Below are 230,686 nucleotides of genomic sequence, written 5' to 3' on the forward strand. Positions count from 1 at the left end.
TGAATTGGGTAAATCCAACATCCTGCTGGTAGGTCCTACCGGTAGTGGTAAAACCCTGTTGGCGGAAACACTTGCCCGCCTGCTGAATGTGCCATTCACCATTGCGGACGCCACTACTCTCACCGAAGCCGGCTATGTGGGTGAAGATGTCGAAAACATCATTCAGAAGCTGCTGCAAAAATGTGATTACGATGTAGAAAAGGCCCAGCAGGGTATTGTTTACATCGATGAAATTGACAAGATTTCTCGCAAATCCGATAACCCCTCCATTACCCGGGATGTTTCCGGTGAGGGCGTGCAGCAAGCACTGTTGAAACTGATTGAGGGCACAGTTGCCTCGGTACCGCCTCAGGGTGGCCGCAAGCATCCGCAGCAGGAGTTCCTGCAGGTAGATACCTCTAATATCCTGTTTATCTGTGGTGGTGCTTTCGCTGGCCTGGATAAAGTTATCCGCGATCGCTCAGAAAAAGGCGGCATCGGTTTCTCGGCCGAGGTTAAATCCAAAGACAGCAACAGTAACTTCGGTGAAGTGTTGTTGGATCTGGAGCCGGAAGACTTGGTGCGTTACGGGTTGATCCCGGAGTTCGTTGGCCGGTTGCCGGTGACCGCGACGCTCGAGGAGCTTAACCGCGCTGCGCTTGTACAAATTCTAACCGAACCGCGCAACGCACTGACCAAGCAATACGGCAAGTTGTTCGATATGGAAGGGGTTGAGCTGGACTTCCGTCCGGATGCCTTGGACGCGGTAGCAACTAAAGCCATGGAGCGGAAGACCGGTGCACGTGGACTGCGTTCGATCATGGAGTCGGTACTGCTCGAAACCATGTACGACATCCCATCCATGGATAACGTCGCCAAAGTCGTAATCGACGAGGCCGTGATCAAAGGCGAGTCGGCCCCCTTGCTGGTATACGAGCAGGTGGAAGCCCAGAAAGCCGCGCCGGAAGAGTAAGTTTCTCCGCGCTGATCACTCTGCCTTTCGGCACAAAAAAAGCCCCAGTTTGGGGCTTTTTTTGTGCCTCCAAGTTGGCGCCCGATTCACGCAGCTACCGGCAGGGTCTGCAAGCGCTTTTCGCGGCTAGTTTTTCGGTGTTTGGATAATATTTGTTCTACGTCTGGGGCGTCATAGAGAACTTGGGTTTTATGCAACCATCGTCAAGTCGCCGAAATTAAACTAATTTTGCTGCGTGTGACGGGGTGGACTTGTTATTCTGGGCGACGCCCCCACCTTAGCTGTTGAACTGGCACAAGTCGTATCGAGCGTCCGCACTGGAGGCGACGCGACAGATACGTTGAGGCTGCCAATCTGGCGGCGCAGGCCGCCTGAAGGCCGAGAGGAGTTATATGGACCAGCCATCCGAGACCTTGAACGAATACCCCCTGCTGCCACTGCGAGATGTAGTGGTCTATCCGCATATGGTGATCCCGCTGTTTGTCGGCCGAGAGAAATCCATTGATGCGCTGGAAGACGCGATGCGCAGCGACAAGCAAGTGCTGCTCGTGGCGCAGCGCCAAGCGTCCGAAGACGACCCCGGTGCGGACGATGTGTATCGTGTGGGCACCGTGGCGAGCGTACTGCAATTGCTCAAACTACCCGATGGCACCGTAAAGGTGCTGGTAGAGGGTGGTCATCGAGTGAAAGTCGAGGAGATCCAGGAGGGCGAGGGTCATTACCGCGCCACTGTGTCCCCGATTGAATCGGAAGAGCTCTCCGAGGCGGAAGCGGAAGCGCTAGTGCGCTCTGCGATGTCGCAATTCGAGCAATACGTCAGCGTCAGCAAAAAAGTGCCGAATGAGGTGATGACCTCCCTGTCCGGAATCGATGAACCGGGCCGCTTGGCAGACACCATCGCGGCGCATATGTCGCTGGATCTGGCGCAAAAACAGGAATTGTTGGAAACCATCAGTGTTAAGCAGCGTCTTGAACATTTGCTGGGCTTGATGGATTCAGAAATCGACCTGATTCAGGTAGAGAAGCGTATTCGCGGTCGCGTGAAAAAGCAGATGGAGAAAAGCCAGCGCGAGTACTATCTGAATGAACAGATGAAGGCGATTCAAAAAGAGTTGGGCGAGATCACCGAAGAGCCTAACGAAATTGAAGAACTTGAGAAAAAAATTGCCGACTCCGGCATGTCTGCCGAAGCGGAAAAGAAAACCCGTGCGGAACTGGGCAAGCTGAAAATGATGTCGCCCATGTCTGCGGAAGCTTCCGTGTTGCGCAGCTATATCGACTGGATGTTGAGCGTGCCCTGGAAAAAAGCCAGTCGCGTGCGTCACGACCTGATAAAGGCGGAAGAGATTCTGAACAAGGATCACTACGGCCTTGAAGAAGTGAAAGAGCGTATTCTGGAATACCTTGCCGTGCAGAAGCGCGTGAAAAAGGTAAAGGGCCCAATTCTGTGTTTGGTTGGACCGCCCGGGGTAGGTAAAACCTCACTCGGTGAATCCATCGCCCGCGCGACCAACCGCAAGTATGTGCGTATGGCGCTTGGCGGTGTGCGCGACGAGGCGGAGATTCGAGGTCACCGCAGAACCTACATCGGCTCGCTGCCAGGTAAACTGATTCAGAAGATCTCCAAGGTAGCGGTGAAAAACCCACTGTTCCTGCTGGATGAAATCGACAAGATGGGTATGGATCACCGCGGCGATCCAGCATCTGCATTGCTCGAGGTTTTGGACCCGGAGCAGAACAAGTCTTTCAACGATCACTATCTGGAAGTGGACTACGATCTTTCCGATGTGATGTTCGTGTGTACGTCGAACTCGATGAATATTCCCGGGCCGTTGCTGGACCGAATGGAAGTGATTCGAATTCCCGGATACACCGAAGATGAAAAGTTGAATATTGCCCAGCGTTATCTGATCCCCAAGCAGCGTAAAAACGCTGGCCTCAAGCCCGAGGAGCTGGAGATCACCGATGAGGCTGTACGCGATGTGGTTCGCTATTACACCCGCGAAGCGGGTGTGCGTGGGCTGGATCGTGAAATGGCAAAAATCTGCCGTAAAGTTGTTACCGAGCATGTGCGCAAGTCCACCACTAATAAGGTGGTCATCAAACAGGATCAGCTGGAAGACCTGTTGGGTGTGCGCAAGTTTGATTACGGTCGCGCGGAAGAGGAAAACAAGATCGGTCAGGTCACCGGACTTGCCTGGACCGAAGTGGGTGGCGAACTGCTCACGATTGAATCCTCTGCAGTGCCCGGTAAAGGGCGCGTCATCAAGACTGGTTCCCTCGGTGATGTGATGCAGGAGTCGATTCAGGCGGCGCTCACCGTGGTGCGCGCGCGCGCTCAATCGCTGGGTATTGCACCCGACTTCCATGAAACGCGCGACATTCACATCCATGTTCCTGAGGGCGCTACGCCCAAAGACGGGCCTTCAGCGGGTATCGCAATGTGCACCGCTCTGGCGTCGGTACTGACCAATATTCCCGTTCGTGCCGATGTGGCAATGACCGGTGAAATTACTCTGCGCGGTGAAGTGCTGCGTATTGGTGGCCTGAAAGAAAAGCTATTGGCTGCACACCGTGGTGGTATCAAAACGGTACTGATCCCGGCGGACAACGAGCGTGACCTCAAGGATATTCCTGACAATATTCAACAGGACCTGGTAATCAAGCCGGTGAAGTGGATTGATCAGGTGTTTGAATACGCGCTGGAATCAGTGCCCAACGCACTGAGTGATGAAGAGTATTCCGCGTTACAGAAAAAGGCGGATGAGCGGTCCCAGCGTTCTGTCCAGACGCACTAATCGTTTGGCATGCTCTATCGATCATAACTCGACCTGACTTTTATCCTGCGACCTGCTGCTAAATGGAAAGTGGCAGGTCGTTTTGATGTGCAGTTTGTTGAAGTTTTGAACGATTTTATTGGTGTTGTGTATTTCCCGCTCGACAGTCGCTTCTCTGTTAAACAGGTGACAGTTACTTGCCGCTAAGTTTGCACAAAAAACCATTGAAACGTTGGTATCAAGTCGCTTAGAGTACGCCGCCGGGCGTTGCGGGCGGTTAAAAAATAAACTTGCCGCCCGTTGACTGAACAAGTGTGGCTTAAAAGTGTCAAACTGCCCGCAAAGCCGCATGGTTCCTTGACCCGCTAACAGGCAGTTGGTATAAAACGTGGCTTGTTGTGCTACGGGGGAACCGCAGTCGATTGGTAAATCCACTGCGAAAAATTACTTGATTGCACCTTGTTATTCAGGGTTGCAACAGACCTGACAAACACACCTGGAATTGAATTCTGGGAACTACTTCCAGATTCAGAATCTAGTTACATAGACCATTTAGACCTAGAAAAGAATAGAGGGATATAGCGTGAATAAGTCCGAACTGATTGAAGCCATTGCCGCGTCTGCTGACATTCCTAAGGCAGCTGCTGGCCGCGCTCTGGACGCCATGGTAGACAGCATTACCGACGCTCTGAAAAAAGGCGATCAGGTTGCTCTGGTTGGCTTTGGTACCTTCGCTGTTAAAGAGCGCGCTGCGCGCACTGGCCGCAACCCGCGCACCGGCGACCCGATTGAAATCGCCGCCGCTAAGATCCCGAACTTCAAAGCTGGTAAAGCTTTGAAAGACGCGGTGAACTAAGAAGCTTTGTAAAAAATGCTTCAAAGAGGCGTATCACATGGATGCGCCTTTTTTGTTTCTGAAAGATTGAAATCGTAATCAGGATCAACGGGATGTTTCCCTGATCAGCACCTAAAACTTTGTTTGTGCTGAAATAAGAATAACTATTGATCCGGTGGTGTACAGACAAGAGTTAATTTCGGAGCTGGATATGCTTCAGTCCATGCGTGACAACCTGAAGGGAACCGCTGCCATTATTGTTGCGGCGTTTTTCGGATTTATCATGGTGATTGGTGGAATCGATTTTTTCACCGGTGCCAGCGGTGGCTCTGCTAGTAAAGTGGCAGAGGTAAACGGCGAAAAGATTTCTCAGCTTGACCTGCAGCGTGCGATCCAGAATCGCCGTGCGATGATTGAAAACCAGTATGGCGACAATGTGCCAACTGACTTGCTGACCGATGAGCAACTGCGTGGCCCGGTGCTGCAGCAGCTCGTCAATAGTGCGGTTATGCGACAGGCTGCGCTCGATCGCGGTATGGCGATGAGTGTCGCCGCGGTAGATAAAGAAATCGTGCAGATGCCTGGTTTCCAGGTAAACGGCCAGTTTGACCAGCAAATGTATCGCGATGGCCTGCGCCGAATGGGATATAGCCCGACCGTTTTCCGCCAGTTGCTGGAACAGGAAATGGTGATGCAGCAGTTTATCGACAGTGTGTCGCAAACTGCATTCAGCACCCGTACCGATGCCGAGAATATCGTTGCCGTGTCGATGGAAGAGCGTGACTTTGATTACGTGACCCTGTCTGCGGCGCCTCTGCTCGAAGGTATTGTGGTTGCGGATGGTGAGGTGCAGACCTACTACGACGAAAATCAGTCTGCATTCCAGCGTCCTGAACAGGTTTCTGTTGAGTATATCGAGCTGACCCCTGAGTTGTTCGCGGCGAATATCGATATTTCAGATCAGGACGTGCGTGCGCAATACGATCAGGAAGTGAAGAACTTCCAGGCGAACATTCGTCGCCATGCGGCACATATTCTGGTTGAAGGCGATGACGAGGCTGCACAGGCGAAGGTAGCGGAAGTTCAGTCAAAGCTGGATGGTGGTGCGGAATTCGCAGCGCTGGCGAAAGAGTACTCCGATGACATCCTGTCTAGTGAAGACGGTGGTGATGTCGGTTTCACTTCCGGTGATGTTTTCCCGCAAGCGTTCGAAGAAGCTCTGGCTAAATTGCAGGTTGGTGAAGTTTCCGGCGCGGTAAAAACCGATGCTGGTACCCATTTCATCAAGCTGATTGAAGTTGCCGATGCAGAGCCGCCGACCTTTGAAGAGCGCAAGACTGCGATTGAAACGCGTATTCGTAACGCGGAAGCGGAGCGGGAGTTTGTTGATGCGTTAAGTCGTTTGGGTGACTTGGCGTACAACGCCGAGACGCTGGCGGCGCCAGCAGAAGAGCTGGGTGTAACCGTACAGTCTTCTCCTTTGTTTTCCCGCCTGGGCGGTCCAGGTATCGTTGGCGAGCGCCAGGTAATTACTGCAGCGTTTTCCCCTGAAGTTCTTGAAGACGGCAATACCTCGGACGTGTTGAATCTCAACGAAAACCACGCGGTTGTATTGCGTGTTGTTGAGCACAAGGCTGAAGGCGTGAAGCCGCTTGAAGAAGTGAAGGCGGATGTTGTACAGCGTCTCAAGCGCGACAAGGCGAGCGAGCAGCTGGCGAGCAAGGCCGAGCAGGTCGCGTCACAGGCTGGCGAGAGTGGTGGCCTGGCAGCGGTTGCAGAGTCTGAAGGTTTGACCCTTGAAACCAGCGATAAGACTCGCCGCGGTGGCTTTGGTGCCCGTGGTGAAGTGGTGAACAAGGTGTTTACTATGGCTGAGCCACGTCCGGGTGCCCGCACTCTGGATCAGTTCACCATGCCAAGTGGTGACGTTGTTGTTGTGCAGCTGCGCGATGTGCGCTCTGGCGATCTTACCCGTCAAAGCAAAGAGCAGCGTGATGCGCTGATGCAACAGTTGTCTTCTATGCTGGGTGGCGCGGAGCTGGCAGCGGTGCAGAAATATCTGCTAAGCAAGGCTGACGTTGAAGTGTTTAGTGAGACTCAGCAGTAACGGCTGATTGTTTCCGCAAATAAAAAAACCGGCGATTTTCGCCGGTTTTTTTATGCCTGCAATAAGCTAAAAGCAAAACGGCGATGCAGGGGTCGCCGTCGAGCAGTCTGGCTGGTTTAGCCGTTATTTGCGCTATCGACAAACAGTGTCAGGCGTTGACCCGGTTGCAGATAGCTGTTCTGGCTGATTTTGTTCCAGCGCACGATATCGCTGATATCGATACGAAACTTTTGCGCGATTCGATATAGCGAGTCGCCACTGCGGACTCGGTAAGACACTTTGCGGGTGGTGCGGCTGTTGCTCGAGCTGTTGCTTGTACCTTTTGCGTTGTACGCGACCAGCTTGCGCCCGGGACGCAAGGTGTCACCTGGAGCCATGTTGTTCCAGCTCGCCAGTGAGCGTACTTTGACGTTCAGGCTGCGGGCGATACCCCAAAGAGTGTCACCTGGGCGCACGGTGTAGCTGGTTTTGCGTCCCTTGCCGGAAGACTGGCGGCGCTTCACGCGCTGATCGATGGAATAAGCGTACTGGGCGTTGGGGCCGGAAGCGCTCGGAATCAGCAGGGTCTGGCCTGCACGGATTCTGCTGCCGCGCAGTTTGTTGGCCTGCTGAATCGCGGCGATCGTGGTTTCGTAGCGGCGCGCAATGACCGACAGCGAGTCGCCGTTGGCTACCCGGTAGTGCTGCCAGCTTACGCGCTGATCGGCAGGTAGCTTGTCCAGGGCTTCAACGAACCGTGTACTCTTTTCATGGGGAACCAGCAGTCGGTGATTGCCTTCGGGATCTGTCGCCCAGCGGTTATAGCCGGGGTTCAGCAGGTACAACTCTTCAATCTCCACACCAGCGAGATCTGCCGCCTGGGCGAGGTCAATCTGGCTGCCCACGTTTACTGCAGCGTAATAGGGTTCGTTACCCACATCGTGCAGCGGCACCTTGTAGTGGTTTGGGCGGGAGACCACTTCCGCTAGCGCCAGAAGTTGTGGCACGTAGCGGCGGGTTTCGCGAGGGAGCTTCAGATCCCAGAAACTGGTGCCCTTACCGGCGCGCGCATTGCGCTCGCGCGCGCGGCGTACAGTACCTTCGCCGGCGTTGTAGGCCGCGAGTACTAAAAGCCAATCGTTATCGAACTTGGCGGCCAGGTAGTTGAAGTACTCGGAGGCCGCGCGGGTGGACTCCACCACATCGCGGCGGCCGTCATACCACCAGTTCTGGTGCAAGCCAAAAGAGCGTCCGGTCGCGGGAATGAACTGCCACATCCCGGAGGCTTGTGCGTGGGAATAGGCGAAAGGATCGTAGGCGCTCTCGACGATGGGGAGTAGGGCAAATTCGAGCGGGATGTTTTCCTGCTCCAGTTGCTCGGCCACGTGGAAGATATAGCGGCGGGAGCGCTCGGTAACCCGGGCCATATAGCCCTGGTTAGAGGAAAAATATTTTACGTAGTCCTGGACCTTTGGGCGGTTTGTTTCGCGATCCAAGGTAAAACCCTGGCGGAGGCGGTGCCAAATGTCGTTATTGGCCAGTGCGGGTTCAGCGGCATTGAGAATATTCTCGCTGATGGCGCTGTCCATACTCGGCATGGAATCCACGCCGTCAGCCGGTTCAATCTGGGCGGTTTTCGCCGGGGTGGGTGCAGAGTCAATCTGGGTGCAGGCCCCTACCGCTGTTGCCAACAGCGCAACAGCAAACTTTTTATAAACCATTCTGGTATCCGAGGTCTGTAATTATCTCTTTGCTCTGCACCGAACTGGCCAGGAATCTTGGGCGGATGCTGCCAAGGCGTCGTTATTTTTGATGCCGGCAGGCCCTAGAAGAGGCGTCGTTGAATAATGCGCATGAGCTTTGTTGTGTAATTGTCTGATTCTAAAGAGGAGGGTGAGTCCTGGTCAATGCGATTTGGTCAAAAAACGTCCTTCTGTTGGCGCAAATTGGCGAAAATTTCGACAGGGTTCGCATTCTTCGGCAGACCTTTTGCCTGCGCCTGTAGGCGTATATCTGGATCGTCGGTGCGCAGGAACGGGTTAGTGGCGCGCTCCAGCTCAATGTTCGAGGGGAGGGTTGGCTCTCCGCGTGCGCGGATGGCTTCCGCATTCTGTTGGCGATCGCGCAGGCGTGAATTATTGGCGTCGACGGCGAGGGCAAATTCGAGGTTCGCCAGTGTGTACTCGTGGGCGCAGTAGACACGAGTGTCGCCCGGCAGCGCTGCCAGGCGTGACAGTGACTGATACATCTGGCTCGGCGTGCCCTCGAACAGTCGGCCGCAGCCGCCGGCAAACAGGGTGTCACCACAGAACAGGTGTATCGTTTCACCGTCCGTCAAAACCAGTGCGATATGGTCCAGGGTGTGGCCTGGCACCGCGAGCACCTCACAGGGCGCGCCCAGCAGGTTAAAGTGGTCGCCGTCACGCAGCGGGTGGGTGACTCCTTCAATAGTGGCGGGACCGTAAACGGGGCAGTTAAAAGCCGCAGTGAGCGCTGCGACGCCTCCGGTGTGGTCGAAATGGTGGTGGGTCAGCAGTATGCCGTTTAACGGCTTGCCTGCGAGTGCTGCCATGACAGGAGTCGCATCGCCGGGATCGACTACCCAGTGTTCGTCACTCTGTTGTAAGTGCCAGATATAGTTATCGTTAAATGCTGGGATGGGGCGGATTGTGATCATTAGCTGTCCCCGCTAACCTAAGGATGATTGGCGCAACATTAGCACAGCCTGCATGGTCATTTGTGCACTTGGTGAGATAGGGTATTCTGACTTCTGACCGAATATCCATGCCCGCCGTATGTGGGCCTCTGTGCTGATTGTCACAATATAGGAGCTGGAGATGACTAGGATGCCGGAAAATCCGGAAAAACATTCCCTGTTCTATCGCGGGAAAGCGCCTATTTCTCCGCTGGCAGATTCCTGTCCGGCGTTAAGTGACTGGTTCGACAGTGGTCTTGGCCGGGAAATTCTCACCCAGCAGCTGGCGCTGGTGCAGCCAGTAGTGGAGGGAATGTTCGGCTATCACCTGATGCAGGCGAGCGTGGCGCGACAAGTCGATTTCGCCGCGTGCAGTCGCATCAATCACCGGTTCAAATTGAGCCCCTGTGCGGAAGGACAGGGGGCGGCGCTGGTGGAATTTGAGCAGTTGCCGCTGCCGTCTGAGTCAATTGATGTGGCTGTGCTGCACCATCTGCTGGACTTCTCTCCTCAGCCCCATCAGGTGCTGAGAGAAGCTGCGCGGGTATTGATTCCCGGCGGGCATATGGTACTTATTGGATTCAATCCTTTCTCCCTGCTGGGGCTCGCGCGGTTGTTTGGCGGTTCCAGTCCCTACCAGCTGGGTAACCAGTTGCGCGCGGCGCGGATCGAGGATTGGATGAACCTGTTGGACCTGCAGTCCGGACAGGTGGAGCGCGGATTTTTCCGTATGCCGCTCAATCATGGGGACCTGCTCTCCAAGACTTCCTGGATGGAGCGGGTGGGTACGCGCTGGCACTTGCCGTGGGGCGGCTTTTACATCATAGTCGCGCGCAAAGAAGTGGCGCGGATGCGCACCATTAAGCTCAACTGGCGAGGCGAAAAGAAACCTGCCCTGAGCGCAGTGCCGAGCAGTCCACGGGTGGCTGCCCGGGGGCGCCACCACAAGCAAGGCCGCCACAATAAGTGACGAGCCCAAACAGGTTGTACCAGAGTGAAGCTGTACCAAAACGGAGTGCAGCTCCAATAATTTCATAATGAGAACGCATTGAAACAAGTCACCATTTATACCGATGGCGCTTGCCGGGGTAATCCCGGTCCGGGCGGTTGGGGCGTATTGCTGATGAGCGGTGACGCCGAAAAAGAGTTGTGCGGGGGTGAGTCTATGACCACCAATAATCGCATGGAGCTGATGGCCGCAATTCAGGCATTACAGGCGCTGAATCAGCACTGTCGCGTCGACCTGCATACGGACTCACAATATGTGCGTCAGGGCATTACCGGTTGGATTCACAACTGGAAAAAGAATGGTTGGAAAACCGCAAACAAAAAACCAGTGAAAAATGCCGACTTGTGGCAGGAGCTGGATAGCGCGATTGGCGAACACGACGTGCACTGGCACTGGGTGAAGGGGCACGCCGGTGACCCGGGCAATGAGCGGGCAGATGCGCTGGCGAACCGCGGAATTGACGAATTGGGGGCCTGTTAAAGCATGCGGCAAATTGTTCTGGATACCGAAACCACCGGTCTTGATCCCAAGTCAGGGCATCGCATTATTGAGATTGGTTGCGTAGAGCTGATCAACCGCAAATTGACCGGCCGTCACTACCACCAGTACATCAATCCCGAGCGCGAAGTCGACGATGGCGCAATTGAGGTGCACGGCATCACCAACGAGTTCCTCGTTGATAAGCCCATCTTCTCGCAGGTGGTCGACGAGTTTATGACCTTCTGTGATGGTGCCGAGTTGGTCATTCATAACGCACCATTTGACGTTGGGTTTATCGATGCAGAGCTAAAGCGCTTGAGGAGTCCTCGCTGGCAAAACGTTGCCGCACATTGCGGAGTGCTGGATACCCTGGCCCTGGCGCGAGAAAAGCATCCGGGTCAGAAGAACAATCTGGACGCCCTGTGTAAGCGTTACTTCGTGGATAATTCCCAGCGCGACCTTCACGGCGCTTTGCTGGATGCGGAGATCCTTGCCGACGTCTATCTGATTATGACTGGCGGCCAAACGGACCTGTTGGCCAGTAACGATGCGTCCGGTGATACGGATCAGAAGCAGGAGGCAAGTGCTTTGGAGGCGGGTGCTATTCGTCGTCTCAGCGGTGAGCGGGCGTCCCTCAATGTGGTGCGTGCAAATGAACAGGAGCTAGATGCGCACGCTGCGTTTCTGGCGATGCTGGAAAAATCCGGCGGAAAGCATTTCTGGTAGTTGAGTGCGTTGTGTTTGAATCGTATGCACGTATCAGCATGAAATAAAAAAGGGGCCAAGGGCCCCTTTTTTATTTCATGTGGTTTTGTTTCATATGGCTCGGCGAATACTCAGATCGCAAATACTACGCAGATCAGTGCGACCACAGTCAGCACGAGAGTGTAGGGCAGGGCCATCACCACCATGCGGCCGTAGGACAGGCGAATCAGTGGTGCCAGTGCGGAAGTCAGCAGGAACAGGAAGGCCGCCTGGCCATTGGGTGTGGCAACACTCGGCAGGTTAGTGCCGGTGTTAATCGCAATCGCCAGCTTGTCGAAATGTTCGCGGGTAATATCGCCGGCGAGCAACGCGTCCTTCACCTCATTAATGTAGACGGTCGCCACGAACACGTTGTCACTGATCATAGAGAGCACACCGTTGGCCAGGAATAGGGTGCCCGGCTGTTGCTCCGGTTCCAGGCTCAGCACAAAGTGGGTGATCGGCGCGAACAGGTGTTGTTGGTGAATCACCGCAACAATGGCGAAGAACACCACCAGTAACGCGGTGAAGGGGAGGGCTTCTTCAAACGCGTGGCCGATCCGCGGTTCCTGGATAACACCGTTAAAAGCGGTGAGCAGCACGATGATCATCAGCCCAATAATGCCTACTTCGGCCACATGAAAGGCTAGGGAAAGCACCAGAATTACCGCAACGATGCCCTGAACCCAGAGTTCGACCACGTCGCGCTGGGTGCGCTTCTGTTCCTGTTCGGTGGCGAAATTGGAAAGTACTTCGCGCACTGCGTCAGGCAGTTTGGCGCCGTAACCGAAGACTTTGGCTTTCTCCAGCAGGAAGCAGGTTGTCAGGCCAGCGGCGAACGCGGGAATGGTTACCGGGGCCATCTGCTGGAAAAACTGTACGAAGTCCCAGCCGGCTTTTTCTGCGATCAGCAGGTTTTGCGGTTCGCCTACCAGGGTGCATACACCACCCAGCGCAGTGCCAACGGCTCCGTGCATAATGAGGCTGCGCAAAAAGGCGCGGAACTGGTCCAGATCGGAACGGTGGTATTCAACCACGTGGTCGTCGTGGGAGTGGTCGTGATCCGAATGAGCTGGGCGATTGGAAGCTGTCTTGTGGTAAACCGCGTAGAAGCCCACCGCAACAGCGATCAGTACGGCGGTGACTGTCAGGGCATCCAGGAATGCGGACAACACTGCGGAAACACCGCAAAACAGCAGTGATAAAGTTGTCTTGGAACGAATGCCGACGAGGAGCTTGGTAAACACGTAAAGCAGCAGGCTCTTCATAAAGTAGATGCCGGCCACCATAAACATCAGCAGGAGAATAACCTGCAGGTTTTCTTTTACTTCGTGGTAGACCGCGTCGCTGCTGGTGAGGCCGAGCAGTACCGCTTCAATGGCGAGCAGGCCGCCGGGCTGAAGCGGGTAGCATTTGAGGGCCATGGCCAGAGTGAAGATAAATTCACCAATCAGAACCCAGCCGGCCACAAATGGGGAGGTGGCGTAGAGAAGGATTGGGTTCAGGATCAGGAACAGGGCGATGGTCAGCTTGTACCAGTCCGGCGCTTCCCCGAGGAAGTTGGCGGTAAATGCACGGGCCATGCCGCCACCCGCCGTGGGCAGAGTATCGTTTAGAGAGTTCATTTTTGTTACTTCCCTGGTCCTCTGAGTGCCCTTTCCCGCGGTCGCCGGGATTTCGGCGGGGGAAAGTACCGATTTCGACCCCAAAAATCAATTGGTTTTACCTGCTGTGACCCGGTTTAGACTATGCGTCCGCTATTTTGTCGATTGATCGGTGGAAATGAATTGATTTAATCTGGAAACTTCTACGGTTGTGTACAAGTGAGCCAGTTTCCGGGGGTTGGGCTACGGCCTGGGGAAGCTGGGGTAAAAATAATGAAAATTGCAGTGGTGTAGGCAATGAGTGGATTGCGTGAAATCAATCTGACTTCCATCAGTCTGGTCAAAGACGAGCTGGTTGCGAGTATTGAGGGGGCTACTGGCCATCTGGACCAGTTCGCGGTAGATCTGGCGGATAAGGTAGCGCTGGAAAAGTGTATCCAGGGGCTTCGCCAGGTGACCGGTGTATTGCAAATGGTCCAGCTGAGCGCGGCGGAGCTGCTTGCCCAGGAAATGCTGAGTGCGATGGGGGATCTGCTTCAGGACCGCCAGCAATCTCCGCAGGACCTGTTGGAGAGCTTGGGGACCGCGTTTTACGTGCTAACCCGCTACCTCGACTTCGTGCAGAGCCGTGCAGCACCCCGCCCGGAGCTGTTGGTTCCCTATATCAACAGTCTTCGACTGGCTCGTGCTCAGGCACCGGTGCCCGAAAGTCATTTCCTGCGTTGCCGCCTGGACGCCACCGTCCCGGGTGCGGTTTCTTCGGCAGTGATGTCCGAGGACCTGAAAACCTTTGTGCGACGCTTCCGCCATATGTATCAGGTTGGATTGCTGGCGCTGCTCAAGGGCAAGCCCCGCGGTCCGGCCTACACCATGATGGCCCGCGCACTTCAGCGTATTGCCAGCGTTTGCGCTGGCCGCCCCAACGGCAAGTTGTGGTCGGTTGCGGGTGCAGCGTTTGCCGCCATGGCAAGCCGCGAGATGCTGGTGAACCGTCAACGGGTTATGGTTTTCAGCATGCTCGACCGTCGACTGCGCAACATCTGCCGCGACGGTGACACCGTGCTGGATCAACCTGCACCACCGGTACTGATCAAAGAGTGTCTCTACTGGCTGGCCCTGGCTGGGCCGTCGGGGCAGGGCGAAAAGCTGCTTCAGGTATTCAGCGTGCGCCCGTTGGACTATCGCGAGCCTGAACTGGAGCGCGATCGGGCGAGTCTGGGAGGGCCGGGCGCTACGGCCATTGCCGCTGTTGCCAACGCGCTGGAGGAGGAGCTTTCCGGTGTGCGCCGCCTGCTGGATGATGCCGAAATGGTCGGTGTGATTGCAGGCGACGATGAAGGTGGTCTTGTAGATACCCTGCGGCGTATTTCTAACACCCTGATCATGCTGAACTTCCGCCGAATTGGTGAAAATTTGGGCGGCTCACTCAGTGCCTATCAGAATTGTGCCCAGGTTGGTGGGCGAGCGGCGGACAACGCATTGCAACAGTTGACCAATCAGATCCTGGCCGTGGACAGCACCATTCGTTCTATGCGCCAGCGCTCCACTATCGAGCTGGATGAGAGCGGTCAGGCAGACGTTGAGCTCGAACGCAGTCAGCTGGAAGACGCTGAGCTGGCGGTGCTGAAGGAAGCCGAGGCAGGGCTCGCATTGATTAAGCGTGCGCTGGGGTCCTATGCGGAATCCGACTATGACCATGGCCACATTCGCAACGTATCCACCACGCTGAACAGTGTGCGTGGAGGCTTGGTGGTCTTGAGCTTGAGCCGTGCGGCGGCGGTGGTTGAGCGATTGGCGCACTTTGTCGACGCGGTGATCGATCAGGCCAATACCGCTCCGGCGGTTGAGCAGTCGCTGGAAACGTTTGCCGACGCGATTATTAGCCTGGAGTACTACCTGAACGAAGTGAAAATGCACCGTCAGGTGGATATGCAGTCTCTGGATTTGGCGGTAGAGAGCCTGGAGGCTCTGGGTTATCCGGTTGAGGTTGCCTGAGACGAGTCTCTGGTGCAGTCTTGCCTAAATGACCTGAGTTCAGAGTCTGTCTGATGCCTGACTTCAATCCTGCGGCGACTGTATTACCGCACCCCGAGTTCCACTGGCACATAGTGGTTTCCAATGGTGAAGTCCTCTGCGGTGAGCGGGGGCCTTTGCACTCCATATTGCCCATTAGCCTGTCTGCCGGTGAGCTGGCGACCCATTATCTGGGTGATTGGGCGGGCAAACCCTGTGCGGTGCACCACCTGCCGTTGCGCCTGGCATTGCCCGGTTGCGAGTGGCGCGGTTTGCGCGCGCTGCTGGGGGCCGTCGAAGAATCCCAGTTTCTATTACTGGGGCGCGCCATGCAGGTAGCAAGCTGGGATCTGGATCATCGCTTCTGTGGTCGCTGTGGGCTGCAGACCAGCTACCACGCCAAAGACCGCGCACGGGTCTGCGAGCACTGTAACTTCTCTGTATATCCCCGAATTTCACCTTGTGTCATTATGCTGCTGATACGTGGTGACGAGTGCCTGTTGGCCCGCCACGCCCGTCATCGCCACGCGCTGTATACCGCATTAGCCGGCTTTATCGAGCCCGGCGAGAGCGCTGAGCAGGCGGTGGTTCGGGAGGCTGAAGAAGAGGTGGGGTTGGCAGTTGGCCTGGAGCCCGGACAATTGCGCTATGTGGGCAGCCAGCCCTGGCCGTTTCCCGGGCAGCTGATGATCGGCTACCTCGCTGAGGTCACCGGCGGCGAGCTGCGCCCTGACCAGGATGAGATCGCCGAAGCCCGCTGGTTTCATCGGTCGGAAATTCCGCAGGCCATTCCGCCGGTGGAAACGTTGTCGGGTCAACTGATAAGGACGTTTGTGGAGATGCGTTAGCTTGCGGCTTGGATCGCGGGTTATCACCCAGATTAGAGAACAAACATAATGTATATCGCTATTACTTTTACTATTGCGTTTTTTGCCCTGCTGCTTGTTTTTTGGGGCGGCAAGGTATTGTTGCGTGGCAACTGGCTGTTGGGCTTCCTGCGTGGGTCCGTGGGGTTGCTGTTGCTGGGCGGAGCACTACTGATTGTGCTGCTCGCGCTGGATGTCTATAGCTACCGTAATCTCGGGGATGAGCACAGCGTGGGCACCGTCTCGTTCGAGCGCCTTGGGAAGCAGCATTTCCTGGTCAAGTTTTCTGATGAAGATGGAATATCGCAGGAGTTTGAGCTGTACGGTGATCAGTGGCAGCTGGATGCGCGTATGCTGAAATGGAAGGGCGTGCTGGCGCGCTCGGGTATTGAGCCTGCTTATCGTTTGGATCGTTTGAGTGGCCGCTATTTGACTCTGCAAGATGAACGTAATAAGGAGCGCTCCGTACATGCGCTTGATTCGAGCAACCACGGCGTAGACCTGTGGAAGTTTCTGCGTGAAATGGATACTCGTGTTCCGGTGGTAGACGCGGTATATGGCAGTGCCACCTTCCTACCTATGCAAGATGGCGCGGTATATGAAGTGCGTATCAGCCACTCCGGTTTATTGGCGCGTCCGCTGAACCAGCAGGCGCAGTCAGCGTTGAATGAGTGGCAATAGTTAATTTTGTAAGTATTTTTTTGACCACAGTAATTGGGGGTTGAGTGGAATTTCTCAGTGAATACGGATTGTTTTTGGCCAAGGTGGTGACCATCGTGGTCGCACTTTTGGTGGTGATTGGTTTTATCGTGGCCAATCGCGCACATATGAAGGATCGTCAGCCTGGCCATGTTGCAGTGACACGCCTCAACGATCGTTACGAGGATATGAAAGAGACATTGCTGGAAGCGGTAATGTCTGAAGCGGATTACGCTGAGCGCAGGAAACAGCACGAAAAAGACAAAAAGGCCGAAGCAAAGGCGCTGGCGAAAAAACGCAAGGCAGAGTTAAAGGCGGATGCCAAGGCCCGTAAAGAGCACGATAAACACCCTGATACCGAAGCCTCTCGCGAAGCGCCGCTGCCAGAGCAGGCAGAGGCTGACGCCGAAACCGGTGCGGATCCTGTAGAAGGGGAGGTGGTGTCTGCCGGTGAAGCGGATGAACCTGTGGAGCGCAAGCGCTTGTTTGTGGTGCACTTCGACGGCGATATCAAAGCCAGTGCACTGTCTAATTTGCGCGAAGAGATTACGGCAATTTTGCAGGTTGCGAGCAAAGAAGATGAGGTTGTCGTTTGCCTGGAAAGCCCCGGCGGTATGGTGGCGAATTATGGTCTGGCCGCCAGTCAATTGGCGCGTGTACGCAGCGCCAGCGTGAAGCTTACCATTGTGGTCGACAAGGTGGCGGCCAGCGGCGGCTATATGATGGCCTGTGTGGCTGACCGTATTCTTGCTGCACCATTCGCTATGCTTGGGTCGATCGGCGTTGTGGCGCAATTGCCAAACTTCCATCGTTTGTTGCAGCGAAACGATGTGGATTTTGAATTGTTTACCGCAGGTGAGTACAAGCGCACCGTGACTATGTTCGGGGAAAATACCCCAGAAGGGAAAGAAAAATTCCAGAGCGACCTGGAAGAAATCCATACCTTGTTCCAGCACTTCGTTCACGAATATCGCCCGCAGCTGGATATTAATAAAGTTGCTACGGGCGAAGTCTGGTTTGGTCAGAAAGCTCTGGACCTGGCGCTGGTGGATGAACTGAAAACCTCCGATGAATATCTCACCTCACGAGCGGCCAATGCTGACCTGTATCAGGTGGAATACAAGGAGCGGCAGAATATTGCCAAGAAAATGGGAATCGCCGCGCAATTGGGTGTTGAGAGCGCGGCGACACGCCTGTTTTCGCGCTTGGCTGCATGGCGGCACCACGCTCAGTAACTTTGCGCGAAAATAGGCATTTTTCATGATCCATAGGGAAGTGATGGGAATGGCGGCTGAAGAGCAAAAAAATTCCGAACAGTCTTACCGTGCCATGCTGGTAGAGGAAGTGGCGGCGGGTAAATACGATCAGACAATTGTTCGGCGCCCGCTCAGTGACCTTCCCGCGCACCCGGTACGCATCGCCGTTTCCCACTCGTCTTTGAATTACAAGGATGCACTATCGGCGTTCGGTAACCGGGCGATTACCCGCGAGTACCCGCACACGCCGGGCATTGATGCGGCCGGCACGGTTGTTCAGGACACCAGTGGGCGCTTCCAACCTGGCGCGCGAGTTCTGGTGACGGGATACGATCTGGGCATGAATACCGCAGGTGGTTTCGCCGAGCGTATCGCAGTGCCGGCCGACTGGGTTGCACCACTGCCGGAAGGCTTGTCTTTGCGCGAGTCAATGATCCTTGGTACCGCTGGACTCACCGCCGCGCTATGCGTGGAGAAGCTGCTCGAGGCCGGTGCCAAACCTGATGATGGCGAGGTACTGGTTACCGGTGCCACCGGTGGTGTGGGCTCGATCGCCGTGGCGCTGCTCGCCAAGCTCGGTTTTCGGGTGGCGGCAGTTACCGGCAAACTCGAGTCAGCGGAATTTTTGACCTCCCTCGGGGCCTGGAAGGTACTCGACCGAGAGACGCTGGCGCCATTTGCCAATAAGGCGATCGCCAAACCCCTGTGGGCCTGGGCCGTCGATACAGTGGGCGGGGAAACCCTGTTCAATGTGATCAAGTGTCTCAAGTACAGTGGCGGTGTGGCAGCCTGTGGTATGGCTTCCGGCGCCCAGTTTCAGGCCAATGTCTTCCCGTTTATCTTGCGCGGTATCAGCCTGCTGGGAGTGGATAGCGTAGAGTTGCCACTGTCCAAGAAAACCGAGGTTTGGCAGAAGCTCGCCGGGCCCTGGTATATCGGCGAGCAGCTGGAGCAAATTGCCGAAGATATTTCCCTGGAGCAGGCTCCCGAGTTTCTGGCCAGGCTACATCGTGGGCACGGTATTGGCCGCTATGTGGTAGATATGACCCGCTAGGCGATTACTGGTCAAATTTGTGAATGCGCGCGCATAATCCTTTTTCTGCGGCTACTCCGTGGCCCCGGGCCTGCTATCCTCAGCTGGTATGTTGAATCGTCACAATAATGTTTATTTAGGACGGCTAGGTCAAAAAAAGATCAGCCGAAAAATCAGGCTCCTAACCTCTCTCGATCTGGTAGCAAGCTTTGTCGGTGAATAACCCCGTTCCTCCAGTCACACAGGATTCCGGCGCGCTGGTCCTTTCCGGTGGTGGTGCGCGCGCGGCTTATCAGGTGGGGGTTTTGAAGGCGTTGGCAGAGTTGGCGCCAGACTCCGAGCCGCACCCATTTAAAATCATCTGTGGCACCTCCGCAGGCGCTGTGAATGCACTGGTGCTGGCCACCCATCCCGGTACGTTTAAAGAGGCCGTGGCGCGTCTGTACGATTTGTGGATGGGGCTTACCGTAGATCAGATTTATCGCAGCAACTGGACTAGCCTGCTCGGTAATATGCTGACGATTACCGGCTCCCTGTTTAATTACGGCGTGGCGCGCAATAAGCCGCTGGCGCTTTTGGACAATGGGCCGCTGCATGATCTGGTGAGCGAAGTGGTACCGTTTGGGAATATCCAGCGCAATATCGACGCAGGGCGCCTGCGCGCGGTCAGTGTGAATGCCATGTCCTATAGCGAAGGGCAATCGGTGAGCTTTTTTCAGGGGCGCGAAGAGCTGAAAGAGTGGCGCAGGTTTCGCCGCTGTGGCGAGCGCACCCAACTTAAAATCGAACATTTGATGGCTTCGGCGGCGATTCCCACGCTGTTCCCATCGGTAAAAATTGGTGACGAATATTTTGGTGATGGCGCGGTGCGGCAGTTGGCGCCGATCAGCCCTGCGTTACACCTTGGTGCCAGTCGTGTATTTGTTGTGGGGGTATCGGATAATCGCTCGCCAGTGCACTGGGGAAAGCGCCGCAAGGCTCCCAAGCACTCGCCCTCAATTGCGCAAATTGGTGGGCACCTGTTTAACGCTGCGTTCATTGATAGCCTGGAAGGGGATCTGGAACATCTGGATCGGGTGAACCTTCTACTCAAATCGGTAGAAGACGAATCCCTGTCGGACCTCGCCCCATTGCGGGCGGTAGAGTCAGCCGTAATTGAACCCAGTCAGAGCCTGGATCGGATTGCCGGGCGCAAGGTACGCTATCTGCCACCGGCACTGCGCTGGCTGTTCCGTTCTACCGGTGCCACCACTTCTGGGGGCGGCGCCTCGGCGGCCAGTTATCTGCTATTTGAAAAGCCATATCTCGGTGAGTTGATCGAGTTAGGGTACCAGGATGCCATGTGGGAGCAGGATACCCTGAGGGAGTTCCTGCGCCCGCGTAATCAGCTGGTAGAAACACAAGAAAAACGTTTGTTTGGATTGCGGGTTAAGCCCGCTACGGAAGCCTCGGATGATAATTCTTCGACCTGAAGTGTGTTCGGTTATGTGTGTAAAAAGTGTGTCGTGGGTTCGCTTGGGGTTCGCCCTTGGTGTGTCTCTATTGTTGGCAGCCTGTAGTGGCCAGCAAGTGGAGCAAAGCACCGGCGCTCCTCCGTTACGCGAGCAGACCCAGAGTGAATACCGCATGTTGCTGGACGAGGCGCGGCAGCTCAGTTTTACCCTGGATTTTGATCGCCTGCGCATGGCGTACGTGAAATCATCGGAGTACAACCCATACGGTGGTATGAAGCTGGATGGATTGCCGGAAGCATACAGCTCAGTAGAACAGGCGGACTTTACCGATTGCCTGCGCAATGTCGATAAGGTACTGGCTTACAACTACATGAGCCTCGAGGCACATATGATTGGTGTTTTGTGCAGTGGTCAGGCCGGCGAGTTGGACCGAGAAGATTTGCACCGCTACATGGTAGAAGGGTTGATGACCTCCATCGAAAATAGTGGCGATGGCAAAAGCCAGGCGAGTGCGTTCCAGACGATCAGTACATCCGAGTTGCGCGGCTACATTCGTCTCAAGGGATTGCAGGTGCTGGATCAGTCTATTGTTTACGGTAAGCAGGGTATCTACGACAAGATGCAGGTGCGTGACCTGGAGTCCGGTGAAGAGTACCCGTTGTTTTTCAATGTGAGTCAGCAGTTTGTACGCTCAAGTATGGACAACTAAGCGTTAATATTTTCTCTTTTCTGCCGGTGCGTGATTAGCACAAATGCTGTGACAGTTTGTCCCAATCAAAGCGCCGGGTCTGGCGGTCACTGAATAGGATTTCCACGCGGGAGTCCTCCCATTTTGTGATTCTGCCGTAGCCCAGCTTCTGGTGCTTTATCCCTTCACCCACCGCAGGTTTTTTGACGGTTGCCCGCGGTGCATTAATTTCCGGGTTGTACTTGCAAGTTTCCAGGTAGCGTAAGCCCAGTCGGGTAACCGGTACCTGCGAGCGTATACTTTCCGGCCGTTCATGCAGGGCTCTTCCCAAAATATCACATAGTGGCAAATGCATTTCGTCCAAAAATACCGACGGTTTTTGCTCGTTGTCCGCCGGGCTGCCAGTAGGTCTTTTGCTGCCGCTCTCTGTTGGCGGCACCAGTAAGAATAGGTTTTTACGCGCGCGGGTCATGGCTACATACATCAGACGACGCTCGCTTTCGACCGATGCCGGAGTCGTGAAGTCTCGCTGTGGTTGATAGGGCATATTGTGGGTGGTGAGGGATGGAATGATCACCTGATCCCACTCCAATCCTTTAGCCTGATGCATGGTGGTGATCTGAATAACCCCCGTTTTCTGAGTCTCTTCTCCGTTGCCGTTCTCTTCGCTGCTTTCCTTCTGGTGCTGTTCCTGTAGCTGCTGCAGGTGAGCCAGGGCCTCTTGTGGTGGTAGCTTCAGTTGGTCCAAATACTGGACAAAGGCGATTATCGTCTGTTGTTTTTCCTCCGCCTGCTGGCGGTTGAAAGCGTCTTCCGCAATGCCGTTTAGGAAGTCCAGCTCACCCAACTGCCGGCGCACCAGTTCGCCGGCCATACCGCGCCAATGCTCTACTTGCTTCAGCAGCTCGGCCCGCTGTCGCAGACGCTTGCTCTGCGGTTGGCTGAGCGATTCCGGTATCAGCGTAAGCAGGGTGCTTCCCCAGTCTTTTTCCTGCCGGGATAGCTGTTCGCACAGAGGCTCCAGTACTGCGCGCGCTATGCGCACATGGGGTGCGGTGAGCCATTCGTACAGGCCTTTGGCGCGTCGGGCGCGAGGCAGCTCGCGAAAGCGTCCGGAAGCAATATTCAAACTCCAGAACAGAGGGCGCAGCTCGCGGCGGGAGAGCACCGTATTGCGATTGCCCGAACGGTAGGGAATGTTGTTGGCCAGCAGTGCCAGCTCCAGTGGTGCCGCGAGAGACCAGAGGCGTACCAGGATGGCGGTTTCTCCGAGGTCGCTACCATTCTGGCGGCAGCGGCGGAGATGCTCCACCAGCCACTTGCCTTCGTTGGCTGCAGTGACTTGTTGGATTGCGGTTTCCGCATCTGGGATGCCTGATACACAGAGAATGTCCGCTCTTTCCCGGTTGTTCTGGATGAAGTGATTGGCCGCCAGCGACAGTGTGTGCCCATAGCGGAAGGTGCGGCTCAGGCGGTACACATTGGACGGGGGAAAATCCCCATCAAACAGGCGCAACAAAAATTCCGGGCGCGAGCCACGCCATTCGTAAATGGTCTGATCCGGGTCGCCAATGGCAATCACATTGCCAGACTTTCCATACAGTACTCGCAACAGGAAATGCTGTACTTCGTTGATGTCCTGGTACTCATCAACCAGCAGGTCTTCATAGTGGCTGCCGTACGCTTCGGCCATTTCGGGGTTCAGCTTTAGCTGCAGGGCGGGGTCGTACAGCAGGTCTGCATAGGTAACCGCTTTTTGTTCCCGTCGCCAGTCTTCAAAGTGGCGGAATACCTTGAGGAAATAGCGGTAGTCATCGCCGAGCTTGAGCCGCTCAAAGGCGCTGAGGTCTCCGTCGAGGGTGGTTTTGGTGAAGTCGATAAAAAATTCTGCGGCTTCCGTCTCCGACTGTTTGCGCGCGCGAATATCTTCCAGATCTGCCGGTGGCGCGCAGGCTTCGATGGATTTCCAGACCTGCAATTGCACCAGAGATTGTGGCAGGGGAGAAAGGTTTGTCTGCGGCAGCTGGCCTGCGGCCATCATGCGCTGGTAGAGGCGATAGCCCAGGCTGTGAAAGGTGTTTACCGCAGGACTCTTCTGGCCGCACAGTGCCTGCACGCGCACACTGAAATCTTCGCGCGCACTGCGGTTGTACATCACCACCAGGATGCGCCGGGGGTCTATTCCCGCACCGAGTCGGTTTTTGATGTAGTGGAGCAGGGCGGTGGTTTTTCCGGAGCCGGCCACGGCGATAATCTTGGCGTGGCCGCCGGGATGGTTGGCAATAGCCTGCTGCTCTTCCGTGAGATTGGACTCTTTGCCTGACATAAGAATTCTGTACCGCCTGAAATATGCAATCTGAATACTGTATATATTGCCAGTATAGTTGGAAGGGGTACAGAGCTTTATGTGGTCTCGGTGGTCGGCGGCGGCTCATCTTCGCCGTGACGCAATGCCAGCTCGGCGATGTAGGAGGAGAGGAAGATACGCCCGGTCAGTTTCTCCAAGAGCTTGGAGCGGCTCAGGCGATCCAGCACGGGGCTTTTGACTTCGGCCATGTGCAGGCGAATGTCGCGGCTTCTCAGGTCCTTGTTGATCTGGTGCAGGCGCTCCAGTGCGGTGCCGTCGATGCGGCTGACCGAAGACAGAATCAACACTAGGTCCCGGGTGTCCGGGTGCCGTTTCAGCTCACTCAACAGGCGGTCTTCCACCGCGCTGATATTGCTGAAGAACAGGCTCTCATCAATGCGCAGAAACAGGATGTCTTTCTGGGTCTCGACATTGTGGCGCAACACGTTGCGAAAGTGTTCGGTCCCCGGAACCCGTCCGACCACCGCAATATGCGGCCGGCTGCTACGCCAGATCAGGGTGGCGAACGACAGGCCAATTCCCAGGGCAATACCTGCCTCGACCCCAAACAAGATCACCCCGGCAAAGGTGCAGAACATGGCGATACCGTCGGTGCGGTCGTAGCGCCAGTTGTGAATGAAGCCGCTGTAATCGAACAGGCTTGCCGCAGCGACGATAATGATCGCCGCGAGTACCGTAAGTGGCAGCGCGCTGAACACACCGGTGAGGTAGAGCAGTACCGGAATCATCATCAGGCCAGCCATGACGCCGGCCAGGGGGGATGCCGCACCGGCCTCGGCGTTCACGGCCGTGCGGGAAAAACTGCCCGCTACCGGCAAGCCCCCGGACAGGCTGCTGGTAATGTTGGCGGCCCCCAGTCCCAGTAGTTCGCCATCGGCATCCAGTCGCTCGCCGCGCCGCGCTGCTACGGCCTGGGCAATGGAAAGACTTTCTACGAAGGTCAGCAAGGCAATAATCAGCGCCGGTAGCAGCAGTCGATAGATAAGGCTCCAGTTCCAGTCGGGTAGCACGATGTTGGGTAGTCCTGCGGGTATTTCGCCGATGACCTCGAGCTTGTCCTCCAGTTTGAATTGATGCACCAGTGCGATGGCACACAGCACCAACAGCATCGGTACCAATCGCGCGGTAAGTCGGGCTACCTGCTTGGGTGCACCCAGGCGAAACAGCGTCATCGGCAGCCAGATGCGACTGACGATCAAGATTAACGCCGCGGTAATCCCAAAAGCCATGGGGAGCAGATGCGCCTCCGGTAGGTGCTCGATGATATGCAGCAGCTTGACCGAGGCCGTCTCGCCGTCGACCTTGATTCCCAGCAGGGCTGGGATTTGCCCGACGATAATCAGCGCGGCAGCCCCGGAGACGAAGCCGCTAATTACCGGGTGGCTGAGCAGGTTGGACAGCGCGCCCATCTTGAGCAGGCCCATGGCGAACAGGAAGGCACCGCTTAGCAGGGTAAGAATGATTGCAGCACCGACATATTCGGGGCTGCCGATGGCTGCCAGTGGGGTGAGCGCGGATACCGTCATAAGAGACAGCACCGCGGCGGGGCCTATGGCCATGGCTGTGCTGCTGCCAAACACTGCGTAGGCAATAAGCGGCACCAGACTGGCATAGAGCCCAACGTGAGGTGGCAAGCCAGCGAGCAGCGCGTATGCCAGCCCCTGCGGCACCAGCAACATACCTGACACCAGCGCTGCGGTGAGGTCGGAGAACAACCACTGGCGGCGGTAGCGTCTAAGCCATTTTGGTATGAGTCGGTATGCCCGTATCACTTGCGCGGTTGTGGTCCAGAGGCCGGAGGGATTCCATCAGGATAGTCTCTGGATTATCCCGCGGGGGAACCGCGGGGATCAGGTAGATGGTGGAAGGGAAATGGAAAGGAGATCGAAGGGGCTCGGAGAAGCTCAGTAGAGGATTGACGTCGGGATAACCGAGCCCCGATCTGGAAGGTCAGCTAGTGCGGCGTTCCAGCCAACGGAACCCCAGCATTCCTGCGATCATCGCCACCGCAAACACCAAGGCGCCAGGCTCCAGTGCGCCACTGGCCACGATCCCCGGGCCCGGACAGAAACCTGCAAGGCCCCAGCCAATGCCAAATGCGAAGCTTCCCAGAATCAAGCGCTTGTCGAGCGCACGCTTGCCTGGCAGCTGAATTGGCCCACCGAGCACTGCGGTTTCCCGTTTCTTGGCCAAAGCGAAGGCCGGTAAGCCGACGGCGATAGCACCGCCCATCACCAGCATCAGTGAGGGATCCCAGGCGCCGAACAGATCGAGGAAGCCGAGGACTTTCTCCGGGTTGGCCATGCCGGACAGTAGTAAACCAAAGCTGAAAATCAGACCGGCAACAAACGCAGAAAAGGTCGTTTTATTCATGGTCTCAGGCTCCCAGCAGGTGGCGGACGACATAGACGGTGGCAAAGCCGCCAAACATAAAGGTCATGGTGGCCGCGAGCGACCTTGGTGAAAGCCGCGATAAACCGCAGACACCGTGCCCGCTGGTACAGCCCGCAGCATAACGGGTGCCAATACCCACCAGCAGGCCGGCGGCAATCAGTACCGGGTAGCTGGCGCGTATCTCAATCGTGGGCAGGGCATGAAACAGGCTCCAAATCCCGGGGCCGGCGAGCAGGCCGAGAATAAAAGCAAACTGCCAACCGCGGTTGCCGCGCTCGTTATTCAGTAGTCCGCCCAAAATTCCAGAAATGCCCGCCACGCGGCCGTTCATCAGGATGAGCCAGGCACTGGCGAGTCCGATCAGCAGGCCGCCGGCGAGGGCGCTCCCGGGGGTAAAGGCATTCCAGTCGATGTTCATGGTGGCGTGTTACTCCGCGCAATACAGTTGATAGAGGGTTTGAAGCAGGGCCAGGACTTTGGGATCGGCCACTTGATAGAAGACGCGTTTACCTTCCCTGCGCGTTGTGACCAGTCCTTCTCTGCGCAACACACCGAGTTGTTGCGACAGGCTCGGCTGGTGGATACCCAGCCGCTCCTCGATGTCCCCGACACACAGCTCTTCCTGGCTCAGCTGGCACAACAGCAGCAGACGATCCTGATTGCCAAGGGAGCGCAGCAAGGCTGATGCCTGGCCGGCAGCATCGCGCATCTTGTCCAGCTGTAAATCACTGGTGTCGGGCATAGGGGGATTCCAATGTGTTCTTCTGGCGCCGTTCCGGCTGCAATCAATTAAGTAAGAAATATTATATTGAAAAGTATATTGTTGGAAGCTATATTTCTATTTGTTATTATCTTATTCGATAAATACATATGAGGTGTTCCAATGACCGATACGGCTGCTCGACCGCTCGTTCAGGCCTTTCTCGACCCGGACTCGGAGACGTGGAGCTATGTGATCTATGACCGGGACGGCGGCAGTGCGGCAGTCATCGACGCGGTACTTGACTTCGACAATGCCTCGGGGCGCACCAGTACCGATGGGGCGAGCAAGATCGTCGAATTCGTGCAGGACAAAGACCTGACCGTGGAGTGGATTCTGGAAACCCACGCCCATGCCGACCACCTCTCTGCCGCACCGTATATTCGCGAGCATCTGGGCGGCAAGATTGCCATTGGCGACCATATTCGCCAGGTGCAAGGGATCTTCCGGGAAGTATTCAACCTGGAGCGAGAATTCCTGGCGGACGGATCCCAGTTTGACCACCTGTTTCACGATGGCGATACCTTCACCATTGGCGACCTCAAGGGCCAGGTCATCTACGTACCGGGGCACACCCCGGCGGATATGGCGTGGCTGATTGGCGACGCGCTGTTTGTCGGCGACACCCTTTTCTTGCCCGATGTGGGCAGCGCCCGCTGTGACTTCCCGGGCGGGGATGCGCATGCGCTGTACCAGTCCGTGCAAAAACTGCTGGCGCTTCCGGAAGAGACGCGCATGTTTATGTGTCACGACTACCCGCCCAATGGAAGTCGCGCGCATGAATACGAAACCACGGTGGGTGCGCAGAAACGCAGCAATATCCATCTGCATCAGGGCGTGAGTGAAGCGGACTTCGTAACAATGCGCACCGAACGCGACGCTACCCTGGCGATGCCGCGGCTAATTTTGCCGTCGATTCAAGTCAATATTCGCGCCGGTGAAATGCCACCTGCGGAAGACAATGGCACCGTGTATCTCAAGGTGCCGATTAACAAATTGTGAGTTTGGGAGGTAGGACTAATGGATCTTAAACAACTGAATGAACAGGTATCGGTATCCGCAGAGCCGGCGCTGGATGAAATGGCACAGCTCGCGAAAGCCGGTGTAGAAGTCGTGGTGTGCAATCGTCCCGAGCACGAATCAGAGGACATTCCGACCTATGACGAACTGGATCGGGCAGTGACTGACGCCGGGATGCAGTTTGTGGCGATCCCATTCTCCCGCGGCCAGATGCAGCCTGCACACTGTGAGGAGTTCGCCAAGTTACTCGCGAGCGGCAAGAAAGTGCACGCTTTTTGCCGCACCGGCAATCGCGCCTGCAACCTTTGGGCTGCCGCGGGCTGCATAAATGGTGCGGACAGAAAACAATTGCAGCAAGCGGCAACAAATGCCGGCTTTGATGTCAGCGGTGTTCTGGTCACCTACTAAACGGTGGCTGCCCGCCGCCCAATGGCTTCCCGGTTACTCCCTTGTACAGTTGCATAGGGATTTACTGGCGGCGGTGATTGTCACCGTGATGCTGATTCCGCAATCCCTGGCCTATGCACTGTTGGCTGGCCTGCCTGCGGAAGTGGGGCTGTATGCAAGCATTGCACCGTTAGTTGCATACGCCTTGTTTGGCAGCAGCCGCACTTTGTCGGTGGGGCCCGTCGCCGTTGCGTCGCTGATGAGTGCCACCGCACTGGGGCAGGTGGGCGCACAAACTAGCGCTGAATATTTGGCCGCGGCGATATTACTGGCAACGCTATCCGGCCTGTTTCTGCTTTTGCTTGGTGTATTGCGGCTGGGTTTTCTGGCCAACTTCCTGTCACACCCGGTAATCGCCGGTTTTATTACTGCGTCCGGCGTGCTCATCGCATTCAGTCAGTTAAAGCACCTGATGGGCATATCGGCCCAGGGCGATAACTTGCCGGCGCTACTGCATTCCATGTCGGCCTCTGTGGATGAAATTAATCTCACTACTTTGGCGTTGGGCGCAGGGGTGCTGCTGTTCTTGTTCTGGTCTCGCCGTGGGGCAGTATCACTGTTCCAGTCTCTCGGTGCCTCGAAAAACGCCGCAGAATTGCTGGTTAAGGCGGCTCCGGTGGTGGGGGTGATCGCTACCATTCTGATGGTTGCAGGGCTGGATCTGGAAGCGCGCGGTGTGGCGCTGGTAGGGAATATTCCCGGCGGTTTACCGAGCTTTAACTGGCCTGCATTCTCTGTGGATCTTGTTGAGCAGCTCTGGTTGCCTGCGGTGATGATTTCCATCATCGGCTACGTGGAGTCGGTTTCCGTGGCCAAGACACTCGCTGCGCGCCGTCGGCAACAGATCGATATGAACCAGGAGCTGGTGGGGCTGGGAGCCGCGAATGTCGCGTCCGGAATTTCCGGCGGGTTTCCGGTTACCGGTGGTTTCTCCCGCTCGGTGGTGAATTTTGACGCGGGCGCTGAAACCCAAATGGCGAGTGTATTCACCGCGATCGGCATCGCGCTGGCGGCCATGTTCCTGACGCCTTTTCTCTATTACCTGCCGAAGGCAACCCTCGCCGCGACCATTATCGTGGCGGTGCTCTCACTGGTGGACTTTTCCATTCTGCGCAAAACCTGGCGCTTTTCGCCGAGCGATTTTGCTGCGGTATTGGTAACCATCGTGGTCACCCTGTTGTTTGGGGTTGAGGCGGGGGTTTCCTGTGGTGTGGCGGCGTCCATTGTTTTGTTCTTGTACCGCACCTCCAAACCGCATATTGCCGAGGTAGGCTTGGTGGAAGGTACCGAGCACTTCCGCAATATCAAGCGTCACAATGTCGTCACCGTGCCACAGGTGCTCACTATCCGGGTCGATGAAAGCCTGATGTTTTCCAACGCCGCGTTTCTGGAAGAGCGCGTCTATGCCGACGTGGCGGCCAACCCGGATATCCGTCATGTGGTGCTGATGTGCAGTGCGGTGAACGAGATAGACTGGAGCGCCCTGGAAACACTGGAATCAGTGAATACGCAGCTGGCAGAAGCGGGTATTTGCCTGCACCTGTCGGAAGTGAAAGGGCCGGTGATGGATAACCTGCAGCAGAGCGGCTTCGTGGAAGAAATTTCCGGGCAGATCTTTTTTACCCAGTATCAGGCATTTACCTATTTGCGTAACGAAATGGATTCACGGACGGATTAAGTTTTCACCGCTGTGACGCAAACAGGTAGGGAAACAGTGCGCGCTTCTCGTCGTCACTGAGCGACTCCACTCGCACAATATTGTTGTGCGGGATGGATTCCGGGTCCGGATAATTTTTCAGGCCGCGCTCCATGCTGGCTTCCCGCAGGATATGCAGAATCGGGTAGGGGGAGCGGTTGGTGAGATTTTCCGGATCTTCGGGCTCGGTGTCCGCAAACTGATAGTGGGGGTGGAAGCTGGCGATCTGGTAGGTGCCCTCATAGCCCTGGCGTTTCAGTAGCCACTCGGCGTCATCCAGAAAGAAATTGTACTCGAGAAAGTCGCGCAGCTGCGTGGGCAGTATCAGCAGCGTGGTTTCCACCTCCTGCTCATCACAGCGATCCAGCACCTGAAATTCCTGCAACAGCTCTTCCAGTAATACCTCGTTGCATTTGTCGCCGGCAGCTTCACTCACCACAAAACGAATCTGCCCGGCGCGCAGTGGCTTGCGGGCGAAGGGGCACAGGTTCAGCCCCACGACCACATCCTGCAGCCAGCGTTCTACCTGGGCGACGATTGGATCACTGTCGGTCATATTGACTCCGGAAACGGGTTCAGGGCCCGCTTTACCACATCAGGTCGTCTGGGATTTCGTAGCCCGCGTAGGGATCGTCCTCGTCCACCGGGGCTGATTGCTCGGGCGCCTGCACAACCATGTCTGCGTTGCGTTCCGCAATCTTGTCGGCGATGACCCGCGGCACCAGTTCAAAGTGTTCCCCTTCACCGACGATCAGCAGGCGACCGGCCGTCAGGTGCTCCTGTACCGCGCTGGAGACGTAAATCTTCTTCACCTTCTTCTCAAAGGTAAAATGGTAGGCGACGTCGTTGTCACCTTTGGCACCCTTAGGCTGCTTGTTGCGCTCGATCAGCTGTTTAATCTGGGCCGCAATCGCTTTCTGCTGTGCCGCGGCTTCGCGCTGGGCGTTCAGCTCTCGGTCCTTGGCCACTTTTTCAGCGCGGGCTTGCTCCGCGGCGAGTTTGGCTTCATCCACCTGCGCTTGACCGGTGCTCTTGGCAACCTTGTTCTGCTTGCGCTTTTCTTTGCCGATTTTCTTGGCTTTTTTGCTATCTACCAGACCTGCCTTCAGCAGTTGGTCCTGGAGTGATGCCATGTTGATCTACCTGATTGATCTAACGGATGGAAAGTGATGGCGCGAATTCTAGCGGATTTGCGGAGGGGATCGCAGGGGGTAGGGGTATTCCGTGGCGGCCTCCTTGCGAATGCCGCCACGAAAGGCCATTGATCGGAGAATTACTTCTGCATGAATACCAGCTTGGCGGTCACCGGCACGATCGGGCTGATGCTATCGAGGCCCGCGACTTCGCGGAGCTTTTCGATACCTTCCAGCAGCTTGTAGTTACCGGCATTCACGATAATCGGAGTGCTGGTCGTCACCAGTAACTTGCCACCTTCGAGGCCGGTCACTTGCAGCATGGCCTTTTCGGTTTTGGTTTCTCCGTGTACTTCGACCGTGACATTGGCATCCACAGCCATGCTCTCGCCGGCCTTGAGCCCCTTCAGTTTTTCCGCATCCACATCGGTGCTGATGGTGGCCTTGGCAAACTTCGCGGTATTGAACAGCATTTTCTGCATGCGTTCGTTACGGATCGGGATGTTGGTTTCAACACTGGCCAGATCAATGGTCAGTTGTGCCTTGCCTTCATCGGATATGCCGCCACTCATGCTTTTGAAGTGGTGCATTTCCGGAATATTGCTCTTCTTCACTGAAACAAAATTCACACTGGAGTCGTCCCCGGCGAGCTGCCAGTCGGCAAGGGCTGAAAGTGGCAGGGCCAGCAGGGATGCGAGCGCTATGGACTTGAAAGACATGGTGATTCTCCTGTTTCAACCAGTAATAACCTGCAAGCACACGCGTATACGTTGGGTCTTGTGTGCTCGACTGACTTCGACCAGTCAGTTCTAGCTGAGAAACGTTATCATCCGTTGTGGCAGCTGGCCAGAGGAAGTTTGCGAATGGTAGTGAAAAAGAAAGGTAGTAAAAAAGCCGGCAAGTGCCGGCAAGGGGTTGGGGTCCCCCCGGTGGCCGCCAACGCTTGAAAGCGTTGCCGCGGCGCACCGGGAAGAGGGTGCTTCGGAGCCGCTGATAGCTGGGCCCCGGAGTCGCATCTAAGCGCCGCTAGGCATTAGCTCGCCATGGGCAGAGCCTCTTCGGTGGGGCTATCTGTATGGGCGACCGATGAGCGGATCAGGTGATCAAATGCGCCCAGCGCGGCGGTTGCGCCTGCGCCCATGGAGATGACGATCTGCTTGTAAGGCACGGTAGTGGCGTCTCCCGCGGCAAACACACCGGGCATTGATGTCGCACCGCGGCTGTCGATTTCGATCTCGCCCATGCGATTCATTTCCAACCCACTGTCGAGCAGGAACTCGGTGTTGGGCACCAGGCCAATTTGTACAAAGACCCCGGCCAGTTCGAGCTTGTTGCTCTCGCCGCTCACCCGGTCGGTGTATTGCAGGCCATTGACCTTGGCGCCATCGCCGAGCACTTCGGTGGTCTGGGCATTGGTGATGATGTCGATGTTGGCCATGGAGCGGGCCTTGCGCACCAGTACCTCGTCCGCGCGCAGGGTGTCGGCAAATTCCAGCACGGTGACGTGCTTGACGATACCGGCCAGGTCGATGGCCGCCTCAATACCGGAGTTGCCACCGCCAATCACCGCCACATGCTTGCCCTTGAAGAAGGGGCCGTCACAGTGCGGGCAGTAGGCCACACCCTTGGTACGGTATTCCGCTTCGCCGGGCACACCCAGTTCGCGCCAGCGCGCCCCGGTCGCGAGTACCACCGATTTACTGGCCAGGGTGGCGCCACTTTCCATTTGCAGTTCGATCATTTTGTCACGCGTCAGCGCAGCGGCGCGCTGGCCGGTAATGATATCGACACCATATTCTTTCACGTGCTGCTCAAGGCTTGCGGCCAGTTTTGGGCCCTCGGTGTAAGGCACCGAGATAAAGTTCTCGATACCTACGGTGTCCATTACCTGCCCGCCGAAGCGCTCGGCCACGAGGCCGGTGCGAATGCCTTTGCGTGCCGCGTAAATTGCCGCCGCCGCACCGGCCGGGCCACCGCCCAGCACCAGTACATCGTAGGGCGCGCGCTCGCTCAGCTCTTCCGCCTTGCGCGCGGCCGCACCGGTGTCGATCTTGCCGACGATCTCTTCGAGGCTCATACGGCCCTGCGCGAAATGCTCACCATTCAGGTAGACCGCGGGTACCGCCATGATCTGGCGATCATCAACTTCTTCCTGGAATAGGGCACCGTCGATCATTTCGTGGGTGATATTCGGATTTAAGGTCGCCATCAGGTTCAGCGCCTGCACCACGTCCGGGCAGTTCTGGCAGGACAGTGAAATATAGGTTTCAAAGTGGAATTCACCCGGGATATTGCGGATCTGCTCTTGCAGCGCGGCATCTACCTTAGAGGGGTGACCGCCAGCTTGTAACAGGGCGAGTACCAGTGAAGTGAATTCGTGTCCCATGGGAATACCGGCGAAGCTGACTCGGGGGCTTTCTCCTGCTGGGGCGATCGCCATGCTCGGTGTGCGGGGGCGGCGCTCTTGCTTCAAAGTAATCTTGCTAGAGAGGTCGTTGATTTCGCTGGCCAGATTACTCAGTTCAATAGCTTTTGGGCTGTCGTCGGCGGACACACTGATCTCGATCGGAGTGACGATATTCTGCAGATAGGTGTCCAATTGTTTCTTTACGTTTGCGTCCAACATCGGTGTGTCCTGAAATTCGGGTATTTATCAGAAGTTGCTGTGAAGGCGCCGATGCCGGGTGCTCTCTTGTGAGACCTTCTAAAACAGGGATGTTTTAGAAGAGCCCCCAGGGATGGGTTCCGGGGGGACGCCTAGTTCGTGTCTCACAAAGCTGCACCCGGTAGCGGCACCGCCACTAGGTTCTATTCGTATTTGTGGGGTTGCGGGCCGAAGCCCGCAGTTGAGAGTTAGATCTTGCCTACGAGGTCCAGAGAGGGAGCAAGAGTTTCTTCACCTTCTTTCCACTTGGCCGGGCAAACTTCACCCGGGTGGGCGGCGACGTACTGGGCAGCTTTGATCTTGCGCAGCAGGTCTTGGGCGTCGCGGCCGATGCCACCAGCGTTGATCTCAACGATCTGGATCTTGCCTTCCGGGTCGATCACAAAGGTGCCGCGGTCCGCGATGCCTTCTTCCTCGATCATCACACCGAAGTTGCGGGTGATGGTGCCGGTGGGGTCACCGATCATCGGGAATTGGATTTTGCCGATGGTGTCGGAGGTGTCGTGCCACGCCTTGTGGGTGAAGTGGGTATCGGTGGATACGGAGTAGATCTCAACGCCCAGCTTCTGGAACTCCGCATAGTTGTCGGCTAGGTCACCCAGCTCGGTAGGGCATACGAAGGTGAAGTCAGCAGGGTAGAAGAACACGACGGACCATTTGCCTTTCAGGTCCGCTTCAGACACGTCGAAGAAGTCGCCAGCCTGGTAAGCCTTGGCATTGAAGGGTTTTACTTCGCTGTTAATGTAGTTAGCCATGGTATTTCCTTATCTCCTGAGAGAAGTTGTGCCCCGTCTGTTTGGGCGTTGGTTGCTTGGTACGAGGGAAATACTATTGGTTGGCCTTGCCTGATTGAAATAATTGATATTTATGGTTGTGATTGCTCTAGGCTATTATTTGACACTTTCTGATAGTTTAAATTTTATTCAAAAGAAGTAGTAGGGAATCAGGGCCAGTGCGGCCCCGGTGAGTACGAAGGCGATAAGTTCCAGAGCACCATCACGGGCGACCAGCGCCAGCCCGAAGGTGATCAGGGCGAGCCCGGCAAGAGAGGCCGAGAAGGGAATGACCTCCATGACCGGAAGGAGTAGGGCAATGGGGATGCAGATACCCGCAGTGGCGACACTGCCTGCCTGATACACCATGACTCCCAGCCGCGGGCGCAACCAGTGGTCCAGGTGCGCGGCCGGTTTTGCAAACCAGTGCAGGCTGCGGATAAGCGGTTTCTTGGGGATCGAGCGAGCCAATAGCCATTTGGGTAGCCACAGATGGTGACGCAACATCACCATCTGAATCGAGACCAACAGCAGTAGTATTCCCATCAGGGTCGGTAGCCCCGGAATGCCGGAAAGCGGCGAGAGCAGGATCAGGCCGATCAACAGCAATACCGGCGCAAAGGAGCGTTCTCCAAGGGCCTTTAACACCCGCCCCAGAGTAATGCGTTCATCGCTCGCGGTCAGGCTTTCCAGTTTCTGGAGCAACTGGCTCAGATTCTGGATCTCTTCTGGCATGGTGGTGTTTGGCTGCTGGGTGTGTCAGAGGGCTCTATTTAAAAAGCATAGGGCAGCGAGCGCTCGGTTATTCCAGTTGCGATTTCCACGGGTGTGAATTTATCCGTCAAATTATCGTCGCAAAGCGTGAATTCACCTTACTGCAAATCTGCAGCACCTATATTCAGAGGCAAATGGAACATGACTCAAATAAGGGTGTAAACATGCTAAAAGCCAAAACACTTTGTACAGCCATCGCTCTGTCCATCTGCGCGCTGGGCGCCACTTCTTATTCCTTGGCTCAATCTGGTGCTCAGGAAAAATACCCCGCCGGCGAACCCAAGCCGAACAGTTTCTGGTGGCCGGACGAGTTGGATCTTTCGGTACTCCGCCGCAATGGTGCAGCCTCAAACCCTCAAGGCGAGGATTTTGATTACGTCAAGGCATTCAACAGCCTGGATTACAACGCGCTCAAGAAAGACATTGAGACCACACTCAAGACTTCCCAAGACTGGTGGCCGGCCGATTACGGCCATTACGGCCCTCTGATGATTCGGATGTCCTGGCATGCCTCCGGTACCTACCGTGTCATGGATGGTCGCGGGGGAGCGGTTGGCGCCCAACAACGCCTCGAACCCCTGAATAGCTGGCCGGACAATGCGAGCCTGGACAAGGCTCGTCGCCTGCTGCTGCCGGTAAAGCAGAAGTACGGCAATAAAATTTCCTGGGCAGATTTGATGGCGCTGACCGGCAATGTGGCACTGGAATCCATGGGTTTTGAGACCTTTGGTTTTGCCGGTGGCCGAGAAGATGACTGGGTGGCGGACCTAGTGTACTGGGGGCCTGAAACCAAATGGCTTGCAGACAAACGCTATAAAGGGGATCGCAAGCTGGATCGGCCGTTGGCGGCGGTGCAGATGGGGTTGATCTATGTGAACCCGGAAGGCCCAAATGGCAATCCGGACCCGGTTGCGGCGGCAAAAGATATTCGCGAGACCTTTGGCCGTATGGCGATGAACGATGAGGAAACTGTCGCACTGATCGCCGGCGGGCATGCCTTCGGTAAGGCCCATGGCGCGGTTAAGGTCGATTGTATTGGAAAGGAGCCGGCGGCCGCAGGCATAGAGGAGCAGGGGTTCGGCTGGAAGAATAAGTGCGGTACCGGCAAAGGCATCGATGCATTTACCAGTGGCCTTGAGGGCGCTTGGTCGGTGACCCCGATCCGGTGGAGTAATCAGTATCTGGAGAACCTGTTCAAATTCAATTGGGTAAAAACCAAAAGTCCGGCGGGCGCTACTCAGTGGATTCCGGAAAACAACCAGGCGGCCAATCTGGTGCCGGATGCCCATGACAAATCCAAGCGCCATGCACCAATTATGTTTACCACCGACCTGTCACTGAAGATGGATCCGGCCTATAAGGCGATCTCCCAGCGCTTTCTGGAAAACCCGGACGAGCTGCAGAAAGCCTTCGCCAAGGCCTGGTTTAAATTGCTGCATCGGGATCTTGGTCCCAAGTCCCGCTACCTGGGGCCAGAGGTGCCGAAAGAGGATCTGATCTGGCAGGACCCGATTCCCGCCGTAGATTTCACGTTGATCAGTGAAGGCGACGCCGAAAACCTCAAGAAAAAAATCCTCGCCTCTGGCCTGACGGTCCCGGAACTTGTACGTACCGCTTGGGCGGCGGCCGCTTCCTATCGCGATTCGGATGCCCGCGGTGGCGCTAATGGTGGGCGTATTCGCCTGGCGCCGCAAAAAGATTGGCCGGTAAATTCCCCCGCAGAGCTGTCGAAGGTGCTCGCCAAGCTCGAAGGTATCCAGAAGGATTTCAATGGTGGGCTCGGCGGCGGCAAGAAAATCTCGTTCGCCGATACCGTGGTCCTGGCCGGTAACGCCGGGGTGGAAGAAGCGGCAAAGAAAGCCGGCTATAGCGTCAAGGTGCCATTCACACCGGGGCGCAATGACGCCACTGCCGAGCAGACCGACGTCAAATCTTTCGGCTGGCTAGAACCACGTGCGGACGCGTTCCGGAATTACTATGGCAAGGGCAACGTGCTGTCGCCAACGGAAGCGATGGTGGACAAGGCCAGTATGCTGGATCTGACGGTGCCGGAAATGGCGGTGTTGATCGGTGGCATGCGCACTATGAACACTAATAGTGACAAATCTGCGAACGGGGTATTCACCGATAAGCCCGGCACCCTGAGCAATGATTTCTTCGTCAATCTGGTGGATATGTCGACCGAGTGGAGCAGGTCGGGAGAGGGGCTGTTCGAGGGTAAAGACCGCAAGACCGGTAACGTCAAATGGTCGGCAACACCCGTGGACCTGATCTTTGGTTCCAATGCCGAGCTGCGCGCCGTTGCCGAGTACTACTCGGAAGACGATGCCAAGCAGAAATTTGTCGATGACTTCGCGAAAGCTTGGCACAAGGTAATGAACCTCGACCGTTAAGCGTTGGCGGTGATCCATTCTCGCTGTTGAGCGTAGTTAGAATTTAACTGCGCTTCCCAGCGAGGATCCCCCCTGCGAGGCGAGCATTACCTCCACAAGCGGATATCAGATGAACATATCGACTGCAGTAATCAGATTCACTGTCTTTGTCATCTTTGTGGCAAGCGCCTTTCACTTTGGCCGCGCGAGCGCTGCGGAGTTGGAAGTGCGGGTGCTAAACCCGCCAGCCGATGGCAATCTGATTTTTCAGGTGTACGACAACCCGGATGCATTTGGTGACTTTCGCAGTCCTCGCAGTGAGATGGTCATGGGGGTAAATGCGGAAGGTGTATACCGTTTGTCCGGTGTACCGAGTGGCACCATCGCGGTGCTGGTGTACGCAGATGAAAACAATAACGGCGCCCTGGACCGAACCTTTATCGGGATTCCCAAAGAGCCGATTGGCTTGTCAAACAGCTATCGCCCCAAGGGGCCGCCGAGCTTTCAGCGCGCAAGCTTCTATCTCGCCGACGGCCAAACCACCACCATCGATATAGAACTGTTCCAGGTACTTGGCGAGGCCGGGCAGTGGGGTGTGGGTATTGGCGTGATCGGGCGCAGCAGTCCCTACGTGGGCTCTGATTCGGCGGTCACCCAGGTTATCCCTGCCATTACCTATTTCGGCGAGCGGCTACAGTGGGTGGGCCCGAGCCTGCGTTACGGGATTTGGGGGAGTGACACCCTGCGTTTCGCAGTGAATGCCACCTACCGTGTGGGGGCTTACGAAGAGAGCGATAGCCCGATCCTGGTTGGTCTCGGAGACCGCGACAGCACCCTAATGGCCGGCGTCGGCCTGGTGTACGACGGTCCCAACCGCATTGATGTGGATTTTCGCTATCAGCACGATGTGCTGGACCGCTTTGGCGGCGGTACCGCAGAATTCCGCGTGTCCAAGGGGTTCCAGACTGGCAATGTCAGCTGGGGACCATCTTTGGGGGTGAACTGGCTGAGTAGTGATCTCGCCAACTATGACTTCGGGGTGCCCATCTGGGCGGGCAACCCCGTCAGGCCCGCATATGACGTCGGCAGTACGGTTACGGTCGAAGGCGGCGTTGGCGGAATCCTGGAGATCACCGAGCACTGGCGCCTGGTCATCGACCTGAACGTGGAATACTTGGGTGATGACATCTCGGATAGCCCCATCGTCGACGACAATCACGTACTCAAGGGCTTCGCCGCGATTACCTACACCTTCTGATCGGCCACAGGGCCCAATCACTGGGCCCAGCGGTCCACCCGTTGATCGGGCGCGAGCCAAAAGGTATCGCTGCCAACATTTTTCTGTGGGTCCATTTTCAAGCAGAGACGCAGCGCCAGAGGTCAGGGCTCGCGCCGCAAGTCAAGTCTGCACATTTCATTTTAAATCATTAGAATGCGCGGCCTTTTGGCCCTGTTGATCCAGCCCGTTTCCTTACGGCGCTGGCCTCCGTGATGTTGACTGAGGAATTATGATCGTATTCACCCTGACCAATAGCGAAACCGATGAAGTATGGGTGGGCACTGCCCGCGATGGCGTGACCCCCGAGGCGCGTTTTCGACAGATCCAAGACGCTGTTGCCCTGGGTATCGACCACCCGTTTTACCATGAGCTGAAGGCCTTTGGTGCCCATGCTTTTGAGGTGGAACTGTTTGCGGCGGTGGAAGACCGCCTTGAGCAGCAGGAAATGGTAGAGGAAGCGCTGGATACCTATAACGCTAAAAGCCTGGTGGGCATAAAGACCGTGCGCTCCGGCACCACCAAAGCGGCTCTGGCGCCTAAGCCGAAGGCCAGACCCCGTGCCACTGCCTCCAAAACCGTGACCAAGGTAACTGCCAAACGCACCACTAAACCGGCAAAAGAAAAGATTGCTACTGGTCGCACCGGCAGCGCGGCACGCGAGCGTGCGATTAAGGCTGGTATTGAAGCAGAGAAGGCCGCCATAGCTGCCGCCAAGGCGAAAAGAGTGCAGGATGAGGCGGATGAGATGAAGAAGATTCTGGCCGCACTGGATTCCCGTGGGTCGAGCATGGCACGCCGATAAGCAGTAGTCATATCCAAGAAAGAAAGGCGCCTGCGGGCGCCTTTGTGGTATTTAACTTTTGTAAAAGTAGACTTGCAGGGGAGTAGGCTAAGCTGTTGCCAACGTGCAAGAGAAAAGAGAATGGGGGCGTGCGGTGGAGTTTATTCTTTACTCATTGGTGGCGTCGGTCGTTTTGACCCTGTTGGTGAACCTGATTCCGCTGGTGTTTCCCGATGCCGCGAGCAAGGCGCAAAAGAAGATAGAAGAGAATGCCCGCCGCGCAATTGAGCAGCATGAAGATCCGGAAAGGCCCAGAGTAAAGGTGTTCTTTCCCTGGAAAGCTATGATTCTCGCTTCAATTCTGCTGACAATACTGGTGAATCTTATCGCCTATTTGACTCGGGGATAGCGCCAGCTTGAGCGCGCCTTGGAGCAGGTATCAGATACTTAGTGTGCTGCTAGTCCGGCAGTGTTTTTGCCTGCATTGATACTTGCTTGGTTGGCCCGTTGGCACTTTCCGCTCTTCCACTTCCCCCAATTCGCTGTTTGCCGACTTCGGCAAATCCTATTCGTGTGTGAAAACGTTGCGATGGGAGGTTTGGCGGTTCAAGGTTGTACTCGCAGGTTACCAGGTGAATACCGTTTGTTCGCGCCTCAACAAACAGGTCCTCATACAGAGCAGTGGCAACGCCACCGCCGGCAGCACTTGGGCTTACAATGATCCTGTCTACATAAATGAATTTTTGATACCGCTCGGCAAACCATCTGAAATTGCTACCGTCATAAGTTGACTGGTTACTGAATGCGATCAGGAACCCGGCAAAGCTATCTCCGAAAGCGGCAACTTTGTGATAACTGCTCTGCGCATGCATCTGCTCCAGACGATCACGTGTAAGTTGGCTCGTCTCGGTCTCAAATTGCCTATTCAAATCGAGTATTTGGGGAAAGTCTCCCGGTTGAGCGCAGCGGATTTGCAGTGTGTCGTGAGGTGGACGTTGGCTGGTATTTTCGGGGTTAAAATTTGTCATTATTCTTTAGGTGGAGGTTGTTGATCTTGCTGATCCCCAGCGCTTTCAGTACCAGGTTTCTGCAAAAGCGCAGCGTGGGGTACACAATATGTGCCACTGTATTGGACCGAAAGATAACGTAATTAACCCGGTTAAAAAAACCGCTGCGGCCACCCAGTAGAGAGAGCATGTGAATCGCATCGGAACCGTAATAAAGCTGCCTGCCAACTTGCAGCACCATACCCTGGTCGATATCCAACCCGCGTCGGGTGACTTCACCAAGCAGCTCGCTATCTTCCCGCGCATCAATCAGCGTTAGGTTGCCCAAATCTTCGCGAATTCGAACCAGGTTGCAATAGTAGTCGCACATGGGGCACTGCTTGTCGTAGAGCAGCAGGATCTCTTGGTTCTCAGGCTGTAGCTCGGGGCGTTTCTCCGAGGGTGCTCGTGTTTCACTCATTTCCTATTGCGTACGTCCTTGCTGTTGTCAGCTCTCCGCCGCTTGGAAGCGGGCAATCTGGCGGTGCATCACGTGAAACCAAACCGGGGGTAACAGGGCCACCAGCATCATTCCCGGATAGCCGGTGGGCATTTGCGGGCTGGCTTCATGATGGCGGAGGATCGGGTAGGGGCGGCTTGCTCGCGCGTGGTGGTCGGAGTGGCGGGACAGCTCAAACAGTGTGAGCCGGCCTAAAATATGGTTGGAATTCCACGAATGCACCGGAGAAACACGCTCGTAACGCGTGCCCTGTTTTACCCGTTGCAGCCCGTAATGCTCGATATAGTTGACTGTCTCCAGTAGTAGGATGCCTCCGGTCGCCGCGATCAAAAAGCAGACTCCGGCTTTCACACCCAAAAAACCGAAGATCATTGCAACGGCGAAAACCTGCATGAACTGCCAGCGGAGCATTTGGTTATGAAGGGAAAACCAGTGCCGTTCTTGTTTGGCGAGTCGCACATTTTCCAACTGCCAAGCAGACAGGTAACCCGTGTAGATTGAGCGTATCCAGAAGTGGTAAAGCGTTTCCCCTCTGCGCGCACTGGCTGGATCTTCTGTTGTGGCAACGCGCCGGTGATGGTCGCGGTTGTGCTCGACAAAGAAGTGGGTATTTAGTGAGGAGAGCAGGAGCAGCTTGGCGGCAAACTGGGGAAGTTGCTTTGGGCGGTGGCCTAACTCGTGTGCGACATTGATACCAAAGGTGCCGCACATTAATCCCAGGCTGATGACTGCACCGACGAGTGGCAGTCCGTGCAAGTCGGGTAATACGAAAAAGAAGTAGCCCAGTAGTCCATACTGAACCGGCACAGCCAGGTACAGTAACAAGTCATACAGCGGATCAGATTCCACGGATTTTTCTTCCAGCTCGGTTAGGTTTGATACGGGTGCCGGCAGGAGGAGTTCGAGCAGCGGTAATATGCCATAGGTATAGAGCAGGGGAATGAACGTCCACATTCCGCCCTGACTAAGGCCCAGCAAGACGAGTAAAGGCAAGATGTAGGCCGCCAAATAGCGACCGGCGCGCAGAGAGTGCATAGAGCCTCCTTTGCTGTCTCCCACAGAATTATTGTTTTCGCTATCGGTGCTGCACCCTGTCGAGTGCATACATCAAGCTGTCGGAGTGATTGGCTACCCAAGGATTAAAGCGTGATTTAGCGCCCGCTGGCAATAGCATCCTTGGCTGAAACCAGTCGGTTATCCTAGGCGCGCCACTTGCTGGTATCTCACTCTGGCAGACCTTCGAAAATCTGATCCAAAACGAGTGTTTGTTGCGCGGGGCCGGGTGCAAGGCTCAGGGCGAGTAGTTTTTTGGCGACCTGGTCTCCGGTAATTGGGCGGTATTTCCTCAAACCGGGAAGTTTGCACAGTGTTGGTAGCAGCCAGGCCGCGAACTGCTCGCCTGCTCGCGCGTGATCGCGAGAGCCCAGCAGTAATGAGGGCTGCAGTATGCTGATGTGTTTGAACGGAAGTTGCAGCACCTGCTGCTCCAGCTCGCCCTTCATCTTCAGGTAAGCACTCAGGCTCTCGGCGTTGGCCCCGCTAGAGGAAACCAGCAAGTAGTGTGGCACAGCATTTTTTGCTGCAAGCTGCGCGGCTGCTAATTGATAATCCAAATCAACCTGTCGCTGTGCTGCGATTGAGCCCGCCTGTTTTTTTGTGGTGCCGAGACAGGAGAATAGGCAGTCACCTGAAAACAGCGATTGGTAATCCTCGAGCTGGTCGAAATTCACTACATGATTTTCGACCTTGGGCGACTGGTGTGGTGCGGGCCTGCGGGTGAGTGTGACGACGTGCGTAAAATTGTCGGAGTTTACTAATTGCTCCACCAGTGCCTGGCCAACCAGCCCGGTGGCTCCCAGTACGATCGCAGTTTTGGCCATTTTCCGGTCCGTCTTTCATGCCGTAAGCAGGCATTATTTTTTACCTGCGAGCTGGGTGCAAGGGCGGTCTCCCCGGGATTCCTTTGAACCTTTATGGATTCCTATGAACCTCTATGGATCTGACATTTCCTTCTTGCGCATCGGCATGGTGTCGATCAGCCCGAAGGCGACGTCCAGGTTGAGGTCTGAGTATCGCCCTTTGATACTGCCATCTTTACCGATCAGCACTGCTGCTGCCCCGGGCGATTCCTTCAGCGTATTCGTAATCTGTTGTTTCAGCGAAGGGGTTATATCCTGCTCGCGGTTACTTTGTATGCCGGATGGACTGACCAGAAACCACACGAGATCCCGTTCGTTAATCGCTTGCTGGTTTTGGTCCAGCATAAGTCGCACCGCACCGACGTTTTCATTTGCATGGATGAGAAGCACACGCTGCTTCCACTGGTACTGCTTGAGTTGGTCCGCTGCCGTGGCAGTGGTGGTGAGAGCAGTAAACGCGAGTGTGATCAGGTAAATACTGAGACGGCGCATCGTGGAAACCTCGAATGGCACGATTTACTTCTTTCAGTATATACAAGTGTTGGAATTGTGCGCCTTGTCGATAGGCACTTACGTAGCAGTTCCGCCCTATGGGGTTGGTTGGACCGGGTATGTCCGGCGAGTGCCGGGACGCTGGTCTAACCTAGAGAGACGGATTTCACAGCACTCTTTCTGTTCACTTAGCGGAGGCGAAACAATGGCGTGTTCTCATACCCATACACACCCAGGCCATACCCACGGCGCCGGCTGCGGTCATACCGCCGTGCGACATGGCGACCATACAGACTACTTGCTCGACGGCAAGTTACATCACCCACACGGTGATCACTGCGATGAACATGCGATTGAAGTAAGTGCCACTAACCCAGATGGTTGTAATCCGGTGCACACTTGTGGTGAACATGTGCATGGTCCTGGTTGTGGGCACGAGGCGATTCCTCACGGGGATCATGTCGACTACATCGTCGACGGTCGATTACACCATGTTCACGATGGGCATTGTGACGACCACGGTCCTGTTGAAATCGTTAACTAGCGGTTTTTGAATGACTGCTGTCAGGGCTCTCGTCCTGGCAGTAGTGAATTGCCAGCCACACGCAGGTCTCATCGGGAGAAGTCCAGCGCACTCGGTGTTTGCAATGTGCGGGGATATCCAGGTAGTCACCCTTTTCCAGGTGGGTGATAGACCCATCTTCAAATTCCAGCTCGGCGCTTCTTTCCAGTAATACCACCCATTCCGCGCGCGTTTGGTCGCACCAGCCGTGATCCGGGGTTTTGTGCCCCCGGGAAATAATCCTTTCGATTAATGTGTTTTCTGACTGATTTAGAGTTTCGAACAATTCATCTTTGAGTTGCCCCGCTGGAATATTCCGAAACAAGTTGCCGCTTTTCATTGAGAAATTTTTACCCAAAAAGACCGCCTGCCCACAGCCGGTAAAACTGTGGGCAGGCGGTGGTTACATCGTTCTTATTGGGCGTTCATGCTATTGAGCTTGTCGCCCACCGGTCCGGAGAAATTGTAGCCGTCGTGTTGGTCCCAATTGATAGACCAGGTCATCACGCCACCAAAATCCGGATAGGCGTATGCCGGCACAATGCTGCCACAGTTCTGCAGGATGGTCAGGCAGTCCAGCGCATCCAGGATGTTTTGTGTCGGCGCCTGACCGGAGTTTGCCGAGCTGGGACCGGATGGCAATCCGATAGCAACCTGATCGTCGCGCAGCGGCGCAAACTGACTGCCGTCAGCGAGCTCAAAGCCCTCGATCAGCATGCGCGCATGGGCCACCATCATATTCACCGAGCCCTCGGCTGCAGCACCGCTCTCGTAGGGATTCATCAGTCCACCATTGTTGTAGAGCTGTACGTGCAGCAGGTCGAGGGTATCGCGCAGCTCGTCAATCAGCGGGATATACGCACCCCAGATGCCGGAATAGGCCACCATACCGCCGTGCACATAGGGGTGCTCCGGAGCCATGGTCAGGTACATATCGCCACCCATATTCTGCTCGATCTGGCGTAGTGCGCGCGGCAAGCGCGCCTGAATCTGCGAGCCATGCACCAGGTTGGAACCGCTCTCCAGATCGATATCCAGGCCGTCAAAACCCCACTCATCAATGATGGCGGTAAGGCTGGCGATGAAGTTGGCTTCATCGGAGTCGGTATTGAGCGTAATGGTGCCCTCGGCGCCGCCGAGGCTCAGCACAATGATTTTTCCCTGGGCCTGTAGTTCAGCCACATCCTGTTTGAACAGATCCGGGTCCATTGGCGGGCAGCTGGAATGGATGTCCTGCTGGAACAGGTTGAAGTGCACGGTACCATCGGAGTTGCGATCATTATCGGCAAAGGCAATGTCGATAATGTCCCAGGCCGATGAAATCTCGCGCAGGCGAATCGGACAGCCGGCTGGATTAACAAAGTTATGCCAGTAGCCAATCAGCTTGTGTTTTTTACCAACCGGGGCATTGATCACCCGCACACTGGCCGCGGTGCTGCTTGCTTCGTTGCCAGCGTTGTCCGTTGCGACCGCTGTAACGCTGTAGTCACCCAGAGCACCGGGCGTGTAGCTTGCAGAGTAGGGCGCACTGGTGTCTACCGCTACCTGCATGCCGTCGACTAGGAAGGCGACCTGGCTGATACTGCCCTGCAGCGCACTGGCCTCGGCTTCCAGGCTGATTGCGTTGCCAAGCGTGATTTGGCTACCGCTGGTCGGCGCCGTCAGTGTGGCAACTACCGGATCGGTGCTTACGCTCACGAGTACGGTTGCCTCGGTGTTGTTGCCTTCGTCATCGGTTGCAACGGCTTTTAACTGAACATCACCACTTCCGGCCACCGTCCAATTGATGGCATAGGGCGCACTGCTGTCGGTACCCAAAGACTGACCCGAGGCAAAGAACTCAACCTGGGCCACGCTGCCGTCCCCGTCGGTGGCGTCCGCGCTGAAGCTAATTTGTTCGCCCGCGAGCAGGGTGCTGTTATCTCCCGGTTGGGTAATAGTGAGCTCGGGTGCGATTGCACAGATACCGAGGTCGGTCCAGGCATCGGTCCAGTGTTGTCCCACGCCCGGCTCATAAGCCCATGCAGCATTGGAGCTACACCAGCCGGCGATATCGCAGCGGTATTTGTGGTTTACGTTCTCCACCACATCGCCGGTCGCATAGCTGGTGCCTGCGCTGTAGGCGGGAACACCGGTACAGCCACCACCGACCTGGCCGGCTTCGACGGCAAGCGACACTACATTGGAGGCGGTACTGGCGCCGTCGTTATCGGTGGCAATCGCTTTAAAGCTGTGAGTGCCGGCCACTGCTTGCCAGTTGACTGCAAACGGCGCCTGACTGCTGCTTCCGACGGCGACATCATCGACGAAGAACTCGACAGCGGTTACGTTGCCATCCTGGTCCGCGGCATCGGCGGTGAGGCTGACACTGTCACCGGCGCTAATTTGCGATTGTGCGGTGGGGTTGGTCAGGCTCACCGTGGGAGCGCTGTTGGCGTTGGGGTCGATCACATTGACGCTGACAGAGGCAGTATCGCTATCGCGCCCCTGATCGTCGGTGGCAATCGCGCTGAGCGAATGAGCACCCACGGTTGCTGTCCACGTCACCGAGTAGGGGGAACTGGTATCCGTGCCGATGGTAGTGCCATCGAGCAAAAAGGTTACTTGGCTCACGGTGCCGTCACTGTCGCTTGCATCAGCGCTGATGATAACGCTGTCATTCAGGCTCAAAGTGGCTCCATCCAAGGGGGAGCTCAGGCTCACCTGGGGTTGCTGATTGCCGCCTTCACAGGCGCCGACGAGTCGCCACTCCTGATAGGCATCTGAATGGGTTTCCGGGTTGTGGTTTCGTGTCCACCAGTTGGCGGTGTAGGCATTACCGTTGTACTGGATTTGAGCGCCGCCGTTGTAGGCGGTGGCCGAATTCCATTCTGCGAGAGCGCTGCAATCCGTCGCCTGTGCCAGACCTGGCGCAGACGCGGCGAATAGCATTGCGAGCGCAACGAGAGTGCGGGGTGTCTTCATGACGATCCTCGGAGAGTTGATTTATCGTTGTTTGGTACCTCTTCCGTCGCTCAGGGTAAGCAGCAATATTCAAATGGTGCAATACGATTTCCTTTCACCAAGTTGCCACCGTTCGCGAGCTTCACGCGCTAACTCGCTGAATCTTTGACACAATTTGCTGAGGGCTTCCAACGAATTCAGTTTCAAACTCGGGTGTTAATTGGCGCCAAATCAAGCGATAGAAAGGGTTCGATCCGACAAAATGTCTAGCGCTGTCATTCAGTGGTTGTGTTCTCAAAGTGGGGGGGGGTTAGGTCCAGATGGCGACGACGGCCATCAAGGCAAGCCCGAGTATGGCCGCGAGCCACTTACTCATCCGGTCTGGCGGCGGGGGTAGGAATTCTTCCCGAATCACATCGAAAGTGGCGATATACACGAAGGTGCCTGCGGCCACGGCATCAAAGACCGCTTCAAACAACATTTGGCTGTGACTCGCTAGCGCGTCGGTGATCAGTGCGCCGATAATAATGCCCAGTGGCGTCATTATCGCGAAGCCCGCCACCAGTCCTCTGGCTCGGTGGCGCGCCATGCCAATACGGTGCAAGCTGGCACCCAGTGCAAATCCTGCACAGACTTTATGCGCAATGATGGCGAGGAACACGACTGCAAAATTACTCAGCGTGCTCTGCGCACCCATGGCTAGTCCGGCCAAAAGAGAGTGTACCGATAAGGTCAGTAGCAATAGGTAAGGGTATGTGTTGGAGGCTTTGACTGCCTCAATGACATGGGACTTTTCCCCGGTGATGCTGCTACCCACTGGCACGCGCCCGAGCCGCGGAGCCACGCGCTCCACAAACAGCACGAGAAGAAAAGACGATGCAGCCAGGAGCATGGCCCAGGGGTAATCATTTTGGGGCCAGAGTTGATGGAACTCGTCGTTCGCATCTGCGAGTAAATGGATAAAGCCCGCGCCTAACAACACCCCACCTGAAAATGCGATCCCCAGACCAAGCCAGCGTTTTCCTCGAGACCCGGATTGCACCCACCAGGGCAGCATGCCCCCGGCAATACCGCAGGCAAAAATAAACACCGCAGACGCAAATTTCAGTGAGAGGACCATTCGCGAGGGCTATCGGTCTTAAAGTAGTGCGAGAGGGGTCATATTTTCGTTAACAGTTCGTCGAGGTCGACCACCGGCTGAATATCGATCGCTGCATTTAGTTTCGCAAATAGAGGTTCGTTTATGGCAGGTAGTTGTGAGGGATCCTTTGCATCAAATACGAGAGTGCCGGCGCGACATCCACTATCCAGGTGAAAATAGGCAGCTTCTGGCTTGGTTTTTTCAACAAGGTCTTTGATCGCCAGAGCCATGGAGCCGTCCGACGCGCACTCGTTGCCTTTTTGTACTGGAATAGAAAATCGAAAGAGCAGGCGCATTAGTTTCTCCTTAATCTAATACTGAGCAATTGGTTGCGTGCCAAAGCCTTGCGCCATTTTATTGTAGTGGGGCAGCGAGCCTTTGCTGAGCAGGTGGGAGGCGTTCAGTCAGAGAAATGCGTTGGCTGTTTCATGGGGCAAAAAAAAGCCCCGCCGGTTAGGGCGGGGCTTTTTGGTTCAGGCTATCGCTTACACAGCAACGTTCTGAATCTCAACCGCGGCAATGCGCTTGCCTTCTTCGGCAGATTTTTGGAAGTCCTCAATCTGGTCGAAGTTCAGGTAGCGGTAGATTTCCGCAGACATGGAGTTCAGGTTCTGCGCGAATTCCTGGTATTCCGCCGGAGTCGGCAGTTTACCCAGAATAGCGCCAACAGAAGCCAGTTCTGCAGAGGTCAGGTACACGTTGGCACCATCACCCAGACGGTTGGGGAAGTTACGGGTGGAAGTAGACAGTACGGTGCTGTTCGGTGCTACACGTGCCTGGTTACCCATACACAGGGAGCAGCCTGGCATCTCGGTGCGAGCGCCCGCGGAACCGTAGATGTTGTAGTAGCCTTCTTCCATCAGCTGGTGCTCATCCATCTTGGTAGGCGGAGAGATCCACATGCGGGTGGAGATACCACCTTTGTGCTGTTGCAGCAGCTTACCAGCGGCGCGGAAGTGACCGATGTTGGTCATACAGGAGCCGATAAATACTTCGTCAACCTTGTCGCCGGCAACGTCGGACAGCAGCTTGGCGTCGTCCGGATCGTTCGGGCAGCATACGATCGGCTCTTTGATTTCGGCCAGGTCGATTTCGATTACTGCAGAGTACTCGGCATCGGCGTCGGCAGACATCAGTTCCGGTTTCTCCAGCCACGCTTCCATGGCGCGAGCGCGACGCTCCAGGGTGCGCTTGTCACCGTAGCCTTCGGCAATCATCCAGCGCAGCAGGGTGATGTTGGAACGCAGGTATTCGGCGATGGAGTCTTCCGGCAGCTTAATGGTACAACCAGCGGCGGAACGCTCGGCAGAGGCATCGGACAGCTCGAACGCTTGCTCAACGGTCAGGTTGTCGAGGCCTTCGATCTCGAGGATGCGGCCGGAGAAGATGTTCTTCTTGCCTTTCTTTTCTACAGTCAGCAGGCCTTCCTGAATCGCGTAGTAAGGAATGGCGTGTACCAGGTCGCGCAGGGTGATGCCCGGCTGCATTTCGCCTTTAAAGCGAACCAGTACAGACTCCGGCATATCCAGTGGCATTACGCCGGTAGCAGCGGCGAACGCCACCAGACCGGAACCTGCCGGGAAGGAAATACCCATCGGGAAGCGGGTGTGGGAGTCACCACCGGTACCTACGGTGTCCGGCAGCAGCATGCGGTTCAGCCAGCTGTGAATGATGCCGTCACCCGGACGCAGGGAAACACCGCCGCGGTTCATGATGAAGTCCGGCAGGGTGTGCTGGGTGTCGATATCAACGGGCTTCGGGTAAGCCGCGGTGTGACAGAAAGACTGCATGGTGAGGTCAGCCTGGAAGCCCAAACACGCCAGGTCTTTCAGTTCGTCACGGGTCATTGGGCCAGTGGTGTCCTGGGAACCAACGGTGGTCATCTTCGGCTCGCAGTAGGTACCCGGGCGAACGCCTTCCATACCACAGGCTTTACCGACCATCTTCTGTGCCAGGGTGTAGCCTTTGCCGGTGTCGTTCGGCTGCTCCGGCAGGCGGAACAGATCGGAAGCGCCCAGACCCAGGGATTCGCGCGCTTTGGTGGTCAGGCCGCGACCAACGATCAGGTTAATACGGCCGCCAGCCTGTACTTCGTCCAGCAGTACGTCGGACTTCAGTGCGAACTCGGACAGTACTTTGCCATCTTCGGCGAGGATCTTGCCGTCGTACGGACGGATTTCGATCACGTCGCCCATGTTCAGTTCGTCAACCGGGGCTTCGAATACCAGTGCGCCGGCGTCTTCCATGGTGTTGTAGAAGATCGGCGCGACTTTACCGCCGATACAGATACCGCCACCTTTCTTGTTCGGTACGCCCGGCAGATCATCGCCGAAGAACCACAGTACAGAGTTGGTGGCAGACTTACGGGAAGAACCGGTACCCACTACGTCACCAACGAAAGCAACCGGCAGGCCCTTGGCCTGTACTTCCTCGACTTGCTTCATCGGGCCGACAACACCGTGCTCTTCAGGTGTCAGACCGTCGCGGGTCATTTTGTACATGGCGCGCGCGTGCAGAGGGATGTCCGGGCGGGACCATGCATCCGGGGCAGGGGACAGGTCGTCGGTGTTGGTTTCGCCAGTTACCTTGAATACGGCAACTTTGATGCTTTCGGCAACCTTGTCGCGCTTGGTGAACCACTCGCCGTCAGCCCAGGACTGGATTACGGCTTTGGCAACTTCGTTGCCCGCTTTGGCTTTCTCTTCCACATCGTGGAAGGCGTCAAACATCAGCAGGGTGCCTTTCAGCTGCTCGCCGGCCAGCTCGGCCAGATCTTTGTCGTCCAGCAGCTCAACCAGGGTGGCAATGTTGTAGCCGCCCAGCATCATGCCCAGCAGTTTGGTGGCTTGTTCTTTGTCGATCAGCGGAGACTCAGCTTCGCCTTTAACGATCGCGGTGAGGAAACCGGCTTTTACGTAAGCTGCTTCGTCCACACCCGGCGGAACGCGGTTGGTGATCAGGTCCAGCAGTTCCTGCTCTTCACCCGCGGGCGGGTTTTTCAGCAGCTCGACCAGGCCGGCAACTTGCTCGGCGTTCAGGGGCTTGGGTGGAATACCTTGTTCGGCGCGTTCAGCGACGTGTTTGCGATAGGCTTCAAGCACGGATAATTCCCTCTTTGGTGTATGGGGTAGAACCAACAGCTTTCCTGGAATCCGGATATGGCGTTTTTCGTCAACCGAACCCCGATTTACATCGATGGCCGCTGGAAGCGGGTGGCGAATTCTACATTAATCGCCAGTTGCTGTTAAGTTCCTTGAAAAATCAATAACTTACGCAAATTTCGATCATTCACACGGTGAATAAAGGTCGTATTTTGAGCGCTTAATAAGTGAGAATCAATCGCATTTTCCACTTATGAGGGCCGCTAATATCCACGCCATGAATGGGCCAAATCGATCAGTAAAATGCTATTCTGTGACGCTCGATTTCACACCATTTTATCGGCGTGGTGAGTAAACGCAGTTTGCGTCACCCTCAAGAGCGCGGCCGGCAGGAGAGGTATTTTCGCTTCATGGCGATCTATAAGAAAGTGCGTACACCGTGTATTGGCGTTTGCTCCACCGGCATTGGCGATAATGTGTGTCGGGGCTGCAAGCGGTTTGCTCACGAGGTGATCGACTGGAATGCTTATTCGGAAGAGCAGCGCCGAATCATCGCCGAACGTCGTGACGGCTATCTTGCAAATGCGGTGCGCAGCCAGCTGGAAATTGTCGATCAGAACCTGCTTCTCGCACAGCTGCGCCATCAGCAAATCCGCTTTAATGAAGATCAAAGTCCGTATTGTTGGGTCTTTGAGCTGTTACGTGCCGGTGCCAGCCAGATTGAAGATCCTGCCGACTATGGCCTGTCGTTAACGCCCGTATCGAGAGGAGTGCCGCTGGTGGAAGTGCGACAGCGTATCGATGACGACTTTTTTGCGTTGTCAGTGGCCTACTATCAGCGTTTTGTGGCACCAGGCTTGGCGGTGCGGGCGGGCTGATTCAAGCGGGTTGGCTCAGCTGGCCGTTGACTCAGGTGGCGCTGTCGATAACGAGATGTACTCTGAGCGCGGCCAGAAACGGGGTCTTTTCGATCCGCAAATCCCGGCGGGTGCGGCGCTGACTGAGTGGTGGGTTGTGATCCACCCTAGTAAATTCCGGCAGGGTGCGGTCGCCTTCACTATTCACCAATACCGGCATGGCTGCATAGCCGACCTGTCGGTACTCCTCTTGTTTGTCCCGAAAAATCTCTGCCACTTGCAGGTTGGGGCGGCTTTGCATTTGTATTTGGCGCAGATTGTCGTGTTGGCTTTTGTGCAGCCCGGCGAGTAGCTGTCGCTGATACTGAATGCCCTGGTCTTGCCCTTGTGGGTCCAGCTGAACCAGCTTTCTCTCACACCAATCCACGCTGACTTTGCGGATAGACTTTCGCGCCTTGATCCAGCTGAGTGCCACGGCATCTGGCCGCTCGGGGCAAAGTAGTATCTGTCGGTAGCATTGCCGTAGGTGCGCTCTGGAAAAGCCGGCGTTACCGAGCATCTCCCGCAATAAGCGGTCGCGCTCCAGCGCGGGGCGGGGGGCGAGTGATTCCTTAATGGTTGCGGTGAGCTGCTGAAATTCTACTTTGTTGGCGTTGAGCTCCTGTGCCAGCTCGATGATTTCTGCCGGGACCGCCAGTAAGCCGGGGACCTGCAGCGTATTGCGTGCGTCACCGGGCAGGTGCTGTTCACCGTAATCCAGGTTGGCAAATAGCGCCGCTGCGAGGGTGAAGGGGGTGTCGAATGTGACCCCAAGTCGTTCTGCCGCCTCGGCCGCGAAACCGGGCTGGAGCAGGTAGCTCTGCCACGGATATGTAGCCGTCTGCAGTTCGATCAGGCTTTGCGCGAGCTTGTCTGCCTGCGCGTGCATTCGCTCCAGAACCCCCGCTAGTTGTGCTTCAAATTGCTGGTTACTGGTCGCAATAGCGTTCCCGGTCATTGGAAGATTCCGAGCTGGTTTAGGTGGTTATCGGCAAAGTGGGCGCTGGTCGCCATTTGCGGGGTTGGCAATCCCTAGAATATTAATCCACTTAATAAGTCGTTATCAAATGACGGTGCGACTAGCGTAAAGTCAGATCTGCACTTCGTAGCAATGGTCACCAAAAGTAGGGGGAGGGGCGTTATAATGCGCGCGCTAATCCGCCCTGGTGGCGCCTGTTGTTGTTCATTGGTTCTGTTATGAGTACTACCCCCGTTCCGGATCTCACCGCTATCCACGAGTTTCTGTTGTGTGAAACGCCTGATGCCTGGGTGCAGGCCGCGCTGGCGGAACCGGAAATGATGCTGGTGGATCACGCAAACTGTGAGAAAAAGGCCGCCGGTACCGCGCTGAACCTGATGTTTCGCTATCTGGACAACTTCAAGCTGCTGAACAAGATGTCGCGTCTGGCACGAGAAGAGTTGCGCCACTTTGAGCAGGTGATCGCCATTATGAAAAAGCGCGGCATCCGCTACCCGCACGTCAAGGCATCTCGTTACGCTGCGGGCTTGCGTGATCATGTTCGCCGCGAGGAGCCCGGTCGTCTGGTGGATACCTTGATCTGTGGTGCGATTATCGAAGCGCGCTCCTGCGAGCGTTTTGCGCGTATTGCGCCGCACCTCGATGAGGAGTTGCAGAAGTTCTATCTGTCATTGCTGAAGTCGGAAGCGCGTCATTTCAAGGACTACCTGACATTGGCGCAGGAGGCTGTATCAGAAGATATTGCACCACGCGTGCAGGTGTTGTTAGAGGTAGAGCGCACGCTTGTTGAGAGTGAGGACGAAGATTTTCGCTTTCATAGCGGTGTTCCCCAACAGGCTTGAGCGGCCTTTAACGGCGGCTGATAGAGGTGGCCAGTGTCAATCGGGGTCGAGTTTTTTCAGTAGCTCGACGAATTCGTCGAGGTCCAGTGCGTTGCTGCAGTCCACCTTAAATTTGTTGTGAAAAAAGATCGTCAGCTCTACGCGGTTTGTGCGCAAAAATACTGTGTAGCCGTCGAAGTCGGTGCTGGCGGTGAGGCCATGAAACTGCCAGCCGTCGTCCGTTTTCTTGCCTTCCTGTGTGACACGGTTGAATACGCGTAGTGCTTGTTTGACGTCAATTTTCTGTTCGAGCTCCATTCCAGTCTCCATCGGCTTGTCTAAGCTTTAATGCGCGTCTCCGTCATCCAGCTTAGATCCGACAATGCCATCCAGCCAAGATGCTACAGACCTCTCGTTACACTGGTTTAATCGCCTGGCGTATCTTGGCGTATTGCCATTCGTGCTCGGCTTGTGGATGCAGTGGTCAGGAGTTTCATTTGGATATGTCGACGGACGCTTTTTGTTTGCTGCGTACAGCTGCGCGATTTTAAGTTTTTTGTGTGGAGTATGGTGGGGTGGCGCTTTGAACGCGGCGCATCATCCGGCACATAATAAGTTGATGTACCTGAGTAACGGCTTGTGCCTATTGGGGTGGGTCGGGCTTTTGCTTTATCGGACGCCGGTTGGTCTGCTGTTGCTTTTACTGTGTTATGTGTTTGTCGAGCGCATGGAGGCTTACTTAAAGCCAAACCGGCGCGAGCTCAGAAGTTACTTTCGCACGCGCACGCGGGTGACCTATTTGGTGGTCGCGTGCCATCTTGCGATGGTGCTGCTCCTTATTGCTGGCGGGTAGCTGGTTTTTATGAGGGGCGTCTTTTGCTGCGCTTGATCCGGTCAATGCGTAGGCGTTTGTGTTGCCGTGATTACGGAGTAGGGGGTGAGTTCCTGCAGGATTTCTTGCAGTGTGATGAGTTGCCAGCACGCTTGGGCACCTTGCAAATAGCTTGGGCACTCGTCGTTGGTAAGTAGTTTTCGGGCGAGCGCGGCGGCTGGTGCTGCGGGTATCCATGGGCCATCGCCATTCAGGCCTAGTATTTGCCAGCTGGCCTTTGCGGACCTTTTCTTTACCTCTCCATGTACCTCAATTGTCATGCCGCCATGAGGTGAGCCTCCCGGCCACCACGCTGCGAGTTTGTGTCCCCATTTGGCAAACCAGGGCAGGTGCCAGGTCGTCGAGCGTTGTTTCATTGTGTGTGCAAATTTTGCGCACCAGCTTAGCCCGTCTTGCAGCGCCCAGGGCTGCACACCGGTACCAAAGCGGAGGTTTTGCAGTTTGGGCCACAGTGGTGGGATGAGCTTGAGGTCGGGTATGTCGAAATCGCATACATGTCGAGTGCCGACCGGGTGCCCCAGGTGGACCTTGCGGGGCTCTGCGCCGGCAAAGGTACGATAGGTGCGGCCGTCGTGGATGATGTTGAACTCGCTGCCCAGTGCGTCCAGGCCGGAGCGTACCGTGGCGAGTCCGCGATGTATGCGGTGTGCCGGGGCAATAGCAATGTCGATATCGCTGATCGAGTCGAATTCTTCGGTAACCACCGCGAGTACGGCTGAGCTGAGTGCGGGCAGGCTGCTTGCGCCGGTTACCGCGCAAGTGCCGGCTTTGGCGGCATTGCTATTCAGCGTGTCGAAGTTGGTGACAAAGTCCGTGCCGTCGGCGATGTCTAGATAATGCACCTCGTGCTCAATACAGGCGCGTGCCACCTGGTAGTCCTGCCCCTGGAACGGGCCAGCACAGTGGATTACAACATCGAGGTTGAGGCCGCGAATTTGCGCGGAAAAGTTGATCGAGTTTAAGTCGAGGCGAAGGCCGACAAACAAGGTTTGGGGGAATTGTTGTTGCAGTCGGTTGGCGAGCAGAGAGGCTTTAAACTGGTCGCGGCCGGCAATAAGAATCTGTACCGAAGGTACGTTTGCCAGCATTTCAGCGATACGGCTGCCGAAGGTGCCGTAACCACCCAATATAAGCACCCGTTTGCGGATTGCATGTTGTGCTGACAATGACTCGCTCCTGATCCTTGGCGCGCTTTTTTGTTCTAGTAGTGGCCTCTAAGGTAACAGGCTAGGGGGTGAGGGGCTAGGGGGTGATGGGCCAGTGGATCAGCTCCAGCCCGTATTCGTCCGCTTTAATGCTCCAGCCTAGTTTGCCCCAGTCGCCCAGCACCAATCGCTCTGCCGCTTGGCCGCTTACGCGGAGCTCGTGGCGGTGGGGTCGGTGCGTGTGGCCGTGAATCATGGTGTCGCAGTTGTACTCTTCGAGCGCCTTGACCACTTCTTCCGGTGTCACGTCCATGATGTCTTCGGCTTTGAGGCTGTTCATGGACTTGGAGGCGGCGCGAATCTGTTCGGCAATCTGGCGGCGCTCTTCCAGCGATTTGCTCAGCAGCACTTGCTGCCACGCCGGGTTGCGAGCTTGCTGGCGAAAAGCCATGTACTCCTGGTCGCGTGTGCACAGGCTGTCGCCATGCATTAGGAGTACCGGTTTGCCGGCCAGTTCGACAACGCTTGGGTCTGGGAGCAGGGTAGCGCCGCAGCGCTGAGCAAAGTCTTCCCCTAGCAGAAAGTCGCGGTTGCCGTGCATCAGGAAGAGTGCTGGGCCGCTTTCAGAGTAGGTGCGGAGTTGCAGGGCAACTTGTTCAATCAGCGGTGCATCGTCGTCATCCCCGATCCATACTTCGAAGAAGTCGCCGAGAATGTAGAGTGCGTCTGCATCGGCCGCGGGCCCCTTGAGGAAGTCAAAAAAGGCCCGGGTGATGTCCGGGCGGGACTCGTCCAGGTGCAGGTCTGAGATGAGATAGCTGGCCACTGGATGATTCCGCCCTTGATCTGAGGTGATTACTTGTCGGCGTAGGCGTCAGAGATGGTTACGCCGGTAATTTCGATGGTTTCGCGCGGTACGTCCTGATGGAAGCCGTTACTGCCGGTGGCAACGTCTTTGATCTTGTTTACTACGTCCATACCTTCAACAACTTTGCCGAATACGCAGTAGCCCCAGCCTTGCGCATCTTTTGAGCGGAAATTCAGGAAGTCGTTGTCGTTCACGTTGATGAAAAATTGAGCGGTGGCGGAGTGCGGGTCCATGGTACGGGCCATTGCTACGGTGCCAGTGTCATTCTTCAGGCCGTTGTCTGCTTCGTTTTCTACAGCGTCGCGCGTTGGCTTCTGGTCCATGTTAGGGGTCATGCCGCCGCCCTGGATCATGAAGTTGTTGATCACGCGGTGAAAGATAGTACCGGTGTAGAAGTCGTCACGGCAGTACTGGAGGAAGTTGGCCGCGGTTTTAGGGGCCTTGTCAAAGTCCAGTTCCAGAGCGATGTCGCCGTGAGTGGTGTGCAGAGTGATCATAAAATGTCCTGTCCGGGGTCGGTTTGGGGCGGCATGATACTCTGTTCACAGACCGACGCAAGCGACTCAGGTAGTTGGCGTCCGGGAAATGAAAAGCCATGCGCAAACCCGCATCTGGGGTATAATCCGCCGCTTAGTTTGTACAGCTGTATATAGAGAAAGCTATGACATCCGAGAGCAAGCCCGCTCACTTTCTACAGAACATCATTCGTGAAGACCTGGCCGAGGGCCGGGTTGATCAATTGACCACCCGTTTCCCGCCGGAGCCCAATGGCTACCTGCATATCGGCCATGCCAAATCTATTTGTTTGAATTTTGGCCTGGCGAAGGAGTTTGGGGGGCAATGTAACCTGCGTTTTGACGACACTAACCCGGCCAAGGAAGAAGAGGAATACGTTGACGCCATCAAGCGCGACGTATCCTGGCTTGGCTTCGACTGGGCAGGGGACGCACGTTATACCTCGGACTATTTCGATCAGCTGCATCAGTGGGCGATTTCTCTTATCGAGCAGGGTAAGGCATACGTGTGTGATCTGTCTCCGGAAGAGGCCCGTGAGTACCGTGGCACCTTGAAGGCTCCCGGTAAAAACAGCCCTCACCGTGATCGCTCCGTAGAAGAGAACCTCGACCTGTTCGCGCGTATGACCGCTGGTGAATTTGACGAGGGCAGCTGCAGCCTGCGCGCCAAGATTGATATGGCTGCGCCGAACATTAATTTGCGCGACCCGATCATTTACCGTATCAAGAAGATGGCGCACCACCAGACTGGTGATAAATGGTGCGTATACCCGAGCTACGACTTCGCCCATGGCCAGTCCGATGCGATCGAAGGTATCAGCCATTCCATCTGTACCCTCGAGTTTGAAGACCACAAACCGCTCTACGATTGGTTTATTGAGAACCTGCCGGTACCGGCACGTCCGCGCCAGTACGAATTCGCCCGCCTGCAGTTGAACTACACCGTGGTGTCCAAGCGCAAACTGAAGCAGCTGGTGGACGAAGGATTTGTCGATGGCTGGGACGATCCGCGTATGCCGACCCTTTCCGGTCTCCGTCGTCGCGGTGTGACGCCGGCGGCGATTCGCCAGTTCTGCGAAATGATCGGGGTTACCCGTTCTGATTCCACCGTGGACGTGGGCATGCTCGAATACGCCATTCGCGACGACCTGGACAAGAATGCGCCCCGTGCCATGTGTGTCATGGCGCCGCTCAAGGTCACCCTTACCAACTATCCGGAAGGGCAGCAGGAAATGCTGAGTGCCCCGGGCCACCCAGTCCGTGATGACCTGCCAGCGCGGGAACTGCCGTTCACCAAGACCCTGTATATCGAGCAGGAAGACTTCCGCGAGGAAGCCAACAAGAAATACAAGCGTCTGGTGCTCGGCAAGAAAGTCCGTCTGCGTAACGCCTATGTCATCAAGGCCGACGAAGTAGTCAAAAATGACGCCGGTGAAATCGTCGAAGTGCTGTGTTCCGTTGATCTGGACACCCTGGGCAAGGACCCGGCCGACGGTGTGAAGCCCAAGGGTGTGATCCATTGGGTGTCTGCGGACAACAACGTCGATTGCGAAGTGCGCCTGTACGACCGCTTGTTCAACGAAGAAGCGCCGGATGCTGGTGGCAAGAATTTCCTGGAGTCAGTAAACCCGGACAACCTGCAGATACTCTCTGGTTGTAAGGCCGAAATCGGTCTCGCTCAGGCAGAGGCGGAGAAAGGCTACCAGTTCGAGCGCAACGGCTATTTCTGTCGTGACAGCAAGTACGGCTCAGCGGAAAAGCCGGTATTCAACCGTACCATTGGCCTGCGCGACAGCTGGGCCAAAGAACAGAGTAAGTAGCGGATAGAGATGTCTCTCAAGATCTACAACACCTTCTCAGGTGAAAAAGAAGTCTTTACACCCATTCAGGAAGATCGCGTGCGCATGTACGTGTGTGGTCCTACTGTTTACAACCGGGTGCACATTGGTAATGCCCGTCCTGCGGTGGTGTTCGACACCCTCTATCGGGTGCTGAGAAGTTTGTACGGCGATGTGGTCTACGCGCGCAATATCACAGATATTGACGACAAAATCATGAAAGCGGCGCGTGATAACGGTGAAGAAATCACAGCGTTGAGCCAGCGATTCGCGCAGGCGTACTTCGAAGATATGCTTGCGTTGAATACTCTTCAGCCGGATGTCACGCCATATGCCACTGAGCACTTGCCTGAAATGATCGCGATGATCGAGGCGCTGGTCGAGAAGGGCCACGCCTACGCCGCGGAAGGCCACGTCCTGTTTGCGGTAGAGTCTATGGACGATTACGGCAAGCTGTCCAAGCGTTCCCTGGACGATATGCTGGCCGGTGCCCGGGTTGAAGTCGCACCGTACAAAAAGTACGCCGGAGATTTTGTGCTGTGGAAGCCGTCTTCCGATGAAGAGCCTGGTTGGGATAGCCCCTGGGGTCGTGGTCGCCCGGGCTGGCACCTTGAGTGCTCGGCGATGATCAAAAAGCATCTGGGTGAAACCATCGATATCCACGGTGGTGGCCGTGACCTGACTTTCCCGCACCATGAAAACGAGCGCGCGCAAAGCTGCTGCGCCAATGGTGTGGATTTTGTGCGTTACTGGATGCACAACGGCTACGTAAATATCGACGGCGAGAAGATGTCCAAGTCCCTGGGCAACTTCCGTATGGTCAATGATCTGCTGAAACAATATCCCGGTGAGGTTTTGCGCTTTGCGCTATTGTCGGCGCACTACCGTTCGGAGCTAAACTTCAGCGCCGACCTGCTCGATCAGGCGTGGCGCACGCTGGATGGCCTGTATGGCGCCTTGCGTGAAACTCAGTCGGTAACCGCAACTGCGGCCAACCTGGAAGGTACTGCGTTTACCCAGGCCCTGCACGATGACCTGAATACGCCTATTGCGATCAGTGAGCTGCATCAGCTGGCGCGAGACCTGAACAAGGCCGCGGAATCTGAAAAGCCCGCGTTGAAAGGCCAGCTGCTTGCGGCGGCTGAAATGCTCGGTATTCTGCAGATGGACGCAGAAGCCTGGTTCAAGCAATCCCGTGGTGGCGATGCCATCAGCGAAGAAGAGATTGAGGCGTTGATTGCCGAGCGCCAGCAAAGTAAGAAGGACAAAAATTTTGCCCGTGCAGATGAGATCCGTGAGGAACTCAAAGCCAAAGGCGTGGTGCTGGAAGATAGCCGCGAAGGAACCAAGTGGCGCCGCGAGTAAGCGGCGTTGGTTTGTCGCAGATCCAAAATAGATCCAAAGTAGATTCAAAGTAGATTAGAACAAGAACGAAAGAACAATTAGAGATAAAACGACCATGAAAAACATCCTCACTATTACTGCTGTTGTGTCCGCTGTTTTTCTGCTTGCAGCCTGTGAACCCAAGCGCGGTTCCGATGCCTGGTGTAAGAAGATGGACGAAACGCCCAAGGGCGACTGGAGCTTCAAGGACGCCGGCGACTACACCAAATACTGCGTACTAAACCAAAAACCAGACGAAAACTAAGCGGCGCTCTGTACGGAAGCTGTCCGTTGTTTTTTGTCGATTCCTGCCAGCATTTCTTCCGCCCGCTTACCGGTAAGTACCGTGAGCAGGTGGTTGAGTGTCTGCGTCTGTTATATGAGCGCCTGTATACCGCCAAGGCGGATTACGGTGAATCCCTAAACCGCGAGCAGATTCTGGAAATCTTTTCAGAAGCGCTTACGCGGGCCCCGCAACTCGACAGCGACGGCGAGGGCGGTACCGAATCCGAGGGACGCTTTCGCGGCCTGCGCGAACAATCCATATGGGTGCTGAATAGTCTGGTGGAGTTTGGCTGGCTGGAAAAGCTGGTGGACTCCGCTACGCTCACCGTATCTTATCCGTTCAGTCGTCGTGGTCGCTTGTTTACGCAACCGCTGGTGGAACTAAACAGCACCCGCGTGCGCACCCGCCATCGCAACACCCGTAACACGCTAAATGCTCTGGACGCCTTCGCTAGCCGCGGTGAGATCTACGATCTGATCGATGCGTGGGAGTATTCCGAGAGAATCGTTGCCGACTTCACCGATATGATCGCTGAGCTTGAAGAGCGCAAGCGGGAGATGGTGCGTGAGGTCGAAGCACACATTCTGGTGCAGCAAGCGACCGACGAATTCTTTTCGTTTATGGAGAGCCGCTTCCAGCCAGATCTGGCGATCAGGCTTTCTGCGGATAGTGTGGAGAAACACCGCGATAGTATCAGCCGGGTAATCGGTCAGATACGTCGCAAAGACAGCGCACAAAAAGCGGAATGGGAGCAGCGCTTGCGCCAGCAATTGCCCGAGCTTTTTGTCGAGGGGCAGTCGGTTCTGTGGTTGATGCTCGACACCATCGAAGATCGCATGCGTCGCGCCTGTGAGGTGAAGTTGCCGGCACTGCGCCAGGCCCTGCAAGGGTTTACCAAACGCGCAGAAATTATTATTCGTCAGCTCAGTTACCTGCAAAGCACCACTGAGGGTGCATTCACGGATCTGTGTCAGGAACTGGGTGCGAGCGACCGACGGGATGCGCTGCTTTCCAGCCTCGGCGATGATCTCGCCGGTTTTCAGTTGCGCCTGTTTGATCCAAAGCACACCCAATTGTGGCAGCGCAGCCGCCGTCAGCCAGTGAATACCTTGGTAGAGGATGAGGCACCGATCGATGATGAAAGTCAGCGTGGTATCGTCCTGCAGCAGCTGCTGGACCAAGCATTCAATTTCAACAGCAGCGATCTCAAAACTTACTTGGCGAATGCGCTCGGTAGCGGGCAGCGGGTGCACAGCCGCGACCTTCCGCTATCCAACGCGCGGGACCTGCTGGCCATGAGTCACGCGCTGGAAGCCGCGGCGGTTTCGCAAGATGGCACCGGCCCCTTTGTGGAAGTAACTTTTTCTGGTGAAACCGCGAGCAATGATTATTTCCAGTCTTTCGATGAATACACACTTGAGTTGAAAAACCGTGATTGAACAGGCTCTAGACGAGGCGTTGGCGCAGTGCCGCCTGACCCGCAATGAATTTTCCGAGCTGCTGGTACGCCTACTGGATTACGGTGTTATCTGCCGAGATGAAAGTAACGTTGAAACGCTACTTTACGATCGCTTTCAGCGCTGCGAGCAGTTGATCCGCGATTGGATCGCACCTTTGGGCTTGCGTTTGCAGCACGATAGCCGTTTCCAGTTCATTCGTGTCTATCCGCCGGGCGCCGAAGTCCCTAGCATGCCGGATCAGGACGAGCCGCACCATGGCGGTTTTCGCGCGCGTCTTTCGCAACAGGAAGTCGCCGCGATTCTTGTATTGCGTGTCGAATACGACAAGTCGTTGCGGGAGGGGCAGGTTGATGACCAGGGTTGTGTGGCACTGACCCTCGAAGCCCTAGAGCTTGGCTTGCGCAACTTGCTCAAAATGTCGCTGCCAGACAAGTTGGCAGAGCGCAAGCAGCTGTTGAAGAAGCTGCGCCAGCTGCGCTTGATTCAGTTCAATGGGGACGACAACGATGCCGGTGCGGAAGCCCTGCTGAGAGTACGACCTACTATCGCGCAGTTTGTAAGTGAGGCGGCACTGGCTCAGCTCTTGGAGAGTGAGCCCGCCGTGGTGGAAGCGGTGGCGGAGCCAGCAGTTCAACCAGCTGCGGACGCTCAGGTGCCTGTCGTGCCTTCTGCCGCGCCTAAAAATAGCAAGGAAGACATTCAGCGCATTACGCCTGCCAGTGAAGAGCACAGCCTCTTTGCTGATTCGCAACAATAAAATAGTGAGCGAACGAAACGCATGTTTCTGAAAAAACTCATTCTGATCAACTGGGGCAATATCCCCCAGCTGGAATACGATTTCGGCCCGATCAACCTGTTTTCTGGTGGCAATGGCTCCGGTAAGACCACGGCCGCCGATGCCATCCAGACGTTGATGACCGCCGCTCACGACACCCTGTTTACCTTCAACCCGGGGCAGGACGAGACCACCCAGCGTGGTCGCGGCGGCAAACAAGTGCGCACACTCGCGTCCTATGTTCTTGGTTGTGACGACGGCAGCTACGCGCGGCTGCAGCCCACCGATTGCTATATCGCGGGTAACTTCTTTCCGACCGAGGGTGAGGAAGGCGAACCGTTTACCGCGATTATGGCGATCCGCGCCCATCTTGATACCAGTTCCAAGCCCGCCCAGGCGCGTCAGGATAATTTGAAGTTCTTTGTCATCCCCGGCCAGCAGTTGGCGATGGGCGACTTTATTAAAGAATACAAAGATGGCAAACATCTGCTGCCGCTCGACAAGTTCTATGGCGTAATCAGCAAGCAGTTTGGCAAGGTCGAGCAGTACGACAAAAAGAAAGCTTACTTGCGCCGTCTATATGGCGCTTTGCGTGGCCGCAAAGATGCGGTTCCCGATCGGGAGGCGACTCATGCGGCACGCACCTTCGCCAACTTTATGGCTTATAAACCGGTTAAGAGCATCAACGACTTTGTCGCGCAGGAAGTATTGGAAAAGCGTGATCTAGGCGACGCCATTCGCTCTGTGTCCGAATTGATGAAAACCATTCATGGTATGGAGCAGGAAGCGCGGGAAATTGTTGATCGCGTGGATGCGCTCGCGCGTATTGCCGAGTCGGCAGATCTGTATACCGAGCAATGGCTGCAATTGCGGGTGCAAGAATACTTACAGGCCAAGCACCAACAACTTCGCGTACAGAAAACCTATCTAGAGGGAAAGAACCGACAGAAGGAAACCCGGGCGGAGCTGGAGCGGACCGGGCAGGAAATTGTGCAGTCTGAGGCGCGCACACGTCATCTGAGTGAACAGCTGGTTGCCATTCAGGCACAGCGACAGGGGATCTCTGCGCTTCGCAGCAAGGATGAGTTGGATCGGAAGATTACTCAGGCGAACCGTATCCTGTCTTCTCTGGCATCGCCACTTGCAGCCCAGCAGAAACTGTTCGCTTCGAACCAAAGTGCGGCGGAAGAGCTGCTGTCTCTACTGAGCACGACTTCCGTTTCACTGGAGATACCTGCATTTAGCGATGGGGCGCTGGTGAAGTCACTGAAGGCAGTGGCCCGCAGTGAGCCATTGCCCAAGCTCGATGGTCTGCTCGGAAAAGACTGGATTGACCTGTCCGCGCAGGAGTCCCTGCGCGAAACCGTCGCAAAGTCTGAAGCCCAACAGAATCGTTTTGTGCAGCAGATGACCGGTGCGGAGCCAGGTGAAGTCACGTTGCGCGACCAAGTGAATGACCTGGTATCCCGCGGTGAGCTGAAAGTGCAACAAATGCAGAAGCAGCTGCACGGCCAGGAATCCCGCATTCAACACCTTCAGTCAAACCGGGTGCGCTATCCGCAATACGTAGAGCAGGCGCTACTGGCAATTCGCGAGCAGTGCCCGCAGGCCGAGCCGCAGGTGCTATGCGACTTTGTTGAAGTGCTGGACGAGCGCTGGCAGATGGCAATTGAAGGTTATCTGGGTGGTGCGCGTTTCTCGATTATTGTCGAGCCGGATTTTGAGGCGGATGCCATTCGTGTGGTACGCAATATACCGGGACGCAGCAACCGCGCACGGGTTATCCAGGGGGATAAGGCGCGGCGTGATGCAGAGCGGCTGGATGCGCAGAAGAGTTCCATTGTTGAGTTGATGTCGTTCAGCCACAAGACTGCGGAATATTACCTGCGTGCTTCCTACGGCAGTGTTCTGCAGGTGCGGGATGCCACTGAGCTCAAGGGTACCCGTCGCGGCCTGACATCTGAGGGACTGGCCAGCGGCAATTACAGCATGTGGCGCTGTGATATCGACGATAGTGACCTAGTGTTCGGCCAAGGCGCACGGGCCCGGGCGTTGGCGGCACAAGAGCGCGCATTACAGCAGTTGTTGAAAGAAGCAGGTGTGATCAGCGAGCAGCAGCAACAGCTGCGCAAGCTGTCTCAGGCTGTGCGCAGTTTGTCCAGCTTGTCGCTGCTGGAATCGGTGGATAGCGCGCTGGATGCGCAGCGCCAAGGCCGTAATGCAGAGCAGGCCCTGTCGAACCTCGATCTGGATGACGGGGTAGAGCTGGAGCAGCAAGCCAACACCTTGCACGAACAGCTTGAGGCGGAGCGCCAGCAGGGTGCCCGCCTGCAGAAGCTTGCCGGTAAACTGGAATCAAATCTCGACGGAATAGCGCGGCAATTGCAGGCGCTTTCGGCCCAGCTCGATCAGCTCGACGAGGCGCTGAGTGATTGTGAGGCTGCGGTTCAGAGGATTACTCAGATCACGCCCGATTTCGATACCGACTCGGTGCTGCAGCAGGCGGATCAGCAGGCTGCGCAGGCGGATGATGGTTTTGATTTCTCTCAGGATGTCGCGGAATGGCGCGGGCTGTTGCAGAAGTACAGCCACCAGTTATTGAAGGCGGTGATGGACTACAACGCGAGTTGTAGCACCGGTGATACCCTGTCGTTTGATCCGGACTTTGCTGCGGGTCATGACGAGTCACAGTTCAAACTCGTGTGTCAGCTGGTAGAGCAGGTGACGGCATTACGCAATCGCCTCAAGAACAACTTGCTGGTAGACCGCCACGAGCAACTGCAGGGGCTCAAGAAGTCCTTTAACACCACTTTCGTTACCCACCTCTGCCACGCGATTTACCAGTCGATTAACGACGGCAAGCGGGTATTGGATGATCTCAACCTCGAACTTGAGCATCACCGCTTTGGTGCTGACCGCGAGCGTTTCCGCTTCGATTACCGCTGGGTGCCGGAATTCAAAGAGTACTGGGGCTTCTTCAAGGCGGTTATCGAATTGCCCAATCTCGGTGAAGAGCAGAGCCTGTTTGATGCCGATTTGTCACAGAAGCACCAGCAGGTACGCGACAAGTTGCTGAATATGTTGCTGAGCGAGGACGAGCAGGTAGCGCGGCGCGAACTCGACCGCATTAGTGATTACCGAAACTATCGCAATTACGAGATCTACAAGGAACCGCAGGGCAAAGAGCCCATCGCGCTGAGTCAGTACGGCACCGGTTCCGGCGGCCAGTTGGAAACCCCTGCCTACATTATCCGTTCCGCCGCTGTTACCTCGGCCTTCCGCTTCAACGACGGTAGCAGCCACCTGAAGATGGTATTGGTGGACGAGGCCTTCTCGAAGATGGACGAATCGCGCTCTCGCGAGGTGATTCGCTATCTGACGGAGACCCTGGGGCTGCAGCTGCTGTTTATCATGCCCAGCAGCAAGTCCGGTCCGTTTATGGACCTGATTTCAAACCAGTTCGTGTTCAGCAAGTGCCCGAGTCCCAAGCCCATTGGCGAGCTGAATACCCGGGTGTATGTGGACCGCAAGGTGTGTAACCAAGAGAAGATTGCCAAGCTGTGGGCCAATCACCGGCATACCATACGCCAGCAAGCCAGTCTCGAGTTTTTGGACATGCTGGAAGAGCCGGTCACTGTTTGAACTTGATTTTTAGACGTCAGTTCACGGAACATACCCCCAATTCAGGTAGTATTTGTCCATTAGTTTGAACAATAAAGCTATGAGCAGGGGAGGCTTGTATGCGTCAATTTTCGATTTTGTTGGTCTTTGTGGTGGCCTTTGGTGGCGCCGCTGTGCTGTATGAACAGGAAAGTCGTAAAGTGAAAGGGGTTCTGTCCCAGATCACCGATTTACAGGCCAAAGTGGGTGATATGCAGGCGGAGATCAAGCGCCTGAATGCCGAGCTTGAATCCGTAAAGCTAGCGGAGCGCCGCCGCCCAAATTTGAATACCGTCGCCAGCCGCGTACTTAAGAACGAGTCGGTCAAAACGCGCCCAGTGGCTCAAGCAGGCGCTGGCGAGCAAGGTCGCGGCGTTTTTACCGGTGATGTGACGACGAGTGCGCCGGCAATCCGTGGGCGGGGTGAGTCTGGTGAGGATGGCGAGTGGGCCAAACCCTCCGTGGATGCCGAAGTATACGAAGCTCAGGCTGGCAGTGGTGACTCTGCGCCGCTCGCAGACCCTTACCAGTAGGTGGTGGTCATCAGCAGCCGGCTAGGTAAGGGCGGTTGTAAGCAGACCGCTTTGCCAGCTTTACTGGTGTCCTTATAATTATTTGTAGATTTTTGTCCGAGCCCGCTGTTAAAGCGGGCTTTTGGTTTTCTGAGTCGGGAATTCGCTATGAGTGTTACCGCGTTTTATGAGTCTCTCTCTGCCCAGCTCGCAGGCCTGCTAACGGGCGAGCGCGATTGGCTGGCAAATACCGCAAATGCCAGTGCGTTACTCTTTCTCGAAATGTCTGACATCAACTGGGCGGGCTTCTATTTCCTGAATAGTGACGAGCTGCGTCTAGGCCCTTTCCAGGGTAAGCCGGCTTGTACCCGTATTGCGGTTGGTGCGGGTGTATGTGGCACCGCCGTCAAGACTGGTCAGTCGCAACTGGTTGAAGATGTCCATGCGTTTCCCGGGCATATTGCCTGCGATGCGGTTTCTGCGTCCGAAATCGTTGTCCCTCTTTACAACGGCGAGCGCTGTATTGGTGTGCTGGATATCGATAGCCCGTTGATCGCTCGCTTCACCGAGCAGGATTTGGCTGGGATTGAGGCATTTGCCCGTGTGCTGCTTGAGCACACGGATTTGCCAACGGCCTAGAAGCCGGACGCTTAGGGATGGCGGTTATTTGGCAGCAGCAGCGCAATGGCAACCACTATGAGGTGCGGACCCATGGTGCATCCGTACGTCTCTACACCAATGGGGTGTTCCACACACAGTGGAATCCCCGTGACCCGCTAAAAGGCTCCCTATGGGAACTGTTGCTTTTACCTGCATTTTTTCGGCCCCCTGCACAAGTGAGGCGGGTGCTGTTGCTGGGTGTGGGTGGTGGTGCATTGGTCCGGCTGCTGCAGACTTATTGCTCCCCAGACCAAATCCTCGGCGTGGATATTGATCCGGTGCACCTCTCCGTTGCCAAGCGCTTTTTCGAGGTGCGCGGTGTCGAGCTGGTATGCGCGGATGCTCGTACCGTGGTCGCGGACCTCACGGCCGGAGATGCGCCTCCGTTTGACCTGGTAGTCGATGATCTATTCGGGCATGTTGATGGCGAAGCTGAGCGCGCCTTCGCCGCTGATCCCGAATGGTGCGAAGCGATTCTCGCGCTTGTGGGGCCTGCGGGTATGGTGGTCAGTAACTTTGGATCACGCGGTGAATTGCTGGCCAGTGGCTGGCGAACGCCCGGGATCAGCGCACAACTGGCGGCCCCCGGCGGCAGCTGGACCCTCGATCATCCGGATTATGAAAACTGTATCGGCGTTTTTAGCCGGATTCCTCTGGATCGCAATGATCTCAAGCTACATGCTCCTGCCGTACTTAATCCGGGTAATCCGGCACGAAAAATGGACGCCCGTATTCGCGCTCTCCGCTAAGTCATCTTTTCACTAAATTAATGCATGTATTGAGTTGGCGGGCTATTGATCCTTGAGTCTATACTGAATTTAGTCAGTTATTTTCCCGGGACCAATTGATGCGCTACAAGACCTTGGAAGATGTGATTCAGGAGGGAAGGGAGTTCCACCAAAAATTGGGCCGCCAGTACGCGGAATTTGAATTACTTTCTGCCGATGAACGGGCCAGTTTGCTGCTCGATCAACTCAAGCGACGCGAAGTTTCGATGAGCCACACGCTGGAAAATTTCCGGGACGATGTGGGCGAGGGGGCTTTGCGCACCTGGGTGCAGTTTGCCCCGGAGGGGCGTGAACCAGAATTACTGCAGCGATTGCGCAACATCGATATCTCTGACGTGGAAGCCATTGGGGAAGTCGCCATGGATATCGAGATGTACCTCTCCGATCAATATCGCGATTTACTTTTGATCGCCGATACGCCCACAGCGAAGCGAACCTTGGAGCGTTTGCTTGAGCTCGAACAGCTCGAAGAGCATACACTCTCGGTTAATTTATATAACTTGCGCGATTGTTGATCGAGCATGTTTTGCTGGAGTGCATGGCGCTGGAGCGTATATTGCTGGAGATAGACGAGCGGCAAAGCATCGTTTGCTGACGTTATTTAGCTAGCCTAAATACGCAAAACCCTTTGGCTTTTTCCAGCAAAGTAACTTCGCGAAATAGCCTTTCGGCTTTGCGCGCGAGCGGAATAAATTCGTTTACCACGAAGAGCGCCAATCCACCGGCGCTAAGCGTTCTTGCCGCCTCGGTCAGAAAGCGATCGGTGAGGTCGCCTTCCACCTGAAAACCCTGATGAAAGGGCGGATTACAGATCACTACATCTGAGCTGGCACTGGCGACTTGCGAGCCTGCATCGCCGGCAATCACTTCGCCCTTAATTCCGAGCGAATCAAAATTATTCTGACATGCCAACAAGGCTGCGGCGTTGTTGTCGGTGGCAATAATATGCGCTTCGGGTGCCAGCTGAGCTAGCTGGACACTCAGGTAGCCAAAGCCGCAACCCAGGTCCAATGCTGTGAAAGGTGTCTTAGGCAAGTGCTCGGAGAAGTGCTGGGCCAGCTGGGCACTACCCACGTCAATTTTGTTCCACCCAAATAGGCCAGGTTTGCTAAACAGGCCATTGAGCGAATCCAGCTTGCGCAAAGTGCGGTAATTGGAATCGTCCAGGAGTGTGCCAAGTGTTGCGCTGCTGTTGAGATGGTTGTGGCTGGCGTAGTCCGTACCATGCTTCTGCAGGTTTTTCCCCCGGCCAAACCTCTGTGCGGCTTTTTGTGCGTAGGTTTTGATTCCGCTGTTCTTGCCGCCAATCAGGATTAGTTCGCCATTCCCTTGAAGGCATTCTGCGGCAGTGTTGATCACATGGTGTACCGCAGCTTTTTCCTTTGATACCGGGTACACGATGCGCGAGATTGATCGATCAAGTGTTGTTAGATCGAAGTCCGAAAAATGTGCAGGAATACCAAATTGTTCCGCCGCATGAACGATATCCCAGCGATTGCTGAGCAGAATGCCGTGAAATTGAAGCCCAGCCTTGAGTAGGGCTTTGCTATTTTCATCGGCGATCCACAGCGTGTCTTGATCGCTGTCGCTCAGCAGTTGGGAAAGCAGGGTGGACATAGTAGAGCTTTGGTCTTTTCTTGCAGGCTCAGCCGATACTGGCGACTTCTTCTGGGGTAAGCGCGCGGTATTCCCCTTCGGTCAACATCTCGTCCAATGCGATTTCACCAATGCTCTCACGATGTAGTTCCAATACGCGATTCCCCAGGGCCGCAAACATACGTTTTACTTGGTGGTAGCGCCCCTCGGTAATGGTGATGCGCACTTCATTGCGGTACAGAATCTCGAGCTTGGCCGGCTTGGTACGGGTCTTCTCGTTATTCAGCCAGATACCCTTGGCAAACTTGTCCACCGCATCGTCAGCAATCGGCTCGGCCAAGTGTGCGTAGTAGGTCTTTGCACATTGATGGCGGGGGGAGGCGATTCGGTGCGACCACTGGCCATCATCGGTAATCAATACCAGTCCAGTGGTATCGATATCCAGGCGCCCGGCAATATGCAGTTTTTGCAAATTTGGCTCGTCGAGCAGGTCCAGAACGATGGGGTGCTCCCCATCTTTCGTGGCGCAGACGTAGCCCAGTGGCTTGTTAAGCATAAAGTAGCGGGGCCCGGCCGCGCCGAGCGGCTCGCCGTCCAGGCAAAGCTCGTCAGAAAGGTTCACCTTGCTGGCAGAGTCGGTGACCGTCTTTCCATTGACGGTGATGCGTTCCTGGCGTGCTGCTCTTTTCACTTCGGCCCGCGACAGGTCGGTGACCTGGCTGATCGCCTTATCGAGACGAAGTGTTTCGGGTGTTTTGGATGAGGGCTTAGCCAATCTTCTTCTCGCCGGAATCTACGGATTGGTAAATCAGGGTGTTGATGGTCATGGGGCCAACGCCGCCAGGAACCGGAGTGTAGGCGGATGCATGCTCTACCAGCGGGCCCAGCTCAATATCGCCGACGCCACCGGGGTGGTAGCCTGCGTCCACAACCACGGCGCCATCTTTGATCCACTCGGCTTTGATAAACTCTGGACGGCCTACGGCGCCTACTACGATGTCAGCGCGGCGGATATGCTCGGCGAGGTCCTGGGTTCTGGAGTGGCAGATGGTTACGGTCGCATTGGCGTTCAGCAGCATGGCGGCCATTGGTTTACCCAAGATGGGACTGCGGCCAACGACGACGGCGTGCTTGCCTTGAAGTTCGATGTTGTAGGCTTCCAGCAGGCGCATGATACCTTTCGGGGTAGCGCAACCGTATGCTTCCTCACCCATCGCCATACGACCAAACCCGAGGCAGGTCACGCCGTCTACGTCTTTCTCTAGAGCAATGGCGTCAAAGCAGGCGCGTTCGTCGATCTGCTCCGGCACAGGATGCTGAAGAAGAATACCGTGTACATTAGGGTTGCTGTTCAACTCTTCGATCTTGGCCAGCAGTTGCTCGGTGGTAGTAGAAGAGGGGAGTTCCACCTGTAGGGAGTCCATACCTATACGGCGGCAGGCGTTGCCTTTCATCTTTACATAAGTCGCAGAAGCAGGATCGTCGCCCACCAGAATGGTGGCGAGGATTGGAGTCTGGCCGCCGCTTTTCTCTTTCATGGCCGCGACGCGCGCAGACAGTTCTTCTTCGGTTTTCTGGGCAAGGGCCTTGCCGTCCAGAACCAGTGCTGACATAGATATTTCTCAACCTGAACAGGGAGCTCCGCCGGCGCGAAGTGACGGGCTCGTGGGTGTAGGAATTAGAAGCTTAATAAAGGGGCGGCATTTTCGCACAAGCCGCGAATATTTTCCCTATCTGGTCAGCTATTCGGCAACCAGTTTGATGAAAGGCTAAACTACTTTAAAAATAATGGCTTAGCGGCGTTGACACCCTCGAGGGGCGCAAGTAATATGCGCGCACTCAAACGGGGGGGCAACTCCTCGGGACAGTATCGGGGCATAGCGCAGTCTGGTAGCGCGCCTGCTTTGGGAGCAGGATGTCGGGGGTTCGAATCCCTCTGCCCCGACCAATTTTCCGGGTTTATATGCGCCCGTAGCTCAGCTGGATAGAGCATCCGCCTTCTAAGCGGATGGTCGCAGGTTCGAGTCCTGCCGGGCGTGCCATTCCTACCAATGGCAGCGAACTCGGCAGACTAGTGGTGGACCACAGCGAGCTTTTGGTCGCAGGACTATCCCGGCTCATTTGCACAGCAAATGGGCGAGACAGTGTTGCCACAAGACACTGATACTGCATTATGGTGGCCGTAGCTCAGTTGGTAGAGCACAGGATTGTGGCTCCTGAGGTCGCGGGTTCGATCCCCGTCGGCCACCCCATATAAAACCCTTGTAAATCAAGGTCTTAGAAGCCTCGCTAACCGCGGGGCTTTTTTGTTTCTGCTCTGTTGGGGGTAATTCTGGGGGTAATTCTGGCCTCAATCGATTCTGTGACGCTTTAAACGTCTCCTCTAGGGCACTATTCTTGACCCCTTATTCACGTGAGGTGCGATAGTGGCACAAATAAATATCGAGGATGGTCATCCTCTCCGCCGGAACTTGATCGTCATATGCTTGATCATCCTGGTTTACATTCTGGGTGGCGGAGAATTTAAGGTCGGAGATTCGGGCTCTACTGCGAGCCTCGGGATCATTGGTGTGACTTTGAAGCACGCTGTAGTCGTGGAGTTGGCGGCGTTGCTCATATTTTTTTGGAGCTGGTACCGATATCAGGTGTTCGACAAATCAGTAACTGACTGGTCGAGAATACAGCAGTACATTCGTGAAGTTTTACGCACTGGTGGGGAAAAATCAGCGATTCTGCGTGCCATGGAAAGAAATCATAGTGCCCATTTTCCGGAGCCGTCTACATCGCCATACGGTGTCGCCACAGGTTCACTGGGCGTGACTGTAGGGGCTGGCGGTTTTTGGTCCTCGGTATTTGGGGCTTGGAGGATTACGAGTGCGCCTCTTGCGGTAAATGGGCGTCAATTCATACAGACGCAGAACTTTAATCTGGGGTGGCAGGAGTATCCGGCAAAAATGCGTTTACTGTTTCGGGCAATGTACTCTACCGAATATCTTCCTAGTGTCGCGTTGCCTAAGACTTTAGTGTTTGTGACTCTGCTGGCGATCTTGAGTCCATCGTATGCCTATGCCTACGATCAGTTTGGGGTGCTTTACACCGTTGGCGCCAACGCTTTATTGCTATTCATTGTGTACCGAGGGAAGTTTTCCAGCTGGTTAAAATGGCTCTCTACGAAAAGGCCAACAGAGGCCGGGCCCGAGGCTGCTACTTGAGCGGCGTTTTGCGCTTGCGATCGAGGGTGACCACGCGATCTGGGGTGCGGTTATAGCGTTCGGCCATTGATCGGGTTTTGTGCCCGGTGAATTGCTGTACGTCGCCCTCAAAGTCACTGGCCGCTTTGATCTTCAGATCGTGAAAGCGGAAGCGGGCGCTAATGGCGCCGGCTTCCAGGGCTTTGCGTTGTTCCCGCTGCCAGACGCTATTGAATCCGGTGCGAGTAAACCGGCGACCCGTGCGGCTGCGGAGTACATGGGCGGTCTGGATCTTGGCGTCGGTATTGGTGGCGAGTGCCTGGTTGATGGCTTCGCGCAGACGCGGCGTCCATAGCTTCAGCTGCTTCTTTCCTGTCTTCTGCTGTTCAACCAGCAATCCATCTTCCTTGATATCTGCGCGGGTGAGGGCAAGTACGTCCTGGTGCCGCGCTGCGCAGAGATACGCAATCTCCATCGCGCACTGGTGCATGGTGTGCCCGTTGCTACCGAGCCAGTGGAAGAAGGCTTCATAATCCTGATCTTCGACATAGCGACCGCCTGGGGTCAGCTTCATCGGTCGTACGACGACAGTGGGATCTTCGATGGTGACGTATCCGCGCGCCTTGCCCCATTTCATGATGATGCCGAGAAAGATGCGCTCGTGGTTGGCCGCTGCGGGCTTCTCCGCGCCGCGGGCATCCATGAACATCTGTACCAGGGGGCTGGTGACCTGATCGGGCTCGAGCTCACCGAATACGGCGCTGATACGCTTGCTGTACTGCAGGTAATCGCTCTGGGTGCCCGGCGTGATGTGCTTGGTGTACTGGGGCGAACGGAAATAGATTTCGATCAGGTGGTTTACCGTGAACGCTTCTTCAACCTGGCCGGCCATCCAGTCTTCATAGGCCTTCATCACTTCCCAGTTCTGGGCATCTGGAGCGGCCAGATGGTGCGTGGGGAAGCCGCGGCGCTTGATGCGGTAGCCTTTGCGGTAGCGCTCGACATACGGCGGCATCCATGCGTTTTCGGGGTTGCGTTTGCGTCCCATGGTCCAGAGTCCTTGTCTTAGCTGGCGGCGGCGAGGTTAAAGCCGGCTGGCAGCTTATCGCCATTGGCGGCCGGTGTGGAGGTACGGCGCGTCAATAGTGCTTGGTTGTACACCGTCCACGTTAGCAGGGGTTCGCCCTTGCAGTTCACCGAGAAGGGGATGCCGTTGGCCTTCAGCGAGCGCTTTTGCCCCTCTGGATCGTTGCACTTGCAGCCAGTGATTTTGAACATATCGGCTTTGCTGATGATGTTGCTCATGCGGGGCTCTTTTGTCCGGGTTCCAGGTGCCATGGGATGCTGGTGTGGCAGCTCGTGCAGTACTTGATGTTCTGGCTGCGGATCATTACCAGCTTCGAATTGCCGCATTCCCAGCACTGCTTAGTGTTTTGTCGCCAGGCTTCGCGTTGAGTTGGTGTGGGAGTCTTTTTCATCCTCGGCGTCCTGTGCAGTCATGCAGGTCTGGATATTCGTGTGCGTATCCGCGCTGTGAATAGTACGTAGCCTCAACGCCGTCGAGCCCGCAAACAGTGCAGATACCTTCTTCGTCGTACTGATGCGCGCGTCCTTTGCGTGTATAACCGCCGCAAAGTGGGCAGGTAGTCGCACCTTCCGTTTCAGTGCATTCCCTTTGTGGGCCTTTCCAGTCGCAGTGATTACAGATGTGCATTACGCGGCCTCCTGTAGGGTCGCAGCTACTTCCATATTCGCCCGCACCAGTGCTTCCGCCAGCATTACTTATTCCCCCGCCAGCCGCCGGTAGCGGCGAAAAACCAAGCTACCGCGAGCAAGACAACCACTAGCGCTACGGCCACCTCTGTTAATGTGAAAGTCATTGCTCTCCCTCTGGTGGTAGTGGGCGATATAGGTGGGTGTGAAACCAATGACTGTATATATCTGTATCGCGTCGGCATTCATGGGCAGAAATTCGATTAACACTTCCCAGTGTATTTACTGCGAAGATGCAGCCATTCTCATCTTCATCGTCATCTGATGGTGGGTAATACATTGGGTCTAGCCAGCCCGCTTTCTCCGCTACAGAGGGGGCGGCGGATAGCACCGATTCAGCCTCTTCGAGCAGCATTTTCTCAATTGTGGAGGGTTTAACCTTGTCCCACTCAACAAACCCGGCGTCAATGGCCCCCATAAGGGTTCCTGCAAAGTCTCTAAGGGCTTGTGCTTTGAGTTCACCTTCCGGCACACTCCCTTTGCTGTCTTGCGCAGTAGGGGAGGGGTAAACCTGCAAACCTTTACCGAATACTTCATCGCTGTTGCGGTTGTGCCCAACCGGCTCCGCTTCCTGCTGGGATTGGAGTGCACTAATAACAGCACAAAAAAGAGGCTGCACTTCTGCCGCCGAAGCTGGATTACTTACTGCGATGGCGGCCAGTTTACCTGCCGCCTCTATCGCTTCTCTTATCTTATCCATCACGCTGCCAACTCCTGTTCTATGTGCCGGCTGATAATCCAGTTCTCCAGATACCCTTCGGCGCGGTCAAAATATTTTTGTTCGTTCTGCTTCTGGTCCAGGCGCTTCGTGGGGAGGATTTCTGCGATCCAGCCGAAGTCGACTATTAACTTTTCATTGATGCCGTTTTTTGCGTTTTGCAGCTTTGGTTGCACTACGTCGGCGGTGTCGTCGATGCGGCGTCCCTTTTCGAGAAACAGGTGGTGGTTGGTGTCGTAGTTGCCGTGGATGTCTTTGATGATGACCACGACGGTGATCAGCCAGTTGTGCGGGGTGTCGACGATCCAGCGGTTTGCATCGACGCGGGAGAGCATGACGCGGGCGGATGGGCCGCAATCAATCTTTACGTCGGCTGTACCGTCTTCCTTGAGTCCGTTGCTTTCCATGGAGACCAGGCGCAGGCCGGTAAGGCAGGAGCGGATTACTTTGTCGGATGGCTTTCTCATCCCTCCTGCACCTCCCTTGGGTGGGTGCCGCGTAGGCGGATGCGCTCGGCGTGACGCTCCCAGTAGGGATGACGTGGATCCTTCCTGGTGTACCGATTCAGCGGTTTTTCTTCGCGGGTGTGGGCGCGTTCGCAGGCCATTTGTACTGCATGCATATCGCCGGCACTTACTTCGCTGGGTACTGGCAGCAAGACGCTAATCATGCGGGTTATGGTGGTATAGGCGCGGTGTATGGTCATTCCTTCCCCCAAAAATGGGCCCAGTACCTGCGGCCCTAACGGTCTGACTGATGCGCCAATGGCGCGGGTTGAAATAGAGCGGATTACGGGTTCAGGTTGAAGCCGCCGATGTAAATTTTTGCGTTTTCCGGAAGGCTATCTTTCAGCAAATTTTTAAATTCTTCGGCCATCGCTTCTTCATGCTCTTCTAGCTTGATAACTCGCGTGGTGAGCTGTGGTGTCTTATGGCCTGTAAGAACGGCAAGGCGGAGTGTGAAAGTGCGCTCACTTAGAGCCTTATATGGCTCGCAAGTGAACTGAAGGTAAGCGGGTAGCTGTTCTTCACTCTTTGCTTCGATCGATTCCATTGCGCTTTGGCTGGCTCCGAAGTTAGTTACTTCGGAATCGCTTTTTGCAGTGGCTTCAATGGTGATGCGACGAATGGCGGCGATTGCCTGGTTGATATTGAGCAGTTCCCCTTTGTTATCGAGCGCCCTCAGGTTATCCCGCCAGTCTTCCATCCATTCGGCCAGCGCCTGTTGACTGTGGCGGTCGCCATCAATATTTCTCAGGCTCCGAAAAGGAGCGGTTTTCACTAGGGTCAGACTGGCTGTGTGATCACCATGGCCCGGCTCTGCATCGACTTCGTACAGGTTGAAGATGGCCTTTGCGGTCATGCTTTCCGGTTGTACAAACACCTGCGTGAACAAGTCTTCCTGGTTGTCGCCGTAATAATTAGCGAAGTCTTCCAGTGCATTGGTTTTTAGGGCTGCGCGAAAGCGGTTGCGGAATTGCTGCAGGTGCTCGATATCAACCAGTTTGCATGTGTCTGGCAGGATGATTGCTGGGTTGCTTTCTGTATTTTTCAGCTGCTGATTGGCCTCGGTATGCGGCGCAGTATTCTGGATCTGCTTGATTGCACTTGCGTCCATAGACATTAGCTATTCTCCGTTTCGCGTGTATTTATTTCACCGGTCTTGGTGAACATTTGGTGTTGGTTTTCGGGGAAGAAGGTCATGCGGCCGCCTTTGCCAACGTGCATGGCGGTTTTAGTGACGTTCTTTTCGCTGCTCTCGCCATTACGGCGAGGAATGGTGTATTTCAACGTGTGTTGCACATTCACCTGGCTAGAGCCCAGCAGTTGAATATCAAAGTCGATCGTGACTTTTCCTTTTTTTTCGTTGTCGCAAACTCCTGCGGCAACGTCGCTGAGCGCGCGGGAAAGTTTTTCAGCAAAGACTCCCGCATCCAGATCGGTGATGAACTCTTCTACATTTGTGCCCATGGATTCCTCCGTTGGTTATAGGTTGGGGCGTTTAGCTTGCGCTGGCGGTCTCGGCCGCTTCGCGCTCGAGAAGGTCAGAAATCCACACAAGGCCTTTTGCGGTCACCTTGGCGGTGGTGTGATTGATGCGCACCGGGCCGCGGTAGAACTGCGAGAGGTGCGGGTGCAGTAGTCTCTGTTCAACGGCGGTTTTGGTGGGCGCGCACTCCATGCCTTTCCGGTCCTGCAAGTACCCGTGATCGCGCAGTTTCTTGATTAGTGTGTTGCGGCCGATACCGAGTTGGCGCGCTGCCTGGGTGAGGGTGAGAAGCTTTTCTCTGCTCATTGGGCTGTGTCCTTTCGTCGTTCGGTTTTGCCGTACAACTGCTCGGTGAGCTCGGCGATTTGTTCCCGTTGTATTTGCAGCTCAATCTGCTGGGCGTCGACCCGGTTCTTCAGGTTCTGGACGATTTCCAGCAGTTGGCTGAATTCATTCATGGTTTGTCTGCCATGCTTTTCTGCAGTTTGCGTTCACGCCCGATTGCCCGATCCCAGTACTCGCAGCGGGTGCACAACCAGCCGCGCAATAGCAGGCGGCCGTTGTATACCGGTGTGGCGCTATTGCCGCACTTGGTGCAGGGGATATGTTGCTTCGGGTTGCTCACGCGGCGTCCCCTCCGAAGGGTGGCCAGTCGTTGCTGGCGGTCGGGCTCAGGGTGCTTTTGTTTTTAGGCTCTACCAGGCGCAAGCGACGGCCGTTGCTCTCGGCCACAACGATGCGGCCGGTATGGCGCTGTAACTGCTGAATGGCTTCGGCACTGGTGACGGTTGGGTGCAGGTACACGGTCATGCCAGATCCTCCCGGTTGTTGCGGATGCGAATGGTGCGAATGGTGGGGCGGCGCTGGAAGCGGGTGCGCATCTGTTCGCCGGCATTTGGTCCCATGCCGGCGAAGATGGTGGCTACCAGCGCGAGGTGAATCAGTCCGTGCTGCACGGCCTTGGCAACGGCATCGACGGAGCTGCGGGCGTGGAGCTTGAAGAAGCATTCGCCCAGCAGGTTGGCGACGTTGGCTGGTGAGCACCCCATGGCTGCTGCCGTTTCCGCCTGGGTGAGACCTTGGGCGCGATGGGTGAGCGCTTCTGCCTGGCGTGGTGCCAGGGGGCGAAAATTCGGTGTGGTATTGGAGTGCATTTCTCTATCCCAGCGGTTGTTATGAGCTGATAATAGGAAATTACTATTTTCACAGTCAATAGTAAAACACTATTTTTTGCGTTGCTGGCCGGTGTGCAAGCGTGTGAGGATGGTTTGCGCGCCAGTTGCGGGCGTGCGAAGTGCGGTGCTGCAGGTGTTGGGCGCTGCGGCGATCGGCGAAAAGTGGAGTAGGGGAGCGGTGTGCGGTGGTTACCGCGAAAGAAAAAAGCCCGCTGTTGCGGGCCTTATTTTGTGGTCATCATTCTGATTTGCTGCTCTAGCAGCTGGGCGTATTCTGCGGTGAGTACACCATCTCGGGCGGTCTCTTCTATGAGTGCCAGGAGCGAAACCACCTCTTGGGGCAGTGGTGCCGCGGCTTTGCTGGCTGCGGCCTCATGGATAGACTCGGCTTGCTGTGGGTAGTCCATCCAGCCTCTGGGGAGCTGAAAGCGTTCCTCTACCTTGCGCGCGGTGCGGGAACCCATATCGGTGTGACCGCCACACAGTTGGTTGAGGTAGTTCGTGTCCGGATACCCCAATCTTTCGGCGATCTCCGCCCTGCCGTGCTCATCGGCCAGCAGATTCAGGTTTTTCTTCCGTACGTCTTTAATTTCCATAAGCAAATTATGCCATTAGGGAAAAGCTATCCGTTATTAGGGTTTCCCTATTGTTTTAATAATAGGGTTTTACTATTATCGGGCTTAGGAGGAATCGATATGACACCCAGACAGTTTTATTACTCGCGCTCAAAGGAAGAGGTTGAGGCACTGGCCAAGGCCGCAGGTACCACTTTAGGCAACTTCAAACAGATTGCGGTGGCGCATGGCCCGGTTGGTCGCAAATTGGCTGAGCGTCTTGCGCGAGCATCACAAGGACAGATCTCGGAACTCGAGGCTCTGTATCCGGAGCGCTACGAAGAGCAGCCAGAGCAGAAACAGGCAAGCTGACTGGCCGCGGGTTGGTTGGTGACGGTAAGACAAAGATAAGCATTTTCAATCCCTGAAAACTGATCCGTATGTGGCCATTGTGCCGCGGTCAATCGGGGAGGGTAATAAATACGATCATATGGGATTTTATACAGTGGCCGGGGGTTCTAGGTGCCACTTCCCGCGCGCTGCGCAACCTTTCTCAAGGGGGATTTCTGAATGTACGAACAATGTACGCTGGACGATGTTTGCCGGGCGTTGAGTTTTCTTGACCCTGAATGCGACCGGGATACCTGGGCGCGTGTGGCGATGGCGATTAAGTCTGAGTTTGGCGATTCCGGCTTTGATGCTTGGGATGATTGGAGTAAGGGGCACGGCAGGTACCGCGCGGCGGATGCTCTGGCAACCTGGAAGAGTGTACGCGGTGCTGGCGGTGTTGGCATCGGCACGCTGTTTGCGCTGGCGAAGGAGCGCGGCTTTACTTTTGAGCGGCGTGAACTCACTGCAGAAGAGAAGCGCGCGTGGGCTAAAGAAAAGGCGGAGCGTGAGCGCCAGCGCAAGATCGATGCGGAGCGCGAAGAGGCCGAGCGGCTGCAGGAGCAGCGGCAGGTTGCGGAGCTTGCGCATTTGATTCTTGGTGATCTGAAGGCGGTAGGCCGCAGTGAGTATTTGGGGCAGAAGAAGATTCAATCTCACGGTGTGAAGTTTTTCCAGTCGCCGGTGTTGATTGTCCACCGCGATAGTGGCCCCGAGCGTATTACCGACCAAGCGCAGATCAGCGCATTTTTTAATATTCCGAAAGATCAGCAGCCGAAGTTTCACTATTTCAAAAAGGGATTCTTCGCGCTGCCGCTGGTGGATATCGATGGCAACTTGTGGAATCTGCAGGTGATTACGCCCAAGGGCCGCAAATTGTTTTTGCGCGGTGGCCGCAAAAGCGGTTTGTTTGCCTGGCTGGGTAAGTTGGATCCGCGCATGCCATTGGTGTTGGTGGAGGGTTTTGCCACCGGGGCAAGTGTGCGCGAGGCCACCGGTTGCCCGGTGGTGGTGTGTTTCGATTGCGGTAACTTGATGCCGGTGGCGGTGCAGTTGCGTGAACGTTTCCCCGAGCAGAACATGGTATTCGCGGCGGATGATGATGCGGGTACCAAGGATAACCCGGGAGTAACCAAGGCGGATGCGGCGGCACGTGCTGTTGGTGGTGCTCTGTGGATTCCATCTGCTGCTGATGCGCTGGAGGACGCGGCGTGATTAAAAAAGATAACGATGATCAGGGATTGGATTTTAACGATGTGCACTGCCGTCACGGCCTCGGTGAGGTTGAGCGGCAGTGGGCGAAGTTTATGTCGAATGTGGTGTTCTTCCCGCGCCCATCTAGTGCGGGGGCCGCGCCGGTTGCGGATGCGCCGCCGCTGGATGATATCCCGCCGGAGTATGCCGATGTGCCTGCGGGGGATTCTCCCGCACCCTCTTTGACAGCTGAGGCGCGCGAAATTTCGCTCGAGGACGCTTTAAAGCGATTTTCGCTGATTTCTGGTACTACCAAAGTTTGGGACGAGCATGCGCATGCTGAATTGAAGTTTCCTGCGTTCAAGGCGGAAGTGGGTGCGCAGGTGGCGAAGCAGTTTATGGATGCGCCGGTTAAGCGGAAGCTGACGGAGCTGGACGCGAAGCGCCTGCAGTCGGCGCGTCAAGCCGCCCAAAAGGGGGCAGGGGGAGTGGGCGAGATGCTGGACCGCTTTGTGTATCTGGATGTGTCTGATACTGCGTGGGATGGTAAACGCCGGCAGGTGGTGCGTCTTGCAGATATACGGCATTCCTATCCGAAGGTGTATGACGATTGGTACAAGCATCCGGATCGTCGCCAGGTAGACAAAGAAAATCTGGTGTTTGACCCGACGCGCCGTGTGGACCCCGATAGTCATATCAATATGTTTCGCGGGTTACCGCTGAAGCCTGAGCGCAACGATGATGCCTGCGTCTATATCCGTAACCTGCTGTACACCCTGTGTAACGAAGACTCAGAGGTGTGGACTTGGATTGTGCGCTGGCTGGCGTATCCGCTGCAGCACGTTGGCGCAAAGATGGCGACGGCGGTCCTGATGCACTCGAGCGTGCATGGTTCGGGTAAGTCGCTGTTTTTCGATGGCGTGATGCGCAAGATCTACGGCGAGTACAGTCGCACGCTCGGTCAGCTGCAGATGGAAAGCCAGTACACCGATTGGATTTCCAATTTGCTGTATGGACTGTTCGAAGAAATCTTTTCGCGCTCGAGCAAGTATTCACACCAGGGATCACTCAAGCAGCTGGTTACCGGCGAGACGGTACGCGTGGAAAAGAAATTTGTGAGCGGTTGGGAAGAAGCCAACCATATGAATTGCGTGTTCCTTTCCAATGAGATTCAGCCATTTCCGGTTGAGGGTTACGACCGCCGCTTTCTGGTGGTATGGCCAGAGAAGGCATTGCCGGTAGAACTGCAGAACGGTGTGGCGAAGGAATTGGCCGGTGATGGCCCGCAGGCGTTTTATGCGTGGTTGCTGGCGCAAGACCTGGGTGACTTTGGCCCGCATACGAAACCGCCACTGACGGCAGCGAAAGAGCGCCTGATTGAGTTTGGGCGCCCCAGCTGGGAAGTATTCAATCGCGCATGGGAAGAGGGTGAGACAGATGCGCCGTGGCATTCGTGCCTGGTGGGAGATCTGTACGAAGTCTATGTGAAGTGGTGTGCGCGCTGGCGCATGCACCATATGAGCTTCCCGAAATTCTCTGAGGCGATGGGCACGGTGTATAAGAAGAAGTCGCGCGTGCCCTACGACCGGCCTGCTGGCTTTGGTGAGTGCGCGAAGAAAGATGTGCAGGGTACGTTTCTGATGTTGCATGAGAAGCCCGCAGGCAAGCAACAGAGGGAATGGCTGACGGAGTGTGTTGCGGAATTCCGCAAAAAGGTGTCTCCTGTTGATCTGGAGCCTCCTTATGAGTCGTAGCAGTCGTAGGGCAGTCGTAGGGTTTGCGAGTGGGGGGTACGACTCTGCAGGCCGCATGTTTACTAGGGTTTTTGAAATAGTCGTAGGGTCGTATGGGTTTTCGCGCGCGCGCGGGCGCGTATGTATGCGAAGCGTTTTCCGGGTTGGATTTTTTAAAAAAATTTTCCGCGCGGGAATTCTAAAAAAGGGGTACGACCCTACGAGTATTTGAGCGAAGCGAGTAATGACGGGGGTTATAGAGTCGTACCCCTTGGTTCAAAACCCTACGACAGGGCTACGACAGGTACGAGACATGGAAATTCAGGCTAGGAGGGTAGTGGGATGATTGAGCGGGTACATATTCGCTTTCAGGAATGGGCCAATGCCGTGGAAGGAGTTGGCCGTGGATCCGTTATGGGCAGCTTGGGGTTGATCGCTGGCAGTGGTACTGCGGAAGGCACAGTGCCGATTAATTCCGATGTGCGCGAGGTGGAGCAATTTGTTCTGGAGCTGCCTGAGGATCTGCGCAGCTCTGTAATGCTGTATTACTTGCCGCCATACCTGACGCATGACCAGGCTGCAAAAAAGCTCGGTGTGTCGATGAGAACGCTGTACCGGCGTATCGATGGTGTGCATGTTTTATTTAATGCGAAAATTTTGCGCGGCGTTCTACCAAAAGTTTCATAAAGAGTGTTGACGCCGTGGCAGAGCAGTGATTGAATACAGGCAAGCTAGCATTGCTGGCTTCAAAGAAACCCGGCTCCCCCGCCGGGTTTTTTCGTTGTGTTATCCCTATCCTGATCGTACCTTCGACGGCGCCCCTGTGGCGCCGTTGCTTTTTCTGACGAGGAAAAATCAATGAGTGGACCGCATGCTCTCGCAGTGGAAAGTGCGAAAGTGGGTCCGCCTCTTGTCGTTGTGGGAGCGAAATATCTAGGACTTTCTGTGGATGAATGGATTCAGCTGTTAACCGTTTTATATCTCCTTGGTCTGGTTGTGCACCAGCTGCCCAAGCATTGGCAGGCGGCTTGTAGCTTTGGCCGCTGGATCAAGGGAAAGGTGCAAAATGAGAATAAGTAAGCGAGTTGCGGCAATTGTTGCTGCAGGTGCATTCTCATTTGCCGCACCGGTTGTGATGCAGTTTGAAGGACTGCGTACAACTGCGTATTACGACCCAATTCAAATACCGACCATATGCTATGGGCACACGCTCACAGCGACGATGGGTGAGTCAAAAACAATTGCTGAGTGTGATCAGCTTTTACAGGACGACATGCGCCAGACACTATCAGGTCTCGCGGCTTGTGTTCGGCCTGAGCTTCAACCGAATCAGTGGGCTGCTCTGGTGAGCTGGTCCTATAACGTGGGCGCTGGCGCTGCGTGTGGCTCAACGCTAATGCGGAAAGTTAATGCGGGTGCTACTCCTGACGAGTGGTGCCCTGAGCTCCGCCGTTGGGTTTACGCGGGCGGCCAACGACTGGCGGGTTTGGTGCGCCGGCGTGAAGCAGAGTTGAAGCTATGCCTGGGAAGCTAAGTTATCAGATCCTGGTAGCTTTCTTGGCGCTGGGACTTTCGTTCAGCGCTGGTTGGAAGGTTCAAGGCTGGCGTCTTACGACTGAACATGAAAAGTATCGCCGTGTGCAGGCTGAAGCGCTGAATGAAGCGCGTGATCTGGTTGATCGGCTTGAGTCTCTACACCGGCACAGCTTGGCCGATATCGATGCGCGTTACACCAAGGAGGTGGAAGATGCACAAGCAGAGAACGAGCGTCTGCGTGCTGATCTGCTGCGCGGTGCTATCCGGCTGTCAATCCCTGCCAAGTGCACCGCAAGTGGTATGCCCAGTAATACCAGCGCCACCGGCGGCACTAATGCAGCCAGCAGAGCCGACGTTGACGAGCGAGCTGCTGGAGAAATTCTCGCGCTCACCGAGCGAGGAGATAAAGCAATACGACAACTGAGTGGACTACAAGAGTATGTGCGCTCGGTTTGTATTGGTGACACGTGATGCCAGCTAAACCACCACGCGCTTGCCGCAAGGCCGGATGCTCCGGAACAACAGTGGAGCGGCACGGTTACTGTGAAGCGCATGCCCATCTTGCGTCTGGCTATTTGATGCAGGGTAAGTACCGGGGCAGTGCTCACCAGCGCGGTTACGGTGCGCGCTGGAAGAGAATCAGGGATCGCGTAATGCTGCGTGATCGCCACTTATGTCAGCCTTGTGAGCGCGAAAACCGCATTACTCCAGCGAAAGCGGTTGACCACATTATTCCAAAGTTCGAGGGCGGTACCGACGCAGACAGCAATCTTGAGGCTATTTGCGACCCTTGCCACCGTAAAAAGACCCAACAAGAGTCAATTCGCGCTCGTAAAGGGGGGGTGGGTTCAAAGTAGGGCCGTTCTCACCAAGACCGCAGCCCCTAGTCCAATTTGTGCGGCAGCCAATTTTTAAGGGGGGGGTTAAGCCTAGGCTTGATCTTCACCAATTTCTGAGACACATCATGACCAGCCAAACTCCCGTTAAGTCTGCAGCGATTATTCCGCTGAAGACCGGCAGTGTTGTGCCTGGCGAAAGCTCAGATTCTTCTGGAATGTTCCAGGGTGTTAAGACCGAGCGCCCGACCAAGCCGCGCTGGCTCAGCAAAGAGGCTGGCCGGCATTGGGACTACATCGTTAAGGAATTGGAAAACGCGAACCTGATTTCAAAGCTGGATCAGGGAGCGCTATCAATCCTTTGTACTTCCTACGCGCGGATGAAGGAAGCGGAAGAAGAGGTGGCGAACAAAGGTGAATTCCAAAGTACGCCCAGTGGCTATCAGCAGTTGGCGCCATGGGCTGTGTCTTGGGAGCGCCACCAGAAAAACTATCTGAAGGTGGCGAGCCAGTACGGCTTGACTGTTCGTGCCCGCCAGCAAGTCAAGGTAAGCGATCCCAATCAGGGTGAGCTCAACTTGTGAGCCGGGAAGATGTTGGTCGTATCTCGTTAGATGCGGCCTATGAGTACGCAGCGAAGATTCGAGCCGGTGAGATCCCCGCTTGCAAGTGGACGCAATTAGCGGTCAAGCGCTGGTTTGATGACTTGGACAATGGCTACGAGCGAGGGCTTCGCTTCGACGAAAACGCCGCGGCCCGCGTGTTCCGCTTTTTCAATTACTGCCGCCACTATCAGGGCGAATGGGCTGGCCGTCCGATTCGGCTCGAGCCCTGGCAGTGCTTCATCGTTGCCAATGTATTTGGTTGGCTCCTGGAAGATGGTACGCGCCGCTTCCGTATGGTGTACGAAGAGATCCCGCGCAAGAACGGCAAAACCACCAAGCTTGGTGGCGTCGGTCTGTATGGGTTGCACGGTGACAATGAGCCGGGCCCGAAAGTTTATTCGGCGGCGACGAAGCGGGATCAGGCCAAAGAGCTGTTTGAGTCCAGTAAGGCGATGGTTCTGCAGTCGCCCGAGCTCAAGAAAATCACTAAGGCATTTCAGGGGCATCTGGCCGCACCGAAAACATTCGGCCGGTTTGAGCCGCTGAGTGCCGATGCCAAGTCAATGGATGGTCTCAACGTCCACTATGGTCTGGTGGATGAGCTGCATGCGCATCCGACTCCGCAAGTATGGGATGTGATCAAGTCAGCACGTGGCGCCAGGCGGCAGCCACTGCAGTGGGCGATTACCACCGCGGGCTTCAACCGCAACGGGATCTGTTATGAGCTGCGCGACTACGCATGCAAGGTGCTCGAGGGGATTGTCGAAGATGATGCCTTCTTCGCAATCATCTACACGATTGATGACGGTGACCGCTTTGACGATCCGATCGCCTGGCAAAAAGCGAATCCGAATTTCGGGGTAAGCGTTAGCCCGAAAGATCTCGAAGACCAGTGCCGGATGGCCCTGGCAATGCCGACCGAGCAAACCGAGTTCCTGACCAAGCGTCTCAACGTCTGGACCTATGGCGAGTCCAAGTGGATGAACATGGACGCTTGGAAAGAGTGTCTGGTGGAGTTCGATCCGCTGGCCCCTTGGGGCGAAGATGAAAGCGAGCTCGATGGCTTGACGTGCTTTGGCGGGGTCGACCTCGCGAGCGTCGAAGATATCACTGCCTTCTATCTCGCGTTTTCGACGCCAGACGGTCACAAGCGAGTGATTGGACGGACCTATTTACCGCAAGAAGCGCTAGAGCGCCGATTGGAAAAGGGTAATAACTTTTTCGAGAAATGGCGTACGTCGGGCTTCCTTACCGTGACGCCGGGCGCGGTGACTGATTACGAATACATCAAAGCGGATATCCGCCGGGCTTGCGAGCGCTTTGATGTAAAAGAGATTGCTTTCGACCGGTTCAATTCCAGCCAGCTGGTGAATGACCTGCTGGAAGAAGATGTGCCGATGGTTGCGATGGGGCAAGGCTTTGCCTCCATGAATGCACCGATGAAGGAGCTGCAGCGGCTGGTATTAACTCGCCAGCTGGAGCACAACGATTCGTTGCTAACGTGGGCCGTATCAAATCTGGTCGCAGATCAAAATCCCGCGGGCGATATCAAACCGAATAAGAGCAAAGTATCCGAGAAGATTGATCCGGCGGTTGCCGTGATCATGGCGCTGGGCCGGCAGATGCTGCAGGAGCCCGATGGCAGTCTCGATGACTTCCTCAATAACCCCATTTTAACGTGAGTACTGCATGAGCATTTGGCGACGCTTTAGCTTCTGGGACCGCTCAGCTACTTCGCAACAGGAAGGCCAGCAGTCCGCGGCGCCGGCTTCACGCAACATCGAAGCCCCTAAATCAGTCACGGAAGATACCGCGCTACAGATTTCTGCGGTGTGGTCGTGTGTGCGCTTGCTCACCGAAACACTGGCCAGCATGCCACTTCATCTATACGACGTAAGCGGAGATGAGCGGGTGGAGGACAGCCGCCACACGCTGTCTCGTTTGCTCAAGCGTCGACCTAACGCGCGTATGAGTAAGGTGGTGTGGTTCGAAACCATGCAGCTCAATCTAGTACTGCATGGCAATTGTTACGCGGTGATTGATCGCAACAGCCGCGGTGATGTTATCAGCTTGTGGCCGCTACCGGCTCAACAGGTCGATGTGGAAACGCTGGCTGATGGCAGTGTGGTGTACCACTACTACCAGGGCAGTGATGTGTCGGTGTTCGCCGAAGAAAACATTCTGCATGTGCGGCTGTTTGGTAACGGGATTGTGGGGCTATCTCCGCTGGAATATGGACGTAACTCCATTGCCTTGGCCACAGCCTCTGAGGAATTCAGCACCAAGTTTTTTAAAAATGGCGGAAAGCCTGGTGGCACTCTCACCATCGATAAGATCCTCAAACCAGACCAGCGCGAGCAGGTACGCAAGAATTTCGCCGCACTTACCGAGGGCAGTGAGAACGCGCACAAGCTGATGGTGCTCGAAGCGGGAATGAAGTACGACCAAGTACAGCTAAACCCCAATGATATGCAGATGCTCGAGACCCGTCGTTTCCAGCTCAAAGACATCTCTCGATTTTTCGGGGTGCCGTCCATTTTGATCAACGATCAAGAAGGCACCACCACGTGGGGCACCGGTGTAGAACAAATCATGCTGGGCTTTTACCAGCTCACCATGCGCCCGTATTTGACTCGCTGGGAAGAAGCTCTGCGCGAGCAGCTATTTCGCGGCGTAGAGCGCAACCGCTATAGCCTGGAGTTTGCTTTTGAAGGACTGCTGCGAGCAGATAGCAAAGGCCGCGCGGAATACCAGTCGCAGATGGTCAATAACGGCCTGATGACGCGCAACGAAGCGCGCAAGAAAGAGAATCTGCCACCACTGCCTGGTGGCGACGTACTCACGGCTCAAACTGCTCTGGCTCCGCTTGAGCAGCTGGGCCAGCAGAATCCAGAACCCGGGAGCCAGTGATGGAAAAGAAAGCCCTCAGCTTTGATCAGTGCGAAATCAAGTTCGCAAACGGCAAGCCCAGTAAGTTCACCGGCTACGCGAGCAAGTTCGGCAACGTCGACAGCGATGGCGATGTTGTGGTGGCTGGCGCGTTTGACCAGGTGATAGAGCGCGGCGTGATGCCCAAGATGTTCTTTAACCACGACCACTGGAGCGTGCCAATCGGCAAGTACAGTCACATAGAGACTGACGATGTGGGCGTACTGGTAGAAGGTGAGTTCACTCTCGAAGTGAGCAAGGCCAAGGATGTGCAGGCGGCCATGCAGGCCGGTACCGTCGATGGCCTGAGCTGGGGCGGTCTGGTTGCCCGTGATGATACCGAGTGGGGTAACGACGGCACTCGCCTGATCAAGAATATTTCTGAACTGTTGGAGATCTCCGTGGTGAGCTTCCCTGCAAATGGTGAAGCCCGCGTGGATCTATCCAACTTCAAAAGTGCACTGCACCAGTGCGAATCGATTCGAGATTTTGAGCGCTTCCTGCGGGATGCAGGCGGCTTTTCAAAGAGCTTGGCGGAGGCCACCACCAAGCGTGCCAAGGTATTGTTTGCGGGGGATCCGCAGGGCGAGACCGGGCTTGAAGAAGTGACCCAATTGATTAACCGCATTAACGCGAAATTTTAAGGTAAGACATTATGGAAGCTTTACAAAAAAGCCTGCAGGACTTTGATAAGAAGCTGGATGGTTTCATCAAGTCCTCAAACGAAGAAGCCCAGAGCAACGCCAAGCTGGGCCGTGAAAACAAGTCCGCTATGGAGACGCTGAACAAACAGGCCGAGGAACTGCAAGAGCGTTTGGCAGACGTTGAGCAGAAGATGAGCGCGCGTGGCGACAACGAAGAGCCTGTGCTGAGCATGGGTGAGCAGATTGCCAAATCGGCGGACTATGAAAGCTTCATCAAAGGCTCATCCAATAAGATGACCCTTGAGGTGAAGAATACTCTGATTGGCAATGACTCCACTGTCGCGCCGGATCGCCGTACTGAAATTATTTCCGGTGCCAATCGTCGCTTGCAGGTTGTAAGCACCATGCCGAATATCCCGACTTCCAGCAACGCAGTGGAGTACACCCGAGAAAACGTGGTGGTACTGAATGCTGCAGAAGTTGCGGAAGGTAGTGCGTTGCCAGAGACAAACATCACTTACGAGCTGGTGAGCACTCCGGTTCGTACCATCGGCCACTGGATCAAGCTGTCCAAAGAAGTGATTGCGGATGCGCCAGCTTTGGCCGCACACGTAAACACGCGCCTGATGTACGGTGCAGAGCTGCGACTGGATGGACAGATCCTGAATGGTAACGGCACCGGGAACAACCTGAGCGGCCTCGGGGTTTCTGGTAACCACACTGCGTTTACTGCAGGTGCCGGGTCCAAGCCAATTGAAAACCTGCGCCGTGCAATGGGCCTTGTCGAAGCTTCCGAGTACATGCCGAGCGCGATCTTTATGAACAGCGCAGATGTGGTTGATCTGGACCTTGAAAAGGGTACCGATGATCACTTCTTGGCTGGCAATCCGCGCTTTGTGATTTCCGCAACCGCCTGGGGTCTGCCGGTGATCAAGACCAATGCAGTACCGCCGGGCAAGTTCTTTGTGGGCGCCTTCGATATGGCGACTGCATTGAATATGCGTGAAGGAGTGTCGATCTCTATGTCTGAGTCTGACGATACCAACTTCACCAGCAACTTGGTGACTGTGAAAGCGGACTTGCGTGGAGCGCTGTCAATCTATCGTCCGGCGGCTGTAGCGTACGGCGACCTGACCGCCTAAGGCGAGCAGGGGATCTACTGAAACGGGGCTTGCGGGCCCCGTTTTTCGTTCTGGCTTTTGAGTAAAGACCACATGAAAAAAGTTCGCATGAAAGCCACCACATTCTTCATCTCGCCGGTACACGGCAACGTGAAGGAAAAGGATGTGATTGAGGTAAGCGAAGCACTTGCCGGGCATCTGGAAGAGCATGGCCAAGCTGTGCGCGTTGATGCCAAGGACAAGCCCCTCAAGGCCACCGCAAAACCTGCCGCAGAGAAGGCCGATGACAAGCCGGGCCTGCTGGGCCGCGCTGCTGCGATTCTGGGTAAGTCGGGCAAATGAGTACCGTCGCTCTGGGGGATGCCAAGGCGCATCTCAACGTCGAGCACAGTGATGACGATACCTATATACAAGGCTTGATCGACGCGGCAGAAGATCACGTGGCCCAGTACCTCAATCGCGACCTGCCATGGAAAGATGACCTGGGCCAAGAGGTTTCGGTACCTGCATCGGTAATCGCCGCGATCAAGCTGCTTATCGGCACGTTGTACGAAGTGCGAGAAACCACCGTCGTCGGCACCATCGTGAGTGAAGTGCCAGCGTTTACTCACCTGCTGGCGCCTTACCGCGTCGATTGGGGTATCTGATGCGCATTGGGCGTTTGCGTCACCGTGTGACGTTTGAACAGTTCAACGAAACTGAGAATTCCTTTGGTGAGCCTGAACGCGCGTGGAATGAGTATCTGAGCTGTCGTGCGGAAGTGCTGCCGGTACGCAGTGGCGACGGCATTGCTGAAGGGCAGGAGCTTGCCACCAGCGAGGTGAAAATACTGGTGCGGGCGAGCAGCGCCAGTCGAGGGGTTACCAGTGCCATGCGTGCAGTGTACGACGGCCAAGTGTTCGATCTATCTCCGTCACGCAAGTTGGCCGGGCGCAATCGCTATCTGGAATTCACCGGAATCGAGCGGAGTAGCAGCGATGGCTGATAACTCAAAATTCCATGTTGATGGACTGGCAAAGTTCAACAGTACCCTATTGGGGTTGGATGCTAAGACTGGCTCTGGTGTTTTGCGTCGCGCCGGCCGCGCCGCAATGAAGCAGGTCGAATCAGCCATGCGTAAGGGTGCCAAGCTGGACAGCGGAGAGCTAAAAGACTCTATCGGTATGCGTGCCTCGACGGCGAAGGGGAGAAGCCGCGATCGTATCGCCCGTATCTCGGTTGGCCCGATTAAGAAGTCCAAGGGCCGCGGTAAGAAAAAGCGCGGTTTTAGCAACATTAATCAGAAGGCCATTGCTCAGGAATACGGTAACGCCAGACAATCCGCACGCCCATTCATTCGGCCGGCGTTGGAAAGCAATGTCGACAACGTCTTACGCGATCTGATTAACGAAATTGGCAAAGAGCTCACGCAACTCAAATGATCGAGCAATCCCTCACTACTTGGCTGCGTGCCTTGGGTGCGACGTCTGTACGCCCGCTTTTTTTACAAGTGGATGACGCTATGCCGGGTATTACTTATACGCCGGTGGCTGAGCGCTCTTCACTAGGTATAGATGGAACGCCAGATACCCAGGTCAGTCAGATTCAAATTGATGTGTGGGCTCTATCGTATAACGATGTCAAATCGCTCGCACAATCGGTGATGGACCTGAATGGATTCGCTGGAGACTTTTCCGGTCTGCATGTTGGACTTGTTGAGGCTGCCAGAAACTTTGAAGACTTTGACGCAGAAACGCGACGTTACCGCGTCAGTATTGACCTGACCATTTACTCGTAAAGCAGGAACGTAAACATGACCGTGGAACCTAAAAAGCAAAGGGTAGTAATCACTGCTCCGTGTATGGCAGCAAGAAAATCGGCTCGCGTAGGTGAAGTACTTGAGCTCGATATACGCGAGGCGAATCAGTTGGTTGGGATGCAGCGGGCGAAGCTGGTATCTGAATCAGATGCCAAGTCGACCGGTCGAAAGGCAGAAAAGCAATCGGATTGATCGACGTATTTCCTAAGTTTTTCAAATTTAAATTGAATCAAATGAGAGCATAACCATGACACAAGGTTACAAAACGCAATTTCACCGCAGTGATGATGGCGTTGCTTACACACAAGTTGCGGGTTTGTTAGATGTTGACCCTGGCGAAGAGTCTCGCGGTTCTGATGACGTAACTCCTATTGATGGCACCAGCGGATATATGGATTTTGACCCAGTTGGTTTGCGCGATGCTGGTGAACACTCGCTGACCTTTATTTGGAATGAGGGCGATGCTGGGCAGGCGGCTCTGCGTGCTGACTTCGATTCCGACACCAATTGCTACTACAAGGTTGTGTATCCGGAAGGTACCGAGGTCGAATTTGTTGGTCATATCACCGGCTGGGGAAAGGCGATTCCCAAAGACAGCAAAATGACTCGTACTGTAAAAGTCAAAGTGTCCGGAAAGCCCGCCGTCACACCTGGCACCTAATGCGGCGATAGCCGCGAAAGATAAGGTTTAGGCCGCTGACGCGGCCTTTGTTTTGCTTGGAGTATTCCAATGAGTTTGTTTGTTGAGCCTCTACTAAGTAAAGAGGTGATTGAATTTTCAGGTCATGACTTTGAGCTCTATGAACTCAGTGCTTATGATCGCTGTGAATATCTCGAGGCGATCACTCGTGATATAGCTATTCCGAAAGACATTGACTCGAGCGTAGAGGCGAAGGAGTTCGAAAGTTATGGCGAGCTCTGGTCGTTTCGGCGACAAGATGTAGACGATAAATTGCTGTTGATCGCTTATTCGTTGCGACCAGGGCGTAGTGAAACTCTCGAAGAGCTTCATGGAGCGTTACGGGACAACGTAACCAGGGCGTCAGTTGATCAGTTGTATATCCCCGCGGCAAGGTTATCCGGGCTTTACGTCGAGAAAGAAGGTGGCGAAGACGACGAGGACACTGAAAAAAAAGGGTAGTGCCGGGCTTTAGGTTTGCCCGGCAGATAGCTCGTGACTTTAATCGTCCGGATTACTTCAACATGCTGCGCACTATGAGCAGTACTGAATTTGATCACTGGTATAGCGTCCATCGAGATAAGCCGCTTCATCAAGAAACATTGCTATGGCAGCTCGCGCATATTGCGGCGGGTAGCTATGGCGGTAAGCCCAGTGATTACTTCCCTGAGCATCGCCGCCCGAAAACGGTGAAACAGCAAATTGCCATATGGCAATCTATGGGCTGACTGAGAGACCTCAATGGCAAAGACTGCAACTATCGCCACACTTGTTGCGAATCTGGAGATGAACTCTGCCAGTTTTCGCAAAGAGATGGATCAAGCGCGCGCGCGTACTAAGAGCTTTACCAAGGATCTGCGCAATACCAGTGCCGCAAATGATGGTTTTGCCCGGTCAATGCGTGGTGCTGCCCAGGGTGTCGTTGCGATTGATGGCCCACTGGGTGGTGTTGCGGGTCGCTTGGGGGCTGTAAACAGTCTGGTCACTGGTGGAAGCGTCGCCTGGGCTGGGCTGGGAGTTGCCATCGCTGGCGCTACTGCAGTGATGTACAAGAGTGTCCGTGCTGCGGAAGAGATGGAGCGTGGACAGCTCAAGATCGAGGCGCTACTCAAGGCTACCGAGGGTGCAAGCGGTCGAACTGCTGCCCAGTTAGATGAGCAAGCGCGGGCAGTTGCTCGTAATACACTCGCAAGTATATCGGGTATTCGCGACGCTCAGGGCGTGTTGGTTACCTTCCGCAGTGTACAAACGGATGTATTCGACAAAGCGATCGTGCTTTCTCAGGATCTCGCCGCTGTCATGGGGGGGAGTGCGAAAAGTGCGGCGTTGCAACTTGGCAAGGCATTGGAGGAACCCAGTACCGGCTTGACCGCGTTGCGCCGTGCCGGTGTGAGTTTTACGGAAGCGGAGAAAGAGCAGATCCGCGTGATGGAGGAGAGCGGAAGGGTTGCTGAGGCGCAGCGGCTGATTCTGGCCAAGCTGGAGAAACAGGTTGGTGGCGCAGGTGCTGCAGAAGCCGGAGGCCTTGCCGGTAAGGTCGACAGCCTAAGCCAGTCTTGGCAAGAGTTTCTGGAGGCCATTGGAGAAACTAGAACAGCAGGCTCTTCTATTGAATGGCTGACTGGTGCCGTCGAGAATCTTCGCCGTGGTCTTGCCCCTACCGAATCTGAATTGCAGGAGCTCGAATTCAAGAAGCTCCACAAACAATACGTCTGGCATCAAGAGATGCTTGCTAAGGCGAAGAGTGAAGGCGTCCAAGCGCAGGTAAATATTCAGACTCGACTGGTTGAAAAATACCGGCTCCAACTGAAGGAAATACAAGACGCACGAATTTCAGCACAGAAAAAAGAGGCTGCAGACGCTATTGCAGCAGAGCATCAGGCGAAGGCCGCACGGGAGCAGATGGCCCGTGAACTCGCTGAATCTGAGTTGAAACGAAATGAGAAAGCAGGTGCCGCACAGCTGATTCAACTTGATGCTTATCTAGCGGATAGGCGAGGAAAGATCGAGCTTGAGCATGAGCAGCGTTTGCAAAAAATCGCTTCCTTACAAATTTCTGAACAGGAGCTTGCGAAGCGGGGCTTCGCATCGCTCGAAGCGCTTCGTGCGGAATACATTGAAAGAGAGAAAGCGCAATTCGATCAGCAGTTAGCTGAGTTGGCTGAGAGAGAGGCCCGCATTGCTGCTCAAAATGAAAGTAATAAGACTGGCTCGCAAACTGGTTTTACATCGGGTGAGCAAGATGACGCAATTACTAAGCTCGAAGCCCTCAAGCAGTCATGGCTATCTGAAGTGGATTTGTTGCAGGTACAGCATGATCAGGAGATGGCGATTCTTGATGAGGCTCATCTAGTAAAGCAAGAGAGGCTTGCTGAGCAGTTATCTGAAACCAATGCTACGAAGGAGCAGGCCCGGCAAGCCAACCTAGCTTTGCAGGTTGAGTATGAGCGGAATCTAACTGCACTGGAAACCAAGCATGCTAAAGAGCGAGAAAAACTGCAGCAAATTACGAACAAGAGCAAATTGCAAATGTTCGCTGCTGGCGCGGTTCAAGTACTAGCAGCCGCTGCGGGTTACAACAAAAAGGCGGCAAAGCTAAGCATGGCGGCAGCGGTATATGAAACGGGTGTATCCGCAGTGAAAAACATTGCGCGTGCTTCTGAAATTGGATTTCCACAAAACATTCCTGCGATTGCCGGCGCGATAGCTCAAGGAGTCCAAATTGCCGGCATGCTGTCGTCGCTTAAAGGCCCTGGTGGGTCGGGGGGCGATAGTGCATCGTTACCTTCGGCTGGTGGTATTGCCGCGGCGCCGAGCTCGAACGTTTCTGCAAATGATCAATTTGTGGAGGCTGAACCGACTGAGCAGCCTGGCAGTCAGGTGAGCATTTTTATTCAGGGCGATTTGATTGGCGACAATGCCGAAACCATCGCAGACAAAATTACGACTCTTATTGAAGAGCAAGACCTAGTGATTATTCCAAATGGTAGTCGGCAGGCTCAGGAATTGACGGGGTAAGCATGTTTATTGAATTTATTCCAACTCGGTTCGCGGCAGGCGTTGACGGTAAACTTGAATTAAGTCTTAAGGCTTTTGACCCTCAGGATAAAGCTGAAGGAGTAGAGAAGACTTCGCTATCTGGAATCCGTGAATATACGGATTACCGGACAGAGGAAGAGGCGAAATGTCAAACCGTTTGGGTGACTTTGACAGATGAGCAATACGCGGTTTGGAAGTCGTTCAAAAACAGTTGTGCGTTCGGGCAGTTTTTTACGTTCGACCCTTACGGAACCGAGACGACTCCAGATGATCCGCAGTCGGTACAGCTGAAATTTAAATCATTCAAAGAGAAACGGCGCCCGGGGCGCCGTTTTCAGTTTAGCTTCACTACTATTCGTGTAATTAGCTGATCATGCGCATAAATTCCGAAACCTTCGATCTATACAACCAGAGCGCCCAGCGCGAGCTGCGTTTAGTGGTAGTGATTGAGTTCCCCACGCCGGTGTACCTGGCAAGCCACGGCGATATTAGCGGCCTGCCGGCGGGTGCGCTGGGTGGCGTGCTGGCCAAGGTAAGCAGTACCAGCCAGCGCCTGCGCCCGGAAGCCGGCCGCGCGGAGATCGGCGCAATCAATTTTGAATTAACCGACGCCGGTGGCGTGTTCACCGACACCCTGCGCAACCAGTTAAGCGCCGGCCACGGCATCAAGGGCCGCACCGTGCGCCTGTACCAGGGCGGCAAGGGCATGGACTGGGCGGACTTCCGCCTGGAGCAGACCCAGGTGGCGGACGAGAGCCTGAGCTACGACCACGGCCGCTACCGCGTGCGCTGCCGCGATATTCAGCGGGAAATGCGCAAGGACATTTTTGTGCCGCGCAGCACGCGCCTGGCCGCCGACTTTGCCGAGGGTGCCAGCACCCTGCAGGTGTACAGCACCGCAGAGTTTGAGCCCAACCCGCACCTGGCGAGCTATGGCGACGCGCCGAATGTGGGCGCCGGGCTGTACTACCTCAAAATCAAATACCAGAACGGCTACGAAATAGTGCGCGCCACCGGCAAGACCGCCGGCAGCTTTACCGGCGTGACCCGCGGTCTATTCGGCACCGTGGAATACAGCCACACCCTGCCGCAAGACAGCGACGACGACCAGGGCGTTGAGGTCGAGGAATATATTTATATTGAGCTGCCGGCGCCGGCACTGGTGTACGCGCTGCTCACCGGCGATGTGTTCGGCACCGGCACGCCGCTGCCGTCCAACTGGCACCTGGGGATTGATCCCGCGCAGGTGGTGCTGGACGACTTCACCGGCATCGGCGCCGATTGGCTGGACACCAGCGACTACAGCAAGGGCGTGATCCTGCGGTTTGAAGGGCTCGGCAAAACCGACGGCAAGCAGTTTATCGAGCGCGAGATCAACCTGCTGATGGGCGCCTATATGCCGGTGAATGCCGCCGGCCAGCTGGGCTACCGACGCCAGACCAGCGTGCTGGCCGACGCCGGCACCGTGGGCAGCATTACCGCCGCCGACGTGGTGAGCGCGGGCGAGCTGCGCCAGGACCTGGCGGCGCTGCGCAATATTTTTTCGATTCAATGGGCCTGGTACGAGGCGCCGGGGTTTGACGGGCGCCATTTGCGCTCCAATGTGCTGGCAGATGCCGCCAGCATTGCCATTCACGGCGAGGCCAAAACCCAGGCGCTCAAGTTCCGCGGGCTGCACAACAGCCGCCACACCCGCACCACGCTCAACAATCGTTTTGACGCGCTGCGCGATAAATTCGCCGGGCCACCGCTGCGCCTGCGCCTGAGCCTGTTGCCGTCGAAAAACGATTATGAAGTGGGCGACGTGGTGCAGGTGACCCTGCCACAGGTGCGCGACTACACCCGCGACCCGGACAGCGGAAGCCATCGGTACGAATTTTTGTCTGATGTGGATGGCTGGACTCCGCACAATGCTGCCCGGGTATGGAGCAATGGCGTGCTCGCTGTTACGGCAACAGGAACAGATACCCGCATCAGTCGTACACTGCAGACCGCTGAGCAGTTTTTAGGCGCTGATCTGCCCGCGTTTACGTTCCGAATCCGACGCACCGGCAACGAGCCTATCCCCATCTATAGCAACTTTTTTGCGCGCGGCGTCGATGACACATATTACGCAAGGTCGATTGACTCGGGGTTTATTGACCAGCTGAACGCCAACCCCGGGCAATGGTTTGAATACACCGTGGACTATAGCGGGGACGCGAATTACGCGGCGGCAACCATCAAGTTTTTGCGCCTGGATATCGGCCACAACCACACAAGCGACTACAGCTACGAGCTGGACTACATTCGCGCCCTGCCGGACGTCAACCTGAATGACCAGAGCCTAGACCGTGCCATGGAAGTGCAGCAGGTGAGCGTGGACCAGGTGGCGGGCACGGTGCAGGTGGAGCTGTTCGGTTCGACCCAGGCCGCCTCCCCGATTGTAGACGAGGCCGCCAGCACCAGTGCCGAGCTGCCCGACGCCTGGTACAGCGCGGACGGCGCCGCAATGACCGCCGCCGGGCTCACCATCGACGGCAGCGGGTTTTTGACGGCCGATGGCACGCTGACCGGCGCCGCCAGCAGCCGCACGATCTTTTACTACCTGGGCGACCTGACGATTCCCGCCGGGCGCACCCTCACGGTGACGGATAACGCGGAGCTGCGCGTGCGCGGTGTGCTGCAGATCGACGGCACGTTAAGAGGTGCACCGAGCAACAGCGGCGCCGGCTTTGTCGGCTCCTGCCGCGGCGGTGCCGGCCAGGTGGGTGGCGACAACCTGCACCCGCAGTATATTGCTGTGGGTGCGCGCGGCGAGGTGGTGAAGGGCCGCAACGAGATCCTGCCGGCGCTCACCCTCGACAACGACGGCGGCGCGCTGCTGGGCATCCCCGACGACCTGCGCGGCAGCGGCGGCGCCCGCGGCGGCAACGCTTACCACTATGTGCGCAACGATGCCAGCTACGAGCTGGCCGGGTTTGGCGGCAGCGGTGGTGCCGGCGGTGCCGGGGTGGCGGTGGTGGCGCGCGGTATCGCGCTCGGCGTGGCTGGAGTGATTGACACCAGCGGCGGCGACGGCCTGCCCGGCAACGACAGCGGCCCGCAGTACAATCTGCCCGGCGGCAGCGGTGGCGGCGGTGCCCCCGGTGGTGTGGTGCTGATTATCGACGGCCACCAGAACCCGGTGCCGGTGCTCACCAACAACAAGCTGGTGGCCTGCTATGGCACCAGCCCCGCGAGCCCCGGCATGGCCGGGCTGGGCGGCAAATGCCTTGGCACTAACGCCGCGCGCGTGTACACGGTGCCCAAGAGCCGCAGCCCCTACCCGAACTACACCCAGGACCCGGCGCTGGACCCGGCACTGCAGCAGGCGATAAGCGATGCGCAGCAGGCGGCACAAGCGGCCGCCGACGCGCAGAGCGATGCCAGCAGTGCGCTGGCCAAGCTCGACGACATCGGCGCCGACGGCAAGCTGCACCCGGCAGAAAAGTTGCGCGCGGTGCTGGAGCATGGGCGGCTCATCAGCGAGCAGGCCGGCATCGAGGCCAGCGCCAGCGCCTACGCCATCAGCACGGAGAAAACCAACTACACCAGCGCGGTGAGCGCGCTCACCAGTTACCTGGAGGGACTGGCCCCGGGCTGGGACGACACCAGCGCGGTGACCAGCATCAGCCGCACCCTGTGGAACAGCAACTGGTCGGACGCCTACGACAAGCGCCAGGCGCTGCTTAACCGCATTGCCGCCGCCGCGCGCGCGCTGGGCACGCCGGGCACGCCGGTGCATGTGGACGACTTTCGCCAGGCGGCGGTGAGCTGGCCGACTGGTACCGACATCAACGGCGCCGCCAGCTGGAGCTTTACCCCCAGCGACACCGGCGCGGGCTTTCTGCATGTGCTGGCCTACGATGCCGAGGGCGCGCGGGCGGGGTTTAACGGTGTAGAGCTGGGCATCATGGACCGGGTGGCGCGCGGCGCGGTGGACAAGGCGGTGCTGTGGTACACCTTCCCGGTGACCATTCCCAGCGGCCAGTGTTCGGTGGAAGTGTGGTCACCAAGTGCCGACGGCGGCGGCGTGCGCGCCATTGTGCTCACCACCGGCGGCGCCGGCGACCCCACCGCGCTACTGGATGCGGCCCAGGCCATTGGCGCCGCGGCCGACGCGCAGACCGATGCCAGCGCGGCCCTGGACGACCTGACCGAGATCAGCGCCGACAGCAAGCTGCACCCGGCAGAAAAGTTACAGGCGGTGCGCGAGTATTCCGACCTGGTGGGTGAGCGCAATTTGTGGCTGACCCGCGCGGCGGCGCTGGGTATTACCAGCGAGGCGACCAACTACCAGAACGCCAACAGCGCGCTGGACAGTTACCTGGCCGGCCTCAGCCCCGCCTGGAATAGCACCAGCAGCACCACGGCGATAACGCGCAGCAGCTGGAATAGCAACTGGTCGGACGTGTACGCCACACGCCAGGCGCTGGTGGAGGCAATCGCCGAGCAGGCCAGCGAAAATGCCCAGTGGGCAAAAATTGGCGGCGACGGCAAGCCCGAGGACTACGCCACCAAAAACGCCGCCGATACGACCCTAACCACCTGGGGCGCGTTTGGCGTGCCCGGGGGCGATATGGAAGATATCACCCCGTGGGGTAACACCAGCGGCGCCGAAACAGGGCAGAGTTCGACCTATGTATTTAGTGGCAATTATTCGCTGTATATACAAAACCCGGACACGGCCAGTAACCAGGGCTGGCATGGGCCAAGTCAGACTGTGCCAATTACCCCGGGCAAGTACAAACTGCGCTGGACCCACCGACTGAATTATTCCGGCTGCAATGTGCGAATTTATGTTTATATCCGCGACAGCAGCGGCGCCAACCTGCGCAGCGTGGTGGACGCAACCGGCGGCACCTATCAAGACGCCTGGCAGACGCGCGAGTTTGTGGTGGATGCCAGCGACCTGCCCACCGCATCGGACATTCGCATTTTTTTGCAGTTTAACCGCGGCGTACACACGGCCACGCGCTTCTGTCACTTTGACAATATCCGCCTGCTGCCGTTTACCGTGGCGGACACCGCGGAGCTGACCGACAGCGCCGGGCTGGGCCAGTCTGCCAGCTGGTCGCAAGTGAGCGGCAGCGGCAAGCCCGAGGACGGCGCCACGGTTGGCCTGGCCAGTTACGAGAAGGCCATTGTAAAAAATACGGTGTTTTTTGATGACTTTTCTGACCCCAACTGGGGCGACGCCTACACGGTAACCTCGCAATATGGAACGGCCAGCTTTGCCAGCTATACCGGCGGCAGCTCCACCGTGGGCAGCGGCGCGGCGCGGGTGTATGACGGTATGCACTTTGTGCACAGTGGGCGCTTCGCGGTGGAGCCCGGCAAGCTGTATCGCGCGGAGGTGCGCATTTATGTGTACAACCACCAGGACCTGGACCGCAAGCAATACATTGGCTTTGCCGGTATCGACGCCAACGGCGACTGGGTAAATGCCGTGGGCTCGAATTCATTGAGTAGCCAGCATTACAACCTGCTGTCCGGTTGGAATGCGGCATTTGCAAGCTGGCGCACGATTACCTGTTATTTCAAGCTGGGCAGCGGCAACGGCGCCAGTTTTTTGAGTAATGGCGAAGCATCGAGCACCAAAGCCAACCCCTCGCTGCTGCACCAAAACTGTCGCTACCTGACGCCGTATTTTTTGCTCAATTACATTGACAAGCAGGGCAGTACCCTAATCGACTACCTGAAAGTCGAGGAGGTTGCCATTGAAAGCCAGCGCGACCTGCCGCAGATTGTGGGGCGCACCGAGTCGGGCATGGCGCAGTCGGCGCTCAGTGCCAGCGATGCCGGCAGCACGACCACCATTAGCGTGGCCGCGCATACGGTGACCTATGGATTCGGCACGGTGAGTTACAACAGCGGCAGTATTACCGGGCTGAATTTTTCCACCACCTATTACGTGTACTGCGACGACCCGGGCTATGTGGGCGGCGCCATCACCTACCTGGCCAGCACCGACAAGCTGGCGCCGGTTGCCGGCACCCACCGGCGCTATGTGGGCCGCGTGGTAACGCCCGCCAATGGCGGCGGCAGTACCGGCGGCGGCCTGCCGGGCGAGTATTGCCTGGTGGCCGGTGCCTGGCTGCGCCATGGCCTGAACGTGGACGACCTGCAGGTGGGCCAGTGTATTGACGCCTGGGACGAGGGCAGCCCGGTGCTGTTTTCGCGCGCGGTGCAGGCGCTGGTGCGGGTGGAGGATGTGGACTGTGTGCTGCTCACCACCGAATCCGGTGCACAAAAGCCAGTCAGCATGGAAACCCCGGTGACCCTGGAGGACGGCCGCAGTGTGCGCGCCCAGCACGCCCTTGGCGGGCGGGTGGCGGTACAGCACGACGGCCAGCCGCTGACCTGGGAAACCATCACCGAGGTGCAGGACATTGGCCAGCAGACGGTGTACCGCATCAGCGTGGGCGGCATCAGCTACGCCGGCGGCGTGGACCCGGCGCACCGCATCGTCACCCACAACGCCTACAAGCCGTAGGCGTTTTATTTTCACACCCCAACACCCACCACACCGCCGCGCCCAGGGAGCTGTCGGGCGCGGTGTTTTTTATTTCATGGAAAGCGAGCGAGACTATGAGCTTGAGTAATTTGCAGTACACACCCCGCATGGATATTCCGGGGCTTGCCGCGGGGCAGACCGCGTACACCATCGACAGCGGTAGCAACGCCGGCAAGATCGTGCGCGTGTCGCTCAGTTCGGTGAGCGAGCCGGCACCCAGTGGGCCGCTGACCTTTACCGTATTAAAAGCGGTGGGGGCGGTGATTGACGAAAACAACGCGGTGCAGTCCAGTGCATTCGGCACGGTGCTAGACAATATCGGCGTGCAAACCAAATCTCTGAGCGATGCGGCGCTGGATTCCGGCGACATCAATATTGTGAATGAGCAATCGGAACTGATTGAGGACTGTGTGCACTCGGTCACCCGCCGCCTGGCCAATATCGCCGCGCTGGCAATGGCGCAGCTGCCGCAGGAGTAAACCATGGGCACTCTATTACTATCTGCCGGCCTAGTGCTGGCCTGCGGTTATCTCGACCGCCTGCGCGGCGATGGTGGCCGCCAGTTACTGCCCGGCACCAACGCGCTGGAAATGGCGCTTTACGGATTGGCGGCGGGCTGGCTGTGCGGTGTTACCGATTTGTGGCCGCTGCTGGGGTTTGCGCTGCTGTTCAGCCTGGGCGAGCGCCCGGGGTGGGGTGAGCCGCTGGGGGCCTGGCTGTATGCCAAGCCGATGCAGCCGCAGCTGCTGGAGTGGTGGCAACTGGGGCCGCTGGCCACGCGGCCGGGGCTCAGTTGCCTGGTGCGCGGTTTTCTGTGGGGTTTGCCGGTGTGGCTGCTGTTGCCGTGGGCGCCCCAGGTGTGGCCGGTACCGCTGGCGATGGCGCTGGCGTTTTGGCTGGCGCCGCTACTGGCAAAAAGACTAGAGCCATGGCCGGGCTGGCCGCCGCTGCCACTCACCGATGGCAGGCGCTGGGAAATTGGCGAGGCGCTGCGCGGCTGGTGCTTTGCCATACTGCTGCTGCTATTTGGCGCCGGGGGTAGTTTGTCGACTACGCGGGATTACAGCTGGGTTATTGATCGTGCGGTTTTTTCTTCTCTAGTGAGTAGAGCTGGTGCAGGTTCGCGATCATACGTTGTGCGTGCAATTTCCATTGCTCCGGTAGCTCGGCATAGAGTTTTGCGATGCGGGGAGTGAAGGGCAGTTGTGCGAAGTGATGCGACTGGCCTTTTCCGTATGCCTGGGCAAGAGAGATCCCGACCGCTTCACACCATGCGGGCAATAGGTCGGCCGGAATCTTCTGATCGCCGCTTTCCATTTTCGAAATTTGTGATGGGCTCATGCCAATCTGCATGCCCACCTGCTTCCCGCTGATTCCGGCTGTGTCCCTCGCTGCTCTGAGGCGCGCGCCGATGTCCGCCGTTTTAGTGTTCACTTCGCACTGTCATTGCCTGTAATGATTTCGAATATAGAAAGTAAAGCGCAATTAGTAGTTCTTTTTTGGAAAAGTGGACAGTTGCCAGCTTTTCAAATAGCCCGGAAGTGCTATTTTGGAGGCGCCTAAATCATTAGAAGAATAATCTCCCTTATAACGTTTACAGGGAAACAATGTTCTACTTTGTGTTTTTGACTAAGTGTTCACGCTTTTGAAGGTTGTGCACCGGCAGGTTGCACAGTGGTGTTTTGCTCGCCAGCGAGAGTAGTTATTGGTACGGGGGTAGAAAGAGCAATGTTGTCAGCACAGGTCAGTGAATTGCGCAGGCTGCGCAACTTGAGTTCGGGGGTTGATTGGATCTTGATGTGTCCTGACCTCAATGCGAGGAAAGTGCTTCTCGAGCTGGTGATGGAAGATATCACCGCAACGCTGGATGGCGTGGTGTACGCGATCGAAGCGAGCCGGGTATCGAACAACTCTGATTCGGGTGGTTGATCGATCGTATCATTTTGGTGGTTTGTACCACTGCCAGGCTTTTGGCTAGTAAATTGTTCCGCCGCGCGTGGTCATTTTTTATACGCTCATTACGCGGAATTTGCCCGCCTTGTAGCCCTTGGGCTCAGCTTCTATCGCTCTTTCATTAAAAGCGAGGCTCAAGTGAGGCTCGCTGTTTGATGTTGATCGCCTTTGCCTAGATAAGGCTGTAGCCCCTTGTTAGATAGTGTTTGGCATCTTTGAAGATGCTTTGGCTTCATTTACTTTCTGCTTGGAGCTTCCTTCCCTATCTTTTAAATTGTTAGATCTTCAAGTCAATGAATTAGACCTTTCTATTTAATCCACTTCTTTGCCTTGTTAGAGCTTTTGGCTGTTCTGGGCAAAGCTCGCACCGGAGCCGGGCGGGGAAAGTGCTGCAAATTCAGGGGTTCCGGCCCCGCTGGGTTCCGGCTCGGCCAGTAAGCTCCCGGTTTAGAGCCTCGCTATGGCTTCGTCTGTTCTTCATCCTTCCTTATTAAGAACCTTGTCTTAGCCTTGTCTATGGCTCCGAGTAGGCCATGTTCTAGCCTTCAAGGTGTTGTTTCTGCTCATTAATAAGCTGTTATGGCTCTTTAATAAACTGTTATGTCCTTTATTAGTTCTAGGCATCTAGTAAGCCTAGATTGAGCTCTTTATCTATAAATTAAATCCTGCCTTTAAAGTCAATGACTTGCTAAATAACTGCCTTTTGTCTTTTTGGTAGTTGCGTATATGTAAATTTTGCATAGCAAGCAGAATAATGTCCTGTGTTACCCGTTTGCGAGCCGGTCTGGGTTCTGGAACTATTTTTATGCCAAGCAGGCAGGTGGGTGGGGCATTGGGCCGCCTTTGAGGAATGGTGAAACAGGGGACCGGAAGGAAGGGCAAGATGAAGTCAGCGCAGTTGGGGCAGTTAGAGCGGATCAAAAAGCTTCGGCATGGATTGGAGTGGGCGTCTATGTGTCCGGATCCTGAGGTTAAAGAGGTCATGACGAATGTGCTGGGTGAGGAAATGGACTGTGAGATTGATGGCGCTATCTACGCGATACGCCGTTGTGGGGAAGCGGCTGGCGAATAGCCAGGGGAGCGGATGGAGGCTTGCGAGGCTATTCCCAATACTGGATGTATGTGCAGTTTGGGTGTGTGGTAATATTCGCGCCCTCTAGGCACCATGCGGGTTATAAGGGTGCTAGTAACGGGAAGGATTACCCCACAAAATCCGATAAGTCATTGATTTTAAAGGCTTATCGTACTGCTTGTGGCTCCTGAGGTCGCGGGTTCGATCCCCGTCGGCCACCCCATATTTCGACCGTTAGGTCCCGAAACCCGGCTTTATGCCGGGTTTTTTGGTTTTGGAATCTGATTGTTCTATCGCTCGCCTTTACCTGAGGCGGGGCGATCTAGGATAATGCGCGCCAGTTTTGAGTTTCGGCAGAGGACCCGCCGAATTTAATCTTTGAAAGTTAGGGGAATACAGTGACTGAAGTAGTCGAGCGTAAAGCAACCAACGTGCACTGGCACGACGGCGAAGTAAACCGTGGCGACCGTGCAGCAATGCTGGGTCATAAGGGAGTGACTCTGTGGTTCACTGGCCTGTCTGGTTCCGGAAAGAGCACCGTAGCTGTTGCCGTCGAAAAAGCGCTGACTGCCCGTGGCGTACTAAGCTACCGTCTCGACGGCGATAACATTCGCCTAGGTATCAACTCTAACCTGGGTTTCTCTGCGGAAGACCGCCAGGAAAACATCCGCCGCGTCGGCGAGATTTCCAAGTTGTTCGCGGATACTGGTGTTGTGGTTCTCAGTAGCTTCATTAGCCCCTACGCGGAAGATCGCGCGATGGTGCGTAAAGTGCACGAGGAAGCCGACCTGCCATTCATGGAAGTGTTTATTGACTGTTCCCTGGAAGCGGCAGAAGAGCGCGACCCGAAAGGTCTGTACAAGAAGGCCCGCGCCGGAGAGATCCGCGGCTTTACTGGGATTGACGATCCGTACGAAGCTCCAGAAAGTCCTGAGTTGCATCTGCGTACTGATCAGATGAACCTGGAAGAAGAAGTCGAGGCCGTGATCAAGTCGCTGCAAGAGCGCGGTATCATCGTCTAATTAGCGTGCCCCCCGCGGAGCACGTGATTGTGACGATACAGTCCCAGTGCAATGTACCGCCATGTCTCTTATCCGAGGTATAGCGTTCTCGCTATACCTCGGTGAACGACCTTCTATTCCCTACGCATTTTTATACATTCCGTTTAATTCTTAAGCGGTTGTTTTCTTTCAAATTTCTTCAAGTTAACTCGCCCGCCAACCGGCCAACGCTTTTCCCTGCGCCACATATACTGTTGCTGTGCCCGTAATATTTGCTGACAGTCGCTTCTGTCCATCGGTGCACAAGGAATACATGGCGTAGGGAGACGCATATGGCTTTGAGCGCAAGGAGATTTTTCGCGCGATTTGGTGTCCGGCGGATTGTGACAAGTGTTGTCGCCGCGTTTTTTTTGTTGCTCGGATTGGGCGGTTGGTTTGCCTACGAAAACTTACCTCGGCTTCCTGGTGTACCCAAGGCGCCAGTGGTCGGTGTGCCTCAAGGGGCGCTCGATCATCTTCCCCAAGCAGCCTATCTCGGTGAGCACCCTCGAAAAAGTGGGCGCCCGGCAGAGTATTTTCCATTCCCCATTGCGTTAGGCGAGAGTGGCCCGGTAGAAACACTTTTTTCTGGCCCCTCGACTTACCCATTTTTATGCGGACAAAATAAAGTCACCCATCTCCAGCCGCTGGTAGACAATCATGCGGGGGAGGGTGTTCCCATTTTTTCTCTGGATGAAGAAGGGCAAAAAACGGATGAAGTAATTGGCTATAGCCGCGACTGTAGTCATGCAACTTCCGTTTCCTATTTTTATCGGAGTACCGTGGATGGCTTGTTCCATCGGTTAGAGAAAGCCAACAATGATATCGACAAGTTGACGGTGAACGGACGTACCACAGACTTCGTGGTGCGTTTGGAAACCGGTACTATTAATCGCTTCCATTACGCCATCGCTGTCTTGCGAGGGGAAGGAGAAACTGCAGAGAAGCCTAATGGTAGTAATTGGAATAAACGCTTGGTTTATCAGTTTCGTGGTGGTGTAGGTGTTGGTCGCCGCCAAGGAAATATGGGGCGGAATGCAATTGTTGAACGTCGCGAGGACCAGTTGGCCCGCGGTTATGCCATCGTTTATTCGACCGCCAACCAGACCAGTAATCACTACAATATCTGGCTCGCTGAGGACACGGCGCGGCGGTTGAAAAAGCAGTTTATATCGCTCTACGGTGAGCCTCTGTATACCGTCGGTATCGGTGGTTCGGGCGGAGCGATTCAGCAGTATCTTATTGCCCAGAATGCACCGGGCGTGCTCGACGCTGCAATACCTCTCTATTCGTACCCAGACATGGTGAGCCAAACCATTTACGTGTTTGATTGCGAGCCATTAGAGTATTACTTCGATGTTATTGCGGCGGCGAATTCGCGTTGGAAGAGCGTGGCGGAGCGCGAACCCATTATCGGTCTTGCAACCAAGGCAGACTTTGAGCACCGCTTTAAAGTCTTGGAAGATACGGTTGCCATTTTTGACCCCCGTTATCGCGGCGTGGCTAATGGCACATCTGAGTGCGTGCAAGGCTGGCGGGGACTGGTGCCGCTAGTTAACAACCCGAATTTCATTCACTTCAAGGCGAGCTATGCCGATGAGGTTGCAGATAAAACCCATTGGACACACTGGGAAGACTTGCGGGATTTCTATGGTGCCGGAAACGATGGGTACGCTAACAGTGCCTGGGATAATCAAGGGGTACAGTATGGTCTCGAAGCGCTAAAGCGCGGAAAGCTAAGCATCGAAGAGTTTCTCCACCTTAACGCTACGATCGGGGGCTGGAAAGCACCACTAGAGCAGGGTGGAGAAAAGCTATGGTTTATGAACGGTGATCTGTTCCCAGTGGATCTTTCAGTGTGGAGTGAGCACAACATGAATTTGGGGGGGCTGGATAATCCAGCGCCTCGAAATGTCGCTAGCATCGATGCCATCGAGGGTATTTATCGCTCAGGACATGTATTCCTCGGCGATGTCGAAATACCGATTGTTGATCTGCGTCACTACTTGGAAGGTGAGCTGGATATGCACCATAGCCTGGCTTCCTTTTCCAGTCGTGAGCGGATTCGACTGGCGCGGGGGCATGCTGATAACCAGTTGATCTGGATGAGCCACAAGAAGTATGACCCGGTTGATGAAGCTCTGGATATTATCGATCACTGGATCCAGAAGATTGCTGAAAACCCTGAGCGCGGTGTTGCTGGAAACAAACCGGTGGAAGCTACTGACCGTTGCTTTGACAAAAATGGCAATGTCTTGGCCGCCGGTCCGGATGTCTGGGATGGTGCCTGGAATTACAAGGCCAGTGGCGCTTGCATGCAGCTCTACCCGATTTACAGTACGTCACGGATGATGGCAGGTGCGCCGATTACCGGGGACGTATTCAAGTGTGCTTTACAGCCGTTAGAGCGTGCTATCGCGAAAGAGGTCTACGGTCAGGCTACGAGCGATGTCGTCGAGCGCATTGACGACATGCGACGAATTTTCCCCGATGGTGTCTGTAACTACAATCTTGGTGATATTGCTCGCCCAAATGGACCGCTGTTTCCACAGGACGGTGATGTGATGATTGCAGGACAGTCGGTTGAGTCTGATTATCGCCTGCTTCCCGATCAGATTGCGCAGGAACCTGAACCTGAAGACGAGGTTGCCCCGACACCAGTCTCCGTCGAATCAGTAGTGCCGGAGGAATAGATTTAACGTTGTTTCTGGTGAATAAATAGACGCTGAAATTTTTTCAAATTTTTGGCGTCTTTTTTGTTGACTCTAAACTCCAGTCCGGTAAGATGCGCCTCGCTCTCGGGGGATAACCCCAGAGCAAAACGGAAACCTTCGATAAGAAGTTGCCGAATTGGGTGGTTAGCTCAGTTGGTAGAGCGGCGCCCTTACAAGGCGTAGGTCACAGGTTCGACCCCTGTACCACCCACCACTTCTCGAGGAGAAGTGCACTACCGAGGACCGGTAGTTCAGTTGGTTAGAATGCCGGCCTGTCACGCCGGAGGTCGCGGGTTCGAGTCCCGTCCGGTCCGCCAGATACAAAAAAGGCCCTGTTCGAAAGAACAGGGCCTTTTTTGTATCTGGAAGATTACTGGCTTGATGCTGAAGCCCGGTTCAGCCTCCACCGCCTCCTCCAAATTGCCATTTGTCCAAAATCGGAATATATTTGGTCATGTGACCTATAAAATCGACTCCGGAGGCGATATGGCGAGCCCAGTCCATACCCCACAAGCCACTGAAGATCAGGTTCTGCTCGAGGCAACCCTCAGTACTGCCAATCATTTGGGGCTCAAGAAAACAGAGTTAAGTGGCATCATTCATCTAGACGATCGAACATTGCGTCGCCGCAGTGGTCTTGCGCCTCAAAGTGCTGAAGGCCAGCTGGCACTGTTGCTTATCAGGGCCTATCGTTCTGCCTTCGTTCTGATGGGGGGAGAAGAGGGGGCTAAAACCTGGTTTGCTACCGCCAATCGAGCCCTTAACGGAATCCCAAAAGAGCTAGCGCGCCGCATAGACGGCCTCGTGCGAATTGTGACCTATCTCGATGCGATGCGAGGGAAGGTGTGAAGGAGGAAGTGGGTGATCTGCGCGGCAAAATTCGTGAGTCGGCAGTGCGCTTACTTGGACGACTCTATCGGATTATCGAGTCTCAAGAGGAGGTTGCTACCAGAAGCTTGGTCGACAGCCTGCAAAAGCAAGAGATTCTCGAAAACTTACTAGAGCAAAGTAAGCTCGTTCGACTGCCGGGTAGCGAACAGCTGCACTATCTGCTGGCTACGCCATTCCGCTATCCGCCGCTGCCGTGGGGTTCACGATTTGGCGGTACCGCAGAGAGTGGCATCTTCTACGGCAGCAAAACAATTGATACCGTGTTGATAGAGGCAGCCTATTATCGCCTGCTTTTTATCAACGATATGCACGAAGCGCCGGCTGCGCCGGTCGCAAGCTTTCATCAGATCTTCTCAGCGAAATATTGCGCCGACCCGGGCGTACGGCTGCAGTCCGAAACGTGGCGACACCACTGGCCTCAGCTCACTCACCCTTCTCAATACGGTTTCTGTCAAACGTTGGGTGCACAGATGCGAGAAAGTAATGTGCAGGGGGTGGAAGCGTTCTCTGCTCGCGCGTTGATGGCGGGTATTTGCGAGTTACCTTCTAGTGGAGGGGGCGTTGGTGGTGAGGGTATCAATGTCGCACTATTTGACCCTGCGACTCTGCTCCCCAGAGCGCCGACGATTGAAGCAGAAGTAACTGCTGAAACGACGATTGAAGGCATTTCATTTCTGGTGAAGTCAGGAAATAGCGTAAGCACAACGACCTTCGAGAAATCTGTTTTCCTGGCTTCTGGTACCTTGCCGCTCCCTGCCTGACTCTAATTGTTCAACAATCGGTCTCTCATTGATGGTTCGCTACTTAACCGAATTAAATCTCAACGCTTTTGTTGATGCAGCAGAAAACGTTCCATACCAGCAGATCAATTCCGATCTTTTTCCCAATCTCGATCTCTGGGTGCGTCGGGACGATCTGATCGATCCTGTTATTTCTGGTAACAAAGCCTATAAGCTCATTTACAATCTGATCGAGGCGCGCAAACGGGGTAAAGACACTATCGTCACGTGTGGCGGCGCTTGGTCAAATCATATCCATGCTACCGCGGCGGCTGGGCTGAGGTTTGGGTTCAAGACGATCGGGATCATTCGTGGAGAAAGAGTAAGAGAAATGAGTCCAATGCTTCAGGATGCTGAGCGATTTGGGATGAGCTTGCGGTTTGTGTCTAGGTCGCAATACCGGCATCGGCATGAGTCAAATTTTATGGAGTGTGTAGGGCTATGTAAAAAAATGAGTTGGTTTGTGCCAGAGGGTGGCGCTAACAATCAAGGTGCGATGGGAGTTCGACTGCTTGGTAAGATAATTACAAAGACAAGTCCCGTCTCATTTGGTGAATGTTGGGTAGCCTGCGGAACAGGAGTAACCTTGGGGGGGTTAATAACCAGTCTGCCAACCAAAACAAAGACTGTCGGGGTTGCTGTCCTTAGGGCTAAAAGCAGTATTTTAAAAGCCGTAGAGGAGTTGGGGCGCGCAGCAGGCGGTGTCGCACATGATAGTTGGCAGTTGATTGATAATGGTCACCAAGGAGGTTACGCCAAAAATACTAAGTCGCTCGATGCATTCATGAAGCAGATGGACAGCATGACAGGCATTGGGTTGGATCATGTATATACGGCTAAGGTCATGTACTCCTTAGCAAAACGATTCGGTATCCGTATGGGTAATGGTAGGGCGACTCATCTAAACCGCGTGCTATTAATGCATTCTGGCGGGCTCCAGGGGCGACGGGGATTTGCATAAAAAACATACAAAACGCCCACCTTTTTTGGTTGTTTTTTGGGCGTTGTGGTGGCAATACACCCAATAGATTTGTTATAAATTTCAGGTTCGACTCACCTATTTCCCTCAGGCATAATCACTCGTCTGTTGATGTGGCTGTGTTTAATTTTTAGGCTGATACGGATGTTTTTCAGCCAAATATGTATGCACGGTGTTGCTAAGACTTTATAGAAACAACTGCATTAGCCCAAGTTGGGGCACCTTGGGGGCGCGGTGTCGGAATTTCAGAATATAGGCCTTATCGGCCGTACCAAGAGTGATAGTGCGGTCCTCTCACTAAAGCGATTGATGGCGTTTTTAGAGAAAGAGGGCTACTCAGTCGTGCTGGAAAAAAATACAGCCGACGATGTAGACAATCATGCCGCTCGCGTTTCAAGCAAAGATAGGCTGGGTGAGCTTTGCGACCTCGTTATCGTGGTTGGTGGTGACGGCAGCTTATTGGCTGCTGCACGGGCAATGGCAAAGTTTAGCGTCCCTTTGCTCGGAATTAATCGAGGTCGCCTCGGTTTTCTCACCGATATCACCCCAGATGAAATTGAGCTGAAAGTCAGTGAAGTGCTTGCTGGCAAATATATGGCTGAAAGCCGCTTCCTGCTCGACATGTCTGTAACCCGCAACGGCAAACAAATTGGAAAAGGTTCATCGCTAAATGATGTTGTAATTCATCCGGGTGAATACATCCGTATGATTGAGTTTGACCTGTATATAGATGGCCAGTTTGTTTACACACAACGATCAGATGGGCTGATCGTTTCAACCCCTACTGGGTCAACCGCATACGCGCTATCTGGTGGTGGACCCATTATGCACCCCAAGCTCGACGCAATAGTGGTAGTGCCGCTAAACCCGCATGCGCTTAGCAGTCGGCCAATTGTGGTAGAAGGCAGCAGTGAGTTCAAAATTATAGTTAGTCAAGACAATACTGAGCATTCATATGTTACCTGTGATGGGCATGATCAAGTTATTACTCAGCCAGGTGACGTAATTCGTATTCACAAAAAACCTCACCGGTTAACATTGGTTCATCCACTTGAACATAATTTCTATGAAACTTGTCGATCAAAGCTTAACTGGCAAGTGAACTAGGTTACAGTTTTGAATTTTATTCACTGTATTTGATTGTTGTGGTTTTTTTTCGATTTGGCTTTTTAATTTTAGTTTTTGTGTGAAGGGAAAATCGATGGTAGTAGAAAATCTTAATTCGGATCAGGCCGCATCAAGGGATGAGGTTGACTTGATAACTGTGATTAAGGGATTGTGGTCCCAGAAATTGGTGATCATTATGATCACTGTAGGGATAACACTATTAGCCGCTGCTTACGCTTTTCTCAGCAAGCCAATCTACGAAGCAAAGATAGGGGTACTGCCACCGGTACTTAGTGATATTTCTGGGTTTAACCTTGCTCGGGGTGGGAAAAGTGGACTTAAACCATTTACGGTAGGAGAGGTATATGGCCTTTTTGTCCGGAACCTTAAAGCGGAGGAAAGTAGGCGTGAGTTTTTTGAAAAAGTATACGTTCCGTCGTTAAGTCAAGATTTGTTGTCGGGGTCTAAAGATAATCTCTACAGGAAGTTTTCACGAGAGCTGCGAATTAGTGGTGATGATGATATTTTGATCACTGTTCAAGGTGGTGATCCCGTACAAGCCTCTCGATGGGTGAAGCAGTACCTTGAGCAAGTTACTCATAAGTCTGTTAATGATGTTTTGCAGATAACGCGTAGTGAAGTGGAAATGAGAGGTAGTCAAATTCAGGAGCAAATTAAAACACTGCGGATTTTTGCGAAAACACGTAGAGAAGATCGTCTTGTCAGGCTAAAGGAGGCGCTTTTGGTGGCTGACGTGGTGGGTCTTGAGAACCCACCAGTTATCAGTAGTCAGATTACTCAACAGTTGAACGCTTTCATGAACGGCGACTTAATGTATATGCGTGGAACACAAGCTCTTAAGGCAGAGATTGAAACTTTGGAGAATCGAGCTTCCGATGAGCCGTTTATCGTGTCTTTGAGAAATCTGCAAGAGCAATATCTCCTGTTAACTTCATTTCAAGTGAGCCCCGAGAGTGTGGCTGTTTTTCAGCAAGACGGCGCTATTGTTGTGCCTGATGCGCCAGTTAAGCCCAAGAAAGTTCTGATTTTGCTGCTTGGTGGAGTATTAGGTGTCTTTCTAGGAGTGATTGTGGCGCTTGTGAGGTTGGGTATCAAGAATCATTCGGAAGACAAAGTGTAGGGGTTGCTTATAAATTCGCGACTTTTTTATTTTGGAAGTTGAATCGCAGGATTAAATGAGTGCTGTTCGTGAAATGGAGCTTTTTAAATAGAGCCGTTTGGCGAGGGGAGAGTAACCGAAGCAGCACTCTTTGTCTTAAGTGCAAATTTATATTGATGGTAGGAATAGTTGTATGTTTGATAATGCGTCGATTTTAATCACCGGAGGTACGGGATCTTTCGGGAATACCTTTGTACCAATGATACTCGCCAAGTATAACCCTAAAAAGGTCATCATCTATTCTAGAGATGAAATGAAACAGTGGGAAATGGCGAAGAAATTCCAAGGGGACAGTCGTGTACGTTTTTTCATTGGTGATGTACGCGACAAAGATCGCCTTTATCGCGCACTTGATGGTGTTGACTATGTAGTTCATGCAGCTGCTACCAAAATTGTTCCGACAGCAGAGTACAATCCGTTTGAGTGCGTAAAAACTAATATTGATGGCGCGATGAACCTGATTGATGCTTGTATCGATAAAGGTGTAAAGCGTGTAGTCGCGCTTTCAACTGATAAAGCGAGCAGTCCGGTAAACTTGTATGGGGCTACTAAGTTGGCCTCTGACAAATTGTTTGTGGCGGGAAATTCTTATGCGGGTGGTCATGATACTCGCTTTGCTGTGGTGCGCTACGGTAACGTTATGGGGTCTCGTGGATCAGTTATTCCTTTCTTTATGTCGATAAAAGATAAAGGCGTACTTCCTATTACTGATGAGCGCATGACTCGCTTTATGATTTCACTGGAAGAAGGTGTTGAGTTGGTTTGGCATGCTTTTGAAGACATGGAGGGCGGTGAAATATATGTTAAAAAAATTCCCTCTATGAAAGTGACGGATCTGGCTAGCGTACTTGCACCACAAGCAAAGCAAGAGGTCATCGGGATCCGGCCCGGAGAAAAGCTGCATGAGCAAATGATTAGTGCGGAAGATTCTTACTATACCTATGAGTATCCGGAACATTACAAAATCCTACCGGTAATTAATGATTGGTCGAATTGCGAGAAGCGAATTAAAGAAGGAACTAAAGTTCCAGAGGGTTTTGTCTATTCGAGTGATAACAATGGCGAGTGGATGTCAGAGGAGGATTTGCTTGCTTGGATTGATCGTAATTACGATAAAATTGGGAGCATTTAGTTCATGATTCCCTACGGTCGTCAGGATATTTCTAGCGCTGATATAGATGCAGTTGTTGATGTGCTCAAATCTGATTTTCTTACTCAGGGCCCAATGGTGCCCCGGTTTGAAAAAGCTGTTGCGGACAAAGTTGGTGCAAAATATGCGTTTGCTGTTAATAGCGCCACATCGGGATTGCATGTCGCATGTCTAGCACTTGGGCTTAAAGAGGGTGACCGCCTCTGGACAAGTCCAATTACGTTTGTTGCTTCTGCAAACTGTGGGTTGTATTGCGGTGCAAGTGTTGATTTCGTGGATATCGATCCGAGAACATATAATCTTTGTCCTCGTGCGCTAGAGAGTAAGTTGATTGAGGCCGAAAAGCTTGACGTCCTGCCAAAAGTTGTTGTCGTTGTTCATCTGTGCGGGCAGCCTTGTGATATGCAGGCTATCTGGAAGTTGGGGCAGCGCTTCGGCTTCAAGATAATCGAAGATGCTTCTCATGCAATAGGTGGTAAATATCAAGATGAATTTATCGGCTGTGGTAAATTTAGTGATATTACGGTATTTAGCTTCCACCCTGTCAAGATAATTACTACAGCTGAAGGTGGGATGGCGCTTACTAATGACGCCCAACTTGCGCAGAAGCTATCGCTTTTAAGAAGTCATGGTGTCACCCGTGACCCCGAGTTAATGACACAAGAACCCGATGGATCATGGTACTACCAACAAATCGACCTGGGTTTCAATTACCGAATGACCGAGCTGCAGGCGGCGTTAGGGCTCTCCCAGCTTGACAGGTTAGATAAATTTGTACGTCGTCGTCACGAGTTGGCGAGTCGCTACAATGAATTATTGGCTGATTTGCCTTTAGTGACACCATGGCAGCGCGCAGATAGCTATTCCGGCTTCCACCTATACGTAGTTCGTCTAAAGCTCGACGAGTTAACGGCAACCCACAGCCAAGTTTTTGACTCGTTGCGTAAGCAAGGAGTGGGTGTGAATTTGCATTATATACCGGTACACACACAACCTTACTACCAGCGCATGGGGTTTCGACTTGGGGATTATCCTGAGGCGGAGCGATACTATAGTGAGGCAATTAGTTTGCCGTTGTTCCAAACTATGACTGACTCTCAGCAGGACAAAGTTGTGTCTGCTATTCGAGAGACGGTTAATGCATGAAACTAGCAGTTATTCCGGCGAGAGGTGGTAGCAAGCGCATCCCAAGAAAAAACATAAAAAACTTTTGTGGGAAGCCGATGATTGCCTGGTCGATTGAAGCTGCCCTACAGAGTGGTTGTTTTGATCGGGTCATTGTTTCGACTGATGATCAGGAGATCGCGGATATTTCTCAGGAGCTTGGAGCGTCGGTGCCATTTCTACGCCCTGCTGAATTGTCCGGTGATTACGTTGGAACAATCCCGGTGATAAAGCATGCAATTGATTGGTTTAGGGAGCGTGGTGAGGTTGCAGAATATGTGTGTTGTTTGTATGCGACGGCGCCATTCGTAAAAAGTGCAGATATTAAAATCGGCTTGTCTTTATTGACTGACTCCGGTGCAGATTACGCATTCTCTGCGACCAGCTATGGATTTCCTATCCAGCGAGCTATCCGTTTGACTGATTCGGGGCGTGTCGAAATGGCGTATCCCGAAAATTTTAATGTTCGCTCTCAAGATTTAGAGGAAATGTATCATGATGCTGGTCAGTTTTACTGGGGTAATGCAGGGGCGTGGTTACAGGAACGCACAGTTTTCTCTCCAGCATCTGTTCCAGTAATTCTTCCTCGGCATAGAGTGCAAGATATTGACACAAATGAAGATTGGGAGAGAGCCGAGAGGATGTTTACGGCGGGCTTGGCAATGGAGGAAATAGATAGTGAAGGTTTCTTTCCGGGTTGACGCTTCTCTTGAAATGGGAGCGGGGCATGTGATGAGGTGCTTGACATTAGCCAGCAGTCTTCGTGAAAAAGGGGCCGTTTGCCATTTTATTTGTCGTGATAGCCCAGGAAATTTGTGCGATCTCATTCTTTCTAGCGGCTTCGAGCTGACAATACTCTCTCGCGATGTAGACGGCACGAATGAGAACCCTGTCGAATCCATGTCTTTACATCAATCTTGGTTGGGGTGTGACTGGAAGACTGATGCAGAGCAAACACTTGATGTACTAGAAACGCTTCAGCCCGATTGGCTAGTAGTGGACCACTATGCTCTTGATGTTGAATGGGAGGCGTTGGTCAAGCGCTTTGTTAAATTTTTGATGGTGATTGATGATCTTGCAGATCGTCATCATATCTGCGATTTGCTCCTGGATCAGAATTTAGGCCGGAGGCCAATTGATTATGCGAACATGGTCCCATCCTGCTGTACCATGATGATTGGTCCAAAATTTGCTTTGTTGCGCCCTGAATTTTCTGCTCTGAGAGAGAAAAGCCTCTTGCTTCGTTCGAATGCAAGTGTGAATAAAATTCTCATCACAATGGGTGGTGTTGATCACGCGAATGCTAGTGGAGAAGTCTTGAGGGTTTTACAGCGGTACGAATTTCCTCATAAGTGTGCAGTTACCGTAATTTTGGGCTCTCAAGCGCCGTGCTTGGCGAAGGTTCGGAAGTTTGCAAAAAAATCAAGTTTTGATGTGCAAGTTCTTGTTGATGTTGGCGATATGGCAAGGAAAATGACCGATTGCGACTTGGTTATTGGTGCCGCTGGAGGCACCTCATGGGAGCGGGCCTGCCTTGGGGTTCCCTCATTGGTGGTTATTCTTGCAGAAAATCAGCAATCTAGTGCGCGAGCGCTGCAAGAATATGGTGCTTCAAGAGTTGTAGGTTCAATAAAAGATATTCAATCTGCTCTACCTGTGTTGCTAGATGAAATTTCTAATCATGGCGTCTTGGCTGATATGTCTCGATCGGCTGCGGGAATTGTTGACGGGCGTGGAGCCGAAAGGGTTTCCCAAATGATGCTGGAAGGCTTTTAGTGTGAGCAATAATATAGTCCGTAGAATGAAGAGGGATGATCTACGCATGGTGTTACAGTGGCGTAATCATATAGAGGTTCGCCGCTTCATGTACTCTCAGGAAGAAATTAGTTTTCTCGACCATACAAAATGGTTTGAGGCCAACTCTAATAACCCTGATAAAAAATTATTGATTTTTGAGAAGAATGATATCTCTTTAGGGTTTATTAATTTCGATCGGATTCGAAATAGTGATGTCGTAGATTGGGGCTTCTATACCGCTCCCAATGCCCCAAAAGGAACAGGGAAGCGGCTTGGGAAGACTGTTCTTGATTATGCCTTTAAAGGGTTGAATTTCCGAAAAGTATGCGGGCAAGTACTATCTTATAATCAACGATCAATTAATTTCCATCTTAAACTTGGCTTTCGACAGGAAGGTGTTCTAGTGGATCAGTACTTTGATGGACATAAGTATCACTCAGTGGTGTGTTTCGGACTGTTGAGTAATGAATGGAATATGATTCAATGTGGAGAAGAAAGTGACTAAAAATACTCCAATTATTGAAATTTCGGGGCGTCCTATTTCGAGTGAAAATGCACCGTATATTATTGCGGAATTGTCAGCAAACCATAATGGTCGCCTGGAAACAGCGCTTGAGATTGTAGCCGAGGCCAAGCGTGCAGGTGCTGACGCAATCAAGCTTCAAACATATCGCCCAGATACCATTACACTCAACTGTGACTCTAACGATTTCCTAGTTCGGGGAGGGCTTTGGGATGGTCGTAGTCTTTATGAGTTGTATCAAGAAGCGCATATGCCTTGGGATTGGCATGCTCCACTGTTCCAACGAGCAAGAGAGTTGGACATCACGATGTTTAGTTCTCCTTTTGACCATACAGCAGTAGATCTACTGGAGGACCTCGGTGCGCCAGCCTATAAAATTGCTTCATTTGAGGCGGTTGATTTGGGGTTGATAAAGTACGTGGCTGGCACGGGCAAGCCAATGATTATCTCGACAGGGATGGCTGATGCTGATGAGATCCAAGAGGCTATTTCGGCGGCGAGAGAAGGGGGGTGCCGAGAGCTTGCTGTTCTCCTTTGTGTGAGTGGCTATCCAGCGCCTGCAGAAGACTACAATCTTAGAACATTAACTGATATGTCTCAGCGATATGGTTTGGTAACTGGTCTGTCAGATCACACACTAGATAACACAACTGCAATAGCTAGCGTGGTCTTGGGGGCGTCGATTATTGAAAAGCATTTCACACTTGATCGAAACGGTGGTGGGCCTGACGATAGTTTTTCTCTTGAGCCTGAAGAGCTCGCCGCGCTTTGCCGAGATAGTAAAACTGCTTGGAGTGCACTCGGGTCGGTGAACTATGGGCGTAAATCAAGTGAGCAAGGTAATGTGCAGTTTCGTCGCTCGCTGTATTTTGTAAGGGACTTGATCGCGGGTGAGAAAATTACTAAAGACGTAGTTAGAAGTGTTCGGCCAGGTTTTGGTTTGGCGCCAAAATTTATCGACAAAGTTCTTGGGATGAGCGTCAGTAGGGACGTGTCAATGGGTACGCCTGTCTCTTGGGACGTTCTAAAATGAATGATGCAAAGTTTTTCTGGGTTCCATGGCCAACAGTCAGGGTGAAGTTAAACCGCGTAAGGCGGATTTTTCGTGGTTTACACCTGCAGCCTGGCTATACATTGATGCGATGGGTGGCCAGATTTGAGCTTGTTCGAAATGTGGTGAGTTGGGCGCACGGCTTGGTGAATGCCAGAAAGCGCTCTGAGTATCGTCAAGATTGTAAGTTGCGCTTTGAATCAACAGTCTTCAAAGATTTGGATAGCGAAAGAATGGTTCGCGATTTGAATCAGGCTGGAGTCGCGTTTGGGCTGAAACTTCCTAGTGATGTAGTTGATGGTATTAGAAGTTACGCCACTAATGCGGTGTGCTATGCGGACAGAAACCCTGCATGCGGTTTTACCCTTGATACGCGTTCTGATGCCGAATCAAAACTAGAGAAGCCGATTCTTGTTGCTCAGTACTTTAATGCTGCGCGTGATTGTCCTGAGATACAGCAACTAATAAATGATCCTGTAATTCGGGGCGTTGCGAGTGATTATTTAGGCTCGGTTCCAACTTTTGTTGGTGCTAATTTATGGTGGACTTTTCCTGTCGACGCGCTTGACTCAGATAAAGACCGGCATGCGCACTTATACCACCGTGACGTTGATGATTTTCGCTTTTTTAAATTCTTTTTTTATTTGACCGATGTTGAGCCTGGTGATGGGGCCCATATGTGCGTAAAGGGGTCTCATACCCGTCCACCAAAATCTCGTTTTTCTGATAAGTGGAGTATAAGGAGATATACTGATCGTGAGGTAGAAGAGCAATATGCCGGGGGTGACATTCAAGAAATATGTGGTTCTGCCGGTGTCGGATTCGCGGAGAATACTCTTTGCATACACAAGGGTCTCACGCCAACTCGACAGGCGAGGTTAATACTGCAGCTGCAGTTCGCTCTCTTTGACTATGGTGCGATGCATGATAGGCGTCCAGAAGAATCTCTGCGCTTAATAAAGTGAGTAGGCTGTTAATTCAAAATCGACCGATTTCCATTAAGTCGCATGACGGAAACGGTTTTAAGCAGGTTTGGTATGTCCCTTGCCTAGGGTTGGCAATGGGTATAATGATGCTCCGCCCTTTGCTGATGGCGCATTTTTTGGATGTGCAAGAGTTTGCTTATTATGGGGCGGGATTGCTGATCTCGAGCACCTTTTGCATGCTTGGTTGTATTGGGTTGCAGTCACTGCTGCAGCGCGAAATGCCGAAGCAGTTTATGCGTGGTCGCAATATGGCTGCGAATATTCTTTTAGCGCAATGTATTATCGTTGCGTCAATTTGTGCTGTTCTGGGTTTAGTCTTATCTGTTGCTGGTTTTGAGTTCGCTAGTTTAGACCGTGAAGTGATAGCGATAAGCATCTTGCATGGTATGGGACAACAATTGTTCTTGTTGGTCACCGTTGAAAGTCGTAGTAGAGGTGAGACTCTTCGTTATTCAGGCCAGCAGCTGGTTCGTGCCGTTCTGGTAATTGTTTTAGCTGGTTTAGTGGCAGTTACTTTTGATGCTGCAAAGTTAGTCTTGTTGGTAGAAGCGTTGGTTTCTCTCGCTTTATCAGTGAAAATACTTTTGCGAGTGCCCGGAAGCTCGCTAGCTGGTTTCCAAGCTGTGTTCAAGCTGGCGCTCAGTCGGCTTGGATCTGTCCCATGGCGAAGTGCTATAGCACTGTTTGCTGTTATGGTTGTCAGTTTTCTTGTTTTGAATATTGATAGATGGTTAGCAGCGAGTTTTCTGTCTAGTGCGGTATTTGCCCAGTACACTTTTGCTTGGATTTTGCTCTTGGTTGCACAATCGTTACAGGCGATTGTTAATACCTCTGTGTTTCCTTTGATGGCACGAAATTTCGCTAAGAGCGGAAAGGGGATCTGTTTTCGAACGGCAGCTATTGCATCATTTTTACTTTTGAGTCTTGGGACAGTGGCGGCTTGGCCCGCCATTGTGATCATTGAGATCTTAATAGCAAATTATTATCCGGATTATGAAGATTCAACAACCTTGTTAAGCTTCTTTCTATGTGTGGGTATATTGCGCGTTTCCGATTTTTGGTCAAGCTATTTGGTCGTGGTCGGACTTGAGAAGCGTTTGTTGTTTGTGAATTTGTTTGTTGTTTTTTCTGTAAGTGCTGGTTGGTTCGGCTTCAACTGGGCGCTAATTCCAAATGGCTTACAAGTCACAAACTTGGCGACTCTTTTGGTTTGCTTGACAGTGTTTAGCTATGTCGCAGTCTTTGTAACTGCGTTACTTTCCAGGAGGTAACCCCTTGTTCGCGTTGCGTCATCTACGTTCTACTTTCATTTGGCGTTATTGGACAACCTTTAGGTATATCTTAAAAGGGGTCCGGATTTTCCCGTCGACGCAGTTGAGTGGCGTAACGTCAGGCTTTAGGTTCGGCAAGGGATCTAAAGTTGGAGCGAGGTGTAAGTTCGGTGTCATAGGCGAAGGTAGGATTGGTATCGGTAAGAATGTTTGGATCTCCAGTGATGTGGAAATGGAGACAGTAACAGCTTTGTACATAGGTGAGGGCACATCGATTCAGCGTAGATGTACAATCAATGGAAGTGTTCGTGTTGGATTCGGCTGTATATTCGCGCCAAATGTTTTTGTCTCATCAGGCACACACCCTTTTAGGTTTTCTCCTCATTTGCCGATTAGAGAGCAGGAGCGGAGTATTGCCCGTCTAGAGAATAGAGCCAATCTCGATGAACCCGTATGGATTCAAGACGACTGTTGGTTAGGCGTGAACTCTGTTGTTTGTCCAGGGGTTACTGTTGGGAAAGGATCTATTGTTGGTGCAAATGCGGTTGTTACCCAGGATGTCCCTCCATATACCGTCGTCGGGGGTGTGCCTGCTAAAAAAATCGGAAGTAGATTGGATTGGAACCCCAAAAGCGCAATTGATGGAAGTCAAGTGCTGGATTTTCCTTATGTTCTCTCAGGGCTGCTAAGGCCTGCTCATGACGGTATCCCTGCCGGTGTTAAAGCCAATTATGATGTTCCTTTTCATGCAGTGCTCAAGTTGGAAGGATCCTCACAAAATGTTCTCGGTATTCGTTACTTTGCGTCTGAGCCTTTGAACCTATCTTTGTTCGGTGATGTATTGAAGGTGAGTGCAGGGGCTGGATCGCTTGACGTTAAAGTGCCACGTGGCGTGATCAAAGATGGGATATTGGAGTTCGCGCTTATTGTTAAAGACCGCAATTGTTCTGCCAGTATAACCATACTAGAAGCGTGGTGTTCTTGATGAGTTTTGGTCTCCGCACATTTAATTAAGCGAGGGTAGGAGTTGCGATGATAAAGCACTTTGTAATCGTATGGTTTGTTTACTGGTTTGCAATACTAGCTTTACCAGTTCACTCGGTCTATCCCGCGGCTGGGGAGGCCTTTCTCTTGCAGTTTTTATTCGTTGCATTTGTATCGCTAGGATATTTGGCGACACATGCTGTCTTCAACATTGGAAATGTGCCCCGATGGGGAACTGCCGATATTGCTGAAGCAAAGGGGTTGATTGCTATAGCTCTTCTACTATCCGTGTGCGGTACTGCGTTCCTTGTTTATGACAGGATAATCGTACAAGGTGTTGACTACTCTAAAGGGATTGCATTTGCCCGGCAAGAGTGGAGGAAGCTGGGGGAAGCTAGGGGTGGAGGTGTATCCTCAGTATATAGCGTGTTGGGTTATCTATTTTCTAGTGGCTATTTTGTGGCTGGCATACTTGCGGTAAGTGTTAAAGCTAAATTGAGCCAGAAATTTAGATTTATCTCATTGTTTTGTGTCTTCGCATTGGTATTGGTTAATTCTTTGATTGCGGGTGGGCGCTCAAATATATTGTTACTCGCGGTTCTTATTTTTGCTGCCATTTCATCGCAAGGTGGGTGGCAATTAAAATTATTTATTCGTAGCTATTTCGTGCGTACATTAATTGTGTTCCTGGTGGGAATCTCTGCAATGTATACGCTTTATGTATTTTATGAGCGAGCATCTGCTAGCAACATGGATGCCGTTGAGTATGTAAATAATTTCTTGCCATATTTGGGGTTGGAGTTCGATTCTTGGTACAGGGATTTTCTGAATGATAATTCTTGGGCTTCATTCTCAGCGATCCCTGTATTGGCGGGTAGCTATCTCACTCACAGTTATTCTACTACTGCAGCAATAATTGACAGTGTGCATGAGGATAAGGTAATTGTTTTCCTTCATGCGATGAACCTTTTGAATAAGTTGGGATTGGCAAGTGCTCCTGATAGCTCTTGGTTCTTAGCTGGCCGGTTTCCTTCATTACCTGGCGCCCTATGGTATCAGTATGGAGTTATAAGTATCTTTCCCGGTGCTATTTTTCTGGGTGTCATTTCTGCATTGGTTAAGTATTTGTATGTTTCCAAGCCCAGCAGTATTACTCGCCTGGCTGGGTATATTTCTATGTACTCTATTCTGGTTGTTTCTCCGCTACTTTTTGTCCTCGATTTTATGAGCTTTCCTTTTCTAGTGTTATCGTTCGCTCAAATCATTGCTTTGAGATTCATCGCAATATCTCTCAGGGTTGTATTTAGAAAACCTGCGAAGCATTTTGAGTTGTCGGATTTGAGGTCTTGCTAATGAAAGTTGGTTTTGCAAATTTATTTTCCTTTAGGCCGCACGTTGAGCACCTATACTACCTTTCGACCTTATTAGAGAGGGCTGGCTGCGAGATACATGCTCTGACTTGTGATGCATCGGTTTCCAATTGTTACCCGAGAGCAATTAAGGGAACTAGTAAGTTAAGCGAGTGCACAAAATGTATACTAGGTGGTGTCCGAAGCTATCCATTTGGGTCTATTACGTCGATATCAAAATCAGCACAAAGTTTAGATCGTGCTGTTTTGGATGGTTTGACGTTATCAAGTTCATGCACTCTGAATCGGACTGAATCTGAGGCGGAGTGGGATGATCCAGATGTCGTGGCTACGCGGGAGAGTTTGTATGAACCTGTCGATGCTACTTTTGAGAGCGCACTATCTTGGATTCAAAGCAAAAATTTAGATGCTGTTATATGTTTCAATGGGCGGATGGATCTGACTAGAGCTGTAACTCATGCGTGCGAGCAAGCCGGTATTCCCTTCGTTACTCATGAACGTACATGGTTCGGCGATGGCCTGCAGCTTGTCCCTAATGCTAATTGCCTTTCACTGAAAGCTCTTAGTGAGATGGTCGAACAATTTGACGACAAACCGCTGACACATGCTCAGGCTCGCATAGCGGGAAAGCTTGCGGGCGAGCGTTTTCTGCAGCGAAACTCGCTCGAATGGCGACTTTACAATCAAAACCCGGAACCTGCTCCGTGGCCATTGCAGCCTAAGGGAGTGAAAGTTTTGGTTTTGCCTAGTAGCAAAAATGAGTTTGCTGGTCATGATGAGTGGAAATGTGAATGGGAAGATAATACGCAGGCGCTCGATGATCTATTCAAGGAATTCTCAATAGAACCTAATCAGGTAGTGGTTCGTTGTCATCCGAACTGGGCTGAAAGTATTGGGAGGGCCGTTGGTGATCGGTCTTTACAGCGCTATAAAAAATGGACGAAAGAAAAGGGGATCTATTGTATCTCCAGTGAGGAGAAGGCGAGTACATATGACTTGATTCAACAGGCAGATGTGGTCGTACTAAACGGTGGGAGCTCGGCTGTGGAGGCTGGTGTTTGTGGGAAGCAGGTAATCTGCTTGGGTCCCTCTACATATCAAGCTGCTGGTTTTGTTCGTGTTTTTCGTAGTAGGGATGAGTTGAGAAGCCCGTCAGCCCATATTGACTTAGATCCAGAAACTGTAGTGCGCAAAACGCTCCGTTTTCTATATCTTCGATCACATCGTTTTGCTCAGTTTGTGGAGTATGTGAGGGCAGTAGAAACGACTCGGTACAGCTATTTCGAGGGCGGTGATCCCCAGCGGCTTGTCTCGATGTTGGTTTCTGGTGAGCTTAAAGCAGATGATGCTACGTACGCTCAGGATACTGTGGGGGAGGATCGCGTGATTGAAGCCCTACGGTTAAAGAATTGGGGTGAATTAGCGGACTATCAAATTGATAGGCCAATGCTCCAGCCACTTAATGTTGAGAGAAGAGTAGGGCTTCGGTGGATTGATGGGTTTAGGTCTCGATTGCCTAGAGGAGATAGAGGTTGAGTGTGGTAGAAAACGGGTTAGTCTCAATTGTTACGCCGTCATATAATGCCGGGCAATTGATAGGTCGGACTATAGATGCTGTTCTACAGCAGACTTACTCAAAGTGGGAGCTAATTGTCATTGATGACTGTTCCAGCGATGACACCCGTGATGTTGTTAGTGCATATGCGAGTTTAGATTCAAGGATCAGGTTGGTTGCATTAGAGAAAAACAATGGTGCACCAGCAGCTCCAAGGAATATAGGGGTACAACAGGCAAGAGGGGAGTGGGTTGCTTTTCTAGATGCAGATGATATCTGGCATCCAATGAAGCTTGAATTGCAACTGGCCGCAATGCTTCGGTCCCAAGTTCGGTTCAGCTGTACGCAAATGAGTGACTTTTCGGACGAATCTACTTTGACTTTTGTTGACCCTGGTAAAGTAGGTGTTGAGGTCGTCAGTTTTAGTAGGCAACAGGTTAAAGGGCGTATTCCAACATCAAGTGTTATTGGGTGCCGGAATTTGTTTTTAGATTTTCCTTTTAATGAGGATGCGCGCTATAAGGCGGTAGAAGATTACCACTGTTGGTTGAGGATTCATGAGACTGTGGGTGACAGCATAAAGCTAGCCTATCCATTGCTTAGCTATCGAAAGGTTCCAGGACAAATTTCTGGTTCCAAAACCTACATGCTTGAGCGTATGTTTATGGTCCACCGTGAATACCCTGGCACGGGGAGAGCCCGGGCAATTTTATTTACGTTAACCCATGCGTTGGGTGCGATTTATTTTCGAATATTAAAAAAAGGTTTGTAAAATGAAAAAAGTACTGGTGACGGGTGGGGCTGGATTCTTGGGGTCGCACTTGTGCGAAAAACTTTTGGACGCTGGGAACGAAGTGCTTTGCGTAGATAATTTCTTTACAGGAGCGAAGCGCAATATTGCACACTTGTTACCTAATCCATATTTCGAGTTAATTCGGCACGATGTCACCTTTCCATTGTACGTGGAAGTCGATGAGATATATAACCTTGCTTGTCCCGCGTCACCAATACATTATCAGCATGACCCTGTCCAAACACTGAAAACAAGTGTGCATGGTGCCATTAACATGCTTGGTTTGGCAAAACGTGTAAACGCGAAGATCTTTCAGGCGTCAACTAGTGAAGTATATGGCGATCCGGAGGTTCATCCCCAGCCAGAAAGTTATTGGGGTAAGGTTAATCCTGTTGGAATTCGTTCTTGCTACGACGAAGGGAAGCGCTGTGCTGAGACTCTGTTTTTTGATTATCACCGTCAGCATGGTTTGCTAATAAAGGTGGCAAGGATTTTCAATACCTACGGACCAAGAATGCATCCGAATGATGGTCGCGTGGTGAGTAATTTTATCGTTCAAGCCTTGAAAGGTGAAGATATTACAATCTATGGGGAAGGGCAGCAAACACGAAGTTTTTGCTATGTAGATGATTTGGTAGAAGGTTTCGTTCAGTTGATGTCAACGGATGATAATGTGACCGGCCCATTAAATCTTGGCAATCCCAATGAGTTTACGATTAGACAGCTTGCCGAGCGGGTGTTGGAGTTGACAGGATCTTCTTCCAATTTGATTTTTAAACCACTTCCCCAAGATGATCCGCAGCAGCGACAGCCAGATATCAGTAAAGCCCACGCGCTACTCGATTGGCAGCCCAGAATTATGTTGGATAGCGGCCTGCAAAAAACAATTGCATATTTTGACAAAATTTTGTCAGAAGAGAGTCTGCCGGTCGTTTGATGGTGTTTCTAGACAATGTGTCGCGATCGAGGGTGATGTTTGCTCGGATCTAGAGCTCTTGAATGAAGATGTTATAGAGGCTTCGCTTATCTATTGTTCATTGGAGCTGTTGTCGGGACAGCTTCCAATAGTGCCTGCCATGGATCTCCGTATCTTTCTGTTTACATCCTTGGTTGCGGAGCCAAGTATGTGTTTGTCTTAGGCAGTATTGGCTAGCGAAGGTGTGGGTGTGTTGTGTCATATTGCTCGATGTTTCTGTTCAAAACCTTTTCAGAAACTGTTTTGAACTATGAATCTTGTGTTAAAAGCATTTGCGGTTGTATAAAGGAATTTTTAGGGGCGGTCTTGGCGAAACTTTTCCTGAGGTGTCGTGTCTCGGATGTCGATGTGGTAGGGGTGGGGAAGCGACTTTGTCAAGATCTGTGGTGCGCTTCACTTGGTGAGCCTCTGGCTTGTTCATAAGTTGGAGCGCGACAGGCTTGCTAGGCCATTTAGTCATAGCTGCCCATCTAAACATTAAAACTTCCGTTGATGTATATAGGTGCGATTTGTAAATTGCGTAGTGTCTCGACGTGCGGAATTTTGTATGTGCCATTGCGTGCTTGAATGAAGCTATGGGTGGTTAGGTTTTTATATGGATAAGGTACTGGTTTCAGGGGCAAGTGGTTTTATAGGTAGAGCGCTTTGTCAATATTTGGTTTCGCGGTCATTCGAGGTTCACGGTATAGTTCGGAAAAGGCACGTTGCTATAGAGAATGTGAATCTTATCAACTTAGATTTGGAAAAGTCGGAAAATATACATGTCGCTTGTGAGGGTGTTGATTGCGTTGTGCACCTGGCTGGGCGCGCACATGTGTTAAATGATGATGCGCGAGATCCTTTGGAGGTCTTCAGAAGAGTTAACGTTCATGCTAGTTTGCGACTTGCACGTGCGGCGATTAAGTCACGCGTGCGACGGTTTGTTTTTGTAAGTTCTGTTGGTGTAAATGGGGCGGAATCCTCGTTGTATCCCTTTGCTGAGTATAGCGAGCCAATGCCTCATGCAGACTATGCTATTTCCAAGTTTGAGGCAGAAGAAGAGTTAAAGAGCCTTTTTTCTGGTGCGGAGACTGAACTTGTTATTATTCGCCCTCCGTTGGTATATGCTGCTGATGCACCTGGAAACTTTTCTCGACTTCTTAGGGTAGTCGCTACTGGTTTTCCTCTGCCGTTCGGAAGCTTAAATAACCAGAGAAGTATTGTTTCGCTTGAAAATTTGATTGCCTTTATTTCACTTTGCATCGAACATCCGGCTGCCAAAAATGAACTTTTTTTGGTGTCTGATGGGAGTGATGTATCCACAACGGATATCGTTAGGCTTCTTTCGCGTGGCATGGGTAAAAAGAGTATTTTGATACCTGTACCTGATGTATTGTTGAAGATGGGTGCTAAATTGCTTGGTAAAAAGTCGCTCTATATTCAACTTTGTCGTTCTCTACAGATTGATTCTTCCAAGGCGGAAACGCTGCTTGGCTGGAAGCCTTTGTTGGGTGCGGAAGAAGCACTGGTTGAGACAGGCAAGCGCTTTATTAATAAAAATACTCTCAGTTAATTCAATGCGCCTTATAGGGAAAGTTTGCAAGGGGCCTAAAATGTTGTCGATTTTCATTGGCAATGCTAAGAGAAGGTCTGATCGGTATGTGGGTATCATATGTGGGATTCACACTTAATTTGATATGTCTTTCTGAATTATATGGAAAGTAAAATATGACGATTTGGTGGTTGCTGGCTGTAGTTGTCGGCGTTTCGTTTTTTGCTACAGGCGCGTTGCGTCGCTATGCACTGTCTCGTAGCTTGATGGATATACCGAATTCACGTAGTTCACATTCGGTGGCGACTCCTAGAGGGGGGGGGGTAGCGATTGTTTTTGTTTTTTCCGGTGTGTTACCGCTACTGGCCTGTATTGACGTTTTATCTTGGGGAAATACATGGGCACTTTTAGGCGCAGGCCTAATGGTTGCGATTATTGGTTTCTGGGATGATCATGGTCACGTCCCGGCTCGGTGGCGTTTATTGGGGCACTTTGTGGCTGCTTTCTGGGCCTTGTTCCTCATAGGCGGCATGCCTCCATTATATATGTTTGGTGTTGAATTCAAATTGGCGTGGCTTGGTCAAATCTTGGGAGCTATTTATTTGGTTTGGTTGCTTAACCTGTACAATTTTATGGACGGAATAGACGGGATTGCCAGCGTAGAAGCGATTTGTGTATGTGTTGGCGGGGCCTTGTTGTATTGGGTAGTTGGATCTCCTAATTCTGACTATTCTTTGAGTTGGCTTGTTCCTGTTGTTTTGGCTGCCGCAGTGGTGGGCTTCTTTTTTTGGAATTGTCCGCCGGCTAAGATATTTATGGGTGACGCTGGTAGTGGGTTTCTTGGTATCTCCTTGGGGGTTCTGTCTCTTCAGGTTGCATGGGTTGCGCCACAACTATTCTGGAGTTGGTTAATTTTGTTGGGTGTGTTTGTGGTGGATGCCACTTGGACGCTAATTTTCCGTTTTTTTCGTGGTGACAAAGTTTATGAGGCGCATCGGTCTCATGCATATCAACACGCTGCACGAATATTTGGGAAGCACTCTACAGTGACGTATTCTGTCGTAGTGATTAATGTTTTTTGGTTGTTTCCTATAGCGTATATGGTCGGATTAAAAAGTTTAGATGGCTTGCTTGGTTTGATCCTTGCGTATCTGCCGTTGGCTTTTTTTGCGGTAAAGTTTAATGCTGGAAGTCGTGAAGCTGATTCTTCCTGTTGACGTTTGAGCTGAGCTGTATGTGGTTTGCAATTCAATCGTTTTAGTTTTATGTGGAGAGACGGGGTAATGGAAAGTCTACGGGTTTGGCTGGTAGGGTTGTCACGCCGAAATAAGCGTCTATTGCAGGTTGGTGTAGATATAGTGTTAGTTTGGCTGGCGCTATGGCTTTCATTTGTTGTGCGCTTAGGTTTGGATGACCTTGTCAATCCGCTTGCTGGCCATGTGTGGTTGTTCATGTCAGCTCCAGTTATTGCAATCCCGATTTTTATCAAGCTGGGGATGTATCGCGCGGTTATGCGATATTTTGGTAAGGACGCGTTGATAGCGATCTTTAAGGCTGTTTCTCTATCTGCGCTTATTTTGGCGTTGCTGGTGTACTGGCACAGAGATTCCCCACTGGTAGTGCCTCGTTCTCTTGTATTTATATATTGGTGGTTGAGTCTTGTTTTATTGGGCGGTCTTCGACTGGCTATGCGCCAGTATTTTACGGGTAGCTGGTATGAAACCACTGCACGAGTTCCGTTTGTTCGTCGCGAAGATCGATTGCCAAGGGTAGCCATTTATGGCGCAGGTGCAGCGGGCAATCAGCTGGTAGCTGCGTTACGCTTAGGTCGTGATATACGCCCCGTTGCTTTTATCGATGACGATATTGGTATCTCTAACCGGGTTATTGCTGGATTGAAGGTTTACAAGCCTAAGCATATCCAGCAAATGATTGAAGATACCGGTGCACAAGAAATTCTTTTGGCAATTCCTTCGGCTCCCCGTGCTCGTAGGAGAGAGATTCTCGAATTACTTGAAGACTTTTCGATACACGTTCGTAGTGTCCCGGGCTTTATGGATTTGGCTAGCGGACGTGTCAAAGTGGAAGATGTACAGGAGGTTGATATCGCGGATCTACTTGGTCGTGACATTGTGCCTCCGCAACCTGTTCTTTTTGAGCGCTGTATTCGCGGCAAAGTAGTGATGGTTACTGGCGCTGGTGGCTCGATTGGTTCGGAGCTTTGTCGACAGATTGTAGCTACTGGTCCTACTACGCTTTTATTGTTCGAACATAGTGAATACAACTTATACAACATTCATGCCGAACTTGAACAGAGAGTTCGCCGAGAGGCCCTTAAATTGCGCTTGATTCCAATTCTGGGTTCTGTCCGCAATCCAGTCAAATTGGTCGATTTGATGCGCACATGGAATGTCAATACGGTTTACCATGCTGCGGCTTATAAACATGTGCCGATGGTTGAGCATAATATTGCTGAAGGTGTGCTGAACAATGTTTGGGGTTCGCTGCACGCAGCTGAAGCAGCGGTAATGGCCGGAGTCGATAATTTTGTGCTGATCTCTACCGACAAAGCGGTCCGCCCGACAAATGTCATGGGGGGGACTAAACGCCTCGCGGAAATGGTGTTGCAAGCCTTGAGTACAGAGACTGCTCCTGTATTGTATGGTGATAAAAAGGAGGCAATACATCATGTCAATAAAACGCGTTTCACAATGGTTCGTTTTGGTAATGTATTGGGCTCTTCCGGTTCCGTAATTCCACGGTTCCATCAACAAATAAAACGTGGTGGCCCTGTAACGGTAACTCACCCAAACATCACGCGCTATTTCATGACGATTCCGGAGGCTGCACAGTTAGTGATTCAGGCTGGAGCTATGGGGCAGGGCGGTGATGTTTTTGTGTTGGATATGGGGGATCCGGTTAAGATTGTCGATCTCGCAGAAAAAATGATCCATTTGAGCGGACTTAGTGTAAGCGGTGACAAGGCACCTGGAGGCGATATTGCGATTGAATTCACAGGTCTGCGTCCGGGTGAAAAGCTATACGAGGAACTTCTTATTGGCGACGATGTTAGCCCAACGGACCACCCGATGATTATGTGTGCAAATGAGGAAAGTTTGCCTTGGGACTTGTTCAAAGTTGTTTTGAGCAAGCTTGCGGACGCCGTTGAGAAAGATGACTACGATCGTGTAAGGCAAATTCTCAAGGAAACTGTAAGTGGATATACCCCTCAGGAAGATATAGTTGATTGGGTGTACCAAAAGCGTTCATCTAAACCTGAACGTGTATGATGGTGGATTCACTGAGCTGATTGTTTGTTGTAATTAGTTGTTTTTCGGCATGCGTCATTTCCCCCTGTATAGGGGGGCAAGGTATGCTTTTGTCGCAGCAATGCCATTTTTTTGTTTGCTAATTAAGAGGTTCACCAAGATTTTTAATTGCTGTCTATTTAAAGGTTTTGGTGGCTCTTTATAAGCTGCCTCATTTAATAGTTTTACGAACTGGATGATTTCCTCACCCCCTGTTCTGTTTGCTATATCCGTCAAATTTAGTGAGCTGGTTTGTGGCCAATGCTCACTTGTCCAATCTCGTAATGCAAATATAATTTCTTGCGGGCTTCCACTGTCAATTAGCTGGTTTAAGTTAGTCGGTACCACGGGCGTTTGTTTGTTCCTATCTCGACCGTTGCTCGACTGGCTAATTGATGTCCTTTTTTGGTGAAAAAGATAAATCAGCCAGATTAGGTGTGAGGCGATTGCGGCAATCGCAATTTTTTGCCAAAACCCTGGTTCCACCCTTTTGGAATTTATGGTTTGAGCGTTTTCTGTACGTGGTGTTTCAACCCTAGATTTATTTAGGTTTGAAGGGCCCGTGACATTAAACCGGAACGCAGGTAACTGGGTAGCACGCTGACGTCCAGTTTTGGTATCCCACCAAGTTATCGTTATTGCAGGTAGTCGAAAACTTCCGGGCTTGGTGGCAACAATCGCGGTAGTTTCGATACGGCTACCTGTAATGCCGTTTGTGCCTGATTGATCTTGTTGCTGGGGTTGATCTGGATAGGTTTTAAGTCCCTCAATGTTCAGTTTCGGAAGTGGAGGGAATTGTGCTGCGCGAAGCCCTTCCGCTCGTAGGGTGATGATGCGAGTAATCGGCTCACCCACCTTGAACTCCTCCGGGTCCTTGGACCAGCTCTGTACAAGCCCAAGGCCGGCCGTAGGAAGCCAGTGGCTACCGCTATAGCTATCGGGTTTGGGCTCAACCTGTATGGTTTTTGCTTCGGAGCGCAGGCGAATACGTTGTGCGTTCCGGTTAAACAGCGAGAAGGGGTCTCTTCTGCCAGTGACGGCAACGTAGTTCAGTGATGGTATTTGCAGCTCGCCGGAGCTCTCCGGGAATACGGCGTAGGTAAGTTCGTAGACAGCATGGCCGACACCATCGATTCTGCGCTCGAACCGCTGTTCATCAACTTTTTCGACGTGGGCGCCGGGGATCTGTAACGGGTCGGTTGCGATATCGTGGAGGCCTACGGTGGTGTATAGGCGGACCTTTACCAGTAGTTGTTCCTGAACAAAGATTTTTTCTTTGTTGGTTTCCACTTCCAGAAAGGCTTTGCGGTTTTGGCCTGCTGGGGCTTGCCCTGCCTGATTTACGGTGATGGGGATGGCATCGGACACTTCACCGTGCAGGTGCAGGGATGGCACAAATAGCTTGCCTTCCTTGAGCGGGGCGAGGATTACGGTCCATTCTACGAAGCTTTCGGCTCGACCGTTGATTACCCGGTATTGATTGGACTGCTGGCGTGAGAGGACTTCGAAGTCCTGTTCCAGAAGGTTGAAGTCCGGTTGGCCACCGCTTTGTTTACCGCTGTAGCGCAAGGTAAGGGTGAACGTTTCGTTGATGGCGAGTTCGTTACGGTCGACGGAAGCTGTGAGATCCTGAGCATTGGCCACACAAGCTATGGTGAGCAGAAGTAGGGCAGTCAGCCCCTGGGCTAGCTGTGCCTTCAGGTCTTTGATCACAGACATCTGGTCGATCATCTTGGTAGATATCGCCTTAAAGAGGGTTACCATCTCTGGGTGGCTCCGTTTTCCGGGGGCTCCCACTCACCGGCGCGATAGGCGCGCCGGCGCTGTAGGCTTTCGTATTTGAATTTTTCACGCATTAGGCCAGCGGGATCGTCGGGTATCTGGCGCAGCCATTGATCCAGTGCCTGCTGGGTTTCAGGGTCAAGCGGGCTGTCGCTTTCTTGAGGTTGTGCGTTGGCTTGCTGTTCCTGCTCGCTTTCGTTGCCTTGCTCGTCTTGTTGCTGGCTCTCTGCCTGCTGTTCCTGCTCTGACGAATCTTGCTCTTCTTGCTCGCTATTCTGCTGCTGATCCTGTTCGCCAGCCTGCTGCTGATCCTGGTACTGCTGATCCTGCGAAGATTGGTCCGAATCGCTTTGCTGCTGGTCCTGCTCAGATTGAGATTGCGATTGCTGGTTCTGTTGTTGATCTTGTTGCTGGTTTTGCTGTTGTTGTTGGTCGCCTTGTTGCGACTGCTGGTTTTGCTGTTGCTTTTCCTGCAGTTCTTTCAGTTTCTTCGCGATATCCCGATTGTGGCTCGCGTCAGCAAATTCCGGGTTTTGCTCTAGCGCGCCGTCGTACGCTGAAATGGCTTCGTCAAAGCGACCTTGCTGGGTGAGGCTATTGCCAAGGTTGTAGAGGGCTTGCGGATCATTACTTTGCGAAAAGCTCTTGGCAGCGGCATCGAATTCACGGGCGCGATATTCGGCGGTGCCGCGCCACTGCGGATTTTCAAATTTCTCTGCTGCGGCTTTCGGATCACCTTCCTTGAGCAGCTCTTGGCCCTGTTGGTTGGGTGTCTGCCACAGGCTGCTGGTCTGTGCACTGGCTTCTTGAGTGTTCACTGCCAGTACAAATGGAAGGCTCAGCGGCAAGAGGCTGGCTAGCGTCCCTTTGCGGAATAACAGGAGGGCAAAGGGCAGTAGCAGTAATACCAGCCACGGGCCTTCTTCATTCCACTGGTCGAATTCTCGCTCGGTAAGTTCGGCCTGCTGCGGTGTCGTGATTTCGGGCAGCACCCGGGCAATGTCACTATCGTCCACAGTTATCTGCGCAAATTCGCCGCCGGTGCTCTGCGCCAGTCTCTGCAATTCCGCGCGGTCGAAATTGGCAATAATGATTGAGCCGCTGTCATCGGTTACAAAACCGCTGCCGGTTGATTTTGGGATGGGGCTGCCTTCGCCACTGCCGACGGCGAGGATTGAAAGTGAGGCATTGCTGCTGTTGACCTCGTTTTTCACCGTGGAAATGGCGGCTTTATCAATGCCGTCGGTCACCGCGAGCAGTCGGCCCTGGCCACCGGCGCCATCCTTTAGCAGTCTCAATCCCAGCTCCACGGCCATTTCAATATTGCTGCCAGGCACAGGCATGATCCTGGGGGACAGGGATGGCACCAGGTTGGCAATGGTTGCAGTGTCGTCGGTTAGCGGCGTCACTATATGTGCCTCGCCCGCGTAGGCGACCAGCGCGGTTAAACCATCTTCGCGTTGGTTGAGAATATCGAGAATCTTAAGGCGCGCGCGCGTCAGGCGGTTCGGCGAGAGGTCGGTAGCCATCATGGACGGGGATAGGTCCAACAGGATGACGACAGCATCCTGATTGCTGAATACCGGCGTGGGTAGTTTGCGCCAGGAGGGGCCAGCGAGTGCGACAATCGCACAGGTCAACAGCGCGAAAATCAGGGTGAATAGCCAAGGGCGCTTTTCGCCACCGCGCAATAGGAGGTGGGGGAGCAGGTTGGGGTCGATAATCTTCTGCAGTTTACCGCTGGCGAAAACTGTGCGGGCTAACGCCCAGCAAATCAGTGCTGTGGGAATAATCAGCCACAGTAGACTTGCGCGGATAAAATGAAATTGATCGATGTCTGCGAGGAAGCTACCGAGCATATTCACTGCGTTTGCCCCCCATGATTGTGAGCGCCGCTGCCCGCTCCTTGACCATTTCGATTGCGAGCCTGTAGCTCCGTGATCCAGTTGCCTATAAATGGCAGGCTGGACCAGATAAGCGCGAGCAGAAGGGCGAGGCTCAGTGGCCACACGTAAAGAGACTTCAGCGGACGATAGGTTTCCGCTTCCTGTTCCACTGGTTCGAGTCGGTCCAGCTCCTCATAGATTTGCACAAGCTCCTGCGGGTTATGCGCGCGGAAGTATTTGCCCCCGGTTTTGTCGGCGATTGCCTGCAAGGTTTCACTATCGAGGTCCCGGGATGGATTTACCCGGCGGGCACCAAACCGTGAGCCGAGAAGTCCGGGTTGCACCATCTCTTCCGCGCCGACACCAATGGTGTATACCTTGACGCCTGCCTGTTTGGCGAGTTCCGCCGCTTTTAGTGGGGCTACTTTGCCCGCGGTGTTGGCACCATCGGTTAAAAGGATCAATACCCGCTGATCTGCGGGTCGCTGGGTGAGGCGCTTTACGGAGAGGCCGATGGCATCCCCAATTGCAGTGCCCTGACCAGCAAAACCAATTTGGGCCTCGTTCAGCAGGGTGTCTACGGTTTGGCGGTCAAAGGTGAGGGGAGCCTGCAAATAGGCGCGGGTACCAAAGAGAACCAGGCCGAGGCGATCTCCTTTCCTGCGCAATACGAAGTCGCCCACCACGTTTTTTACCGCGCTGATACGCATTGCCGGGTTACCGTTGAGGATCATGTCCGGGGTTTCCATGCTTCCGGAAATGTCCACGGCGATTAGCAGGTCGCGCGCGCTGGTGGTTTGGGTGATGGGTTCGCCATACCACTGAGGCCGGGCTGCTGCCGCGAGCAGCAGTAGCCACAGTAACCAAAGCATCAATAAATTCCAGCGGTTACCCGCGGAACCGCCGCTCTTTCTCGGCAACTGTTCGTAGTAGGGTACCTTCAGTGCGCTACTGAGCGGTTCGCTTTTGGGTAGTAGCTTGTGCGCAAGCAGCGGTAGCGGTAGCAGCAGGAAAACCCAGGGGAGTGCAAACTCAAACATTGTTCGCTCCCGCTGTGCCTTGTTGAATTGGTGCTATCCCGGGGGTCGACTCTGCACGCTGATGTTTCCTGACCCACTGAATTGCGTAGCCGCGTAATTCTTTCAGGTCGTCATTAGATGCGTCTTTCGCGCTATACAGGCTTTCCAGTAATGCGCGACGCGCGGTTTCTGGCATTGGTGCTGCGGCAGTGGATTCAAGAAATTCGATCCAGTGTTGGCCGGTAAGGGGGCCAGACAAGGCGCGCCCAAAGGTAACGACTGCCACGCGTTTCAGCAGTAAGTTGATCGATTCGACGGCGCGCGGCTGATCTAGATCCAGTGCCTGCAATAGGCGCTCGCCCTCTACGCGATACTGTTTTTCCTGACGTTTACGACGGAGATAGGAAAACAGCCAAATGGCGCCAAACAGCAGGGCGATGAGTGCGGCAGCAAGCATCCACCAGCCCGGTGCCAGCGGCCACCATCCGATAGGAGTTGGCTCGTGAATATCTTTCAGTTGGCCGAGCAGCTGTTGCATCTCCGGTGTCATGACCGGTGGCTGGTTTGGCGGTTGATCGATAGCCGGGGGCGGTGGCGCCGCTTGTTTAGCGCTGGCGCTCAAGAGTGTCATGCGTGCCTCCGGCCCGGTGCGGGCTGGCGGTCACCATAGGTACTGAGTAACTTCGGCACCACCGGCTGGGTGTTGTCGAAATCCAGCAGCGGCAGGTGTAGCCGGCGGCAAAGCTGTGCAGCGTTTTCCCGAATCTGGTGCTGATGGCGTGCAAACTGCTGCTTTAAGGCTTGTTTGCCTTTTCCAAGAAAGGTGCGCTGCCGGCCGTCACTGATGGTCACGGCCTGATCCGGAAGTTGTTGTTCCAGAGGATCGCTGACGCGCAGTATCTGAAGGTCTGCGTGGCGCGTAAGTAGGTATAGGGACTGTTCGCAGCTCGCATCCAAGTCGTGGCAATCGCTGATCAAGAACACGGCGCTGCCGGGGCGTGCGACCCTGCGGGCTTCTTCCAATAAGGCGCTGAGTGGCTGACTGCCGTCTGCAGCGATAGGGCTATCGAGGCTGGTGGCAGAATCGACCATTCCGTGAATGGCGGCGAGTACTGCGTGGTGACTGCGGCGCGGGCGGACGGTATTGACGCCCTGATCCGAAAAAATCAGGGCGCCAATGCGGTCGCCATGCTGCAGCCCGGCCCAGCACAGGGCAGAAGCAATACTGCAGGCGGCCACGGATTTAAAAGCATTCTGGCTGCCAAAAAACATGGGCGAGCGCAGGTCCAGCAGGATGACCACCGGGCGCTCGCGTTCTTCCTGGAAGAGCTTGGTATGGGTTTTCCCGGTGCGCGCAGTTACCCGCCAATCAATAGAGCGTACATCGTCGCCCGGCTGGTAATAGCGCACTTCTTCAAAGTTCATACCCCGCCCGCGATAGCGGGTAAGCAGATTACCGGACTGATCGCTGCGGTTAACCCGAGGTTTGAACAGGCGCAATTGGCGGGCGATATGGCGCAGGCGTATCAGTGGCGCCACTTCCGGGTAGGCACCAGAAAGCTCTAGTTCACGGTGGTTGAGTGATTCGACCACTATCTAAACCTAGATTGCCGGGACCAGTTGCAACAGGCGGCGGATCACGCGGTCGGCACTCGCCCCGGCGGCTTCCGCTTCAAAGCTGAGCAGCAAGCGGTGACGCAACACATCCGGTGCAATGGCCATGACATCATCGGGGGTCACGTAATCCCGCCCGGCGAGCCACGCGTAGGCGCGTGCGCAGCGGTCGAGCGCAATGGTAGCGCGCGGGCTGGCGCCGAAATCGAGCCAGCTGGCCAGCTCATCGTCATAGCGATGGGGCTCACGGGTGGCGATGATCAGCTGCACGATATAGGTTTCCACAGCTTCGACCATGGTCAGGTCGAGGATTTCCTGGCGGGCCTTAAACAGGGTTTCCTGGGAAATTACCGTTTTCGGGTGACCTTCACCGTGGCTCGCTTCTTCCCGTGCCAGTTTAAGAATTTTGGTCTCGGCTTCCGCATCGGGGTAACTGAGGTTTACCTGCATCAGGAAGCGGTCGAGCTGCGCCTCCGGCAGGGGGTAGGTGCCTTCTTGCTCGATAGGGTTCTGCGTAGCCATGACCAAAAACAGGTCGGGCAGGGTATAGGTTTTACGGCCGACACTGATCTGGCGTTCCGCCATCGCTTCCAGCAGTGCAGACTGTACTTTGGCTGGCGCGCGGTTGATTTCGTCAGCGAGAATCAGGTTGTGGAACACGGGGCCGGGCTGAAAATGGAATTCGCCAGTTTCCGGTCGGTAGATGTCGGTGCCGGTAATATCGGAGGGCAAAAGGTCCGGCGTAAACTGGACCCGATGGAAGTCGCCTTCGATGCCATCGGCCAGTGTTTTAATCGCTTTTGTCTTGGCGAGACCCGGTGCGCCTTCGACCAAAAGGTGACCATCGGCCAGTAATCCTATGAGAATTCGATTGACCAAAGTCTCTTGGCCAATAATCTGCTGCTCCAGCCAATCACCCAGAATTTTTATCTGCTGGCGTGTGTCCATATCGTCACTTCTTTTGCCAATTTCCTGTTTCAATACGCTGCCGCAGAGCGGTGGCTATCTATGCTTTTTGAGGTGCCCTCTTATATATAGCCACTCGCTCGAGAAATGCGGGTAGGACGATTTTAACGGCAGTGTGCTCAGAGGCAACTGTTACAGGGCTTACCCCGGTTCTCAGGCTGCAAAGTAGACAATTATTCTGTCGGATTGTTCAACTTACTCCGCTGCAACTTGAATTGTGGCGCAATCGGATGAATTTTCGGCAATGAGGACACGGCGGGCTCCACGTGCAGTGTGGGTTCGCTTGCGATGGCGAATTATACGGGCGCAATGCGTTTGCGCCGTGATGGGAGGACGTACGTGAATATGGCGACGGTCATCACCGATAACCGGGAAGAGCTGCTAGAGCAAGTCAGCGAGATCATTCGCGAGAAGCTTGGGGACAAGGCAGAACCCGTAATCAGTTTTGCTGAGCAATATTTGAACCAATACCCCCTGGAAGATCTTGCGGGACGACGCCTGGTCGATATCTATGGGTGTATTTATACCTGCTGGGATTTTATTCAGCAGCGCGATGGTGACGGCCCGAAGGTGCGTGTATTCAATCCACGCCTGGAAGACCACGGCTGGGAGTGTTCCCACACTGTGGTGTGTGTGTTGCAGCGGGATATGCCGTTTCTTGTGGATTCGGTGCGGATGGAAATTAACCAGCGTGACACCGTCATTCACTCCATCAAGAGTACCGTTATGCAGTTGCAACGGGACGACAGCGGTCGCCTGCAACAGCTGTTGCCTGTGGCGCCACTACTGGAAGAGGAGCGCCAGTTCGACCCGACCATCATCAATGAGGCGCTGATCTATATCGAGATTAACCTCGATACCAGTGCTTCCCGCGCCTCGGAGCTGACGCGGGCACTGAACGATGTGTTGGGTGACGTGGAACTGGTGGTCGACGACTATGTGCCAATGCTGGACACCTGTTCCGCCATGCAGGATCAGTTGCAAGCTGGAGTTGCGGATAACGAGGCCAATCTGGCGGAGGCCAGTGCATTTCTGCAGTGGATGCGCGATGGTAATTTCACTTTCCTCGGTTATCGCGAATACGAATTCTCCCAGCAGGGGGATAAGAAAGTACTGCAGGAAGTCGAGAACCGTCGCCTCGGCATTTTCAAAAAGCTGGAAGAGACCGCGGAACCGACGCCGGAGTATGCGTTTAACGAGGGCAAGCAGCGTTTTTACCAGGGGCCGAACTTTCTCACCTTTGCCAAGTCCTCGGTAAAGTCGCGGGTACACCGCGCGGCCTACTCGGACTATGTCAGTATCAAGCGCTACGGTGATAACGGTGAGGTTATTGGCGAATCCGCATTTATGGGTCTGTATACCTCGCCGGTTTACACAGAGAGCCCGTCCAAGATTCCAATTGTGCGTCGCAAACTGGCCTCCGTAATGGAGCAGAGTGGTCACGCGCCGACGAGTCATGACGGCAAGGCGCTGCAGCGTATTCTGGATACCTTCCCGCGGGATGAACTGTTCCAAAGCAATACCAAGGAGCTGTTCGACACCAGCCATGGCGTGCTGGCGATGAATGAGCGCGCACGCTTGCGCCTGTTTATGCGCAAAGACCCATTTGGAAAGTTTGTCAGCGCACTGGTGTACGTCCCACGCGACCAGTTCAGCAGTGAGGTGCGGGAGAAGATCAGTGATCGCATCGCGCGTACGATTCATGCACTGGATTCCGACTTCACAACCTTCTTTTCCGAATCGATTCTGGCCCGGGTACATCTGGTATTCCGCGTCGACCCGAATCTACCCCTGGATATTGATGTAGCGCGACTGGAGGCGCAGATCGTGGATATTACCCGCAGCTGGGAAGATGTATTTCATAGGTCCCTGATTGAAACCCACGGGGAAGAAGAGGGTAGCCGCTTGATCGGCACCTACGGCCAGTCCTTCCCCGCGGGCTATCGCGAGGACTTCGAGCCGCGTATTGCGGTCCAGGATGTGACCTCGATTCAGGAGTTAAGCGACGACAATCGGGTCGCGATGAGCTTCTACCAGCCGGTTGGTGCGGAGCCCGGTAGCCTGCGCTTTAAGGTCTTCAACGTGGGTTCGGGATTGACCCTGTCCGATGTGATTCCTGTACTGGAGAATCTCGGCTTGCGGGTGATGGGAGAGTTCCCGTATACCATCCGTCCCCGAGGGAAGCAGGATGTGTGGATGCACGAATTCCATTTGGAATTCGGCCTGCCTACCCGTATTGATGCACAAGCGTCGCGCTCGCTGTTCCAAGATGCATTTGCGGCGATCTGGGATGGCGTAGCCGAGAGCGATGCGTTCAATCGCCTGGTGCTTGCGGCGCGCCTAAACTGGCGTGAGGTCACCATGTTGCGTGCTTATGCACGGTACATGAAGCAGACCAAGTTCAGTGCGAGCCAGTCCTATATCGCGGCCACCCTGGCGAATCATGTGGAGATTACCCGCAATCTGGTGGCGCTGTTCCGGGCGATGTTTGATCCGCGTATCAATTCTCCGGAGCGCCAGGATCAGACCCGAGTTGAGCGTCTGATTAAGAAGATCCACGATGGTCTCGACAGCGTCGATAACCTCAACGAAGACCAGGTGATTCGTCGTTATCTCGACCTGATCCGCGCGACATTGCGTACCAACTTTTTCCAGCTGGACACCAACGATCAGCCGAAAGATTACATTTCCATCAAGTTCAGCCCGCGCGATATCCCGAATATTCCGGAGCCGCGCCCGCTGTTTGAGATCTTCGTCTATTCCCCACAAGTGGAAGGTGTGCATCTGCGCGGCGGCAAGGTCGCCCGTGGCGGTTTGCGCTGGTCCGACCGGCTGGAAGATTTCCGCACCGAAGTGTTGGGCCTGGTAAAGGCGCAGAACGTAAAGAATGCGGTCATTGTGCCCAGCGGGGCCAAGGGTGGCTTCGTGGTGCGCCGCCCTCCGGCAGACAATAGCCGGGAAGCCTTTATCGAGTCTGGCATCAAGAGTTACAAGACATTTATCCGGGCGCTGCTGGACGTTACCGACAATCTGAAAAATGGCGAGGTGATTCCGCCGGACCGGGTGATTCGCCGGGATGAGGACGACCCCTATCTGGTTGTCGCCGCCGACAAGGGGACAGCGACCTTCTCCGATATCGCTAACGGTATTGCCGCCGAGTACGACTTCTGGCTGGGGGATGCCTTTGCCTCCGGTGGTAGCAACGGTTATGACCATAAAAAAATGGGTATTACCGCACGCGGCGCCTGGGTCTCGGTACAGCGACATTTCCGGGAAATGGGTGTCAATGTACAGGCTGAAAACTTCTCCGTGATCGGTGTTGGCGATATGGCCGGCGATGTATTTGGCAACGGTATGCTGCTGTCCGAACACATCTGCTTGAAGGGCGCCTTCAACCATCTGCACATTTTTGTCGACCCGAACCCCGACGCGTCGAGCAGTTACCATGAGCGCAAGCGTCTGTTTGAGCTGCCGCGTTCGAGCTGGAGCGACTACAACCTGAGCTTGATCTCCAAGGGTGGCGGTATTTTCGAGCGCCGTGCCAAGTCGGTGAAAATCACCCCGGAGATGCAGCAGGCGTTTGCCATTGATGCGGATCGCCTCACGCCCAATGAGCTGATCAGTGCAATGCTCAAGGCCCCGGTGGATCTGATCTGGAACGGCGGTATCGGCACCTATGTGAAAGGTGAGCAAGAAAGCCATGAACAGGTGGGCGACAAGTCCAACGATAACCTGCGGGTCAATGGCAATGAGTTGCGCTGTAAAGTGTTTGGGGAGGGCGGCAACCTGGGCATGACTCAGCGTGGGCGCATAGAGTTCTCCCTGAACGGTGGCCGCTGCAATACCGACTTTATCGATAATGCCGGCGGTGTGGATTGCTCGGATCACGAGGTCAACATCAAGATCCTGCTGGACAAGGTGGTGGCCAATGGCGATCTAACCGAGAAACAGCGCAACCACATGCTGGAAGAGATGACCGACTCTGTCACAGAGCTGGTTCTGGACAATAACTACGACCAGACCAGTGCGCTCAGCGTCGCGGCCTATCAGATTGGGGATCGCTTCGACGAATTCCGTCGCACGATCAATAACCTCGAAGCCGAGGGCCGCCTGCGTCGTCAGTTGGAATTCATTCCGGACAACGAAACGCTGAATGAGCGCCAGAGTAAAGGGCAGTACCTCACACACCCTGAACTGTCCGTGTTGATCTCCTACGTGAAGGTCAAACTGAAAGAGGAATTGCTGGACGCGCAGATAATTGATAACGACTATGTGCAGGAGGCGGTGGAATCCGCATTTCCTCCCGCGCTGGTGTCTCGCTATCAAGCGCTGGTATACGACCATCCGCTGCGTCGAGAAATTGTTTCTACCCAGGTGGCCAATGAATTGGTCAACAGTATGGGGATTACTTTCTTCGACCGGATCAGCGGTGCCACCGGTGCAGGAATCGATACCATCGTCGCCGCCTATGTGAGCGCCCGGGACGTGTACCGCATGTCTGATTTCCAGAATGGCGTGGCCGAGTTGGACTATCAGGTGCCGGCGGATTTGCAGTTGCAGCTGATGAACGCGATGGTAGGGCGGGTGCGCAGGGCTGCTCGCTGGTTTGTGCGCAATCGGCATGGTGCGCTTGACCCGGCAAATGAGATTGCGCTGTTCCAGGAGCCTGTTCAGCGTGTGATTCGCGCTTTGCCCGAGGTGCTGAGTGGCGAGCCGCTGCGTGAGTGGCATGCGCGCTATGACGGCTTGACGTCAGCCAGCGTGCCGAAAGACCTTGCGATGCTGGCTGCGTCGCCGACCTATCTGTTTTCCGCGCTGGGCATTTCTCAAACTGCGCGCATCACAGATCGACCGGTAGAAGAGGTGGCCAAAACCTACTTCGCGCTGGCGGACCGACTGGGCCTTTACTGGTTCGGCAACCAGATCATCGATCTGCCGTCCGATAGTTTCTGGCACTCCCAGGCAAGGGAAACCAGCATGGACGACCTGGATAACCAGCTCGCGCGGTTGGTTACCCATATCCTGCGCCTGGCCGGGGACGATGGTCTCGATGTAGACAGCGCGGTGGAGAATTGGGCGAGCCGAATGACCCAGACGATTCAGCGCTGGGAAAGCCTGACCAAGGAGCTGAAGTCCGCTCCTCAGGGCGACTTTGCCATGTTTACCGTTGCCTTGCGCGAGTTGATGTACCTGGCGAATGCGACGGCCGACCAGGAATCCCTGGTCCCCGCGTAGGTTTCTCGAATCGCCGGGAATCTCGTACAATAGACAAACCCCATCCGGTTCATCCGGATGGGGTTTGTCATATTTGCTTGACCCATTGGACTCGAGCCTTGTTGCGGACTTCGCCGCGGAGGCACGACTCCTGCTTTGGTCAGAACCTCAAGGAAACCCATGTACCAGCATTTGCGCAAAGCCCTGTTTGCGCTCGACCCAGAGCGCTCCCACCACTTGTCGATGGACGCCATTGGCGCCGCCGAGCGGCTTGGCCTGATGTCGTTGTTTAGCAAGTCGGTACCGGATGATCCGGTAGAGCTGATGGGCTTGACCTTGCCAAACCCGGTAGGTCTCGCCGCCGGCCTGGACAAGAATGCTCAGGCGTTTAACGGTTTGGGGGCCCTCGGTTTTGGCTTCGTTGAGGTGGGGACCGTGACCCCGCGTCCGCAGCCCGGCAACCCGCAGCCGCGGATATTCCGTCTGCCCGAGGCTGAGGCCATCATCAATCGTATGGGTTTCAATAACGAGGGTGTCGACTACTTGCTCGAGCGGGTAAAACGCCGTCGGTATTCCGGTGTACTCGGAATCAACGTAGGCAAGAACTTCGATACCCCGGTAGAGAAGGCGGCCGACGATTACTGTATCTGCATGGAGAAGGTATATGCCTATGCGGATTACATTACGGCAAACGTTTCCTCTCCTAACACCAAAGGTCTGCGAGATCTGCAGTTCGGGGATAGCCTCAGCCAGTTGCTCAACGCGTTGAAAGAGAAGCAGGCTCGGCTTGCCGCGGAACAGGATCGCTATGTGCCACTGGCGGTGAAGATTGCACCGGATATGGATGACGATGCTATCGCACAGGTTGCAAAGACATTGCAGGAGCATGAGATCGACGGGGTTATTGCTACCAACACCACCATCGACAAAACTTCCGTGGAAAATCTTGAGCATGGTGCAGAGCAGGGCGGTCTGAGCGGACGGCCATTGCGAGATCGGTCTACCGAAGTCATTCGTACGCTACACAGTGCGCTGAATGGAAGTATCCCAATCATCGGCGTAGGCGGTATTTTTGACGGTGAGTCGGCTGCAGAAAAAATTCGCGCGGGTGCCACTGCAGTGCAAATATACTCTGGCTTTATTTACCGTGGGCCGGACGTGATTCACGAAGCCGCTGCGGCGATTGCCGACTTGCACAAAGCCCGCATGATTGAACAACGTTGATTGGTTTTCGGTAGCGAAAGAAGAGATTTCTTCCCTGCCGAACGTGTGTGCACACTGCGTGCAGTGTTCCGTATAGAGCCTGTGGAGATACTGTCCCGGACGGGCGAAAGCGAGTCCGGGACTGCTGCAAGAGGAATCTTGAGAACCGCGAAAAATGCCTTTACCTGAAATGGCAGCGTTGCATTAGTGCGGAAATGGTTCTGATCGGATGTGTAACGGGTGTGCGACGAAGGTCGCCGCATCACATGCTCTCCAGGCGTTGGGCTTGGGCCGCCGGCCCGAAGCCACTCCAAATATCCTCTCGCCCTTGGCGCCAACCGTTTACCCATTCCTGGTGAAGGGATCCGCTTTGGTAGGGGCAGCTATCGTGGTCTCTGCCCTGCACGGCGGCAACGTAACCTTTGTGAAGTGCTCTATCGTTGGGATTACGTTTTTGGCGTTTCATAGGCGTAATACCTCATTCTGATTGTGACTTAAGCGGCTGAAACCGGCTGCAATACTGGTATCACCACTTCTCCCCTTATGCTCTATTCAGCTTATTGTGGAAGGAGCCCGGCGAGAAGGGGGGCAGCAGGGAATATTGGGCCAAATTGCACTCAGGCATGGAAGGATTAAATTTTTCTGAAAAGTGCAGTCTATAGGTTCAATTTATCTAATGTGAGAAACCTTCTCTGGGCTATTTCGGGGTCTTGAAGAATAGAATTCTTGATTGCGGTATGCTTGCGCCACCTACATATCCCCTGGCCAAAATGGCCATAACATATTTGCCAAATTGCCCCGGTCAGCTGCTTCAGGAAAGCAGCGCGCCGCCAGGGCCAAAGGCTCCCTGAGGTCGAATCCTTGACTGAGAAGTTTGAATTTACAGCCACCTGTCCAAAAGGCCTGGAAAATGTGCTCGCGAGTGAGTTGCGTCAGATCGGCGCAAACGTTTTGCGAGAGCAGCCAGCGGCGGTGCGCTTTGATGGCGATCTCGCCATGGCTTACCGGGTTAACCTGTGGAGCCGCATCGCGAACCGGGTTTTGCTGAATCTGGGGCAAGCGCGCATTGAAGATGCGGAAGCTTTGTATCGCGCAGTGGCTGAGCAGCCCTGGGAAGAACACATTAGCCCTAACGGCGTACTTTGGGTGCAGTTTTCCGGTACCAACCGGGAAATACGCAACAGCCAGTTTGGTGCCCAGAAAGCAAAAGATGCAATCGTCGACCGCCTGCGCAAAGCGACCGGCGCGCGGCCTGATGTCGACAAGCGTGACCCTGACCTGTCGGTAATGCTGCGCCTGCATCGCGATGTGCTCGAAATCGCGATCGATCTCAGTGGCGATAGCCTGCACCGTCGCGGTTACCGCACCCACATCGGTGCGGCACCACTCAAAGAGAATCTTGCCGCGGCGCTGCTGATGCGCGCGGGCTGGCCGCAAATTGCCGCCGAGGGCGGTGCCTTACTGGACCCCATGTGCGGTTCAGGCACCTTTCTCGTTGAAGCGGCATTGATGGCCGCAGATGTGGCCCCGGGCCTGCTGCGTGAAGGGTTCGGTTTCGAGCGCTGGTTGAACCATCAAAGCGATATCTGGTTGTCATTGCGGGAAGAAGCGCTGCAGCGCCGCAACGAGAGCTCGGCAAACCTGCTGCCAGAAATTCGCGGCTACGATGCCGACGCAAAGGTACTGTTTGCTGCAGAATCCAATATTGCTCGCGCCGGATTGGAAAAGCAGGTGCGCGTCAGCTGTCGACCGGTAGCGGCCTTCAAGGTGCCGAGCCATCGCCCGGTAACCGCAGGATTGGTGATTACCAATCCGCCCTACGGCGAGCGACTGGGAGAGCAGGAGGCGCTGCGCGAAACGTACGCGGAACTGGGTGGCCAGCTGAAGAAAGAGTTTGCCGGTTGGAAGGCGGCTATCTTTACCGGTAATCCTGAACTTTGTCATTCCACCGGCCTGCGCTCGCACAAGCAATACAAGTTGTTCAACGGCAGTATCCCCAGCCAGTTGCTGTTGTTTGATATTCACGCGCAATCCGGCGAGCGCAGCCAGGAAGGCGGCGCTCGTTTGTCAGAAGAAGCGCAGATGGTGGCGAATCGCCTGCAAAAAAATCTACGCACTACCGGTAAGTGGGCGCAACGCAGTGGTGTTAGTTGCTATCGCTTGTACGATGCAGACCTGCCCGAGTATTCCGCAGCCATCGATATCTACCAGTCTTTAGAGGGCGAGCACTTCGCACATATTCAGGAGTACCGCGCGCCGGCGAATATTCCAGAGCAAAAAGCACGGGGTCGCCTGATGGATCTGGTGCGAGCCACACGTCAGGTTCTGGATCTGGCACCGCGGAATGTTTCCATTAAGGAACGCCGTCGCCACAGCCATAAAGACAGCGGCAGTCAGTACCAGAAGCGCGGTGAGGAATCCCGCACTTTCTTCGCGGACGAATACGGGGCCAAGCTGGAAATTAACCTGTGGGATTATCTGGATACGGGCCTGTTTCTGGATCACCGCCCAGTGCGCCAGTACCTGCGCAAGCTGGCCAAGGGCAAACGGTTGCTCAACCTGTTTTGCTATACGGGCACTGCAACGGTGCAGGCGGCAATGGGAGGTTGTAGCGAGAGTACCAGCGTGGATCTGTCAAAGACGTATCAGGCGTGGGGACAGCGAAACTTTCGTGAAAATGGCATGGATCCATACCGCCACCAACTGGTCGAAGCCGATTGTCTGCAATGGCTGCAAGCGGCGCAGGCTAATCGAAAAGGGCATTACGACGTGATCTTTCTCGATCCGCCGACCTTTTCAAACTCGGCAAAAATGCAGGGTGTGCTGGATATTCAGCGGGACCATGGGGAACTGATTCGCCAGTGCATGGCGTTGCTCAGTAAAGATGGCGTGCTGTTGTTTTCCAACAACTTGCGCAGCTTCAAAATGGACGAGGCGGTGCAATCCGAGTTTGCGGTGGAAAATCTGTCAGCCAAGCTGCTCGACAAGGATTTCCAGCGCAACCCGAAAATTCACAATGTGTGGGAAGTGCGCGCGCGGTAATGGGCTGTTACAGCTCCATTACCAGGCGGAAGCCCACTTCTTTGGAGTGGGCGCGCTCATTCAGACCGGTGCGGTAGTCTGAGCTGATGTTGCGGAGCGGTTCACGCATGGAGCCGCCACGGACGACGCGCAGATCGCAGTTTTTCAACTGTACAGGGCGCGCATCGCTGCGGTGGTTGGTGAAATCGCCGAGGAAACAATCCTGTACCCATTCACCAACGTTGCCCGCGGTATCGTACAAGCCAAACTGGTTGGCTTTGTAGTTGCCGACCGGTGCGCTCTTGGCGGCAAACAGAGAGTTGAATTCGCTGGCGCAGCCGCGGCGGCAGTTGGCCTTGCCGCGGGGACTGCCATCACCCCACCAGAAGGGAGTGTCAGTATCGGCGCGCGCGGCAAATTCCCACTCCGCTTCACTCGCCAAACGATACTTCTGCCCGCTCTGTTCACTCAGCCACTTTGCATAGCGCTGTGCATCAACCCAGCTCACGTTGATCAGCGGGCGTGTACCCCGGCCCCATCCCTGATCGCTGGGCAAGCTGCGGCCGCTGGCTTTCGCATAGCGGTCATAGTCGTTAAACGTCACTTCGTGCGCGCCAATTGCATAGGGGCGCCGGATCGTGATTTTGTGTTCGGGACTCGTGAACGGACGCGTGTTGTTGCCCATGGTGAAAGCACCGGGTGAGATCACCACCATTTCCGGGCCACGACCACCGTCTTTGAGTGGGGATTGAAAACTCTTGCCGGCAAAGTATTTGCGCTCCAGCTGTACCGCGAGATTCACGTTAGCGGAATCGATCTCCACCCATCGCCGCACAGTACTGAAGCCGGGCTTGCTCACCTCAACGTCATAGCGACCAGGCTCAAGGCTGATTCCCGGCGTATATCGTGGAACGATGTTCATGATGCGAATGCGCGCATCGCCGGGTGTTGGTGAAACCTTGAGAGCGTAGGTCGGCGGCGGGGAGGCTACTTCAGGTTCCTGCGGAGCCTGGTCGGCATCCGTGCTATTGATGGCGGCCGTGGTAATTGGTTCTTCTACATTGGCAATATTGCCAGTCTCGGCGGTTTCAGGTTGCGGGGCAGCAGCGCTGGGTGTGGCCTCCGTGATTGCCGCTGCGACCGGCGTGTTGCGTAATACCGGGCCAGTTTGGCTAGGAGCCGGTTCTTGCACTACCAAACTGCCCGGGAGGAGGTCGCTGGAAAGGCCCGGCAATTCCGCAGTAGCTTGTCCAGCTTGCGGCGCGCCATTCTCCGGCAGCAGTATCTGTGAAGTGATATCGACCGCTTCATTCACCAGGCCCGACTCGGTTTGCCACTGGAACTTGTTGCTAAACAGGCTGAACAGGACCCACGCGAGTGTGAAACTTACGGCGAGCAGACCAAAAAACATTTTCGATCTGGGTTTGATGGGTGCTGCTTGCTCCACCACTTGCCGAATACGCATGATGGTTTGCTGTTCGGCGCGCGGGTTTTGTTGGTGAACCGGCTTGTCGCGAAAGCGCGCCCAGGCGGCGGCGATACGATCGGATAGGGTGCCGTACAGGGTGAGCACCAGTGCGCGCAACAAACTGGAAACGCGCACCGAGGTGTTATTCATCTTGGTGCTAGGAGCCGGGCTTTTACCATCCAGCGCCGCGAGCAACTGATCGATCGCGTCGACCACGTCCAGTCCACGCTGGAAGCGCTGTTCGGGATCTTTGGCGAGGAAGCGGTCGATGAGGCCCTGGTACAAGGTGTGTCGCGCAGGCAGGCGAGGAATCGGGTCGGTCAGGTGCTTAATTGCGATAGCAACGGCTTCTTCGGCCTGATAGGGCACCGCACTGGTAAGCATTTCATAAAAGACGACGCCGAGGCTGTACAGGTCAGCACGCCCATCGACGGCCGCGCCTCGCGCCTGTTCCGGGCTCATATAGTGGGGAGTACCCACCACCATCCCGGTGTTGGTCATGCGTGTGGTACGTGCAACTGCACGCGCCACGCCGAAGTCGGTGAGAATCGCTGAGCCGTCTTCCCGAAACAGGATGTTCTCGGGTTTCAGGTCGCGGTGCACATAGCCTTTGTTGCTCGCGTGGTCCAGTGCCATGGCAATCTGGCGGGCAATGTGCAGGGCGTCGAGAGGCTCAATGGCGCCTTTGGTCAGCGCGTCCGCCACGGAGCCACCTGGGAGGTAGTCCATGGCGATGTAATTGAGGCTGCGGTAGCGGCCGATGTCGTGGATGGCAACAATATTGGGGTGGGACAGCTGGCCAACAATATTGGCTTCGCGCTGGAATCGCTCGCTGAAAATTGGGTCGGCGTTAAGGACGGGAGACATCACCTTGAGAGCGACCTGGCGTCCCATACTGCGCTGAGTGGCCAGATATACGGTAGACATACCGCCCTGATTAATTTTTTTCAGGATCTGGTAGCCAGGGATCTCCAGCGAGGCGGCGCCGCTGCTGACAACTTCCATTCGAGCCCGTTCCTTATCAAGTGTTCAGTAGTTGCCAGGTGACATAAATACCTGCCGATAAAATCAAGGCAAGTGTAGTGATATTCAGTATTAGTTTGCCGCGAGTGGAAAAAATTTTGTGGGACCCAAGTAACGAGCGTGATGTGCGGGAGTTCTGCTTTTGTGACTTAGGGTCCCCATTAGCGTCAAATTTTGAGGCTTGGTCGCCTGCCTGATCATCTGGGGCGCTGATGACCTGCACAGTAATGTTATCGCGCCCGCCAGCATCCAGTGCCGCGGCAATCAGCAGATCACTTGCACGCTGGTTATCTGAATTTTTTGCCAGGACTTCGCAGATCTCGGCAGGGCTCACATCATTGCTGAGGCCGTCGCTACACAGCAAAAGCTTTTGGCCGCGGTCCCAGGAAAAAGAGGCACGGTCGATCTCAAGTGTTGGATTGGCTGACCCTCCGATGCACCGGGTAATCACATGCCTGTTCGGATGGTTGGCCGCTTCTTCCTGATTAATCGCCCCCGAATCCACGAGCATCTGCACATAGGAATGATCCACAGTGAGCTGCTTCAGGGTTCCGTTAGGGAAGGGCTGGTCGGCACCGTCGGGTGCTTCGCTTGGCGGGATCCACAGGTAGGCACGGCTATCGCCGACCCAATAAATATGAAAGTAGGGAGCGTCTTCGGCCACCACGACCGCGGTGGTGCCCATCGCGGTATTGCTGTTTTCGTCACCGGCCAGCAAGGCATGCGCACGACGCAGGGCCTGCTCGTAGTGTCGGTCGGTCGCGGAGGAGCGCTGAATTTCTTCGACCACGGTCTGGCTGGCGATTTCTCCAGCCTGATGACCACCTAATCCATCGGCGACTACCCACACGCCCCGTGACTCGTCGCCCCAGAACGCATCCTCGTTCTGATCGCGGCGGTATCCGGTGTGGGTCGCACCAGCACTGCGCATAGTGGCGCGGACGGCGGGTTGGCTCACACCGCTTGGGCGTTCCCGTACTTTGGCTTCACTCACTGGTATGCAACTACCTGTTACCTGTCGTTATTGTCGAAAGCGCCACTAGTGCCTTAAGCCCATATTCCCTGGAGGTTCCGCGGGCATTTCGCAAGGCAGCAGTGGTTTACATAGTAGAGCCTGATGACATTGTAAGCTGCAAACGGATTCACAGGCCAATCAATTTACGCGTGATAAACTTCCATCGCGCTTTCTCGCCGAGATGACTCGCGAAAACGCATGAATTGGCTTTGGCTGGCGCATATTGCCGGCCCCGATAGCCCCTTATTGAATAAATTGATTAAAAATTGTACGCCTTTTGGCGGCCTCAAGGAAGCTCGATCATGTTGAAACTGTGTGACGTGAAAGATTCCAGCCAGAGTGTATGGCTCGTTGCGCCCAAAGTGACTGTTGGCCGGGGAAGCCAGTGTGACCTGACCCTGGCAGATCCGTCAGTGGCCAAGCTGCATGCAGAGATCCTGGTGGATGGCGACGAACTAGAGTTGCACAACCTCTCCGGCGGGGCTCAGCTGCTGGTAAACGGCAAGCTGATAGAAGGCAGCTGCCGCCTGCAGCCGAACGACCGACTGCAGGTTGGAGACCGACAGCTGGCGGTCGTAGACCCCAAAATTACCCGTTTGAAAGCCGCAGGCAACGCCGCAAACGTGGCCTGGGCGCTGCGCGCGAATCACCCGGCTATCGTCGGCCGCGTATTTCCAGTGCGCGAGACCACCATTGTCGGTCGCTCCGACGAGTGCGATTTGACCTTTTCCATGTCGCACCTTTCGCGTCGCCATGCGCGACTCGAAGTGCGTGAAGGCCTGTTGTTTGCTGTGGATCTCGGCTCGGCAAACGGTACCTATCTGAACAATCAGCGTATCACTGAGTCCCGTGTGCGCCGTGGTGATGAGCTGCGCTTCGACAGCCTGAGCTTTAGCGTAGTGGGCCCGGCGGATGATCTGGATAAAACCACGGTGCGTCAGGCAGTCACCGTGCCTGAAGCAGCGCGCCAGAGTGCCGCGCTGGATCAGGCGATGCGACGCAGCCAGCTTGGTATGCGTTCCCAGACGGATGATGCCCGGTCGACTGCGAACGAAGGAGGTTCCTTCGGTGAACAGGAATCCCTATCTGCCGGCTATCGCGGAGACTCGGCGACGGCCAGTGGCAGCAGCAGTTGGTTGTGGCTGGGTGTCGTTGTCGCGGGTGCCGCGGCCGCGGGTTTATTTTGGGCGCGTAGCCAGGGGCTGGTTTAAGCGTGGCCGAGCGCGACTTACTGCTATACACCACGTTAGGTTGTAGCCTTTGTGAAAAGGCCAAACTAGAGATTTGGCCGCTGCTGGAGAAATACCAGCTGCGGCTGGTCTCTGTGGATATTGCCGATGACGAAACGCTTACCCGTTTGTTTGGCTGGAGCATCCCGGTCGTGGGTCTCGGGCAGGTGGATGATGTGATTTGCTGGCCGTTTACCGTCGACGAACTCGACCAGTGGTTGGTGGCTCGTTTGGCTTAAGCCGGGGCGAGCTGCCTAGTGCTCTAATTCGTCGTATTTCATTCTTTCTTTTTTGTTTTTCCCTTCTCTCGTTTCTGCTTTCGTTGCCTGTTTCTTTCTGTGCGATCTCGCTAACCGAGCGAGCAAAGTTACAGCTTGGCTTCCGCCTCATTTTTGTTGAGGAGTGACTTTTTTTCGCCGCTGCGGTAGGCGTAAATCACCGAATAAGACAGCACGTTTTGAACATACTTTCTTGTTTCGTTATACGGGATGGTTTCAATCCATACATCGAAGGGCAGTTTTTTGTCGGTATCTTTCAGCCAGCGCGAAACGCGTGTGGGGCCTGCGTTATAGGCTGCGGCGGCAAGGAACCGATTATTGTCAAACCGGTTGAGCAATGAGTTGAGGTAGTAAGCGCCGAGACTGATATTGGTATTGGGGTTCAGCAAATCCCAGCTGCGTCGATAGGGCACACCCGCCTTGTGTGCGGTGGCACGCGCAGTAGACGGCAACAATTGCATTAGCCCCATAGCGCCGGCGTGCGACTTGGCGTCGTGGCTGAAGTGGCTTTCCTGCCGTGCGACCGCCAGTACGAGGTAGTCGTTCAGGGCGGTTTTTTTGCCCATGCGTTTTGCGACATCGCTGACAATGCCGGGAAAGGCGAGGGGAAAACGCAACTCAAGGTCATCGAGGTAGTCGGCGGCGAGAATGGACTGGATCGATTTGTGATACCAGCCCCAGGAGCCCGCGATCTTGCTTGCGGTCATCAACTCTTCGTCCGGCATATCGCGGGTTGCGTAGCTCCATTCGCGACGCGCGTGATAGAACTCTCCAATCGCCTGCAGCTCCCGGGCGCGCTGCATACCATCGCGGGCTGCCACCTCGTCCACCAGTTTGGGTGTAATGGGGGCGGGTCGGTCGACAAAGCTGTAGTCGGCACCAATGGTGTCTGATGCGAGGAACCCGTAATAGCTGCGTTCCGCGGCGGCTTGCTGGTACAGCTTTTTGGCTAATGCCTCGCGGGCGGGGTCCTTGTTGTTCGCAGTGTCGAGCTGCTCTTCAATGGCGCGGGCCTTCCAGTACAGCCAGCGGTCCAGCTTCTGGTTGTCTGCAGGGAGCTGGTCAATCCAAAACTCGACTTGCGCCCAGTCCATCTCACGTAATGACTGGCGTATCAGCCACTCGGAAGTGCGTAAATCAAAGAATTCCGGGTTGTTTTTGATGAGCGCTTCGAGGCCAGTCTGGTCGTCCTGGCGGGCAAAGCGCAGGGCCAGGTAGCGCAGGTAGTCATCCCGTTCTTCGTCGTTGAACAAGTAGCTCGCGCTATAGCGTTCCCAGGCTTCATTCGCCTTGCCGGCATCCTTTGAGGCAAGGCGACGCAAGCCGATGGTGACGATGTCCCGGTATTCCGGTTCTTCACGGATAAATTTTTTGTAATTGAGGATTTGCTCGGGCTTGCGATACACGCTGCGCATGAGTTCAGCACGGGCTTTGCGCGATTTATCGAGCTTGCGTGCGATAAACACCGCCAGGTCGAGGTTTCCGGCCCGTACCGCGAGTGCGTGACGCTGCCAGGCGCGTTCCTGTGTGAGGCCCCCATCTTTCATCCAGCGTGCAAAGGCCGGATCGCATTCTTTGGGCTGGGAGGCGCCAACAGTCCAGAGCTCTTCAATCAGCTCGTAGGCCTGCTGTTTGTCTCCATAGCGGGAAAGGGCATCCACGTAGTAGCAACGTAACTGGGTACGACGAATTTTGTCTGGATCGTAGTATTTGAGGTAGGCCTTGAAACGCTCGCGACCACCGAGTTCGCGCAGCACACGTACCCGCATCCAGTCACCCAGGGCGGTGTCTTTGTACTTCTCCAGAAAGGCATCAATATCGTCATACGGCAGCTTCGAGAGACGCTTACTCAGCTCCCAGTACTCGATATAAGGCAGCAGGGGGTAATCCTTCAGCTCTTTCTTGAGTTTGCGCAGCTGGCGTTTGTTGTTGCTGGCAATGGCTTGGCGAGCCTGTTGGAGCTTCTCTCTCTGGGCTACTGCGGCTTCCGCATCCGCCGTGTCCGCAGCCCATACGGGCGCCACGATGACCGCAGTGAGTACGATCAGAACCAGGGCAGAGAGAGGAATGGCGAATCCTTTATGGCCAATCGTCATGCTGAAAAAACCCGATTGAGAAATCGCTTGTTCGAAGGGACGCAGATTTAAGCGTAAAATGTCTGCTTTCACTCACACATATTGTAGTTGTTATTTATGTTGCTTCAGTTGGATGGCGTGGGATTGCGCTATGGCGTTCAGGTCCTGGCCGATGGTGTTACTGCGAAGATTGACCGTGGCGATCGTATTTGCCTGGTAGGCCGCAACGGCGAGGGCAAGTCCAGCTTGCTCGGTTTGATTGCTGGCAAAGGTGACCCGGATGAAGGAGAGATCGTGCGTCAGACGGGGATGGTACTCGCCACCCTGGAGCAGGCCCTCCCGGAAGATTGCGCCCAGTCCGTATATCGCTACGTGGCCGAAGGTTTGGGCGACGTGGGGGGCTGGCTTGCCGAATACCGTGAAAACCAGAACCCGGACCTGCAGGCCAAGATTGAAAACGCTCACGGCTGGGAGTTGCTGGCAAAGATTGACAGCGTGCTCGACCGTCTGGATCTGGATGAAAGTGCCCAGGTACAGGATCTTTCCGGTGGTTGGCAGCGCCGGGCCGCGCTGGCGCGGGCCCTGGTGACGGAACCAGACCTGCTGATTCTGGATGAGCCGACTAACCATCTGGATATTGCGGCGGTGGAATGGCTGGAAGACTTTCTTGCCAGCTATCGCGGTGCCTTGCTGTTTGTGAGCCACGACCGCGCCCTGGCGCAGCGCCTTGCCACCAGCGTATGGGATTTGGACCGCGGTATTCTGCGCGCCTTCAACTGTCAGTTTGATCGCTACCAGCAGGAGAAGGAAAAGCAGCTCGAGGAAGAGGCGCGCAGTGATGCGCTCTTCGACAAAAAGCTGGCGCAAGAAGAAACATGGATCCGCCAGGGTATTAAGGCCCGACGCACCCGCAATGAAGGCCGGGTACGAGCCTTGAAAGCGCTGCGGAACGAGCGCAAGGCCCGGCGCGATCGTCAGGGCGTCGCAAAAATGTCACTCGATTCCGGTGAGCGCTCCGGCAAGCTGGTGGCGGAGCTGAAAGACGTGACCTTCGGGTTTGAGTCGGAGCTGGGCACCACTGAACCACTGATTCGCGATCTGAATTTTACCCTGATGCGTGGTGACAAGGTTGGCCTGATCGGACCCAATGGCGTCGGCAAAAGTACTCTGATCAAATTGTTGCTGGGTGAGCTGCAACCACAGTCCGGTTCGATTCGCCTGGGCACCAAGCAGCAGGTTGCCTACTTTGATCAGCGGCGCGATGTGCTGGATCCCGATCTCTCTGTGGTCGACAACATTGCAGAGGGGCGCGAAAACATACAGGTGGGCGGCAGCACCAAGCACGTAATGGGCTACCTGAGCGATTTCCTGTTTACCGGCGTAAAAGCGCGCACCAAAGTGGGCTCGCTCAGTGGCGGCGAGCGCAACCGTGCGCTGCTGGCCAAGCTGTTCAGTCAGCCGGCGAACATTCTAGTGCTCGACGAACCGACCAATGATTTGGATGTCGAGACTCTGGAGTTACTCGAACAACTGTTGATGGACTTTCCCGGTACAGTGCTCTTGGTGAGCCACGATCGTGCCTTCCTCGACAATGTGGTGGAGAGCTGCCTGGCCTTTGAGGGCGAAGGCATCGTGCGGGAATACGTGGGTGGCTATGTAGATTTTGTTCGGCAGGGCGGAAAGTTTCTCAGTGCCGAAGAGCAACTGAAGGCGCGCAAGCAAGCCAAGCCCGCTGCGGTGGGCGCCGCTGAAGAAAGCGGTGCAGCAGACCAGAAGCCAGCCGCCAAGCCGAAAAAACTCAGTTACAAGCTTCAGCGGGAACTGGACGCGCTCCCCGGGCAAATTGAGAGTCTGGAAAACGACATCGCCGCGCTCGAGGCTGAAATGGCTGCACCAGAGTTCTATCAGCAAGAAAATGCCAAAGTGCAGGAGCGGCTACAGGTTCTTGCCGACTTGCAGCAGTCTCTTGAGCAAGCATTCGAGCGCTGGGCAGAGTTGGACAGTATGTAACCCGCTTATTCGTCAGGGGTGTGTACGCGGACGGCTAACACATCACAGCCGGCGCCGTGCAGCACCCCGTTTGCCGTAGAGCCGAGTAGCAACGCCAGCCCGTGACGCCCGTGGCTGCCGATTACGACCAAGTCGCAGCCGCTTTCTTCCGCGAGTCGGTGGATTTCAGTGGCTGGTTGCCCCAGTACAACATGCTGCCGATCCTGTGGAATTCCGAGCTCCTGAGCCGATTTTCGCAATTGCTCTTTGGCCTGGTTCTGAAGCTGTTCTTGCACCTCTGACAGGTCCATGGGTATGTCGCCGCCGTAGGCGAAAGTCAGGGGCTCAATAATGTGCGCGAGGGTCAACTGCGCCCCGGTGCAGGCGGCAATTTGCTGCGCGCGCGTTAGCACCTGGGAAGATTCGTCAGAAAGGTCCAGTCCTACCAGGATGTTGTTGTAACCCGACATAGGTCTCCCTCGATCTGCGTAACAGTTTGGGTGATTTGCCGGCAATCGGGCCCAAATTCGCCCACCGCCGACAGCTTTATTCAGTCTACTTTAAAAATTCATACTTGACACAACTGCCCCGTTACGGAAAAGAATGCGCGCCCTGAAGTGACGTTGCAAGCCGAGAATTCCGGTGAGAAGGCGCGTCAAGTCATCGTATACCCTTCATAAGGAAGCCGTCATGGCCAGTTGGATTCCTATATTCGCGATTATTTTTGCGGTCGTTCTGGTGATCGGTCCCGTTATGTGGCTCAAGCCCAGTGCGCGTGAGCGCAAGCTGGCGGAGTTGCGCCAGAGTGCTGCAACGGCGGGCCTCAAGGTGCAAATGCAGCCGCTACCAGAAGCCCTGGGTAAAGGCACCGCAGCGACGTATTTTTCCCAGTGGCGCAATCCGAGGCGCTTGAGTACTGGCTGGGGGCTTGAGTTAAAGCGCGTCGAGCATGAGATGAACTTTGCCGGCCGCTGGGACTGGCGCAATGGGCGAACTGCGCCGGAGGCTGCGCGCCCGGCACTCAAAGAGCTGATCGCCATGTTACCGGCCGATGCTACGGCAATTTTCGCCAATGACAGCGGGTTGGGGGTTCAGTGGCGCGAACGCAGTGGTGATGCGGGTTTGGCGGCAGTGACTCAGGGGTTAGCGGAACAGCGTCCCTTAATAGAAGAAGCAATACGTCAGGTTGCGCGCACCGAGCCCGGGCTGGGCTAAAACCGGTCTTTCGAAGGGCGCTTGTGCCGGCGTAATAAGCTGGCCGTCTCAAGGATCTGGTCTACTGTTTTATCCGGTTGAACCCCGGGCTGAATTGGGGGTCGGAAGAGCTGTCCAGACGGTCGAATAGTTCAACAATTTGCTTAACTCGCTTGACCAGAGGCGAGACCAAGCATATATATTCGCGCAACGCACTGTGCAAACAGCAGTGAGCACAGATTGCGCAAGCAGTAAATTTTTTATTTAAAATCAAAGGCTTATGGGTAAATCACTGGTCATCGTCGAGTCGCCGGCGAAGGCAAAAACGATCAACAAGTATCTCGGAAAAGACTTCGTAGTGAAGTCCAGTATTGGTCATATCCGGGATCTTCCTACGGGCGCTTCCGCCAAGAAGCCTGTCGACCCGAAAGAACGGGCGCGTCGGGCCGCGGAAACCCGCAAGTTATCGCCAGAAGCCAAAGAGGTTTATAAACGCAAGAAAACCCGTGAACAGCTGATCAAGCGCATGGGCATCAATCCGGACCACAACTGGGAGGCGCACTATGAAATCCTCCCGGGTAAAGAAAAAGTTGTTGATGAATTGCGCAAACTGGCGGCAAATGCTGACCACGTCTATCTCGCAACGGATTTGGATCGCGAAGGAGAGGCCATTGCCTGGCACTTGCGCGAGGCTATTGGTGGCGACGAGCAGCGTTACCGCCGTGTGGTGTTCAACGAAATTACCAAGTCCGCGATTCAGGAAGCGTTTGAAGATCCCGGCCCCCTGGATATTGATCGGGTAAACGCGCAGCAGGCGCGTCGATTCCTCGATCGTATCGTGGGCTATATGGTTTCACCGCTGTTGTGGGAAAAAGTCGCCCGAGGCCTCTCAGCGGGTCGTGTGCAGTCCGTGGCGGTCAAACTGGTCGTTGAGCGCGAGCGCGAGATCCGCGCGTTTATTCCGGAAGAGTACTGGACGCTGTTCGCCGACACCCAGACGGCGAAATCCGACGCTCTGCGCCTGGAAGTGAAAAAACAGGCCGGTCAGGCTTTCCGTCCTACCAATGAAGAGCAGGCCACTGCTGCGCTGAAAGCGCTGCAGGCCAGTGACTTCACGGTAAGCGCTCGGGACGACAAGCCCACCAGTTCCAAGCCCACCGCGCCGTATATCACGTCGACCTTGCAGCAGGCGGCGAGTAACCGTTTGAGCTTCAGTGTTAAGAAAACCATGATGATGGCCCAGCGTCTCTATGAGGCGGGTTACATCACCTATATGCGTACCGATTCCACCAATTTGAGTAAGGAAGCGGTCGCCTCTGTGCGTGAATTTATCGGTGAGAATTACGGCGAAAAATATTTGCCGGAAAACCCGAACAGCTACAGCAGCAAAGAAGGCGCGCAAGAAGCGCACGAAGCGATCCGTCCTTCGGATGTGCGGGTAAAACCCAACAACCTTTCCGGTATGGAGCGTGACGCAGAGCGCCTGTACACCCTGATCTGGCAACAGTTTGTTGCCTGCCAGATGACGCCTGCCAAGTTTACCTCCACTTCGGTGGTGGTTACCGCGGGCGACTTTGAGCTGCGTACACGCGGCCGCGTAATCCGCTTCGACGGTTTCCTGAAGGTCGCGCCGGCACAGAGCAAAAAAGACGAAGATTTGGTTCTGCCGGACATCAAAGTTGGCGAGAAGCTGAACCTGCAAAAGCTCGATCCGAAACAGCACTTCACCAAGCCGCCCGCGCGCTTCAGTGAAGCGGCACTCGTAAAAGAGCTGGAAAAACGCGGCATTGGTCGTCCGTCTACCTATGCATCGATTATTTCCACCATTCAGGATCGCGGTTACGTGCGGCTGGAAAACCGCCGTTTCTATGCGGAAAAAATGGGCGATATCGTTACCGACCGATTGAGCGAGAGCTTTACCGACTTGATGGATTACGGCTTTACCGCGAGTCTGGAAGAATCTCTCGATACCGTAGCGGAAGGAAAAAAGGGTTGGAAGGACCTGCTGAACGAATTCTATTCGGGATTCAGCAAGCGCCTGGAAACCGCGCAGGACAAAGAAGCTGGTATGCGTCGGAATAACCCGACGGATACCGATATCGAGTGCAGCAAGTGTGGCCGTCACATGCAGATTCGCACTGGTTCTACCGGGGTATTCCTCGGTTGCTCGGGTTATGCCTTGCCGCCGAAGGAGCGCTGCACCAATACCATGAACCTGGTATCGGGTGAGGAAGCGGTTGATGCGGAGAAGGATGAAGACGCAGAAACGCGTCAGCTGCGCGATAAGCGCCGCTGTCCCAAGTGCGGCACCGCCATGGATAGCTACCTGGTGGACGAACATCGCAAGCTGCATATTTGTGGTAACAACCCGGACTGTACTGGTTTCGAAGTAGAGCAGGGTACCTTCAAGATTAAGGGCTACGATGGCCCGGTCATTGAATGCGACAAGTGTGGCTCCGATATGCAGTTGAAGTCCGGCCGCTTTGGCAAGTACTTCGGTTGTACCAACGAGAATTGTAAGAACACGCGCAAGCTGCTCAAGAACGGTCAGCCGGCACCTCCCAAGATGGATCCGGTGCCTATGCCTGAGCTTGCCTGCGAGAAAGTGGAAGATACCTACATTTTGCGCGACGGCGCGTCTGGCCTGTTTTTGGCTGCCAGCCAATTCCCGAAAAACCGCGAAACCCGTGCTCCGCGGATCAAGGAATTACTGCCGCACAAAGATGAGATCGATCCAAAGTACAACTTCCTGTTCTCTGCCCCGGCGGAAGACAATGAAGGCCGCGATACAGTGGTGCGTTTCAGTCGCAAGACTCAGGAACAGTACGTACAGACCGAAGAAGAGGGCAAGGCGACTGGCTGGAAGGCGTTCTATCGCGACGGCAAATGGCAGGTAGAAGAACCGGCCAAAAAAGCACCAGCGAAGAAAAAGGCCGCCGCGAAGAAGGCGCCAGCCAAGAAGGCCGCCGCGAAGAAGACTGCGGCTAAAAAAGCACCTGCCAAGAAAGCGGCAGCAAAGAAAACGCCAGCGAAGTAAGTGGTAGGCCTAAAAAGGCCTCAACAGGAAGGGAACGGAAGTTTTGAGCAATCCCTACACCGGAACGGTGGCATCTACGCTGCGCAAGGCCCAGCTGTTGCTGGGCGAGTCCCAACAGGTTGCCAGCGGGCAGTCATTGCTGGACTCTGCACTTTTGGAGGCGGCTTTAACGCAGCTGTGGCGTGCTTACCGGGCATTCCTTGCGGAGCAGGGGCATCAGTTGCAGCTCGGTTTTGCCGCTGGTTCTGAGCCGGAAAGCGCGCAGGCGCTTGCGGCGCTGGTATCCCAGCGCGGCAAGTTCAGCGGTGATGTGACGGAGCTGGTGAACTTGTCAGAGGACCCGGAGAGTTGGCTGAGTGGGCTCTGCCGCGCATGGGCCGGGCACTGGCAATTGTCGACTTCCGCTCCTGCAGGATCGTCAGGGGCGTCGAACGCCACTGCCTCTGGTGTAGAAACCATGATCCCGGTGCGGCAGCTGGATAACCCCTCTGCAGGCCCTCAGGACGCCGCTATGACCGCAGACAACCTTCGCCATTGGTATCAGGCATTGGTGGAGCTGATTCAGCGTCAGCGAGCGCAGAGTCAAGAGTGGTAGCAACCGGGCTACTCGTGTCACGGTTCCGGTTCCCCGGGGCAATGCAGGCGTTAATTCACCAAAGAAATCTATTAGTGGATGCACGCTGATTAGTGGATGCCCCCTGTGGTACACTGGCTGCCAAATCACGCGGTTACCGGAGAAGTGAATGTCTACAGAGACTTACGAGATCATTGAGCTGTCCAATGGTGATGTGGCGCTACGACGCGCTGGTCACAAGGGTGAGCCTCTGGTGCGTATTCGTTTCTCCGACGAGAGTATGCATTTTTTGCGCGATCACAAGGTAGCGGTCGCCCGAGCCATGCTGGAGGCGGGGATCGAAGCGGTTCAGGATATCGGTGAAATGGAGCCAGAGCCTTTCGAGGAAGAAGTGGTTGATATCACTGAGCACACGATTCACTGATGGTGTGAAAAGAAGGTTTGAAAAGACTTTCAGGCATAAAAAAACAGGGCGTATGCCCTGTTTTTTTATGCCTGAAATAATTCGCCCAGCGATTGCGAGTAGCGCGATCAGATCGGATTTTGTCGAATCACTCCGACTGCCAACCCTTCGATGGCAAAGTTGCGGTCGCGCATGTCCACTTCAATCACGTTGAACTCTTCATTTTCTGGGTGCAATTGTACCGTGGCCTGGTTGCCACGACGCTTGAAGCGCTTCACCGTCACTTCATCTTCAATACGCGCTACAACAATCTGCCCATTGCGGATGTTGTCGGTGCGCTGCACTGCCAACAGGTCGCCGTCGAGAATACCGGCGTCTTTCATACTCATTCCGTGTACGCGCAGCAGATAGTCTGCAGGCGGATGGAAAAACTCCGCCGGGATCTCACAGTATTCTTCGATGTTTTCTTCCGCGAGAATCGGGTTGCCAGCGGCAACACGGCCGACAACGGGCAGGCCAGTGTGGTGGTCGGGAATGCGGATACCGCGGGAGGCACCGGCAACCATTTCGATCGCGCCTTTGCGGGCCAGGGCCTTGAGGTGTTCTTCTGCTGCGTTGGGAGAGCGAAAACCAAGTTCCTGAGCAATTTCGGCTCGGGTAGGGGGGTAACCGGTATCGTCCACATAGCTCTTGATCAGTTCCAGAACCTGAGCCTGGCGTGCGGTGAGATTTGTCATTGCGCCTTCCTTTGATCTGTATTTTTATACAGGTGCTGTGATTATATACAGATTTATGGCGCGCGCAAACTGTACCCAGGCAAGTTGAATCCCAAAGGGAAACTTGCCTGCGTCGTAAGATTGATTATTTGGAAGCTTTTTTAAATACCTTCGTCCGTGCCCGGAAAAGAGTCTCCCTCCAGTCGGTCAATGGCGCTCTGGGCGGGTGAAAAGATTGGGCTCTTGAAGCCGGCGTCTTCCTCGTCTCCCATTTCATCCGCAAAGGTGCCGTAACTGGCGTTTGCATCTTCCGGTGCGGCAGCGCCTATTACCGGTAGGGAAGGCCAATTCTGAAATTCGATTTCATCGATGCTGCCGTCGAGATATTGAATCTCGATGGTGCGTGACGGGTGGTCAACGGCAACGACCTCAAACAGGTCGCCTGTGTCGAAGTTTTCAAACCAGCTGCCAATTTCAGGGGCGATTCTCGCCATGACTTGGCCCTCCTGTGTCGGGGGTAGCCCGGGTTTTTATCTCGGGCCTTCCCACTCGTGGCGCTAGCTCTGGCGCGGTTTCTGCGGGGGTTCGGCAGATGCGACGAGTTGCGCGATTTTTTCAAATGTTCATGGCCAATCTAATGTCGCGGGCGTGCGCTTGGTAACTCGAACCAGCGCTGCTGGGGCGCGTGTTTAGATCGATTGTGCATGCGCGTATTCCATCATTGCCGGTATGTGCTAGTCTGGCGGTTAAAACAAACGTTTAAATTGTCGGTTTGAATTGTTGTGAGATTGGTATGAGTCAGTTGGATACTGTTCAGCGGATATTGGATGCTGCGGAAGTGCTGTTTGCCGAGCGCGGGTTTACCGAGACCTCTTTGCGCACCATCACCAGTACCGCAGGAGTCAATCTGGCGGCGGTGAATTATCATTTTGGTTCGAAAAAAGAACTGATTCAGGCCGTATTCGAGCGATTTCTTACACCTTTTACGACGTCTTTGGATGCAGAACTCGCCCGCCTGACTACAGATGAGGGTTCATTGCAGCTGGATGACCTGCTGCAGAGTCTATACCGGGTTGCTTTGGCCGGCTTGGCCAGTCAGGGGCGTGACCCCAAGCGGTTTATGCGCCTGCTAGGGCTGGCGTACACCCAGTCCCAGGGCCATTTGCGCCGCTTTATCGTTTCCCGCTACGGCGACTCTTACCGCCGTTTCGCGGGCTCGCTGGCCACCGCCTTGCCCCACGTAGATCCGGTGACCTTTTACTGGCGCCTCTATTTCATGCTCGGGGCCACGGTATTTTCCCTTTCGAGCTTTGACGCGATCGAAGCTATCCTGAGAGAGGATTTCGGCGCTGAAAGCAGCCTGGAAGAGACACTTGCCCGGCTGGCGCCGGCCGCAGTGGCCATGTTGACCGCGCCCGTACCGACCGAAGGTGAATAATTGGCCGGGAAACGGTGGCCCATTAATCGCTAGGGTTTGATCGTCTATTACGTGATCGAAGTTAAATTGTGGAGTGTATGCCGATGTCTGCTCAGATTGGCCCGGTAATGATCGATGTGGATGGCCTTACGCTTACCGAGGAGGATCGCGAGCTGCTGCGGCATCCACATGTTGGCGGGCTAATATTTTTTGCGCGCAATTATGAGAACCGCCCGCAACTGGAAAGCCTCATTGCAGAGATCCGTGCAGTGCGCCCTGAAATTCTGCTGGCAGTGGATCAGGAAGGGGGCAGGGTGCAGCGCTTCCGGGACTTCTTCACGCGTATTCCCTCAATGCAGGCGCTCAGTGCGCAAGCGAATACGCAGCAATTGCAGGATGTCGGCTGGCTGCTGGCGGCCGAACTGCTCGCGGTGGGCGTGGACTTCAGCTTCGCACCGGTGCTCGATGCGGACGACGATTTTTGTCGCATTGTCGGTGATCGCAGTTTCGCGCAGGATCCACTGACGCTGTGCCACAAGGCTCGACCGTTTATTGCCGGCATGCACGAAGCCGGAATGGCAACTACGGGCAAGCATTTTCCCGGCCATGGCCAGGTGCTGGAAGACAGCCACGAAGAACTGCCGGTTGATGAGCGCGATCTCGAGACTGTGCTTGCAGCGGACGGGGTGCCGTTTGCAGAATGTATTGCCGCTGGCGAATTGGAAGCCGTCATGCCGGCGCATATCCGCTTTGCCAAAGTCGATGAAAACTCCGTGGGCTTTTCACGCTACTGGCTGCAAGAGATTTTACGCAAGCGCCTCAAGTTTGATGGGGTCATCTTTAGTGATGATCTGACCATGGAGGGCGCCGGCGCAGCAGGTGGTTATCGGGAGCGAATTCACGCGGCACTTTCCGCGGGCTGCGATATGGGAATCGTCTGTAATAACCGTCAGGGTGCTATCGAGGTCCTGGATGCGCTGCAAGGCCACTCTATTGACCCTGCGTCGAGCGAACGCCTCTCCCGTATGCGAGGCCAGCCCAAGATAAACAGTTGGGATGCACTGGAAAAGAGCGACCGTTGGCAAAAAACACGCGAATGGCTGGCATCCTGGATGTAAATACGCACAATAATCCCCTAATTCATTCGTCTGCAGCTTATGGAGTAGTTTGTGGAGTCAGCTAAAGCGTTCTTGCGCTCCCTGGTCGGGGACGACCGCTTCTGGATTGCCGAAATCTTTTTCATCGTTCTGTTTACCGCGCTGGCCTCCTGGTTGGTGGGGCGCTTTATTCTTCAGCTCCAGGCGCGGGCAGAGCGCACGGTAAACCCGTGGGACGATGCGCTGGCAAACTCCATGAATCCACCGGCGTCGATTTTGATCTGGTTGTTGGGGTTGTCCTTTGCTGCTTCTCGCACCGCTGCCACCACGGGCTCAGAGCTCCTTACCTGGCTCGCGGATAAGCCCCGGGCAGTCGGATTTGTGGTGGTTATCACCTGGTTTGGTTTGCGCTTTGCCAAAGAAGTGGAGCGGAATCTGGCGGACCCACGCTATATGCGTAAGCCGATCGATGCCACCACGGTGCGCGCTATTGGCAAACTGGTGCGAGCTTCCATCATGATCACCGCTGCCCTGGTGATTATGCAGCGCCTTGGGTATAGCGTGAGTGGTGTGCTGGCGATGGGCGGTATTGGCGGCCTCGCAATTGGTTTTGCGGCGAAGGATCTCCTGGCAAATTTCTTTGGTGGGTTAATGATTTATCTGGATCGCCCGTTCAAAGTAGGGGACTGGGTGCGTTCGCCAGACCAGGAGATCGAGGGGACGGTAGAGGATATTGGTTGGCGTCTGACCAGAATTCGCACCTTCGATAAGCGTCCGTTGTATATCCCCAACGGTACCTTTACCCAGATATCGGTTGAAAACCCGTCGCGCATGTTGAATCGCCGCATTTATGAAACCATCGGCATTCGCTATGAAGACGCGCACCTGATGGAGACTGTGGTGGGTGAGGTGCGCCGCATGCTGGAGCAGCACCCGGAAATCGATACCAACCAAACGCTCATCGTCAACTTCAATTCGTTCGCGCCGTCTTCGCTGGATTTCTTTATTTACACTTTTACCAAGACCACCGAGTGGGTTCGTTACCATGAGATCAAACAGGATGTACTGCTGAAAATCCTCAAAATTATTGAGGCGCAGGGCGCGTCTTGTGCATTCCCCACATCCACTTTGCATATATCCGAGTTGCCTGAACTGGCGATTGCAGACCGCTCTGCTGGAGCACGCGGTCCGGTCGGTGCGTAAGCGGGACCGCTTAAATTGCGCAATAGTCAGCTTAGTGACGCGAGCTTAATTTCAAGTTGCCCCCCGGCTTGAGCACAAGATACCAAGGTATTTGGGACCTTTTGGGCTAATTTGGTGATTTATTGCGCATTGTTGGTGAGAAGTAACATTAATTTCACGTGCAAACCTAGACAGTGGCGCAGTTTTATCTAAGAATCGGTAAGGACCTGTTCGATACATTGAACAGGTGCTTCGAGAAAGTGTCCGCCCTCACGGAGGATAGGGCACCCAAATTGGGGTAGGCGAATCGCCCGCAACCTGGGTGAGCGCAATAACAATAAAAGAGGTTGGCTTAATGAGTGATCGCGTTACGGGTACTGTGAAGTGGTTTAATAACGCCCGGGGTTATGGTTTTATCACCAGCTCGGAAGGTTCCGAGGATATTTTTGTTCATTACCGCAGCATCCGCGGCGACGGCTACAAGACCTTGAATGAAGGTCAGGCGGTCGAGTTCGAGATGCAACAGGGCGACAAAGGCCTGTTGGCAGAAGACGTGGTTCTCTGCGAGTAATTCGCCAACCATCTGAAGGCGACTGCCGGAATTAATTCCGGTAGCGCAGAAAGAAAAAAGCCCGCAGGGTAGTGCTTGATAGGCATTTCCCTTTGGGCTTTTTTTGTGTCTCTAGATTTTTCAGTTTCTAGATTTTTAACTCTCCAGAGTGCGGGGCAGCTTACACTGCCTTCTCTCAATACGTATTAGCGCCTGGTTGGCGCCTCCCGGCGCCTGCGCAATTTCCTGAGCCTTCGTTTATCCGGCGCCTACGACGCGCAGCAATTGGCCGCAGAACCAGGCTGCGTAAGTGCCAAGGGCGTACCCCATCACCGCGAGCAAAACGCCAACCGGAGCGAGCGAGGGGTGGAAAGCCGCCGCGACCACCGGTGCAGAGGCCGCTCCGCCGACATTCGCCTGGCTACCGACGGCCATGAAGAAGAGCGGTGCCTTGATCAACTTGGCGACCAGGAGCAACAGGCCCGCGTGTACGGCCATCCAGATCAAGCCGAGCAGGAACAGCTCCGGGCTCTCGCTGAGTGCAGTAATGTCCATGTGGGTGCCGATAGTGGCAACCAGGAAGTAGATAAAGATCGTACCGATCTTGGAAGCGCCGGCACCTTCCAGTTTTTTCGCCGGTGAAAACGCCATGGCCACGCCAAGGGTTGTGGCGATGATGATCAGCCAGAAAAATTGACTGGTAAAACTGAAGCGCGCGAGCTCGGGTGCGTTAGCCTGGAACCAGGGTGCAAGGAAGTCGGCTCCCGCGTGTGCGATGGCGGTGATACCAAATCCTACTGCGGCAATAAGCATCAGGTCCTGCACGGTAGGGTTGCGGGCGTGTTTGCGTTGCATCGTTTCTACGCGCTCTCTGAGCGTATCGATGGCACTGGTATCCGCACCAGACTTTGCATCGATTTTTTTCGCATTGCCGGCCATGATCAGCAGTACCGCCATCCACAAGTTGGCGATGATCACATCCACCGCCACCATCGCGGAGAACACCTGCCCACCGACATCGAAGACTTCTTTCATTGCCGCCTGGTTCGCACCACCGCCAATCCAGCTGCCGGCAACGGTTGTCATGCCGCGCCAGATCGCATCCGGGCCGTTGCCATTCAGCAGGCTTGGATCAATCGCCGACATGATCAACAAGGCGAGGGGGCCACCGATAACAATACCGAGGGTGCCGGTGAGAAACAGAATCAGTGCCTTGGGGCCAAGGTTGATGATTCCCTTCAGGTCGACACTCAGGGTGAGTAACACCAGGCTTGCTGGCAGCAGGTAGCGCGACGCAACGTAATACAGATTCGAGTTGTGCGCATCGATAATATGAAAGGTGGTTAGCAGCGAAGGCAGGAAGTAACAAAGTAATAGCGCTGGAACAAAGCGGTAAAAGCGCTTCCAGAAACGCTGTTCACTCCCCGCGGTATAGAAAACAAAGCCAAGAATGGCGGCAAGTAGACCCAGAATAATGGCGTCATTGGTAATCATTGGAGATCGATCCGTTTTTATTATTCGATAAGTTTGTTTGCGCCAGATACGAAGACGGCCCCGTCGGGGGCCGTCTTCGCACATCGCGCCTCGCGTCGATTGCGATTATTCAGACTCAAGCAGGGGATCCTGCTCTTCATCCTCTGTCTGTTCCACGGTGCGCACTTCGATGAGCACGCCCAGTTTCGGGTGGTCAATATAGTGCAGCTCGCCGCTGCGCAGTCTGCGTTCTTCCTGCAGTACCGCGACTCTCTCTGCGATTTTTTCCACGGGCAATGCCGGGGTGCTTTCCTCTTCGCCAAATGCGGCAAAGTCGGCGCTGGTGCTGAACGCATTGTCACTGCTAAAAGAACTATTAGAGGAACTAGTAGAGGAGATGCTGGCGGGTTCAACCGCTGCGCCCAGGCCCAGCGGTTCGCTTTCCACATCTTCCGCTACCGGCAGCAGCGGTGCGCGCGGCTGTGTGGGTACGGCAATCCCTTGAGCTGTTGTTGTGGTGAGCTCTGCTTGCTGGGGCTCCAGGTTCCAGTCGGTGGGTTGGAGCTGCGGTTGCTGCGCCCATTCGCTGAACCAAAGGTCGGTACTCAGATGCAGGTAGCGCGAAACGCTAATAGTAACGCTGCCTTCCAGCTGGTGGTGCTCATCGCTCAGGGTACCGCCGTTGATCAGTACCGCAGGCGCATTGCGCTCAGTTTGAAGAACTTGTCGCCAGGTCTTGTGGAACAGCACGGTGTAGCGCGGATTGCGGTTAAGGCTCGCAACCTTGTTGCTTAGCTGATTGGCGGCCGGCTCCAGTGCTGGCATCAGCGGGTCGTTGGCGGAGGCTGAGTTGAAGTCCACCCAGTGCTTGTCATAAGCGAGTTCGGGTGTGGCCGGCCATGTCTCGCGGGAGGTCTGCATACCTTCCTCACGGGAGAATACGACCATTTCGATCTCAAATTGCGTGCCTGCGTATCCGGCCGCCTGGGCCTCCGCCACACAAAACGCGGCGCTGAGGGCAAGGAGGGCAGAGTTCGCCAGTCGCTGGAACGGCTTGTTGGGGCCTTGAGTGACCCGATTAAGAAAGCTGGTCATTATTTATACCGCGTTGGTCTAAGCTGCATTCTTTGGCGGATTGGGTGCCGGCCCGCCAGCCCGGCAATCCTGAACATTGCTTTTGGCTGGCGGATATTTCGGCCATCTTAGCACCCTTTGCGGCCCGGATCTGCGTCATCTGCCGCTATTGCGACAGCTGTTGCAGTACGTCGTTGACCTGTTGCAGGCGCTGCTCCGGGCCGCTTTCGTCGAGCGCGAAGTTCAGGTGGTTTGCGCCCTGCAGCTGGAAGGTGGTCGGGCGGCTCTGCACCAGTTTCACCAGTGTCAGTGGGTCCACCTTCGCGTTCTCGGCAAACTCAATGCGTCCGCGACTGGCAGAGGCTTCCAGTTTGCGGATACCCATCTGGTTGGCATTGAGTTTGATCTCGGTGATGCGGAACAGGTGCTTCAGCGGCTCAGGGAACAACCCGAACCTATCGATCATCTCTACCTGCAACTCTTTGAGGGCGTTTTTGTCTTCCGCATTGGCGATGCGTTTGTACATGATTAGGCGGCTGTGTACGTCCGGCAGGTAGTCCTCCGGAATCAATGCCGGTACCCGCAGGTTGACGTCGACCGCAGGGGACTCCAGTGGCTCGTCGATGTTCGGGGTGCGCCCCTCGCGAATGGCCTTGACCGCATGGTCCAGCATTTCCATATATAGGTTGAAGCCAACGCTCTGTATCTGCCCGCTTTGCTCTTCGCCCAGCAGTTCACCGGCACCGCGGATCTCCAGGTCGTGCGTGGCAAGGGTAAAGCCCGCTCCCAGGTCCTGGGCTTCGCTGATCGCCTCGAGTCGTTTGACCGCGTCGCCGGTCATTGCCCGTTTGTTCGGGGTCAACAGGTAGGCATAGGCCTGATGGTGGGAGCGGCCTACACGGCCACGCAGCTGATGCAGCTGCGCGAGGCCAAATTTGTCGGCGCGCTCGATCAGAATGGTGTTGGCGCTGGGAACGTCGATACCGGTCTCAATGATGGTGGTACACACCAGTACATTGAAGCGCTTGTGGTAGAAATCGCTCATCACCTGCTCGAGCTCGCGCTCGCGCATCTGGCCGTGGCCAATACCGATGCGGGCCTCAGGCACCATCTCCTGAATTTCCCGTGCGATGCGCTCAATACTCTTCACTTCGTTGTGCAGGAAATAGACCTGACCACCGCGCAGAATCTCGCGCAAAATCGCTTCTTTGATCAGCGCGTCGTCCCGCTCGCGGACAAAGGTTTTTACCGAGAGGCGGCGCGCCGGTGGTGTGGCAATTACGGATAGGTCGCGAATGCCCGCCATGGCCATATTCAATGTCCGTGGAATTGGGGTAGCGGTGAGGTTGAGGATATCTACTTCGGAGCGCAGGCTCTTGAGTTTTTCTTTCTGGCGGACTCCGAAGCGGTGTTCTTCATCGATGATCAGCAGCCCCAGGTTTTTAAACTTGAGGTCGCTTTGCAGTAGCTTGTGGGTGCCCACAAGGATATCGACTTTCCCTTCGGTGATACGCTGCTTGATCGCCTCCACTTCCTTGTTGCTGCGGAAGCGAGAAATCACCTCGATAGAAATAGGCCAGTCGGCGAAGCGGTCCTGCAGCGACTGAAAGTGCTGCTGCGCCAGCAGTGTGGTGGGCACCAGCATGGCAACCTGTTTTCCACCGTGTGCGGCAACGAAAGCTGCACGCATGGCCACTTCGGTTTTACCGAAGCCCACATCGCCGCACACCAGCCGGTCCATGGGCTTGTCGGACAGCATGTCTCCCACCACGGCTTCAATGGCGAGTTGCTGATCCGGGGTCTCCTCAAACGGGAAGCCGGCGGTGAATTCGCGATACGCGAGTCCCGGGTCGCCAAACGCATGCCCCACACGGGCCTCGCGCCGTGCATAGATGTCGAGTAGTTCTGCCGCTGCATCACGGACTTTTTCTGCGGCCTTGCGCTTGGCTTTTTGCCAGGTCTCACTGCCCAGTTTGTGCAGTGGCGCGAGTTCCTCGTCGGCACCGGAATAGCGGCTAATCAGGTGCAGGCTGGCCACCGGAACATACAGCTTGGCGCCATCACCATATTCTAGGGTAAGAAACTCTGCGGGCTGGCCATCGATATCGAGGCTCTGCAGGCCTTTATAGCGGCCGACCCCGTGATCGATATGCACAACCGGTGCGTTGATACGCAGCTCCGCCAGATTTTTTACCGCGTTGTCCGCTTCCTCTTTGGCCTTGCGGCGTCTGCGCTGCTGCAGTACCCGGTCACCAAACAATTGCGGTTCTGCGATCAGGTTGAGTTGCGGGTCCTCAAGAATCAGGCCCTGGTCGATAGGGGATACGGTGATTGCGATTTGATCTTCACCGTCGACAAAGTCCTGCCAGCAATTGAGCGTCTTCGGCTTCAGGCGAATCCCGCTGAGCAGTTCCAGCAATGCCTCGCGTCGGCCACCGCTTTCTGCACAAAACAGCACGCGGCCTTTGTACTCCATTAAATAGGCTTCGAGAGCTTTCAGTGGCTGCTCGGATTTGCCATCGACCGGCAGGTTTGGGGGGGTACCGGTCGCGAAGTTGTAATTGCCTTCCGCTTCCGGGAGGGATTCGTTGGAAAAGAAGGCGCGCGGCAGGTGCTTCAATGCCCCGTAAAACTCGTCCACGTTGAGCAATACTTTGCTCGGTTCCAGAATCGGCCGGGTCAGGTCGCCGCGGCGGCTCTCAAAGCGGTTTTCCGCTTCGCGCCAGAAGGACTCCACCGGCTGCTTGAGGTCGCCCTGGATAAACACCTGGCTGCGTTCTGGCAAGTAGTCGAACAGGCTTGCACACTCATCAAAGAACAGCGGTAGGTAGTATTCGATACCGGCGGGGGCAATGCCGGCACTGATGTCCTGGTAGATGGATACGGGGCCTGGATCGCAATCAAATTGCCCATGCCAGCGCTCAAGAAACTTCGCCAATGCCAGTTTGTGCATCGGGAATTCGCGCGCGGGGAGCAGGTGAATTTGCTCCACTTTGTCCACGGTGCGCTGGTCTTCCGGGTCGAAGGTGCGCAGGGATTCAATTTCGTCGTCAAACAGATCGATGCGGTAGGGCAGGTTGCTGCCCATTGGAAAGATGTCCATCAGCGAGCCGCGCACGGCGAATTCACCGTGTTCATATACGGTATCAACACAGTGGTATCCGGCTTGCTCGAGCAGTTTGCGTTGCGCGTTCAGGTCGAACTTCTGTCCTTCCTTCAATACCAGTGCGTTGCCTGCAACATAATCCTTCGGTGCCAACCGGTGCAGCAGCGTGCTCACCGGCACAATGACAATGCCGCTGCCCATCTGGGGTAACTGGTACAAGGTGGCCAGTCGATCTGAGATGATGTCCTGGTGAGGTGAGAAGGTGTCGTAGGGCAGAATTTCCCAGTCCGGGAACTGGAAAATCTCCAGTGCGCCATCCCTCCTCTGAAGGGTGTCGCCGTCTGCCCCATCTCGCCGCGGCTTGTTAAAAAATTTCAGCTGCACCTCAAGTTGGTGTGCTTCCTGGCTGTTGCGGGCGATCAGCAGGGTTGGCGCTGAGCTCGACTCAGCGGCCTTCAGGATGGCGAGGGCTGCGCTGGCGCCGTGTAGCTGCCCCCAGAATTGGCGGTCATTCTGGCTGCGAAATGCGGGCGGGGACAAAGGGGGGAGCTGACTCATCTTTCCTTATAATTCCGTGCTTTCTGACCGGTCTCGGCCTTGGAGGGCACGTATTGTAGCGGTGAACAGCCGAGGTTGCAGGTCGGTGTTTTTTGGGTGTGCGGTGGTGGCATTCAGGCGGGGCGGTTACGCCGAGAAAAAAGCCGTTTTTTCCGTTTCCAGAATGTAGTTTAACTACAGTTTTTAGGCCATTTTTTGCTCGGTTGCGCGGCCAGATTTGAATACACATAATTCGCCCGCCTTCCGGTTGGAGGCAAGATTTTGAGCCATTCTTAACATTCACATGGCCCAAATTAAGCAGCTTGTACTCCGGCCAGGGCAAGACCCAAATTTACCCTTTGCAGAGGTGTCTGACTGTGACTCAGAAGCGACCGAAGCCCGCTGACTTTTTCAAGGACTGGAAAGCGCGTGAAGCGCTGGCGGAATCCATGATTCCGATGATTGGCAAGCTCAACCGGGAAAGTAATGTCGGCATTTATATGTACGGCAAGAACCTGGTGAACCGCTCCGTTCTCACCATTATGAAGGCGCATCGTTTTGTGCGTCAGGTTGAGGAAAACGAGCTGTCTGAGTTTGAGACCTATCCAGTTCTCGAGGCAATCTGCAAACTCGACCTGGGCCCGGTGCATATCGACCTGGGCACTCTCACCAACAAATACATGCGCGACGAGCGCGGCCTGTCTATTGAAGACTTCGTGCGCGATGAGCTTTCCGACGCCTCTGGCGCCCGCAAGCCGCTGCCTGAGTCTCAGGATGTGGTGATCTACGGTTTCGGCCGTATTGGTCGCTTGGTAGCGCGCCTGCTGATCGAAAAGGCGGGCAGTGGCGATGTGCTGCGCCTGCGTGCGATCGTACTGCGTAAAGGCAAGGCGGATAACGACCTCGTCAAGCGCGCCTCCCTGTTGCGCCGCGATTCCGTGCACGGCGCCTTCAACGGCACCATTCGTGTAGACGAAGAGACCAGCACGCTGATCTGCAACGGCAACGAAGTAAAGGTTATCTACGCGAACTCCCCAGAGGAAGTGGATTACACCGAGCACGGCATCAACAACGCCCTGATCGTCGATAGCACCGGCGTGTGGCGTGACGAAGCGGGCCTGTCCCAGCACCTGGAGTGCAAGGGTGCCTCCAAGGTACTGCTGACCGCGCCGGGCAAAGGCGACCTCAAGAACATCGTTTACGGCATCAACAACGACGACATCAAGCCGGAAGACAAGATCCTGTCTGCGGCTTCCTGTACCACCAACGCCATCGTGCCGGTACTGAAGGCGATGATGGACAACTTCGGTGTTGAGCACGGTCACGTAGAAACCGTACACGCCTACACCAACGACCAGAATCTGATCGATAACTACCACAAGGGTGAGCGCCGTGGCCGTTCTGCCGCGCTCAACATGGTGTTGACCGAGACTGGTGCCGCCAAAGCGGTATCCAAGGCGCTGCCGGAATTGAAGGGCAAGCTGACCGGTAACGCGATCCGCGTACCGACCCCGAATGTGTCCATGGCCATTCTGAACCTGCGTCTGGGCAAAGAGACCACCAAGGAAGAGTTGAATGAGTACCTGCGCGATGTGGCGCTGCACTCGCCGCTGCGTCAGCAGATCGACTTCACTAACTCCCCGGAAGTGGTTTCCAGCGATTTCGTCGGCTCCCGTCGCGCCTGTGTGTTTGACTCTACCGCCACTATTGTTGAAGACGACAATGCGGTGCTCTACTGCTGGTACGACAATGAGTTCGGCTACAGCTGTCAGGTAGTGCGCTGTCTGGAGGATATGGCTGGCGTGCGTTACGAGCTGTTCCCAAAGAAGGACTGATCTCGACGCCTTAGTCAGAGGGATTGATCTGCGTGATCACTGGTTGACCAGATTGATCCCGCGCCACCCCGGTTGCAATGGCCGGCGGTGGCGCCTCCAACTAAAGTCTTTGTTTTTTCAGCAAAAATTTCCTCATCTTGGGGCTATTTGACCCCATCTGCTCTGGTAAACACCCTGTACGATCCTTATAATGCGCGCGATTTTGCGGGGCTGCCGTGTGCCGGGAAATTAACGCAAAGACTGCGGGTTGCGAAGGCAATAGCAGTGCGTTGCTCCCGGACTCTGAGTCATTTCTTCATTTACCTGTGGTGCCGACCGGCGATGTCCGCCGGGCTTAAGGCTGCTGATTAGTAGCTACTCTTTACAGAGTTCACCTCGAGGCTTGTGTCAGGCTCAAATTGGCCTAAGCCCCCGCGCAAAGGTTTCTTCTTACTTAGGGCTCAAAAGGCCCAGAAAATTTTAAAACCTACTAAATCTACCAACTTAGAACTTAGGCACAGGCGTATGAGAAAGATCCGTCGGGGATTGGATTTACCCATATCCGGCGCGCCCGAGCAGGTCATCCACGATGGCCCTGCAGCCAAGACTGTTGCGGTGGTTGGTCCCGATTACAACGGGATGAAGCCCACCATGGCAGTTGCGGAAGGGGATAGCGTCAAACTCGGACAATTGCTGTTCACTGACAAAAAGACGGACGGTGTACGCTATACCGCTCCGGCTGCGGGCCGCGTCGTCGCGGTTAACCGTGGCGTGCGTCGTGTACTGCAATCCGTAGTGATTGAAGTAGAAGGCGACGAAGCCGAGCAATTTGCGAGCTACAGTGCTGACCAGCTGTCCAGCCTGACCTCTGAACAGGTTCGTGAGAACCTGGTTCAGTCCGGTCTGTGGACTGCGCTGCGCACCCGTCCGTTCAGCAAGGTGCCAGCTCTGGACGCCGAGCCTTCTGCACTCTTCATTAACGCGATGGATACCAATCCGCTGGCAGCCGATCCGGTTGTGGTGATTGCCGAGCAGCGTGAAGCGTTTGCACAGGGTGTTGAAATCCTGTCCAAGCTGGCAGACAAGACCTTCGTCTGTACCGCTCCGGATGCCGATATCCCGGTACCGAGCGTTGCCACTGTTCAGCGTGAAGCCTTTGCTGGCCCGCACCCTGCTGGTCTGTCTGGTACCCACATCCACTTCCTGCACCCGGTGAAGCCCGGTCGCCAGGTTTGGACCATCGGCTATCAGGACGTGATCGCAGTCGGCAAGCTGTTCGAAACCGGCAAGCTGTTCACCGATCGCGTTATTGCTCTGGGTGGCCCGCGCGTAACCAAGCCGCGTCTTCTGCGTACCCGCTTGGGCGCAGATCTGACAGCGCTGGTCGCCGGTGAAACCGAAGGTGCTGACAACCGCGTAATCTCCGGTTCCGTATTCGGTGGTCGCACCGCGAACGGAACGCTGGGTTACCTGGGCCGCTACCACAACCAGGTGAGCGTGCTGGAAGAGGGCCGTGAGCGCCCGATGCTGCACTACTTCACTCCTGGTGCGAACCGCTTCTCTGTGCTGCCGATCTACGTCAGCAACTTCCTGAAGAACAAACTGTTCAACTTCACCACCAGTGCCAACGGCTCCGAGCGTGCCATGGTGCCGATCGGTGTTTACGAGCGTGTTATGCCGCTGAACGTCCTGCCGACTCAGCTTCTGCGTTCGCTGATCGTGGGTGATACCCAGGTAGCTCAGCAGCTGGGTGCCCTGGAACTGGACGAAGAAGATCTGGCCCTGTGTACCTTCGTGTGCCCGGGCAAATATGAGTTTGGCCCCATCCTGCGGGACAATCTGACCCGCATTGAGAAGGAGGGCTAAGAGATGATGCGTAAATTTTTAGACTCCATCGAGCCGCACTTCCATAAGGGCGGTAAGTATGAAAAGTTCTACGCGCTGTACGAAGCCATTGATACTGGCTTGTTCCAGCCGGCTGATCGTACCAAGACCACTGCACATGTACGCGACGGCATCGACCTGAAGCGCATCATGATTACCGTTTGGGCCTGTGCCATGTTGGCGGCTTTCTTCGGTATGTGGAACATTGGTTATCAGTCCAACACCATTATCGCTAACACTGGTGCGACTGAATTCGAAGGTTGGCGCCATGCGATTATTGGTGCGCTTACCAGCTACAACGCTGCAAGCATCTGGGACAACTTTGTCTACGGTGCAATGTACTTCCTGCCGATTTACCTGACGACGTTTATCATTGGCGGTATCTGGGAAGTGCTGTTCGCTGCGGTACGTGGCCATGAAGTGAACGAAGGCTTCTTCGTTACCTCCATCCTGTTCGCGCTGACCTGTCCGCCCGACCTGCCTCTGTGGATGGTTGCCATGGGTATCAGCTTCGGTGTGGTAATTGGTAAGGAAGTCTTCGGTGGTACCGGTAAAAACTTCCTCAACCCCGCACTGAGCGGTCGTGCATTCTTGTACTTCGCTTACCCGGCCTCCATGTCCGGTGACAGTGTGTGGACCGCAGTAGACGGCTACACCGGCGCAACCGCACTGTCTGTACTGGCGAGCGAAGGCGTGCAGAACGGCGTGATCAACGCCGCTGCCGGCCCTCTGACCTGGTGGGATGCCTTCTTCGGCAACATGCACGGTTCCATTGGTGAAACCTCCACTTTCGTTATCTTTATTGCCGGCGCCATTCTGCTTAGCATGCGCATTGCCAGCTGGCGTATCGTTGCCGGTACTCTGCTGGGCATGATGGCCACGTCCCTCATGTTCAACATGATCGGCTCCGAGACCAATGCCTTCTTCAATGTACCCTGGTACTGGCACCTGGTTGTTGGTGGCTTCGCGTTTGGTCTGATGTTCATGACCACCGACCCTGTGTCCGCGGCAATGACCAATGTTGGTCGCTGGTGGTACGGCATTCTGATCGGTGTGATGACCGTTCTGATTCGTGTTGTGAACCCGGCGTTCCCAGAAGGCATCATGTTGGCCATTCTGTTCGCGAACCTGTTCGCACCGCTGTTTGACCACTTCGTTGTGCAGTCCCATATCAAGCGGAGGTTGGCACGTGGCTAATAAAGATTCTGTAAAAGGTACTCTGCTGGTCGCGCTGGTACTGTGTATTGTCTGTTCCGTGGTGGTTTCCACCGCGGCAGTAATGCTCAAGCCCACGCAGAAGGCCAATGCCGAGCTGGATATGAAAAAGAACGTGTTGCTGGCTGGTGGCCTGATCACTGCTGATCAGACCAGCCGCAAAGCGATCGAAGAAGCCTTCGGCAACGTAACCATCAAGTACGTAGACCTGCGCACTGGCAAGTTCACTGACGAGGCTCCGGCCGGTGGTAGTGGCCGTGCTGCAGCGAAAGTCCCGAGCGCCAGTGAAAAACTGCCGGCCGATCAGGACATCGCCAAAATCATTCGCCGCGAGAACATCAAAGAGGTGTATCTGGTGGAAGAGGGTGGCGAGATGGAACGTATCATCCTGCCGGTTCGTGGCTATGGCCTGTGGGGGCAGCTCTACGGCTTCCTGGCTCTGGAAAAAGACCTCAACACCGTTGCCGGTCTGGGCTTCTACGAGCACAAGGAAACTCCTGGACTGGGTGGTGAAGTAGACAATCCGCGCTGGAAGTCTCAGTGGGAAGGTAAGGAAGTGTACGACGCCGATGGCAGCGTAGATATTTCCGTAATCAAAGGCAGTGTTGATCAGAACAGCCCGCAAGCTATCCACGAAGTGGACGGCCTGTCAGGTGCGACTCTGACCAGCAAAGGCGTCGACAACCTGGTCAAGTTCTGGCTTGGCAATGACGGTTTCGGTCCCTTCCTGAAACACCTGAAAGCAGGGGAGGCATAAGCATGAGCACCAAGTTGAAAGACACTCTGCTGGACCCGATTTTCAAAAATAACCCCATTACGCTACAGATCCTTGGCATCTGTTCCGCACTGGCGGTAACCAGCTCGCTGCAAGTGACTCTGGTAATGTGTGTTGCGTTGACCACTGTTGTGGCCTTCTCGAACACCGCCGTGTCACTGATCCGTAAGCAGATCCCGAACAGCATCCGGATCATCGTACAGATGACCGTGATTGCCTCTCTGGTAATTCTGGTTGACCAGGTATTGAAGGCGTACGCCTACGATATCTCCAAGCAGCTCTCGGTATTCGTTGGTCTGATTATCACCAACTGTATCGTAATGGGCCGCGCCGAAGCCTTCGCCATGAAGCACGGTCCGAAGGACAGCTTCTTCGACGGTGTTGGTAACGGTCTGGGTTACAGCGTGATTCTGATTGGTCTGGCATTCATCCGTGAACTCTTTGGCGCGGGCAAACTGTTCGGTGTTGAAATCCTGCAAACCGTGAACAACGGTGGCTGGTACGTACCGAATGGCATGCTGCTGCTGCCGCCGAGTGCCTTCTTCCTGATTGGTCTGTTTATCTGGGCGATCCGTGCCTGGAAGCCAGAGCAGGTAGAAGAAGATGAGTTCAAGATTGCGCCGAATTCCAAAATGCCTTTGGCGCAACAGGAGGCCTGATCGATGGAACATTTTATTTCTCTCATCATCCGCGCCGTTTTCGTAGAAAACATGGCGTTGGCCTTCTTCCTGGGGATGTGTACCTTCCTCGCGGTATCCAAGAAGGTTGAAGCGGCGATTGGCCTCGGTGTTGCGGTAATCGTAGTACTGACCATCACCGTTCCGGTGAATAACCTGATTTACACCTACCTGCTGAAAGACGGTGCGCTGGCCTGGGCCGGCTATCCGAATGTAGACCTGAGTTTCCTCGGTCTGCTGTCTTACATCGGCGTAATTGCAGCACTGGTTCAGATCCTGGAAATGTTCCTGGATAAGTATGTACCGGCGCTGTACAACGCCCTGGGTGTATTCCTGCCGCTGATTACCGTGAACTGCGCCATCATGGGTGCGTCTCTGTTCATGGTGGAGCGCGAATACAATTTTGGTGAAAGTGTTGCCTACGGCTTCGGTGCTGGTCTTGGTTGGGCGCTGGCGATTGCAGCTCTGGCGGGTATCCGCGAGCGCATGAAGTACAGCGACGTACCGGACGGCCTGAAAGGCCTGGGTATCACCTTCATTACCGTTGGTCTCATGTCGCTGGGCTTCATGTCCTTCGGCGGCATCGACATCTAAGCGGGGAGGTTGAATAACATGGAATTAACGGATATCTATTTCGGCGTTGGCATGTTCACCGTCATCGTGATCGCACTGGTAGCCATCATCCTGGTTGCGCGCTCACGTCTGGTGAACACCGGTGACGTCAACATTCTGGTAAACGGTGAGAAAACTCTCACCGTTCCTGCCGGTGGCAAGCTGCTGCAGACCCTTGCAGCCAACAACCTGTTCCTGGCCTCCGCCTGTGGTGGCGGTGGTTCCTGTGCACAGTGTATTTGTACTGTGAACGAGGGTGGCGGCGATATGCTGCCGACCGAAGCTGCACACTTCACTCCGCGTGAAGCGAAGGAAGGCAAGCGCCTTTCCTGTCAGGTTGCGGTTAAGCAGGACATGAAAATTGAAGTGCCGGAAGAAGTGTTTGGTGTGAAGCAGTGGGAGTGCACTGTTGAATCCAACCCGAACGTGGCAACTTTTATTAAAGAGCTGACCCTGAAGCTGCCGGAAGGTGAAAACGTCGACTTCCGCGCAGGTGGTTACGTACAGCTGGAAGCGCCGCCCCACCACGTGAAGTTCTCTGATTTTGATATCGAAGAAGAGTACCGCGGTGACTGGAAGCACTTCGGCTTCTTTAACCTGGAGTCCAAGGTAACCGAGCCAGTGGTTCGCGCCTACTCCATGGCGAACTACCCGGAAGAGAAGGGTGTTGTTAAGTTCAACATCCGTATCGCTACTCCGCCGCCGCGTACCGAAGGTATTCCGCCGGGCCAGATGTCTTCCTACGTCTTTAACCTGAAGCCAGGTGACAAGATGCGTGTGTACGGTCCTTTCGGCGAGTTCTTTGCCAGAGATACCGACAACGAAATGGTCTTCATCGGTGGTGGTGCCGGTATGGCGCCGATGCGTTCTCACATCTTCGACCAGCTGAAGCGTCTGCATTCCAGCCGTAAAATCAGCTTCTGGTACGGCGCGCGTTCGCTGCGTGAGATGTTCTACGAGGACGACTACAACGGTCTGCAGGATGAGTTCGATAACTTCAAATGGCATATCGCTCTGTCCGACCCGCAGCCGGAAGACAACTGGGAAGGCTACACAGGCTTCATCCACAACGTCGTGTATGAAAACTACCTGAAGGACCACCCGGCGCCGGAAGACTGTGAGTACTACATGTGTGGGCCGCCCATGATGAACGCGGCAGTGATTAACATGCTGAAGAACCTGGGCGTAGAGGATGAAAACATCCTGCTCGACGACTTCGGTGGTTAATCCAGCATGATTGGATGGAATAACACCTCCACAAAAACAGGGCCGATGTATTCGGCCCTGTTTTTGTTTGTGCTCCTTGCGCTTGCAGGTTGCGCAGAGGAGAAAACGGTCTGGAAATTTTCTGGCCCCACCATGGGTACCTTCTACAACATCACTGTGGTGGATGTGCCGGATGGGATGAACCAGGCAGAATTGCAGTCGGCAGTGGATGCAGAGCTCGCAGCAGTGAATCAGGAAATGTCCACCTACATTCCCGATTCGGAACTGATGCAGGTTAATGCCGGGCCCGTGGCAGAACCTATTGCGCTGTCGAAGAATCTCGCACTGGTGATTCGCGACGCGCTGGAAATCTACCGCAACAGCGGCGGAGCCTTCGATGTCACCGTTGGACCACTGGTCAACCTGTGGGGGTTTGGGCCAAGCCCAGAACCAGAGGCGGTGCCTGAAGCCGAGCAAATTGACGCATTGCGTGAGAAAATAGGCTCGGATGCTTTGCAACTGGATGGTCAGGTACTGACCATAAGTCGCCCGGTACAGATTGACCTATCAGCCATTGCCAAAGGGCACGGTGTGGATCGCGTGGCGGATCTGCTGGTCCAAGAGGGTATTCACAATTTCCTCGTGGAAGTGGGTGGCGAATTGCGCACCGCCGGCGTTAACCCCGCTGGCAATACCTGGCGTATCGGTATCGAGCGGCCAACGGCCGGTCAGGTCGTACAGCAGCCAATTGCGGTAAGTGGCAAAGGTATTGCGACCTCTGGTGACTACCGAAATTACTACGAGCGGGACGGCAAGCGGTATTCGCACACGCTGGACCCGCGCACTGGACGCCCGGTCGAGCACCATTTGGCCTCGGTGACCGTGATTGCGGATACCAGTGCATTAGCAGACGGCTACGCCACGGCACTCAATGTGATGGGTGCTGAAGCTGGGTTAAAATTGGCAGAAGAGCTGCAACTTGCAGTCTTTCTGTTGGTAAAAACAGATTCTGGGTTTGAAGAGCGTGCCAGTAGTGCGTTCGCGCCCTATCTTGAGAGTCAGGAGAGGTAACCGTGACTATTTATATTCTCGCGTTCGTCGTTGTGGCTTTGGTTATTACCGGTATGGCGCTGGGTGCCATCGTACAAAACAAACCACTCAAAGGTTCCTGTGGTGGCCTGAACAATATCGGCATGAAAGAAAATTGCGATATCTGTGGTGGCGATGACGACGAGTGTGAAAAAGAGCAGGAACGTCAGCGCCAGGCAGCGCTGAACAAGACCGCTGCTGCAGACCTCGCTTATGACGCTACCAGCAAGAGCGATCAGAAGTAAGGCGATCTGACGCGTTATCGGATGGAGAAGGGGGCTAGTGTTCCGCCATGGCCCTCGCATACACAAAAAATATTAAGCAAAAGCTAAGAAAGTATTTCAATGGCAGATTCTAAGTACGATCTGGTTGTAATTGGTTCTGGCCCCGCCGGTGAAGCGGCGGCCATGAGCGCGGCCAAAAAGGGCCTGCGCTCCGCAGTGATTGAGCGCCGTTCAGCGGTGGGTGGTAACTGTACCCACAAAGGTACCATTCCCTCCAAAGCCTTGCGTCACTCGGTAAAACAGTTGATGCGTTACAACACGCAGAGTGTTTTTCGGGCCCTGGGTGAGCCGCGTCGACTGACCTTTCCGCAGGTTATGCGTACTGTAAACAAGGTCATCAACTATCAGGTAGAGATGCACACCAGCTGTTACGCGCGTAACCGTGTCGACCTAATTAATGGTGAAGCCAAGTTTCTGGACGAGAATCGCGTGGAAGTGCAACTGGCCGATGGTGCCAAGGAAATCATCACGTCCGAGAAATTTGTGGTTGCCACGGGCTCGCGTCCGTACCGCCCCGCGGACGTTGACTTCGCTCATCCGCGTATCTATGACAGCGATACCATCCTGGATATGGAACACACCCCGCAGGCGATCATCATTTACGGTGCCGGTGTAATTGGTTGTGAGTACGCGTCTATTTTTGCCGGGCTGGGCGTTAAGGTTGACCTGATTAACAGCCGTGAGCACCTGCTAGAATTCCTCGACGATGAAATCTCCGATGCGTTGAGCTATCACCTGCGCGATATGGGCGTCACCGTGCGTCACCGCGAAGAGTACGCCAAGGTTACCGGTAGTAACCGCGGTGTCGTGATGGAAATGCAATCCGGCAAGAGAATTTCTGCCGATGCGCTGCTGTGGTGTAACGGCCGTTCCGGTAATACTGCGGGTCTTGGCCTGGAAAGTATCGGTCTGGAAGCCAATCACCGCGGCCAGCTTTCCGTGGATGAGCACTACTGCACCGCGGTCGATAACATCTTCGCGGTTGGTGACGTAATCGGCTGGCCAAGCCTGGCATCAGCTTCGTACGACCAGGGTAGGGCGGTTGCGGCGGCGGTAGTTGGCCGCGGCCACCGGGTTATTGAAGATGCCCCAACCGGTATTTATACGCTGCCGGAAATTTCATCTGTCGGTAAGACCGAATCCGAGCTGACCAATGCCAAGGTGCCTTACGAAGTAGGGCGTGCACTGTTCAAACACACCGCCCGTGCGCAGATTTCTGGTGAGCGCGTGGGCATGCTGAAGATCCTGTTCCATATCGAAACCCATGAGATTCTGGGTATCCATTGCTTTGGTGCAGAAGCCGCGGAAATCGTGCACATCGGTCAGGCGATCATGAAGCAGCCGGCACCGAACAACAGCATCGATTTCTTCGTGAATACCACGTTTAACTATCCAACCATGGCAGAAGCCTATCGCAGTGCCGCCCTGGACGGACTTAATCGAGTAATGCGACTGTGACGGAACCATCCCCCGCGGAGTTTCGAAATCTGGTAGAAGGCATCTTTGAACAGGTGCCTTTCGTGCGCGAAATTGGTCTCGCTCTGCATGATTTTAATTTTGTTGAGCAGACCCTTTCCGGAAGATTTGTCACCAAGCCCGAGCTGATCGGCAACCACTTCCAGAATATTCTGCACGGTGGTGTGATCGCCACGGCGCTGGACACCGTGGGCGGTTTTACTGCGATGGTAGCCGCGTATCAGCGCATGGGCGGGGCGATCGACTGGGATGAAAAGGTCCAGCGTTTGATGCGGCTCGGTACCGTGGATATGCGCGTGGATTATCTCAAGCCTGGTCGCGGGGAAGAGTTTATCTGCGAGGGTTCCGTTTTGCGGGTCGGCAACAAACTGGTGGTGACGCGCATGGAACTGCGCAATGAGAAAGAAGAGTTGATTGCCACAGGCACAGCGACATTCCTCTACTAACCAGCTTGGCCGCCGTTTGCGGGCACAAAAAAAACGCGCTGACGTAACGTGAGCGCGTTTTTTTATGCCTGCTTATTGAGGCCTCGGCGTAACCACCGGGGCCATAACCGCTGGCTTAGCTACCGTGTTTTTTGGCCACGGTGTGCAGCACAACGTCGTGCTCGAAGTAGACGAAAAAGTCCGCGTACTCCCAACGGGTGATGGCTGGCTCGCCCACAGGCCCCTGAATATTGATTGGTTCGCCCATCTCTTGGGTGACCTGTTCCTGCTTCTTGCCGCGCAATTGGCCGGCTTCTGCCACGTAGCCCTGTTCGCCCACAGGCACCTCAACGGTCTCAGCCTGGGTGAATGCGGCGCTAAGGACTGCTGCTCCCGCCAAGCCGGCGAAGCACACGTTGCGCATCAGGTTTTGCATATTGGTGGTTGAGAACATGTTGGGCTCTCCGCTCTACTTATTTGAATTGTTATGAATTAAACCAGATATTGTGCCGCAACACGCGGCTTTCTTCACATTATTCTTCATGCTTTTTCGTGCCCGCTTTCTTTCCTGCAGCCCTCAGTCGCTTCCCCGGTTATCACAGCTACAACACTCAAGATCGGCGGCGCAGTCGGCGCAATTTACCGCCCGTGTGCTAGGCTAATTCTTGATCAAGGATAACCGGACAGTCACGGATGCGGATCCCGCACTTTCTCTCTACAGGTGGTCTGCTGCTCGGCACGACATTTTTCGCGTTGTCGCTGACACCCTCGCTGATACCTAGAGAGGGGATTACCCAGGGCGTAATATCGGGCGCGGCGCTGGCGGCGGGTTATGGCGTGGGCGTGTTCCTGACCTGGCTGTGGCGCTTTCTGGAGTTACCTTCACTATCCAAGCGCACGCGCAGCCTTCTGCACTGGGTGATTGGCGGGCTTTGTGTGTTGCTGGCACTCGGTTTCTTGTGGCGCGCTGCCCACTGGCAGAATACCGTACGCGAGTTGATGGGACTCGAGGTTGCCCCCACTGTACGGCCCTTCGTGATCGCCATCGTGGCGGTCCTGTTGTTCGCGCTATTTTTGGCAATCGCCAAGCTGTTCAAGCGGCTATTCGGCTTCCTCTCCACCAAGTTTCAAAGGCGCGTTCCCCGTCGAATCGCCACTATTCTGGCGTTATGTGGTGCCTTTGCCTTGTTCTGGGCGGTGTTCAATAACCTGGTCCTCACCACCGCACTGCATCAAGTGGACCGCATCTACCAGCGCTTGGATGCCCGCGTGGCACCGGAAATGGATGCGCCGACCGGCAAGCTGGACCCGGGCGGGCCGGATTCACTGGTGCGCTGGCAAGACATGGGGCATCAGGGGCGGCGCTATCTCGCGTTGCGCCCGAAGGCGAAAGACATTGCCGAGGTCACCGGTACCGCCAAAGATCCGATCCGTGTCTATGTAGGGCTGAATGCGGCGGATTCGCCAGAGCAGCGGGCCAAGCTCGCACTGGAGGAGCTGAAACGGGTAGGGGGTTTTGAGCGCAGCTACCTGCTGCTGATTACGCCCACCGGCACCGGCTGGGTGGACCCCGGGGCGATCAACTCGCTTGAGTACCTGCTGGGTGGGGATGTCGCCAGTGTCGCAGCCCAGTACTCCTATCTGCCGAGCCCCATCGCCCTGATGACCCAAGACGCCTACGGGCGCGAGACGGCCCGGGCGGCGTTTGAAGCGGTCTACCGCTACTGGAGCGGCTTGCCCGAGGCGAGCCGGCCACGGTTGTATCTGTTCGGGTTAAGCCTCGGCGCACTGAACTCCGACCGTTCGTTCGACTTCTACGACATCATCGACGACCCCTTTCACGGCGCACTGTGGACTGGGCCGCCGTTCCGCAGCGATACCTGGCGCATGGTCACCGCCGAGCGCGATGAGGGCTCTCCCGCCTGGCTGCCCCAGTTCCGCGAGGGCGCGGTGGTGCGCTTCGGTAACCATTACGAGGGTTACGACCTCGGCAAGGCGGAGTGGGGCAAGTTTCGCATCGCGTACCTGCAACACGGCAGTGACCCAATTGTGTTCTTTGACCCCGCTGCAGCGTACCGCGAGCCGGACTGGATGAAACAGCCGCGCGCCCGGGATGTGTCCCCGGACCTCAACTGGTACCCGATTGTGACCATGATGCAGCTCGCCATGGATATGCACGCGGGGATTGCCCCCATGGGCTTTGGTCACAGCTATGCGCCGGCGGACTATGTTCGCGCTTGGCATGCGCTGATTGCGCCGCCGGGGTGGGACAAAGACAAGCTTGAGAAACTAAATAAACAATTGCTGAAATGGAATCCTCGCTGAGCTTCGCCGTCTAAGCGTGTAATGCGCAGCCCCTCAAACAGGGGCAATATGCGCGTAAATACTTGGATTTCTTGGCGTTTTTCCGCTTAAATCACCCTCATGATAAAACCCGTCCCCCTCTATATTGGCCTTCGTTACGTGGCCGCCCGCCGGCGTCAGCAGTTCATCTCCTTTATCAATGGCTTCTCCCTGCTGGGAATGGCGTTGGGGGTATTGGCGTTGATCGTGGTTACTTCGGTAATGAACGGCTTCGATCGCGAGCTGAAAACTCGCATCCTGTCTGTCGTGCCCCACGGTTTTGTGGTGCAGGAAGACGGCCTGCAGGAGTGGCCCGCGGTGGCGGAACAGCTCAAGCAGCAGCCGCATGTTCAGGCGGCCAGCCCCTTCGTGCGCGGCTTTGCTTTGCTCGGGGCAAACAACCAGTCCCAGGGTGTGGAGTTCCAGGGGGTAGACCCAAAAGCCCTGCGTGAGGTCTCCGCGGTTGGCGAGCACATGATGATGGGTAGCCTGGATGCGCTTGAATCCCGTAGCTACAACATCGTGCTCGGGCGCATTCTCGCCCGCCAGCTGGGCGTAATTCCCGGCGACAGTGTCATTCTCACCCTGCCGGAAGTGGTGATCACCCCCGCTGGCATCTTCCCCCGCACCAAACGCTTTACCGTGGCCGGCGTCTTCTCCGTGGGTGCGCAGGTCGACCAGAACATGGCGTTGATGCATCTCGACGATGCCGCGCGCCTGCTGCGTATGCCCGGCAAAGTGCAGGGCCTGCAGCTGAAGTTCGACGACATGAACAATGCCCTCGGGCGCGTAGAGGGTTACGCCAGTGCCCTCGGCGACGGTTTTTCCGGTGAGGACTGGAGCCACTCCCAGGGCAGCCTGTTCCAGGCGGTGAAGATGGAAAAAACTGTGGTTACCCTGATGCTGATGATCATCGTCGCGGTAGCCGCATTCAATATTGTTTCCGCACTGGTGCTGATGGTTGCCGACAAACGTTCGGACATCGCAGTACTGCGTACCCTCGGGCTTACCTCGCGGCAGATTATGACCGTGTTCGTGGTGCAGGGCAGTGCCATCGGCATTATCGGTGCGCTTGTCGGCGGTTTGCTGGGAACGCTGATCGCATTGAACCTGACCGATTTGGTTTCGTGGATCGAGCAGATTGTGGGCGCCCAGATTTTCGATCCGCGGGTATTTTTTGTCAGCTTCCTGCCCTCGGAATTCCGCACCGGCGATGCGGTGATGGTGTTGAGCGCGGCAATTATTATGAGCCTGCTGGCGACGCTGTTCCCGGCGTGGCGGGCAGCGCAGATTGAGCCGGCAGAAGCGCTGCGCTACGAATAAGTAAATTTGAATAGGCCGCTCACAAATGCGCGGTATTAATAGCTCGATCGATAGCTTGAACCATAAATAGAGTTTTCAGTTTTTCATCCGGCAGGTGCACTTTCTGCATCTGCCAAACGGAACCGGTAAAAATGAATAGCCAAGTGGAAATACATCCGGAAGAGTCGCACCCGCATACCGCTGAGGAAGTGGTACTTGCCTGCCACCAGCTCAACAAATCCTACCGTCAGGGTGCCAATGAGCTGAACGTATTGCGCAACGTGGAGTTGCAGGTGCCGAAAGGTGAGCGCCTGGCAATTGTCGGTGCATCTGGTTCTGGTAAGTCGACGCTACTTAACCTGCTCGGCGGGCTCGATACACCCACATCCGGCGAGGTTTGGGTTGGTGGCAAAAACCTGGGCGCGCTCAACGCCAATGAGCGCGGCTGGCTGCGCAATTCCAGCCTGGGTTTTGTGTATCAGTTTCACCACCTCCTGAATGAATTCAACGCGCTGGAAAACGTCGCCATGCCATTGCTGATTGGCAAACAGTCGGTGGCCGAGGCGCGCGCGGCTGCAACTGAAATGCTGCAGGCGGTCGGTTTGGGCGAGCGCCTTAATCACAAGCCATCACAGTTGTCCGGCGGTGAACGCCAGCGTGTGGCCATTGCTCGCGCTCTGGTGGCACGCCCGGCGTGTGTGCTGATGGATGAGCCAACCGGTAACCTGGACCGTGCTACCGCAAAGGAAATCCACAAACTGATGGACCGCCTCAACGACGAGATGGGAATCAGCTTTGTGATTGTTACCCACGATCCGGATCTCGCCGGCGCGCTCGACCGCTGCCTGCATTTGATTGACGGGCAGTTGGTGGAAGGCTGGCAACAGGGCGACCACGTATAAAGTGGCGGTTGCTTAGGAATCACTATGTTTAGACCTTTACCCGCGTTTATTGGCCTGCGATACGCCGGCGCCCAGCGCAGTGATGAAGACTCCGCCGGGCTGGTGTCGTTTATCTCTGGCCTCTCCATGATCGGCCTGATCCTCGGCGTTGCGCTGATGGTTATCGTGATGTCGGTAATGAACGGCTTCGACCGCGAATTGCGTGAGCGGATTCTTGGCATCATGCCGCACGCTACCGTGTACAACGCCAACCCCGATATCAACTGGACCGAGTTGCGCGACGAAATTGCGGCCGCACCGGGCATCACCGCTGCCGCCGAAGTGTGGCAGGTGAATGGCCTTGCCAAAAACGGTTTAGACGTGACGCCATTGTTGGTGCAGGGCGTAAATCCGGAAACCATCGTCAACGTTTCTACCATTGATGATTTCCTGCAGCCCGGAAGTTTCGCCGCGCTGACCAGCGACCCGGTAGAGGCCGGCATTATTCTCGGCAAGGGGATCGCCGACAAACTCGAGATCAACGTAGGTGAACAGCTCTCCGTCATCGTGCCGCAGAGCGGCAACAGCATTGGGGGAGGGCGCAGTGCCGCCCAGCTTGCGGGCTTTAAAGTGGTGGATATCTTCCATTCCGGTACCGCGCTGGACCACACGCTGGCAATTGTCGATTGGGAACAGGCGAAAGCGTTAGCCGGTGGCGCCGGTGGTGCGGGCGTGCAGATGCGTGTTGAAGACATGCTGGGTTCGTTCGCCATCTTCCAACAGCTGCTGCGTCAACTGCCGGTAGAGGGCTATTACGGTAGCGACTGGACCGGCACTCACGGAAATTTGTATCAGGCCATTCAGATGTCCCGCAATCTGGTGAGCTTGCTGGTATTTCTGATTATCGCGATTGCGGCCTTCAACGTGGTCTCCACGCTGGTCATGGTGGTGATCGACAAGCACGGCGACATTGCCATTCTGCGTACCATGGGCGCGAGTACCCGTGAGATTCTGCTGACGTTTGTCAGCCAGGGCGCGTTGGTGGGGTTGGTCGGCGTCTTGGTGGGCGGTGCACTGGGTGTGCTCGGCTCGTTGGCGGTCACCGATGCGGTCGCGGGTCTGGAATCACTGTTCGGTATCCAGTTCCTCAAGTCCGACGTCTATCCGGTGGATTACTTGCCGTCTGAACTGCAGTGGGGTGATGTCGCCTTGGTGGTTGGGGCAGGCTTCCTGCTCAGCCTGATCGCCACGCTTTATCCGGCCTTCCAGGCCAGCCGGGTGCAACCGGCCGCTGCATTGCGCAACGAGTAATACTTCTGAGTAAGAAGCCTCAGTAAAAAAATCAGTAAAAAACCGCAGTAAAACTTCCCCAACGCCACAGGCGCTGGGGAAGCCTGTCAATTACTGGTGATTAATCCAGAAATCGTACACAACCACTTCGCCATAGTTATCGGGGTGGTCGGCGAATTCGCCTTCCCGTTCCGCATTACTCTGGGTGTAGTTACCGATCTTGAAGTAAGCGTCACCGTAGCTGCGGTCCATAACAAAGTCATTGGAACCGTCCCGCACCAGATACTGGTCCGCAGTACCTGATGCATAGGCACTGGCCAGGTTACCGTCTTCGCTGTAGTACACGTAGTGCTTGCCATCGATGACTTCAAACATCACTTCGTGGCGAGTTCCCAGCACGTAGTCCGTCTTGATGGTCAGGTCGCTTCTCAGCTGCCCACCGTTAAAGCTGAGGAACAGGTGGCTGCCTTCCAGGCGCAGCACCAGTGCATCATCAATGCCCTCACTTTTATTGCCGTGAATCTGCGTAGCAACCAAGTGGTCTTTCACCATCGGCAAATGAGTAATGGCCTGGTTAACGTAAATCGTATGCTGACCAGTGGTGGTCCAGTAAATATCCACGCTGCCATCGGGCTCGCGCTCGCGTAATTCCGAGCGAATATAGCTGGAGTTAGGCGTAGTGCCGTTGTCGCTGCGGATCGGAGCGTAAAACACCATGCCGTCACCGGTATCATTGAGATAGAAGTACTCGTTGTTGGGCTCGCCACACAGCGTCTTATCTTCCACGCCATTCGGGTAGGTGATCTTCCACTGGTTGCAGTTGTCCATCAGGTCAGACGCCACCGTCGTGGAACCGGAAGAACTACCAGACGAACTGCCACCGGAGGAGCTGCTGCTGGACGAACTGCTGCTGGAACTGCCGCCGCCAGAGCTCGAACTGGAGCCAGTATCGCCGCCGTGAGTCACTTCCAGGTTGTAGAAAGAAACCTGCGCGTAGTCACCGCTATCGCCGCCGTTATTCTGGTTGTAGGCACCGGCTTTAAAGTAGAACCAATCGCTGTTGTACTCCTGCGCCCAGAAAATTTTCTGGCGTGCCCAGGTGCCGTCGGCTTTGGTAACGGTTACCGTCATCTCGCGGCCAACCACGTCGATTTCGTAACCCCACTTTTCACCCAGCTCAATACCTTCGTCTACCGGCTCGATGGTAGAAGTCAGTCCGTATTGATCGGTACCCGAGTCACCAAACAGCGGAATGAAAATTTCCGTATCGGAATCTTCGTAGGCCATATAGACCCAGCCTTTGGTGTGGCCCGGCAGTTTGCGGTAGTAGATTTTTACCGGCTCATCGTTGGATGCATGAATTTGCCCAACAATCACCCGGCCTACGCGCCATTCGGAACCGGCGTCGTGGGTGTTGGAAACACGGTCCACGGTAATCGTGGCTTTCATGTTGCCGTCCACACCTGCGGCGGAACTTTGGTCCGAGCTGGATGCGGTGGAAATAACCCAGTTATTACCCAGGCTGGTGGTGCCGGAGCTCGGGTTGAGCATTTCCCGTAACTCAGTGCGAGAGTACGAAGAGTTCGACGTAGAGCCGCCGTTATTCGGACACTGGAACACCATTGCTCCAGTAGAGCTGTCGGTGTAGAACTCATTGTTGCTCACTTGTGGCGGTAACTCTTCGCTGGCGTCCGGGTAGGTAATTTTCCAGATGCTCATATCGAAGTTCTGGCCGGGGTCGGCAGACGGATTCAGGTTCGCCATGGGCAGGGTGCCGCCGGTACCGTAGTCCAGGCAACCAACGGTGACGCTGTTTGAAGTGCTGGAGGTTTCACAGTTGGAAGAGCCACCACTGCTACCGCCGCTACTACTGCCACCACTACTGCTGCTGCCGCCACCAATCGGGTCGGAATTGCCGTTGTCGGCACTGACGTTCATCTCGGTGAGCGAGTTCCAGGAGCTGCTGCTGTTGCCATAGCCAACGTAGCGTACGTAACGGGCTTCGGTCTCGAACAGAGAGAAGTTCTCCAGCGCGTTTGAACTGCCGCCGCTCACGCCGCCAGACAATACCGTCTCCCAGCTACTGGCGTCGTCACTAGTTTGAATATCAAACGAGGCGGTGCGCTGGTCGCCCTTGTAGAAAGCGATATTCACGCTGCCCACCACTTGGCTTTGTCCCAGATCGAGCTGCAGCCACTGGCCACTGCCATTGGCGGACCAGCGCGTGTTCAGGTCTTCATCCAGCACATTTTCCGGGCCATTGCCGTCGTCACTGCTAGCTGTAGCCACAACCGCTGGAACACACGCAGGGCAGGGGTCAACCGGTCCGCCGGAGCCGCCTGTGGAGGTAGTGATGTCGACTTCGGTAATGCTGTTCCAGTCGTTGGATGTGTTGCCGTATCCCACAATCCGCACATATTGCCCCTCGGAATCGGCCACATCGAAGGTTTGTTGAGCACTCGTGCTGGCAGGCTGGTTACCGGAAAAAACGGTTTGCCAGTTGCTACCATCGGCAGAGGTCTGGATGTCGAGGGTAGCGGTCCTTTGATCGCCTTTGTACATGGCAATCTCGAGGGCTTCTACCGTGTAGCTACTGCCGAGGTCGTAGGTAATCCACTGGCCGTTCCCCTGGGCGGACCAGCGGGTAGACAAGTCGTTGTCCACTGTATTGCTCGGGGTATTGCCATCATCGCTAGAAGCAGTAACACCCACAGGATCAGCAGCAAAGCTCACCGCGGATTGCGAAGCAATCAGCAGCGCTGCCATCCATTTGAGAGGCGAGTATTTACGCGCATTCATTCTATAATTCCTTACATTTTTATTTTCACAGCGCACAGCAAACCCCAGAGCAGGATCAGTAAGATCTGCCACAAAGTAGTGTGCCGCACTATGAATTGATTGAAGAAATTATTACAAACTGCGGAGCCACGAACGTGGCTAATTGTAATAAGGGTTAAACCAATAATTATTTTGTTGTCTCGGCTTAACGAGAATTATGTTTGCGTAAACAAAACTTCCTCGTCAATTAAAATCGAGAAAAAATGAAATAATTGGTCGACCAGTTGAGCTCATATCCAATCTGAAAGTGGAACATTTTCAGGCTGTAATTTCCGTGTAATTTGCTCGCAGACATTTGAATTCTATTTTTCAAATAACACGTAAATACTTGTATTGTTTTGAGTTTATGTTGAGTGGCGGAATGCCTAGAACTTGATGGCTTGTCGCCGCAAGCATCGCCAAAAGTTGCGGGAGTGCACACGCAATACATTTTAAGGGGAAGCGTAGAAGCACAGTTACAACTTGGTACAAAAATACCAATTGAGGACGTTTCAATATCAGCGAGGGGGTGGGGTGATCAATTAATTGAGTTGATCAAGCTGTGCTTTGCGTTGTTCCAGACGACTCTTCCAGCGCTTGACCACTTGCCAGCGCCAGATGGCCTGCATAACAAAGTAGGCAATGGTGGCAAAGAAGATACCGCTAATCAGTGAGCCGAAGAATAGCGGCAGCCAGATTCTCCCCACTTCTTGTGTGAGCCACTCCCAGGAGAGTTCGATCTCGAACTGCACCGGCGGTGTGCCGAGTATCCAGGCGCCCAGCTTGTAGGTGCTGTAGAAAATCGCCGGCATGGTGACCGGGTTGCTAATCCACACCAGGGCCACAGAAAGAGGGAGGTTGCAGCGAAACCACAGCGCCAGCAGCGCCGCGATAATCATCTGCCCGGGCAGCGGCAGAAAGGCGGTAAAAACACCCACCGCAAAAGCCACGGAAACCGAGTGGCGGTTCAGGTGGAAAAGGTTGGGGTCGTGCAGCAGAGTACCGAGAAACTTCAGGCCGTTGTTGGATCGGACCTGTTCGGGAGTTGGCAGCCAGCGCCTGATAACACTTTTAGGCATATATGTTGTTCTGCTCGAAGCTCTCGAATTCGGTGTAGATTGCCGGCTTGGCAACCTGCAAACGGGGCGTACATCAATACTCTTTATTGCCGACACTCTAAGAATAGATTGGCCTGCCAGGATTTCTTTGAACCTGTACCAAGTCGGCGCGGCGCTATTATGCCCATATCGTTATTTCAAGACTACTATTCCGGCCATGCTCATACCTAAGTAAGCAACATTAGGCCCTGTCGGACCGGATGGCGTCCTTATTCCACCAGAAGAGAGAATTTTGACTGCTGTCGACTGCATAGTCAGTCATTCCTTGGTATGTGTTGACAAAATTTACCCTTGACGGCAAAAAACTGGCCAAATATCCTTCTTCACACTAAAAAGTGTCGACAATCCTGATTTTGAGTTGGCTTCAAGTATTGAAAGCACACATCAGATGGGAAGATTGGGTTAGAAAATGGCCAGTACGCAACAGGTGACAAAAGCGGACGAAAAAGCGCTGCAGGGTACGCAGAGCCTGGCGGACCGCCTGTTTCTCTCCCTGCGCAAAGACATCGTCGAAGGCCGCATGGCCGCTGGCAGTAAAATCAGCGAGCCGGAACTGGCCCGCCGCTTTGATGCCAGCCGTGGTAGCCTGCGCGAAGCACTCATGCGGCTGGATTCCCTTGGGCTCATCGAGCGCAAGGTAAATGTCGGCGCCCGTGTGGTGGAGTTAAGCGGCCGCGGCCTGCTGGAACTCTACGACGTGCGCGAAGCGCTGGAAGGTATGGCCTGCCGCCTGGCCGCAGAAAACCGTTCAGACGCCGACCTCGCCGAACTCCGCCAGATGCTGGAGCGCCACGAACAGCAGGAAGAGCTGCAGGCGGGCACCGCCTACTACCAGCCGGAAGGGGACTTCGACTTCCACTTCCGCATCGTGCAGGCCTCCAACAACGAACTCCTGATCGACACCCTGTGCAACAAACTCTATTACCGCGTGCGCATGTACCGCTACCAGCTGGGCATGGCCAGCCCACGCGCGCACCGCGCCTTCCGCGAGCACAGCCACATTATTGAAGCCATTGAGGCCGGCGACGGCGAACTGGCAGAAATCCTGATGCGCCGGCACATCCGCGCATCCCGCAGCAATATCGCAAAGAAACTATCTAGCAACTAGCTAACACCTAGCTAGCTAGTAACCAACACCGAATCTTGAGAGAAAAGAGAATAGGGGCAACATAATGAGCAGACCTGAATCCGCCGGCGCACGTTTCCGTCAGGCCCTGAAAGACAACCAGCCACTGCAGGTTGTCGGCACCATCAATGCCTACACCGCCATCATGGCCGAGCGCATTGGGCACCAGGCTATTTACCTGTCCGGCGCCGGTGTAGCAAATGCCTCCTACGGCCTGCCCGATCTGGGTATGACCAGCCTCGAAAACGTGTTGGAAGACGTACGCCGCATTACCGCCGCTTCGAGCCTGCCGCTGCTGGTGGACATCGATACCGGCTGGGGGGGCGCGTTCAATATTGCCCGCACCGTGAAAGAAATGATCCGTGCCGGCGCCGCCGCGGTACATATCGAAGATCAGGTCGCGCAGAAGCGCTGCGGCCACCGCCCGAACAAAGAGATCGTCTCCAAAGAGGAAATGGTCGACCGTATCAAAGCCGCCGTAGACGCGCGCACCGACGACGACTTCTTCATCATGGCCCGTACCGACTCCTTTGCCCAGGAAGGCCTGGAAGCCGCCATCGACCGCGCCCAGGCGTGCATCGAAGCCGGTGCCGACGGTATCTTTGCCGAAGCCGTAACCGAGCTGGAACACTACCGCGCATTCAAAGACGCGTTGAACGTACCGATTCTCGCCAACATCACCGAGTTCGGTAAAACCAAGCTATATAACAAGCAGGAACTGGGTGAGTCCGGTGCCGACATGGTGCTGTACCCGCTGTCTGCGTTCCGCGCCATGAACAAGGCGGCAGAGAATGTTTACAGCAGCATTCTGGCAAATGGCGACCAGCAGGCCGTGGTCGACACCATGCAGACCCGCGCAGAACTGTACGACTACCTGAATTACCACGAGTTTGAAGACAAGCTCGACGCGCTTTTCAAGAAGTAAGCACGCAAGCAGTAACAACGACGTAAACCAAATTTCATCTAACCGAATAATCAGGAAAACTAGGGGAAATAGAGATGGCAGAGAAAAAAGTTGGCGGAGCAGGCCTGCGTGGTCAGGTAGCCGGTAAAACTGCACTTTCCACCGTTGGTGTATCCGGTTCTGGCCTCACATACTGTGGCTACGATGTAAAAGACCTGGCAGAAAACTGCGAGTTCGAAGAAGTCGCCTATCTGATTTTTAATGGCGAACTGCCCACCACCGCACAGCTGGCAGACTACAAAGGCGTACTCAAAACCATGCGCGGCCTGCCACAGGCACTGCGCGAAGTACTCGAGCGCATTCCGGCAGACGCCCACCCGATGGACGTCATGCGTACCGGTTGCTCCATGCTGGGTAACCTCGAAGGCGAAGAGTCCTTCGACCAGCAACAAGACCGCGCCAACCGCCTGTTGGCCGCGTTCCCGTCCATTATTTGTTACTGGTACCGCTTCAGCCACGACGGTGTGCGCATCGAAACCGAAACCGACGACGACTCCATCGGCGGCCACTTCCTGCACATGCTGCGCGGCGAAAAGCCCAACGACCTGCACGCACAGGTGATGAACGTATCCCTGATCCTGTACGCAGAGCACGAATTCAACGCGTCCACCTTCACCGCACGCGTGTGTGCTTCTACCTTGTCCGACCTGTTCAGCTGCATCACCGGCGCCATCGGCTCCCTGCGTGGCCCGCTGCACGGCGGTGCGAACGAAGCGGCCATGGAACTGATCGAGCGTTTCTCTTCTGCCGACGAAGCAGAAAAAGAACTGCTGGGCATGCTCGAGCGCAAAGAAAAGATCATGGGCTTCGGCCACGCGGTATACACCGAATCCGACCCGCGCAACGGCATCATCAAGCTGTGGTCTGAAAAACTCGCCGCCGACGTGGGCGACGACGTACTGTACCCGGTATCCGTACGCTGCGAAGAAGTCATGTGGCGCGAGAAGAAGCTGTTCTGTAACGCTGACTTCTTCCACGCATCCGCGTATCACTTCATGGGTATTCCCACCAAGCTGTTTACCCCGATTTTCGTAATGTCCCGCGTAACCGGCTGGGCCGCGCACGTATTTGAACAGCGCGCCGACAACCGCATCATCCGCCCAAGCGCCGAGTACACCGGCCCAGAGCTGCGCAAAGTAACCCCCATTTCTGAGCGCTAACAGAACGATACGGCCCGACGCGAAGGTGTCGGTGCCGGGTAGGGTTTTACTGGACTGTCTGCGAGAGGGATCTCGCAGCCAAGCCCCCATGGATGGGTTCACGGCGTGTCCAGCAAAACCCTACCCGGTAGCGGCACCGCCACCCAACGACTCCACTGCGTGACCCCTGATGAATACCGAATTCCGCAAAAACCTCCCCGGCACCGACCTAGATTATTTCGACACCCGCGAGGCCGTCGAAAACATCCAGCCGGGCAGCTACGCAAAACTGCCGTATACCTCCCGTATCCTGGCAGAAAACCTCGTTCGCCGCTGTGAGCCTGAAAACCTCACCGCCGCCCTCAAGCAGATTATCGAACGCAAGCGTGACCTCGACTTCCCCTGGTTCCCCGCGCGCGTCGTCTGCCACGATATTCTCGGCCAAACCGCACTGGTCGACCTCGCCGGCCTGCGCGACGCCATTGCAGAGAAGGGCGGTGACCCCGCCAAAGTAAACCCGGTAGTGCCCACCCAGCTGATCGTCGACCACTCCCTGGCCGTCGAACACCCTGGTTTTGAAAAGAACGCGTTTGAAAAAAACCGCGAAGTCGAAGAGCGCCGCAACGAAGACCGTTTCCACTTCATCAATTGGACCAAAACCGCGTTCGAAAACGTCGACGTCATTCCGCCCGGCAACGGCATCATGCACCAGATCAACCTGGAGAAAATGTCTCCGGTGGTGCAGGTGCGTAACGGCGTCGCCTTCCCGGATACCTGTGTCGGTACCGACAGCCACACTCCAATGGTCGACGCCCTCGGCGTAATCTCCGTCGGCGTGGGTGGCCTCGAAGCCGAAAGCGTCATGCTCGGCCGCGCCTCCTACATGCGCCTGCCAGACATCGTTGGCGTAGAGCTGACCGGCAAACTGCAGCCCGGCATTACTGGTACCGACATGGTGCTGGCCCTGACCGAATTCCTGCGCCGCGAGCGCGTAGTTGGTGCCTATCTCGAATTCTACGGCGAAGGCGCCTCCAGCCTGAGCCTCGGCGACCGCGCCACCATCGCCAACATGACGCCGGAATACGGTGCCACCGCCGGCATGTTCGCCATCGATGAACAAACCATCGACTACCTCAAGCTCACCGGCCGCGACGACGAGCAGGTAGCCCTGGTAGAAAAGTTCGCGAAAGAAACCGGCCTCTGGGCAGATACCCTGAAAGAGGCCGAATACGAGCGCGTACTCCAGTTCGACCTTTCCTCCGTAGGCCGCAACTTGGCCGGCCCTTCCAATCCGCACGCACTACTGCCGGTATCTGAACTGGGTAATCGCGGTATTGCCAAAGAATGGGAAGAGAAAGAAGGCGAAATGCCCGATGGTGCCGTCATCATCGCCGCCATCACCAGCTGTACCAACACCAGCAACCCGCGCAACATGATTGCCGCAGGCCTGATCGCGCGTAACGCCAACAAGCTCGGCCTTACCCGCAAGCCCTGGGTAAAAACCTCCCTCGCGCCCGGTTCCAAAACCGTAAAAATGTACCTGGAAGAAGCCGACCTGTTGCCAGAACTGCAACAACAGGGCTTTGATGTGGTCGCCTTTGCCTGTACCACTTGTAACGGCATGAGCGGCGCGCTGGACCCGAAAATCCAGAAAGAAGTCATCGACCGCGACCTCTACGCCACTGCCGTACTGTCCGGCAACCGCAACTTCGATGGCCGCATCCACCCCTACGCCAAGCAGGCATTCCTGGCCTCACCACCGCTGGTCGTGGCCTATGCCATCGCCGGCACCATCCGCTTCGATATCGAAAAGGATGTACTGGGCCACGATAAAGACGGCAACGCCATCACCCTGAAAGATATCTGGCCGAGCGATGAAGAGATCGACGCGATCGTGAAGCAGAGCGTTAAGCCAGAGCAATTCCGCGAAGTCTACATCCCGATGTTTGATTTAAATAAAGCGGAAGCAGAGAAGGGCGACCCCCTGTATAACTGGCGCGCCATGAGCACCTACATCCGCCGCCCGCCCTATTGGAATGAAGAGGGGGAAGGAGCGATGGCCGGCGAACGTACCCTCAAAGGCATGCGCCCACTGGCGGTACTCGGTGACAACATCACCACCGACCACCTGTCGCCGTCCAACGCTATTCTTGCAAGCAGTGCGGCGGGTGAATACCTGGCGAAAATGGGCCTGCCGGAAGAAGACTTCAACTCCTACGCCACGCACCGCGGTGATCACCTCACCGCCCAGCGCGCCACCTTCGCCAACCCGAAACTGTTGAACGAAATGGTGCGCAGTGAAAACGGTGAAGTGAAGCAGGGCTCACTGGCCCGCGTAGAGCCGGAAGGCAAAGAAACCCGCATGTGGGAAGCCATCGAAACCTACATGGACCGCAAGCAGCCGCTGATCATTATTGCCGGCGCCGACTACGGCCAGGGTTCCTCCCGCGACTGGGCCGCAAAAGGCGTGCGCCTCGCCGGTGTAGAAGCGATTGTGGCGGAAGGCTTCGAGCGCATTCACCGCACCAACCTCATCGGTATGGGCGTTTTACCGCTGGAATTCCTGCCGGGCACCACCCGCGAAACCCTAGGCATCGACGGAACCGAAACCTTCGACGTAGCCGGCGAACGCACCCCGGGCGCCACACTGACCCTGCGCGTACACCGCAAAGACGGTGAAACCGTAGAGGTGCCGGTAAAATGCCGCCTGGATACCGCCGAAGAAGTTTCCATCTACGACGCCGGCGGTGTACTGCAGCGCTTTGCCAACGACTTCCTCGAAGCTGAGGGCGCCGCGCAATGAACAGCCCTGAGCCCAAAAAGAGTGCTCCCCAAATAAAAGTGCCCGCCACCTATATGCGTGGCGGCACCAGTAAGGGCGTGTTCTTCCGCCTGCAGGACCTGCCCGAAGCGGCGCAGGTCCCTGGCCCCGCGCGCGACAAACTGCTGCTGCGGGTAATCGGCAGCCCGGACCCCTACGGCAAACACACCGACGGCATGGGCGGTGCCACCTCCAGCACCAGTAAAACGGTGATCCTGGCCAACAGCACCCAGCCGGAGCACGATGTGGACTACCTGTTCGGGCAGGTTTCCATCGATAAGCCCTTCGTCGACTGGTCTGGCAACTGCGGCAACCTCACCGCCGCCGTCGGAGCCTTCGCCATCAACAGCGGCTTTGTCGATGCCGAGCGTATCCCGCAAAACGGTATCTGCACCGTGCGCATCTGGCAGGCCAATATCAAAAAAACCATCATCGCCCACGTACCCATCACCAATGGGGAAGTGCAGGAAACCGGTGATTTTGAGCTGGACGGGGTCACCTTCCCGGCGGCCGAAGTCGAAATAGAATTTATGGACCCGGCGGATGGCGCTGGGGCCATGTTCCCCACCGGCAACCTGGTAGACGACCTGGAAGTGCCAACAGACGCTGTTGCAGGTGGCAAACTCAAAGCCACCATGATCAACGCCGGCATTCCCACCATCTTCGTCAACGCCGCCGATATCGGCTACACCGGCACTGAATTGCAGGAAGCCATCAACAGTGACGAAAAAGCCCTGGCTCGCTTCGAAACCCTGCGCGCCTATGGTGCAAAGGCCATGGGCCTGATCGAAAACCTCGAAGAGGCCGCCGCCCGCCAACATACGCCCAAGATCGCTTTCGTAGCCCCGCCCAATGACTACGTCGCATCCAGCGGCAAGCAAGTGGCCGCAGCCGATATCGATCTGCTGGTGCGTGCACTATCCATGGGCAAACTGCACCACGCCATGATGGGTACTGCGGCGGTAGCCATCGGTATTGCCGCCACAATTCCCGGTACGCTAGTTAATTTGGCCGCTGGGGGAGGGGAGCGCAATGCAGTTACCTTTGGCCATCCGTCCGGTACGCTCCGAGTTGGTGCGGAAGCGGAAGAGGTGGATGGGCAGTGGACGGCTACCAAGGCCATTATGAGTCGTAGTGCACGGATTTTGATGGAAGGGTGGGTACGGGTGCCTGGTGATTCTTTTTAGTTAGGTTTGCAGTAGAAACCACTAATGGCAGTGATAACTGTCTAAGTTGGCTTCGAAAATTTAAAAGCGAGCCCCAAATGAGGCTCGCTTTTTTATATGCTGCTGTATGTGATTGATATTTAACTGAAATGGAGATTCGAACCGTCAATAAGTGTGTAATCTGAGCTTCAATCATTTGTAGATGAGCTAGGTTATTGACTTAAAAGAGGATTTAAATATCATCAGGACGAGCTATATCTAGAGAGATATAGATGCTGCGTTGAGTAATTTTTGGCATGGCAATCCAGTCCACTGCTAGTTTCCAGTAAATAGGTTTTTCGTCGTTCGAAGAATACTTGATCGTGGGTTAAGCAGTAATAGAGTTGCATGGCGTAGTGTTCTTAGAAAATGATAATCATATGTGAATAGAATGCAACGGGCTCAGCAGCTATTGAGTATTCTGACATTAGCAGCTAGGGTTTGTCAGATCTTAACCTGCGGTTTGGTTGCTAGCGCAGCTGACCTAGTGCGCCCGAGTATTGGCGATTTTCTTCGCCCAACCCACTAATATTGCGCTGAAAATAATCATCCACCTCTCACTAGCCTGGTAGTTAGTGAGCACACTGGTTTGCCTGGTTGGGGATTTATTGCGACAGAAAATGTCCTGCCATCTCGCATGCAAGTATTCAACTTTAATTGGTTAGAACTAAGGGCGTCATCCGAAGAGCAGTTGGCGGAACTCTATACAAGAGCACCGGCTGCCCGCTAATTCTAGCAACATGAAAATGTTGTTATTTGCGGGCTGGGATGGCTTCCGCAGCGCTTCAGGTGTCCATTATACTGGCACTAGGTATACGACGGGATTGATTGTGACAAAAAATGAGTTTAGACATTTGCTCTATGAGGTGTGGTTAAAATCTCGTGGCGATTTTTCTGGTTTAGGGGTTGTTGTATGTGATGTTGCTGCTGACTTGCCTATCGTGAATCTTAGAGGGATAACCCCGGATACTACTGGTGCTCTTGTGGATGTACTAGCAAGGATTTCTAGGGAAAAAAATATATACCATGATGGCTTTCATATTTTGAGTACGGGGGGGAAGCTAACTCATGCGGCCCAATATTTTTCTCCACCAATTGTACGAGACGCATTCTTTGATAAGTCTCGAATTGTAGGAGGGAGATTCGTCGCAGCACTTTATGGCTCGGCAATTACAGGTGTTGCAATGACTGGAATTGTAAGCAGTGGGCATGGGTTGTCTATCTTTAAAAATGGACAAGAAGTCCATTATGAGGTGTGTCAATGATTAATCTTCTTCCGGTAGGAAGAGTCATATCGTTTGTTGCTGTTGCATACGCTGCGGTCAGCTGCCTAATTCTTTGGGTGATCTATGATGAAGCTACCTCTTTCTTTAACGCGATAACAATTGCAACCAGCGGTTCGATTTTCCTAAACCTCCTACTTTTCATAATTTTCTATATGGCTTGGGAGAAGCTTTGGAATAAATATCCGATTCTCAATCATTTATTGTTCCCAAACCTAAATGGGAAATGGGAAATGCTCATACACTGGGAGTGGGAAGGCAAGAGGGGTGTCTCTCATGCAAGGGCTGTAATAAAGCAAAGTTTTTTAACGCTAGGTATGGACGTTGAGGCTGAGGATTCAGACTCTCAAACACTGTTGGCCAAGCCAAAAAGAGATTCTGAAACAGGGCGGGCGGAGTTGTATTACGTTTTTTTGACAACGCCAAAAAATAAGGGAAGTGCCGGCGCACAAGAGCCTTACAAAGGTACGGCTATTCTGAAGCTAAGTCTCCAGGATGACGGGCAACTTCAGGGTAACTATTTTACAAGCCGTAAGACGGTTGGACATTATGAGCTTACGCGCATTAGTGTTTGACGAACTTATAAGCTATGACAAGATTGCTGTTCGCCGCGATCATTGAAGTGGCGATGTGTATGTTCGATTTTATGGGCCGAGAGTAAGGAATGCAGAATTGAGTTTAGTATTGATTCATTTAGCTTTGGCTATTGCTTTGTTTCTTATCGTGAATTGGATTGGTAGCCATTCGGCCCATGCCGGTTATGTTCGTATGTCCGTTTTAGCTAAAGCGGATGAGGCCCCAGCCTTTAATTTTCTCTATAGGTCGTTTTCGCCGGTCGCTTATATAACTGTCGTCTCGGCAGTTTTCTATAAGATCGAGCAAGATTGGATCGTTCAAGATATATATTTGGTAGTTATCTATTACTTTGTTTTTCGTCTGCTATTTAACCTGCTAACAGGTAGAGGGATGCTGCTAAATTGGGTGACACAGTGTGCCTATGTCCTAATATCTGTGCCGATGTCGTATTATGTATATGACGTACTAATAATTCATAAAGATTTTTTGTTTCCAACTGCAAAGGAGTTAGGTAGTGCAGTTTGGCTGGCGATAGTTGCTTATGCTTACCACACATTTAATAGCGTGAAACTATCTGATGGACGCACCAAAGCGCGCAAAATGAATTATTTACAAAAGCGTTACAAAATTTACAGGCGGACCTATGGGGAAATAATTGAAGAAATCGCTGAAACCAAACGTCAAGAGGCCCTCATATATGCCATTTTAATTGTTGAAGCTTTTAATCGACCCAAATTGTATAGGTTGGTAGAAAATATACTTTTTTACTTCGGCTTGGCTAAAACCTTAGGGGTTATGCAGGTTACAACCGAAAAATTTATAACTGATTATGAAAGTGTACGTCTCGGGGCCCAAAAAATTGTAGGAGACCATCTTAAAGCTAAGCTAATTGTAGATGGTCGCCGATATCCCGGGGGTCAGTGGGCTGTGCGACGTGAAGTTATAGAGTTATACAATCCAGATAGCGATTATATAAGTGAAGTTGACGGGCTATATGAGGAAATTTTGGATCAATTTTATCCCGAAGAAAAGACTGATTGGTATGCTGAAATGGAGGCTGCGCATATTTCGGATCATACTGAACATGATGCAAGTGCTTCACGCCAGAGAGGTGCCAGCGAAACGGTCACGTCTATATAAGGTGATAATTGGCTATATGTTATGGATTTTAGGCGGTAACAAGCCTAATTGCGGCCTCCGTAATGTTAGAAGTCGATTATAGAATGTGCGCATTCTTGCTCATCACTAACACTTAGTCATTTACTTGCCAGGGCGAATTTCTCAATTGGGTAATTAATACGGCGGTCCAGATGAGCGTCACTGCTGTTCAGTATAAACAGTAGGTGACGCTCCAGTGCAGTAAATAATCCAACTGTATCTGGGGGTAGAGCAACTTTTAGTCGTTGGTTTGACGAGGTTAGCGTGATTTCCAAATTTTGGGCTGGCCTTTTTTTGTTGGTAAATATAGCGGGCGTAGAGAGCGAATGAAGTCTGAAGATGATTGGAGTCGTCTCGTTCAAAGCATTGATAAAATAAGATTAGAGGAGATGAATCGAAAGCTTCCTGAAAACCTGCTCGCGTACCTGGTTGCAGGTGAGGATCATCGTTTTTGGTTGCATTTTGGTTTTGATCCTATTGGATTGCTCAGAGCAGCTTGGAACTCAAAAATCCACAATCGTCGTGAAGGTGGTTCAACCATTGCGATGCAGTTAGTTAGGGTTGTAACTGGAAATTATGAATTAAGCCTCAAAAGAAAGTTGAATGAAATATATTTGGCTACTAGATTGACGCTGTATTTGGAGCGGTCTGAAATATTGAAGCTATATTTGTCAATTGCTTATTATGGGTGGGATATGCATGGTATTTCAAAAGCATGCAAGCATCTAAATTTGAATAAAGATGCACTGAATGATTTTGAAGCAGCCTCTCTTGTAGCTAGATTGAAGTACCCCGAGCCAAGGTATTTCAATGACCATAAAAATAAAAAAATTAAGATCAGAGCGATACATATAATTAACAGGTTTAATAAATTAAACTCCGTGGGGCAATATGGAACCATTTAAGATATCCAATGAACTTCGAGATATGGTGGGTGCATATCCGGCTGCTGAACTTGTTTCGAGTGTGGCAAAGCAAGGTGGTGAAGCGGCCAGGAACGCGATAGCTAGACAATGGTTGTCGGAAGGGATTCCGTTTGCTTTTAGAGATTGCCCAGGTATATATGAAGCTGTAAGAGATTGGGTCGCTATTAAATTGGATGTCGACCCTAAAGAAGTAAACTTAACCGGAAGTGCGCGTCTCGGCCAGTCACTTTCGCCTAGAAAAATCGGAAGACCTTTTGGTGAAGGCTCTGATTTAGATGTCTTCGTGATTTCAACTGAGCTGTTTAATAGGTTGAAGTCTGATTTTGATGAGTGGTCTTATGATTTTGAAAGTGGAAATGTTAAACCATCAAATGAAAGAGAGGCTGGATTCTGGAAGGATAATCTACATAGGTGTCCAAAAAATATTTTTCGTGGTTTTATAGATTCAAATGTAATTCCAAACCATCAAAAATATCAGTGTGTGAAAAATATTTCTCAAACAATGTATTTGCTTAAGGAGAAGCTGGGGGTAACTCCTGGCGCCCCAAAAGTTTGTCACGCTTCTGTGAGATGTTATAAGTCTTGGGGTGATTATGTGCGTCAAGTATCTCTGGGCTTGATGTAGGTTAAGGTTGGTGAAATGGAATCGGTACCTAATGAAGGACGGGATATTTAGTGTAGGCACTGCTTCCTTGCCCGCTTTGGCGATTCTAAGAAATTGAGATAGTACAATATTATGACATCCATTAGTGTTCGCTGAGTTTTCCTTCAATCATTCTATGCCCAAAAAAGATGGATGAAAAATGCGATGGTCAGATTCTTGTCATCAGTCCTGCATGAAATTCTCAGCATGTCATACAGTGGGGTAACAATTGACAGCTTTGTATCTGTTTGGTCCAGGGCGTGATTGTCTATGCCGGTTGGTCAATACAGTATAAAAGGGAATTAGATATTCATGTTTGAGTGTTTATGGCCGACGACGCTTGGATGCTGGTAGCTTATCGAGTTGATCCGGATGTTGAGGATGTGATACAGGATCTAGAGCGAATTTACGTACCTTGCTGCAATCAAGAGGGGCGAGATTCGGAAGCTCTGTGGGGTGTATAACTTCTGACTATTTTATTTTTGCGATTTGTTTTGCTGGAGAAGGGGCGTAAATACTCCAAGTCGGAGAGTGTGCGGTTAGGCCGCTACCCAGCGGTAGCGGCCGTGTTCAACTAAGGTGTTTCACATTGGCACCCAATTCCAAATATCGTGCAAGTCAATTTAGGGGTTCCACAATTGTCCGCATAAACAGCGGAGGAAGCTCCAAGTATAATTGCTACAAAGCCACTAACTGCGGCAATTTTTAATATTTTCATTTGTTTCAGTCCTTTTGATACTTTGAAAGCTATTGGAATTGAGGCGGTAATTTTATTATCAACCTCTTGTAAAAAGATACATTGCAGGAAAATATTGGTAAAGTTATACGTGAATATTTTGCGAACTGATTCACGAGATTATTCGAATCGATAATTTTTTTCCGCGTCGATATTATTAGATTCATTAGTACGTGCTAGATTTTCTGTTTATTGGTGTATGTCTAACAAAAGAGAGATCTGGAGTTCGCTGCCAAGAATGGCACGCTCGTCTCCATAGGAATTCCCCTATAGGCAATACAGAGGGCAGTAACTGACAAAGTAGTTTTTTGGAGTAAGGTATGACGACCTACGCTTATTGTCTAAGCTGCAGTCCAGAAAATACTATATGCGGGTATGCCTGAGTTCTATCGAAAGCACGCCGATTTGCTGTTGTCCCTGTAGTTCGATTAAACGTTAACTATATGTATGAGGCTGGTTTCATGGATAAGAAGCTGCTAGACACAGAAATTGATCACCACACAGCTAAATTCATTGTGGGATTTATTGCCTTGTCATTGGCTAGCCTGACGGACCTGCTAACGCCAGGGGTCAGTATTAGCTCGATAAGCCTGTCATACCATTTAACCGATACTGCCCGCAATGTATTCGTTGGGGCTCTCTGTGTCATATCGGCTTTTCTCTTTTCGTATAATGGCTACTCCTTGTTTCAAGCGGTCTTGAGTAAAGTCGCAGCGGTTGCTGTCGCAACAGTGGCATTTTTTCCGTGCGATTGCTTTGCAGGCCGGGGTGTCGAGGGGGCAGCTGCAGAGTCCACGATGGTTGGGGTTGTCCATACCATCGCGGCAATTTCCATGTTCATTATTCTCGCAATTTTTTGTTGGCTGTTTTACCTGAGAACCAAAGACAAGGATTCTAATCAGGCGAAGGTTAGGGGGTTAATTTATCGGGCCTGCGGAGTAGTGATGCTTGGCGCTATGGCCGTACAGCTGCTCGATATTCTGGGCTGGGTAGACTTTAGCGGTATCACTCACCGCTTGACCTACTATGTCGAAGCAACAGGATTGTTTGCCTTTGGTATTGCATGGCTGACTGCCAGTCGCATGCTGCCATTTATTACCAATGAAGATGAGCGTATAAAAATCGCGCTTTCTGCAAGCTAGCGACCTCATTTGGGTGGTTTCATTGCCCGGGTTTGGCTTTTTCTGTCCTTTTTGTGAGTGAATTCAGCAACGATTCAGTTGCGGCGGGTTAAAAAGTAGGTGTGAATCCAAGGAATACGCACCATGCGCCAGGCCCCATACCGATTACTCGCCGCTCTAGCCATCACTTTGACGCTCGGGGGCTGTGTCACCTACCCATCAGCCCCGCCAGTGATGGTCGAGCAAACCTATGTTCGCAAGGCACCGCCGGTCTACTCCTATTCAGTGATCACCGACCCTGGCTATCGCTACTACGACGAAGCCCTCGGCGTATATGTATTCTACGACCGCAGCGACGTGTTCTATCGCCAGGGGCGCTACTACCGTTGGTATCAGGACCATTGGATCAGCGCCAATCACTGGCATGGCCCCTGGATTCCCGCCCCGAATCTGTATGTCTCGGTCAACTTCAATGATCGCTGGCGTACCCGCTTGCGCCGCCATGGCCATCGCTATGCCGGAGGGCACTACCACAAGCCGCCGCGCCGGCATGCTTATGACGATGGTTACAAGCGGCGGGAACGGCATGACAGCAACCCATACCGGTATGAGCGTCGTGAGAAGCGCAAGGATCATCGTGAGGACCTCTGGGACCGTCGCGAGGACCGCAAAGATCGTCGTGAGGAATTCAGGGATCGCCGTGAGGAACGCAGGGATCATCACGACGAGCGCAAGGATCGCCGTGAGGAGCGCCAGAATCGTGGTAGAGACGGCGTCCAAGGGTTTGCTGGCGTAGCCAAGCCAAAGCAGCGGGCGTTTCAGGCGGATAACCGGGGTGGGGATCGCCGTAACGACCGCCGTATTGAGCGCGTCAATGAACGCCGGAACCCAGGTCGTAATCCAAATCGGGGGTCCAGCCGGGACGAGCGGGTGGTTAACGTTGCGGGCAAGCCGGCCGGCATTCGCGACCCACGCATTGTTCCCGCGGTAGATCGTTCAACAATCGATCGCCGCGCGGCCCGCGACCGGCTCAATCCGCAAAGCCAGCGCGCCCAGCCCCAGCCCCAGCGCCAGCCCCAGCGCAATGCGCCAAATGATCGGCGCAATACGGCCGCGAAGACAGCCCCGCGCCAGGAGCGCCAGCAACCAAAGAACGAGCAGCCAAAGAAGAAGGAAAGGAAAAAGGAAAAGAAGTCCAAGCAGAAAACGGATAAGCGGGATCAGGCACGTACTGTGCGTGATCCGCGTACCCGGCGGTCGAATGAGCCGCGCCGCCAGATCGATTGATCCAGTTTATCAAGTCGCCCAATTAATACCGGAAGCCTACTGCGAACTATTTGCCCGAGCTGGTTGGCGAGGTGTGGTAGCTCATCGAGCAAGAGGCGATTACCAAAGGTAGAAGCCCAATAAATGCGGCGAATTTTCGTCTATATCGATGGTGTATTGGTCTGGACTTCTGGTAAGCATATAAAAGCTAGTTTTAGGGTTGAAGAAGTTGTCATATCAGTAATATTCTATTTCCTATAAAATGTATTTTATCCAAGTATTCGTGATTCGCTAACATAGGTTAGTTTAGAATTTGTAGGGAAGTGATAGCTCTCTTATGACTAGACATGTCTTATTTTTATGCGCCTTCGTTGTTAGTTTTAGTTCATATTCCAAAGAGTTGAACTTGCTGGAGAGCAGGTTGATTGGAACTTGGGCGATGGTTCCAATTTCCTGGCCAATCGCCGGTGCAGCGAATATTGCTGAATTCAATGAGGATGGTAGCTACAAGCTGTATGTCTTTAGTTGTAGTCCGGAAGGCGGCTATGAAAGAAAACCTGAGCTTGACTCGGAGGGGCGCTGGCAGACACATGGAAGAAAAATTGTAACAACAGTTTTTGACTTTGAAACTAACCAAGGTGGTGCAAAATCTCTTTCAGAGATTCGTCGAGAGTTGGCGGATATGAGTGAGCGAGAAGTGAGTTTCTTTCTCGAAAATCAGCCGAAGATTGTTGTCGATGCCTTAAAACAGTCAAGAAAAATGACTGTCGTCGAGGAATATATAACCTCAATTTCTGGCAGTGAAATGCATGGTGGTCAGGAGTGGAGAAAGAATGAATTTGTAGAAATGTATTATGTGAAAGTCAACGAGATTGAACCATTATGTAGTCAGCATCCTCCGCTTGGTTATTCCTTGCGGGATATAAAGAAATTGGCTCGGAAAGGGGATGCCGAAGCACAATATCACTATGGGGAAATGCTTTTCAATGGTCGTGGAGTAGAGCGAGATTATCCAGAGGCCTATCAATTACTACTAGCATCTGCAAATTCGGGTCATGCTGGCGCGCAGCTAGTATTGGGTACCATGCGTAGGTTTACGTGGGGGACGATCGAAAAAGATCTTTCGGAATCCATGAGATGGCTGAATAAGTCCTATGAACAAGGAAATATGAATGCTGCATTGAATTTGGGCGTTTCCTACACTACGGGTCGAGATATGGAAAGAGACTATGAGAAATCTTTTAGTCTGTATCTTGAGGCGGCCTGGTCAGGGTTGTTGACTGCACAAGGACACGTCGCTGGTCACTATTACTATGGAAGAGGTGTGCCTAAAGATTATGTGCGGGCATATGCATGGTATAAAGTTTCTGGGGAAGGTCATGACTACGTAGCTAAATTCATGAGCGATGATGAAGTCAAAGAGGCTGAATTAATCGCGAATGATATTGTTCAAAAATTATCCCGCAGGGATTTAGAATAGAATGAGCGCTTCTTAGGTCGCTCCATTTGTATGCTGATGAGCTACGACATCCATTCGCCCCATTAATACGGCAAGCTAACGAGTCAATGCTGTAACCCATGCTTCCGGTCGATACTATGGCTGTTTTCTATAATAGTAAGAGTAGCGATTGCGATGAAGCCTACCGTACTTGCCCTTTCTGTGCTGTCTATAGCCCCGTTGGCTGCAGCCGATAGCCCATATTTTGATCAAGAGATCCCGGGAGCGAAAGCCAGCCTGTTTGCTAAAGATACCGTGTCGGTGACTGGGCGTTACGAATACGGAATCGCCTTTTCTAAAGATCTGGACGAGATGTACTTCTCGGGGCAGAAGGACGGCAAGCCAGCTGCGATTTATTCGTCGAAGTTGGTCGACGGCACCTGGCAGCCCATCGAGCAAGAGGCGTTTACCAAAGGCCAGAAGGCGGGCGAAATGCAGCCGTTTTTTAGCCCGGACGGTAAGCAGCTATTCTTTACCGCCTATAACGCAGATTTCACCGATACCAAATTCTGGACGGCCGAGCGTGTTGCCGATGGCTGGGGTGCTGTCAAGAAGCTTGCATCTCCGATCAATGACAGCGAAGTGTTCTATTCGACGCTGGCAGGCAACGGCGACCTGTTTTTCACCAATATCATCGAATCCAGCGTCTACCATGCGCCGCTGGTGGATGGTGAATATCCCAAGGTAGATAAGGCGGGTATCGAGTTTGGTATCCACGGGTTTATCTCGCCACAGCAAGACTATTTGCTAGTTGATGCCAAGGCCTCGGGTGACGAGCGTAAAGACAGTGATATCTACGTTTACTTTAAGCAGCCCGATGGCGGTTGGTCTAAGCCGGTTAGCTTGGGCAGTGAGGTAAATTCGACCTATAGCGAAACCGTGCCGAGCGTTACTCCAGATGGTAAATACCTGTTCTTTAGTCGTTATGACGAAGAAGGTGGAGTATCAAACCTCTATTGGATTAGTAGCGAAGTAATCGATGAGGTGCGCCCTACACCCAAGCTGACTGGGCCTTACCTGGGCCAAAAAACTCCGGGTAAAGCCCCCGAAGTGTTTGCGCCGAGTATCGTCTCTACTCAGCAACGTGACTATAGCGGCTTTTTCTCGCCAGATATGAGCGAATTTTATTTCACGAGAAAAGCAAGAGATGAAAATAAATGGTCGCTAATTAGCTACAAAAATCAGAACGGTAATTGGCAAAAACAATCAACCGAGCCAAGGGTAGGGCGGCCAATTTTTTCTCCCGATGGCAATACCATGCATCTGGGTAAGCAATTTAAAACGCGCACCGCCGATGGTTGGTCAGAAATTAAAAGCCTGGGCGCGCCTTACGAAGACATTCGTATTATGCGGCTGATGTCATCGGCCAAGGGCACTTATGTGCTGGATGAAGCCACGCCCGATGGCACTGGCCTTATTCGTTACTCGCGCGTGGTGGACGGGAAGCGTGAAGCGCCACAGCCTTTCGGAGTCGAGATCAATGCGGGTAAATGGAATGCACACCCGTTCATCGCTCCTGATGAGTCCTACATGATCTGGGATGGTGAACGTACCAGTGGTTATGGTGATAACGACCTGTATGTCAGCTTTAGGCAGCCTGATGGCTCCTGGGGCGAGGGCATTAATATGGGCGACAAGATCAATACTGAAGCCGCCGAAGGGGGTGCTATCGTAACGCCAGACGGTAAGTATCTGTTCTTTAATCGCAGCGGTGGCGATGGAAATGGTGATATTTATTGGGTCGATACCAAGGTGGTGGAAGAACTACGATACCGTGATGCCAATAACTTGTCGGCCACAGCAACACCCCTTGAAGCCAAGATCAAGCATTGGAACATGCCCGACATTAAACGGAATTTTTGGCACATTCCGCTGCTAGCCAAACCTTGGCTAGATGCAAAGCCCGCCGAAAAAAATGATGGTATCGCGGTAGGTGAGTTAGGTGTTGATGCAGGCCATACGGAGGCGATTTTAGCCCTGACAGAAGAAATCGCCGATAATCAGCACGACAAGCTGGATAGCCTATTGATTGCCCACAAAGGCAAGCTGTTGTTTGAATCTTACTACGCTCGTGGCCGTATCGATTTACCACACCCGCAATCTTCCGTTACCAAGGCCTATACCACACTGGCGTTAGGTCGGGCGATGGAGCTGGGTTATTTAACGCAAGCCGATCTGGATAAACCCATTGTCAGTTTTTTGAAGGAAATTGACCGCTCCAAGCTGGGTGAGGGTGCCGACAAGATAACTCTGCAAAGTGCCCTGGATATGAATTCGGGCTTACAGATTAGTGATGAAGATGACGATAAGTACGACGCCAACCAGGAAAAATATAGTGGTGTTGGGCTAGTGCAGGCATTCTTGGAAGATACTGCCCCTATTACCGACGATAGTCGGAGGTTTGAGTACTTGGGCGCTAACCCGATTATGGTCATGCAGGTTATTGAGAGCCTGGTGCCGGGTTCCGCCGAATCGTTTGTTCGGACAGAGGTGTTCGGTAAGCTGGGCATCACCAATTACAGTTGGCGCAACGACGCCAGCGGCCTGGCAAGGGGTGAAACCGGTTCAAGCCTGACATCGCGCGATATGCTAAAGCTGGGCATCCTCGTGATGAATGATGGGCAGTTCAACGGTGAGCAGCTGTTGTCGCAAGAGTTCGTGCAACGCCTGAAGCAACATAACCTGTCGCTAACGGATCAACAGTCACAGGATTTTTACAGCGGCGCCAATCTCTCGAACCCTGGCTATACCAATTATTGGTGGCCCCTTGATATGACTGTTGGCGACAAAACCTATTCGGTGACCTCGGCGCAGGGTGCTGGCGGTGTTGCCATTCTGGTGATTGACCAACTCGAGCTTGTGATTGTGGTAACGGGCCATACCCGCGAATCATTTTTGCAGATGGCGGCTGAAAAGATATTGCCGGCCTTTGGTGGGTAACAATTGGGGCTGTTGCTGAGTGCCGACTTTTAGGTTCTGTGAAGTCACAGAGATGAGAGGGCGGATTAACAAGGTAAGGTGAGCGTGTTTCCGGTGATTGCCGATAACCCGAATCTTTTGGGTAGACGTCAAGGTCGTGGATGAGCTTAGAAAAAGCGATGCCGATAAAACAAATTAAATCGGACAGCCGTTAAATCACAATATTTTTTACTTTAATACCGGTAACACTTCTGCGGTCATCCCGCGCTTTATTGGTACAAATACGCGCAGCAAGCGTCGCAAGATGATACGATGCTTGCTCGCGTAATCGATTTATATATCTTCCGCGGTCTGTGGTCCGATCATCCTGCACACTTGTACGATCCTGTCTGCCGGGAAACCGCCGAGCTCGGCGTGTTTGGCAATGATATCTTTGTTGGGTGCCTCATAGACGCAATAGAATTTGCCTTCGGCAACATAACTTTGTTGCCACTGAATTTGTGGACCCAGCGCTTCGAGGATCATGCGCGACTTCTGCGAGATCGCCTTAAGTTCTGCAGCGGTCAAGCGATCTGCACCGGGAACGGTGCGCTCAATGATGTACTGGTTTCCGGTATCGTCCAGTGGAGACCGGCCCGCAAATGTTGGGTCGGTCATAGTTTTGTTCCGGCGCATAGCGTCTCCTTGTAAATTGCTGCCGCAAGCCCCCCGCTTACGGCTGTCATTACCATGGAAGCAGCTACCTGCAGTGCCCTCAATGAACTGCGCCTGAACCTTAATCTGAACTGGAAACTGCCCTTAAATCAATTGCATAGCAACATAAATGAACTGAGCGGCGGGGCAGGGGTCCCGTACGAGACTGGCCCATGGCGATACTGCAATTCGGAGAATTCACCTTAAATACCGAAAACCTCACGTTGACTCGACGTGGGCGAACGGTGTTTGTGCAGGAACTTCCCCTCAAGTTACTTGTGCTGCTGGCCAGCCGACCCGGAGAACTGATCGACCGCGACGAGCTGTTCCGTCATTTTTGGCCGGACGACCAGAGTGGTTTACTCAACGACAATCTCAACACACTGGTGCGCAAACTGCGCCAGGCCCTCAATGATTCCCCGCGCAACCCGCGCTTTGTCGAAACCCAGCCGCGCAAGGGTTACCGGTTTATTGCCCCGGTGGCGGTTGTGGAGCCTGCAAGCAGCGCCGAGCAAAAAGTCCTAGATCTCCAGGTATGTGGGGCTAATTTGGACCGCATTACCGTTGTGCCGGAACCTCCGGCCAGTAATTCACTTTGGAACCGACAACACGTCACTGGTGGCGCGGTGGTGTTTATGGCCATCCTGGCGCTCGCGGTCATCGCCGGACTGGATCTTCCCGGTTCAGAAGATCACGGTACGCAGCGTTTTCATTCGGTAGCGGTGCTGCCTTTTATGAATGCCGGTGAAAACAACCAGCGGGATTATTTCAGTGATGGTCTGGCTGATGAACTCATCAACCGCCTTGCCAGCTTCCCCGATCTGCGCGTGGTAGCGCGCACTTCCTCGTTCTCCATGCAAGATTCGACACTGGATGCGCGCGCCATCGGTGAACTGCTCGATACCGATGCGTTGGTGGAGGGGCGTGTACAGCGCAGCGATGACAAGTTGCGTATTCATGTTCGCTTAGTGGATACCCGTAGCGGTTACCAGCTTTGGGCGCAGAGTTTCCAGCGGGACTTCACCGATACGTTTGCTTTGCAGGAAGAGGTTGCACTGACCGTGGTGGCCTCATTGGCCGGCAAACTGTTGCCAGAAAACAACGGCACCAGCCACGCAGAAATCCATCCGGCTGCCTATGACAACTATTTGAAGGGGCGCTTCTATTGGCACAAACGCTCTGAGGCTGACCTGCACCGCGCACTGGAATACTTTGAGGCCGCCACGAGTTTGGCTCCGGACTATGCGCCGGCCTGGGCCGGGCTCGCCGATGCCTATGCGGTACTCGGGTTCTACGACTATATGCCGCCGGAGAAAGCCTTTGGCCGCGCCAAGGTTGCTGCCCGCCGTACGCTGCAGCTCGATCCAAACAACGCCTCGGCAGAGGCGACGCTGGGTTATGCAGCCTTGTATTTTGATTGGGACTTCGAAGAGGCCGAGGCCCGCTTCTTACAGGCGATCGCCATCAACCCGGACTACTCAAAGGCCCACCAGTGGTACGCCAATCTTCTGGTAGCGGCGGGGCGTTTCGACAAGGCGGAACATGAGATGCGCCACGCGACCCAGCTCGATCCATTGTCGTTAATCGCCAACGCGGCTCTGGGCTGGGTTCTCTACAACGCCGGCGATTACGAGGGGGCATTGCAACAGCTGGAAACTGCGCGGGAACTCGACCCCGGGTTCCAGCTTGTGGATCTCTGGCGCGGCTGGACGCTCGAGGCAATGGGCGATTACAACGGGGCGATCTCCGCGTTGGAGCGAAGCGTCGAGAAATCCTCAGGTAATACGATCAGCGTGGCCTCACTGGCGCGGGTACTGGCCCTGGCCGGCAGGGAAGAGGAAGCGCATACGCTGCTCGAAGGCTTGCAAGAATCCGATGGCTATCTCCCCGCCTATGAAGTGGCCAAGGCCCACCTCGCCGTCGGTAACTGCGATGCCGCAGTGCGCTGGCTAGAGCGGGCCTACGAGCAGCATTCCCATTCGCTGGTGTTTCTACGCGTCGATCCACAGCTTGCTAACCTGCGTAAAACCACCTCGTATAAGGAGATGCTCGCGCAGGTGTTTAAACGCGGTTAAGTCCTGGTAACGAATCGTCGCTATTAGTTGCTAGCGTGCTTTCGACCAGCACCTGCGGTTGCAGCAATCTGTGCAGTTCCTCGAGATCAAAGCGAAGGCGGCTCACCCGCGATAAGTGATTGCAAGAAGGGCGTATATCCCACAACGCCTATGATCAGCGCGACCGTTAGTGCGATCAGTACACCACTGGTCACATATTGTATTTGCGGGCCGCCGCGCTCCGCAGCGTAGAAATACAGCTGTAGCGTCAGCAGCGGAAGCAGATAACAACCGAATGTCCACATTGGGAAGAATGGGTCACCAAATCCAGGCTCAAGGCCCAGCAGCGTGCCGGTAATCAGGTAGCTAAATACACCCACACGCAGAAACCACTGGGCGTTTGAAACTAGGAATAGACGCAGTGCCCATTTCCGATGATTGCCGATATCCCGATTCTTAATGCATCGCAGTGCCATATAAGCAAAATACAGGATAAATACCCCATTAATGGAAGTGCCAATGGCTGACAGCATATCCGGGCTGGTGCCTCTTATGAGTACCAGATAAAACCCGGATAAGGCGAGGCCCAATACGGTTGTAAGGTAGATATAACCATTAATGCGATGGAAATGCGGAAATCGATTACGCACTTGCGGAATGAGTTGCAGCGCACCGCCAAATGCGACGATACCCGCGCCTAATGCGTGCGCAGCAAATGCCAGATTGCCACCGAAATCACCGGCAACGTACGGGGTACTGCCAAGGGGCTCAAATCGGTTCCAGATTTCCAGGTTCCCTGTTAATACGGAAAACCCGTAAAACGCGATGATGTAATAAAGGAACATCCATTGGCCCACCAATAGTGAGCAAAACCAGAATATTGATGCGCCTTTAAGCAAGCCGCGTGGCTGAATTGTCATCGGCGCGCCAGTTGCACCGGATAAGGGTAAGCGGTCGAGGTATCTGCCCAACATAAGATTCCATGCCTGTTGATGAATTTCTAGGCAGAGATTACCTGCGAGAAGGGCGATTTGCGTCCGGACGGGCCCGTTCGGACGTATTAGTACAACCGTTTGCGGCCAGTTTAGTGGGTTTGCTGCCTGCGGTAGGCCGTCGGGGTCTCGCCGACGGACTTCTTGAAGGCCGCATTAAAGGTGGACTTGGAGTTAAAACCCACCTCGTAAGCGATCGCGGAGACCTGCATATCAGAGTCTTTAACCAATTGCTTGGCCGCGTCGACTCGATATTCATTCACAAACTGAAAGAAGTTGGTATCCAGAAATTGCGATAGCGTCTCGGATATATGGTTTTCACTGACGGATATGGTTTCAGAGAGCTTTTTTAACGATAAGTCGGATTCCATATATAACTTATCTTTCGCCATTACTTGATTCAGTGTTTGGGCAATTTGCTGCATACGCTCGGCTTTGAGACTCGGTAGTCTGGCCGGTGCGGCGCTCTCTTTATCTGTTTCTTTACCTTTATCCGAATCGGTCAATACCGGCTGGTTTATCGCCAGATGGGCAAATACCAGCAATATCACCGCTTCAATAGTGGGCAGTACAATACCGGAACCAAACCAGCGGTAGCCGAGGAAGCCGACGATGTATTCAATTGCGAAAAGCAACCATGCGGCGCCCCATAACAGTAATACCACCCGGAACCAGTCCATCGAGCGATCCTCGATAGAGGCAAATCGATCCAACAGCTGGCGTCGATGTCGCGTATGCAGTCTCAAGGTAGCCACCAGATAGGCGCCGGTGAAGAGAATGAATGCCAGCATGGACACCACGCAGGTCGTAACGGCAATTTTCCAAAGCGCGGGGTCGCGCGTCGACGGGTCTGCCAATGCCAGCTTTTCTGCGGGGGAGCTGCCGAAAAGAAACGGCAGCATGATCAATACAATCAGTAGCGGGCCCAGCATCGCCAGAGCATAGGCTTTGCGTGGCAGTGCCTTATCCGGTGACATGGTGGCAAACGCGTAGAAATAGAGCGCAGGCCCCAACAACATGCGTATAGGAAACTGCAATCCCGCCAGCGAAGGTGCGTATTGGTAAAAGCCGGAATAGATATGCAGCTCGCCCAGGATATGTACGAGCAATAAAGAGAACAGTGCAATCAAGTAGGTCGTTTGTCGCTGCCTCGGCTTGCTCAGGCACTCTAGCAACGCAAACAGAGTCACACCCAGCATGCTTGAGTAGATCACAGTAGGGACGACATTTACGGCCATAGCTCGAACACAGTTGCAGAGATCCAATAAAGGACGATCTTATTACCGAATACAGCGCCCATCAATTGTTAAGCCGTCGGTCATACGGCTATTGGGAAAGGTGAGGGCACTCATCGGGTGGTTGCTGATATCTGTGCATACATACAGTAGAATTGCTTAAACCAATCACCCACGTCTCAACCCAGAACAGTCTCTTGCCCCAAGGTTTTCTCCTCACTCGCCACAGCTTCGATCAGCGCGGCAGCACCTGTATCCACTACTGGCTGGCTACCCCCGAGGGCCCGGCCAAGCTGGTAATTGAGGGCGAGCGCCCGGTGTTTATGGTGAAGGTGGCGGACCGCGTGCAGGTACAACAAGTACTGGCCGCCGTGCCCCACGAATGGCAACAGCTGGGCTTCCAGACCTTCGGCCGCGAAGAGGCGGCGATGCTGTATTTTCCTACCATCGATGCTCATCGTCGGGCGCAAACTCTGTTGAAAGATCGCGGCATCGAGGTTTTCGAGGCGGATTTTCGTCTGCACGATCGCTACCTGATGGAGCGCTTTGCCCGCGGTGGCCTCTACTTTGAAGGCGAAGCCCGGGCCAGAGGCGGTTATACCGAATATCGCCAGGTCCGCCTCAAGGGTGCCGAGGTACAGCCGGATTTCAAGGTGGTCTCCCTCGACGTGGAGTGTTCCGGCAAGGGCGAGCTGTATTCCATCGGTCTCTATGGTCATGGGGTGGAAGAAGTGCTGATGGTTGGTGAGCCGGAGGACGCCGACACCAACATGCACTGGGTGGAAAACGAACGAGCGCTGCTGCAGGTGCTGGAGGCCAGGATCTCCGCCCTGGACCCGGACATCATCATCGGCTGGGCCGTGGTGGACTTCGACTTTCGGCTGTTGCTGAAAAGAGCTGGGCGCTATGGCCTGCGCCTGAAGCTGGGGCGCGGTGGTACCGAGGCCCGCTGGCGGGATGGCCGCGAAGGCAATCAGGGCTTTGTGACACTGCCGGGCAGGGTAGTGCTGGATGGCATCGATGGGCTGAAGAGCGCTACCTACAACTTCGAAAGCTTTAGTCTGGAGTATGTTGCGCAGACGCTACTGGGCCGCGGCAAGGACACCGAAGACGTGGACAACCGCCTGGGCGTGATCGAACACGACTTCCGCCATAACAAGCCCAAGCTCGCCGCCTACAACCTGGAAGACTGCCGCCTGGTCTGGGACATTTATGAGCACACCCGTCTGCTGGATTACCTGCGCCTGCGCGCCCAGCTAACAGGCCTCGAGCTCGACCGCAGCGGTGGTTCCGTTGCGGCGTTTACCAACCTTTACCTGCCCAAACTCCACCGCAGCCACTATGTAGCGCCCAATCTGCCGGCCGATGGTGGTCTGGCGAGTCCGGGCGGTTATGTGATGGATTCCCGGCCCGGCCTCTACGACAACGTGCTGGTGCTGGACTTCAAGAGCCTGTATCCCAGTATCATCCGTACCTTCAAAATCGATCCTATGGGTTTGGTTGAGGGCTTGGCCGACGGAGAGAAAGGGGAAGTAGAAGAGGGCCAGGCGGATGAAAACACCATCCCGGGTTTCCGCGGTGCGCGTTTCTCCCGCGACAAACATTTCCTGCCCGACATCATTACCAACCTCTGGGCCCAGCGTGATATCGCCAAGCAGGAGAAGGATGCCGCCCGTTCCCAAGCCATCAAGATCATCATGAACTCCTTCTACGGAGTACTAGGAAGCGGTGGCTGCCGTTTTTACGACACGCGCCTCGCCAGCTCCATCACCCTGCGCGGTCACGAGATCATGCAGCAGACCGCCAGCTGGATTGAGGAGCTGGGCCACCAGGTTATTTATGGCGATACCGATTCCACGTTTGTTTGGCTGAGCGGCCAACCCAGTCCCAAGGAAGCGGATGCGATCGGTAAGAACCTCGCTGGTGAGATGAACACACGCTGGCGGAACAAACTCAAAGAAGAGTTGGCGCTGGAGTGCGAACTGGAACTGGAATTCGAAACCCACTACCAACGCTTCTTGATGCCCACCATTCGCGGCTCTGAGGCTGGCTCCAAGAAACGCTACGCGGGCCTGGTGATGAACGGCGATAAAGAAACGTTGGTATTCAAGGGGCTGGAAACCGTCCGCAGTGATTGGACCGAACTTGCCAAGCAATTCCAGACCAAACTCTACGCCATGGTGTTTCACGGCGAAGACCCATCCGCATATATCCGCGAAACCGTAGAGAAAACCCGGGCAAGTGAGATGGACGAGCAACTGGTGTACCGCAAGCGCCTAAGACGCAAGCTCGAACAATACGTAAAAAACGTACCACCCCACGTACGCGCCGCCAGACTAGCCGACGAGCGCCGCCGCCAGCAGGGGCTGTCACCGCAGTACCAAAACAAAGGCTGGATTCGCTACGCAATCACGCTCAGCGGCCCCGAGCCAGTGGACTTCCTCCAGTCCCCAATCGATTACCAGCACTATGTCGACCGCCAGCTAAAGCCGGTGGCGGATGCAATTTTGCCGTTCATTGATCTGGATTTTGATAGCTTGGTGGATGGTCAGATGGGGCTGTTTGGTGCGGCCGACTAAACATCGGCATACAATCATGAAAAGACTGGAGAACAAGTGGAATGAACACGAGCCCCGCATTCTATCCAATCGGTACTCCCAGTACGCCATGGAGTGATACAGAGCGAGCTGAATGGCTATCGCGCCAAACCCGTCACCGCAGCTACGATTCTGAGGTGTTGAGCAAGGTTGAACTGCTGCGTTCGCGCTTCGGCATAGAAGAGTATGGTCGCTTGGAATATGGCGATGAAAGCTTTCCGCTGCTGGCAATCCGCAGCCTCGACTGGAATGAGGATCTTCCGGTAATCCTTGTGACAGGCGGAGTGCATGGCTATGAAACCAGCGGTGTACACGGTGCGTTGCGGTTCTTGGATCAGCATGCCGAAGAGTATGCTGGGCGAGCTAATATACTCGTCGTGCCCTGTGTCAGCCCTTGGGCCTATGAGCGCATTCACCGCTGGAACCCAAATGCCATCGATCCAAACCGTTCTTTCTACGATGATAGCCCTGCGGAGGAGTCGGCCGCATTGATACGTCTGGTCGCCCCCGTCGTCGATCGCGTAGTGATGCATATCGACCTGCATGAAACTACTGATACCGATGAAACTGAATTCCGTCCTGCGCTCGCCGCTCGAGATGGCAAGCCATTTACCCCGGGCGGTATTCCTGATGGCTTCTATCTCGTTGACGATAGCGAAAGCCCGCAACCAGAATTCCAGCAGGCAGTCATTGCGGGGGTGGAGACGGTAACCCATATTGCGCCGGCGGATGACAATGGTGAGATTATCGGTTCACCGGTTGTCGCCCGCGGAGTAATTGAGTATCCACTAAAGAAGCTAGGGCTCTGCGCGAGTGTCACCAACGCACGCTACAAGACCACCACCGAGGTTTATCCCGACAGCCCGCGCGCTACGCCGGAGCAGTGCAATGCAGCACAGGCCGCAGCGGTATGTGCCGCAATTGATTATTCATTGGCGCACCAGTGATCTCACTCGGCAAGATCTAGAATTAGGTCAACTCCACCGATATAGCTGAGTTCAATGTTCCGAAATTCGGATTCACGTTATGGCAGCGTCGCCGTCGTCCTGCACTGGGTGATGGCGCTGTTATTGATTGGGTTGCTTGGACTGGGCCTGTATATGGCCAGCCTGCCGGATGTCGGGTTCGATAAGCAGAAGATAAGGTTGATTCTGCTGCACAAGGAGTACGGCATTCTGGCGCTTGCGCTCACATTAGTGCGGCTGGCTTGGCGTGTCGGAAACGTTTTGCCGGAGCTGGTAGAGAAAATGCCGGACTGGCAGAAGGTCGCTGCGCGCTTTGTTCATTTGAGCTTTTACGCGCTTATGTTGGCCTTGCCGATTAGTGGCTGGCTAATGTCTTCCGCCATGAGTGTGCCGGTATACGCTTTTGGGTTCCGCCTTCCGGATCTTATTGCACATAACGAATATCGGTTCGAGCTGCTGGTCGAGCTGCATAAATGGCTGGGCTTTGTGTTGATCGGCTTTATCGTGCTGCATGTTACCGCTGCCTTGCGGCACTACTTTATTTGCCGGGATGATGCTCTGGAGAAGATCTTGCCCGGTCGGCCTGGTTAGGTTCTGATTGAACGATTTGCTCGAAAACAAAATGCGCCGTCTGCGCCAATGCACTGGCCGTGGCCTTGTTCGCCGCGACAACGCCTGCGGTGGGCGTCTGTTCTACCAATGGTTCCCGTACTGTAAACAACTGGCTGGCGATAATCCGGTTGGACCTTCCATCCACCAGTTGTACCCGCAATGCCAGGTGAAATCGTGCCGGGGCGGAAGTGAAGTCCTGTACAAACTCCAAAATCTCTGTGCGTAACCCATAACTGTAGGGGCCGAAGTAGGGCGGTGTGGCCACGGCCCTGAACTGCTGAGTGCCCTCAAACGTGTGCGCTAGCAGGGGTTGCAGCATCTGCGCTGGCGTTGCGCCCCATTCGTGTTTGCTGAAGTAGTCGATCTGATGGGACTGCGCCTGATAGGCCATGCGTATGGTGTCGTAAACCGGGTTGATGGCAGGCGGTAGCACTAGCAGGGTCGTATCACCTCGGCTTTTTTCTGGTGTTACGACTGGGATCTGGTCGATTACCGCCACGCGCATATTGTTTTCAACAGGGGAAAATATCGAGCACCCGGAAAGTAGCGCGACGCCAAACACTGCCATTACGATGCGAGCAGCCCAGGTTTGATTCAACCTTGGCGGTGATGTGCGATGGCCGCTGCTTGGTTTCATTCGGACTCGCCCGGTCCAAGTGGTGGCGCCGCACTGCCGCGGATCAACACGGATGGGTCGCGATTGATCTTGTCGGTAAGCCGCGTTATCGAATTGCTCAGCTGGTTGAGGGTGGCCATGGTGCGGTAGGCCTGAGGCAGAACCTGCTGTTGCAACGCATTGATAGAGTTGGTGCTGGAATCCAGCAGTGGGCCTAGCTGGCCGCTCGCCTGCTCGGTGTTGGCGATGATGGTATTCAGTCGTTGCTGGTTACTGGCCAACATTTGGCTCACCTGCTGCAGGGCGTTTAGGGTATCGCTAGTTGAATCCAGTAGTGGCCCCAGCTTGCGGGTGGCCTGCTCGCTATTGGTTATGATTGCACTGAGCTGTTCCTGGTTGGTTGCGAGCACGCGGGTAACCTGCTGCAGGTTTTCAGCGGTGTGTTGCAGGGCGGTGATAGTGTCTTGATTGAGTAGGGTGCGCACCAGTTCGGTTAACGCCTGTACGTTCTGATTTACCTGGCTGATTGCCGTGTCCAGATTGACCGAGCGCGATGGGGTACTGGGGATCCGTGCGTATCGGGCGCCGGGCGCGGGAATAAGTGAGCCCTGATCGCTTCCCGAATTGTTCAGCAAAATGTAGACGTAACCGGTAAAACCCCGTGTTGCCAGTCCGCGTGCGGTGATGGTGGCGACGGTGGCTTTGGTGATGGGTGTATCATTTTTTACTTCGAGCAGAATGCGTACAGACGTGGGGCCAGTTAGCTCCACGCTGGTTACGTGCCCGACGTCGACACCATGAAACTCCACTGGCGCGCCGACGATCAGCCCGGAGACGGGGTCTTGGGTGACGATCTCGTAGGTTGTTTGGCGACCTGATGCGAGCTGGGAATACAGCCATGCGGCCAGCACAACGAGTACCAGGGCCACGGCAAACAGTATTCGCGCCCGGTTCGCAATGCTGATAGACATCGAGCGCTCCTCTGCCAGTGTGATATCTCCATATCAGGGCCAGTCGAAGTCTAGTTCAAATTGCGCCAAGGCGAACGGGGAAGCGGCAGGGCTAGCGCGGTGCTTGATAGCGCATGATCAATATGTCACGCCCTTGTTTCTGGTAGGTATGGAAGCGGTCGACAATGGCGGAAGGCAAGCCACTTTCAGCGACTTCGGTGTAGCCGAGGGATTCGTAAAAGGGCACCAGATGCCGGTAGGGGAAGGTGAAGGTGCTGTCGTCGTAGGCTTCTGCCATCTGTTGCAACAGGAAGCGCGCGACGCCTTTGCCACGGGATTCTTCCGCGACGGCCACGCCGGCGAGCAGCTGGCTGTCGGTGAGTTTGCGCAGGGAGCCACAGGCAATAATCTGGTTTTGCGCGTCGCGCACCACCATGCAGGGATCGTGGCGCCGCGCTTTGCCGCGAAATTTATGTGCGCGATAGAACTTGTTGGCTAACGGCATCTCGGCATCGGTGAGCCAGTGTGCGCTTAATTCATTGCCTGTTGAGTTCAAATCTAGTTCGCCCTAAATCACGGAAAACGATGGCGCCATTGGTTGTTTGGCTAACTTAGAAGCGTAAACGCAGCCCCAGTGCGCCATCTACGCCAAAACCTTCCTGGTTTTCATTGTCGCTGAAGGCGAAGTTAGGCACAGCCTGCACATAGGCTTGCACACTCGGCGCAATTCCAAAGGACAGGCCGATTGGCAGACGCACGCCGGCTTTGTCATTGTAACTGTCACGGCCGCCATCCTCATAGAAGCCGCCCGCATCGATGTAAACGTAGGCGGTGCCGCGGTCATTGCGGAAGTTCTGCAGGCGCATATCGACGGCGATCGCGTCGCTATTGACGAAGATTGAGGTACCACGGAATTGTGCGGTGACGCCGACGCCAAGATCGTACGCGAGACCCAGGCCGACACCATTCTGGTTGGCAAAAGAGGGCATGCTGATGACGGCGGTGAGCAGTGGAATGGCGAATCTGAGCAGTTTCATAGGTACCTCTGAGGAAAGACAGCTTAGGGGGTAAGGCGCGTAGTATATCTATCGTCAGGATTGTTGATTTGTTTCATGTCACAGTTTGACTCGGGGTGCTACAGGTACCAGTAACCGGGCGATCGAGGGTGCTTGTACTTACGTCGCGGCTGAGATTGGTAATGGAGGCGCAGTGCTTTGCGGCGGAATTTGTGGGTGCGGTAGAATTTAAGGGCTGGGGACATCCCACGGGATGCAACTAGTCAGTCAATATATGAATTGAATTGTCTGGGTTTACACCACTCTATGCCACGCGAAATCTGCCCCACCTGCCAGCGCCCACGCAATATGTGCTATTGCGGTGCCCTGGTGCGTATTCCCAGCCGTATCAAGGTGCTCATTATTCAGCACCCGCAAGAGCAGAAGCACCCGTTCAACACGGGGCGTATGGCGCATCTCTGTTTGGATAACAGCGAGCTGGTGGTAGCGGAAACCCTTTCTGAAGAATCGCTCAAACAGCTGCTAAAACCGCATTCGGCGTTGCTTTATCCGTCCCTTAGTTGGTTACCTCCAGTTGCAGCCATCGAGCCAGGCAGTCCGCAGGGCGAGGAGCTCGAGCAACTGGTGGTGGTAGATGCAACCTGGCGAAAGTCGAAGAAGATGCTGCACTTACAGCCGTTACTGCAGCAGTTGCCGCGGGTGAGCTTTTCCGGTGATATGTCATCCAATTATCAGGTGCGCAAATCATCTATGGAAAATAGCCTGTCTACGATCGAGAGTATTGCATTGGCGATGCAGCAGCTTGAACCGGAGGGAGATTTTGAGCGTATTCTGCAACCATTCAATGACATGGTATCCCGGCAGGTAGCAAACCACCGATGAAAGAGCCCTTGATTCGAGCCCGCAACCTCAGCCGCTCCTACGGTGGCGCAAATGCCCCTGTTCGTGTATTGCGTGGCGCATCGCTTGAATTGTATGCGGGCGAAGCGGTGGCAGTGATCGGGCCTTCTGGCTCGGGCAAAAGTACTTTGTTGAATCTGCTGAACGGCCTGATGGCACCGGATGAGGGTGAGTTGGAAATATTAGGCAGAGCGTCTTCCCAACTCACCGACAATGATTGGGCGCAACTGCGCCGCCGGCACATTGCCACGCTGTTTCAGGACGGCAACTTGATTCCCACGCTTATGGTTGCGCGCAATATTGCCTTTCGCGCCGGTTTGGCTGGACTGGCAGAGCACGATGGCGCGGCGTTGATGGAGCGTCTAGATATTGCGGCTACCGCGGGGCGTTACCCGGATCAACTTTCCGGCGGCCAGCGCCAGCGTGCGGCACTGGCCTGTGCTTTTGCCATGCAGCCGAAGCTGATCCTCGCCGATGAGCCCACCGGCAGCCTCGATTACGCTACCACCCAGCGGGTTACCCCCCTGTTCTTTGATGCCATTCGCGAGCGCGATGTGGGCGCGTTGATCGTCACCCATAACCCGGAATTAGCCGAACGCTGCGACCGGATACTGGAGCTGCGCGAAGGAGCCCTGCGTCCATGGGACTCGGCACTGTCTTCCTAAGCCATTACCGCCGCCATCCGGCACAGTTGCTCGGACTGTTGCTGATTCTGGTGTGCGCCGCAACTTTATGGAGTGGCGTGCGGGCGCTGACTGATTCCGCGGCAAGTGCGGCAAAGAAGTCCAGCGAATTACTTGAACCATTGTTGCGTGTTGAGCGTGACGATGGGCGCGAGCTAACGGTGGAAGATTTCGCCGCTCTGCGTCGCGCCGGACTATGCGTGGCACCACAATTACGTGTGCAGTTTGCAGACCGCGCAGCCCCCGATGTAATTGGCATCGATCCGTTTACTGCCGGTTGCCTGCGGCAGTTCAGTGATACCGATGAGGGGGGCGACTCTGAATCTAGCGCTGATGTGGCGGTAGTCGAAAAACTCATTACCTCCTGGGACAAGCCGCTATTACTTGGCGCCGCGGAAGATTTCGGAAAATGGAAGGCATTGGCGCTTCCTGGATCAGGAGGGGTTGAGTTCGAAGCGCTGGAAGGTGTACCCCGGAATCAGCTGTTTGCAGATATCTCCGTCGCGCAGGAATTTGCATCGGCTAATCGAAATACCCTTGCTATATTGCTGCCCGCCTCAGAGCTGGGCGTCAAACAGCTGCCGTCTGGGTACCGCACCGAGGTGGAAGACTATGGCGTTGAACCGGCACCGCTGGTCGACGCATTTCTGCTTAGCCTGAATGCGCTTGGCGTTTTGACACTATTGGTCGCGGCGCTACTGGTGCGCAGTGTGTATCGCTTCGCCCTCGAACAGCGGCGTCGCAGCCTGGATATTCTGGTGCGCTGTGGTATCCCGCAAAATAAATTGCGTATTGCGCTGATCGTCGAGGTGTTGTTAGTCGCGCTCGTCGGGGGGACCATCGGCGTATGGCTAGGGGAGCGCCTGGCGTCCGGACTCGCCGATGGCTTTTCCGGGACTCTCAGTGGTCTTTTCAGCGTGCAGGCACTCGCGCAAAGCCGCCTTACGCTTATGTCCTGGTTGGGCATGGTGCTGATTCTGGCTTTTGTTGTGGGCTGGGCCTGTTTTGATTTGCTTTCTGCCTCAGGCCGCCAAGGTACCCATAAAAATCCGTTTCGAGCGACGTCCGAACAGGGTGAGGGTGGGGGCAGAGAACGCAACTGGCGCGTATTGATCGCACTCCTGTTGGTCGTGGTCTCTTTAGTTACCTTGCTGTCCACCTTTACCCTTTGGCTGATATTTGCGGCGACTCTGGGGTGCCTTATCGGCTGCGGTATGTTGCTGCCGGAGATGCTGAACGGCCTGCTGGCATTTGCCGAGCGCGTTACCCAGCGGCCGTTGCTGGAGTGGTCCTTCTCAGAAATGCGCGCCTTGTGCCGGTTACTGAGTTTGCCGCTTACCGCACTTGCCTTTGCCATTGCGACTGCAATTGGTGTGCAAGCGATGGTTTCTGGTTTCGAATCCACGTTTGATCGCTGGCTGGACCAGCGGCTGCAGGGCGACCTCTACCTCGACCCCGGGCAGCAGGTGGATACAAACGAGTGGCAGCAGCGCCTGCAAAAGTTACCCGGTGTTTCTGCGGTGTTGCCAATGGTGCGTGGGCGCGCGGTGCTGGAGTCGTCCCATTCTCAGAAGCAGATCGATGTCTTCGCTATCGATCCAAAGTCACCACTGTTGCAGGACTGGCCATTTCTCAGTGC

208 protein-coding genes, 5 tRNA genes and 1 pseudogene (2 of these 214 running past the window's edge) are annotated in these 230,686 nt (G+C 54.4%); 142 read left to right on the forward strand and 72 right to left on the reverse strand.

Going from position 1 to position 230,686, the window contains the following annotated elements:
• The 4 genes from clpX to Mag101_RS06890 all read left to right on the forward strand — a co-directional run.
• A protein-coding gene (gene clpX, locus Mag101_RS06870) for an ATP-dependent Clp protease ATP-binding subunit ClpX (RefSeq protein WP_077402622.1) crosses the window boundary here: on the forward strand, nt 1-952 show its 3' portion. Its footprint begins 332 nt before the window's first position; 952 of the gene's 1,284 nt are visible here — the last part of the coding sequence; its start codon lies beyond the left edge, outside the window; the stop codon is at nt 950-952.
• Nucleotides 953-1,344: 392 nt separating this feature from the next.
• Entirely contained in the window at nt 1,345-3,750 is a 2,406-nt protein-coding gene (gene lon, locus Mag101_RS06875; protein ID WP_077402625.1) for an endopeptidase La, read from the forward strand.
• A gap of 562 nt (nt 3,751-4,312) precedes the next feature.
• Nucleotides 4,313-4,585, forward strand: coding sequence for an HU family DNA-binding protein (locus Mag101_RS06885; RefSeq protein ID WP_010132873.1), 273 nt, complete (start codon nt 4,313-4,315; stop codon nt 4,583-4,585).
• A gap of 190 nt (nt 4,586-4,775) precedes the next feature.
• On the forward strand, nt 4,776-6,671 hold the full coding sequence (locus Mag101_RS06890; protein ID WP_198040120.1) for a SurA N-terminal domain-containing protein: 1,896 nt from the start codon (nt 4,776-4,778) through the stop codon (nt 6,669-6,671).
• A 116-nt stretch (nt 6,672-6,787) separates the two neighbouring features.
• Here the strand turns inward: Mag101_RS06890 and Mag101_RS06895 are convergent, their stop codons facing one another.
• Together Mag101_RS06895 and gloB are read right to left on the reverse strand one after the other, a co-directional pair.
• Nucleotides 6,788-8,371: a LysM peptidoglycan-binding domain-containing protein gene (locus tag Mag101_RS06895; RefSeq protein WP_077402635.1), complete on the reverse strand. Its 1,584-nt coding sequence runs from the start codon at nt 8,369-8,371 to the stop codon at nt 6,788-6,790.
• Nucleotides 8,372-8,568: 197 nt separating this feature from the next.
• Nucleotides 8,569-9,327 carry a hydroxyacylglutathione hydrolase gene (gloB, locus tag Mag101_RS06900; RefSeq protein WP_077402638.1) on the reverse strand — a complete coding sequence of 253 codons (759 nt, stop codon included), beginning with the start codon at nt 9,325-9,327 and terminating at the stop codon, nt 8,569-8,571.
• 160 nt (nt 9,328-9,487) lie between these two features.
• On the opposite strand from gloB, the gene Mag101_RS06905 reads away from it, so the two are divergent.
• From Mag101_RS06905 to dnaQ, 3 genes are all read left to right on the forward strand, one after another.
• Nucleotides 9,488-10,315: a class I SAM-dependent methyltransferase gene (locus Mag101_RS06905; protein WP_232325169.1), complete on the forward strand. Its 828-nt coding sequence runs from the start codon at nt 9,488-9,490 to the stop codon at nt 10,313-10,315.
• A gap of 78 nt (nt 10,316-10,393) precedes the next feature.
• Nucleotides 10,394-10,834, forward strand: coding sequence for a ribonuclease HI (gene rnhA, locus Mag101_RS06910; RefSeq protein ID WP_077402645.1), 441 nt, complete (start codon nt 10,394-10,396; stop codon nt 10,832-10,834).
• 3 nt (nt 10,835-10,837) lie between these two features.
• On the forward strand, nt 10,838-11,560 hold the full coding sequence (gene dnaQ, locus Mag101_RS06915) for a DNA polymerase III subunit epsilon (protein ID WP_077402648.1): 723 nt from the start codon (nt 10,838-10,840) through the stop codon (nt 11,558-11,560).
• A gap of 110 nt (nt 11,561-11,670) precedes the next feature.
• Here dnaQ and nhaB read toward each other — a convergent pair whose 3' ends face one another.
• The gene (gene nhaB, locus Mag101_RS06920; RefSeq protein WP_077402651.1) at nt 11,671-13,203 is read right to left on the reverse strand and encodes a sodium/proton antiporter NhaB; all 1,533 of its coding nucleotides are present in this window, start codon (nt 13,201-13,203) and stop codon (nt 11,671-11,673) included.
• 276 nt (nt 13,204-13,479) lie between these two features.
• On the opposite strand from nhaB, the gene Mag101_RS06925 reads away from it, so the two are divergent.
• The 7 genes from Mag101_RS06925 (at nt 13,480) to Mag101_RS06955 (ending at nt 21,212) form a co-directional block, all read left to right on the forward strand.
• Nucleotides 13,480-15,177: a hypothetical protein gene (locus Mag101_RS06925; protein ID WP_077402654.1), complete on the forward strand. Its 1,698-nt coding sequence runs from the start codon at nt 13,480-13,482 to the stop codon at nt 15,175-15,177.
• A gap of 53 nt (nt 15,178-15,230) precedes the next feature.
• Nucleotides 15,231-16,043, forward strand: coding sequence for an NAD(+) diphosphatase (gene nudC / locus Mag101_RS06930; RefSeq protein WP_077402657.1), 813 nt, complete (start codon nt 15,231-15,233; stop codon nt 16,041-16,043).
• A gap of 48 nt (nt 16,044-16,091) precedes the next feature.
• Nucleotides 16,092-16,742 (forward strand): cation/multidrug efflux pump, encoded by a 651-nt coding sequence (locus Mag101_RS06935; RefSeq protein WP_077402660.1) that lies wholly within the window; start codon nt 16,092-16,094, stop codon nt 16,740-16,742.
• Nucleotides 16,743-16,786: 44 nt separating this feature from the next.
• A complete protein-coding gene (sohB, locus tag Mag101_RS06940; RefSeq protein ID WP_077402663.1) occupies nt 16,787-17,995 on the forward strand; it encodes a protease SohB in 1,209 nt (402 codons plus the stop codon).
• Nucleotides 17,996-18,020: 25 nt separating this feature from the next.
• Complete coding sequence (locus Mag101_RS06945) at nt 18,021-19,070, forward strand: YhdH/YhfP family quinone oxidoreductase (protein ID WP_232325170.1); 1,050 nt, start codon at nt 18,021-18,023, stop codon at nt 19,068-19,070.
• 188 nt (nt 19,071-19,258) lie between these two features.
• Nucleotides 19,259-20,521: a patatin-like phospholipase family protein gene (locus tag Mag101_RS06950; protein ID WP_418287759.1), complete on the forward strand. Its 1,263-nt coding sequence runs from the start codon at nt 19,259-19,261 to the stop codon at nt 20,519-20,521.
• 61 nt (nt 20,522-20,582) lie between these two features.
• Nucleotides 20,583-21,212 carry a DUF4919 domain-containing protein gene (locus Mag101_RS06955; RefSeq protein WP_198040121.1) on the forward strand — a complete coding sequence of 210 codons (630 nt, stop codon included), beginning with the start codon at nt 20,583-20,585 and terminating at the stop codon, nt 21,210-21,212.
• A gap of 34 nt (nt 21,213-21,246) precedes the next feature.
• On the opposite strand, the gene Mag101_RS06960 is transcribed toward Mag101_RS06955, so the two are convergent.
• From Mag101_RS06960 to Mag101_RS06980, 5 genes are all read right to left on the reverse strand, one after another.
• Complete coding sequence (locus Mag101_RS06960; RefSeq protein WP_077402672.1) at nt 21,247-23,517, reverse strand: ATP-dependent helicase; 2,271 nt, start codon at nt 23,515-23,517, stop codon at nt 21,247-21,249.
• 77 nt (nt 23,518-23,594) lie between these two features.
• Nucleotides 23,595-25,331: a SulP family inorganic anion transporter gene (locus tag Mag101_RS06965; protein WP_232325171.1), complete on the reverse strand. Its 1,737-nt coding sequence runs from the start codon at nt 25,329-25,331 to the stop codon at nt 23,595-23,597.
• A 178-nt stretch (nt 25,332-25,509) separates the two neighbouring features.
• Nucleotides 25,510-25,932: a DUF6691 family protein gene (locus Mag101_RS06970; protein WP_077402675.1), complete on the reverse strand. Its 423-nt coding sequence runs from the start codon at nt 25,930-25,932 to the stop codon at nt 25,510-25,512.
• A 4-nt stretch (nt 25,933-25,936) separates the two neighbouring features.
• Complete coding sequence (locus Mag101_RS06975) at nt 25,937-26,371, reverse strand: YeeE/YedE family protein (RefSeq protein WP_077402678.1); 435 nt, start codon at nt 26,369-26,371, stop codon at nt 25,937-25,939.
• Between the two features lie 9 nt (nt 26,372-26,380).
• Nucleotides 26,381-26,695, reverse strand: a complete 315-nt coding sequence (locus Mag101_RS06980) for an ArsR/SmtB family transcription factor (protein ID WP_077402681.1) — start codon at nt 26,693-26,695, stop codon at nt 26,381-26,383.
• A 141-nt stretch (nt 26,696-26,836) separates the two neighbouring features.
• On the opposite strand from Mag101_RS06980, the gene Mag101_RS06985 reads away from it, so the two are divergent.
• The 3 genes from Mag101_RS06985 to Mag101_RS06995 are packed head-to-tail and all read left to right on the forward strand — an operon-like array spanning nt 26,837 to nt 29,858.
• Complete coding sequence (locus tag Mag101_RS06985; protein WP_077402685.1) at nt 26,837-27,715, forward strand: MBL fold metallo-hydrolase; 879 nt, start codon at nt 26,837-26,839, stop codon at nt 27,713-27,715.
• Between the two features lie 18 nt (nt 27,716-27,733).
• Complete coding sequence (locus Mag101_RS06990; RefSeq protein WP_077402689.1) at nt 27,734-28,141, forward strand: TIGR01244 family sulfur transferase; 408 nt, start codon at nt 27,734-27,736, stop codon at nt 28,139-28,141.
• Nucleotides 28,101-29,858 carry a SulP family inorganic anion transporter gene (locus Mag101_RS06995; protein WP_232325172.1) on the forward strand — a complete coding sequence of 586 codons (1,758 nt, stop codon included), beginning with the start codon at nt 28,101-28,103 and terminating at the stop codon, nt 29,856-29,858. The genes Mag101_RS06990 and Mag101_RS06995 overlap by 41 nt, the downstream gene beginning before the upstream one ends.
• 4 nt (nt 29,859-29,862) lie before the next feature.
• Here the strand turns inward: Mag101_RS06995 and Mag101_RS07000 are convergent, their stop codons facing one another.
• From Mag101_RS07000 to Mag101_RS07025, 6 genes are all read right to left on the reverse strand, one after another.
• Nucleotides 29,863-30,432 (reverse strand): DUF1415 domain-containing protein, encoded by a 570-nt coding sequence (locus tag Mag101_RS07000; RefSeq protein ID WP_077402695.1) that lies wholly within the window; start codon nt 30,430-30,432, stop codon nt 29,863-29,865.
• A gap of 31 nt (nt 30,433-30,463) precedes the next feature.
• Entirely contained in the window at nt 30,464-31,009 is a 546-nt protein-coding gene (locus Mag101_RS07005; RefSeq protein ID WP_077402699.1) for a DUF2058 domain-containing protein, read from the reverse strand.
• Between the two features lie 140 nt (nt 31,010-31,149).
• Nucleotides 31,150-31,728: a YceI family protein gene (locus Mag101_RS07010; protein WP_077402702.1), complete on the reverse strand. Its 579-nt coding sequence runs from the start codon at nt 31,726-31,728 to the stop codon at nt 31,150-31,152.
• A 314-nt stretch (nt 31,729-32,042) separates the two neighbouring features.
• Nucleotides 32,043-33,635 carry an alkyl hydroperoxide reductase subunit F gene (gene ahpF / locus Mag101_RS07015; protein WP_077402705.1) on the reverse strand — a complete coding sequence of 531 codons (1,593 nt, stop codon included), beginning with the start codon at nt 33,633-33,635 and terminating at the stop codon, nt 32,043-32,045.
• A gap of 227 nt (nt 33,636-33,862) precedes the next feature.
• Nucleotides 33,863-34,429: an alkyl hydroperoxide reductase subunit C gene (ahpC, locus tag Mag101_RS07020; protein WP_077402708.1), complete on the reverse strand. Its 567-nt coding sequence runs from the start codon at nt 34,427-34,429 to the stop codon at nt 33,863-33,865.
• Nucleotides 34,430-34,597: 168 nt separating this feature from the next.
• On the reverse strand, nt 34,598-35,182 hold the full coding sequence (locus Mag101_RS07025) for an exopolysaccharide biosynthesis protein (protein ID WP_077402711.1): 585 nt from the start codon (nt 35,180-35,182) through the stop codon (nt 34,598-34,600).
• A gap of 203 nt (nt 35,183-35,385) precedes the next feature.
• Here Mag101_RS07025 and katG point away from each other — a divergent pair, with 203 nt between their 5' ends.
• The 4 genes from katG (at nt 35,386) to Mag101_RS07045 (ending at nt 40,062) form a co-directional block, all read left to right on the forward strand.
• Nucleotides 35,386-37,614 carry a catalase/peroxidase HPI gene (gene katG, locus Mag101_RS07030; protein WP_077402714.1) on the forward strand — a complete coding sequence of 743 codons (2,229 nt, stop codon included), beginning with the start codon at nt 35,386-35,388 and terminating at the stop codon, nt 37,612-37,614.
• 109 nt (nt 37,615-37,723) lie between these two features.
• Nucleotides 37,724-38,851 carry a MipA/OmpV family protein gene (locus tag Mag101_RS07035; protein ID WP_077402717.1) on the forward strand — a complete coding sequence of 376 codons (1,128 nt, stop codon included), beginning with the start codon at nt 37,724-37,726 and terminating at the stop codon, nt 38,849-38,851.
• A 250-nt stretch (nt 38,852-39,101) separates the two neighbouring features.
• Nucleotides 39,102-39,674, forward strand: coding sequence for a hypothetical protein (locus Mag101_RS07040; protein ID WP_077402720.1), 573 nt, complete (start codon nt 39,102-39,104; stop codon nt 39,672-39,674).
• A 103-nt stretch (nt 39,675-39,777) separates the two neighbouring features.
• Entirely contained in the window at nt 39,778-40,062 is a 285-nt protein-coding gene (locus Mag101_RS07045) for a DUF2905 family protein (RefSeq protein WP_077402723.1), read from the forward strand.
• Between the two features lie 49 nt (nt 40,063-40,111).
• Here the strand turns inward: Mag101_RS07045 and Mag101_RS07050 are convergent, their stop codons facing one another.
• The 5 genes from Mag101_RS07050 to Mag101_RS07070 all read right to left on the reverse strand — a co-directional run bounded on the left by Mag101_RS07050 (nt 40,112) and on the right by Mag101_RS07070 (nt 43,591).
• Nucleotides 40,112-40,681: a GNAT family N-acetyltransferase gene (locus Mag101_RS07050; protein WP_077402726.1), complete on the reverse strand. Its 570-nt coding sequence runs from the start codon at nt 40,679-40,681 to the stop codon at nt 40,112-40,114.
• Nucleotides 40,668-41,120, reverse strand: coding sequence for a DCC1-like thiol-disulfide oxidoreductase family protein (locus tag Mag101_RS07055; RefSeq protein WP_077402729.1), 453 nt, complete (start codon nt 41,118-41,120; stop codon nt 40,668-40,670). The genes Mag101_RS07050 and Mag101_RS07055 overlap by 14 nt, the downstream gene beginning before the upstream one ends.
• 27 nt (nt 41,121-41,147) lie before the next feature.
• Nucleotides 41,148-42,194 carry an alkane 1-monooxygenase gene (locus tag Mag101_RS07060; protein ID WP_077402732.1) on the reverse strand — a complete coding sequence of 349 codons (1,047 nt, stop codon included), beginning with the start codon at nt 42,192-42,194 and terminating at the stop codon, nt 41,148-41,150.
• A 188-nt stretch (nt 42,195-42,382) separates the two neighbouring features.
• The gene (locus Mag101_RS07065) at nt 42,383-43,039 is read right to left on the reverse strand and encodes an NAD(P)H-binding protein (RefSeq protein WP_077402735.1); all 657 of its coding nucleotides are present in this window, start codon (nt 43,037-43,039) and stop codon (nt 42,383-42,385) included.
• A gap of 111 nt (nt 43,040-43,150) precedes the next feature.
• Nucleotides 43,151-43,591: a DUF4174 domain-containing protein gene (locus Mag101_RS07070; RefSeq protein ID WP_077402738.1), complete on the reverse strand. Its 441-nt coding sequence runs from the start codon at nt 43,589-43,591 to the stop codon at nt 43,151-43,153.
• Between the two features lie 184 nt (nt 43,592-43,775).
• Here Mag101_RS07070 and Mag101_RS07075 point away from each other — a divergent pair, with 184 nt between their 5' ends.
• The gene (locus Mag101_RS07075; protein ID WP_077402741.1) at nt 43,776-44,114 is read left to right on the forward strand and encodes a hypothetical protein; all 339 of its coding nucleotides are present in this window, start codon (nt 43,776-43,778) and stop codon (nt 44,112-44,114) included.
• On the opposite strand, the gene Mag101_RS07080 is transcribed toward Mag101_RS07075, so the two are convergent.
• From Mag101_RS07080 to acnB, 5 genes are all read right to left on the reverse strand, one after another.
• The gene (locus tag Mag101_RS07080) at nt 44,107-44,472 is read right to left on the reverse strand and encodes a cupin domain-containing protein (RefSeq protein WP_077402744.1); all 366 of its coding nucleotides are present in this window, start codon (nt 44,470-44,472) and stop codon (nt 44,107-44,109) included. The two genes, Mag101_RS07075 and Mag101_RS07080, sit on opposite strands and share 8 nt — an antisense overlap.
• 74 nt (nt 44,473-44,546) lie before the next feature.
• Complete coding sequence (locus Mag101_RS07085) at nt 44,547-47,096, reverse strand: Ig-like domain-containing protein (protein ID WP_077402747.1); 2,550 nt, start codon at nt 47,094-47,096, stop codon at nt 44,547-44,549.
• A gap of 289 nt (nt 47,097-47,385) precedes the next feature.
• Entirely contained in the window at nt 47,386-48,195 is an 810-nt protein-coding gene (locus Mag101_RS07090; RefSeq protein ID WP_077402749.1) for a ZIP family transporter, read from the reverse strand.
• Nucleotides 48,196-48,233: 38 nt separating this feature from the next.
• Nucleotides 48,234-48,512 (reverse strand): hypothetical protein, encoded by a 279-nt coding sequence (locus Mag101_RS07095; RefSeq protein ID WP_077402752.1) that lies wholly within the window; start codon nt 48,510-48,512, stop codon nt 48,234-48,236.
• A gap of 189 nt (nt 48,513-48,701) precedes the next feature.
• The gene (gene acnB / locus Mag101_RS07100; protein ID WP_198040122.1) at nt 48,702-51,317 is read right to left on the reverse strand and encodes a bifunctional aconitate hydratase 2/2-methylisocitrate dehydratase; all 2,616 of its coding nucleotides are present in this window, start codon (nt 51,315-51,317) and stop codon (nt 48,702-48,704) included.
• A gap of 410 nt (nt 51,318-51,727) precedes the next feature.
• Between acnB and Mag101_RS07105 the strand changes: the two genes are divergently transcribed.
• Nucleotides 51,728-52,195 (forward strand): DUF1289 domain-containing protein, encoded by a 468-nt coding sequence (locus Mag101_RS07105; RefSeq protein ID WP_077402758.1) that lies wholly within the window; start codon nt 51,728-51,730, stop codon nt 52,193-52,195.
• 31 nt (nt 52,196-52,226) lie between these two features.
• On the opposite strand, the gene Mag101_RS07110 is transcribed toward Mag101_RS07105, so the two are convergent.
• Complete coding sequence (locus Mag101_RS07110; RefSeq protein ID WP_077402761.1) at nt 52,227-53,171, reverse strand: hypothetical protein; 945 nt, start codon at nt 53,169-53,171, stop codon at nt 52,227-52,229.
• 239 nt (nt 53,172-53,410) lie between these two features.
• Here Mag101_RS07110 and Mag101_RS07115 point away from each other — a divergent pair, with 239 nt between their 5' ends.
• The gene (locus Mag101_RS07115; protein WP_077408130.1) at nt 53,411-54,034 is read left to right on the forward strand and encodes a tRNA-(ms[2]io[6]A)-hydroxylase; all 624 of its coding nucleotides are present in this window, start codon (nt 53,411-53,413) and stop codon (nt 54,032-54,034) included.
• Nucleotides 54,035-54,070: 36 nt separating this feature from the next.
• Here Mag101_RS07115 and Mag101_RS07120 read toward each other — a convergent pair whose 3' ends face one another.
• Complete coding sequence (locus Mag101_RS07120; RefSeq protein WP_077402764.1) at nt 54,071-54,331, reverse strand: DUF3081 family protein; 261 nt, start codon at nt 54,329-54,331, stop codon at nt 54,071-54,073.
• A 64-nt stretch (nt 54,332-54,395) separates the two neighbouring features.
• On the opposite strand from Mag101_RS07120, the gene Mag101_RS07125 reads away from it, so the two are divergent.
• The gene (locus Mag101_RS07125) at nt 54,396-54,866 is read left to right on the forward strand and encodes a DUF3429 domain-containing protein (protein ID WP_077402767.1); all 471 of its coding nucleotides are present in this window, start codon (nt 54,396-54,398) and stop codon (nt 54,864-54,866) included.
• A gap of 41 nt (nt 54,867-54,907) precedes the next feature.
• On the opposite strand, the gene Mag101_RS07130 is transcribed toward Mag101_RS07125, so the two are convergent.
• From Mag101_RS07130 to Mag101_RS07140, 3 genes are all read right to left on the reverse strand, one after another.
• Nucleotides 54,908-56,071 (reverse strand): saccharopine dehydrogenase family protein, encoded by a 1,164-nt coding sequence (locus Mag101_RS07130; protein ID WP_198040123.1) that lies wholly within the window; start codon nt 56,069-56,071, stop codon nt 54,908-54,910.
• A gap of 76 nt (nt 56,072-56,147) precedes the next feature.
• Nucleotides 56,148-56,876 carry a UDP-2,3-diacylglucosamine diphosphatase gene (locus Mag101_RS07135; protein WP_077402774.1) on the reverse strand — a complete coding sequence of 243 codons (729 nt, stop codon included), beginning with the start codon at nt 56,874-56,876 and terminating at the stop codon, nt 56,148-56,150.
• A gap of 29 nt (nt 56,877-56,905) precedes the next feature.
• Nucleotides 56,906-57,415: a peptidylprolyl isomerase gene (locus Mag101_RS07140; protein WP_077402777.1), complete on the reverse strand. Its 510-nt coding sequence runs from the start codon at nt 57,413-57,415 to the stop codon at nt 56,906-56,908.
• A 164-nt stretch (nt 57,416-57,579) separates the two neighbouring features.
• Here Mag101_RS07140 and Mag101_RS07145 point away from each other — a divergent pair, with 164 nt between their 5' ends.
• From Mag101_RS07145 to Mag101_RS07190, 10 genes are all read left to right on the forward strand, one after another.
• Nucleotides 57,580-59,253 (forward strand): glutamine--tRNA ligase/YqeY domain fusion protein, encoded by a 1,674-nt coding sequence (locus tag Mag101_RS07145; RefSeq protein WP_077402780.1) that lies wholly within the window; start codon nt 57,580-57,582, stop codon nt 59,251-59,253.
• Nucleotides 59,254-59,262: 9 nt separating this feature from the next.
• Nucleotides 59,263-60,636 (forward strand): cysteine--tRNA ligase, encoded by a 1,374-nt coding sequence (gene cysS / locus Mag101_RS07150; protein WP_077402783.1) that lies wholly within the window; start codon nt 59,263-59,265, stop codon nt 60,634-60,636.
• Between the two features lie 94 nt (nt 60,637-60,730).
• Nucleotides 60,731-60,919 carry a DUF3012 domain-containing protein gene (locus tag Mag101_RS07155; RefSeq protein ID WP_077402786.1) on the forward strand — a complete coding sequence of 63 codons (189 nt, stop codon included), beginning with the start codon at nt 60,731-60,733 and terminating at the stop codon, nt 60,917-60,919.
• A 26-nt stretch (nt 60,920-60,945) separates the two neighbouring features.
• A complete protein-coding gene (locus Mag101_RS07160) occupies nt 60,946-62,379 on the forward strand; it encodes a Wadjet anti-phage system protein JetA family protein (RefSeq protein ID WP_077402789.1) in 1,434 nt (477 codons plus the stop codon).
• Nucleotides 62,372-63,157 (forward strand): DUF4194 domain-containing protein, encoded by a 786-nt coding sequence (locus tag Mag101_RS07165; protein WP_077402792.1) that lies wholly within the window; start codon nt 62,372-62,374, stop codon nt 63,155-63,157. Before Mag101_RS07160 ends, Mag101_RS07165 begins: the two co-directional genes overlap by 8 nt.
• A gap of 21 nt (nt 63,158-63,178) precedes the next feature.
• Complete coding sequence (locus tag Mag101_RS07170) at nt 63,179-66,817, forward strand: ATP-binding protein (RefSeq protein WP_077402795.1); 3,639 nt, start codon at nt 63,179-63,181, stop codon at nt 66,815-66,817.
• A 98-nt stretch (nt 66,818-66,915) separates the two neighbouring features.
• Complete coding sequence (locus tag Mag101_RS07175) at nt 66,916-67,368, forward strand: hypothetical protein (RefSeq protein ID WP_077402798.1); 453 nt, start codon at nt 66,916-66,918, stop codon at nt 67,366-67,368.
• A gap of 147 nt (nt 67,369-67,515) precedes the next feature.
• Nucleotides 67,516-67,986 (forward strand): GAF domain-containing protein, encoded by a 471-nt coding sequence (locus Mag101_RS07180; protein ID WP_077402801.1) that lies wholly within the window; start codon nt 67,516-67,518, stop codon nt 67,984-67,986.
• 17 nt (nt 67,987-68,003) lie between these two features.
• Nucleotides 68,004-68,756 carry a class I SAM-dependent methyltransferase gene (locus Mag101_RS07185; protein WP_077402804.1) on the forward strand — a complete coding sequence of 251 codons (753 nt, stop codon included), beginning with the start codon at nt 68,004-68,006 and terminating at the stop codon, nt 68,754-68,756.
• Between the two features lie 98 nt (nt 68,757-68,854).
• Nucleotides 68,855-69,310, forward strand: coding sequence for a hypothetical protein (locus Mag101_RS07190; protein WP_077402807.1), 456 nt, complete (start codon nt 68,855-68,857; stop codon nt 69,308-69,310).
• Nucleotides 69,311-69,392: 82 nt separating this feature from the next.
• Here Mag101_RS07190 and Mag101_RS07195 read toward each other — a convergent pair whose 3' ends face one another.
• From Mag101_RS07195 to folD, 3 genes are read right to left on the reverse strand one after another with little or no spacing between them, the layout of a single operon-like run.
• Nucleotides 69,393-70,412 carry a class I SAM-dependent methyltransferase gene (locus Mag101_RS07195; RefSeq protein ID WP_077402810.1) on the reverse strand — a complete coding sequence of 340 codons (1,020 nt, stop codon included), beginning with the start codon at nt 70,410-70,412 and terminating at the stop codon, nt 69,393-69,395.
• A 28-nt stretch (nt 70,413-70,440) separates the two neighbouring features.
• On the reverse strand, nt 70,441-71,166 hold the full coding sequence (gene rsuA, locus Mag101_RS07200) for a 16S rRNA pseudouridine(516) synthase RsuA (RefSeq protein WP_077402813.1): 726 nt from the start codon (nt 71,164-71,166) through the stop codon (nt 70,441-70,443).
• Nucleotides 71,159-72,004, reverse strand: a complete 846-nt coding sequence (gene folD / locus Mag101_RS07205) for a bifunctional methylenetetrahydrofolate dehydrogenase/methenyltetrahydrofolate cyclohydrolase FolD (protein ID WP_077402816.1) — start codon at nt 72,002-72,004, stop codon at nt 71,159-71,161. The genes rsuA and folD overlap by 8 nt, the downstream gene beginning before the upstream one ends.
• A 258-nt stretch (nt 72,005-72,262) precedes the next feature.
• Here folD and Mag101_RS07210 point away from each other — a divergent pair.
• The 4 genes from Mag101_RS07210 (at nt 72,263) to Mag101_RS07225 (ending at nt 73,603) form a co-directional block, all read left to right on the forward strand.
• Nucleotides 72,263-72,339 (forward strand) — tRNA-Pro (locus tag Mag101_RS07210).
• Nucleotides 72,340-72,356: 17 nt separating this feature from the next.
• A tRNA-Arg gene (locus Mag101_RS07215) sits at nt 72,357-72,433 on the forward strand.
• Nucleotides 72,434-72,567: 134 nt separating this feature from the next.
• Nucleotides 72,568-72,643, forward strand: a tRNA-His gene (locus tag Mag101_RS07220).
• Nucleotides 72,644-72,817: 174 nt separating this feature from the next.
• Nucleotides 72,818-73,603: a hypothetical protein gene (locus Mag101_RS07225; RefSeq protein WP_077402819.1), complete on the forward strand. Its 786-nt coding sequence runs from the start codon at nt 72,818-72,820 to the stop codon at nt 73,601-73,603.
• Here the strand turns inward: Mag101_RS07225 and Mag101_RS07230 are convergent.
• From Mag101_RS07230 to Mag101_RS07285, 13 genes are all read right to left on the reverse strand, one after another.
• Nucleotides 73,596-74,630 carry a tyrosine-type recombinase/integrase gene (locus Mag101_RS07230; RefSeq protein WP_077402822.1) on the reverse strand — a complete coding sequence of 345 codons (1,035 nt, stop codon included), beginning with the start codon at nt 74,628-74,630 and terminating at the stop codon, nt 73,596-73,598. The genes Mag101_RS07225 and Mag101_RS07230 overlap by 8 nt on opposite strands.
• A 17-nt stretch (nt 74,631-74,647) precedes the next feature.
• Entirely contained in the window at nt 74,648-74,887 is a 240-nt protein-coding gene (locus tag Mag101_RS07235) for a DUF4224 domain-containing protein (protein WP_198040124.1), read from the reverse strand.
• Between the two features lie 571 nt (nt 74,888-75,458).
• Nucleotides 75,459-76,055 carry a hypothetical protein gene (locus tag Mag101_RS07245; RefSeq protein ID WP_077402830.1) on the reverse strand — a complete coding sequence of 199 codons (597 nt, stop codon included), beginning with the start codon at nt 76,053-76,055 and terminating at the stop codon, nt 75,459-75,461.
• On the reverse strand, nt 76,055-76,540 hold the full coding sequence (locus Mag101_RS07250; RefSeq protein WP_077402833.1) for a hypothetical protein: 486 nt from the start codon (nt 76,538-76,540) through the stop codon (nt 76,055-76,057). The genes Mag101_RS07245 and Mag101_RS07250 overlap by 1 nt, the downstream gene beginning before the upstream one ends.
• On the reverse strand, nt 76,537-76,779 hold the full coding sequence (locus tag Mag101_RS07255; RefSeq protein WP_077402836.1) for a hypothetical protein: 243 nt from the start codon (nt 76,777-76,779) through the stop codon (nt 76,537-76,539). The genes Mag101_RS07250 and Mag101_RS07255 overlap by 4 nt, the downstream gene beginning before the upstream one ends.
• 83 nt (nt 76,780-76,862) lie before the next feature.
• Nucleotides 76,863-77,696 carry a YfdQ family protein gene (locus Mag101_RS07260; protein WP_077402839.1) on the reverse strand — a complete coding sequence of 278 codons (834 nt, stop codon included), beginning with the start codon at nt 77,694-77,696 and terminating at the stop codon, nt 76,863-76,865.
• The gene (locus tag Mag101_RS07265; protein ID WP_077402842.1) at nt 77,696-78,043 is read right to left on the reverse strand and encodes a hypothetical protein; all 348 of its coding nucleotides are present in this window, start codon (nt 78,041-78,043) and stop codon (nt 77,696-77,698) included. Before Mag101_RS07265 ends, Mag101_RS07260 begins: the two co-directional genes overlap by 1 nt.
• Before the next feature lie 31 nt (nt 78,044-78,074).
• The gene (locus tag Mag101_RS07270) at nt 78,075-78,368 is read right to left on the reverse strand and encodes a phage antirepressor KilAC domain-containing protein (RefSeq protein WP_077402845.1); all 294 of its coding nucleotides are present in this window, start codon (nt 78,366-78,368) and stop codon (nt 78,075-78,077) included.
• The gene (locus Mag101_RS18000) at nt 78,365-78,520 is read right to left on the reverse strand and encodes a hypothetical protein (protein ID WP_198040125.1); all 156 of its coding nucleotides are present in this window, start codon (nt 78,518-78,520) and stop codon (nt 78,365-78,367) included. The genes Mag101_RS07270 and Mag101_RS18000 overlap by 4 nt, the downstream gene beginning before the upstream one ends.
• Nucleotides 78,517-78,687, reverse strand: coding sequence for a hypothetical protein (locus Mag101_RS17810; RefSeq protein ID WP_157520240.1), 171 nt, complete (start codon nt 78,685-78,687; stop codon nt 78,517-78,519). The genes Mag101_RS18000 and Mag101_RS17810 overlap by 4 nt, the downstream gene beginning before the upstream one ends.
• Complete coding sequence (locus Mag101_RS07275) at nt 78,684-78,872, reverse strand: hypothetical protein (protein ID WP_077402848.1); 189 nt, start codon at nt 78,870-78,872, stop codon at nt 78,684-78,686. Before Mag101_RS07275 ends, Mag101_RS17810 begins: the two co-directional genes overlap by 4 nt.
• The gene (locus tag Mag101_RS07280; protein ID WP_077402850.1) at nt 78,869-79,216 is read right to left on the reverse strand and encodes a response regulator transcription factor; all 348 of its coding nucleotides are present in this window, start codon (nt 79,214-79,216) and stop codon (nt 78,869-78,871) included. The genes Mag101_RS07275 and Mag101_RS07280 overlap by 4 nt, the downstream gene beginning before the upstream one ends.
• A gap of 245 nt (nt 79,217-79,461) precedes the next feature.
• Complete coding sequence (locus Mag101_RS07285; protein ID WP_077402853.1) at nt 79,462-79,833, reverse strand: hypothetical protein; 372 nt, start codon at nt 79,831-79,833, stop codon at nt 79,462-79,464.
• Between the two features lie 99 nt (nt 79,834-79,932).
• Here Mag101_RS07285 and Mag101_RS07290 point away from each other — a divergent pair, with 99 nt between their 5' ends.
• The 26 genes from Mag101_RS07290 to Mag101_RS18120 all read left to right on the forward strand — a co-directional run bounded on the left by Mag101_RS07290 (nt 79,933) and on the right by Mag101_RS18120 (nt 104,025).
• Nucleotides 79,933-80,163 (forward strand): hypothetical protein, encoded by a 231-nt coding sequence (locus tag Mag101_RS07290; protein ID WP_077402857.1) that lies wholly within the window; start codon nt 79,933-79,935, stop codon nt 80,161-80,163.
• A gap of 198 nt (nt 80,164-80,361) precedes the next feature.
• Nucleotides 80,362-81,393, forward strand: a complete 1,032-nt coding sequence (locus Mag101_RS07295; RefSeq protein WP_077402860.1) for a PriCT-2 domain-containing protein — start codon at nt 80,362-80,364, stop codon at nt 81,391-81,393.
• On the forward strand, nt 81,390-83,126 hold the full coding sequence (locus tag Mag101_RS07300) for a DUF5906 domain-containing protein (RefSeq protein ID WP_077402864.1): 1,737 nt from the start codon (nt 81,390-81,392) through the stop codon (nt 83,124-83,126). Before Mag101_RS07295 ends, Mag101_RS07300 begins: the two co-directional genes overlap by 4 nt.
• Nucleotides 83,127-83,447: 321 nt before the next feature.
• Complete coding sequence (locus tag Mag101_RS07305) at nt 83,448-83,792, forward strand: hypothetical protein (protein ID WP_077402866.1); 345 nt, start codon at nt 83,448-83,450, stop codon at nt 83,790-83,792.
• 171 nt (nt 83,793-83,963) lie between these two features.
• Complete coding sequence (locus tag Mag101_RS07310) at nt 83,964-84,185, forward strand: hypothetical protein (RefSeq protein WP_077402869.1); 222 nt, start codon at nt 83,964-83,966, stop codon at nt 84,183-84,185.
• Nucleotides 84,186-84,240: 55 nt separating this feature from the next.
• Nucleotides 84,241-84,639 carry a lysozyme gene (locus Mag101_RS18310; protein ID WP_418287765.1) on the forward strand — a complete coding sequence of 133 codons (399 nt, stop codon included), beginning with the start codon at nt 84,241-84,243 and terminating at the stop codon, nt 84,637-84,639.
• Entirely contained in the window at nt 84,624-85,112 is a 489-nt protein-coding gene (locus tag Mag101_RS07320) for a lysis protein (RefSeq protein WP_077402875.1), read from the forward strand. The genes Mag101_RS18310 and Mag101_RS07320 overlap by 16 nt, the downstream gene beginning before the upstream one ends.
• A 182-nt stretch (nt 85,113-85,294) precedes the next feature.
• A complete protein-coding gene (locus tag Mag101_RS18115) occupies nt 85,295-85,498 on the forward strand; it encodes an HNH endonuclease (RefSeq protein WP_232325173.1) in 204 nt (67 codons plus the stop codon).
• 107 nt (nt 85,499-85,605) lie between these two features.
• On the forward strand, nt 85,606-86,061 hold the full coding sequence (locus Mag101_RS07330) for a phage terminase small subunit P27 family (protein WP_077402880.1): 456 nt from the start codon (nt 85,606-85,608) through the stop codon (nt 86,059-86,061).
• The gene (locus Mag101_RS07335) at nt 86,058-87,764 is read left to right on the forward strand and encodes a terminase large subunit (RefSeq protein ID WP_077402883.1); all 1,707 of its coding nucleotides are present in this window, start codon (nt 86,058-86,060) and stop codon (nt 87,762-87,764) included. Before Mag101_RS07330 ends, Mag101_RS07335 begins: the two co-directional genes overlap by 4 nt.
• Before the next feature lie 7 nt (nt 87,765-87,771).
• Nucleotides 87,772-88,992, forward strand: a complete 1,221-nt coding sequence (locus tag Mag101_RS07340; RefSeq protein WP_077402886.1) for a phage portal protein — start codon at nt 87,772-87,774, stop codon at nt 88,990-88,992.
• Nucleotides 88,992-89,654, forward strand: a complete 663-nt coding sequence (locus Mag101_RS07345; RefSeq protein ID WP_077402889.1) for an HK97 family phage prohead protease — start codon at nt 88,992-88,994, stop codon at nt 89,652-89,654. The genes Mag101_RS07340 and Mag101_RS07345 overlap by 1 nt, the downstream gene beginning before the upstream one ends.
• A gap of 11 nt (nt 89,655-89,665) precedes the next feature.
• Nucleotides 89,666-90,796 carry a phage major capsid protein gene (locus Mag101_RS07350; protein WP_077402891.1) on the forward strand — a complete coding sequence of 377 codons (1,131 nt, stop codon included), beginning with the start codon at nt 89,666-89,668 and terminating at the stop codon, nt 90,794-90,796.
• Nucleotides 90,797-90,868: 72 nt separating this feature from the next.
• Nucleotides 90,869-91,117 (forward strand): hypothetical protein, encoded by a 249-nt coding sequence (locus tag Mag101_RS07355; RefSeq protein ID WP_077402894.1) that lies wholly within the window; start codon nt 90,869-90,871, stop codon nt 91,115-91,117.
• Nucleotides 91,114-91,422: a head-tail connector protein gene (locus Mag101_RS07360; protein WP_077402897.1), complete on the forward strand. Its 309-nt coding sequence runs from the start codon at nt 91,114-91,116 to the stop codon at nt 91,420-91,422. The genes Mag101_RS07355 and Mag101_RS07360 overlap by 4 nt, the downstream gene beginning before the upstream one ends.
• A complete protein-coding gene (locus tag Mag101_RS07365; RefSeq protein ID WP_077402900.1) occupies nt 91,422-91,760 on the forward strand; it encodes a phage head closure protein in 339 nt (112 codons plus the stop codon). The genes Mag101_RS07360 and Mag101_RS07365 overlap by 1 nt, the downstream gene beginning before the upstream one ends.
• Complete coding sequence (locus tag Mag101_RS07370) at nt 91,753-92,196, forward strand: HK97-gp10 family putative phage morphogenesis protein (RefSeq protein ID WP_077402903.1); 444 nt, start codon at nt 91,753-91,755, stop codon at nt 92,194-92,196. The genes Mag101_RS07365 and Mag101_RS07370 overlap by 8 nt, the downstream gene beginning before the upstream one ends.
• Nucleotides 92,193-92,552 carry a tail completion protein gp17 gene (gene gp17, locus Mag101_RS07375; RefSeq protein WP_077402906.1) on the forward strand — a complete coding sequence of 120 codons (360 nt, stop codon included), beginning with the start codon at nt 92,193-92,195 and terminating at the stop codon, nt 92,550-92,552. Before Mag101_RS07370 ends, gp17 begins: the two co-directional genes overlap by 4 nt.
• Before the next feature lie 268 nt (nt 92,553-92,820).
• Complete coding sequence (locus Mag101_RS07385) at nt 92,821-93,234, forward strand: phage tail tube protein (protein ID WP_077402912.1); 414 nt, start codon at nt 92,821-92,823, stop codon at nt 93,232-93,234.
• A gap of 69 nt (nt 93,235-93,303) precedes the next feature.
• Complete coding sequence (locus Mag101_RS07390; protein WP_077402915.1) at nt 93,304-93,714, forward strand: phage minor tail protein G; 411 nt, start codon at nt 93,304-93,306, stop codon at nt 93,712-93,714.
• A 74-nt stretch (nt 93,715-93,788) separates the two neighbouring features.
• The gene (locus Mag101_RS07395) at nt 93,789-93,980 is read left to right on the forward strand and encodes a hypothetical protein (protein ID WP_232325174.1); all 192 of its coding nucleotides are present in this window, start codon (nt 93,789-93,791) and stop codon (nt 93,978-93,980) included.
• Nucleotides 93,981-95,921: 1,941 nt separating this feature from the next.
• Nucleotides 95,922-95,999, forward strand: coding sequence for an SWIM zinc finger family protein (locus tag Mag101_RS18315; RefSeq protein ID WP_418287766.1), 78 nt, complete (start codon nt 95,922-95,924; stop codon nt 95,997-95,999).
• 273 nt (nt 96,000-96,272) lie between these two features.
• Nucleotides 96,273-96,662, forward strand: coding sequence for a hypothetical protein (locus Mag101_RS07405; protein ID WP_077402924.1), 390 nt, complete (start codon nt 96,273-96,275; stop codon nt 96,660-96,662).
• Nucleotides 96,663-96,664: 2 nt separating this feature from the next.
• A complete protein-coding gene (locus Mag101_RS07410) occupies nt 96,665-102,808 on the forward strand; it encodes a hypothetical protein (protein ID WP_077402927.1) in 6,144 nt (2,047 codons plus the stop codon).
• A gap of 95 nt (nt 102,809-102,903) precedes the next feature.
• Nucleotides 102,904-103,308 carry a hypothetical protein gene (locus Mag101_RS07415; protein WP_077402929.1) on the forward strand — a complete coding sequence of 135 codons (405 nt, stop codon included), beginning with the start codon at nt 102,904-102,906 and terminating at the stop codon, nt 103,306-103,308.
• A 3-nt stretch (nt 103,309-103,311) separates the two neighbouring features.
• Nucleotides 103,312-104,025: a hypothetical protein gene (locus Mag101_RS18120; protein ID WP_232325175.1), complete on the forward strand. Its 714-nt coding sequence runs from the start codon at nt 103,312-103,314 to the stop codon at nt 104,023-104,025.
• A gap of 103 nt (nt 104,026-104,128) precedes the next feature.
• On the opposite strand, the pseudogene Mag101_RS18125 reads toward Mag101_RS18120, so the two are convergent.
• Nucleotides 104,129-104,182: pseudogene (locus Mag101_RS18125) on the reverse strand (hypothetical protein); the annotation flags it as partial.
• A 375-nt stretch (nt 104,183-104,557) separates the two neighbouring features.
• Between Mag101_RS18125 and Mag101_RS07430 the strand changes: the two are divergent.
• From Mag101_RS07430 to Mag101_RS07560, 27 genes are all read left to right on the forward strand, one after another.
• Nucleotides 104,558-104,758 carry a hypothetical protein gene (locus Mag101_RS07430; RefSeq protein ID WP_077402934.1) on the forward strand — a complete coding sequence of 67 codons (201 nt, stop codon included), beginning with the start codon at nt 104,558-104,560 and terminating at the stop codon, nt 104,756-104,758.
• A 907-nt stretch (nt 104,759-105,665) separates the two neighbouring features.
• Nucleotides 105,666-105,854 (forward strand): hypothetical protein, encoded by a 189-nt coding sequence (locus tag Mag101_RS07435; RefSeq protein ID WP_157520243.1) that lies wholly within the window; start codon nt 105,666-105,668, stop codon nt 105,852-105,854.
• Nucleotides 105,855-106,252: 398 nt separating this feature from the next.
• Entirely contained in the window at nt 106,253-106,876 is a 624-nt protein-coding gene (cysC, locus tag Mag101_RS07440; protein ID WP_077402939.1) for an adenylyl-sulfate kinase, read from the forward strand.
• Nucleotides 106,877-107,187: 311 nt separating this feature from the next.
• The gene (locus tag Mag101_RS07445) at nt 107,188-109,587 is read left to right on the forward strand and encodes a DUF6351 family protein (RefSeq protein ID WP_077402942.1); all 2,400 of its coding nucleotides are present in this window, start codon (nt 107,188-107,190) and stop codon (nt 109,585-109,587) included.
• Nucleotides 109,588-109,746: 159 nt separating this feature from the next.
• A tRNA-Val gene (locus tag Mag101_RS07450) sits at nt 109,747-109,822 on the forward strand.
• A 26-nt stretch (nt 109,823-109,848) separates the two neighbouring features.
• Nucleotides 109,849-109,925 (forward strand) — tRNA-Asp (locus tag Mag101_RS07455).
• Nucleotides 109,926-109,989: 64 nt separating this feature from the next.
• Entirely contained in the window at nt 109,990-110,457 is a 468-nt protein-coding gene (locus Mag101_RS07460) for an MbcA/ParS/Xre antitoxin family protein (protein ID WP_077402945.1), read from the forward strand.
• Nucleotides 110,454-111,260, forward strand: coding sequence for an RES family NAD+ phosphorylase (locus tag Mag101_RS07465; RefSeq protein ID WP_157520246.1), 807 nt, complete (start codon nt 110,454-110,456; stop codon nt 111,258-111,260). Before Mag101_RS07460 ends, Mag101_RS07465 begins: the two co-directional genes overlap by 4 nt.
• A 31-nt stretch (nt 111,261-111,291) precedes the next feature.
• Nucleotides 111,292-112,239, forward strand: a complete 948-nt coding sequence (locus Mag101_RS07470; RefSeq protein WP_077402948.1) for a 1-aminocyclopropane-1-carboxylate deaminase/D-cysteine desulfhydrase — start codon at nt 111,292-111,294, stop codon at nt 112,237-112,239.
• A 252-nt stretch (nt 112,240-112,491) separates the two neighbouring features.
• The gene (locus Mag101_RS07475) at nt 112,492-113,364 is read left to right on the forward strand and encodes an NAD(+) kinase (protein WP_077408136.1); all 873 of its coding nucleotides are present in this window, start codon (nt 112,492-112,494) and stop codon (nt 113,362-113,364) included.
• Between the two features lie 94 nt (nt 113,365-113,458).
• Nucleotides 113,459-114,505: an LPS O-antigen chain length determinant protein WzzB gene (locus Mag101_RS07480; protein ID WP_077402951.1), complete on the forward strand. Its 1,047-nt coding sequence runs from the start codon at nt 113,459-113,461 to the stop codon at nt 114,503-114,505.
• Nucleotides 114,506-114,677: 172 nt separating this feature from the next.
• Complete coding sequence (gene pseB / locus Mag101_RS07485; RefSeq protein WP_077402955.1) at nt 114,678-115,676, forward strand: UDP-N-acetylglucosamine 4,6-dehydratase (inverting); 999 nt, start codon at nt 114,678-114,680, stop codon at nt 115,674-115,676.
• A gap of 3 nt (nt 115,677-115,679) precedes the next feature.
• Entirely contained in the window at nt 115,680-116,840 is a 1,161-nt protein-coding gene (pseC, locus tag Mag101_RS07490; protein WP_077402958.1) for a UDP-4-amino-4,6-dideoxy-N-acetyl-beta-L-altrosamine transaminase, read from the forward strand.
• On the forward strand, nt 116,837-117,559 hold the full coding sequence (gene pseF, locus Mag101_RS07495; RefSeq protein WP_077402961.1) for a pseudaminic acid cytidylyltransferase: 723 nt from the start codon (nt 116,837-116,839) through the stop codon (nt 117,557-117,559). Before pseC ends, pseF begins: the two co-directional genes overlap by 4 nt.
• Entirely contained in the window at nt 117,537-118,634 is a 1,098-nt protein-coding gene (gene pseG / locus Mag101_RS07500) for a UDP-2,4-diacetamido-2,4,6-trideoxy-beta-L-altropyranose hydrolase (RefSeq protein ID WP_077402964.1), read from the forward strand. Before pseF ends, pseG begins: the two co-directional genes overlap by 23 nt.
• Nucleotide 118,635: 1 nt before the next feature.
• A complete protein-coding gene (gene pseH, locus Mag101_RS07505) occupies nt 118,636-119,160 on the forward strand; it encodes a UDP-4-amino-4,6-dideoxy-N-acetyl-beta-L-altrosamine N-acetyltransferase (RefSeq protein WP_198040126.1) in 525 nt (174 codons plus the stop codon).
• Nucleotides 119,153-120,211, forward strand: a complete 1,059-nt coding sequence (gene pseI / locus Mag101_RS07510; RefSeq protein WP_198040127.1) for a pseudaminic acid synthase — start codon at nt 119,153-119,155, stop codon at nt 120,209-120,211. Before pseH ends, pseI begins: the two co-directional genes overlap by 8 nt.
• The gene (locus Mag101_RS07515) at nt 120,208-121,194 is read left to right on the forward strand and encodes a hypothetical protein (RefSeq protein ID WP_198040128.1); all 987 of its coding nucleotides are present in this window, start codon (nt 120,208-120,210) and stop codon (nt 121,192-121,194) included. Before pseI ends, Mag101_RS07515 begins: the two co-directional genes overlap by 4 nt.
• A gap of 95 nt (nt 121,195-121,289) precedes the next feature.
• On the forward strand, nt 121,290-122,486 hold the full coding sequence (locus Mag101_RS07520; protein ID WP_077402970.1) for a lipopolysaccharide biosynthesis protein: 1,197 nt from the start codon (nt 121,290-121,292) through the stop codon (nt 122,484-122,486).
• Nucleotides 122,487-122,718: 232 nt separating this feature from the next.
• The gene (locus tag Mag101_RS07525; RefSeq protein WP_157520249.1) at nt 122,719-123,471 is read left to right on the forward strand and encodes an acyltransferase; all 753 of its coding nucleotides are present in this window, start codon (nt 122,719-122,721) and stop codon (nt 123,469-123,471) included.
• Between the two features lie 47 nt (nt 123,472-123,518).
• Complete coding sequence (locus Mag101_RS07530; protein WP_077402975.1) at nt 123,519-124,823, forward strand: hypothetical protein; 1,305 nt, start codon at nt 123,519-123,521, stop codon at nt 124,821-124,823.
• 359 nt (nt 124,824-125,182) lie between these two features.
• A complete protein-coding gene (locus Mag101_RS07535; RefSeq protein WP_198040129.1) occupies nt 125,183-126,376 on the forward strand; it encodes a hypothetical protein in 1,194 nt (397 codons plus the stop codon).
• 2 nt (nt 126,377-126,378) lie between these two features.
• Nucleotides 126,379-127,167 carry a glycosyltransferase family 2 protein gene (locus Mag101_RS07540; RefSeq protein WP_232325200.1) on the forward strand — a complete coding sequence of 263 codons (789 nt, stop codon included), beginning with the start codon at nt 126,379-126,381 and terminating at the stop codon, nt 127,165-127,167.
• 1 nt (nt 127,168) lies between these two features.
• Nucleotides 127,169-128,125 (forward strand): UDP-glucuronic acid decarboxylase family protein, encoded by a 957-nt coding sequence (locus tag Mag101_RS07545; protein WP_077402984.1) that lies wholly within the window; start codon nt 127,169-127,171, stop codon nt 128,123-128,125.
• 634 nt (nt 128,126-128,759) lie between these two features.
• Nucleotides 128,760-129,716 (forward strand): NAD-dependent epimerase/dehydratase family protein, encoded by a 957-nt coding sequence (locus Mag101_RS07550; RefSeq protein ID WP_077402987.1) that lies wholly within the window; start codon nt 128,760-128,762, stop codon nt 129,714-129,716.
• A gap of 155 nt (nt 129,717-129,871) precedes the next feature.
• On the forward strand, nt 129,872-130,912 hold the full coding sequence (locus Mag101_RS07555; protein ID WP_077402990.1) for an MraY family glycosyltransferase: 1,041 nt from the start codon (nt 129,872-129,874) through the stop codon (nt 130,910-130,912).
• 66 nt (nt 130,913-130,978) lie between these two features.
• The gene (locus tag Mag101_RS07560; RefSeq protein ID WP_077402993.1) at nt 130,979-132,985 is read left to right on the forward strand and encodes a polysaccharide biosynthesis protein; all 2,007 of its coding nucleotides are present in this window, start codon (nt 130,979-130,981) and stop codon (nt 132,983-132,985) included.
• Nucleotides 132,986-133,039: 54 nt separating this feature from the next.
• On the opposite strand, the gene Mag101_RS07565 is transcribed toward Mag101_RS07560, so the two are convergent.
• From Mag101_RS07565 to Mag101_RS07590, 6 genes are read right to left on the reverse strand one after another with little or no spacing between them, the layout of a single operon-like run.
• The gene (locus Mag101_RS07565) at nt 133,040-134,734 is read right to left on the reverse strand and encodes a BatD family protein (protein WP_232325176.1); all 1,695 of its coding nucleotides are present in this window, start codon (nt 134,732-134,734) and stop codon (nt 133,040-133,042) included.
• 26 nt (nt 134,735-134,760) lie between these two features.
• Nucleotides 134,761-136,644, reverse strand: coding sequence for a VWA domain-containing protein (locus Mag101_RS07570; RefSeq protein ID WP_232325201.1), 1,884 nt, complete (start codon nt 136,642-136,644; stop codon nt 134,761-134,763).
• Between the two features lie 2 nt (nt 136,645-136,646).
• On the reverse strand, nt 136,647-137,711 hold the full coding sequence (locus Mag101_RS07575) for a vWA domain-containing protein (RefSeq protein WP_077403002.1): 1,065 nt from the start codon (nt 137,709-137,711) through the stop codon (nt 136,647-136,649).
• Nucleotides 137,704-138,321 (reverse strand): DUF4381 domain-containing protein, encoded by a 618-nt coding sequence (locus Mag101_RS07580; protein WP_077403005.1) that lies wholly within the window; start codon nt 138,319-138,321, stop codon nt 137,704-137,706. Before Mag101_RS07580 ends, Mag101_RS07575 begins: the two co-directional genes overlap by 8 nt.
• Nucleotides 138,318-139,283: a DUF58 domain-containing protein gene (locus Mag101_RS07585; protein WP_077403008.1), complete on the reverse strand. Its 966-nt coding sequence runs from the start codon at nt 139,281-139,283 to the stop codon at nt 138,318-138,320. Before Mag101_RS07585 ends, Mag101_RS07580 begins: the two co-directional genes overlap by 4 nt.
• Nucleotides 139,284-139,292: 9 nt before the next feature.
• Nucleotides 139,293-140,252 carry an AAA family ATPase gene (locus Mag101_RS07590; RefSeq protein ID WP_077403011.1) on the reverse strand — a complete coding sequence of 320 codons (960 nt, stop codon included), beginning with the start codon at nt 140,250-140,252 and terminating at the stop codon, nt 139,293-139,295.
• A gap of 363 nt (nt 140,253-140,615) precedes the next feature.
• Between Mag101_RS07590 and Mag101_RS07595 the strand changes: the two genes are divergently transcribed.
• On the forward strand, nt 140,616-145,505 hold the full coding sequence (locus tag Mag101_RS07595; protein WP_077403015.1) for an NAD-glutamate dehydrogenase: 4,890 nt from the start codon (nt 140,616-140,618) through the stop codon (nt 145,503-145,505).
• 159 nt (nt 145,506-145,664) lie between these two features.
• The gene (locus tag Mag101_RS07600; protein WP_077403019.1) at nt 145,665-146,708 is read left to right on the forward strand and encodes a quinone-dependent dihydroorotate dehydrogenase; all 1,044 of its coding nucleotides are present in this window, start codon (nt 145,665-145,667) and stop codon (nt 146,706-146,708) included.
• A gap of 241 nt (nt 146,709-146,949) precedes the next feature.
• Here Mag101_RS07600 and rmf read toward each other — a convergent pair whose 3' ends face one another.
• On the reverse strand, nt 146,950-147,153 hold the full coding sequence (gene rmf, locus Mag101_RS07605; protein ID WP_077403022.1) for a ribosome modulation factor: 204 nt from the start codon (nt 147,151-147,153) through the stop codon (nt 146,950-146,952).
• A gap of 395 nt (nt 147,154-147,548) precedes the next feature.
• Between rmf and rlmKL the strand changes: the two genes are divergently transcribed.
• Nucleotides 147,549-149,729: a bifunctional 23S rRNA (guanine(2069)-N(7))-methyltransferase RlmK/23S rRNA (guanine(2445)-N(2))-methyltransferase RlmL gene (rlmKL, locus tag Mag101_RS07610; protein WP_077403025.1), complete on the forward strand. Its 2,181-nt coding sequence runs from the start codon at nt 147,549-147,551 to the stop codon at nt 149,727-149,729.
• 7 nt (nt 149,730-149,736) lie between these two features.
• Here the strand turns inward: rlmKL and Mag101_RS07615 are convergent, their stop codons facing one another.
• Nucleotides 149,737-152,181 (reverse strand): bifunctional serine/threonine-protein kinase/formylglycine-generating enzyme family protein, encoded by a 2,445-nt coding sequence (locus tag Mag101_RS07615; protein WP_077403028.1) that lies wholly within the window; start codon nt 152,179-152,181, stop codon nt 149,737-149,739.
• A 16-nt stretch (nt 152,182-152,197) separates the two neighbouring features.
• On the reverse strand, nt 152,198-153,193 hold the full coding sequence (locus Mag101_RS07620; RefSeq protein WP_077403031.1) for a PP2C family protein-serine/threonine phosphatase: 996 nt from the start codon (nt 153,191-153,193) through the stop codon (nt 152,198-152,200).
• A gap of 323 nt (nt 153,194-153,516) precedes the next feature.
• Here Mag101_RS07620 and Mag101_RS07625 point away from each other — a divergent pair, with 323 nt between their 5' ends.
• The gene (locus Mag101_RS07625) at nt 153,517-154,425 is read left to right on the forward strand and encodes an FHA domain-containing protein (RefSeq protein ID WP_077403035.1); all 909 of its coding nucleotides are present in this window, start codon (nt 153,517-153,519) and stop codon (nt 154,423-154,425) included.
• Between the two features lie 2 nt (nt 154,426-154,427).
• Nucleotides 154,428-154,682: a glutaredoxin family protein gene (locus Mag101_RS07630; protein ID WP_077403038.1), complete on the forward strand. Its 255-nt coding sequence runs from the start codon at nt 154,428-154,430 to the stop codon at nt 154,680-154,682.
• Between the two features lie 128 nt (nt 154,683-154,810).
• Here Mag101_RS07630 and Mag101_RS07635 read toward each other — a convergent pair whose 3' ends face one another.
• Nucleotides 154,811-156,817: a transglycosylase SLT domain-containing protein gene (locus Mag101_RS07635; protein WP_077408142.1), complete on the reverse strand. Its 2,007-nt coding sequence runs from the start codon at nt 156,815-156,817 to the stop codon at nt 154,811-154,813.
• Nucleotides 156,818-156,913: 96 nt separating this feature from the next.
• On the opposite strand from Mag101_RS07635, the gene Mag101_RS07640 reads away from it, so the two are divergent.
• Nucleotides 156,914-158,806: an ATP-binding cassette domain-containing protein gene (locus tag Mag101_RS07640; RefSeq protein WP_077403041.1), complete on the forward strand. Its 1,893-nt coding sequence runs from the start codon at nt 156,914-156,916 to the stop codon at nt 158,804-158,806.
• Between the two features lie 5 nt (nt 158,807-158,811).
• On the opposite strand, the gene Mag101_RS07645 is transcribed toward Mag101_RS07640, so the two are convergent.
• Nucleotides 158,812-159,255 carry a universal stress protein gene (locus Mag101_RS07645; RefSeq protein WP_077403044.1) on the reverse strand — a complete coding sequence of 148 codons (444 nt, stop codon included), beginning with the start codon at nt 159,253-159,255 and terminating at the stop codon, nt 158,812-158,814.
• Between the two features lie 220 nt (nt 159,256-159,475).
• Between Mag101_RS07645 and Mag101_RS07650 the strand changes: the two genes are divergently transcribed.
• From Mag101_RS07650 to Mag101_RS07665, 4 genes are all read left to right on the forward strand, one after another.
• The gene (locus Mag101_RS07650) at nt 159,476-160,000 is read left to right on the forward strand and encodes a hypothetical protein (RefSeq protein ID WP_077403048.1); all 525 of its coding nucleotides are present in this window, start codon (nt 159,476-159,478) and stop codon (nt 159,998-160,000) included.
• A 259-nt stretch (nt 160,001-160,259) separates the two neighbouring features.
• Nucleotides 160,260-163,016: a type I DNA topoisomerase gene (gene topA / locus Mag101_RS07655; RefSeq protein WP_077403051.1), complete on the forward strand. Its 2,757-nt coding sequence runs from the start codon at nt 160,260-160,262 to the stop codon at nt 163,014-163,016.
• 43 nt (nt 163,017-163,059) lie between these two features.
• Nucleotides 163,060-163,611 carry a DUF6586 family protein gene (locus Mag101_RS07660; protein WP_077403054.1) on the forward strand — a complete coding sequence of 184 codons (552 nt, stop codon included), beginning with the start codon at nt 163,060-163,062 and terminating at the stop codon, nt 163,609-163,611.
• 148 nt (nt 163,612-163,759) lie between these two features.
• Complete coding sequence (locus Mag101_RS07665; protein WP_077403058.1) at nt 163,760-164,014, forward strand: hypothetical protein; 255 nt, start codon at nt 163,760-163,762, stop codon at nt 164,012-164,014.
• Between the two features lie 107 nt (nt 164,015-164,121).
• Here the strand turns inward: Mag101_RS07665 and lexA are convergent, their stop codons facing one another.
• Complete coding sequence (gene lexA / locus Mag101_RS07670; RefSeq protein ID WP_077403061.1) at nt 164,122-164,730, reverse strand: transcriptional repressor LexA; 609 nt, start codon at nt 164,728-164,730, stop codon at nt 164,122-164,124.
• 140 nt (nt 164,731-164,870) lie between these two features.
• Nucleotides 164,871-165,203, reverse strand: coding sequence for a DUF6763 family protein (locus tag Mag101_RS07675; protein WP_077403064.1), 333 nt, complete (start codon nt 165,201-165,203; stop codon nt 164,871-164,873).
• A 299-nt stretch (nt 165,204-165,502) separates the two neighbouring features.
• Between Mag101_RS07675 and Mag101_RS07680 the strand changes: the two genes are divergently transcribed.
• The 4 genes from Mag101_RS07680 to Mag101_RS07695 all read left to right on the forward strand — a co-directional run bounded on the left by Mag101_RS07680 (nt 165,503) and on the right by Mag101_RS07695 (nt 168,976).
• Entirely contained in the window at nt 165,503-166,147 is a 645-nt protein-coding gene (locus Mag101_RS07680; RefSeq protein ID WP_077403067.1) for a TetR/AcrR family transcriptional regulator, read from the forward strand.
• An 83-nt stretch (nt 166,148-166,230) separates the two neighbouring features.
• Nucleotides 166,231-167,244, forward strand: coding sequence for a beta-N-acetylhexosaminidase (gene nagZ / locus Mag101_RS07685; RefSeq protein WP_077403070.1), 1,014 nt, complete (start codon nt 166,231-166,233; stop codon nt 167,242-167,244).
• Between the two features lie 51 nt (nt 167,245-167,295).
• The gene (locus Mag101_RS07690; protein WP_077403073.1) at nt 167,296-168,426 is read left to right on the forward strand and encodes a mechanosensitive ion channel family protein; all 1,131 of its coding nucleotides are present in this window, start codon (nt 167,296-167,298) and stop codon (nt 168,424-168,426) included.
• 334 nt (nt 168,427-168,760) lie between these two features.
• On the forward strand, nt 168,761-168,976 hold the full coding sequence (locus Mag101_RS07695; protein WP_077403076.1) for a cold-shock protein: 216 nt from the start codon (nt 168,761-168,763) through the stop codon (nt 168,974-168,976).
• A gap of 237 nt (nt 168,977-169,213) precedes the next feature.
• Here Mag101_RS07695 and Mag101_RS07700 read toward each other — a convergent pair whose 3' ends face one another.
• From Mag101_RS07700 to mfd, 3 genes are all read right to left on the reverse strand, one after another.
• Nucleotides 169,214-170,449, reverse strand: coding sequence for a DUF819 domain-containing protein (locus tag Mag101_RS07700; RefSeq protein ID WP_077403078.1), 1,236 nt, complete (start codon nt 170,447-170,449; stop codon nt 169,214-169,216).
• Nucleotides 170,450-170,554: 105 nt separating this feature from the next.
• Nucleotides 170,555-171,523 carry a CsiV family protein gene (locus Mag101_RS07705; RefSeq protein ID WP_077403081.1) on the reverse strand — a complete coding sequence of 323 codons (969 nt, stop codon included), beginning with the start codon at nt 171,521-171,523 and terminating at the stop codon, nt 170,555-170,557.
• Between the two features lie 145 nt (nt 171,524-171,668).
• The gene (gene mfd / locus Mag101_RS07710) at nt 171,669-175,166 is read right to left on the reverse strand and encodes a transcription-repair coupling factor (protein WP_077403084.1); all 3,498 of its coding nucleotides are present in this window, start codon (nt 175,164-175,166) and stop codon (nt 171,669-171,671) included.
• 350 nt (nt 175,167-175,516) lie between these two features.
• Here mfd and Mag101_RS07715 point away from each other — a divergent pair, with 350 nt between their 5' ends.
• The 11 genes from Mag101_RS07715 (at nt 175,517) to Mag101_RS07765 (ending at nt 186,623) form a co-directional block, all read left to right on the forward strand.
• A complete protein-coding gene (locus tag Mag101_RS07715; protein ID WP_077408143.1) occupies nt 175,517-176,980 on the forward strand; it encodes a glyceraldehyde-3-phosphate dehydrogenase in 1,464 nt (487 codons plus the stop codon).
• A 504-nt stretch (nt 176,981-177,484) separates the two neighbouring features.
• Entirely contained in the window at nt 177,485-178,825 is a 1,341-nt protein-coding gene (locus tag Mag101_RS07720; protein WP_077403086.1) for a Na(+)-translocating NADH-quinone reductase subunit A, read from the forward strand.
• Between the two features lie 3 nt (nt 178,826-178,828).
• Nucleotides 178,829-180,040, forward strand: a complete 1,212-nt coding sequence (locus Mag101_RS07725) for an NADH:ubiquinone reductase (Na(+)-transporting) subunit B (RefSeq protein WP_077403089.1) — start codon at nt 178,829-178,831, stop codon at nt 180,038-180,040.
• Nucleotides 180,033-180,815, forward strand: coding sequence for a Na(+)-translocating NADH-quinone reductase subunit C (locus tag Mag101_RS07730; RefSeq protein ID WP_077403092.1), 783 nt, complete (start codon nt 180,033-180,035; stop codon nt 180,813-180,815). The genes Mag101_RS07725 and Mag101_RS07730 overlap by 8 nt, the downstream gene beginning before the upstream one ends.
• 2 nt (nt 180,816-180,817) lie before the next feature.
• Complete coding sequence (locus Mag101_RS07735; protein WP_077403095.1) at nt 180,818-181,492, forward strand: NADH:ubiquinone reductase (Na(+)-transporting) subunit D; 675 nt, start codon at nt 180,818-180,820, stop codon at nt 181,490-181,492.
• 3 nt (nt 181,493-181,495) lie between these two features.
• Nucleotides 181,496-182,104 carry an NADH:ubiquinone reductase (Na(+)-transporting) subunit E gene (nqrE, locus tag Mag101_RS07740; RefSeq protein WP_077403098.1) on the forward strand — a complete coding sequence of 203 codons (609 nt, stop codon included), beginning with the start codon at nt 181,496-181,498 and terminating at the stop codon, nt 182,102-182,104.
• An 18-nt stretch (nt 182,105-182,122) separates the two neighbouring features.
• A complete protein-coding gene (gene nqrF / locus Mag101_RS07745) occupies nt 182,123-183,349 on the forward strand; it encodes an NADH:ubiquinone reductase (Na(+)-transporting) subunit F (RefSeq protein WP_077403101.1) in 1,227 nt (408 codons plus the stop codon).
• A 6-nt stretch (nt 183,350-183,355) separates the two neighbouring features.
• Nucleotides 183,356-184,399, forward strand: a complete 1,044-nt coding sequence (locus Mag101_RS07750; protein WP_232325177.1) for an FAD:protein FMN transferase — start codon at nt 183,356-183,358, stop codon at nt 184,397-184,399.
• A gap of 2 nt (nt 184,400-184,401) precedes the next feature.
• Nucleotides 184,402-184,662: a (Na+)-NQR maturation NqrM gene (nqrM, locus tag Mag101_RS07755; RefSeq protein ID WP_077403107.1), complete on the forward strand. Its 261-nt coding sequence runs from the start codon at nt 184,402-184,404 to the stop codon at nt 184,660-184,662.
• Nucleotides 184,663-184,761: 99 nt separating this feature from the next.
• The gene (gene sthA, locus Mag101_RS07760) at nt 184,762-186,159 is read left to right on the forward strand and encodes a Si-specific NAD(P)(+) transhydrogenase (protein ID WP_077403110.1); all 1,398 of its coding nucleotides are present in this window, start codon (nt 184,762-184,764) and stop codon (nt 186,157-186,159) included.
• Nucleotides 186,156-186,623 (forward strand): thioesterase family protein, encoded by a 468-nt coding sequence (locus Mag101_RS07765; RefSeq protein ID WP_077403113.1) that lies wholly within the window; start codon nt 186,156-186,158, stop codon nt 186,621-186,623. The genes sthA and Mag101_RS07765 overlap by 4 nt, the downstream gene beginning before the upstream one ends.
• Before the next feature lie 115 nt (nt 186,624-186,738).
• Here the strand turns inward: Mag101_RS07765 and Mag101_RS07770 are convergent, their stop codons facing one another.
• The gene (locus Mag101_RS07770) at nt 186,739-187,056 is read right to left on the reverse strand and encodes a hypothetical protein (RefSeq protein ID WP_077403116.1); all 318 of its coding nucleotides are present in this window, start codon (nt 187,054-187,056) and stop codon (nt 186,739-186,741) included.
• A 239-nt stretch (nt 187,057-187,295) separates the two neighbouring features.
• Between Mag101_RS07770 and Mag101_RS07775 the strand changes: the two genes are divergently transcribed.
• The 4 genes from Mag101_RS07775 (at nt 187,296) to Mag101_RS07790 (ending at nt 192,439) form a co-directional block, all read left to right on the forward strand.
• A complete protein-coding gene (locus tag Mag101_RS07775) occupies nt 187,296-188,927 on the forward strand; it encodes an alpha/beta hydrolase (protein ID WP_077403119.1) in 1,632 nt (543 codons plus the stop codon).
• Between the two features lie 99 nt (nt 188,928-189,026).
• Nucleotides 189,027-190,268, forward strand: a complete 1,242-nt coding sequence (locus Mag101_RS07780) for a lipoprotein-releasing ABC transporter permease subunit (protein ID WP_077403121.1) — start codon at nt 189,027-189,029, stop codon at nt 190,266-190,268.
• A 131-nt stretch (nt 190,269-190,399) separates the two neighbouring features.
• Nucleotides 190,400-191,149 (forward strand): lipoprotein-releasing ABC transporter ATP-binding protein LolD, encoded by a 750-nt coding sequence (lolD, locus tag Mag101_RS07785; protein WP_077403124.1) that lies wholly within the window; start codon nt 190,400-190,402, stop codon nt 191,147-191,149.
• A 24-nt stretch (nt 191,150-191,173) separates the two neighbouring features.
• On the forward strand, nt 191,174-192,439 hold the full coding sequence (locus tag Mag101_RS07790; RefSeq protein WP_077403126.1) for a lipoprotein-releasing ABC transporter permease subunit: 1,266 nt from the start codon (nt 191,174-191,176) through the stop codon (nt 192,437-192,439).
• 90 nt (nt 192,440-192,529) lie between these two features.
• Here the strand turns inward: Mag101_RS07790 and Mag101_RS18130 are convergent, their stop codons facing one another.
• Both Mag101_RS18130 and Mag101_RS07810 read right to left on the reverse strand, forming a co-directional pair.
• Nucleotides 192,530-195,217, reverse strand: a complete 2,688-nt coding sequence (locus tag Mag101_RS18130) for a polysaccharide lyase family 7 protein (protein WP_269466564.1) — start codon at nt 195,215-195,217, stop codon at nt 192,530-192,532.
• Between the two features lie 560 nt (nt 195,218-195,777).
• On the reverse strand, nt 195,778-196,314 hold the full coding sequence (locus Mag101_RS07810) for a DUF2062 domain-containing protein (RefSeq protein WP_077403129.1): 537 nt from the start codon (nt 196,312-196,314) through the stop codon (nt 195,778-195,780).
• A 448-nt stretch (nt 196,315-196,762) separates the two neighbouring features.
• Between Mag101_RS07810 and Mag101_RS07815 the strand changes: the two genes are divergently transcribed.
• The 14 genes from Mag101_RS07815 (at nt 196,763) to Mag101_RS07880 (ending at nt 215,755) form a co-directional block, all read left to right on the forward strand.
• A complete protein-coding gene (locus Mag101_RS07815) occupies nt 196,763-197,461 on the forward strand; it encodes a GntR family transcriptional regulator (RefSeq protein WP_077403132.1) in 699 nt (232 codons plus the stop codon).
• Nucleotides 197,462-197,525: 64 nt separating this feature from the next.
• Nucleotides 197,526-198,404: a methylisocitrate lyase gene (gene prpB / locus Mag101_RS07820; RefSeq protein WP_077403135.1), complete on the forward strand. Its 879-nt coding sequence runs from the start codon at nt 197,526-197,528 to the stop codon at nt 198,402-198,404.
• Between the two features lie 74 nt (nt 198,405-198,478).
• A complete protein-coding gene (gene prpC, locus Mag101_RS07825) occupies nt 198,479-199,603 on the forward strand; it encodes a bifunctional 2-methylcitrate synthase/citrate synthase (RefSeq protein ID WP_077403138.1) in 1,125 nt (374 codons plus the stop codon).
• Nucleotides 199,604-199,772: 169 nt separating this feature from the next.
• On the forward strand, nt 199,773-202,385 hold the full coding sequence (acnD, locus tag Mag101_RS07830) for a Fe/S-dependent 2-methylisocitrate dehydratase AcnD (protein WP_077403141.1): 2,613 nt from the start codon (nt 199,773-199,775) through the stop codon (nt 202,383-202,385).
• Nucleotides 202,382-203,590: a 2-methylaconitate cis-trans isomerase PrpF gene (gene prpF / locus Mag101_RS07835; protein ID WP_077403144.1), complete on the forward strand. Its 1,209-nt coding sequence runs from the start codon at nt 202,382-202,384 to the stop codon at nt 203,588-203,590. Before acnD ends, prpF begins: the two co-directional genes overlap by 4 nt.
• 758 nt (nt 203,591-204,348) lie before the next feature.
• Nucleotides 204,349-204,873, forward strand: a complete 525-nt coding sequence (locus tag Mag101_RS07840) for a hypothetical protein (protein ID WP_077403147.1) — start codon at nt 204,349-204,351, stop codon at nt 204,871-204,873.
• Nucleotides 204,870-205,466 (forward strand): hypothetical protein, encoded by a 597-nt coding sequence (locus Mag101_RS07845; RefSeq protein ID WP_077403150.1) that lies wholly within the window; start codon nt 204,870-204,872, stop codon nt 205,464-205,466. Before Mag101_RS07840 ends, Mag101_RS07845 begins: the two co-directional genes overlap by 4 nt.
• Nucleotides 205,467-205,563: 97 nt before the next feature.
• Nucleotides 205,564-206,607, forward strand: coding sequence for a hypothetical protein (locus Mag101_RS07850; RefSeq protein WP_198040130.1), 1,044 nt, complete (start codon nt 205,564-205,566; stop codon nt 206,605-206,607).
• Between the two features lie 344 nt (nt 206,608-206,951).
• Nucleotides 206,952-207,530, forward strand: coding sequence for a biosynthetic peptidoglycan transglycosylase (locus Mag101_RS07855; protein WP_077403156.1), 579 nt, complete (start codon nt 206,952-206,954; stop codon nt 207,528-207,530).
• Nucleotides 207,517-208,176, forward strand: coding sequence for a hypothetical protein (locus Mag101_RS07860; RefSeq protein WP_198040131.1), 660 nt, complete (start codon nt 207,517-207,519; stop codon nt 208,174-208,176). The genes Mag101_RS07855 and Mag101_RS07860 overlap by 14 nt, the downstream gene beginning before the upstream one ends.
• 1,215 nt (nt 208,177-209,391) lie before the next feature.
• Nucleotides 209,392-210,072, forward strand: a complete 681-nt coding sequence (locus Mag101_RS07865) for a DUF998 domain-containing protein (RefSeq protein WP_077403159.1) — start codon at nt 209,392-209,394, stop codon at nt 210,070-210,072.
• Nucleotides 210,073-210,195: 123 nt separating this feature from the next.
• Complete coding sequence (locus Mag101_RS07870; protein ID WP_077403162.1) at nt 210,196-211,338, forward strand: hypothetical protein; 1,143 nt, start codon at nt 210,196-210,198, stop codon at nt 211,336-211,338.
• A gap of 316 nt (nt 211,339-211,654) precedes the next feature.
• On the forward strand, nt 211,655-212,797 hold the full coding sequence (locus Mag101_RS07875) for a tetratricopeptide repeat protein (RefSeq protein WP_077403164.1): 1,143 nt from the start codon (nt 211,655-211,657) through the stop codon (nt 212,795-212,797).
• A gap of 153 nt (nt 212,798-212,950) precedes the next feature.
• Nucleotides 212,951-215,755 (forward strand): serine hydrolase, encoded by a 2,805-nt coding sequence (locus Mag101_RS07880; RefSeq protein WP_077403167.1) that lies wholly within the window; start codon nt 212,951-212,953, stop codon nt 215,753-215,755.
• A 312-nt stretch (nt 215,756-216,067) separates the two neighbouring features.
• On the opposite strand, the gene Mag101_RS07885 is transcribed toward Mag101_RS07880, so the two are convergent.
• Nucleotides 216,068-216,391 (reverse strand): DUF4242 domain-containing protein, encoded by a 324-nt coding sequence (locus Mag101_RS07885; RefSeq protein WP_077408149.1) that lies wholly within the window; start codon nt 216,389-216,391, stop codon nt 216,068-216,070.
• 209 nt (nt 216,392-216,600) lie between these two features.
• Between Mag101_RS07885 and Mag101_RS07890 the strand changes: the two genes are divergently transcribed.
• Entirely contained in the window at nt 216,601-218,502 is a 1,902-nt protein-coding gene (locus Mag101_RS07890) for a tetratricopeptide repeat protein (RefSeq protein ID WP_077403170.1), read from the forward strand.
• A gap of 86 nt (nt 218,503-218,588) precedes the next feature.
• Here Mag101_RS07890 and Mag101_RS07895 read toward each other — a convergent pair whose 3' ends face one another.
• Nucleotides 218,589-219,455 (reverse strand): DUF2306 domain-containing protein, encoded by an 867-nt coding sequence (locus Mag101_RS07895; RefSeq protein ID WP_077403173.1) that lies wholly within the window; start codon nt 219,453-219,455, stop codon nt 218,589-218,591.
• 110 nt (nt 219,456-219,565) lie between these two features.
• Nucleotides 219,566-220,711, reverse strand: a complete 1,146-nt coding sequence (locus tag Mag101_RS07900) for a helix-turn-helix domain-containing protein (protein ID WP_232325178.1) — start codon at nt 220,709-220,711, stop codon at nt 219,566-219,568.
• Nucleotides 220,712-220,905: 194 nt separating this feature from the next.
• On the opposite strand from Mag101_RS07900, the gene Mag101_RS07905 reads away from it, so the two are divergent.
• Genes Mag101_RS07905 through Mag101_RS07915 form a run of 3 tightly spaced genes read left to right on the forward strand, consistent with a single transcriptional unit; the run spans nt 220,906 to nt 224,861 of the window.
• Nucleotides 220,906-223,287, forward strand: a complete 2,382-nt coding sequence (locus Mag101_RS07905) for a DNA polymerase II (protein ID WP_077403176.1) — start codon at nt 220,906-220,908, stop codon at nt 223,285-223,287.
• A 41-nt stretch (nt 223,288-223,328) separates the two neighbouring features.
• Entirely contained in the window at nt 223,329-224,252 is a 924-nt protein-coding gene (locus Mag101_RS07910; protein ID WP_077403179.1) for a M14 family metallopeptidase, read from the forward strand.
• Between the two features lie 54 nt (nt 224,253-224,306).
• Nucleotides 224,307-224,861, forward strand: coding sequence for a cytochrome b (locus Mag101_RS07915; RefSeq protein WP_077403182.1), 555 nt, complete (start codon nt 224,307-224,309; stop codon nt 224,859-224,861).
• Here Mag101_RS07915 and Mag101_RS07920 read toward each other — a convergent pair.
• The 4 genes from Mag101_RS07920 to Mag101_RS07935 form a co-directional block, all read right to left on the reverse strand.
• A complete protein-coding gene (locus tag Mag101_RS07920; protein ID WP_077403185.1) occupies nt 224,809-225,519 on the reverse strand; it encodes an ABC-type transport auxiliary lipoprotein family protein in 711 nt (236 codons plus the stop codon). The genes Mag101_RS07915 and Mag101_RS07920 overlap by 53 nt on opposite strands.
• Complete coding sequence (locus tag Mag101_RS07925; RefSeq protein ID WP_077403189.1) at nt 225,516-226,469, reverse strand: MlaD family protein; 954 nt, start codon at nt 226,467-226,469, stop codon at nt 225,516-225,518. The genes Mag101_RS07920 and Mag101_RS07925 overlap by 4 nt, the downstream gene beginning before the upstream one ends.
• A gap of 91 nt (nt 226,470-226,560) precedes the next feature.
• Nucleotides 226,561-227,004, reverse strand: coding sequence for a GNAT family N-acetyltransferase (locus tag Mag101_RS07930; protein WP_232325179.1), 444 nt, complete (start codon nt 227,002-227,004; stop codon nt 226,561-226,563).
• Between the two features lie 55 nt (nt 227,005-227,059).
• On the reverse strand, nt 227,060-227,485 hold the full coding sequence (locus Mag101_RS07935) for a hypothetical protein (protein WP_077403192.1): 426 nt from the start codon (nt 227,483-227,485) through the stop codon (nt 227,060-227,062).
• A gap of 285 nt (nt 227,486-227,770) precedes the next feature.
• Here Mag101_RS07935 and Mag101_RS07940 point away from each other — a divergent pair, with 285 nt between their 5' ends.
• The 3 genes in view from Mag101_RS07940 to Mag101_RS07950 are tightly spaced (each overlapping or abutting the next) and all read left to right on the forward strand, a layout consistent with a single transcriptional unit that may run on beyond the window.
• Complete coding sequence (locus Mag101_RS07940) at nt 227,771-228,346, forward strand: tRNA-uridine aminocarboxypropyltransferase (RefSeq protein WP_077403195.1); 576 nt, start codon at nt 227,771-227,773, stop codon at nt 228,344-228,346.
• Nucleotides 228,343-229,029 carry an ABC transporter ATP-binding protein gene (locus Mag101_RS07945; RefSeq protein ID WP_077403198.1) on the forward strand — a complete coding sequence of 229 codons (687 nt, stop codon included), beginning with the start codon at nt 228,343-228,345 and terminating at the stop codon, nt 229,027-229,029. The genes Mag101_RS07940 and Mag101_RS07945 overlap by 4 nt, the downstream gene beginning before the upstream one ends.
• Nucleotides 229,005-230,686, forward strand: partial view of an ABC transporter permease gene (locus Mag101_RS07950; RefSeq protein WP_077403201.1) — the 5' portion only. The gene runs 751 nt beyond the window's last position; 1,682 of the gene's 2,433 nt are visible here — the first part of the coding sequence; the start codon lies at nt 229,005-229,007; its stop codon lies beyond the right edge, outside the window. The genes Mag101_RS07945 and Mag101_RS07950 overlap by 25 nt, the downstream gene beginning before the upstream one ends.

Source organism: Microbulbifer agarilyticus, from assembly GCF_001999945.1.
In the GTDB taxonomy this organism is placed as follows: domain Bacteria; phylum Pseudomonadota; class Gammaproteobacteria; order Pseudomonadales; family Cellvibrionaceae; genus Microbulbifer; species Microbulbifer agarilyticus_A.

Coding starts and splice junctions, on each gene's coding strand:
- Mag101_RS07865 (WP_077403159.1), top strand. CDS start 209,392: ATGGATAAGAAGCTGCTAGACACAGAAATTGATCACCACACAGCTAAA.
- Mag101_RS07025 (WP_077402711.1), bottom strand. CDS start 35,182: ATGCCAGAAGAGATCCAGAATCTGAGCCAGTTGCTCCAGAAACTGGAA.
- Mag101_RS07405 (WP_077402924.1), top strand. CDS start 96,273: ATGTTTATTGAATTTATTCCAACTCGGTTCGCGGCAGGCGTTGACGGT.
- Mag101_RS07175 (WP_077402798.1), top strand. CDS start 66,916: ATGCGTCAATTTTCGATTTTGTTGGTCTTTGTGGTGGCCTTTGGTGGC.
- dnaQ (WP_077402648.1), top strand. CDS start 10,838: ATGCGGCAAATTGTTCTGGATACCGAAACCACCGGTCTTGATCCCAAG.
- Mag101_RS07250 (WP_077402833.1), bottom strand. CDS start 76,540: ATGAGAAAGCCATCCGACAAAGTAATCCGCTCCTGCCTTACCGGCCTG.
- lon (WP_077402625.1), top strand. CDS start 1,345: ATGGACCAGCCATCCGAGACCTTGAACGAATACCCCCTGCTGCCACTG.
- Mag101_RS06970 (WP_077402675.1), bottom strand. CDS start 25,932: ATGAATAAAACGACCTTTTCTGCGTTTGTTGCCGGTCTGATTTTCAGC.
- Mag101_RS07840 (WP_077403147.1), top strand. CDS start 204,349: ATGAAAATGTTGTTATTTGCGGGCTGGGATGGCTTCCGCAGCGCTTCA.
- Mag101_RS07080 (WP_077402744.1), bottom strand. CDS start 44,472: ATGAAAAGCGGCAACTTGTTTCGGAATATTCCAGCGGGGCAACTCAAA.
- Mag101_RS07290 (WP_077402857.1), top strand. CDS start 79,933: ATGACACCCAGACAGTTTTATTACTCGCGCTCAAAGGAAGAGGTTGAG.
- Mag101_RS06980 (WP_077402681.1), bottom strand. CDS start 26,695: ATGCCCGACACCAGTGATTTACAGCTGGACAAGATGCGCGATGCTGCC.
- pseC (WP_077402958.1), top strand. CDS start 115,680: ATGATTCCCTACGGTCGTCAGGATATTTCTAGCGCTGATATAGATGCA.
- Mag101_RS07600 (WP_077403019.1), top strand. CDS start 145,665: ATGTACCAGCATTTGCGCAAAGCCCTGTTTGCGCTCGACCCAGAGCGC.
- Mag101_RS07360 (WP_077402897.1), top strand. CDS start 91,114: ATGAGTACCGTCGCTCTGGGGGATGCCAAGGCGCATCTCAACGTCGAG.
- Mag101_RS07010 (WP_077402702.1), bottom strand. CDS start 31,728: ATGTCTTTCAAGTCCATAGCGCTCGCATCCCTGCTGGCCCTGCCACTT.
- Mag101_RS07920 (WP_077403185.1), bottom strand. CDS start 225,519: ATGAAACCAAGCAGCGGCCATCGCACATCACCGCCAAGGTTGAATCAA.
- Mag101_RS07145 (WP_077402780.1), top strand. CDS start 57,580: ATGACATCCGAGAGCAAGCCCGCTCACTTTCTACAGAACATCATTCGT.
- Mag101_RS07810 (WP_077403129.1), bottom strand. CDS start 196,314: ATGCCTAAAAGTGTTATCAGGCGCTGGCTGCCAACTCCCGAACAGGTC.
- Mag101_RS07640 (WP_077403041.1), top strand. CDS start 156,914: ATGTTGCTTCAGTTGGATGGCGTGGGATTGCGCTATGGCGTTCAGGTC.
- Mag101_RS07155 (WP_077402786.1), top strand. CDS start 60,731: ATGAAAAACATCCTCACTATTACTGCTGTTGTGTCCGCTGTTTTTCTG.
- Mag101_RS07105 (WP_077402758.1), top strand. CDS start 51,728: ATGGCGATCTATAAGAAAGTGCGTACACCGTGTATTGGCGTTTGCTCC.
- Mag101_RS06995 (WP_232325172.1), top strand. CDS start 28,101: ATGCCGGCTTTGATGTCAGCGGTGTTCTGGTCACCTACTAAACGGTGG.
- Mag101_RS07770 (WP_077403116.1), bottom strand. CDS start 187,056: ATGTTCTCAACCACCAATATGCAAAACCTGATGCGCAACGTGTGCTTC.
- Mag101_RS06925 (WP_077402654.1), top strand. CDS start 13,480: ATGAGTGGATTGCGTGAAATCAATCTGACTTCCATCAGTCTGGTCAAA.
- Mag101_RS07195 (WP_077402810.1), bottom strand. CDS start 70,412: ATGTCCACCCTGCTTTCCCAACTGCTGAGCGACAGCGATCAAGACACG.
- Mag101_RS07035 (WP_077402717.1), top strand. CDS start 37,724: ATGAACATATCGACTGCAGTAATCAGATTCACTGTCTTTGTCATCTTT.
- Mag101_RS07340 (WP_077402886.1), top strand. CDS start 87,772: ATGAGCATTTGGCGACGCTTTAGCTTCTGGGACCGCTCAGCTACTTCG.
- Mag101_RS07415 (WP_077402929.1), top strand. CDS start 102,904: ATGAGCTTGAGTAATTTGCAGTACACACCCCGCATGGATATTCCGGGG.
- Mag101_RS06960 (WP_077402672.1), bottom strand. CDS start 23,517: ATGTCAGGCAAAGAGTCCAATCTCACGGAAGAGCAGCAGGCTATTGCC.
- Mag101_RS06990 (WP_077402689.1), top strand. CDS start 27,734: ATGGATCTTAAACAACTGAATGAACAGGTATCGGTATCCGCAGAGCCG.
- Mag101_RS07845 (WP_077403150.1), top strand. CDS start 204,870: ATGATTAATCTTCTTCCGGTAGGAAGAGTCATATCGTTTGTTGCTGTT.
- Mag101_RS07090 (WP_077402749.1), bottom strand. CDS start 48,195: ATGGTCCTCTCACTGAAATTTGCGTCTGCGGTGTTTATTTTTGCCTGC.
- Mag101_RS07550 (WP_077402987.1), top strand. CDS start 128,760: ATGGATAAGGTACTGGTTTCAGGGGCAAGTGGTTTTATAGGTAGAGCG.
- Mag101_RS07680 (WP_077403067.1), top strand. CDS start 165,503: ATGAGTCAGTTGGATACTGTTCAGCGGATATTGGATGCTGCGGAAGTG.
- katG (WP_077402714.1), top strand. CDS start 35,386: ATGCTAAAAGCCAAAACACTTTGTACAGCCATCGCTCTGTCCATCTGC.
- Mag101_RS07270 (WP_077402845.1), bottom strand. CDS start 78,368: ATGAGCAGAGAAAAGCTTCTCACCCTCACCCAGGCAGCGCGCCAACTC.
- Mag101_RS18115 (WP_232325173.1), top strand. CDS start 85,295: ATGCTGCGTGATCGCCACTTATGTCAGCCTTGTGAGCGCGAAAACCGC.
- Mag101_RS07885 (WP_077408149.1), bottom strand. CDS start 216,391: ATGACCGACCCAACATTTGCGGGCCGGTCTCCACTGGACGATACCGGA.
- Mag101_RS07055 (WP_077402729.1), bottom strand. CDS start 41,120: ATGAGTGAAACACGAGCACCCTCGGAGAAACGCCCCGAGCTACAGCCT.
- nhaB (WP_077402651.1), bottom strand. CDS start 13,203: ATGAACTCTCTAAACGATACTCTGCCCACGGCGGGTGGCGGCATGGCC.
- Mag101_RS07320 (WP_077402875.1), top strand. CDS start 84,624: ATGCCTGGGAAGCTAAGTTATCAGATCCTGGTAGCTTTCTTGGCGCTG.
- Mag101_RS07075 (WP_077402741.1), top strand. CDS start 43,776: ATGGCGTGTTCTCATACCCATACACACCCAGGCCATACCCACGGCGCC.
- Mag101_RS07925 (WP_077403189.1), bottom strand. CDS start 226,469: ATGTCTATCAGCATTGCGAACCGGGCGCGAATACTGTTTGCCGTGGCC.
- Mag101_RS07395 (WP_232325174.1), top strand. CDS start 93,789: ATGAGCAGTACTGAATTTGATCACTGGTATAGCGTCCATCGAGATAAG.
- pseF (WP_077402961.1), top strand. CDS start 116,837: ATGAAACTAGCAGTTATTCCGGCGAGAGGTGGTAGCAAGCGCATCCCA.
- Mag101_RS07870 (WP_077403162.1), top strand. CDS start 210,196: ATGCGCCAGGCCCCATACCGATTACTCGCCGCTCTAGCCATCACTTTG.
- Mag101_RS07235 (WP_198040124.1), bottom strand. CDS start 74,887: ATGAGCAACATCATCAGCAAAGCCGATATGTTCAAAATCACTGGCTGC.
- Mag101_RS07005 (WP_077402699.1), bottom strand. CDS start 31,009: ATGGCATCACTCCAGGACCAACTGCTGAAGGCAGGTCTGGTAGATAGC.
- Mag101_RS07945 (WP_077403198.1), top strand. CDS start 228,343: ATGAAAGAGCCCTTGATTCGAGCCCGCAACCTCAGCCGCTCCTACGGT.
- Mag101_RS07590 (WP_077403011.1), bottom strand. CDS start 140,252: ATGGACACACGCCAGCAGATAAAAATTCTGGGTGATTGGCTGGAGCAG.
- Mag101_RS06935 (WP_077402660.1), top strand. CDS start 16,092: ATGTATATCGCTATTACTTTTACTATTGCGTTTTTTGCCCTGCTGCTT.
- Mag101_RS07000 (WP_077402695.1), bottom strand. CDS start 30,432: ATGACCGACAGTGATCCAATCGTCGCCCAGGTAGAACGCTGGCTGCAG.
- Mag101_RS07695 (WP_077403076.1), top strand. CDS start 168,761: ATGAGTGATCGCGTTACGGGTACTGTGAAGTGGTTTAATAACGCCCGG.
- Mag101_RS07480 (WP_077402951.1), top strand. CDS start 113,459: ATGGTAGTAGAAAATCTTAATTCGGATCAGGCCGCATCAAGGGATGAG.
- Mag101_RS07525 (WP_157520249.1), top strand. CDS start 122,719: ATGGAGACAGTAACAGCTTTGTACATAGGTGAGGGCACATCGATTCAG.
- Mag101_RS07890 (WP_077403170.1), top strand. CDS start 216,601: ATGGCGATACTGCAATTCGGAGAATTCACCTTAAATACCGAAAACCTC.
- ahpF (WP_077402705.1), bottom strand. CDS start 33,635: ATGTTGGACGCAAACGTAAAGAAACAATTGGACACCTATCTGCAGAAT.
- Mag101_RS18130 (WP_269466564.1), bottom strand. CDS start 195,217: ATGAATGCGCGTAAATACTCGCCTCTCAAATGGATGGCAGCGCTGCTG.
- Mag101_RS07060 (WP_077402732.1), bottom strand. CDS start 42,194: ATGCACTCTCTGCGCGCCGGTCGCTATTTGGCGGCCTACATCTTGCCT.
- Mag101_RS07565 (WP_232325176.1), bottom strand. CDS start 134,734: ATGATCGACCAGATGTCTGTGATCAAAGACCTGAAGGCACAGCTAGCC.
- Mag101_RS07230 (WP_077402822.1), bottom strand. CDS start 74,630: ATGGGACGCAAACGCAACCCCGAAAACGCATGGATGCCGCCGTATGTC.
- Mag101_RS06895 (WP_077402635.1), bottom strand. CDS start 8,371: ATGGTTTATAAAAAGTTTGCTGTTGCGCTGTTGGCAACAGCGGTAGGG.
- Mag101_RS07520 (WP_077402970.1), top strand. CDS start 121,290: ATGGGTATAATGATGCTCCGCCCTTTGCTGATGGCGCATTTTTTGGAT.
- Mag101_RS07635 (WP_077408142.1), bottom strand. CDS start 156,817: ATGACGATTGGCCATAAAGGATTCGCCATTCCTCTCTCTGCCCTGGTT.
- Mag101_RS07915 (WP_077403182.1), top strand. CDS start 224,307: ATGTTCCGAAATTCGGATTCACGTTATGGCAGCGTCGCCGTCGTCCTG.
- Mag101_RS18310 (WP_418287765.1), top strand. CDS start 84,241: ATGCAGTTTGAAGGACTGCGTACAACTGCGTATTACGACCCAATTCAA.
- topA (WP_077403051.1), top strand. CDS start 160,260: ATGGGTAAATCACTGGTCATCGTCGAGTCGCCGGCGAAGGCAAAAACG.
- Mag101_RS07280 (WP_077402850.1), bottom strand. CDS start 79,216: ATGCACTCCAATACCACACCGAATTTTCGCCCCCTGGCACCACGCCAG.
- Mag101_RS07460 (WP_077402945.1), top strand. CDS start 109,990: ATGCTGAAGCCCGGTTCAGCCTCCACCGCCTCCTCCAAATTGCCATTT.
- Mag101_RS07735 (WP_077403095.1), top strand. CDS start 180,818: ATGAGCACCAAGTTGAAAGACACTCTGCTGGACCCGATTTTCAAAAAT.
- Mag101_RS07310 (WP_077402869.1), top strand. CDS start 83,964: ATGAGTGGACCGCATGCTCTCGCAGTGGAAAGTGCGAAAGTGGGTCCG.
- Mag101_RS07880 (WP_077403167.1), top strand. CDS start 212,951: ATGAAGCCTACCGTACTTGCCCTTTCTGTGCTGTCTATAGCCCCGTTG.
- Mag101_RS07725 (WP_077403089.1), top strand. CDS start 178,829: ATGATGCGTAAATTTTTAGACTCCATCGAGCCGCACTTCCATAAGGGC.
- Mag101_RS07875 (WP_077403164.1), top strand. CDS start 211,655: ATGACTAGACATGTCTTATTTTTATGCGCCTTCGTTGTTAGTTTTAGT.
- Mag101_RS07125 (WP_077402767.1), top strand. CDS start 54,396: ATGCCATCCAGCCAAGATGCTACAGACCTCTCGTTACACTGGTTTAAT.
- Mag101_RS06945 (WP_232325170.1), top strand. CDS start 18,021: ATGATCCATAGGGAAGTGATGGGAATGGCGGCTGAAGAGCAAAAAAAT.
- Mag101_RS07295 (WP_077402860.1), top strand. CDS start 80,362: ATGTACGAACAATGTACGCTGGACGATGTTTGCCGGGCGTTGAGTTTT.
- Mag101_RS07330 (WP_077402880.1), top strand. CDS start 85,606: ATGACCAGCCAAACTCCCGTTAAGTCTGCAGCGATTATTCCGCTGAAG.
- Mag101_RS07245 (WP_077402830.1), bottom strand. CDS start 76,055: ATGGATAAGATAAGAGAAGCGATAGAGGCGGCAGGTAAACTGGCCGCC.
- Mag101_RS06890 (WP_198040120.1), top strand. CDS start 4,776: ATGCTTCAGTCCATGCGTGACAACCTGAAGGGAACCGCTGCCATTATT.
- gp17 (WP_077402906.1), top strand. CDS start 92,193: ATGATCGAGCAATCCCTCACTACTTGGCTGCGTGCCTTGGGTGCGACG.
- Mag101_RS07140 (WP_077402777.1), bottom strand. CDS start 57,415: ATGATCACTCTGCACACCACTCACGGCGACATCGCTCTGGAACTGGAC.
- Mag101_RS07305 (WP_077402866.1), top strand. CDS start 83,448: ATGATTGAGCGGGTACATATTCGCTTTCAGGAATGGGCCAATGCCGTG.
- Mag101_RS06975 (WP_077402678.1), bottom strand. CDS start 26,371: ATGAACATCGACTGGAATGCCTTTACCCCCGGGAGCGCCCTCGCCGGC.
- Mag101_RS07645 (WP_077403044.1), bottom strand. CDS start 159,255: ATGTCGGGTTACAACAACATCCTGGTAGGACTGGACCTTTCTGACGAA.
- Mag101_RS07255 (WP_077402836.1), bottom strand. CDS start 76,779: ATGACCATACACCGCGCCTATACCACCATAACCCGCATGATTAGCGTC.
- Mag101_RS07775 (WP_077403119.1), top strand. CDS start 187,296: ATGCGGATCCCGCACTTTCTCTCTACAGGTGGTCTGCTGCTCGGCACG.
- Mag101_RS07355 (WP_077402894.1), top strand. CDS start 90,869: ATGAAAAAAGTTCGCATGAAAGCCACCACATTCTTCATCTCGCCGGTA.
- Mag101_RS07665 (WP_077403058.1), top strand. CDS start 163,760: ATGTCTACAGAGACTTACGAGATCATTGAGCTGTCCAATGGTGATGTG.
- lolD (WP_077403124.1), top strand. CDS start 190,400: ATGAATAGCCAAGTGGAAATACATCCGGAAGAGTCGCACCCGCATACC.
- prpF (WP_077403144.1), top strand. CDS start 202,382: ATGAACAGCCCTGAGCCCAAAAAGAGTGCTCCCCAAATAAAAGTGCCC.
- prpB (WP_077403135.1), top strand. CDS start 197,526: ATGAGCAGACCTGAATCCGCCGGCGCACGTTTCCGTCAGGCCCTGAAA.
- Mag101_RS07470 (WP_077402948.1), top strand. CDS start 111,292: ATGGTTCGCTACTTAACCGAATTAAATCTCAACGCTTTTGTTGATGCA.
- Mag101_RS07385 (WP_077402912.1), top strand. CDS start 92,821: ATGACACAAGGTTACAAAACGCAATTTCACCGCAGTGATGATGGCGTT.
- Mag101_RS18000 (WP_198040125.1), bottom strand. CDS start 78,520: ATGAATGAATTCAGCCAACTGCTGGAAATCGTCCAGAACCTGAAGAAC.
- Mag101_RS07530 (WP_077402975.1), top strand. CDS start 123,519: ATGATAAAGCACTTTGTAATCGTATGGTTTGTTTACTGGTTTGCAATA.
- Mag101_RS18120 (WP_232325175.1), top strand. CDS start 103,312: ATGGGCACTCTATTACTATCTGCCGGCCTAGTGCTGGCCTGCGGTTAT.
- Mag101_RS07515 (WP_198040128.1), top strand. CDS start 120,208: ATGAATGATGCAAAGTTTTTCTGGGTTCCATGGCCAACAGTCAGGGTG.
- Mag101_RS07625 (WP_077403035.1), top strand. CDS start 153,517: ATGTTGAAACTGTGTGACGTGAAAGATTCCAGCCAGAGTGTATGGCTC.
- ahpC (WP_077402708.1), bottom strand. CDS start 34,429: ATGGCTAACTACATTAACAGCGAAGTAAAACCCTTCAATGCCAAGGCT.
- Mag101_RS07580 (WP_077403005.1), bottom strand. CDS start 138,321: ATGACACTCTTGAGCGCCAGCGCTAAACAAGCGGCGCCACCGCCCCCG.
- Mag101_RS07365 (WP_077402900.1), top strand. CDS start 91,422: ATGCGCATTGGGCGTTTGCGTCACCGTGTGACGTTTGAACAGTTCAAC.
- Mag101_RS07750 (WP_232325177.1), top strand. CDS start 183,356: ATGATTGGATGGAATAACACCTCCACAAAAACAGGGCCGATGTATTCG.
- folD (WP_077402816.1), bottom strand. CDS start 72,004: ATGTCAGCACTGGTTCTGGACGGCAAGGCCCTTGCCCAGAAAACCGAA.
- Mag101_RS07855 (WP_077403156.1), top strand. CDS start 206,952: ATGAAGTCTGAAGATGATTGGAGTCGTCTCGTTCAAAGCATTGATAAA.
- Mag101_RS07265 (WP_077402842.1), bottom strand. CDS start 78,043: ATGGGCACAAATGTAGAAGAGTTCATCACCGATCTGGATGCGGGAGTC.
- Mag101_RS07860 (WP_198040131.1), top strand. CDS start 207,517: ATGGAACCATTTAAGATATCCAATGAACTTCGAGATATGGTGGGTGCA.
- lexA (WP_077403061.1), bottom strand. CDS start 164,730: ATGACAAATCTCACCGCACGCCAGGCTCAGGTTCTGGAACTGATCAAG.
- Mag101_RS07170 (WP_077402795.1), top strand. CDS start 63,179: ATGTTTCTGAAAAAACTCATTCTGATCAACTGGGGCAATATCCCCCAG.
- Mag101_RS07260 (WP_077402839.1), bottom strand. CDS start 77,696: ATGTCTATGGACGCAAGTGCAATCAAGCAGATCCAGAATACTGCGCCG.
- Mag101_RS07615 (WP_077403028.1), bottom strand. CDS start 152,181: ATGGAAGTTGTCAGCAGCGGCGCCGCCTCGCTGGAGATCCCTGGCTAC.
- Mag101_RS07110 (WP_077402761.1), bottom strand. CDS start 53,171: ATGACCGGGAACGCTATTGCGACCAGTAACCAGCAATTTGAAGCACAA.
- Mag101_RS07095 (WP_077402752.1), bottom strand. CDS start 48,512: ATGCGCCTGCTCTTTCGATTTTCTATTCCAGTACAAAAAGGCAACGAG.
- Mag101_RS07575 (WP_077403002.1), bottom strand. CDS start 137,711: ATGTTTGAGTTTGCACTCCCCTGGGTTTTCCTGCTGCTACCGCTACCG.
- Mag101_RS07570 (WP_232325201.1), bottom strand. CDS start 136,644: ATGCTCGGTAGCTTCCTCGCAGACATCGATCAATTTCATTTTATCCGC.
- Mag101_RS07410 (WP_077402927.1), top strand. CDS start 96,665: ATGCGCATAAATTCCGAAACCTTCGATCTATACAACCAGAGCGCCCAG.
- Mag101_RS07065 (WP_077402735.1), bottom strand. CDS start 43,039: ATGGCCAAAACTGCGATCGTACTGGGAGCCACCGGGCTGGTTGGCCAG.
- Mag101_RS07935 (WP_077403192.1), bottom strand. CDS start 227,485: ATGAAACTGCTCAGATTCGCCATTCCACTGCTCACCGCCGTCATCAGC.
- Mag101_RS07430 (WP_077402934.1), top strand. CDS start 104,558: ATGTTGTCAGCACAGGTCAGTGAATTGCGCAGGCTGCGCAACTTGAGT.
- Mag101_RS07285 (WP_077402853.1), bottom strand. CDS start 79,833: ATGGAAATTAAAGACGTACGGAAGAAAAACCTGAATCTGCTGGCCGAT.
- Mag101_RS07560 (WP_077402993.1), top strand. CDS start 130,979: ATGGAAAGTCTACGGGTTTGGCTGGTAGGGTTGTCACGCCGAAATAAG.
- Mag101_RS07345 (WP_077402889.1), top strand. CDS start 88,992: ATGGAAAAGAAAGCCCTCAGCTTTGATCAGTGCGAAATCAAGTTCGCA.
- prpC (WP_077403138.1), top strand. CDS start 198,479: ATGGCAGAGAAAAAAGTTGGCGGAGCAGGCCTGCGTGGTCAGGTAGCC.
- rmf (WP_077403022.1), bottom strand. CDS start 147,153: ATGAAACGCCAAAAACGTAATCCCAACGATAGAGCACTTCACAAAGGT.
- sthA (WP_077403110.1), top strand. CDS start 184,762: ATGGCAGATTCTAAGTACGATCTGGTTGTAATTGGTTCTGGCCCCGCC.
- Mag101_RS07650 (WP_077403048.1), top strand. CDS start 159,476: ATGGCCAGTTGGATTCCTATATTCGCGATTATTTTTGCGGTCGTTCTG.
- pseB (WP_077402955.1), top strand. CDS start 114,678: ATGTTTGATAATGCGTCGATTTTAATCACCGGAGGTACGGGATCTTTC.
- Mag101_RS07780 (WP_077403121.1), top strand. CDS start 189,027: ATGATAAAACCCGTCCCCCTCTATATTGGCCTTCGTTACGTGGCCGCC.
- acnD (WP_077403141.1), top strand. CDS start 199,773: ATGAATACCGAATTCCGCAAAAACCTCCCCGGCACCGACCTAGATTAT.
- Mag101_RS07900 (WP_232325178.1), bottom strand. CDS start 220,711: ATGGCCGTAAATGTCGTCCCTACTGTGATCTACTCAAGCATGCTGGGT.
- Mag101_RS07700 (WP_077403078.1), bottom strand. CDS start 170,449: ATGATTACCAATGACGCCATTATTCTGGGTCTACTTGCCGCCATTCTT.
- Mag101_RS07050 (WP_077402726.1), bottom strand. CDS start 40,681: ATGACAAATTTTAACCCCGAAAATACCAGCCAACGTCCACCTCACGAC.
- Mag101_RS07120 (WP_077402764.1), bottom strand. CDS start 54,331: ATGGAGCTCGAACAGAAAATTGACGTCAAACAAGCACTACGCGTATTC.
- Mag101_RS07555 (WP_077402990.1), top strand. CDS start 129,872: ATGACGATTTGGTGGTTGCTGGCTGTAGTTGTCGGCGTTTCGTTTTTT.
- Mag101_RS07370 (WP_077402903.1), top strand. CDS start 91,753: ATGGCTGATAACTCAAAATTCCATGTTGATGGACTGGCAAAGTTCAAC.
- Mag101_RS07910 (WP_077403179.1), top strand. CDS start 223,329: ATGAACACGAGCCCCGCATTCTATCCAATCGGTACTCCCAGTACGCCA.
- Mag101_RS07545 (WP_077402984.1), top strand. CDS start 127,169: ATGAAAAAAGTACTGGTGACGGGTGGGGCTGGATTCTTGGGGTCGCAC.
- gloB (WP_077402638.1), bottom strand. CDS start 9,327: ATGATCACAATCCGCCCCATCCCAGCATTTAACGATAACTATATCTGG.
- Mag101_RS07275 (WP_077402848.1), bottom strand. CDS start 78,872: ATGACCGTGTACCTGCACCCAACCGTCACCAGTGCCGAAGCCATTCAG.
- Mag101_RS07190 (WP_077402807.1), top strand. CDS start 68,855: ATGCGCTACAAGACCTTGGAAGATGTGATTCAGGAGGGAAGGGAGTTC.
- Mag101_RS07790 (WP_077403126.1), top strand. CDS start 191,174: ATGTTTAGACCTTTACCCGCGTTTATTGGCCTGCGATACGCCGGCGCC.
- Mag101_RS07815 (WP_077403132.1), top strand. CDS start 196,763: ATGGCCAGTACGCAACAGGTGACAAAAGCGGACGAAAAAGCGCTGCAG.
- Mag101_RS06985 (WP_077402685.1), top strand. CDS start 26,837: ATGACCGATACGGCTGCTCGACCGCTCGTTCAGGCCTTTCTCGACCCG.
- cysS (WP_077402783.1), top strand. CDS start 59,263: ATGTCTCTCAAGATCTACAACACCTTCTCAGGTGAAAAAGAAGTCTTT.
- Mag101_RS07350 (WP_077402891.1), top strand. CDS start 89,666: ATGGAAGCTTTACAAAAAAGCCTGCAGGACTTTGATAAGAAGCTGGAT.
- nqrF (WP_077403101.1), top strand. CDS start 182,123: ATGGAATTAACGGATATCTATTTCGGCGTTGGCATGTTCACCGTCATC.
- Mag101_RS07720 (WP_077403086.1), top strand. CDS start 177,485: ATGAGAAAGATCCGTCGGGGATTGGATTTACCCATATCCGGCGCGCCC.
- Mag101_RS07390 (WP_077402915.1), top strand. CDS start 93,304: ATGAGTTTGTTTGTTGAGCCTCTACTAAGTAAAGAGGTGATTGAATTT.
- Mag101_RS07675 (WP_077403064.1), bottom strand. CDS start 165,203: ATGGCGAGAATCGCCCCTGAAATTGGCAGCTGGTTTGAAAACTTCGAC.
- Mag101_RS07895 (WP_077403173.1), bottom strand. CDS start 219,455: ATGTTGGGCAGATACCTCGACCGCTTACCCTTATCCGGTGCAACTGGC.
- Mag101_RS07595 (WP_077403015.1), top strand. CDS start 140,616: ATGGCGACGGTCATCACCGATAACCGGGAAGAGCTGCTAGAGCAAGTC.
- Mag101_RS07435 (WP_157520243.1), top strand. CDS start 105,666: ATGAAGTCAGCGCAGTTGGGGCAGTTAGAGCGGATCAAAAAGCTTCGG.
- Mag101_RS07705 (WP_077403081.1), bottom strand. CDS start 171,523: ATGACCAGCTTTCTTAATCGGGTCACTCAAGGCCCCAACAAGCCGTTC.
- mfd (WP_077403084.1), bottom strand. CDS start 175,166: ATGAGTCAGCTCCCCCCTTTGTCCCCGCCCGCATTTCGCAGCCAGAAT.
- Mag101_RS07185 (WP_077402804.1), top strand. CDS start 68,004: ATGGCGGTTATTTGGCAGCAGCAGCGCAATGGCAACCACTATGAGGTG.
- Mag101_RS07040 (WP_077402720.1), top strand. CDS start 39,102: ATGATCGTATTCACCCTGACCAATAGCGAAACCGATGAAGTATGGGTG.
- Mag101_RS07180 (WP_077402801.1), top strand. CDS start 67,516: ATGAGTGTTACCGCGTTTTATGAGTCTCTCTCTGCCCAGCTCGCAGGC.
- Mag101_RS07085 (WP_077402747.1), bottom strand. CDS start 47,096: ATGAAGACACCCCGCACTCTCGTTGCGCTCGCAATGCTATTCGCCGCG.
- Mag101_RS07445 (WP_077402942.1), top strand. CDS start 107,188: ATGGCTTTGAGCGCAAGGAGATTTTTCGCGCGATTTGGTGTCCGGCGG.
- nqrE (WP_077403098.1), top strand. CDS start 181,496: ATGGAACATTTTATTTCTCTCATCATCCGCGCCGTTTTCGTAGAAAAC.
- Mag101_RS07940 (WP_077403195.1), top strand. CDS start 227,771: ATGCCACGCGAAATCTGCCCCACCTGCCAGCGCCCACGCAATATGTGC.
- nudC (WP_077402657.1), top strand. CDS start 15,231: ATGCCTGACTTCAATCCTGCGGCGACTGTATTACCGCACCCCGAGTTC.
- nagZ (WP_077403070.1), top strand. CDS start 166,231: ATGTCTGCTCAGATTGGCCCGGTAATGATCGATGTGGATGGCCTTACG.
- Mag101_RS06905 (WP_232325169.1), top strand. CDS start 9,488: ATGACTAGGATGCCGGAAAATCCGGAAAAACATTCCCTGTTCTATCGC.
- Mag101_RS07115 (WP_077408130.1), top strand. CDS start 53,411: ATGAGTACTACCCCCGTTCCGGATCTCACCGCTATCCACGAGTTTCTG.